Annotated in this window: 233 protein-coding genes, 1 tRNA gene and 3 pseudogenes (1 of these 237 running past the window's edge); 80 read left to right on the top strand and 157 right to left on the bottom strand. The window is 66.4% G+C overall.

All coding sequences use genetic code 11. The features are described 5' to 3' along the window. The 3 genes from EV580_RS24805 to EV580_RS24795 all read right to left on the bottom strand — a co-directional run. A protein-coding gene (locus tag EV580_RS24805) for an aldo/keto reductase (RefSeq protein WP_133694516.1) crosses the window boundary here: on the bottom strand, positions 1-949 show its 5' portion. The gene continues 56 nt to the left of window position 1, outside the view; only the first 949 of its 1005 coding nucleotides appear in the window; it begins with the start codon at positions 947-949; its stop codon lies beyond the left edge, outside the window. Positions 950-1052: 103 nt separating this feature from the next. After that, positions 1053-1949 (bottom strand): DUF4436 domain-containing protein, encoded by an 897-nt coding sequence (locus tag EV580_RS24800; protein ID WP_133694514.1) that lies wholly within the window; start codon positions 1947-1949, stop codon positions 1053-1055. Positions 1950-2001: 52 nt separating this feature from the next. Continuing rightward, entirely contained in the window at positions 2002-3453 is a 1452-nt protein-coding gene (locus tag EV580_RS24795) for an HNH endonuclease signature motif containing protein (protein ID WP_133694513.1), read from the bottom strand. A 63-nt stretch (positions 3454-3516) separates the two neighbouring features. Here EV580_RS24795 and EV580_RS24790 point away from each other — a divergent pair, with 63 nt between their 5' ends. From EV580_RS24790 to EV580_RS24780, 3 genes are read left to right on the top strand one after another with little or no spacing between them, the layout of a single operon-like run. Further along, positions 3517-4266, top strand: a complete 750-nt coding sequence (locus EV580_RS24790; RefSeq protein ID WP_133694511.1) for a class I SAM-dependent methyltransferase — start codon at positions 3517-3519, stop codon at positions 4264-4266. Between the two features lie 25 nt (positions 4267-4291). Continuing rightward, positions 4292-5599 (top strand): adenylate/guanylate cyclase domain-containing protein, encoded by a 1308-nt coding sequence (locus EV580_RS24785; RefSeq protein ID WP_133694509.1) that lies wholly within the window; start codon positions 4292-4294, stop codon positions 5597-5599. Then, positions 5596-6051 (top strand): pyridoxamine 5'-phosphate oxidase family protein, encoded by a 456-nt coding sequence (locus tag EV580_RS24780; RefSeq protein WP_133694507.1) that lies wholly within the window; start codon positions 5596-5598, stop codon positions 6049-6051. The genes EV580_RS24785 and EV580_RS24780 overlap by 4 nt, the downstream gene beginning before the upstream one ends. Here the strand turns inward: EV580_RS24780 and EV580_RS24775 are convergent, their stop codons facing one another. Beyond that, positions 6052-6849, bottom strand: a complete 798-nt coding sequence (locus tag EV580_RS24775) for a dienelactone hydrolase family protein (protein WP_133694506.1) — start codon at positions 6847-6849, stop codon at positions 6052-6054. Between the two features lie 9 nt (positions 6850-6858). After that, positions 6859-7557 carry a DUF4245 domain-containing protein gene (locus tag EV580_RS24770; RefSeq protein WP_183508224.1) on the bottom strand — a complete coding sequence of 233 codons (699 nt, stop codon included), beginning with the start codon at positions 7555-7557 and terminating at the stop codon, positions 6859-6861. Here EV580_RS24770 and glpX point away from each other — a divergent pair. The 4 genes and pseudogenes from glpX to EV580_RS34680 all read left to right on the top strand — a co-directional run. Beyond that, positions 7556-8587: a class II fructose-bisphosphatase gene (glpX, locus tag EV580_RS24765; RefSeq protein WP_133694504.1), complete on the top strand. Its 1032-nt coding sequence runs from the start codon at positions 7556-7558 to the stop codon at positions 8585-8587. The genes EV580_RS24770 and glpX overlap by 2 nt on opposite strands. A 12-nt stretch (positions 8588-8599) precedes the next feature. Next, positions 8600-10012: a class II fumarate hydratase gene (locus tag EV580_RS24760; RefSeq protein ID WP_133694502.1), complete on the top strand. Its 1413-nt coding sequence runs from the start codon at positions 8600-8602 to the stop codon at positions 10010-10012. A 6-nt stretch (positions 10013-10018) separates the two neighbouring features. Further along, positions 10019-11269, top strand: a complete 1251-nt coding sequence (locus EV580_RS24755; protein ID WP_133694501.1) for an MFS transporter — start codon at positions 10019-10021, stop codon at positions 11267-11269. 943 nt (positions 11270-12212) lie between these two features. Then, a pseudogene (locus tag EV580_RS34680) lies at positions 12213-12881 on the top strand (hypothetical protein); the annotation flags it as partial. Here the strand turns inward: EV580_RS34680 and EV580_RS24745 are convergent. From EV580_RS24745 to EV580_RS24720, 6 genes are all read right to left on the bottom strand, one after another. After that, entirely contained in the window at positions 12878-14083 is a 1206-nt protein-coding gene (locus EV580_RS24745; RefSeq protein WP_133694497.1) for a cation:proton antiporter, read from the bottom strand. The pseudogene EV580_RS34680 and the gene EV580_RS24745 sit on opposite strands and share 4 nt — an antisense overlap. Next, on the bottom strand, positions 14083-14964 hold the full coding sequence (locus tag EV580_RS24740; protein ID WP_133694496.1) for a polysaccharide deacetylase family protein: 882 nt from the start codon (positions 14962-14964) through the stop codon (positions 14083-14085). The genes EV580_RS24745 and EV580_RS24740 overlap by 1 nt, the downstream gene beginning before the upstream one ends. Before the next feature lie 93 nt (positions 14965-15057). Beyond that, complete coding sequence (gene phoH2 / locus EV580_RS24735) at positions 15058-16356, bottom strand: RNA 5'-3' helicase PhoH2 (protein ID WP_502703946.1); 1299 nt, start codon at positions 16354-16356, stop codon at positions 15058-15060. Positions 16357-16561: 205 nt separating this feature from the next. Beyond that, complete coding sequence (locus tag EV580_RS24730) at positions 16562-17389, bottom strand: acyl-ACP desaturase (RefSeq protein WP_133694492.1); 828 nt, start codon at positions 17387-17389, stop codon at positions 16562-16564. Between the two features lie 57 nt (positions 17390-17446). Further along, positions 17447-18913: a glycine hydroxymethyltransferase gene (locus EV580_RS24725; RefSeq protein WP_133694490.1), complete on the bottom strand. Its 1467-nt coding sequence runs from the start codon at positions 18911-18913 to the stop codon at positions 17447-17449. A gap of 23 nt (positions 18914-18936) precedes the next feature. Further along, positions 18937-20154 (bottom strand): DUF885 domain-containing protein, encoded by a 1218-nt coding sequence (locus EV580_RS24720; protein ID WP_133694489.1) that lies wholly within the window; start codon positions 20152-20154, stop codon positions 18937-18939. 30 nt (positions 20155-20184) lie between these two features. Between EV580_RS24720 and coaA the strand changes: the two genes are divergently transcribed. Beyond that, positions 20185-21123 carry a type I pantothenate kinase gene (gene coaA, locus EV580_RS24715; protein WP_133694487.1) on the top strand — a complete coding sequence of 313 codons (939 nt, stop codon included), beginning with the start codon at positions 20185-20187 and terminating at the stop codon, positions 21121-21123. 1 nt (position 21124) lies between these two features. Here the strand turns inward: coaA and EV580_RS24710 are convergent, their stop codons facing one another. The 5 genes from EV580_RS24710 to EV580_RS24690 form a co-directional block, all read right to left on the bottom strand. Continuing rightward, positions 21125-21544 (bottom strand): hypothetical protein, encoded by a 420-nt coding sequence (locus tag EV580_RS24710; RefSeq protein WP_133694485.1) that lies wholly within the window; start codon positions 21542-21544, stop codon positions 21125-21127. A 10-nt stretch (positions 21545-21554) separates the two neighbouring features. Continuing rightward, the gene (locus EV580_RS24705; RefSeq protein ID WP_133694484.1) at positions 21555-21950 is read right to left on the bottom strand and encodes a hypothetical protein; all 396 of its coding nucleotides are present in this window, start codon (positions 21948-21950) and stop codon (positions 21555-21557) included. A gap of 43 nt (positions 21951-21993) precedes the next feature. After that, the gene (locus EV580_RS24700; RefSeq protein WP_133694482.1) at positions 21994-22407 is read right to left on the bottom strand and encodes a hypothetical protein; all 414 of its coding nucleotides are present in this window, start codon (positions 22405-22407) and stop codon (positions 21994-21996) included. 69 nt (positions 22408-22476) lie between these two features. Then, the gene (locus EV580_RS24695) at positions 22477-23844 is read right to left on the bottom strand and encodes a hypothetical protein (RefSeq protein WP_133694480.1); all 1368 of its coding nucleotides are present in this window, start codon (positions 23842-23844) and stop codon (positions 22477-22479) included. Next, positions 23845-24642, bottom strand: a complete 798-nt coding sequence (locus tag EV580_RS24690; RefSeq protein ID WP_166654876.1) for a (2Z,6E)-farnesyl diphosphate synthase — start codon at positions 24640-24642, stop codon at positions 23845-23847. It lies immediately after the preceding gene. A gap of 55 nt (positions 24643-24697) precedes the next feature. Between EV580_RS24690 and trhA the strand changes: the two genes are divergently transcribed. After that, entirely contained in the window at positions 24698-25438 is a 741-nt protein-coding gene (gene trhA, locus EV580_RS24685; RefSeq protein WP_133694477.1) for a PAQR family membrane homeostasis protein TrhA, read from the top strand. 4 nt (positions 25439-25442) lie between these two features. Here trhA and EV580_RS24680 read toward each other — a convergent pair whose 3' ends face one another. The 4 genes from EV580_RS24680 to mca are packed head-to-tail and all read right to left on the bottom strand — an operon-like array spanning position 25443 to position 28920. Continuing rightward, complete coding sequence (locus tag EV580_RS24680) at positions 25443-25811, bottom strand: nuclear transport factor 2 family protein (RefSeq protein WP_133694475.1); 369 nt, start codon at positions 25809-25811, stop codon at positions 25443-25445. A 10-nt stretch (positions 25812-25821) separates the two neighbouring features. After that, a complete protein-coding gene (locus EV580_RS24675; RefSeq protein WP_133694473.1) occupies positions 25822-27822 on the bottom strand; it encodes a thioredoxin domain-containing protein in 2001 nt (666 codons plus the stop codon). Continuing rightward, complete coding sequence (locus tag EV580_RS24670) at positions 27806-28051, bottom strand: hypothetical protein (protein WP_133694472.1); 246 nt, start codon at positions 28049-28051, stop codon at positions 27806-27808. The genes EV580_RS24675 and EV580_RS24670 overlap by 17 nt, the downstream gene beginning before the upstream one ends. Next, a complete protein-coding gene (mca, locus tag EV580_RS24665; RefSeq protein ID WP_133694470.1) occupies positions 28048-28920 on the bottom strand; it encodes a mycothiol conjugate amidase Mca in 873 nt (290 codons plus the stop codon). Before mca ends, EV580_RS24670 begins: the two co-directional genes overlap by 4 nt. A gap of 142 nt (positions 28921-29062) precedes the next feature. On the opposite strand from mca, the gene EV580_RS24660 reads away from it, so the two are divergent. From EV580_RS24660 to EV580_RS24650, 3 genes are all read left to right on the top strand, one after another. After that, positions 29063-29497, top strand: coding sequence for a DUF4307 domain-containing protein (locus tag EV580_RS24660; RefSeq protein WP_133694468.1), 435 nt, complete (start codon positions 29063-29065; stop codon positions 29495-29497). Between the two features lie 229 nt (positions 29498-29726). Further along, positions 29727-30221, top strand: a complete 495-nt coding sequence (gene greA / locus EV580_RS24655; protein ID WP_133694467.1) for a transcription elongation factor GreA — start codon at positions 29727-29729, stop codon at positions 30219-30221. A gap of 10 nt (positions 30222-30231) precedes the next feature. Beyond that, positions 30232-30891 carry a GOLPH3/VPS74 family protein gene (locus tag EV580_RS24650; RefSeq protein ID WP_133694465.1) on the top strand — a complete coding sequence of 220 codons (660 nt, stop codon included), beginning with the start codon at positions 30232-30234 and terminating at the stop codon, positions 30889-30891. Here the strand turns inward: EV580_RS24650 and EV580_RS24645 are convergent. The 6 genes from EV580_RS24645 to EV580_RS24620 form a co-directional block, all read right to left on the bottom strand. Beyond that, positions 30883-32055, bottom strand: a complete 1173-nt coding sequence (locus EV580_RS24645) for a cystathionine gamma-synthase (protein WP_133694464.1) — start codon at positions 32053-32055, stop codon at positions 30883-30885. The two genes, EV580_RS24650 and EV580_RS24645, sit on opposite strands and share 9 nt — an antisense overlap. 26 nt (positions 32056-32081) lie before the next feature. Next, positions 32082-32672 carry an RDD family protein gene (locus tag EV580_RS24640; protein ID WP_133694462.1) on the bottom strand — a complete coding sequence of 197 codons (591 nt, stop codon included), beginning with the start codon at positions 32670-32672 and terminating at the stop codon, positions 32082-32084. Between the two features lie 10 nt (positions 32673-32682). After that, positions 32683-33255 (bottom strand): RDD family protein, encoded by a 573-nt coding sequence (locus EV580_RS24635; protein ID WP_133694461.1) that lies wholly within the window; start codon positions 33253-33255, stop codon positions 32683-32685. A 13-nt stretch (positions 33256-33268) separates the two neighbouring features. Then, positions 33269-33967: an RDD family protein gene (locus EV580_RS24630; RefSeq protein ID WP_133694459.1), complete on the bottom strand. Its 699-nt coding sequence runs from the start codon at positions 33965-33967 to the stop codon at positions 33269-33271. Between the two features lie 148 nt (positions 33968-34115). After that, positions 34116-35510: a cystathionine beta-synthase gene (locus EV580_RS24625; RefSeq protein ID WP_133694458.1), complete on the bottom strand. Its 1395-nt coding sequence runs from the start codon at positions 35508-35510 to the stop codon at positions 34116-34118. 33 nt (positions 35511-35543) lie between these two features. After that, entirely contained in the window at positions 35544-36578 is a 1035-nt protein-coding gene (locus EV580_RS24620; RefSeq protein WP_133694457.1) for an alpha/beta hydrolase, read from the bottom strand. Between the two features lie 190 nt (positions 36579-36768). Between EV580_RS24620 and EV580_RS24615 the strand changes: the two genes are divergently transcribed. Together EV580_RS24615 and EV580_RS24610 are read left to right on the top strand one after the other, a co-directional pair. Then, the gene (locus EV580_RS24615) at positions 36769-37734 is read left to right on the top strand and encodes an SGNH/GDSL hydrolase family protein (RefSeq protein WP_133694456.1); all 966 of its coding nucleotides are present in this window, start codon (positions 36769-36771) and stop codon (positions 37732-37734) included. Between the two features lie 56 nt (positions 37735-37790). After that, positions 37791-39008 carry an acetyl-CoA C-acetyltransferase gene (locus EV580_RS24610; protein WP_133694455.1) on the top strand — a complete coding sequence of 406 codons (1218 nt, stop codon included), beginning with the start codon at positions 37791-37793 and terminating at the stop codon, positions 39006-39008. Between the two features lie 33 nt (positions 39009-39041). Here the strand turns inward: EV580_RS24610 and EV580_RS24605 are convergent, their stop codons facing one another. Further along, positions 39042-39908, bottom strand: coding sequence for an endonuclease domain-containing protein (locus EV580_RS24605; RefSeq protein ID WP_133695014.1), 867 nt, complete (start codon positions 39906-39908; stop codon positions 39042-39044). A gap of 203 nt (positions 39909-40111) precedes the next feature. After that, entirely contained in the window at positions 40112-40960 is an 849-nt protein-coding gene (locus EV580_RS24600) for a Bax inhibitor-1/YccA family protein (protein WP_133694454.1), read from the bottom strand. A gap of 210 nt (positions 40961-41170) precedes the next feature. Between EV580_RS24600 and EV580_RS24595 the strand changes: the two genes are divergently transcribed. The 3 genes from EV580_RS24595 to EV580_RS24585 are packed head-to-tail and all read left to right on the top strand — an operon-like array spanning position 41171 to position 44735. Next, positions 41171-42211, top strand: coding sequence for an enoyl-CoA hydratase/isomerase family protein (locus EV580_RS24595; protein ID WP_133694452.1), 1041 nt, complete (start codon positions 41171-41173; stop codon positions 42209-42211). Positions 42212-42218: 7 nt separating this feature from the next. Next, positions 42219-43001: an enoyl-CoA hydratase gene (locus tag EV580_RS24590; RefSeq protein WP_133694450.1), complete on the top strand. Its 783-nt coding sequence runs from the start codon at positions 42219-42221 to the stop codon at positions 42999-43001. Positions 43002-43010: 9 nt separating this feature from the next. Further along, positions 43011-44735 carry an alpha/beta hydrolase gene (locus tag EV580_RS24585; protein ID WP_133694449.1) on the top strand — a complete coding sequence of 575 codons (1725 nt, stop codon included), beginning with the start codon at positions 43011-43013 and terminating at the stop codon, positions 44733-44735. On the opposite strand, the gene EV580_RS24580 is transcribed toward EV580_RS24585, so the two are convergent. Together EV580_RS24580 and EV580_RS24575 are read right to left on the bottom strand one after the other, a co-directional pair. Beyond that, a complete protein-coding gene (locus EV580_RS24580) occupies positions 44647-45111 on the bottom strand; it encodes a rhodanese-like domain-containing protein (protein ID WP_133694447.1) in 465 nt (154 codons plus the stop codon). The genes EV580_RS24585 and EV580_RS24580 overlap by 89 nt on opposite strands. A 4-nt stretch (positions 45112-45115) precedes the next feature. Continuing rightward, positions 45116-45676: a cysteine dioxygenase gene (locus tag EV580_RS24575; RefSeq protein ID WP_133694445.1), complete on the bottom strand. Its 561-nt coding sequence runs from the start codon at positions 45674-45676 to the stop codon at positions 45116-45118. A gap of 116 nt (positions 45677-45792) precedes the next feature. Between EV580_RS24575 and lpqV the strand changes: the two genes are divergently transcribed. From lpqV to EV580_RS24560, 3 genes are all read left to right on the top strand, one after another. Then, complete coding sequence (gene lpqV / locus EV580_RS24570; RefSeq protein ID WP_133694443.1) at positions 45793-46224, top strand: lipoprotein LpqV; 432 nt, start codon at positions 45793-45795, stop codon at positions 46222-46224. A 141-nt stretch (positions 46225-46365) separates the two neighbouring features. Further along, the gene (locus tag EV580_RS24565; RefSeq protein ID WP_133694442.1) at positions 46366-46551 is read left to right on the top strand and encodes a hypothetical protein; all 186 of its coding nucleotides are present in this window, start codon (positions 46366-46368) and stop codon (positions 46549-46551) included. An 88-nt stretch (positions 46552-46639) separates the two neighbouring features. Further along, positions 46640-47659 (top strand): patatin-like phospholipase family protein, encoded by a 1020-nt coding sequence (locus tag EV580_RS24560; RefSeq protein ID WP_133694440.1) that lies wholly within the window; start codon positions 46640-46642, stop codon positions 47657-47659. Here EV580_RS24560 and EV580_RS24555 read toward each other — a convergent pair. The 6 genes from EV580_RS24555 to EV580_RS24530 all read right to left on the bottom strand — a co-directional run bounded on the left by EV580_RS24555 (position 47640) and on the right by EV580_RS24530 (position 54046). After that, complete coding sequence (locus EV580_RS24555; RefSeq protein WP_183508269.1) at positions 47640-48491, bottom strand: patatin-like phospholipase family protein; 852 nt, start codon at positions 48489-48491, stop codon at positions 47640-47642. The two genes, EV580_RS24560 and EV580_RS24555, sit on opposite strands and share 20 nt — an antisense overlap. Beyond that, positions 48488-49711, bottom strand: coding sequence for an ankyrin repeat domain-containing protein (locus EV580_RS24550; RefSeq protein WP_133694439.1), 1224 nt, complete (start codon positions 49709-49711; stop codon positions 48488-48490). Before EV580_RS24550 ends, EV580_RS24555 begins: the two co-directional genes overlap by 4 nt. A 155-nt stretch (positions 49712-49866) precedes the next feature. Continuing rightward, positions 49867-51015 carry an aromatic ring-hydroxylating oxygenase subunit alpha gene (locus EV580_RS24545; RefSeq protein WP_133694437.1) on the bottom strand — a complete coding sequence of 383 codons (1149 nt, stop codon included), beginning with the start codon at positions 51013-51015 and terminating at the stop codon, positions 49867-49869. Between the two features lie 9 nt (positions 51016-51024). Beyond that, a complete protein-coding gene (locus tag EV580_RS24540) occupies positions 51025-51903 on the bottom strand; it encodes an ABC transporter permease (RefSeq protein ID WP_133694435.1) in 879 nt (292 codons plus the stop codon). Beyond that, positions 51900-52805, bottom strand: coding sequence for an ABC transporter permease (locus tag EV580_RS24535; RefSeq protein WP_133694433.1), 906 nt, complete (start codon positions 52803-52805; stop codon positions 51900-51902). Before EV580_RS24535 ends, EV580_RS24540 begins: the two co-directional genes overlap by 4 nt. Then, entirely contained in the window at positions 52805-54046 is a 1242-nt protein-coding gene (locus EV580_RS24530) for a polyamine ABC transporter substrate-binding protein (RefSeq protein ID WP_133694432.1), read from the bottom strand. Before EV580_RS24530 ends, EV580_RS24535 begins: the two co-directional genes overlap by 1 nt. 134 nt (positions 54047-54180) lie before the next feature. On the opposite strand from EV580_RS24530, the gene EV580_RS24525 reads away from it, so the two are divergent. Both EV580_RS24525 and EV580_RS24520 read left to right on the top strand, forming a co-directional pair. Next, on the top strand, positions 54181-55557 hold the full coding sequence (locus EV580_RS24525) for an aspartate aminotransferase family protein (RefSeq protein ID WP_133694430.1): 1377 nt from the start codon (positions 54181-54183) through the stop codon (positions 55555-55557). Positions 55558-55582: 25 nt separating this feature from the next. After that, the gene (locus tag EV580_RS24520; protein ID WP_133694428.1) at positions 55583-56725 is read left to right on the top strand and encodes an ABC transporter ATP-binding protein; all 1143 of its coding nucleotides are present in this window, start codon (positions 55583-55585) and stop codon (positions 56723-56725) included. On the opposite strand, the gene EV580_RS24515 is transcribed toward EV580_RS24520, so the two are convergent. Beyond that, positions 56722-57375 carry a TetR/AcrR family transcriptional regulator gene (locus tag EV580_RS24515; protein ID WP_133694426.1) on the bottom strand — a complete coding sequence of 218 codons (654 nt, stop codon included), beginning with the start codon at positions 57373-57375 and terminating at the stop codon, positions 56722-56724. The two genes, EV580_RS24520 and EV580_RS24515, sit on opposite strands and share 4 nt — an antisense overlap. A 115-nt stretch (positions 57376-57490) precedes the next feature. Here EV580_RS24515 and EV580_RS24510 point away from each other — a divergent pair, with 115 nt between their 5' ends. Both EV580_RS24510 and EV580_RS24505 read left to right on the top strand, forming a co-directional pair. Further along, entirely contained in the window at positions 57491-59113 is a 1623-nt protein-coding gene (locus EV580_RS24510) for a phytoene desaturase family protein (RefSeq protein WP_133694424.1), read from the top strand. Then, positions 59110-61161, top strand: coding sequence for an acetate--CoA ligase family protein (locus tag EV580_RS24505; RefSeq protein ID WP_133694423.1), 2052 nt, complete (start codon positions 59110-59112; stop codon positions 61159-61161). Before EV580_RS24510 ends, EV580_RS24505 begins: the two co-directional genes overlap by 4 nt. On the opposite strand, the gene EV580_RS24500 is transcribed toward EV580_RS24505, so the two are convergent. Both EV580_RS24500 and EV580_RS24495 read right to left on the bottom strand, forming a co-directional pair. Then, complete coding sequence (locus EV580_RS24500) at positions 61158-61505, bottom strand: cupin domain-containing protein (protein WP_133694421.1); 348 nt, start codon at positions 61503-61505, stop codon at positions 61158-61160. The genes EV580_RS24505 and EV580_RS24500 overlap by 4 nt on opposite strands. 19 nt (positions 61506-61524) lie before the next feature. Further along, a complete protein-coding gene (locus EV580_RS24495; RefSeq protein ID WP_133694419.1) occupies positions 61525-62721 on the bottom strand; it encodes an NAD(P)/FAD-dependent oxidoreductase in 1197 nt (398 codons plus the stop codon). A 66-nt stretch (positions 62722-62787) separates the two neighbouring features. On the opposite strand from EV580_RS24495, the gene EV580_RS24490 reads away from it, so the two are divergent. From EV580_RS24490 to EV580_RS24480, 3 genes are all read left to right on the top strand, one after another. Beyond that, complete coding sequence (locus tag EV580_RS24490) at positions 62788-63960, top strand: acyl-CoA dehydrogenase family protein (RefSeq protein WP_133694417.1); 1173 nt, start codon at positions 62788-62790, stop codon at positions 63958-63960. 161 nt (positions 63961-64121) lie between these two features. Then, the gene (locus EV580_RS24485; RefSeq protein ID WP_133694416.1) at positions 64122-64511 is read left to right on the top strand and encodes a hypothetical protein; all 390 of its coding nucleotides are present in this window, start codon (positions 64122-64124) and stop codon (positions 64509-64511) included. 47 nt (positions 64512-64558) lie between these two features. Next, the gene (locus EV580_RS24480) at positions 64559-66376 is read left to right on the top strand and encodes a carboxypeptidase-like regulatory domain-containing protein (protein ID WP_133694414.1); all 1818 of its coding nucleotides are present in this window, start codon (positions 64559-64561) and stop codon (positions 66374-66376) included. Positions 66377-66387: 11 nt separating this feature from the next. On the opposite strand, the gene EV580_RS24475 is transcribed toward EV580_RS24480, so the two are convergent. Both EV580_RS24475 and EV580_RS24470 read right to left on the bottom strand, forming a co-directional pair. Beyond that, a complete protein-coding gene (locus EV580_RS24475) occupies positions 66388-66861 on the bottom strand; it encodes an SRPBCC family protein (RefSeq protein WP_133694413.1) in 474 nt (157 codons plus the stop codon). A gap of 14 nt (positions 66862-66875) precedes the next feature. Beyond that, positions 66876-67934: an NAD(P)H-dependent amine dehydrogenase family protein gene (locus tag EV580_RS24470; RefSeq protein ID WP_133694411.1), complete on the bottom strand. Its 1059-nt coding sequence runs from the start codon at positions 67932-67934 to the stop codon at positions 66876-66878. Positions 67935-68018: 84 nt separating this feature from the next. Between EV580_RS24470 and EV580_RS24465 the strand changes: the two genes are divergently transcribed. Next, positions 68019-69218, top strand: coding sequence for a lipid-transfer protein (locus EV580_RS24465; RefSeq protein ID WP_133694409.1), 1200 nt, complete (start codon positions 68019-68021; stop codon positions 69216-69218). 222 nt (positions 69219-69440) lie between these two features. On the opposite strand, the gene rpsR is transcribed toward EV580_RS24465, so the two are convergent. The 4 genes from rpsR to rpmB are packed head-to-tail and all read right to left on the bottom strand — an operon-like array spanning position 69441 to position 70390. Then, positions 69441-69689 carry a 30S ribosomal protein S18 gene (gene rpsR / locus EV580_RS24460; protein ID WP_166654875.1) on the bottom strand — a complete coding sequence of 83 codons (249 nt, stop codon included), beginning with the start codon at positions 69687-69689 and terminating at the stop codon, positions 69441-69443. Continuing rightward, positions 69683-69988: a 30S ribosomal protein S14 gene (gene rpsN / locus EV580_RS24455; protein WP_133694406.1), complete on the bottom strand. Its 306-nt coding sequence runs from the start codon at positions 69986-69988 to the stop codon at positions 69683-69685. Before rpsN ends, rpsR begins: the two co-directional genes overlap by 7 nt. A gap of 1 nt (position 69989) precedes the next feature. After that, the gene (rpmG, locus tag EV580_RS24450; protein ID WP_102808864.1) at positions 69990-70154 is read right to left on the bottom strand and encodes a 50S ribosomal protein L33; all 165 of its coding nucleotides are present in this window, start codon (positions 70152-70154) and stop codon (positions 69990-69992) included. Beyond that, complete coding sequence (rpmB, locus tag EV580_RS24445; RefSeq protein ID WP_133694404.1) at positions 70154-70390, bottom strand: 50S ribosomal protein L28; 237 nt, start codon at positions 70388-70390, stop codon at positions 70154-70156. Before rpmB ends, rpmG begins: the two co-directional genes overlap by 1 nt. A gap of 111 nt (positions 70391-70501) precedes the next feature. On the opposite strand from rpmB, the gene mrf reads away from it, so the two are divergent. The 3 genes from mrf to EV580_RS24430 are packed head-to-tail and all read left to right on the top strand — an operon-like array spanning position 70502 to position 72219. Further along, entirely contained in the window at positions 70502-71698 is a 1197-nt protein-coding gene (gene mrf, locus EV580_RS24440; protein ID WP_133694402.1) for a ribosome hibernation factor-recruiting GTPase MRF, read from the top strand. Further along, positions 71695-71949, top strand: a complete 255-nt coding sequence (locus EV580_RS24435; RefSeq protein ID WP_133694400.1) for a type B 50S ribosomal protein L31 — start codon at positions 71695-71697, stop codon at positions 71947-71949. The genes mrf and EV580_RS24435 overlap by 4 nt, the downstream gene beginning before the upstream one ends. Next, positions 71950-72219, top strand: coding sequence for a WhiB family transcriptional regulator (locus tag EV580_RS24430; protein WP_133694399.1), 270 nt, complete (start codon positions 71950-71952; stop codon positions 72217-72219). Here EV580_RS24430 and EV580_RS24425 read toward each other — a convergent pair. The 3 genes from EV580_RS24425 to EV580_RS24420 are packed head-to-tail and all read right to left on the bottom strand — an operon-like array spanning position 72203 to position 74883. Continuing rightward, a complete protein-coding gene (locus EV580_RS24425) occupies positions 72203-73831 on the bottom strand; it encodes a long-chain fatty acid--CoA ligase (RefSeq protein ID WP_133694397.1) in 1629 nt (542 codons plus the stop codon). The two genes, EV580_RS24430 and EV580_RS24425, sit on opposite strands and share 17 nt — an antisense overlap. A 46-nt stretch (positions 73832-73877) precedes the next feature. After that, positions 73878-74231, bottom strand: coding sequence for an alpha/beta fold hydrolase (locus EV580_RS34340; RefSeq protein WP_286171844.1), 354 nt, complete (start codon positions 74229-74231; stop codon positions 73878-73880). Then, complete coding sequence (locus tag EV580_RS24420) at positions 74191-74883, bottom strand: alpha/beta fold hydrolase (protein ID WP_286171843.1); 693 nt, start codon at positions 74881-74883, stop codon at positions 74191-74193. Before EV580_RS24420 ends, EV580_RS34340 begins: the two co-directional genes overlap by 41 nt. Before the next feature lie 59 nt (positions 74884-74942). On the opposite strand from EV580_RS24420, the gene EV580_RS24415 reads away from it, so the two are divergent. Continuing rightward, complete coding sequence (locus EV580_RS24415) at positions 74943-75278, top strand: YnfA family protein (RefSeq protein WP_133694395.1); 336 nt, start codon at positions 74943-74945, stop codon at positions 75276-75278. 48 nt (positions 75279-75326) lie between these two features. On the opposite strand, the gene mbp1 is transcribed toward EV580_RS24415, so the two are convergent. Continuing rightward, positions 75327-75557 carry a microaggregate-binding protein 1 gene (gene mbp1 / locus EV580_RS24410; protein WP_133694394.1) on the bottom strand — a complete coding sequence of 77 codons (231 nt, stop codon included), beginning with the start codon at positions 75555-75557 and terminating at the stop codon, positions 75327-75329. Between the two features lie 262 nt (positions 75558-75819). Between mbp1 and EV580_RS24405 the strand changes: the two genes are divergently transcribed. Then, on the top strand, positions 75820-76131 hold the full coding sequence (locus tag EV580_RS24405; protein WP_133694392.1) for a hypothetical protein: 312 nt from the start codon (positions 75820-75822) through the stop codon (positions 76129-76131). Here the strand turns inward: EV580_RS24405 and EV580_RS24400 are convergent. From EV580_RS24400 to EV580_RS24390, 3 genes are all read right to left on the bottom strand, one after another. Further along, positions 76128-76514, bottom strand: coding sequence for a nitroreductase/quinone reductase family protein (locus tag EV580_RS24400; RefSeq protein WP_133694390.1), 387 nt, complete (start codon positions 76512-76514; stop codon positions 76128-76130). The two genes, EV580_RS24405 and EV580_RS24400, sit on opposite strands and share 4 nt — an antisense overlap. Before the next feature lie 21 nt (positions 76515-76535). Then, positions 76536-77675 carry a YncE family protein gene (locus EV580_RS24395; protein ID WP_133694389.1) on the bottom strand — a complete coding sequence of 380 codons (1140 nt, stop codon included), beginning with the start codon at positions 77673-77675 and terminating at the stop codon, positions 76536-76538. Between the two features lie 489 nt (positions 77676-78164). Continuing rightward, on the bottom strand, positions 78165-79163 hold the full coding sequence (locus tag EV580_RS24390; RefSeq protein ID WP_133695011.1) for an oxygenase MpaB family protein: 999 nt from the start codon (positions 79161-79163) through the stop codon (positions 78165-78167). Between the two features lie 100 nt (positions 79164-79263). On the opposite strand from EV580_RS24390, the gene EV580_RS24385 reads away from it, so the two are divergent. Then, on the top strand, positions 79264-79860 hold the full coding sequence (locus EV580_RS24385; RefSeq protein ID WP_133694387.1) for a TetR/AcrR family transcriptional regulator: 597 nt from the start codon (positions 79264-79266) through the stop codon (positions 79858-79860). Here the strand turns inward: EV580_RS24385 and EV580_RS24380 are convergent. Next, positions 79843-81075 carry an MFS transporter gene (locus EV580_RS24380; protein ID WP_133694385.1) on the bottom strand — a complete coding sequence of 411 codons (1233 nt, stop codon included), beginning with the start codon at positions 81073-81075 and terminating at the stop codon, positions 79843-79845. The two genes, EV580_RS24385 and EV580_RS24380, sit on opposite strands and share 18 nt — an antisense overlap. Positions 81076-81148: 73 nt before the next feature. Here EV580_RS24380 and EV580_RS24375 point away from each other — a divergent pair, with 73 nt between their 5' ends. After that, on the top strand, positions 81149-81820 hold the full coding sequence (locus EV580_RS24375; RefSeq protein ID WP_133694383.1) for a DUF3060 domain-containing protein: 672 nt from the start codon (positions 81149-81151) through the stop codon (positions 81818-81820). Positions 81821-81823: 3 nt separating this feature from the next. On the opposite strand, the gene EV580_RS24370 is transcribed toward EV580_RS24375, so the two are convergent. Then, the gene (locus EV580_RS24370) at positions 81824-83176 is read right to left on the bottom strand and encodes a phenylacetate--CoA ligase family protein (RefSeq protein WP_208114658.1); all 1353 of its coding nucleotides are present in this window, start codon (positions 83174-83176) and stop codon (positions 81824-81826) included. A gap of 2 nt (positions 83177-83178) precedes the next feature. Then, positions 83179-83628: a cupin domain-containing protein gene (locus tag EV580_RS24365; RefSeq protein WP_133694382.1), complete on the bottom strand. Its 450-nt coding sequence runs from the start codon at positions 83626-83628 to the stop codon at positions 83179-83181. A 216-nt stretch (positions 83629-83844) separates the two neighbouring features. On the opposite strand from EV580_RS24365, the gene EV580_RS24360 reads away from it, so the two are divergent. The 4 genes from EV580_RS24360 (at position 83845) to EV580_RS24345 (ending at position 86988) form a co-directional block, all read left to right on the top strand. Then, complete coding sequence (locus EV580_RS24360; RefSeq protein WP_255497230.1) at positions 83845-85233, top strand: amino acid ABC transporter substrate-binding protein/permease; 1389 nt, start codon at positions 83845-83847, stop codon at positions 85231-85233. Beyond that, a complete protein-coding gene (locus EV580_RS24355) occupies positions 85230-86003 on the top strand; it encodes an amino acid ABC transporter ATP-binding protein (RefSeq protein WP_133694379.1) in 774 nt (257 codons plus the stop codon). Before EV580_RS24360 ends, EV580_RS24355 begins: the two co-directional genes overlap by 4 nt. Positions 86004-86075: 72 nt before the next feature. Continuing rightward, a complete protein-coding gene (locus EV580_RS24350) occupies positions 86076-86534 on the top strand; it encodes a hypothetical protein (RefSeq protein ID WP_286171842.1) in 459 nt (152 codons plus the stop codon). Positions 86535-86565: 31 nt separating this feature from the next. Then, on the top strand, positions 86566-86988 hold the full coding sequence (locus tag EV580_RS24345; RefSeq protein WP_133694377.1) for an organic hydroperoxide resistance protein: 423 nt from the start codon (positions 86566-86568) through the stop codon (positions 86986-86988). 3 nt (positions 86989-86991) lie between these two features. Here the strand turns inward: EV580_RS24345 and EV580_RS24340 are convergent, their stop codons facing one another. Together EV580_RS24340 and EV580_RS24335 are read right to left on the bottom strand one after the other, a co-directional pair. Continuing rightward, positions 86992-88053, bottom strand: coding sequence for a GGDEF domain-containing protein (locus tag EV580_RS24340; protein WP_133694375.1), 1062 nt, complete (start codon positions 88051-88053; stop codon positions 86992-86994). A 148-nt stretch (positions 88054-88201) separates the two neighbouring features. Then, entirely contained in the window at positions 88202-88996 is a 795-nt protein-coding gene (locus EV580_RS24335; RefSeq protein WP_133694373.1) for a DUF427 domain-containing protein, read from the bottom strand. A gap of 46 nt (positions 88997-89042) precedes the next feature. Between EV580_RS24335 and EV580_RS24330 the strand changes: the two genes are divergently transcribed. Beyond that, entirely contained in the window at positions 89043-89798 is a 756-nt protein-coding gene (locus EV580_RS24330; protein ID WP_133694371.1) for a dienelactone hydrolase family protein, read from the top strand. Between the two features lie 12 nt (positions 89799-89810). Beyond that, positions 89811-90083, top strand: coding sequence for a DUF6295 family protein (locus tag EV580_RS24325; RefSeq protein WP_133694369.1), 273 nt, complete (start codon positions 89811-89813; stop codon positions 90081-90083). Between the two features lie 19 nt (positions 90084-90102). Here the strand turns inward: EV580_RS24325 and EV580_RS24320 are convergent, their stop codons facing one another. Further along, positions 90103-90435, bottom strand: a complete 333-nt coding sequence (locus EV580_RS24320) for a hypothetical protein (RefSeq protein ID WP_133694367.1) — start codon at positions 90433-90435, stop codon at positions 90103-90105. A 171-nt stretch (positions 90436-90606) separates the two neighbouring features. Here EV580_RS24320 and EV580_RS24315 point away from each other — a divergent pair, with 171 nt between their 5' ends. Continuing rightward, on the top strand, positions 90607-90933 hold the full coding sequence (locus tag EV580_RS24315) for a hypothetical protein (RefSeq protein WP_166654874.1): 327 nt from the start codon (positions 90607-90609) through the stop codon (positions 90931-90933). Between the two features lie 24 nt (positions 90934-90957). Further along, positions 90958-92325: a GMC oxidoreductase gene (locus EV580_RS24310; protein WP_286171840.1), complete on the top strand. Its 1368-nt coding sequence runs from the start codon at positions 90958-90960 to the stop codon at positions 92323-92325. 322 nt (positions 92326-92647) lie between these two features. On the opposite strand, the gene EV580_RS24305 is transcribed toward EV580_RS24310, so the two are convergent. Then, complete coding sequence (locus EV580_RS24305; protein ID WP_166654873.1) at positions 92648-94510, bottom strand: glycoside hydrolase family 2 protein; 1863 nt, start codon at positions 94508-94510, stop codon at positions 92648-92650. Between the two features lie 437 nt (positions 94511-94947). Here EV580_RS24305 and EV580_RS24300 point away from each other — a divergent pair, with 437 nt between their 5' ends. Further along, a complete protein-coding gene (locus EV580_RS24300; RefSeq protein WP_286171839.1) occupies positions 94948-95988 on the top strand; it encodes a CobW family GTP-binding protein in 1041 nt (346 codons plus the stop codon). Between the two features lie 12 nt (positions 95989-96000). Here the strand turns inward: EV580_RS24300 and EV580_RS33870 are convergent, their stop codons facing one another. From EV580_RS33870 to EV580_RS24280, 4 genes are all read right to left on the bottom strand, one after another. Next, on the bottom strand, positions 96001-99399 hold the full coding sequence (locus EV580_RS33870; protein ID WP_166654872.1) for an Ig-like domain-containing protein: 3399 nt from the start codon (positions 99397-99399) through the stop codon (positions 96001-96003). A 560-nt stretch (positions 99400-99959) separates the two neighbouring features. Continuing rightward, positions 99960-101711 (bottom strand): MOSC domain-containing protein, encoded by a 1752-nt coding sequence (locus EV580_RS24290; protein WP_133694364.1) that lies wholly within the window; start codon positions 101709-101711, stop codon positions 99960-99962. A 5-nt stretch (positions 101712-101716) separates the two neighbouring features. After that, positions 101717-102349, bottom strand: coding sequence for a pyridoxamine 5'-phosphate oxidase family protein (locus tag EV580_RS24285; RefSeq protein ID WP_133694362.1), 633 nt, complete (start codon positions 102347-102349; stop codon positions 101717-101719). 16 nt (positions 102350-102365) lie between these two features. After that, on the bottom strand, positions 102366-102827 hold the full coding sequence (locus tag EV580_RS24280; protein WP_133694361.1) for a nuclear transport factor 2 family protein: 462 nt from the start codon (positions 102825-102827) through the stop codon (positions 102366-102368). A 227-nt stretch (positions 102828-103054) separates the two neighbouring features. Between EV580_RS24280 and EV580_RS24275 the strand changes: the two genes are divergently transcribed. Next, positions 103055-103705, top strand: coding sequence for a transmembrane-type terpene cyclase (locus tag EV580_RS24275; protein ID WP_133694359.1), 651 nt, complete (start codon positions 103055-103057; stop codon positions 103703-103705). A 61-nt stretch (positions 103706-103766) separates the two neighbouring features. Next, positions 103767-104255, top strand: a complete 489-nt coding sequence (locus EV580_RS24270; RefSeq protein ID WP_286171837.1) for a MarR family winged helix-turn-helix transcriptional regulator — start codon at positions 103767-103769, stop codon at positions 104253-104255. Here the strand turns inward: EV580_RS24270 and EV580_RS24265 are convergent. From EV580_RS24265 to gjpA, 9 genes are all read right to left on the bottom strand, one after another. Then, positions 104252-104998, bottom strand: a complete 747-nt coding sequence (locus EV580_RS24265; RefSeq protein WP_133694357.1) for an SDR family oxidoreductase — start codon at positions 104996-104998, stop codon at positions 104252-104254. The genes EV580_RS24270 and EV580_RS24265 overlap by 4 nt on opposite strands. A 57-nt stretch (positions 104999-105055) precedes the next feature. Then, the gene (locus tag EV580_RS24260; protein ID WP_133694998.1) at positions 105056-106609 is read right to left on the bottom strand and encodes a radical SAM protein; all 1554 of its coding nucleotides are present in this window, start codon (positions 106607-106609) and stop codon (positions 105056-105058) included. Positions 106610-106620: 11 nt separating this feature from the next. Further along, positions 106621-107088, bottom strand: coding sequence for a hypothetical protein (locus tag EV580_RS34335; protein WP_286171836.1), 468 nt, complete (start codon positions 107086-107088; stop codon positions 106621-106623). Continuing rightward, entirely contained in the window at positions 107085-107870 is a 786-nt protein-coding gene (locus tag EV580_RS24250) for a prolipoprotein diacylglyceryl transferase (RefSeq protein WP_133694356.1), read from the bottom strand. The genes EV580_RS34335 and EV580_RS24250 overlap by 4 nt, the downstream gene beginning before the upstream one ends. A gap of 49 nt (positions 107871-107919) precedes the next feature. Continuing rightward, on the bottom strand, positions 107920-108951 hold the full coding sequence (locus EV580_RS24245; RefSeq protein ID WP_133694354.1) for an acyl-CoA dehydrogenase family protein: 1032 nt from the start codon (positions 108949-108951) through the stop codon (positions 107920-107922). A gap of 58 nt (positions 108952-109009) precedes the next feature. Further along, positions 109010-109384, bottom strand: coding sequence for a hypothetical protein (locus EV580_RS24240; RefSeq protein ID WP_133694352.1), 375 nt, complete (start codon positions 109382-109384; stop codon positions 109010-109012). Next, on the bottom strand, positions 109381-110091 hold the full coding sequence (locus EV580_RS24235) for a hypothetical protein (RefSeq protein WP_286171835.1): 711 nt from the start codon (positions 110089-110091) through the stop codon (positions 109381-109383). The genes EV580_RS24240 and EV580_RS24235 overlap by 4 nt, the downstream gene beginning before the upstream one ends. 86 nt (positions 110092-110177) lie before the next feature. Further along, a complete protein-coding gene (locus EV580_RS24230) occupies positions 110178-111914 on the bottom strand; it encodes a beta-propeller fold lactonase family protein (protein ID WP_133694350.1) in 1737 nt (578 codons plus the stop codon). A gap of 413 nt (positions 111915-112327) precedes the next feature. Then, positions 112328-113521, bottom strand: a complete 1194-nt coding sequence (gene gjpA / locus EV580_RS24225; protein ID WP_133694349.1) for an outer membrane porin GjpA — start codon at positions 113519-113521, stop codon at positions 112328-112330. Positions 113522-113884: 363 nt separating this feature from the next. Here gjpA and EV580_RS33865 point away from each other — a divergent pair, with 363 nt between their 5' ends. Next, positions 113885-114610: a hypothetical protein gene (locus tag EV580_RS33865; RefSeq protein WP_166654871.1), complete on the top strand. Its 726-nt coding sequence runs from the start codon at positions 113885-113887 to the stop codon at positions 114608-114610. A 115-nt stretch (positions 114611-114725) separates the two neighbouring features. Here EV580_RS33865 and EV580_RS24220 read toward each other — a convergent pair whose 3' ends face one another. The 8 genes from EV580_RS24220 to EV580_RS24185 form a co-directional block, all read right to left on the bottom strand. Continuing rightward, positions 114726-115520, bottom strand: coding sequence for a glycoside hydrolase family 16 protein (locus EV580_RS24220; RefSeq protein ID WP_208114665.1), 795 nt, complete (start codon positions 115518-115520; stop codon positions 114726-114728). Positions 115521-115579: 59 nt separating this feature from the next. Further along, positions 115580-116431, bottom strand: coding sequence for a L,D-transpeptidase (locus tag EV580_RS24215; RefSeq protein ID WP_133694347.1), 852 nt, complete (start codon positions 116429-116431; stop codon positions 115580-115582). Between the two features lie 62 nt (positions 116432-116493). Next, the gene (locus tag EV580_RS24210) at positions 116494-117276 is read right to left on the bottom strand and encodes a CbtA family protein (RefSeq protein ID WP_286171833.1); all 783 of its coding nucleotides are present in this window, start codon (positions 117274-117276) and stop codon (positions 116494-116496) included. 32 nt (positions 117277-117308) lie between these two features. Then, positions 117309-117533, bottom strand: a complete 225-nt coding sequence (locus tag EV580_RS24205) for a CbtB domain-containing protein (protein WP_133694344.1) — start codon at positions 117531-117533, stop codon at positions 117309-117311. Between the two features lie 9 nt (positions 117534-117542). Beyond that, positions 117543-117860 carry a nitrile hydratase accessory protein gene (locus EV580_RS24200; RefSeq protein WP_133694342.1) on the bottom strand — a complete coding sequence of 106 codons (318 nt, stop codon included), beginning with the start codon at positions 117858-117860 and terminating at the stop codon, positions 117543-117545. Further along, complete coding sequence (gene nthA / locus EV580_RS24195) at positions 117857-118477, bottom strand: nitrile hydratase subunit alpha (RefSeq protein WP_133694340.1); 621 nt, start codon at positions 118475-118477, stop codon at positions 117857-117859. Before nthA ends, EV580_RS24200 begins: the two co-directional genes overlap by 4 nt. Continuing rightward, positions 118474-119211: a nitrile hydratase subunit beta gene (nthB, locus tag EV580_RS24190; RefSeq protein WP_133694339.1), complete on the bottom strand. Its 738-nt coding sequence runs from the start codon at positions 119209-119211 to the stop codon at positions 118474-118476. Before nthB ends, nthA begins: the two co-directional genes overlap by 4 nt. Then, complete coding sequence (locus tag EV580_RS24185) at positions 119211-119741, bottom strand: DUF1097 domain-containing protein (protein ID WP_133694337.1); 531 nt, start codon at positions 119739-119741, stop codon at positions 119211-119213. Before EV580_RS24185 ends, nthB begins: the two co-directional genes overlap by 1 nt. A gap of 330 nt (positions 119742-120071) precedes the next feature. On the opposite strand from EV580_RS24185, the gene EV580_RS24180 reads away from it, so the two are divergent. From EV580_RS24180 to EV580_RS24170, 3 genes are all read left to right on the top strand, one after another. Next, positions 120072-121064: a GlxA family transcriptional regulator gene (locus EV580_RS24180; RefSeq protein WP_133694991.1), complete on the top strand. Its 993-nt coding sequence runs from the start codon at positions 120072-120074 to the stop codon at positions 121062-121064. Between the two features lie 9 nt (positions 121065-121073). Then, complete coding sequence (locus tag EV580_RS24175; protein WP_133694335.1) at positions 121074-121631, top strand: LysM peptidoglycan-binding domain-containing protein; 558 nt, start codon at positions 121074-121076, stop codon at positions 121629-121631. Positions 121632-121744: 113 nt separating this feature from the next. Further along, entirely contained in the window at positions 121745-122761 is a 1017-nt protein-coding gene (locus EV580_RS24170) for an acyltransferase domain-containing protein (RefSeq protein WP_133694334.1), read from the top strand. Here EV580_RS24170 and EV580_RS24165 read toward each other — a convergent pair. From EV580_RS24165 to EV580_RS33860, 3 genes are all read right to left on the bottom strand, one after another. Then, positions 122715-123212, bottom strand: a complete 498-nt coding sequence (locus EV580_RS24165) for a cupin domain-containing protein (RefSeq protein ID WP_255497204.1) — start codon at positions 123210-123212, stop codon at positions 122715-122717. The genes EV580_RS24170 and EV580_RS24165 overlap by 47 nt on opposite strands. A gap of 66 nt (positions 123213-123278) precedes the next feature. Next, positions 123279-124181 carry an NAD-dependent epimerase/dehydratase family protein gene (locus EV580_RS24160; RefSeq protein ID WP_133694332.1) on the bottom strand — a complete coding sequence of 301 codons (903 nt, stop codon included), beginning with the start codon at positions 124179-124181 and terminating at the stop codon, positions 123279-123281. A gap of 325 nt (positions 124182-124506) precedes the next feature. Further along, positions 124507-124671, bottom strand: coding sequence for a hypothetical protein (locus tag EV580_RS33860; protein WP_166654870.1), 165 nt, complete (start codon positions 124669-124671; stop codon positions 124507-124509). A gap of 7 nt (positions 124672-124678) precedes the next feature. On the opposite strand from EV580_RS33860, the gene EV580_RS24155 reads away from it, so the two are divergent. After that, positions 124679-124897 (top strand): hypothetical protein, encoded by a 219-nt coding sequence (locus EV580_RS24155; RefSeq protein ID WP_133694331.1) that lies wholly within the window; start codon positions 124679-124681, stop codon positions 124895-124897. Positions 124898-124937: 40 nt separating this feature from the next. Next, positions 124938-125753: a mycofactocin-coupled SDR family oxidoreductase gene (locus tag EV580_RS24150; protein WP_133694329.1), complete on the top strand. Its 816-nt coding sequence runs from the start codon at positions 124938-124940 to the stop codon at positions 125751-125753. A gap of 142 nt (positions 125754-125895) precedes the next feature. On the opposite strand, the gene EV580_RS24145 is transcribed toward EV580_RS24150, so the two are convergent. The 3 genes from EV580_RS24145 to EV580_RS24135 form a co-directional block, all read right to left on the bottom strand. Then, complete coding sequence (locus EV580_RS24145; protein ID WP_166654869.1) at positions 125896-127140, bottom strand: ferredoxin reductase family protein; 1245 nt, start codon at positions 127138-127140, stop codon at positions 125896-125898. Between the two features lie 249 nt (positions 127141-127389). Next, complete coding sequence (locus EV580_RS24140) at positions 127390-128547, bottom strand: hypothetical protein (RefSeq protein ID WP_133694326.1); 1158 nt, start codon at positions 128545-128547, stop codon at positions 127390-127392. 489 nt (positions 128548-129036) lie between these two features. Then, positions 129037-130401, bottom strand: a complete 1365-nt coding sequence (locus EV580_RS24135) for an MFS transporter (protein WP_286171828.1) — start codon at positions 130399-130401, stop codon at positions 129037-129039. A 164-nt stretch (positions 130402-130565) separates the two neighbouring features. Between EV580_RS24135 and EV580_RS24130 the strand changes: the two genes are divergently transcribed. Together EV580_RS24130 and EV580_RS24125 are read left to right on the top strand one after the other, a co-directional pair. After that, complete coding sequence (locus EV580_RS24130) at positions 130566-131045, top strand: hypothetical protein (RefSeq protein WP_133694324.1); 480 nt, start codon at positions 130566-130568, stop codon at positions 131043-131045. A 903-nt stretch (positions 131046-131948) separates the two neighbouring features. Continuing rightward, positions 131949-132022: transfer RNA gene (locus EV580_RS24125), tRNA-Leu, on the top strand. A 110-nt stretch (positions 132023-132132) separates the two neighbouring features. On the opposite strand, the gene EV580_RS24120 is transcribed toward EV580_RS24125, so the two are convergent. Continuing rightward, positions 132133-133506, bottom strand: coding sequence for a cation:dicarboxylate symporter family transporter (locus tag EV580_RS24120; protein WP_133694322.1), 1374 nt, complete (start codon positions 133504-133506; stop codon positions 132133-132135). 105 nt (positions 133507-133611) lie between these two features. On the opposite strand from EV580_RS24120, the gene EV580_RS24115 reads away from it, so the two are divergent. Beyond that, positions 133612-135144, top strand: coding sequence for a sensor histidine kinase (locus tag EV580_RS24115; RefSeq protein ID WP_133694321.1), 1533 nt, complete (start codon positions 133612-133614; stop codon positions 135142-135144). Further along, positions 135141-135827, top strand: coding sequence for a response regulator (locus EV580_RS24110; RefSeq protein ID WP_133694319.1), 687 nt, complete (start codon positions 135141-135143; stop codon positions 135825-135827). The genes EV580_RS24115 and EV580_RS24110 overlap by 4 nt, the downstream gene beginning before the upstream one ends. 60 nt (positions 135828-135887) lie before the next feature. Here the strand turns inward: EV580_RS24110 and EV580_RS24105 are convergent, their stop codons facing one another. Continuing rightward, entirely contained in the window at positions 135888-136718 is an 831-nt protein-coding gene (locus tag EV580_RS24105) for an oxidoreductase (protein ID WP_133694317.1), read from the bottom strand. Positions 136719-136812: 94 nt separating this feature from the next. Here EV580_RS24105 and EV580_RS24100 point away from each other — a divergent pair, with 94 nt between their 5' ends. From EV580_RS24100 to mmsB, 3 genes are read left to right on the top strand one after another with little or no spacing between them, the layout of a single operon-like run. Next, entirely contained in the window at positions 136813-138333 is a 1521-nt protein-coding gene (locus tag EV580_RS24100; protein WP_133694316.1) for a CoA-acylating methylmalonate-semialdehyde dehydrogenase, read from the top strand. Beyond that, positions 138330-139496 carry an acyl-CoA dehydrogenase family protein gene (locus EV580_RS24095; RefSeq protein WP_133694314.1) on the top strand — a complete coding sequence of 389 codons (1167 nt, stop codon included), beginning with the start codon at positions 138330-138332 and terminating at the stop codon, positions 139494-139496. The genes EV580_RS24100 and EV580_RS24095 overlap by 4 nt, the downstream gene beginning before the upstream one ends. 17 nt (positions 139497-139513) lie before the next feature. Further along, positions 139514-140383, top strand: a complete 870-nt coding sequence (gene mmsB / locus EV580_RS24090; RefSeq protein ID WP_133694312.1) for a 3-hydroxyisobutyrate dehydrogenase — start codon at positions 139514-139516, stop codon at positions 140381-140383. Here mmsB and EV580_RS24085 read toward each other — a convergent pair. From EV580_RS24085 to secY, 10 genes are all read right to left on the bottom strand, one after another. Continuing rightward, positions 140380-140889, bottom strand: coding sequence for a MarR family winged helix-turn-helix transcriptional regulator (locus EV580_RS24085; RefSeq protein WP_166654868.1), 510 nt, complete (start codon positions 140887-140889; stop codon positions 140380-140382). The genes mmsB and EV580_RS24085 overlap by 4 nt on opposite strands. 39 nt (positions 140890-140928) lie before the next feature. Next, a complete protein-coding gene (locus EV580_RS24080) occupies positions 140929-141960 on the bottom strand; it encodes a pyridoxal phosphate-dependent aminotransferase (protein ID WP_133694309.1) in 1032 nt (343 codons plus the stop codon). Next, positions 141960-142982: a 3-oxoacyl-ACP synthase III family protein gene (locus EV580_RS24075; protein ID WP_133694307.1), complete on the bottom strand. Its 1023-nt coding sequence runs from the start codon at positions 142980-142982 to the stop codon at positions 141960-141962. The genes EV580_RS24080 and EV580_RS24075 overlap by 1 nt, the downstream gene beginning before the upstream one ends. Positions 142983-142990: 8 nt before the next feature. Next, the gene (locus EV580_RS24070; protein ID WP_133694305.1) at positions 142991-143656 is read right to left on the bottom strand and encodes a DUF8713 domain-containing protein; all 666 of its coding nucleotides are present in this window, start codon (positions 143654-143656) and stop codon (positions 142991-142993) included. Continuing rightward, entirely contained in the window at positions 143637-145349 is a 1713-nt protein-coding gene (locus tag EV580_RS24065) for a thiamine pyrophosphate-binding protein (RefSeq protein ID WP_133694303.1), read from the bottom strand. Before EV580_RS24065 ends, EV580_RS24070 begins: the two co-directional genes overlap by 20 nt. A gap of 132 nt (positions 145350-145481) precedes the next feature. Beyond that, complete coding sequence (locus tag EV580_RS24060; RefSeq protein WP_133694302.1) at positions 145482-146192, bottom strand: anti-sigma factor family protein; 711 nt, start codon at positions 146190-146192, stop codon at positions 145482-145484. Further along, positions 146192-146707, bottom strand: a complete 516-nt coding sequence (locus tag EV580_RS24055; protein WP_133694300.1) for a sigma-70 family RNA polymerase sigma factor — start codon at positions 146705-146707, stop codon at positions 146192-146194. Before EV580_RS24055 ends, EV580_RS24060 begins: the two co-directional genes overlap by 1 nt. Positions 146708-146783: 76 nt before the next feature. Continuing rightward, positions 146784-147581: a type I methionyl aminopeptidase gene (gene map, locus EV580_RS24050; RefSeq protein ID WP_133694298.1), complete on the bottom strand. Its 798-nt coding sequence runs from the start codon at positions 147579-147581 to the stop codon at positions 146784-146786. Between the two features lie 6 nt (positions 147582-147587). Further along, positions 147588-148133, bottom strand: coding sequence for an adenylate kinase (locus tag EV580_RS24045; protein ID WP_133694296.1), 546 nt, complete (start codon positions 148131-148133; stop codon positions 147588-147590). Beyond that, positions 148130-149455, bottom strand: coding sequence for a preprotein translocase subunit SecY (gene secY, locus EV580_RS24040; protein ID WP_133694294.1), 1326 nt, complete (start codon positions 149453-149455; stop codon positions 148130-148132). Before secY ends, EV580_RS24045 begins: the two co-directional genes overlap by 4 nt. 318 nt (positions 149456-149773) lie before the next feature. Between secY and EV580_RS24035 the strand changes: the two genes are divergently transcribed. Genes EV580_RS24035 through EV580_RS24015 form a run of 5 tightly spaced genes read left to right on the top strand, consistent with a single transcriptional unit; the run spans position 149774 to position 154356 of the window. Next, positions 149774-150694, top strand: coding sequence for a class I SAM-dependent methyltransferase (locus EV580_RS24035; protein ID WP_133694292.1), 921 nt, complete (start codon positions 149774-149776; stop codon positions 150692-150694). Next, positions 150691-151596, top strand: a complete 906-nt coding sequence (locus EV580_RS24030; protein WP_133694291.1) for a class I SAM-dependent methyltransferase — start codon at positions 150691-150693, stop codon at positions 151594-151596. Before EV580_RS24035 ends, EV580_RS24030 begins: the two co-directional genes overlap by 4 nt. A 5-nt stretch (positions 151597-151601) precedes the next feature. Then, a complete protein-coding gene (locus EV580_RS24025; RefSeq protein WP_133694289.1) occupies positions 151602-152531 on the top strand; it encodes a class I SAM-dependent methyltransferase in 930 nt (309 codons plus the stop codon). Beyond that, a complete protein-coding gene (locus EV580_RS24020) occupies positions 152531-153427 on the top strand; it encodes an SAM-dependent methyltransferase (protein ID WP_133694287.1) in 897 nt (298 codons plus the stop codon). Before EV580_RS24025 ends, EV580_RS24020 begins: the two co-directional genes overlap by 1 nt. Positions 153428-153435: 8 nt before the next feature. Next, on the top strand, positions 153436-154356 hold the full coding sequence (locus EV580_RS24015) for a class I SAM-dependent methyltransferase (protein ID WP_133694285.1): 921 nt from the start codon (positions 153436-153438) through the stop codon (positions 154354-154356). On the opposite strand, the gene sppA is transcribed toward EV580_RS24015, so the two are convergent. Then, positions 154337-156151 carry a signal peptide peptidase SppA gene (gene sppA, locus EV580_RS24010; RefSeq protein WP_133694986.1) on the bottom strand — a complete coding sequence of 605 codons (1815 nt, stop codon included), beginning with the start codon at positions 156149-156151 and terminating at the stop codon, positions 154337-154339. The genes EV580_RS24015 and sppA overlap by 20 nt on opposite strands. A 50-nt stretch (positions 156152-156201) precedes the next feature. Here sppA and EV580_RS24005 point away from each other — a divergent pair, with 50 nt between their 5' ends. Then, positions 156202-157125: an LLM class flavin-dependent oxidoreductase gene (locus tag EV580_RS24005; RefSeq protein WP_133694284.1), complete on the top strand. Its 924-nt coding sequence runs from the start codon at positions 156202-156204 to the stop codon at positions 157123-157125. Positions 157126-157173: 48 nt separating this feature from the next. Here the strand turns inward: EV580_RS24005 and rplO are convergent, their stop codons facing one another. From rplO to EV580_RS23875, 26 genes and pseudogenes are all read right to left on the bottom strand, one after another. Beyond that, positions 157174-157617, bottom strand: coding sequence for a 50S ribosomal protein L15 (gene rplO, locus EV580_RS24000; protein WP_133694282.1), 444 nt, complete (start codon positions 157615-157617; stop codon positions 157174-157176). Beyond that, the gene (gene rpmD / locus EV580_RS23995; protein ID WP_133694280.1) at positions 157614-157805 is read right to left on the bottom strand and encodes a 50S ribosomal protein L30; all 192 of its coding nucleotides are present in this window, start codon (positions 157803-157805) and stop codon (positions 157614-157616) included. Before rpmD ends, rplO begins: the two co-directional genes overlap by 4 nt. A 2-nt stretch (positions 157806-157807) precedes the next feature. Beyond that, the gene (gene rpsE, locus EV580_RS23990) at positions 157808-158512 is read right to left on the bottom strand and encodes a 30S ribosomal protein S5 (RefSeq protein ID WP_085976046.1); all 705 of its coding nucleotides are present in this window, start codon (positions 158510-158512) and stop codon (positions 157808-157810) included. A 22-nt stretch (positions 158513-158534) separates the two neighbouring features. Next, positions 158535-158942: a 50S ribosomal protein L18 gene (gene rplR / locus EV580_RS23985; RefSeq protein ID WP_133694279.1), complete on the bottom strand. Its 408-nt coding sequence runs from the start codon at positions 158940-158942 to the stop codon at positions 158535-158537. Between the two features lie 3 nt (positions 158943-158945). After that, entirely contained in the window at positions 158946-159485 is a 540-nt protein-coding gene (rplF, locus tag EV580_RS23980) for a 50S ribosomal protein L6 (RefSeq protein WP_133694277.1), read from the bottom strand. Positions 159486-159498: 13 nt separating this feature from the next. Beyond that, complete coding sequence (gene rpsH, locus EV580_RS23975) at positions 159499-159897, bottom strand: 30S ribosomal protein S8 (RefSeq protein ID WP_133694275.1); 399 nt, start codon at positions 159895-159897, stop codon at positions 159499-159501. A gap of 87 nt (positions 159898-159984) precedes the next feature. Next, on the bottom strand, positions 159985-160170 hold the full coding sequence (locus EV580_RS23970) for a type Z 30S ribosomal protein S14 (protein ID WP_047329118.1): 186 nt from the start codon (positions 160168-160170) through the stop codon (positions 159985-159987). Positions 160171-160174: 4 nt separating this feature from the next. Continuing rightward, positions 160175-160744 carry a 50S ribosomal protein L5 gene (gene rplE, locus EV580_RS23965; protein ID WP_133694274.1) on the bottom strand — a complete coding sequence of 190 codons (570 nt, stop codon included), beginning with the start codon at positions 160742-160744 and terminating at the stop codon, positions 160175-160177. A gap of 2 nt (positions 160745-160746) precedes the next feature. Continuing rightward, a complete protein-coding gene (gene rplX / locus EV580_RS23960) occupies positions 160747-161064 on the bottom strand; it encodes a 50S ribosomal protein L24 (protein ID WP_133694272.1) in 318 nt (105 codons plus the stop codon). Next, positions 161065-161433, bottom strand: a complete 369-nt coding sequence (gene rplN, locus EV580_RS23955; RefSeq protein ID WP_003892852.1) for a 50S ribosomal protein L14 — start codon at positions 161431-161433, stop codon at positions 161065-161067. Positions 161434-161692: 259 nt separating this feature from the next. Beyond that, positions 161693-162571 carry a formylglycine-generating enzyme family protein gene (locus EV580_RS23950; protein ID WP_133694270.1) on the bottom strand — a complete coding sequence of 293 codons (879 nt, stop codon included), beginning with the start codon at positions 162569-162571 and terminating at the stop codon, positions 161693-161695. A gap of 4 nt (positions 162572-162575) precedes the next feature. After that, positions 162576-163280: a hypothetical protein gene (locus EV580_RS23945; RefSeq protein WP_133694269.1), complete on the bottom strand. Its 705-nt coding sequence runs from the start codon at positions 163278-163280 to the stop codon at positions 162576-162578. Between the two features lie 21 nt (positions 163281-163301). Then, the gene (locus EV580_RS23940; protein ID WP_133694267.1) at positions 163302-165653 is read right to left on the bottom strand and encodes an arylsulfatase; all 2352 of its coding nucleotides are present in this window, start codon (positions 165651-165653) and stop codon (positions 163302-163304) included. An 81-nt stretch (positions 165654-165734) separates the two neighbouring features. Continuing rightward, complete coding sequence (locus EV580_RS23935; protein WP_255525577.1) at positions 165735-167816, bottom strand: hypothetical protein; 2082 nt, start codon at positions 167814-167816, stop codon at positions 165735-165737. A 116-nt stretch (positions 167817-167932) separates the two neighbouring features. After that, positions 167933-168229, bottom strand: coding sequence for a 30S ribosomal protein S17 (gene rpsQ, locus EV580_RS23930; protein WP_133694263.1), 297 nt, complete (start codon positions 168227-168229; stop codon positions 167933-167935). After that, positions 168229-168462, bottom strand: coding sequence for a 50S ribosomal protein L29 (gene rpmC, locus EV580_RS23925; RefSeq protein ID WP_005143880.1), 234 nt, complete (start codon positions 168460-168462; stop codon positions 168229-168231). The genes rpsQ and rpmC overlap by 1 nt, the downstream gene beginning before the upstream one ends. Beyond that, positions 168462-168878 carry a 50S ribosomal protein L16 gene (gene rplP / locus EV580_RS23920; RefSeq protein ID WP_133694261.1) on the bottom strand — a complete coding sequence of 139 codons (417 nt, stop codon included), beginning with the start codon at positions 168876-168878 and terminating at the stop codon, positions 168462-168464. Before rplP ends, rpmC begins: the two co-directional genes overlap by 1 nt. 3 nt (positions 168879-168881) lie before the next feature. Further along, positions 168882-169724, bottom strand: a complete 843-nt coding sequence (gene rpsC, locus EV580_RS23915; protein WP_133694260.1) for a 30S ribosomal protein S3 — start codon at positions 169722-169724, stop codon at positions 168882-168884. A gap of 20 nt (positions 169725-169744) precedes the next feature. Continuing rightward, a pseudogene (gene rplV / locus EV580_RS23910) lies at positions 169745-170206 on the bottom strand (50S ribosomal protein L22); the annotation flags it as partial. Beyond that, positions 170203-170484, bottom strand: coding sequence for a 30S ribosomal protein S19 (gene rpsS, locus EV580_RS23905; RefSeq protein ID WP_003892827.1), 282 nt, complete (start codon positions 170482-170484; stop codon positions 170203-170205). The pseudogene rplV and the gene rpsS, both read right to left, overlap by 4 nt. A gap of 12 nt (positions 170485-170496) precedes the next feature. After that, on the bottom strand, positions 170497-171333 hold the full coding sequence (rplB, locus tag EV580_RS23900) for a 50S ribosomal protein L2 (protein ID WP_133694256.1): 837 nt from the start codon (positions 171331-171333) through the stop codon (positions 170497-170499). A gap of 27 nt (positions 171334-171360) precedes the next feature. Beyond that, a complete protein-coding gene (gene rplW / locus EV580_RS23895; RefSeq protein ID WP_005143874.1) occupies positions 171361-171663 on the bottom strand; it encodes a 50S ribosomal protein L23 in 303 nt (100 codons plus the stop codon). After that, positions 171663-172319: a 50S ribosomal protein L4 gene (gene rplD, locus EV580_RS23890; protein WP_133694254.1), complete on the bottom strand. Its 657-nt coding sequence runs from the start codon at positions 172317-172319 to the stop codon at positions 171663-171665. The genes rplW and rplD overlap by 1 nt, the downstream gene beginning before the upstream one ends. Then, positions 172316-172969, bottom strand: a complete 654-nt coding sequence (gene rplC, locus EV580_RS23885) for a 50S ribosomal protein L3 (RefSeq protein ID WP_133694252.1) — start codon at positions 172967-172969, stop codon at positions 172316-172318. Before rplC ends, rplD begins: the two co-directional genes overlap by 4 nt. A gap of 13 nt (positions 172970-172982) precedes the next feature. Then, positions 172983-173288 carry a 30S ribosomal protein S10 gene (gene rpsJ, locus EV580_RS23880; protein WP_003883485.1) on the bottom strand — a complete coding sequence of 102 codons (306 nt, stop codon included), beginning with the start codon at positions 173286-173288 and terminating at the stop codon, positions 172983-172985. 394 nt (positions 173289-173682) lie between these two features. Further along, the gene (locus tag EV580_RS23875; RefSeq protein ID WP_133694251.1) at positions 173683-174369 is read right to left on the bottom strand and encodes a hypothetical protein; all 687 of its coding nucleotides are present in this window, start codon (positions 174367-174369) and stop codon (positions 173683-173685) included. A gap of 132 nt (positions 174370-174501) precedes the next feature. Here EV580_RS23875 and EV580_RS23870 point away from each other — a divergent pair, with 132 nt between their 5' ends. The 4 genes from EV580_RS23870 to EV580_RS23855 are packed head-to-tail and all read left to right on the top strand — an operon-like array spanning position 174502 to position 177420. Next, positions 174502-175563: an NAD(P)H-dependent amine dehydrogenase family protein gene (locus EV580_RS23870; RefSeq protein WP_133694249.1), complete on the top strand. Its 1062-nt coding sequence runs from the start codon at positions 174502-174504 to the stop codon at positions 175561-175563. 3 nt (positions 175564-175566) lie between these two features. Continuing rightward, the gene (locus tag EV580_RS23865; protein ID WP_286171814.1) at positions 175567-176037 is read left to right on the top strand and encodes a VOC family protein; all 471 of its coding nucleotides are present in this window, start codon (positions 175567-175569) and stop codon (positions 176035-176037) included. Then, positions 176021-176809, top strand: a complete 789-nt coding sequence (locus EV580_RS23860) for an SDR family NAD(P)-dependent oxidoreductase (RefSeq protein WP_133694247.1) — start codon at positions 176021-176023, stop codon at positions 176807-176809. The genes EV580_RS23865 and EV580_RS23860 overlap by 17 nt, the downstream gene beginning before the upstream one ends. Continuing rightward, complete coding sequence (locus EV580_RS23855) at positions 176806-177420, top strand: TetR family transcriptional regulator (RefSeq protein ID WP_133694245.1); 615 nt, start codon at positions 176806-176808, stop codon at positions 177418-177420. The genes EV580_RS23860 and EV580_RS23855 overlap by 4 nt, the downstream gene beginning before the upstream one ends. Here EV580_RS23855 and EV580_RS23850 read toward each other — a convergent pair. Continuing rightward, complete coding sequence (locus tag EV580_RS23850) at positions 177417-179000, bottom strand: carboxylesterase/lipase family protein (protein ID WP_133694982.1); 1584 nt, start codon at positions 178998-179000, stop codon at positions 177417-177419. The genes EV580_RS23855 and EV580_RS23850 overlap by 4 nt on opposite strands. Positions 179001-179178: 178 nt before the next feature. Between EV580_RS23850 and EV580_RS23845 the strand changes: the two genes are divergently transcribed. After that, positions 179179-180429 (top strand): cytochrome P450, encoded by a 1251-nt coding sequence (locus EV580_RS23845; RefSeq protein WP_133694244.1) that lies wholly within the window; start codon positions 179179-179181, stop codon positions 180427-180429. Here EV580_RS23845 and EV580_RS23840 read toward each other — a convergent pair. The 8 genes from EV580_RS23840 to mftA form a co-directional block, all read right to left on the bottom strand. Further along, positions 180395-181045 carry a TetR/AcrR family transcriptional regulator gene (locus EV580_RS23840; RefSeq protein ID WP_133694242.1) on the bottom strand — a complete coding sequence of 217 codons (651 nt, stop codon included), beginning with the start codon at positions 181043-181045 and terminating at the stop codon, positions 180395-180397. The genes EV580_RS23845 and EV580_RS23840 overlap by 35 nt on opposite strands. A gap of 67 nt (positions 181046-181112) precedes the next feature. Further along, entirely contained in the window at positions 181113-182552 is a 1440-nt protein-coding gene (mftG, locus tag EV580_RS23835) for a mycofactocin dehydrogenase MftG (protein WP_133694240.1), read from the bottom strand. Position 182553: 1 nt separating this feature from the next. Then, positions 182554-183966 (bottom strand): mycofactocin biosynthesis glycosyltransferase MftF, encoded by a 1413-nt coding sequence (gene mftF, locus EV580_RS23830; protein WP_133694239.1) that lies wholly within the window; start codon positions 183964-183966, stop codon positions 182554-182556. Continuing rightward, positions 183963-184706, bottom strand: a complete 744-nt coding sequence (gene mftE / locus EV580_RS23825; protein ID WP_133694237.1) for a mycofactocin biosynthesis peptidyl-dipeptidase MftE — start codon at positions 184704-184706, stop codon at positions 183963-183965. Before mftE ends, mftF begins: the two co-directional genes overlap by 4 nt. 138 nt (positions 184707-184844) lie before the next feature. Beyond that, positions 184845-186026, bottom strand: a complete 1182-nt coding sequence (gene mftD, locus EV580_RS23820; protein WP_133694235.1) for a pre-mycofactocin synthase MftD — start codon at positions 186024-186026, stop codon at positions 184845-184847. Positions 186027-186029: 3 nt separating this feature from the next. Then, positions 186030-187199, bottom strand: a complete 1170-nt coding sequence (gene mftC / locus EV580_RS23815; protein ID WP_133694233.1) for a mycofactocin radical SAM maturase — start codon at positions 187197-187199, stop codon at positions 186030-186032. Beyond that, entirely contained in the window at positions 187196-187510 is a 315-nt protein-coding gene (gene mftB / locus EV580_RS23810; RefSeq protein ID WP_370581693.1) for a mycofactocin biosynthesis chaperone MftB, read from the bottom strand. The genes mftC and mftB overlap by 4 nt, the downstream gene beginning before the upstream one ends. A gap of 2 nt (positions 187511-187512) precedes the next feature. Further along, positions 187513-187608 carry a mycofactocin precursor MftA gene (gene mftA / locus EV580_RS23805; RefSeq protein ID WP_005143850.1) on the bottom strand — a complete coding sequence of 32 codons (96 nt, stop codon included), beginning with the start codon at positions 187606-187608 and terminating at the stop codon, positions 187513-187515. 92 nt (positions 187609-187700) lie between these two features. Between mftA and mftR the strand changes: the two genes are divergently transcribed. The 3 genes from mftR to EV580_RS23790 all read left to right on the top strand — a co-directional run bounded on the left by mftR (position 187701) and on the right by EV580_RS23790 (position 190212). After that, entirely contained in the window at positions 187701-188309 is a 609-nt protein-coding gene (mftR, locus tag EV580_RS23800) for a mycofactocin system transcriptional regulator MftR (protein ID WP_133694232.1), read from the top strand. Between the two features lie 113 nt (positions 188310-188422). Beyond that, positions 188423-188938, top strand: a complete 516-nt coding sequence (locus EV580_RS23795) for an RNA polymerase sigma factor (protein ID WP_133694230.1) — start codon at positions 188423-188425, stop codon at positions 188936-188938. Further along, positions 188935-190212 carry a VOC family protein gene (locus EV580_RS23790; RefSeq protein WP_133694228.1) on the top strand — a complete coding sequence of 426 codons (1278 nt, stop codon included), beginning with the start codon at positions 188935-188937 and terminating at the stop codon, positions 190210-190212. The genes EV580_RS23795 and EV580_RS23790 overlap by 4 nt, the downstream gene beginning before the upstream one ends. Here EV580_RS23790 and EV580_RS23785 read toward each other — a convergent pair. After that, a complete protein-coding gene (locus EV580_RS23785; RefSeq protein WP_133694227.1) occupies positions 190209-191390 on the bottom strand; it encodes an NAD(P)/FAD-dependent oxidoreductase in 1182 nt (393 codons plus the stop codon). The two genes, EV580_RS23790 and EV580_RS23785, sit on opposite strands and share 4 nt — an antisense overlap. 62 nt (positions 191391-191452) lie before the next feature. Continuing rightward, positions 191453-191899: an Rv2324 family transcriptional regulator gene (locus EV580_RS23780; RefSeq protein WP_133694225.1), complete on the bottom strand. Its 447-nt coding sequence runs from the start codon at positions 191897-191899 to the stop codon at positions 191453-191455. A gap of 121 nt (positions 191900-192020) precedes the next feature. Between EV580_RS23780 and ddaH the strand changes: the two genes are divergently transcribed. From ddaH to EV580_RS23760, 4 genes are read left to right on the top strand one after another with little or no spacing between them, the layout of a single operon-like run. Beyond that, positions 192021-192866 (top strand): dimethylargininase, encoded by an 846-nt coding sequence (gene ddaH, locus EV580_RS23775; RefSeq protein ID WP_166654866.1) that lies wholly within the window; start codon positions 192021-192023, stop codon positions 192864-192866. Then, entirely contained in the window at positions 192863-194095 is a 1233-nt protein-coding gene (rocD, locus tag EV580_RS23770; protein WP_133694223.1) for an ornithine--oxo-acid transaminase, read from the top strand. The genes ddaH and rocD overlap by 4 nt, the downstream gene beginning before the upstream one ends. Positions 194096-194128: 33 nt before the next feature. Beyond that, positions 194129-195661 carry an amino acid permease gene (locus tag EV580_RS23765; RefSeq protein WP_133694221.1) on the top strand — a complete coding sequence of 511 codons (1533 nt, stop codon included), beginning with the start codon at positions 194129-194131 and terminating at the stop codon, positions 195659-195661. Next, positions 195658-196539: a universal stress protein gene (locus EV580_RS23760; RefSeq protein WP_133694220.1), complete on the top strand. Its 882-nt coding sequence runs from the start codon at positions 195658-195660 to the stop codon at positions 196537-196539. Before EV580_RS23765 ends, EV580_RS23760 begins: the two co-directional genes overlap by 4 nt. Positions 196540-196549: 10 nt before the next feature. Here the strand turns inward: EV580_RS23760 and EV580_RS23755 are convergent, their stop codons facing one another. From EV580_RS23755 to EV580_RS23710, 10 genes are all read right to left on the bottom strand, one after another. Next, positions 196550-197404, bottom strand: coding sequence for a mycofactocin-coupled SDR family oxidoreductase (locus EV580_RS23755; protein ID WP_133694218.1), 855 nt, complete (start codon positions 197402-197404; stop codon positions 196550-196552). A 78-nt stretch (positions 197405-197482) separates the two neighbouring features. Further along, positions 197483-198730: an arginine deiminase gene (locus EV580_RS23750; RefSeq protein WP_133694216.1), complete on the bottom strand. Its 1248-nt coding sequence runs from the start codon at positions 198728-198730 to the stop codon at positions 197483-197485. A gap of 15 nt (positions 198731-198745) precedes the next feature. Further along, positions 198746-200191 (bottom strand): basic amino acid/polyamine antiporter, encoded by a 1446-nt coding sequence (locus EV580_RS23745; protein WP_133694215.1) that lies wholly within the window; start codon positions 200189-200191, stop codon positions 198746-198748. 69 nt (positions 200192-200260) lie between these two features. Continuing rightward, positions 200261-201106 carry an SHOCT domain-containing protein gene (locus EV580_RS23740; protein WP_133694213.1) on the bottom strand — a complete coding sequence of 282 codons (846 nt, stop codon included), beginning with the start codon at positions 201104-201106 and terminating at the stop codon, positions 200261-200263. 106 nt (positions 201107-201212) lie between these two features. Beyond that, complete coding sequence (locus tag EV580_RS23735; protein WP_133694211.1) at positions 201213-201512, bottom strand: hypothetical protein; 300 nt, start codon at positions 201510-201512, stop codon at positions 201213-201215. A gap of 93 nt (positions 201513-201605) precedes the next feature. Continuing rightward, positions 201606-202796 carry an elongation factor Tu gene (tuf, locus tag EV580_RS23730; protein ID WP_133694210.1) on the bottom strand — a complete coding sequence of 397 codons (1191 nt, stop codon included), beginning with the start codon at positions 202794-202796 and terminating at the stop codon, positions 201606-201608. Positions 202797-202883: 87 nt separating this feature from the next. Then, entirely contained in the window at positions 202884-204986 is a 2103-nt protein-coding gene (gene fusA, locus EV580_RS23725; protein ID WP_133694208.1) for an elongation factor G, read from the bottom strand. Between the two features lie 84 nt (positions 204987-205070). Beyond that, positions 205071-205541 carry a 30S ribosomal protein S7 gene (gene rpsG / locus EV580_RS23720; protein WP_018601866.1) on the bottom strand — a complete coding sequence of 157 codons (471 nt, stop codon included), beginning with the start codon at positions 205539-205541 and terminating at the stop codon, positions 205071-205073. Next, positions 205541-205915, bottom strand: coding sequence for a 30S ribosomal protein S12 (gene rpsL / locus EV580_RS23715; RefSeq protein ID WP_036343468.1), 375 nt, complete (start codon positions 205913-205915; stop codon positions 205541-205543). Before rpsL ends, rpsG begins: the two co-directional genes overlap by 1 nt. Before the next feature lie 321 nt (positions 205916-206236). Next, positions 206237-206878 (bottom strand): TetR/AcrR family transcriptional regulator, encoded by a 642-nt coding sequence (locus EV580_RS23710; RefSeq protein WP_133694206.1) that lies wholly within the window; start codon positions 206876-206878, stop codon positions 206237-206239. 92 nt (positions 206879-206970) lie between these two features. Between EV580_RS23710 and EV580_RS23705 the strand changes: the two genes are divergently transcribed. Further along, the gene (locus EV580_RS23705; RefSeq protein WP_133694204.1) at positions 206971-207363 is read left to right on the top strand and encodes a DUF3060 domain-containing protein; all 393 of its coding nucleotides are present in this window, start codon (positions 206971-206973) and stop codon (positions 207361-207363) included. Positions 207364-207384: 21 nt separating this feature from the next. Next, entirely contained in the window at positions 207385-207783 is a 399-nt protein-coding gene (locus EV580_RS23700; RefSeq protein ID WP_133694203.1) for a DUF3060 domain-containing protein, read from the top strand. Here the strand turns inward: EV580_RS23700 and EV580_RS23695 are convergent. Genes EV580_RS23695 through EV580_RS23680 form a run of 4 tightly spaced genes read right to left on the bottom strand, consistent with a single transcriptional unit; the run spans position 207780 to position 211811 of the window. Next, positions 207780-208541 (bottom strand): crotonase/enoyl-CoA hydratase family protein, encoded by a 762-nt coding sequence (locus EV580_RS23695; protein ID WP_133694201.1) that lies wholly within the window; start codon positions 208539-208541, stop codon positions 207780-207782. The two genes, EV580_RS23700 and EV580_RS23695, sit on opposite strands and share 4 nt — an antisense overlap. Then, entirely contained in the window at positions 208538-209251 is a 714-nt protein-coding gene (locus tag EV580_RS23690; RefSeq protein WP_133694977.1) for a PaaX family transcriptional regulator C-terminal domain-containing protein, read from the bottom strand. The genes EV580_RS23695 and EV580_RS23690 overlap by 4 nt, the downstream gene beginning before the upstream one ends. 23 nt (positions 209252-209274) lie before the next feature. Beyond that, entirely contained in the window at positions 209275-210186 is a 912-nt protein-coding gene (locus EV580_RS23685) for a crotonase/enoyl-CoA hydratase family protein (RefSeq protein WP_133694199.1), read from the bottom strand. Next, the gene (locus EV580_RS23680) at positions 210183-211811 is read right to left on the bottom strand and encodes an acyl-CoA dehydrogenase family protein (protein WP_133694197.1); all 1629 of its coding nucleotides are present in this window, start codon (positions 211809-211811) and stop codon (positions 210183-210185) included. The genes EV580_RS23685 and EV580_RS23680 overlap by 4 nt, the downstream gene beginning before the upstream one ends. A gap of 62 nt (positions 211812-211873) precedes the next feature. On the opposite strand from EV580_RS23680, the gene EV580_RS23675 reads away from it, so the two are divergent. Then, on the top strand, positions 211874-212209 hold the full coding sequence (locus tag EV580_RS23675) for a cupin domain-containing protein (RefSeq protein ID WP_133694195.1): 336 nt from the start codon (positions 211874-211876) through the stop codon (positions 212207-212209). Here EV580_RS23675 and EV580_RS23670 read toward each other — a convergent pair. From EV580_RS23670 to EV580_RS23640, 7 genes and pseudogenes are all read right to left on the bottom strand, one after another. Further along, positions 212206-213039 (bottom strand): CE1 family esterase, encoded by an 834-nt coding sequence (locus tag EV580_RS23670; RefSeq protein ID WP_133694194.1) that lies wholly within the window; start codon positions 213037-213039, stop codon positions 212206-212208. The genes EV580_RS23675 and EV580_RS23670 overlap by 4 nt on opposite strands. A gap of 2 nt (positions 213040-213041) precedes the next feature. Then, positions 213042-213794 (bottom strand): deoxyribonuclease IV, encoded by a 753-nt coding sequence (locus EV580_RS23665; RefSeq protein WP_133694192.1) that lies wholly within the window; start codon positions 213792-213794, stop codon positions 213042-213044. Positions 213795-213836: 42 nt separating this feature from the next. Next, entirely contained in the window at positions 213837-214484 is a 648-nt protein-coding gene (locus tag EV580_RS23660) for a dihydrofolate reductase family protein (protein WP_133694190.1), read from the bottom strand. Between the two features lie 121 nt (positions 214485-214605). Then, the gene (locus EV580_RS23655; RefSeq protein WP_133694189.1) at positions 214606-218559 is read right to left on the bottom strand and encodes a DNA-directed RNA polymerase subunit beta'; all 3954 of its coding nucleotides are present in this window, start codon (positions 218557-218559) and stop codon (positions 214606-214608) included. 33 nt (positions 218560-218592) lie between these two features. Beyond that, positions 218593-222072 carry a DNA-directed RNA polymerase subunit beta gene (rpoB, locus tag EV580_RS23650; RefSeq protein WP_133694187.1) on the bottom strand — a complete coding sequence of 1160 codons (3480 nt, stop codon included), beginning with the start codon at positions 222070-222072 and terminating at the stop codon, positions 218593-218595. Between the two features lie 375 nt (positions 222073-222447). After that, entirely contained in the window at positions 222448-224862 is a 2415-nt protein-coding gene (locus EV580_RS23645; protein WP_133694185.1) for a hypothetical protein, read from the bottom strand. Positions 224863-224999: 137 nt separating this feature from the next. Beyond that, a pseudogene (locus EV580_RS23640) lies at positions 225000-225350 on the bottom strand (ABC transporter ATP-binding protein); the annotation flags it as partial.

Below are 225350 nucleotides of genomic sequence, written 5' to 3'. Positions count from 1 at the left end.
CGGTGATGTCGAGGTTGTTCAATGCCTGCAGACTGTCTTCGAGTTGAGCGACGCTCGACGCACCGACCAGGGCACTGGTCACCGCCGGCTGCCGAAGCACCCAGGCGATCGCCAGCTGCGCGAGCGATTGGCCGCGTTGTCTTGCTATGGCATCGAGACCGCGGGCCCGCTCTAGATAGACCTCGGAGATGTTGGCCTCAGTCATCCAGCGGCCCACGCTGGCTCGCGAGCCGGCCGGAACACCGTTGAGATAGCGCGAAGTCAGCAGGCCCTGGGCCAATGGGGAGTAGACGATGCTGCCGGCACCGATCTCCGTGATCGCCTCCCACAGGCCTTGCTCTGGGGCGCGATCGAACATGTTGTAACACGGTTGATGGATCGTCAGGGGCACACCCTCCGCCTTCAGAGCGCTGGCAGCGGAACGGGTTTCGGCCGGATCGTAGTTTGAGATTCCGACATAGAGAGCTTTGCCCTGACGAACGGCGTGGGCCAAGGCACCCATGGTCTCTTCGATGGGTGTGTTGGGGTCAGGCCGATGGGAATAGAAGATATCGACGTAGTCGACGTTCAGCCGGGACAGGGACTGGTCGAGTGAGGAGAGCATCGTCTTGCGCGATCCCCACTCGCCGTAAGGCCCCTCGGACATGTCGTAGCCGGCCTTCGTCGAGATGACGATCTCGTCGCGGTGGGCTCGGAGGTCCTGTTCGAGAATGCGACCGAAATTTCTCTCCGCCGATCCGGCGGGAGGGCCGTAATTATTGGCCGCGTCGAAGTGGATCACGCCAAGATCGAAGGCGCGCCGCACGATGGCGCGCTGGATCTCGAGAGGTCGGTCGTCGCCGAAGTTGTTCCACAGCCCCAGAGAGATACGGGGCAGCATCAGACCGCTTCTACCGCTGCGCGCGTATTCGATGACGTTGTAACGGTTTGCGTCAGCTACATAGCCCATAACTCAAGGATCATCTGAGTCGTGACGGGATTTTGCACGCGCTCGCACCACATCGCTCAGGAAAACTGATCGATACAGCTGCGGACGGCGACGCGGCCGAAGACTAGTCGACCTGTTTGAACCAGGAGATGACGACCATCACCATCGCGGCGACCAGAGCGACGATCACCCACAGCACTAGGGCCATGTCGATCCAGGCGCCTGGCGGCGGTGCGCCGGGCAGGATGTTGCGCAGCGGCACGATCGCGAAGAGCATTGCGGCATACCAGGTTGCGAACGGCATCTGGAATTGCTTGCGCCTGGTGATCACCAGTATCGAGGTGAAGATCGCGATGGTCGGCAGCGTGAGCAGGACGATAACGATGCCGAGGTCGAACGCCAGCGGGCCGAGCGCGCGGCTGAAGGTGACCTGGGTGGCGTCGCCGTCGCCCTTGGCGTTCGGAGAGGGCGGAACCTGCTCGCTGGAAAGATCCCAGCCCTGCAGGGCGCCGGCAATCTCGACCTTGGCCGGGATGATCTTGCGATCCTCACCCTCACCGACCAGGATGTCGGCGCTGATGCCCTGGGTCTGGTACCGATCGAACGGCCAGGTGTTCACATCGCCGTCGACATCGATGGTCGTGCTCACCTCTGCCGGTGACGCACCTGCCGGATACTTCAAGTCTCCCAAGGAGTTCCACGGGTGTAACCGGACCGCGATGTCTTCCTTGAGAACATCCAGCTTCTCGTCGACCAACGAGTCCGCCGGGATGACAAGCACTTTCGCGTCGACCTTGTAGTCGACGGTGCGCAGGGTCTGCAGCGTGATCAGGACTGTTGTCTCTGATCCATTGCCTTCGCCCGACGCCTCTAACTCCTTGGCTGAGCCGGACAGCCACCAATAGCCGAACAACGTGACGATGTAGGCAAGCACCACCACCAGCACCACGAGGATGCCGACGGTCTTACCGCGCTTGGCGGCGGGAGCCGGGGTCGCCGGCTCAACAGGGGTCGTGGTCACGCCGGGAATGCTATATGGACCCCGTCAAAAGCACAGCCCTTTGCCAGGGCGCTTAAAAAGGCGGCGGGTCGTGGTCGTTTGCTGGCCGCGAGGAGCCCAACAAGACGTGGTGGCGGGCACGTCGCAGCTCCCGATTGCGGCTGCGCTCGGCCGCGACGTACTTGGCCCGATTCTGTGCCCGAGTCGTCTTGCGTCGCGGCATCCGGACGGTGCGATCGCCGTCGGCTTCGGTTGCCGGGCGGGCTTCGGGAGCGGGGGTCGGAGCCATCAGACTCGGGAACAACAGGGCACTGCCCGGCGTGGTGACGTAGGTCTGGTTGCCGGGCAGGGTCCAGATGACCGTGCCGTCCGCCAATTGTTTGTCACGCCAGCCCCAGAAGGTCTTCAGAATGTGGCATCGGCGGCAGAGACATTTCACGTTGCCGGCATGGGTCGGACCGTGCGGGATCGTATGGTCCAGATCGCACTGCGTGGCGGGCTTGTCGCAGCCCGGGCCGCGGCAGGTGAGGTCGCGGGCACGGATGAAGTCGGCCAACCCACGCGACGGGCGGTACCCAGGCTCAGCCGAAAGATCGGCGGGGTGGATCAGCGGGCTGAGCCGAGCCTGCTTCGCCAGCTCGATCAGCAGCTCGCCCGGAATCAATGTGTCGGAACCCAATACGTATGCCGGTGTGTCCGAGCGTCCCCGCAGGGTGGCTTCCTCGGCGACGACGTGGATGACGACCGGCGCTGGGGCCGGCTTGTCGGCCGCGGGGCAGTTCGGATCACCGCACTGGCAGGCCAACCGGTCGGCGCGCGCAGCCAGCGCACCATAGGCGTCGGCGCGGCGCTGAGCGAGAGTCCGCGGATCGGCCTCGCAGACCGTCTTCGCCAGCGCATCGAGCCGTTGGTCGAATGCCTGCGCGTCGGTGGACAACACACGCGCGATGACTTCGGTGCAGCCATCCATATCGTCGCCGACGATCACTTCACGATCCTTGGCCCGCTGGCGGCGGCGCCGCACGGCATCGGGGTCGTGCTTGATCACAACGCGATCGATCTCGGAAGCCAGCTTCCCGTCCGTCATCGACGGCCACCGGGCCGCACGGGCGGCCAGCTGGCGGTCGACCTCAGCCAAGATTGCGGCATCGGTGATGAGGCCTGTACGGAACACGACCGTCTGGAACATCTGCATATCGATGTCGCCGGCGAGGAACACCGCCGCGACTTCGGGCAGCTGCCTCATCGCCAGTCCGTTGGTCATGAAGCCGCCGGCCTTGCCGACGCTGACGCGAAGCGCGGCAGCCAATTCGGCGCCCACCGCGGCCCAGGTGTCCACCGCCCAGGTTTCACGCTCGCCACGTTCGCGACGACGAAGCTCAAACAACTCGGCGACCGAGAGGAGCCGGCGGGCCGCCCCCTGGTTTTCCGTTCGTGCGGAAGTGCAAATGCTGGTCAGCAGCGCACGTGACTCGTCCGTGGGGGACGGCTCCCAGTACTCGTGATACTGACTTCCTCCGAACATATGTTCGATAGTACGTCGACTGGGTGACAGTTTTCTCCCAATCGATCGGCGCATCCTGGATGCATGGATCAACCAACCCATACCAACCGCCGCCGGGCCGGCGCGTTCGGTGTGGCCGCGGACAGTTACCACCGCTACCGCCCGCGCTACCCGCATAGCCTGATCGCCGGACTGGTCGAGCGCGACGGTATGCGTGTCCTCGACGTCGGGGCGGGAACCGGGATCGCGTCGGTGCAACTGCGCGACGCGGGAGCTGAGGTTCTCGCGATCGAGCCCGACCCTCGTATGGCACACGTTGCTGAAGCCAACGGCATCCGAGTGGAGCAGGCGACATTCGAGGACTGGGATCCCGGCGACAGACTGTTCGATCTCGTGGTCTTCGCCCAGTCATTCCACTGGGTTGAGCCGCACTCCGCGCTGGACAAGGTCGCATCGATCCTCACCCCCGCCGGACACCTCGCCCTGCTGTCGAACCGGATAACCCCCATCGCGCCAAGCCGGGCAGAGCTGGACAAGGCATTCACCGGTTTACTCGGTAGTTCGGAGCGGCGTCCAATCGACGCCGTCCACAGTGATGATCTACCAACAACATTCGCGGACCATGGCTACGCCGTCGAACGTCGCCACGTAGACGAACACCGGCACTATCCCGGCGACGACTGGGTGCGCATGGTGTTCACCCATTCGAACGTGCTCACCCTCGACGAGCAGACACAAGCCGAGTTGCGCGCGCGCCTGGAGCGGGTCGTCGGCGCCGACGGAGTGGACGCGGAAAACCACGCGACCGCCGTCATCGCAACGCCGTCCTCGTAGGCCTCCCGCGGCCTAGAATTCCGCCGTGTTCTCCGAAACGCGCTATGCGATGAACGGAGATTTGCGTGTCGCCTATCGCGCATCACCCAAGGGCGAGCGCGACATCGTGTTCGTCCCGAACTGGTTCACGAACTGCGAAGTCTTTCCCGACCTGCCCGGCGTTCAGGGCTGGATGGAGGCGATGACATCGCTGGGCCGCCTGATCTTGTTCGATCAACCGGGCAGCGGAGCGTCCGATCCTCTCGAGCCGGGTGCAATGCCCACCTTGGAGCAATGGACCGACAGCATCACGGCGGTGCTGGACGCCCTCGACGTCTCGGACGCAACACTGGTCGCCTACGCAGGCGCGATCCACACTGCCGCGTTGTTCGCCGCGACGTATCCGTCCCGCACGACCGCACTGGTCTTGCCGGAAAGCACCCCAGATGGCTTGAACCGGACGGAATCGATGCAGGACATCGTTGCCACGGCCGCGGCCATGTGGGGAACCGGTGAATTGGAGCACCTGATCAATCCGGATATGCCGTGGAATGAGGAAATCCGGGCCGCGTGGGCACGACACGAACGCCTCGCGGCGAGCCCACGCACTGCGGAAGTCATGTTGCCGCTTCTCACCGAGGCGAACGCGCACGCCATCTTTCCGGCCGTCCGTGTCCCCACGCTCCTGATCCACCACCGCAACGATCCCTTCATCCCGCCCGAGAGAGGCAAGGCTGTCGCCGATTACATCGAAGGCTCGAAATTCGTTGAACTGCTCGGGCGAAACCTCTACCACGTCGTCGAACCGTGGCGCGATTCCTTCGACGAGATCGCGACGTTCCTCACCGGCCATCAGCCCGACGTCGCCGACGACCGTGTTCTGGCCACCGTGCTGTTCACCGACATCGTCGATTCGACCCGGCGCGCGGCGCAGATGGGCGACCGGGACTGGCGTGCACTGCTCGACGCCCACGATGCAGTCGTGCGTGCACAGCTCGCCCGCTTCCGGGGCCGCGAGGTCAGCACGTCCGGCGACAGCTTCCTGGCCATGTTCGACGGTCCCCAGCGAGCGATTCGCTGCGCCATGGCAATTCGCGACGCGGTGCACGCGCTCGGTATCCAGGTGCGGGCCGGCCTGCACACCGGCGAGTGCGAAGTCCGCGGCGACGACATCGGCGGTATCGGTGTCCACATCGGTGCTCGCGTGAGCGCGAAGGCGGGACCGAACGACGTCCTGGTCTCAAGTACGTTGCGGGACTTGGTGATCGGATCGGGTCTGGAATTCGAGGACCGCGGGACCCACGAACTCAAGGGCGTTCCCGGCGAATGGCGACTCTCGGCGGTGACATCATGACGACGTGGCGTGATGTTCAAGCCGCAGAACCCGAATTCGCCCAACGCGTGCAGGCGCTGTTCGACGCGCACAAGCACAAGACCATCGCCACCCTGCGCGCCGACGGCTCGCCCCGCATCTCCGGCATCGAGACCACGTTCGAGGATGGCGAGGTCAGCTTCGGCTCAATGCCCAACGCCCGCAAGGGTTCCGACCTACGCCGCGATCCGCGCTTCGCATTGCACAGCGCCACCGTCGACCCCGTCGAAGGCGAAGAGGCTCAGTGGCCGGGCGAGGCCAAAATCGCCGGGCGGGCAATCCATTCTGGCCCGATCGTCGACGGCCCCGACGGCGACGCCTTCCGCGCCGACATCACCGAAGTCGTGCTCACGCACCTCAACCCCGAAGCCACGCTGCTGGTCATCGAATGGTGGACGCCCGCCCACGGACTCAGAACGATCGAACGCGAGTGACTACGTCAGCTGTTCCTTCAGGAACTGCACGACCCGCTTGCGCGCCTCGAACGCCGGATGCCCCTCTTGTTCGCGCACTTCGAGAGCGAGCACCGAATGCGCGATCCGGCCGAAGCCGTCCTTGTTGCCCTTCGACGAGTCCAGTTCGATGACCTCGAACGCGTCCCCGAGTCGGTCCTTGAGCGTCTTGAACCGCTCGGGCGGTGACATCGGATCCTCACTGAATCGCAGGCCCATCGCGCACAGGCCCTCCTCGGCGGCCCGCTTCTCGATCACCTGCAACTCCCCCTCGGACATCCCCGGGTCACGCTTGGCCTTCAGGGTCAATCCGATCGGCACCGACGGCTGGCTGAGCACCGAGGCCAGCACACTGTCGTCGACGGCGGCGGCCAGCGCGAACCCGCCGGTGAAGCACTGCCCGATCACCCCCACACCCTTGCCGCCGGCCTTCTCCTTCAGGTCTCGAGCCAATGCCCGCAGATAGTTGGTCACCGGCCGGTTCTTGTTGGTCGCGAACGCCGCGAATTCCTTCGTCACACACGCGCGCGCCAACGTCGGCACCATCATCGGACCGCGCGCCGGCGCCCCGGGGGTTCCGAACAGCGACGGCATCGCGACAGTGAAACCGTTGTCCACCAGATAATTTCCCAACGCCAGACCACCCGGATGGATGCCGGGGATCTCCGGGATCAGTACGACACCGGGTCCCGAGCCCTTGCGATAGACGTCATGGGTGAAGCCGGCCGCGCTGAACGGCGCCGCGACCCATCCGGTGAGGTCGGCTTCGGGTCCGGGCATTGACGTCTCCTATCGGCCAGGCGGCAGGGGTTTCTGCGTCTGCGTGCCAACGGCAAGCGTACGGAAGTCCGAGGTGCTGCCCGCTCCCGTGATGGCCACCTGAGCGGGCCCGGCCGAGCTGTCCAGCCGGGTGGTCCACACCGGCTCGGTGCCCTCGCCGCCCTCGTAGACGATCCACTTCACGCCGTCCACGTCCTGCGCACCCGTCGGATACATCGACGAGTGGATCGAGCCGACCAGCGCCTGCTCGTCGGCATTGCTCTGAGTGAGGCTCACGTACATCTTGGACGCGGCCAAATAGCCGATGGTCGAGAACACGGCCCGTTGACGCTGGCCCTTGCCGTCGGTGCGCCCGGCCTCGATGCCGCCGCGCTTGCCGGAATTGGCCACCCACCCGGTGGGAAGCTGCGGCAGCCGGATCGGAATCTCCAGCGCCTCGGCGTCCGCATTCAACGCGGCAGTCGCGTCATACGGCGGCGGCGCCCCGTCCTTGGGGCTGCTGGGCCGCACCGAACACATCCCCACCAGGCCCGCGAGCACGATGCACGCCAGGATCAGCGGGGCCAAGGACCAGAACATGTCGCGACCGTCCTGGAGCAGCCGTGGCTTGGCCTCCTTGGGCGGGACGCCTGCCTCTGACGGGGTGCTCACGCCAGCCAGTATCCCAGGTCTGGACTGCCGGCCGGCTTCTGGGACAATCTCAGCCATGCCAGACGCCCGTCGCCGTGAAGCTCCCGATCGCAACCTCGCCCTCGAACTGGTTCGGGTCACCGAAGCAGGCGCTATGGCCGCCGGCCGCTGGGTGGGCCGGGGTGACAAGGAGGGCGGCGACGGCGCGGCCGTCGACGCCATGCGTGAGCTGGTCAACTCGGTCTCGATGCGCGGCGTCGTGGTCATCGGCGAGGGCGAGAAGGACAACGCCCCGATGCTCTACAACGGCGAAGAGGTGGGCAACGGCGACGGGCCGGACTGCGACTTCGCCGTCGACCCGGTGGACGGCACCACCCTGATGAGCAAGGGCATGCCCAACGCCATCTCGGTGCTCGCGGTCGCCGAGCGCGGCGCCATGTTCGACCCGTCTGCGGTGTTCTACATGCACAAGATCGCCGTCGGACCGGACGCCGCCGACGTCATCGACATCACCGCGCCGATCGCCGAGAACATCAAGCGCGTCGCCAAGGTGAAGAACTCCAGCGTCGCCGACCTCACGGTCTGCATCCTGGATCGCCCGCGGCACGCCCAGCTGATCGCCGACGTGCGCGACGCGGGTGCCCGGATCCGGCTGATCTCCGACGGCGACGTCGCCGGCGCCATCTCGGCCTGCCGACCGAACTCGGGCACCGACCTGCTCGCCGGTATCGGTGGCACCCCGGAGGGCATCATCGCCGCCGCCGCCATCCGCTGCATGGGCGGCGCCATCCAGGCCAAGCTCGCCCCCACCGACGACGATGAGAAGCAGAAGGCGATCGACCGGGGTTACGACCTCGACCGAGTGCTGTTCACCGAGGACCTTGTCTCCGGTGAGAACGTCTTCTTCTCCGCGACCGGCGTCACCGACGGCGACCTCCTCAAGGGCGTCCAGTACTCCGGCGGCGGGGCCACCACCCAGTCGATCGTCATGCGATCCAAGTCCGGCACCGTCCGGATGATCGAGGCGTACCACCGGCTTTCGAAGCTCAACGAATACTCCGCGGTGGATTTCACCGGGGACAAGACCGCTGCATATCCACTCCCCTAAGAAAGGCGTTTGATGACCGACAGTGCTGTCGAGGGCGAATACCGCATCGAGCACGACACCATGGGCGAGGTCCGGGTTCCGGCAAAAGCCCTGTGGCGAGCCCAGACTCAGCGGGCCGTCGAGAACTTCCCGATCTCGTTCCGCGGGCTGGACCGCAACCAGATTCGCGCGATGGCGCTGCTGAAGGGCGCCTGTGCGCAGGTGAACAAGGATCTGGGCAAGCTCTCGGCGGAGAAGGCCGACGCGATCATCGCCGCAGCCGGTGAGATCGCCGACGGGCTGCACGACGAGCACTTCCCGATCGACGTGTTCCAGACCGGCTCGGGCACCAGTTCCAACATGAACGCCAACGAGGTGATCGCCTCGATCTGCGAGCGCAACGGTGTGACGGTGCACCCCAACGACGACGTGAACATGTCGCAGAGCTCCAACGACACCTTCCCCACCTCCACCCACATCGCGGCGACGGAAGCGGCTGTGCGCCAACTGATTCCGTCGCTCGAGGTGCTCCACGAGTCGCTGACCAACAAGGCCCGCCAGTGGCGCACGGTCGTCAAGTCCGGCCGTACCCACCTGATGGACGCCGTCCCGGTGACCCTGGGCCAGGAGTTCGGCGGCTACGCCCGCCAGGTCGAAGCCGGCATCGAGCGGGTGAAGGCCACCCTGCCCCGACTGGGCGAGCTGGCGATCGGCGGCACCGCCGTCGGCACCGGACTGAATGCCCCCGACGGTTTCGGCGCCAAGGTGGTCGAGGTGCTCGTGTCGGAGACCGGCTTGGCCGAATTGAGCACGGCCAAAGATTCTTTCGAAGCTCAGGCCGCCCGCGATGGGCTGGTCGAGGCGTCCGGCGCACTGAAGACGATTGCCGCCTCGCTCACCAAGATCGCCAACGACGTCCGGTGGATGGGCTCTGGTCCGCTGACCGGCTTGGGCGAGATTCAGCTGCCCGACCTGCAGCCGGGTAGCTCGATCATGCCGGGCAAGGTCAACCCCGTGCTGCCTGAAGCCGTCACCCAGGTGGCCGCTCAGGTCATCGGCAACGACGCCGCCATCACCGTCGGCGGGCTGTCGGGCGCGTTCGAGCTGAACGTGTACATCCCGATGATGGCGCGCAACCTGCTCGAGTCGTTCACGCTGCTGGCCAACGTGTCGAAGTTGTTCGCCGCCAAGTGCATCGACGGCCTGATCGCCAACGAGGAGCACCTGCGCGAGCTGGCCGAGTCCTCCCCCTCGATCGTGACGCCGCTGAACTCGGCGATCGGCTACGAGGAGGCCGCCAAGGTCGCCAAGCAGGCCCTCAAGGAGAAGAAGACGATCCGGCAGACGGTCATCGACCGCGGCCTGATCGGCGACAAGCTCTCCGAAGAGGAGCTCGACAAGCGCCTCGACGTGCTCGCCATGGCGAAAGTCAAAGACGGCGACTAACCGCCGATGACGCCGCGCCGGGCCGCGCTGGCCAGCTTCGTCGGTACGACAGTCGAGTTCTACGACTTTCTGATCTACGGCACCGCTGCTGCACTGGTGTTTCCGAAGCTGTTCTTCCCCAGCGCGTCTCCGGCGACCGGCGTCCTGCTCTCGTTCGCCACCTTCGGGGTCGGGTTCATCGCCCGGCCCCTGGGTGGTGTCGTGTTCGGCCACTTCGGCGATCGCGTCGGCCGCAAGCGGATGCTCGTGTATTCGCTTCTGCTGATGGGTGTTTCGACCGTCGCGATGGGCCTGCTGCCGACCTACGCACAGCTCGGAGTCGCGGCCCCGATCCTGTTGACCCTGCTGCGCCTGCTGCAAGGCTTCGCCGTCGGCGGCGAGTGGGGCGGGGCCACGCTGATGGCCGTCGAGCACGCGCCACCGGAGCGCAAGGGGTTCTACGGCGCCTTTCCACAGATGGGCGCGCCTGCCGGCACCGCGATCGCCACCCTCGCGTTCTATGCCGTCTCCCGCCTGCCGGACGCGCAGTTCCTGGCCTGGGGTTGGCGAATTCCGTTCCTGGCCAGCGCGATCCTGATCGCAATCGGGCTGGCGATCCGGCTGTCACTGACCGAGAGCCCGGATTTCGCTGCGGTACAACAGCGTTCGGCGGTGCAGCGACTCCCGGTCGTGGAGGCGTTCCGCAGGCACTGGCGCCAGATCCTGCTCGTCGCCGGCGCCTACCTGTCCCAGGGCGTGTTCGCCTACATCTGCGTGGCCTACCTGGTCTCGTACGGCACGACCGTCGCCAAGATTCCCCGAACCGATGCCCTGTTCGGGGTTTTCGTCGCCGCGGTGGTCGCCGTCGTGGCCTATCCCCTCTTCGGTGCGCTGTCGGACCGGGTGGGTCGCAAGCCGGTGTTCGTCGGCGGTGTGGTGGCCATGGGCCTGGCGGTGCTGCCGATCTTCGCCCTGATCAACACCGGCAAAGCCGGACTGTTCATGGTCGCGCTCGTGCTCATCTTCGGGCTGGCGATGGCACCGGCCGCCGGCGTGACGGGCTCACTGTTCAGCCTGGTGTTCGACGCCGACGTCCGCTACAGCGCGGTGTCGGTCGGCTACACGCTGTCCCAGGTGGTGGGTTCGGCATTCGCCCCGACCATCGCGGTGGCGCTCTACAAGGCCACCGGAACCAGCGACTCGATCGCCGCGTACCTGATCGGCGTTTCGGTTATCTCGGTGCTGGCTGCGGTGCTGTTGCCCTCCCGCGCCAGCTAACACCCTGAAGCACCATTCCCATATCTGGCAAACCTGTCTCGCAATTGCGAATGAGCCGCACGATTCAATGAGGACAGACGAAATTTCCTGTCCGCGCGTCAATTTGATGGTTTGATCTCGACAGATTTCGATCGCAAACGTCCCATAACCAATGTTACTGAAAAGCCTTGACCACCTCGTCAGCAAACGCCTACATTGAGCCATCTGCTGTCAGCAAACACTCGGCATTGCGCGGCGGCTTCGCCAAAGGGGGGTTCACATGTCCACACACCGCAAGATCATCACCGCCGGGCTCGGCGGAACCGCGATGGTGAGTATCGGCGTCGCGCTTGCGTTGTCTCCGGGCATGGCGACTCCACCAACGGCCTCCCCCGAGGTGCAGTTGGCGTCCTTCGACGTGCCGCTGGCACCCTCGACGGACCTGTGGTTCCTGGACAACACCAACAGCTCATTGATCGGCACCTCCTTCACGCCCACCGCTCTCGCGGCCGCCGTCAACGTCAACGGTTTCGACCTCTTCCGGCCCTTCGGCACGGGTGGCTGGTTGATCGGCGACGGAGTCAACGCCCAAATCGGCTGCACGGGAACCGCTTGCAATGGTGGCAACGCCGGCATTCTGTTCGGCCGCGGCGGGGACGGCCTCAACGGAGGAAACGGCGGCAACGGCGGGCTGTTCTTCGGCGCGGGCGGCGACGGCGGCCAGGGTGCTGCCGGCCAAGCCGGCGGCAACGGCGGCGACGGCGGACTCTTCTTCGGCACCGGCGGCCAAGGCGGCCAGGGCGGCGCCGGCACCACGGGCATCATCTCGTCGGTCACCGGTGGCAAGGGCGGAGCCGGCGGCAACGGCGGACGCGGCGGATTCTTCTTCGGAGCCGGCGGGGCCGGCGGCACCGGCGGTCTGGGCGGTGGCGGCTACAGCAATCCGTCGGGAGTCGTCCCACCCGGTGTCGGCGGTGACGGCGGCGACGCGGGTGCCGGCGGCACGGGCGGCGGATTCTTCGGCGGCAACGGGGCGAACGGGAACGGCGGCGGCGGTGGCGTCGGCGGAGACGGCGTCGCAAGCAACGATCCCGCGGTGCCCGGCGGCAACGGTGCCGACGGCGGCAATGGCGGCGCAGGCGTGGTCGGCGGCACGGGCGGCCAAGGCGGTCAAGGCGGAACCGGCGCTCCGAACCTCGGCACGAACGGTGTGGGAGGAACCGGCGGCGCTGGTGGCAAGGGCGGTAAGGGCGGAACCGGCAGCACGACCGGCGGCACGGGTGGCCAAGGCGGTCAAGGCGGAACCGGCGGTCAGGGCGGTACGGGTGCGGGCGCTGCCGGAGGCACCGCCGGCACCGCCGGTCAGGGCGGTCAGGGCGGGACGAGCTCGACCGGCGCAGGCGGTAAGGGCGGCAAGGGTGGCACCGGCGGTACCGGCGGCTCGACCGGCGCAGGCGGGACCGGCGCCAACGGCGGAACCGGTGGCGCCGGTGGCGGAGGCGGTGCCGGCAGCAGCGGCGCGACGCCCGGCAACGGCGGCAACGGAACGAACCCGGGCAACAACCACAATGGCGCCAACGGCGGAACCGGTGGCGCCGGCGGCAGTGGCGGCGACGGCGCCGGCCCGGCTTAGTCGGACAGGTCGGCCTTTGCGCCGTAGCGGCGAATCCCCAGCGGTGCCGTAATACTGTGCAGCACAAGGCTCATGGTCACCGCGATCACGCCGGCCTGCGTCAGCAGGTCGGCGTGCTCGATGTCGCCGCGCTCGATCACCAGTAGGCCGAGCACCACGGTGCCGATCCCCCGCGGCCCGAACCAGCCGATGAAAACCCGGCTGTAACCGGGCAAGTCGGTGCGGATCAGCGCCACCAGCACCGCGACCATCCGCACTCCGAACGGGGCCACGACACAGAACAGCACCACCCGCCAGCTGGTGTGCTGCCAGGCGTCGATCACCGCGAACGCGCCGAACATGGCGAACACCAACAGCTCCAGCAGTTGCCCGGTGGCGTCCGAAACCTGGCTCGAGACTTGGGTATTGCTGCGCCGCGCCACCACCGCGAACGCCAGACCGCCGGTGAACGCGGCGACGAACCCGCTGGCGTGCACGCGCTCACCGAACTCGAAGCAGATCAACGCGACGGCCAAGGTGGCCAGCTGTGCCCAGGTGTCGCTCATCCAGCTCCGCCGTCGCGACCACGCGATCAGCACTGCGCCGAGCAACCCGATCACCGCGCCGATGACCAGTGAGACCACCTCGGTGCGCACGACGAACCACGTCCAATCGCGCGGATGCTGGTCGGCGCGCGCCGACGCCAACGCCAGCGCGGCCAGCAGGACCGCCAGCGCGAAGCCGTCGTAGAAACCGCTCTCCACCGACAGCGCGTTACGCACCCGATCGGGAATCCGCTTGTCCTCCAACAGCGCATCGATCAGTGCGACCTCGGTGGGTGCCACGATCGCGGCCAGGCACACCGCCTCCCACCACGGCAACACGGGCAACAGCACCGCCGCCGTCAGCGTCGCGAGGACGATCGTCAGCGGTATCCCGATCACCAGGAGCCGGAACGTCACGTGCCCGCGCCGAAACACCTTGGCCGGATCCAATTTGGCGGCCTGGTTGAACAGGATCACCGTCAGCGCCAGCTGCGCCAGTACCGTGTAGCCGTCAGCACCCGGACCGGCAGCCAGCAGGTTGAAACCGAAGGGCCCGAACAACATTCCGAGCCCGACGAAGATCAGCGCGGGCGCGACGTACCAGCGATTGACCAGGCCGGACACCACGGCATAGCCCAGGACCAGCAGGGTCAGGACGAACGAGGTGGCGGTATGCACTAAGCGCCGTTATTGGACCCGCCGGAATTGGCCCCGGGGATGTCGGTGATCGGAATGTTCGGCATCGGCTTGGGCGACGGGGTCGCGGGCAGCGTCGGGATATCGGCGGCCGGGATGTCCTGCAACATGTTGGCGGGCGGACCGTTGTCCCGCGAGCCGTACACGCTGCCCGGCGCGCGCGGGCCGAGCAGCTGGCTCACGGTCACCAGGTGGTAGCCGTTGGCCTTGAGCACCGGGATGAACTGCTCGACCAGATCGACGGTGGAGGAATAGGTGTCGTGGAAGAGCACCACCGAGCCGGGCTTGATCTGGGTCATCAGCATGTAGCGGGTGGCCGCGGTATTCGAGTCGTTCATCCAGTCGAACGGGATCACGTCCCACAGGATGGCGGCCAGCCCGTACTGCGCGGCCACCTTGTTGACCGCGTCGTTGGTCAACCCGCCCGCCGGCCGCCACAGCACCGGGGTCTGGCCGGTGGCGGCCTTGATCGCGTCGTTGGCCTTGCTGAATTGGGCAGGCACGTCCTCGGGCGGGATCGCCGTCATGTTCGGGTGTTCCCAGGTGTGACTGCCCAGCTCCATGCCCGCGTCGACGACCCGTTTGGCGCCGGCCGGGTTGGCCGCGACCTTGTTGCCGATCTCGAAGAACGTGGCCTTGGCGTCGTTGTCGTTGAGGATGCCCAGCAGTCGGTCGGTGTACGGCGATGGCCCGTCGTCAAAGGTCAGCGCCACACACTTGACCACCGAGCAGTCGACAGCGTCAGCTTTGGCCACCTTGACATGGCCGGTGAAACCGCCGATCACGACGACCGCCACACCCGCGCAGACACCGATCACTGTCCGCAGATAGGACCAGGACAGACTGTCGGGAGGGCGGCGCACTCGGCTGAGTTTACCGGCCCGACCCTGGGAGGCCTTCTCAGCGATTTCGGCGCGGCAAGCGCCGCTGAGCGACGATTACCGCGCCGAAACCACTCATGGCAGGGCGTTCGGGCTGATCTCCTCGAGCATCTCGGTGACCAGTGCGGCGATCGGTGAACGTTCGCTACGCATCAGGGTGATGTGCGCGAACAGCGGGTGACCCTTGAGCTTCTCGATCACTGCCGCCACACCGTCGTGGCGGCCGACCCGGAGATTGTCGCGCTGCGCGACGTCGTGGGTCAGCACCACCCGCGACCCGCTGCCCAGCCGGGAGAGCACGGTCAGCAGCACGTTGCGCTCCAGCGACTGCGCCTCGTCGACGATCACGAACGAGTCGTGCAGCGAACGACCGCGGATGTGCGTCAGCGGCAGCACCTCGAGCATCCCGCGGGAGAGCACCTCTTCCAGCACGGCCGGCGAAGCCAAGCCCTCGAGAGTGTCGAAGACCGCCTGTGCCCAGGGGCCCATCTTGTCGCTCTCGCTGCCCGGCAGGTAGCCGAGATCCTGCCCGCCGACCGCGTACAGCGGCCGGAACACCACGACCTTGCGCTGGGTGCGCCGCTCGAGCACCGCCTCCAGGCCCGCGCACAGCGCCAGCGCCGACTTACCGGTGCCCGCCTTGCCGCCCAGCGACACGATGCCCACCGACTCGTCGAGCAGCAGATCCAGCGCCACGCGTTGTTCGGCCGACCTTCCCCGGAGGCCGAACACTTCGCGGTCACCGCGCACCAGCTGGACCTTCTTGTCCGCGTTCACCCGGCCCAGCGCACTCGAGTTGGCGCCAAGCAGCCGAACACCGGTGTGGCACGGCAGATTACGCGCCTCTTCGAGGTCGATCTCCCCGTCTGCGAAGATCGCGTCGACATCCTCGCCCGCGACATCGAGCTCGGTCATGCCCGTCCAGCCGGAGGTGATGACGTCCTGAGCGTGGTATTCGTCGGCCAGCAGACCCACCGCGCCGGCCTTCACCCGCAGCGGAATGTCCTTGCTGACCAACGTGACTCGCTTGCCCTCGGCCGCCAGGTTGGCCGCGACCGTCAGGATCCTGGTGTCGTTGCTCTCGGTGCGGAACCCCGACGGCAGCACCATCGGGTCGCTGTGATTGAGCTCGACATTCAGCGTGCCGCCCTGTGTCCCAATAGGAATCGGTTGATCCAACCGACCGTGTTCGAGACGAAGATCGTCGAACAACCGCAGCGCCTGTCGGGCGAACCAACCCAACTCGTGATGGTGGCGTTTGGCTTCCAGTTCACTGATGACCACGAGCGGTACCACCACTTCGTGTTCGGCGAACCGGGTGCACGCCCACGGGTCGGACAACAGAACTGAGGTGTCGAGCACATACGTCCGAATGGGCGACTGCGAATCGGTCACTGGGCGCTCCTCAGGTTCACGCGGTCCCCGCGAACCCCTCGGCGGACACTGCGGCACCAGGACCGGGACCGGTCCTGTCGTAGTCGAAACGACTTGTACCGCCCGGACAGCAGAGCATGTCGCTAGCCATCGGAAGCGACGCTACTCCGGTCTGCGCCCGCGCGCCGATCGGCGCGCCGCCACGTTATGAGCGAACGAATTTCTTGAGGACCGACTCGTCCCCGAGGCCCCACGCCTCGATGCGATCCGAGACGACCTGCCGCGAGGCGTCGATGTCGAAAATGCCGGCCTTCGCGACGTTCTGCAGCTTGTCCTGGTACTCGAAAATGTCGCCGCCGACAAGGCCGAAGCCCACCGCGCGACGCGCGATCGAGTTGATCGTCGAGTCGCGATGAGTTTGCAGGCAATGCGCGACGAGGTTGGCAAAGAACTCTTCGTGCCGTTCCTCGTCGCTCGCGATCCGGCCGACCAGACCCTTCAGAGCCGGCTCGTCGACCTTGGCTTCGAGGTTGCGGGTGAACACCGCATGCGCCCGCTCGTAGAACGCCATGAACACCAGCGTCTCGATCTGGGTGAACTGGTCGGCCCGGTAGCCGCGCATGACGTGGGCAACGCGGACGTCCTCATTGGCCGTCGGGTCGAAATTGCGGGTGACGACGAGGTAGTTGCGCAGCGCGATGGCGTGCAGGTTCTCCTCGGCGGTCCAGCGGCCGATCCAGCGGCCCCACTTGTCTTCCAGGATGAAGTGCTCGACCACCTCACGGTGATACCCGGCGAGGTTGTCCTTGGTGATCAGCAGGATCTCGCACGCGTCGACGACGTCCGAGGGCAGCGTCACCTGGGAGGGGTCCCAGTCCGTGCCGCCCAGGAACGCGAAGTTCTCGCCCTGGTCGAACGGCACGTAGTCGTGGCCGTACCACTCGTCGGCGGTTTCCAGGAAGCGAGTCAGGTTGTCGGCGACAACGGGCTCAAGCTCCAGGGTCAGCGCATCCGCGACAGGTTTCTGTGCCATGCGGTTACAGTAACCCAATTCTGTGGGAATCGTAAAATTCCCGACGGCGAGTCGGGCCTAGAGCGTCAGCCCCGGGTACAGCGGGTTGGCCGCCAGCAGCTCGGCGGAGGCGGCGTGCACACGGTCGGCGACGCCGTCGGCCAGCTTGTACTTGGCCTTGGAGGTCCCCTCGGGCTCGGTGTTCGACAGCACGTCGACCACCAGCTCGGCCACCCGGTCGAACTCGGCGGGACCGAACCCGCGGGTGGTCAGCGCCGGGGTGCCGAACCGGATACCGCTGGAGTACCAGGCCCCGTTGGGGTCGTTCGGGATGGAGTTGCGGTTGGTGACGACGCCGGCGTCGAGCAGCGCGGACTCCGCCTGACGGCCGGTCACCCCGAAGCTCTGGACGTCGAGCAGCACCAGGTGGTTGTCGGTGCCGCCGGTGACCAGCCGGGCCCCGCGCTTGAGCAGGCCTTCGGCGAAAGCCTTGGCGTTGTCGGCGATCCGCTGCGCGTAGGCCTGGAACGCCGGCTGGCGAGCCTCGGCCAGCGCGACGGCCTTGGCGGCCATGACGTGGGACAGCGGGCCGCCGAGAACCATCGGGCAGCCCTTGTCGACGGCGGGCGCGTACTCCTCGGTGGCCAGCACCAGGCCACCACGCGGACCGCGCAGCGACTTGTGGGTGGTGGTCGTGGTGACGTGCGCGTGCGGCACCGGATCCTCGTCGCCGGTGAAGACCTTGCCCGCCACAAGTCCGGCGAAGTGCGCCATGTCGACCATCAGGGTGGCGCCGACCTCGTCGGCGATCTCGCGCATGGTGGCGAAGTTGACCCGCCGCGGGTACGCCGAATAGCCGGCGACCAGGATCAGCGGCTTGAACTCGCGGGCGGCCGAACGGACGGCGTCATAGTCGATCAGCCCGGTCTCGGGATGCGTGCCATAGCTGCGCTGGTGGAACATCTTGCCCGAGATGTTCGGCCGGAAGCCGTGCGTGAGGTGACCGCCGGTGTCCAGCGACATGCCCAGCAGACGCTGGCTGCCCAGGCGGGCGCGCAGCCGCTCCCACTCCGCCTCGGAAAGATCGTTGACGTTCTTGACGCCGAGCTCGCTCAGCGCCGGCGCCTCGATGCGGGTGGCCAGGATCGACCAGAACGCGACCAGGTTTGCGTCGATGCCGGAGTGCGGCTGGGCGTAGGCGTAGGGGGCGCCGAACAGCTCGCGCGCGTGCTCGGCGGCCAGCGCCTCGACGGTGTCGACGTTCTGGCAGGCCGCGTAGAAGCGGTGCCCGACGGTGCCCTCGGCGTACTTGTCGGAGAACCAGGTGCCCATGGTCAGCAGCACCGCAGGCGAGGCGTAGTTCTCGCTGGCGATCAGTTTGAGCGAATCCCGTTGGTCGGCAAGCTCTTTGCGGGTCGCCGCGGCGATTCTCGGTTCGACCGACTCGATGACCTCGAGGGCCGCGCGGTAGGCCTCGCTGGCGGTGGCGGCGTAGTCGGCGCCCGGGGCGGCGGCAGAAGTCGAAATCGTGGAGTCTGCGGTCATGCGCCCAGCCTATCCGCCGCTGTTCAGGCCGCGTCCACCCGCAGCGCCGACGGGATGAGCGGCTCGTCGAGCAGCCGCCCGAACCGGTCGGTGAGGCTCACGCCCGCGGGCCGCTCGTCGAGCCACGTCCGCAACAGCCGGTACCCCTCGACGTAGGTGCTCGTGTACGCCCGCCACAGCGGCGACGACAGAAACCGCAGCATCTGCCGGGCCCGGGTGTCGTCGACCAGCAGCCAGCGCTGCAGGAAGGCGACGACGTCGTCGACGTCGCGGTGTTCGTCGTGCAGCATCAGCGCCGCATCCTGGCGCACATCGGCCAGTGCCGCCGTCGCCTCCGACAACGCTTCGGCGCGTTCACCGTCGAAGCGCAGCCCCAGATCGGCGTAGATCTCCGATGCCCAGCGGCCCCAGCCCGGCCCGACCGCGGCGTGCAACGCGAGATCGGCCAGCCCCTCGGCCATCAGGCACTGCGGGGTGTTCACCAGGAAGATCGTCTGCTCCTGCTGGTCCTGGCCGGCCACCAGCCCGGCCTCCTTGCGGCAGTGCTCGGTGTGGTGGCCGGGATAGGACTCGTGGGCCACCAGCCGCGGCAGATTGGCCATCTGCTGCTTGAGGTCGGCGTTCACCGCCACCGTCGAGCGGTAGTTGCCCTCGTAGTAGTTGAAGCCCGACCACGGCTTGTCGGTGACCACTTCGTAGACGATGGTCTCGCTGTCGGGCAGCGGATAGGTCGCCCGGACGGTGTCCCGCAGCGCGCTGGAGAACGCGTGCATGCATTCCTCGAGGCGCTCGGGCGGGATCTCGTCAGAGCGGCGGTGGGCCTCCATCCGCTCGACCAGCGAGCCACCGCCGCCAAGCACCTCGTCGATGCGGGTGTGCGCGGCGCGGTAGCGCTCGGGGTCGCCGCGGCTGATGTCGACGTCGAAGTAGTGGCGCACCTCGTCGACGAAACCGACCTGCTCACCGGCGAACTTGCGCGCCGAGAACCCCAGCGCACGCAGGTGTGCGCCGATGAAGTCGGCACGCTGGTCGGTGAACCCGCCTTCGCGGGGAACCTGCGGCAGCTCGGCCAGCAGCCGGTCGGCATCGCGGGCCAGTTCGGTCGGCTCGGGGGCGGGTTCGTCGGCCACCGCGCGGCGCAGTTCGGGGTCGCCGGTGAAGGAGTCGACATAGCCCTCCTCGATGCGGTCGAAGCGCAAACCGAGGGTCAGGTAGTCGCGGATGAGGGTGCCGGGCTGCATGTGAACCAAGCTAACTGCAAGACTGGCACGATGGCGCGGCTGAGTGAACCCAGCCCTTACGTCGAGTTCGACCGGAGTCAATGGCGTTCACTGCGCATGTCGACCCCGTTGAAGTTGACGGAGGACGAGCTGGTTGGGCTGCGTGGTCTTGGCGAACAGGTCGACCTGCTCGAGGTCGAAGAGGTCTATCTGCCGCTGGCCCGGTTGATCCATCTTCAGGTGGCAGCGCGCCAGCGACTGTTCGCCGCCACGTCGGAATTCCTCGGCGAGCCGCAACAGAGTCCGGACCGGCCGGTGCCGTTCATCATCGGCGTCGCAGGAAGCGTGGCCGTCGGGAAGTCCACCACCGCGCGTGTGCTGCAGGCGCTGCTGGCCCGCTGGGAGCACCACCCCCGCGTCGACCTGGTCACCACCGACGGCTTCCTCTACCCCAACGCCGAGCTGACGCGCCGAAACCTCATGCACCGCAAGGGTTTTCCAGAGAGCTATAACCGCCGCGCCCTGATGCGCTTCGTGACGACGGTGAAGTCCGGCGCCGATCAGGTGTGTGCGCCGGTGTACTCACACCTGATCTACGATATCGTCCCCGGCGAGAAACACGTCGTCACCCACCCGGACATCCTCATCCTCGAGGGCCTCAACGTCCTGCAGACCGGTCCGACCCTGATGGTGTCGGACCTCTTCGACTTCTCGGTGTACGTCGACGCGCGCATCGAGGACATCGAGAAGTGGTACGTGGACCGATTCCTGGCGATGCGGGCCGGCGCGTTCGCCAACCCGGCCTCGCACTTCCACCACTACGCAGGCTTGACCGACAGCCAGGCCGTCGCGGCCGCCCGCGACATCTGGCGGTCCATCAACCGGCCCAACCTGATCGAGAACATCCTGCCGACCCGCCCGCGCGCGACGCTGGTGCTGCGCAAGGACGCCGACCACGCGATCAATCGGCTGCGGCTGCGGAAGCTTTGATCTAGTTCGGCACGCCGGTGAGCGGGTTGAGCCGCAGCACCGGCATCGGGAACGAGAACTCCGGTTCGTCACTGTCGGGATGCTCGTAGAGGCCGATCGTGTGGACACCTGCGGTGTACACCGTCATCGGCAGGTGGTGGGCGAACACCCGGAACTTCACCGGCACTCCGGGGTTGTCGGGCCACTGCCAGGCGAACTCCAACAGGCCGACCCGCTCCCCCTCCGGTGACTTCGCGACGATGAAGCGGCGCGGCTCGTAGTCGCTGCCGCCGCCGGTGTACAACGACACCACCAGCGGCAGGGTGATCTGCGCGGGCAGGCTTTCGACATAGCAACTCGTCATCGGAAAGCCTTCTGCGGTAACCCCACCGGCCTCTTCCAGTACCGCCTTGCGTGCGGCGGCAAACGCTAGGACATGCATGGCCGCAACACTATTTGATGCGGCGTACCCCGAGGTACTGCAGGTCGGCGAACACCAGCGTGTACACGCCGCCGGCCAGCGTCACGACCACCCCTGCGGTGGTGAGATCAACGGCCAGCACGACCAACACCGCCAAGACGGTGAAGACCAGGTTGGCGATCACGGTGGCGACGCCCGCGGTGCGCACTCGGGCACGCCCGGCCGCCAGGAACACCACGATCCCGTAGACGACGAAGCCGGCGCCGACGGCATATTCGGCGGCCGTGGGAATGCCGGTGAATCCCGACAGCGGACCCGCGGCCGCCATCAGCGCGATACCGGCCAGACCGGACAGCACGGCATCGGCCCGCATGGCCAGTCGCAGCAGCGAGTCGGAGGACGTGGTTGTGGTCAGGGTGGTGGTCATGTTGGTTCCTTTCAGGGGTTGTGCGCTCAGGTTGTTTGGGGAGTCACGCCAGACGGCGCACTCCGAGGTACTGCAGGACAGCGAACGTCGCGGTGTAGAGGCCGGCGGCCAGCGCGGAGATCACCCCGAATGTGGTCAGCGGCAGCACCCCGGACTCGGCGACGGCCAGAAATCCGACCGTGCCTGCGCCGTTGAACACCGCCATCCCGGTGCCGACCCGACGGAGGTCGGGAGTGGCGGCCAGCGCGTAGACGACGAGGCCGCAGAGCACGAAGGCCGCTCCGGCGATGTAGCCCTGAGCCGCGGTCAGGCCGGTGAGCCGGCCCAGCGGGTCGGCCATGGCCGCGATGCCCAAACCGAGCACGCCCGTGAGGGTGGCGTCGACGCGCATCGCGAAGCGCAGTAGTGAGTCGGTGGAATCAGAGAACGGTTGGCCTCTGGTGATCATTGCGGTCATGCCATTGAGGCTGCTCAGGGAGCACTGCCAGATCGACGCCTGGCGCTGCCAACTACTGCCAACCCCAGCTCAGGGCTGTGCGACCGCCGTTCGGGAGCGCAGATCCGTCGCGATCAGCCGGGCCGCGGCGTTCTGCCAGTTGTGCAGCGAGCGCTGTGGCACCTCGGTGACCAACCATTGCCACGCCTGCCGGGCCACCGGATCCAGTCCGGCGGCTGTGGCGTTCTGCGCATAGGCCCGCACTCCGACGACGTACGGGAAGTACAGCGAGTTGTAGAAGCGCCACTGCTCGGTGGTGCCGAACTCGCCGCCGTCGCGGGGCTTGAGCCGGGCGATGTGGTCGGCCAGCAGCGCCTTGAGCTCGTTGGCGCGTTCCACCGGCTGATCGGCCGCGCCGCGGGCTGCCAGCCGTTCGTCGATGACGGGCAGCTGGGTCAGCGGGCTGGCGACGAGCTTGGACAGATCGCCGTAGTGGCCCAGCGCGCGGCGGGTCAGCCGGGCGAAGGCGTCGTCGTCCAGCGCATCCAGTGGGTTGGCCGCGACCAAGGGCAGGGCGGCCTCGGCGCCGCGCAGCGCGGCCCGTTCGGCGCGCAACGCCGGAGAGCGGGAGAAGGCCAGCCGGTCCAGCACTCCGGCCAGCGGGTCGGCCAGCACATTGATCGCGACCGCGACGGCGAGGCTGGTGAACAACAGCACCGTCAGCGCAGTGCGCCCCGGCCCGTCGGCGCCGGTGACCGCCATCCCGATCAGCGCCTGCCCGCCGAACAGCACCGCCACCACCATGCTTCCCGCGAACGATCGCAGCATGTCGGCGCGCAACGCCTGACCCTCGTCGAACGAATCCCACAGCGCGACCGCGACACCCAGCAACAGCACGTCGAAGCACGTCGACGCCAACGCCAGCCAGCTCGGGACCAAGCCGAGCGGGATCACCAGGATCGCGTTGCCCAGCGCGAAGAACAGCGTCGCGATGATCACCACGCCGGTCACCCGGCCCGGCTGCCGTCGTCGCACCGCGGCCACCATCGCGCCCAGCGTCGACACCGAGATCGCCGCGAACATCACCCAGTGACCGAGCCGCAGCGGGCCCTCAACGCTGCCTGCCATCACCGCGCCCACCACCGTGACCGCGGCGACGGCACCGATCAGCGCCCACTCGGTGGCTCGGCTGCGCCAGGTGTCGATCGGGCGGGCCAGCTCGAGGACGACGGCGAACCATGCCACCCCCGGCACCGCGACCAGATAGATCTCGATCTGGCCGAGCAGCTCGGCGTGCGCCACACTCACCAGCCGCACCGCGTCCAGCGCGACCACGGCGGCGAACCCGCACAAGCCGATCGAGGCCAGCGCCAGCACCGGTTTACGCGGGTCGCGCGCCAGCAGATACAAGCCCAGCCACCAGCTCAGCGTGAAGACCACCGCCGACAGCGCAGCCATTTACATGCCGAATCGACGATGGCGCCGGCTGTAGGCGCGCAGCGCCCGCAGGAAGTCGACCCGGCGGAATGCCGGCCAGTGCGCCTCGGTGAACCACATCTCCGAATATGCGCTCTGCCACAACAGAAATCCGGACAGCCGCTGCTCCCCCGAGGTCCGGATCACCAGATCGGGATCGGGCTGACCTGAGGTGTACAGGTTCTCCGAGATGCCGTCGATCGTGACGGCCTCGATCAGCTGCTCGGCGCTGGCGCCGTTGGCCAGCTGCTTGCTCAGCAGTGCCCGCACGGCGTCGACGATCTCCTGACGCCCGCCGTAACCGACAGCGACGTTGACGTGGAAGGACGCCGTAGGGGCCACCGACGCAGTGCTGTCGACGGCGTCGCGCAGCCTGCGTGCCGGTTCCTCACCGAGCAGTTCCAGGTCGCCGACGGTCCGCACACTCCAGCGGTTGGCGGGTGCGCAGATCTGTTCGACGACGTCGGTGATGATGCCGATGAGCTCGGACAGTTCGTCCGGGTCGCGCTGCAGATTCTCGGTGGACAGCAGGTAGACCGTGGCCATCTCGATGCCGGATTCGGCACACCAGCGCAGCATTTCGGCGATCTTGGCCGCGCCCATCCGGTAGCCGTAGGCGACGTCGTCGTGACCAGCGTCACGAGCCCAGCGGCGGTTGCCGTCGCACAGGACGGCGATATGCCGGGGTAGCTGGGACTTGGAGCGCGCCAGCTCCTGGCGCAGCCGCATCTCGTAGAGCCGGTAGGCCGGATCTTTGAGCCGAGGCGGAATGATCTCCACGACAAACCAGACTACTGTGACGAGCGGGTGCCCTCGGGCGCGAATTGGAGGTGACATGACTGCGGGAGTCGAGTTCGCCGACGAAGCGCAACAGCCGTCGCCCCGCGCGTACGCCGAAGACTTCCCCGAAGCCGTCGTCGACGCCGCGGTCGAGTTCTTCGGGAAGCCACGGCTGCGAGGCTGGATTCACGTCTACGCCGCCGTTGTCGCCTTCATCGCCGGCGCGGCGCTCATCTCGGTGTCCTGGTCGATGGAAGGCCTGCGCGCGGGGCTCTCGACGTTCGTCTACACGATCACGATCGTCGCGATGTTCACCGTCAGCGGCACCTATCACCGGGTGAACTGGAAGTCCGCGGCCGCGCGCAAGTGGATGAAGCGGCTCGACCACTCGATGATCTTCATCTTCATCGCCGGCAGCTACACGCCGTTCGCGATGTTGGCGCTGCCCGAGAGAAGCGGCGCCATCTTGCTGACCATCGTCTGGAGCGGTGCGTTGGCCGGCGTGCTCTTGAAGTGTTTCTGGCCGTCGGCACCACGCTGGGTGGGTGTTCCGCTCTATCTGCTCCTGGGCTGGGTGGCGGTGTGGTTCATCGTCCCGATCATGAACGGCGCCGGCATCGCGGCCATGGTGCTACTCATCGTTGGCGGCGCGCTGTACAGCATCGGCGGCGTGCTCTACGCGCTGAAGTGGCCGAACCCGTGGCCGACGACGTTCGGCCACCACGAGTTCTTCCACGCCTGCACCGCGGTAGCGGCGATCTGCCACTACATCGCGATGTGGTTCGCGGTGTTCTGACGAACTAGCCCAGCTGCTTGACGTTCTCGGGGCCCCAATAGGCCTTCATCGACGTGACCTGACCGTCGCCGTTGAACGTCATCACCTCGATGACCTCGATCCGCATGGCGCCTGCGACCGTCAACGCAAACAGGAATGCCGCCTCGTTGCCACCGGAGCGGAACTCCAGGAGTTCGGCCTTGCACTCGGCGCCTTCGACGGCTTTGTAGAAGCCCTCGATCGCCTGCCGGCCGATGTGGACGTCGCCGCCACCCACCGGGTCTTCCAGCGTGGCGTCGTCGGCGTACAGCGCGGCGACGTTGGCCGCATTGCCCGCGCCGACCGTGTCGAGGTAGCGGTTGACCAGGGCTTTGAGATCGAGGGCATCGCTCATGGCCGGAACGCTACACGGGCACGCCGAGTGCGTCGGCGAGTTCCCCGGCCCCGGTGACCGGCAGGTCGCAGGTTCGGCCCCGGCAGACGTAGGCGGCGTCGCTTCCGTTGACCTGGTCGCGACCTTCCAGCAGCGGCGACGAGTCGACGCGGCCGCCCACAACGATGGTGCCGCCGGGCGCCAACTGCCGTGCGGCAGCGAGCAATTCAGAATCCGGACCGTCAGTGGCCACAGCCACCTGCAGCGGGCCGCGGACGGCAGCCTCGGCGACCGCCAACCAGTGCCCCGACGACCGCGGCGCGCGGGCCAGCAGCGGTGAGTGCGCCGCCAGGGTGTCCTCGGCGGCCTGCCCGTAGCGAATCGCGCGGTCGGCGTCGACCAGATGGGCGGCGGTCAGCAGCGCCTCGGCGATCGACGACGCCCCCGACGGCGTGGCCCCGTCCAGCGGGTCGGCGGGCCGGACCATCAACTGCTCGGCATCGTCGGCGGTGTCGAACCAGCGGCCCGGACGTTCGGGGTCTGCGAAGTGCGCCAGCGCCACGTCGATCAGATCGGTCGCGCTACGCAGCCACGCCTCGTCACCGGTCAGCTGATAGAGCGTCAACAGTCCGGTGGCCAGCGTGGCGTGGTCCTCGAGAATCGCCGCACTGTCGCCGACGGCACCGCCCAGACTGGCCCGCCGCAGCCTGCCATCGACGATGTGCAGATCGAGCAGGGCCGACGCACAGCGCAGCGCCGCGGTCAGTAACGGCGGAACATCAAGGGCCACACTGGCTTCGGCCAGCGCGGTGATGGCAAGCCCGTTCCAGGCGGTGACGATCTTGTCGTCGCGCGCGGGCTGCGCCCGGGTCAGCCTCGAGGCCAACAAGGTCGTCCGCACCCGCTCGAAGCGTGCGGCGTCGTCGGGATCGGCCAGCAGCTGCAGCACCGACGTCCCGTGTTCGAAGGTCCCGTCGTCAGTGACATCGAAAAGGGTTGCCGCCCAATGTCCGTCGTCATCGCCGAGTACTTCGCGCAGCTGCTCGGGCGTCCACACGTACGTCGAGCCCTCGACACCGGCGGCGTCGGCATCGAGCGCAGAGGTGAACATGTCACCCTCGGCGAGGTCGTCGAGCAGGAATCCCGCGGTCTGGGCGGCGATCCGCCGTGCCAGTGGATCACCCGTTCGCCGGGCCCAGTGCGCGTAGGCCCGCAGCAGTAAGGCGTTGTCGTACAACATCTTCTCGAAATGTGGCACCACCCAGTCGGCGTCGACGCTGTAACGCGCGAAGCCACCGGCCAGCTGGTCGTAGATACCGCCGCGGGCCATCGCCGTCCCTGTGCGGATCACCGAACCCAGCGACAGCGGCGAGCCGGTGCGCTCGAACGTGCGCAACAGCGCCTCCAGCAGTGCCGACGGCGGGAACTTCGGCGCCCGGCCGAAGCCGCCGCGCTCGAGGTCCTCGTCGCGCAGGATCGCCGAGGCGGCGTGGTCGCACAGCGCGGCGTCGATCTCCGGACCGCCGTCGGGCAGGCCGGCCGCCATCTTCCGCAGCTCCCCGGCCACTTGATCGGAGGCCTCCTCGACCTCGTCCCGGCGGGTCGTCCACGTCTCGGCGACCGCGTCCATCAGCTGCAGAAATTGCGGCTTCGGGTAGTAGGTGCCACAGAAGAACGGCCGGCCGTCGGGGGTCAGGAAGCACGTCATCGGCCAGCCGCCCTGCCCGGTCATCGCCACCGTCGCGTTCATGTACACCGCGTCGAGGTCGGGGCGCTCCTCGCGGTCGACCTTGATGCACACGAAATTGGCGTTGGCCACCGCGGCGACGTCCTCGGACTCGAAGGACTCGTGGGCCATCACGTGGCACCAATGGCAGGCGGCATAACCGACCGACAGCAGGATCGGCACGTCGCGGGCGACGGCCTCGGCGAGCGCCTCGGGGGTCCACTGCTGCCAGTGGACGGGATTGTCAGCGTGCTGACGCAGGTAGGGGCTGGTGGCGCTGGCGAGCGCGTTAACCGCCGGGCTCATGCGGGGGCTTCGTGAGATCGGGCTCGGCCGTCTCGACGGACTCCTCGTCGAAACTCTTCGGCAGCTTCTTGAGATGCCGGTTCATCGACCACACCAGGGCGAACACGCAGATCAGCAGGATCACGACGATCAACAGGCCCAGCGGGCTGGCCTTGCCGAAGTCCGGGCCGGTGTTCTTCGGCGGCTCCGCCAGCACCGACACGACCGTCGCGGTCAACAGGTCTCTCACTCAAAGATCTCGATTCCGGCGAACAGATCGTCTTCGGGCAGTTTGGCGGGGACCCGTGAACGAGCCAGCTCGAACTCCTCGGTGGGCCACAACCGCTGCTGCCACTCTATGGGCGTCGCGAAGAAGAATCCGTCGGGGTCGATCTGGGTGGCGTGCGCTTTCAGCGCCTCGTCGCGCTGGTTGAAGTACTCCGAGCACAGCACCCGGGTGGTCACCCGCCCGGCGAAGATGTCGATCTCGGGATCCCACTTCTTCAACCAGTCCGCGAACGGACCCTCCTGGCCGTGCTTGGCGAACTCGTCCTGCAGCAGCTGCAGCCGGGCACGCAGGAAGCCGTGGTTGTAGTACAGCTTGCTGACCGTCCACGGTTCACCGGCGTCGGGATACAGCCGGTAGTCGGCGGCAGCCTCGTAGGCGGCCACCGAAACCTGGTGGCAGCGAATGTGATCCGGGTGCGGGTAGCCGCCGTTCTCGTCGTAGGTCGTCATGACGTGCGGACGGAATTCCCGGATCAGCTTCACCAACGCTTCCACCGGCTCTTCCAGCGGCACCACCGCGAAGCAGCCGTCAGGCAGCGGCGGCAGCGGGTCGCCCTCGGGCAGCCCGGAGTCGACGAACCCCAGCCACCGGTGTTCGACACCCAGGATCTCGGCCGCTCTGGCCATCTCGTCACGGCGGACATCGGCGATCCGGTCACGCACTTCCGCCAGGTCCATCGCCGGGTTCAGGATGTCGCCCCGCTCGCCGCCGGTCAGCGTCACCACCTGGACCCGGTGACCTTCGGCGGCATAGCGCGCGGCCGTCGCCGCGCCCTTGCTGGACTCGTCGTCCGGATGGGCGTGAACGGCCATCAACCGCAGTTCGGTCACGTCTCCCCTGTACCTGTTCATGCGCTGGTCATTGCTTACGTGCTGATGCAACAGTTTCAGCACGCCCTATAGTCCAATAGTTCCATCCGGGGCGTGGATACCCGTAATCGAAGCCTGCTGACGAGAGACGCACTGCATACCGATGACCGACAGTCCCCCGCAGCCCCCGGCGTCGCGATACGGGCGCCAGGGCCTGCCCGCGGCCACCCGGCGCCGGGTGGCGTTCGCGCTGGGTGTGCTGGTTCTGGCCGCCGGCGTGGTGCTCGCGCTGGTCGCCTATCAGCGCTTCGAGGGCAACGACGTCGAGGGCACGATCGCCTCCTATCAGGTGGTGGATGACCAGACCGTCTCGGTGACGATCAGCGTGACCCGAAAGGACCCGTCGCAGCCGGTGCACTGCATCGTGCGGGTGCGCAGCCACGACGGCGACGAGACGGGCCGCCGAGAAATTCTGGTTCCGCCGTCCGACGCGGCAACGGTGCAGGTCACGACGTTGGTGAAATCGTACAAACGGCCGTTTGTCGGCGATATCTACGGCTGCGGGACCGACGTCCCCGGCTACCTGGTGGCGGCCTGACCGGCGTCGGGAAAACGAACAGCGAACTGCGAATGTATGAAAACCGACCGTCGTCGCGGTGGTAGACTACTTCGATACACGGTTCCTGCTGGGAGCCGTGTATTGCTTCATTAGCGCGTTTGCTCGCAGCTCTTCGATGGCAATACACGCGGAGTCATCCGCATGTTCCCGGCAGCGACGACAGACTGCAACGCGAACATCGCGGAACCAACGAATGAGGAGCGCGACGATGACCGACACCCAGGTGACCTGGCTTACCCAGGAGTCGTATGACCGGCTCAAGGTCGAACTGGATCAGTTGATCGCCAACCGTCCGGTCATCGCCGCCGAGATCAACGACCGTCGCGAAGAGGGCGACCTGCGCGAGAACGGCGGCTACCACGCGGCCCGTGAGGAGCAGGGCCAGCAGGAAGCCCGGATCCGCCAGTTGCAGGAGTTGCTGAACACCGCCAAGGTGGGCGAGGCGCCCAAGCAGTCCGGTGTCGCGCTGCCCGGTTCGGTGGTCAAGGTCTACTACGACGGCGACGAGTCCGACACCGAGACCTTCCTGATCGCCACCCGCCAGGAGGGCATCGACCACGACAAGCTCGAGGTCTACTCGCCGAAGTCCCCGCTGGGCGGCGCCCTGCTGGACGCCAAGGTCGGCGACACCCGCGAATACAACGTGCCCAGCGGCAAGACCGTGAAGGTCACGCTGGTCAGCGCCGAGCCCTACCACTCGTAGCTCCCGGCCCTTGGCGCGCATCGCCGAAGACCTTCTCCTTCTGCTGCTCGACAACGCCGCAGCCCAGCCAGGCTTGGAGCCGGCGCTTCGGCAACGGCTGTTGGCGGGCGCGGTGCTGCTGGACCTCGCCTACGACTGCCGCGTTCGACCAGCACTGCCCGGGGAGCCGGTACCTGGCGACTACTTGGTCGTGTTGACGGGACCGCCCCCGCTGGATCCCGTCGTGCGTCCCGCGCTGGCACTTCTGCACGAGGCACCGATCACCGCAAGCGTCGCGATCGGCAAGCTGCGCAAGCACACTGAGGATCAGGTGCTCGATCAGCTGTTGCGAACCGGGCAGATCCATCAGATTGCGTTGTCGCAGAATCGTTTTCGCCGCAATTCCTACGCATGGCCGCTGGCTAGCCGGGCGCGGGTGGATGCGGCCCGCTCGGCGCTGCTGGCGGCATTGTTCGACGGGCACCGTCCAGATCCGGTGACGGCGGGCATCGTCTCGCTGCTGCATGCGGTGCACGGACTCGGCGCGGTGCTGAGCCTCAATGACCGCGGTTGGCAGTGGGTCAGCGACCGTGCCAGCGAAATCGCGAGTGGCACATGGGTCGACGACAACAAGATGGCCGACGTCAACCTCGCGGTGACGACCGCGGCAGTGCGCGCCGCGCTAGTTTAGGGCCTGCTCCAGGTCGCCAAGCAGGTCCGCGGGGTCCTCGATACCCACCGACAGACGGACGAGGTCGTCAGGCACCTCGAGCTGCGAGCCCGCGGTCGACGCGTGCGTCATCGCGCCGGGATGTTCGATCAGCGACTCCACCCCGCCCAGCGATTCGGCGAGAATGAAAACCTCTGTGCGCGAACACAACCGGCGTGCCGCATCCGCGCCACCGCGCATCCGCACCGACACCATGCCACCGAATCCGCTCATCTGACGGGCGGCGACCTCGTGGCCGGGATGGCTGGGCAGGCCGGGATAGAGCACGTGGCTCACCGCGGCGTGCTCGACGAGCAACTCGGCGACCTTGGCGGCATTGGAGCTGTGCCGCTGCATGCGCAGCTCCAGAGTCTTCAGACCGCGCATCGTCAGGTAGGCGTCGAACGGACCGGGCACCGCACCGGCACCGTTCTGCAGGAAGGCGAACTTGGTGTCGAGTTCCTCGTCATTGGTCACCAACGCACCGCCAACGACATCGGAGTGGCCGCCGACGTACTTGGTCGTCGAGTGCAGCACGATGTCGGCGCCCAGGTTCAGCGGCTGCTGCAGTGCCGGGGAGGCAAATGTGTTGTCCACCAACACCTTCTGGCCTCCGACGGCGGCGACCTCGGCGATCCCGGTGATGTCGGCGATCGACAGCAGCGGGTTGGTTGGCGTCTCCACCCAGATCAGCTTGGTGTCGGCGGTGATCGCCGCACGCACCGCGTCGAGGTCGGACAGGGCGACAGGGGTGTGCCGCACTCCCCACTGGGTGAACACCTTGTCGATGAGCCGGAATGTGCCGCCGTAGGCGTCGTCGGGGATGACGACATGATCACCGGGGCGCAAAACGGCGCGCAGTGCGCAGTCGGTGGCGGCCATGCCGGAGCTGAACGCGCGCCCGAACGTGCCGTCCTCGACCGCGGCCAGTACCGCCTCCAGCGCGGCCCGCGTCGGATTTCCGGTGCGGGCGTATTCGAACCCGCCCCGCAGTCCGCCCACGCCATCCTGGGCGAACGTGCTGCTCGCATAGATCGGGGCATTGACGGCCCCGGTCGCCGGGTCAGGCCGGTATCCAGCGTGGATGGCCCTGGTCGCGAACCCTTGTGCCCGGTGCCGGTCGGCGGCACTGCGTTGCTCACTCATCGGTTCGAGCCTATCGGCTCAGACGGTCAGAGCGGCACGCAGATAGTCGACATGATTTTATCGGCGAGCGTCTGCCGCTTGGCATCCCACAGCGGGAAGAGATACCCGATGTAGCAGACGAGCGAGTCGACATAATGAGCGAGCTGGCGGACGAACGACATGCCGAATCCGATGGGCTGACCGGTCTTCTCGCTGATCACCTTGAACTTCAGCACCGACTTCCCGATGCTGGATCCGGTCTTGCCCTGCCGGTACAGGTTCCAGAGCCCGAACGCCACCATGCCGAGCACGCACAGCAAGAACACGATGACCCCGACGCCCGACGGCTCCGACGTGCACTTCGAGGTGTAGTCGTAGCTGCCCGACGAGATGCACCGCTGCTCACCGGTGGCGAAGAACATGACCATGCCGATGCCGTAGAGCACGAAGATCGGTATCGCGTCGATGAGCGAGGCGCCGACCCGGCTGATCCACGGGGTGTAGGCCTCCGTGGGCAGGACACCGACCACATTCGGGGGCGGGTACGAGTAGTAACCCTGCGGCGGCGGGTAATAGCCCGGCGGAGGTGGCGGGTACTCGCCGGGCGGCGGATATCCGCCCGGCGGTGGCTGCGTCATCGAGACCCGGCTACAGCGGCACGCAGACCGTCGACACGATCTTGTCGGCGATCGTCTGCCGCTTGGCGTCCCACAGCGGGAACAGGTAGCCGATGTAGCAGATGATGCCGTCGACGAAGTGGCAGATCTGGCGCACGATCGACATGACGAATCCGATGGGCTGACCGGTCTTTTCGCTGATGACCTTGAACTTCAGCACCGACTTGCCGATGGTCGACCCGGTCTTGCCCTGGCGGTATAGGTTCCAGAACGCGAACACCGCGGCGGCGGCGATGAAGGCGAACAGCACGATCATCCCGAGAGCCGACGGCTGCGACGTGCAGGAGACCCCGTAGTTGTTGTCCTCTGTGTTCGAAATGCAGTTGTTCTCACCGGTCGCGAACGCCACGATTTCGCCGATACCGACCAGGATGCCGGGGATCAGCCCGTCGATGATCCAGGCCCCGACCCGCTTGATCCACGGGGTGTAGGCCTCCTTGGGCAGCACCGCCGCGCCGGGTACCGGCGGTGGGTAATTGCCGGGCGGGGGCGGCGGATAGTTGCCCGGGGGCGGGTAGTTACCGGGCGGGGGCGGTTGCGTCATCGATGTCCTTGTCTTAAACGGGAAGGCAGACGGTCGACAAGATCTTGTCGGCCAGCGACTGCCGCTTGGAATCCCACAGCGGGAACAAGACGGCGACGAGCCAGACGATGCCGAAGCACAGGTAGGCGGCGACGTTGTAGAGCACCTCACGCACAATCGACAGCCAGAAACCGATTGGCTGCCCGGTCTTTTCGCTGACCACCTTGAACTTCATGATCGACTTGCCGATGCTGGAACCCGTCTTACCCTGGCGGTATCCCAGGTTCCAGATCACGAAGGCGTAGGCCAGCACGATCGAGAGGGCCAGCGCTGTCTGGCCGGTCGTGGAGGCGCCCGTCGCGCAGAACTCACCGAGGTTGTATTCGGAGGAATCGGTCACGCACGCCGTCTCCTGGGTGGCGGCCAGTACGCCGGCGCCGATCCCGGCGATGATGAACACCGGGATGTAGTCGATGATCCACGCGACGACGCGGGTGAACCACGGCGTGTACGCGCTCTGCGGCAACTGCGGGACCGGCTGACCGGGGGGCGGTGCGGCGTAGCCGGCGCCGGGAGGCGGCGGCGCATAGCCACCCTGCGGCGGAGGCGGCGGCGGGTAGCTTCCGGGCGGGGGCGGCGGGGTGTAGCCGCCACCGGGCGGCGGAAAACCTCCGGACGGCGGAGGCGGCGGGGGGTAGTTCCCCGGCGGGGGGCCCGGCGGTTGTTCAGTCATGGCACGCCTTCCACATCCGAGTGATCACCTGGGGTGAAGCGGCATAAATGTACCTGAGAAGTGCCTGCGCATCGCGTTAAAGCGGAATCTTCATCTAGCCGACATATCCGGCGTCAACGTCGGATGAATATTTGCACAAGCAACAATATTAGCGCCGGCGCGCCCCGTCGGAGAGGAAGCCGAGCAGATCGTGGCGGGTGATGACGCCGACGGGCTTGCCGTCCTCGACGACCATGAGCGCATCCCACTCCCGCAGCGATTTGGCGGCCGAACTGACCAGCTCCCCCGAGCCGATCAGCGGCAGCGGCTTGCCCATGTGGAGCGACACCGCGTCGGCGAGCTTGGCCCGACCCTCGAACACCGCCGACAGCAACTCGCGCTCGGACACGCTGCCTGCCACTTCACCGGCCATGACCGGGGGTTCGGCACCGACGACGGGCATCTGGGAGACGCCGTACTCGCGGAGGATGCCGATGGCGTCGCGCACGGTCTCCTGTGGATGGGTGTGGACCAGGTCGGGCAGCGCGCCGGACTTGCCGCGCAGCACGTCGCCGACAGTCGGCTCGACGACCGAGCCGTCCAGGCGGGAGCGCAGGAACCCGTACGACGACATCCACCCGTCGTTGAAGATCTTGGACAGATAGCCGCGCCCACCGTCGGGCAGCAGGACCACGACCAGCGAATCCGGACCCGCCTCCTGTGCCACCTTGAGCGCGGCGACCACCGCCATCCCGCACGAACCGCCGACCAACAAGGCCTCTTCGCGGGCCAGGCGCCGGGTCATGTCGAAGGAATCGGCGTCGGAGACCGCGATGATCTCGTCGGGTACCGACGGGTCGTAGGCGGCCGGCCAGAAGTCCTCGCCGACACCCTCGACCAGGTAGGGCCGACCGGTGCCGCCGGAGTACACCGAGCCCTCCGGGTCGGCGCCGATCACCTTCACCGTGCCGCCGGACACCTCTTTGAGGTACCGCCCGGCGCCGGTGATCGTGCCGCCGGTGCCGACGCCTGCGACGAAGTGGGTGACCTTGCCGTCGGTGTCGGCCCAGATCTCCGGACCGGTCGTCTCGTAGTGGCTGGCCGGCCCATTCGGGTTGGAGTACTGGTCGGGCTTCCAGGCACCGTCGATCTCGGTGACCAATCGGTTGGAGACGCTGTAGTAGCTGTCCGGATGGTCCGGTGCCACTGCCGTCGGGCAGACGACCACCTCGGCGCCGTAGGCGCGCAATACGTTCTGCTTGTCTTCGCTGACCTTGTCGGGGCACACAAAGATGCACTTGTAACCGCGGCGCTGCGCGACCAGAGCCAGCCCGACCCCGGTGTTGCCGGACGTGGGTTCGACGATCGTGCCCCCCGGCTTGAGCTCGCCGCTGGCCTCGGCGGCGTCGATCATCTTGGCGGCGATCCGGTCCTTGGCACTACCGCCGGGACTGACGTACTCGATCTTTGCGGCGACCAACCCCGAGCCCTCCGGAACGACGGAGTTCAGTTGGACCAGTGGGGTGTTGCCGATCAGCTCGCTGATGTGCGCCGCGATTCGCATGCCTACATCGTGTCAGGCCGAGCGCCGAACCGGTTAGCCGGTCGCTTCGCGGATGTACTCGCCGATCTGGCGCAGTGAGCGCTTGGCTTCCGGGATCAGCGGCGCCGCGAGCTGGAAGTCGTGGATCTGGCCCGGCCACACCCGCACTTCGGTGGGCACACCGGAGGCGGCGAGCCGCCGCGCGGCCAGCCGTGCGTCGTGCAGCAAGACCTCCGACCCCGACACATGGATCAGCGTGCGCGGAAGTCCCGGTTCGATGTGGTCGAGCGGTTCGTAGACGCCCTCGGGTTCACCGTCGACGATGTTCTTCGCGGCCGCCCGCGCGACCAACGCGACCAACGCGTCGAAAGCCTTGGGCGGGAACATCGCATCGGTGTGGCTGTTCGGGTGGGTGAGCTTCTGCTCCTGGTCGAGCTGCAGCAGCGGCGAGATGGCCACCAGCGCCGCGGGCTCTTCACCGAGCGCCTGCAGCCGCTGCGCCAGTGTGAGCGCCAGATAGCCGCCGGCGGAGTCGCCGGCCAGCACGATCTGATCGGGCTCGTAGCCGCGCATCCGCAGCCACTGGTAGGCGTCGAAGCAGTCGTCGACGGCATTGCCGATGGAGTGCTTGGGGATCAGCCGGTAATCGACGACCAGCACCGGCGAGTCGGCGAACTTCGACAGCGCGACCGAGATCCGGCTGTGCGAGTTCACGCCACAGGTCAGGAATGCGCCACCGTGCATGTAGAGCACGACGCGGCGATGCCCGTCCGCGGGCAGCACGCCGGGTGCGCGGACCAGCTGTGCCGACGCGTTCGGCAGCCCGACCGTGGCGCGGACCGTACCCGGGGTGGGCAGCAGCGCGCGGGCGACGAAGTCGACCAAGCCGAAGGGCCATGGCCAATGCGGGACGTGACTGAGGACGGCCAACGTGGGCCACATGGTGACGCGGGTGCCGATCGATACGAGCCTCGCGGCAACACTGGGGCCGCTCTCGACGACTTCGACCGGGGCGCCGTCACTTACCGGGTAACGCCGCGGACTTGCGCGATGCGGGGCCGAGGCCCGGACCTTGCTGGGTGCGGTCATCGTCAACACTCCCTACGCCAATGTAGATACGTGTCCCGGGCGGTCGAGCGAAGCCCGGTGACTTAGCTTGCCACGCGTATTACCTACAACAACTAACGATCTGATTTCTTACCGGATCTGATACCTCTCCGTAATCGCGGGGCCACCGTCGCGACCCGATTCACGCCCGAGCAGCACCTAAACTGGTCCCGTGGGCATACGCGCTCCGCGAAAGTCGACAGCGGCGTTGGCAGCAGCGGGAGTTCTGGCATCGACCGGCACCGCTGTGCTCGGTGCGCGCAGTTTGCTCAGCGGCCAGGCGGATCAAGTGCGCAATGTCATCCCCAAGTCCTGGGACGTGCCGCCGCGCGCCGACGGCGTCTACGCCCCCGGCGGCGGGCCGGTCCGCCGCTGGGAACGCGGTGTGCCGTACGACCTTCATCTGATGGTGTTCGGCGACTCGACGGCCACCGGCTACGGCTGTCGCACCGCCGACGAGGTGCCCGGGGTGTTGATCGCCCGGGGGGTTGCCGAGGAGTCCGGCAAGCTGATCCGGTTGTCCACCAAGGCAATCGTGGGGGCCACGTCGAAGGGCCTGTCCGGCCAGGTCGATGCCATGTTCGTGGCGGGCCCGCCGCCCGACGCGGCAGTGATCATGATCGGCGCCAACGACATCACCGCCCTCAACGGGCTGGCCGCGTCGGCGCGTCGGCTCGGCGCGGCCGTACAGCGCCTGCGCTCTTCGGGCGCGGTCGTCGTCGTCGGGACGTGCCCCGATTTCGGTGTCATCAAAGACATCCCGCAGCCGCTGCGGTTGACCGCCCGCTCGCGCGGGCTGCGGCTGGCGCGCGCGCAGGCGAACGCGGTGCGCGCCGCCGGTGGCGTCCCGGTGCCGCTGGCCGACCTGCTCGCACCGAACTTCCTGCAGGCGCCCGAGCTGATGTTCTCCGAAGACCGCTATCACCCGTCGGCGGCCGGATACGCGCTGGCCGCCAACCAGCTGCTGCCCGCCTTGTGCCACGCCCTCGGCGAGTGGACCGGGGCGACCGTTCCCGATCTGCCGTGGGCCACCCGCGCGGAAGTCCGGGCACTGACCGACCGGCTCGGACCGCTGATGCGGCTGCTCCGCAGGAGGACCACCGGGGTCCCCGCACCGATCGTGGTGACCGCGAGCTAGGTTCGTGTGCAGTCTCGCTGCACCCCAAGCTGCATACCTCACGAGGAGCCTGTCTCATGCCCGAAGCCGTCATTGTTTCCACTGCCCGCTCGCCGATCGGGCGCGCGCAGAAGGGGTCGCTGGTCAGCATCCGCCCCGACGATCTGGCCGCGCAGATGGTGCGCGCCGCCCTGGACAAGGTGCCCGCGCTGGATCCCCGCGAGATCGACGACCTGATCATGGGTTGCGGCCAGCCCGGCGGTGAGTCCGGCTTCAACATCGGCCGTGTCGTCGCCGTCGAACTGGGCTACGACTTCATGCCGGGCACCACGGTGAACCGCTACTGCTCCTCGTCGCTGCAGAGCACTCGGATGGCCTTCCACGCGATCAAGGCGGGCGAAGGCCATGCATTCATCTCCGCCGGGGTCGAGACCGTCTCGCAGTTCGGCAAGGGCAGTGCCGACGGCTGGCCGGACACCAAGAACTCGCTGTTCGGCGAGGCGCAGGAGCGGTCGACGGCGGCGTCCGCCGGTGCCGAGGAGTGGCACGACCCGCGCGAAGACGGCCTGATCCCGGACGTCTACATCGCGATGGGCCAGACCGCCGAGAACGTGGCGCTGCACACCGGCATCAGCCGCGAGGATCAGGACCACTGGGGTGTGCGGTCGCAGAACCGTGCCGAGGAAGCGATCAACAGCGGCTTCTTCGCGCGGGAGATCACGCCCGTCACGCTGCCGGACGGCACCGTCGTCAGCACCGACGACGGCCCGCGCGCCGGGACCACCTACGAGAAGATCAGCCAGCTCAAGCCGGTGTTCCGGCCCAACGGCACAATCACGGCCGGCAATGCCTGCCCGCTGAACGACGGCGCCGCCGCCGTCGTGATCATGTCCGACACCAAGGCCAAGGAACTGGGGCTGACCCCACTGGCCCGCATCGTGTCGACCGGGGTGTCCGGGCTGTCGCCGGAGATCATGGGCTTGGGCCCGATCGAGGCCGTCAAGAAGGCGCTGGCGCAGGCGAAGATGTCGATTTCCGACATCGACCTGTACGAGATCAACGAGGCGTTCGCGGTCCAGGTGCTCGGCTCTGCGCGGGCGCTGGGCATGGACGAGGACAAGCTCAATGTCTCCGGCGGCGCGATCGCGCTGGGGCACCCGTTCGGCATGACGGGCGCGCGGATCACGGCCACGCTGTTGAACAACCTGCAGACCCACGACAAGACGTTCGGCATCGAGACGATGTGCGTCGGCGGCGGCCAGGGCATGGCGATGGTGGTCGAGCGGCTCTCGTAGCTTCCGCATCGAGTGTGCGTGCAGATCCGTGAATCACGCGATTCTTCGCTCTGTACGCACACTCGATGACCATGCGCGGTCGAGTCGTCGCAGGATCTCGGTTCGGTGCATGCCGGCGACCACGCGGATCACGATCCAGCCCAGTTCGGCCAACACTTCGTGCCGAACGATGTCGTGGCGGGCCTGCTCTGGATCGCTGCGATGATGCGCGCCGTCGTACTCAACAGCGATCATCGCGTCCTCCCAGCCCATATCGAGGAAGTACCGCGGAAAACCGTCGCCGCAGTCGATCGGTATCTGCGTGCGCGGGCGGGGATATTTCGCGTCGATGACCAATAGCCGCAACCACGTCTCCTGTGGCGATTGCGCACCTGGATCATGCAGTGCCAGTGCGGCATTCAGCCTGCGGACATGTCGCGAACCCGGGTGCCGCCGCATCACCTCAAGTACTTCTTCCTGACTGAATCCACTTGCGCGGCCCAGTGCGTCAAGCCTGCCGACAGCGTCGTTTCTGGCCAACCAACGGCCCAGGTCGAAGGCGGTACGAGCGGGCGTGGTTACTGGCATACCGGCGATCAGCACACGCTCTTCAGGAGAGAGAGCATCGCGATGCGTCATGATGCCGCGCGGGGCACGCGGATTGGCATGGTTGAGATCGATGGCCGCGTCGTCGTGAACCCACTTGGCTCCGTGCAGGGCCGACGCCGCGACGCCGCTGACGATCCCCTGTTGACCAGACCATAGCCACGCGGCCTCAGTCCGCTGTCGCAACGTCGGGACTGTGCCGTCGTTGGGCAAGTAAACGTCTGGGAAAACGGCGCGGTAGCTGTTGCGGAGTCGGTATTTGTTCACGACGTCGCCGTTGGCGAGCGCACGACTGCCGACAAAGGGCCTCTCCATCCGGCCAGAGTCGAAGGTGTCTCTGACCCCGATGGACTCGCGAAGGCAGGGTTCGACGGACCGTGTGGATGCGCGCCAGGCTGTGGATTGCGTCGAGTGTGCGTGCAGATCGCCAAACCGCACGATTTTTGGATCTGCACGCACACTCGACGCAAAAACAAAGCCCCGGCCTGCGAAGGCCGGGGCTTTGTTCGTGAAGACAGCTAGCGCTGCTGGAAGTACGACAGCAGTCGCAGGATCTCGATGTAGAGCCAGACCAGCGTCACGGTCAGGCCGAGGGCCACGCCCCAGGCCGCCTTCTCCGGAGCACCGGCGCGGATCATCTGGTCCGCGGCGTCGAAGTCGATCAGGAAGCTGAACGCCGCGAGCGCGATGACGAACAGCGAGAAGATGATGGCCACCGGGCCGCCGCTGCGCAGGCCGAGGCCCTCGCCACCACCGACACCGAACATCGCCAACACGAAGTTGCCGAGCATCAGCACCAGCACGCCGACCATCGCAGCGACGATCATGCGGGTGAACTTCGGGGTCACCCGGATGGCGCCGGTCTTGTAGACGACGAGCATGCCGAAGAACACGCCGATGGTGCCCAGCACCGCCTGGCTGATCATCACGCCGGCGTTGGCACCGGACACGACGACGTTGGCGAAGACGAACGAGATGGCGCCGACGAACAGGCCCTCGAGCGCCGCGTAGCTGAGCACGATGGCCGGGTTGTCCTGCTTACGGCCGAACGTGGCGATCAGCACCAGGACCAGGCCGCCGAGTCCACCGATCAGGGTGAGCGGCATGGCCAGCGCGAGGTTCGCCGACACGATGAAGTAGGAGATGACGGCGACCACGGACAGCACACCGAGGGTGATGCCGGTCTTGGTGACGACGTCGTCGATCGTCATGGGCCGCGAGACGCCGGTCTGCGGCTGGTAGGCGCCCACGTAAGGGTCAGCCTGGTATGCCACCTGCTGGGCACCGGCGACACCGGTGCCGAATTGTGCGTATCCGCCCTGCTGCCTGGGCAGCGAACGAAATACCGGGTTGCTGGTCTCCCGCACCGTCGGAATCCTCTCCTGGAAGTCGCGTAACGCACCGTCAACGAACGGCGTCTGGAACCGGTTCCCAGGAAGTCCACAACTTTTTTCCCGGCGTGTCCGGCGTTACAAAGCCTGACCTTACCTGTGGACGGTATCCGGCGGGTCACGAACTTTCGTCGACTGGTAAAACTAGGACATCCAACCTTTTACCGACGGAAGGACCTCGCTGCCGTGACGGCTGAATCCGACGAAGTCGTGACCTATATCGAGGGCGGCATCGGCTTCCTGACGCTCAACCGGCCCAAGGCCATCAACTCGCTGACCCACAACATGGTCACGATCATCGCCAAGGCGATCACCGACTGGGCGAATGACGACGACGTGCGCGCGGTGATCCTCGCCGGCGCCGGCGAGCGCGGCCTGTGCGCCGGCGGCGACGTGGTGGCGATCTATCACAGCGCCCGCGCCGACGGTTCCGAAGCCCGCCAGTTCTGGCTCGACGAATACCGGCTCAACGCGCAGATCGCGGAATACCCGAAGCCCTACGTCTCGATCATGGACGGCATCGTGATGGGTGGTGGCGTCGGCGTCGCCGCGCACGGAAGCGTCCGCGTGGTCACCGACACCTCGAAGATCGCCATGCCGGAGGTCGGTATCGGTTTCATCCCCGACGTCGGCGGCACCTATCTGCTGTCTCGCGCCCCCGGCGGGCTCGGACTGCACGCCGCGTTGACCGGCGCCCCGTTCTCCGCGGCCGATGCCATCGCGCTCGGATTCGCCGACCACTACATCCCGCATGTGCAGCTCGAGGGATTCGTGGCGGCGATCGTCGCCGACGGCGTGGACGCGGCAGTCAAGGCCTTCGCCGCCGATCCCCCACCGAGTCACCTTGTGGCCCAGCGGGATTGGATCGACGAATGCTACGCGGGCGAGAGCATCGCCGATATCATCGCCGCCCTGCGCGGTCACGACAACGAGGAAGCCCAGAAGGCCGCCGAGCTGATCGCCTCGCGTTCCCCCATCGCGGCGTCCGTCACGCTCGCATCGGTGCGCCGCGCAGCCGACCTCGCGACGCTGGAAGACGTTCTGGTGCAGGAGTACCGGGTGTCCTCGGCGTCGCTCGACTCCCACGACCTCGTGGAGGGTATCCGCGCGCAGCTCGTGGACAAGGATCGCAACCCCACGTGGGACCCGCCGTCGCTGGCAGCGGTGACCGACGAGGATGTGGAACAGTACTTCGCGCCGGCAGACCCGGACCTGACCTTCAAGTGAGGACATGATGAGCCCCGAGAACTTTGAAACCATTCTGGTCGACCGCGACGAGCGGGTCGGCACCATCACGCTCAACCGCCCCCAGGCGCTCAACGCCCTCAACAGCCAGGTGATGGTCGAGGTCACCACGGCCGCCGCCGAATTCGATGCCGATCCCGGTATCGGCGCCATCGTCATCACCGGCAGCGCCAAGGCGTTCGCGGCCGGCGCCGACATCAAGGAGATGGCGACGCTGTCGTTCTCCGAGGTGTTCGACGCCGACTTCTTCGCAGCCTGGGGCAAGCTCGCCGCGATTCGCACGCCCACCATCGCGGCGGTGGCGGGTTACGCCCTCGGCGGCGGCTGCGAGCTGGCGATGATGTGCGACGTGCTGATCGCCGCAGATACCGCGAAGTTCGGCCAGCCCGAGATCAAGTTGGGCGTGCTGCCGGGCATGGGCGGCTCGCAACGCCTGACCCGTGCGATCGGCAAGGCCAAGGCGATGGACCTGATCCTGACCGGCCGCACGATCGACGCCGCCGAGGCCGAGCGCAGCGGACTGGTGTCGCGGGTGGTGCCGGCCGATGACCTGCTCACCGAGGCCAAGGCGGTCGCGACGACGATCTCGCAGATGTCGCGCTCGGCCGCGCGGATGGCCAAGGAAGCGGTCAACCGCGCCTTCGAGTCCACCCTCACCGAAGGCCTGCTCTACGAGCGCCGCCTGTTCCATTCCGCCTTCGCCACCGACGACCAGACCGAGGGCATGGCGGCCTTCACCGAGAAGCGCACTCCGAACTTCACGCACCGCTAAGGTGCTGTCGTGAGCGAAGCCGAGCCGGAGCAGTCCGAACCCACCGACTCGGCGGTCGCTACCGAGCAGCCACCTACACCGGAGCCCGAAACCGCCCCCCGCCAGGACTGGTGGCAGCGGCATTACACCTTCACCGGAACCGCAGTGGCACTGCTGTTCCTGTGGCTGTCGCTGACCCCGTCGCTGCTGCCGCGCGGGCCGCTGTTCCAAGGGCTGGTCTCCGGCGCCGCCGGCGCCATCGGTTATGCCCTCGGGGTATTCGCAGTCTGGGTCGTCCAGTTCATGCTGTCGCGGGACAACAGTCCGCACGCGCCGCGGTGGGCCTGGCCGGTGCTTGTTGTGGTCGGCATCATCGGCCTGGTTTTCGCGATCTACTACTTCCACGTCTGGCAAGACCAGGTGCGCGACCTGATGGGCGTGCCGCGGCTCACCTGGTACAACTACCCGCAGGCAGCCATCATCGGCGTGATCGTCCTGTTCGTCTTCGTCGAAATCGGCCAGCTGGTAGGCAAACTCGTCAGGTACCTGGTTCGGCAGCTCAATCGCTTTGCGCCGCCGCGTATCTCAGCCGTCGTGGTGATGGCGATCCTGCTGAGCGTGACCATCGCCGTGCTCAACGGCGTCGTGATCAGGGGCGGAATGAGCTTCCTGAACAGTACTTTCGCCTCGGTGAACGACGAGATGGATCCCGACAATCCAGCACCGACCACGTCGCTGCGCTCGGGCGGGCCCGGCTCACTGGTCCCGTGGAACACCGTCGGGCATCAGGGCCGGGTGTTCGTCGCCGGTGGTCCCACCGTCGAGCAGCTGACGAAATTCAACGGGGCACCCGCGGTGGAACCGATCCGCGCCTACGCCGGCAAGAACTCCGCCGACGGAATCAAGGCGGCCGCCGCGCTTGCCGCGCGTGAACTGGAGCGGACCGGTGGATTCCAGCGCAAGGTGATCGCGGTCGCGACGACGACGGGCACCGGCTGGATCAACGAGGCCGAAGCCTCCGCTCTGGAGTACATGTACAACGGCGACACCGCGATCGTGAGCATGCAGTACTCGTTCCTCCCGAGCTGGTTGTCGTTCCTGGTGGACAAGGAGAACGCCCGCCAGGCCGGTCAAGCACTGTTCGAGGCGGTCGACGCGCGACTGCGCGAGATGCCCGAAGCGAAGCGGCCCAAAATCGTGGTGTTCGGCGAGAGCCTGGGCAGCTTCGGCGGTGAGGCGCCGTTCCTGAGCCCGAACAACATCATCGCCCGCACCGACGGCGCTCTGTTCTCCGGTCCGACGTTCAACAACACGATGTGGGACGACGTCACGGTCAATCGCGACGATGACTCCCCGATGTGGCTGCCGATCTACGACCAGGGCGAGAACATCCGATTCGCCGCGCGCCCGGACAATTTGGGCCGCCCCGAGAAATCATGGGGCTACCCGCGGATCGTCTACCTGCAGCACGCGTCGGATCCGATCACCTGGTGGAACCCCAATCTGCTGTTCACCGAACCGGATTGGCTGCGCGAGCCGCGCGGCTACGACGTGTCACCGGACATGGACTGGATCCCGATCGTGACGTTCCTTCAGGTGTCCGCGGACATGGCGGTCGCCGTCGACGTGCCCGACGGGCACGGGCACCGCTATGTGCGCGACGTGGTCAACGCGTGGGCAGGGATCCTGCAGCCGCCGGGGTGGACGGCCGAGAAGACCGATCGTCTGCGGGGAATCGTTCAAGCGCCGGAGTGAGTTCCGCGAGCACGCCTGCCTCGACCAGTGCCTCGTAACCACCGATGACGTCGGTGGCCCGATGCAGACCGAGGTCCAGTAAGGAGACCGCCGCCAGGCTCGAGGTGTAGCCCTGCGAGCACAGCACCACCCACTCCACGTCGTGGTCTTTCGCTTGCGGCAGCCGGGCGTCGCTGGTGGGATCGCAGCGCCACTCCAGCACATTGCGTTCGATCACCAACGCTGCTGTCGTCTCCCCTTCGACAGCGCGCTGGGCCGCGGGGCGAATGTCGACGAGAATCGCACCGCGGCGCAGCGCCGCGGGGACGTCACTGGCTTCCAAGCGGTGCAGCCGCTCCCGGGCGACAGTCAGAATGCGATCGATACGGCTGGTCATCGGGTCACGATCCTTCGGGTTCGTCGGTCAGCTCCGTGCGCGTGCGGCGCAGCGTGTTGCGTTCGGTCACTTCGTAATACGACATCGCCGACAGCGGCGGCGAGTAGGCGTGCACGCTCAGCGTCGTCGCGGCGGGCGTCGTCGCGACCGGCGCACGGACCACGTCGTGCACCCAGCCCAGCGGAAACGCGGCCTGATCCCCTGCGTCGAGGCGACGGCGATGCAGACGCTCACCGTCCCAACGATATTCGTGCAGGGCACCGGAGAGCACGGTGAGCGCACCCAGCGAACCGCCATGGTCGTGCAGTTCGGTGAAATGGCCAGGCACCCAGCTGATCAGCCAGACGTCGAGCTCGTCGTCGGCATACAGCCGGGTGAACCACCGCTCGTCGGCCGGCGGCCCCCCGGCGGGCAACAGGTCGTTGAACCGACCGCGCAGCACCTCATCGGCGTACTGGTCGGTGGCATGCAACAGGTCAGGCAGCCGCAGGCGGGTCGGCGCCGAGACGGCTGGAGCGGTGGAGGGAAATGTGGCAAGGGAAAGGGCAGCGCCCGAATACGGCATGACGAGGAACTTTCAGCAGATTGCAGGGTCAAAGCGGGGGTCGGCTTGCGCCTAACAACACTCCCGAGACCTGGTGCGCTCCGTCATGGCCGCCAGTGTTGCATAGATTGGAATCCATGCGCTGGCACCGAAGTCGCTCCCTGTTCGCCGCAGTGGCGAGTGTCGCGGCTGTGGCCGCGTGCTCGTCGGGGGGTGGCGGGCACAGCACACCGGCGACGCCGGCCCCGTCGAGCAGTGTGCAGAAGTCCGGCGAGACGGCCTCACCCTCGGGCACCAGCGCGATGTCCCCCGACGGGGTGACCACCCAGATTGACGTGCCCGCAGAATCGACCGAAGAACAATATGGGCAGGCCTGCATGGCTACCAAGGCGTGGATGGAAGCCAAGGGCGGCGATCCGGCTGCCTTGGTCGAGCCCTTCCTCAAGGAGCTGCAGGGCAACGCGCCGCCCGGTCCCCCGACGTTCAACAAGACGTGGGGCGAGTTGTCGACGGCCCAGCAGGCCGCGGTGATCATCGCGGTCCGCGCGGCCGCCGAGGGCGGCTGCTGAGCGTTGGAATCACGGCTAGCAAAAGTCACCCCGACGACGAGTTCCTGCCAGCCGCCAGTCAGTTCCTGCCAATGGAATTAATTGCCTGACCTCGCGGTTTACTCCCTTGTAACTGGAGAAACTCGAAAAGAAGGCAGCAAAATGACCAAGTTCGCAGTCGCCACCCTGCTGGGGTCAGCGATGAGCGCGGTCGTCATCGGCCTGGCCGCTCCCGCGGCCGCCGCCCCTAGCGGGTCCGGTGACACCCGCAACACCACATTCGATTCGCTGGGATACACGGTGGGCAGCGACAAGCTCGGCACCATCGACGCAGTCCAGCGCGACTAACCGGAGCGCGACGACGCGCACCGACGACGGAAGGGCATCCCGCAAGGGGTGCCCTTCCCCGTTGGGACGCAGTGAGCAGAATGGAGCAATGGTCGAACAATCCCCGACTGGCCGGGCCGCACTGGCGCTGGGCAGCGGCGGCGCCCGGGGGTATGCGCATATCGGCGTGATCGACGAACTCCGCAACCGCGGCTACGACATCGTCGGTGTCGCAGGCTCGTCGATGGGCGCATTGGTCGGCGGCCTGCACGCCGGCGGGTCTCTCGACGAATTCGCGGACTGGGCCAAGACTTTGACCCAGCGGGCCGTTCTGCGCCTGCTCGACCCGTCGATCACCGCCGCGGGGGTCCTGCGCGCCGAGAAGATCCTCGACACGGTGCGTGACATGCTCGGCGACGCCACCATCGAGGACCTGCCGATCCCCTACACCGCGGTGGCCACCGACCTGATCGCGGGCAAATCGGTGTGGCTCCAGCGCGGGCCGGTCGACGCGGCGATCCGGGCCTCGATCGCCATCCCCGGCGTCATCGTCCCGCACGTGCTCAACGGCCGACTGCTCGCCGACGGCGGAATCCTCGACCCGCTGCCGATGGCGCCGATCTCCGCGGTCAAGGCCGACGTCACCATCGCGGTCAGCCTCTCGGGCCCAGCGCCCGCCGACGAGGGCACCCCGGCCGATCCCGGGGCCGCCCCCACCACCGAATGGCTCGGCCGGCTGCTGCGCAGCACATCAGGCCTGCTCGACACCAACACCGCGCGCTCCATCTTGGACACCCCCGCGGCTCGCTCGATGCTGAGCCGGTTCGGCACCAGCTCGGACGCCGAGGAGGCTGAGAACCCTCTCGAGGATCCCCAGCCGATTCCCAAGCTGGGCAGCTTTGCGGTGATGAACCGCACCATCGACATCGCCCAGGCCGCGTTGGCCCGCCATCAGATGGCGGCCTACCCGCCCGACCTCCTGATCGAGGTGCCCCGAACCGCTTGCCGCAGTTTGGAATTCCACCGCGCCGCCGAGATGATCGATCTCGGTCGCGAACTGGCCGCCAAAGCGCTGGACGGCTACCGCAACACCGGACCGGAGATCATCATCACGCCAGAAACTCCGTGACCGCCGCCGCCACCCGACGGCCCTGGTCGCGCCCGGCGATCGCCGATGGCCGGCGGCAGCGCGGATCGAGCAGGTTCGGGCCGAAAGCCGCCAGCGACGCGTCGTCGGCGAAAACGGCGAATGTCCGTGCGCCGAAGGCCGCGATCTCGGCCGCGGTGCCGCTGCTGAACGGCGACGGGGTGGATTCACTGGCCGGCACCAGCACCACGGCCGTCGCACAGTCCTCGGCCACCGCCGTATGCACCGAACTGCTGACCCCACCGTCCATGTAGCGTCGGCCACCGATGGTCACCGGCGGCCAGGTCCCGGGCACCGCGCAACTGGCGGCCACCGCGTCGACCAGGTCGACCCCGGACGACGAGTCGAACACCCGCAGGTCCCCGGTCGCGGTGTCGATCGCGGTAATCCGCAGTTCCTGCGCGGGCCAGTCGTGCGAGGGCAGCCGGCCTTCGATGACTTTCCGGCGGGCAGCCTCGGTGACGGTCGGTGCGTTCAGGGCGACGGTCCCGATGCGCTGCAATTTCTCCTTGACCTCGCCCGGCTGCGCCACCGCGGACAGGAACAGCGCGGTGATCGCATCGAAGTCGGCACCGGATTCGATTTCCGACGACGTGTCGCCGGTCTGGATATCGAAGAGCTCCTCCAGCGAGAGCGGGCTGCTGATCTGGGCGGCGACGGTGGACCCGGCCGAGGTTCCGACCAGGACGTCGGAGGCCAGCAGCGCCCGCGCGGTGTCGGGGGCTTCGTCGGCGATTCCGCGCAGGATGCCGGTCTCCCAGCCGATCCCGGCAAGTCCGCCGCCGGCCAGGATGAGGGCTCGTTTCGTCGTCACAGCGTGCGAGTCTGCCAGCCGTCCAGATAGGCGGCGGCCTCGGTCTGGTACGCGTGCTGTGCCCAGCCCAGCGGTGTCGTGCCATAGCGGAGGTCGACGACGCGGGGGTCGGCGCCGGCGTCCAGGAGCCGGCGGATCAGGTCCAGGTCGCCGCTCCACGCCGCGTGGTGCAGGGGCGTGGCCCCCTCGTGGTCGCGCGCGTTCGGATCTCTGGGTAACGCTTGCTCGACCAGTTCGGCGTTCGAGACGTCGATGCCATGGCGGGCGAGCAGGGCCAGCCGGTCGCCGAATCCGTGTTCGGCAGCCCAGTCGATCTGGCGTCGCCACATCTGCTCGCGGGTTTCCATCGCCTCGCCCAGGCGCTGCTCCCACGGGCTGGGGCCCGCGTCGGCGAGGCCGTGTTCGAAGAGCAGGTGCAGATGCGAATCGTCGGCGCGGAACATCCGGTTGTAGAGCGTCTGCTGGTCGACGGGATGCGCGCCGCGCTGCAGTAAGAGCCGGGCCAACGCCGGCGCGAACGGGTGCCGCGGTTGACGGCCGGGGCCCTGTTCGCCTTCGCCGAACACCCCGGTGAGCGCGGTGAACGGAGTCGACATGCCCCGCCACAGATAACCGGAGTTGGGATCGGCGCCGGCGTCGAGCAATGCGACCGCTGCCGTCACGACGTCATCTTCGTTGCGCAGCAACGGAACCCGTGAATAGCACAGATACATCAGCGGAACCCACCCGAACGGGCCACCCGCAGTGGTCGCCAGCCCGGGCCGGGCCTTGAGGTGACGGGCCAGCGCCACTGGATCCGCAGCCGAGGCGGCCGCCCACACATGATGTTGCGGCACAGCAGGATTCGCCTGCAACAGATCGGCGGCCGCCTGCCAGCGCGGCGGGGCGTCGGTCTCGTCATAGCGCAGCGACGACAGCGCGCAGAAGTGGTCGGCCGGCACCAACGCATCCTCGTCGACTCGGCCCGGATCCACCGAGAGTTGATCGGCGATCGACAGGTACTCGACGAGTGCCGGCCAGCCACTGAACCCATAGCGACGGGCGATCGCGAGTTGCGCGTCGTGCAGCCGAAAGCGCTGCAGCGCAAGGTCGGGGCGGGGGTGATGACGGCGGATCGCGTCGAGCGCTTCGGGATCGTTCGCCAGAACGCCGCGCTGCAGAGTGCGCGCATCAGTGCGCAGCCGGTCGAGTGACGGATTATCGGGCAGGGCGCTGGCCATGGCGGCCTCCTCTCACATGCCCTGCGTCCGCGAGGCCGGGCCGAGAAGGAGGTCGGTCAGGTGTCAGTCGTGAAGAGCAGGGAGGCTGAGCCTCTTCGAGCGGACGTCGGGCGGTCCTGCGCGCCCGACCCGGACGCTACCAGCTCTTCGGCTGTTCAGCGAGACCCGCTGTAGGCCCGGGCAACCCGGGTCACGAACTGGTAGACACCGTCCTCGTCGGGAGCCAGCGGTCCGGGGCGGGCATGCGGGGAACTCAGCCCGCGCTGCACCGACTCACACGCCGTCCAGTCCTGCCGGTTGGTCAGATCCCAGAAATCCACCGCGTACGACGGGTCGAAATCGGGCTTGTCCAACGCCTCTTTCGGGAACGCCCAAGCGCATTCGACGTGCGTGCGGTCCACCGCCAACGGCGTCATCAGGTGCGTCATGACGTAGTCGGGGTGCAGGCTCACCAGCAAGTTGGGGAATCCGACCAGGTACATCACGGTGCGAAGTTCCTGCTCGGACAGGCCCTTGATCGCGACGCCACCGCTGCGCCCACTGAGCGACATGGTCTCGGCCTCGTCGATCATGCCCATCCAGCCGCCGATCCAGTCGCCGGGCAAGTCGAGATTCTCGCCGCTGGTGGGCGGGCTGATCTTGGAGAGCTCGGGATGGATCGTCGAACAGTGGTAGCACTCCTGGTAGTTCTCGACGATCACCTTCCAGTTGGTTGCCAGCTCGTAGGAGTGCCGAGCCACCACGGTCAGGTCTTCCGGCCGATAGGGACCGATGACGTCTTCCATGCCGGCGACGTGGGAGTCGAAATCGACATCGCTACCGCTGGGGTCGACGAACAGGTACCCGTGCCAGTCCACCAGCCGCAGCTCGGCCAGACCGAACTGCCCGGCATCGAACCCTTCGGCAGCGTCGAAGGTTGGCGCCCTGCGCAATTCACCGTTGAGCTTGTAGGACCAGGAGTGGTACGGACATACGATGCCGCGCCGTTTGGCGGTGGCGCCGCACGCCAGCATCTCGTGTCCGCGATGACGGCACACGTTGGCGAAGGCACGCACTGTGTCGTCCTCGCCGCGCACCAGCAGGATGCCGTCAGCACCCGAGCCCACGGCCTTCTGGGCGCCGACACCGTCGAGGTCGCTCGCGTGACCCACGCAGTGCCAGCCGGAGAAGATGTTGTGCTTCTCCCATTCGAATACCTCGGCGTTGACGTAGGCCTCCCGCGGCAGCATCCGGGACTGCCCGAACGGCGCGAGGGACAGGGCGAGATCGTCGGCAGGCACCGGCGCCGGAGTCTGTTTGAACATACAGTCAGCCTATGCCTCGCCTGCGAACGCGGCAATCCCACCGCGCGTACGGTCGTCGCCGCGAGTCATGCGGCGGTACACCAGATATCCGACGGTCACCGCGACCAGCGCGGCCAACAGCAGCAGGGTGGCCAGCGCGTTGAGCGCCGGGGTCGGCGCCGCACGGGCGGTGTTGTAGATCTTCACCGATACCGGCTCGGTGGAGGCGTTGCCGGACAGGTAGCGCACCAACACGAAGTCGTCGATGACGTCGGCGAACACCAGCACCGTGCTGGCGAAGATCGCCGGGAACAACATCGGCACCGTCACCCGTCGCAGCGCCTCCATCGGCGACGCCCCCAAATCCATTGCGGCCTCTTCATATTGGTTGCCGATCGTGGCGAGTCGGGCCCGCACGAGGACCGCCGGATAGGCGATCTGAAACGTCACCAGGCCGATCACCTGTGCGGAGGTGCCCAGCCCGATCGGCAGCGCTAACGATGTCATCACGAACAGCAGTGCGACGGCCAGCAGCACCTCGGGAACCACGAACGACACCAGCATCAACAGGTTGGCGCCGGCGGGCAGCCGCCCCCGCCAGCGGTCGATTCCGATCGCGAACAGCACGCCCAACGGCACCGTGATCAGAGTGGTGATCACGCCGAGCTTGAGGGTCTGCAGGAGCGCGGTGTGCAGCGAGGCGTCGTGCCACACCGATTTGGTCGCATCGCCCCAGTACCAGCGGAACGAGAAACCCTGCCAATTGGTCCGCGACCTGCCGTCGTTGAACGAGAAGATCACCGCGATCAGCACCGGCAGCAGCGACCAGATCAGGTAACCGGCGGTGACCGCCTGCAGAATCCGCGGCGGCCGCCACGGGTCCTTCCACCAGGCGACCGGCCCCCTCATGTCGACACCTCGCCGCGCGCGGTCACCCGCACGTAGTAGAACATCGGCACCACGGTCACGATCAACACCAGCATCACGAACGCGCCCGCCTGCCCGGTCTGCCCTGGCGACTGCACGCTGTCGTTGATGAGGTTGCCCACCATCGCCGTCTTCGGCGAGGCCGACAGCATGTCGGAGGTGAAGTAGTCACCGAGCATCGGCAGGCAGGTCAGCAGGACACCGGCCACGATCGTGGGCCGGCACATCGGCAACGTCACCCGCCAGAACGACTCGATCCGGTTGGCCCCCAAATCGCGAGCGGCCTCCAGCGTCGACTGCGGCAGCCGGTCGAGGCCCGCGTAGAGCGGCAGGATCATGTACGGCACATAGCCGTACACCAGCCCGAGCACCACCACCACAGGCTGGCCGGTCAACCAGTGCACGTTGACGTCGAACAGTCCGCCGAGACTGAACAGCCGATTGACCATGCCGTCGTCCTGAAGCAGGTTGACCCAGGCCAGCATTCGCATCATGTAGCTGATCCAGAACGGTGCGATCAACGCGGCGAGCAGCACGCCGGCCCAGCGTCCCGACAGCCGCGCCGTGTAGTAGGCCACCGGGAACGCGATCAGCAGGCACAGCACACTGGCCAGGACGACGTAGACCGCGGTGCGCAGCAGGGCGGGCCCGAACACGCCGTTGTCGCCCACGATGTGGGTAAGGACATAGGTGAACTGAGAAGGGTTCCACTCCAACGGGTTCCACACCGGGATCGGGGTGCGGAAGATCGGATCGATCTGGCCGAACACGATGGCCAGCACCACATAGAGCGGGGCGAGGAAGAACACCGCCAACCACACGACACCGGGCATGGCCAGCAGCGGCCACAGCCCACTGTTGCGTGTCGGCTTTTTCTGAAGCACTATCCCCCGGCTTTGAAGGCGCGCCAGACATTGTGCCAGGCAGCGTCATTGGTGGCGTCGAGCTCGAGCAGACGGTATCCGACGTCGAAGTACTCCGGCCGCACGATCGCGCTCTTCAGGTTCTCCGGGACCAGCCCGTCGGAAACCAGGGCATCCGGATTGAGCGAGACCTGCGGCGGCTGGTAACCGATCTGCTGGAAATTCTGCTTGGCCACCTCGGTTTCGAGCATGTGGTTGAGGAACAGGTGCCCCAGCACCGGATTCTTGCCGCCGCGCAGCAGGACGATCAGATCGTTGTCGACCAGTCCCTTGCCGTCGGACGGGAACCAGTAGCGCAGGATCTCCGGTCCGGTGCCCTCCGGCAGGTAGTTGACGGCGTTGATGACGTCGCCGGACCACATCTGTGACAAGCCGATCTGGCCGGCGGGCAGGTCGCTGTACATCGTGACAGTGACCTTCGGCGACGTCGCCTTCACGAGCTCGGTCAGCTGATCGCCGAGCTTCTTCAGGTCGTCGGCCGACGAGGTGTTGACATCGGTGATGCCCAGCTTCAGCAGGACCATCGCCATCGCGGTGTGCCAGTCGTCGATGACCGCGGTCTTGTTCTTGTAGGCCGGATCCCACAGCGCCTCATAGGGATTCTTGAGTGCGCCGATATCGGCGGGCACCTGGTCGGTGCGCCAGCCGAGGCCGGTGGTGTACACGGTGTAGGGCACCGTGAACCGCCACTCCTGGTCGTACCAGGGGTTCGAGAAGACCGGCCAGACATTGGTGATGTTGCCGATGTAGCTGTGGTTGAGCGGACGTACCAGGCCACCATTGACCAGTCGGCTGATCTGGTCGTAGCTGGGGAAGTAGATGTCGTAGTCGACGTTGCCGCCGCGAATCTTGGTGATGGCTTCATCGGTGTCGTTGAACGTCGACACCTGCACCTTGGTCGAATACTTGTCCTCGAACGACTTGATCGCATCAGGCGCGATGTAGTCGGCATAGCTGTACAGCTGGAGCGTGGCACCCTTTTCCGGGGCCAGCCCGTCGGCGATCGGCTTGTTGTCGCTCGGGATATCCCACTTCACCGGATTCTGTGGGGATGCGATTTTGAGTGTCGGTGCCGAACTCGACTGTCCGCCTTTGGAACACGCATCGAGGAATGCCACGAGCGCGGGGGTTCCAGCCGCCAATAGGGCGGCCCGCTGCAAGAACTGTCGACGATTCGGGCCGGGTCCTGTCGGTGCTGGCATCCGCGCCTCCGTGGTTTCGAGTCTTCTCGAGTCTTGTCTGCACCTTGGACTCTGGCATAGACTGAACGCTCAGTCAATAGATGTCGCGGCGCTTCTTCGCAGGTCCGCACAGCAATCGAGTGGAAGGTTTCCCCGTGGCTTCGCCGATTATCGAGAGCCCGGTTCACGACGCGGTCGACCAATTGATCGCCGATGAGGAGAAGGTGTTCCTGGCGCGCCAGCCGCGCAGCACCGAAATGATCAGTCGCGCACGCGAACACCTCGCGGGCGGGGCGACGTCGAACTGGCAGATCGCCCAACCGCAGGCGGTCTGGATGAGCCACGGTGCGGGTTCCAAGGTCTACGACGTCGACGGCACCGAGTACGTCGACATGCACGGCGGCTACGGCGCATCCATCGCCGGGCACGCCCATCCCGCGATCGTCGACGCCGTCAGCAGGCAGGTCCGCCGCGGTACCCATTTCGCCCAGCCGACCGAGGACGCGATCTGGATCTCCGGAGAGTTGGCCCGCCGGTTCGATCTGCCGTTGTGGCGCTTCGCCAATTCCGGGACCGAGGCCACGATGGACGCCGTGCACCTGGCCCGCTCGGTGACCGGGCGGGACCTCATCATCAAGGTCGAGGGCTGCTACCACGGCCATCACGACTCGGTGGAGGTCTCGGTGCTGCCGGAGGCCGATCAGGTCGGCCCGCGCGATCATCCGATCGGCGTGCCCGGCAACAGCGGTATTCCTCAGGCGATCCGAGATCTGGTTGTGGTGGTGCCGTTCAACGATCCCGAGGCGGTCGCCCGGGCGCTGGCCGAGCACCGCGGACAGGTGGCGGCGATGATCGTCGAGCCGGTCATGATGAACGCCGGCATCATTCCGCCCGACGACGGCTACCTGGCCACGATCCGCGACCTGGTGCACGCCGAGGGCGCCCTGCTGATCTACGACGAGGTCAAGACCGGCTTCACCACCGGGCCCGGCGGCATCACCGCGATGTCGGGCGTGACTCCCGACATCGTCTGTCTGGCAAAGGCTTTGGGTGGCGGTATCTCGGTCGCGGCGATCGGCGGCAGTACCGCCGTCATGTCGGCGATCGCCGACGGCAGTTACGAACAGGTCGGCACCTTCAATGGGAACCCGTTGGCGATGGCGGCCACCAGAGCCACCCTGGCCGAGGTTCTCACGCCGGCCGCCTACACGCGCATGGAGGCCCTGGCTCAGCGACTTCGCGGCGCTTTGGAAGCGACGGTGACCGAACACGGTTACGGTTGGCACGTGGTGAGTGTCGGGGCCAAGGGTTGTGTGACGTTCAAACGCGAGCCGGTCCACGATTTCCGCGACTTTCTCCAGATCGACGACCGGTTGGGCCATCTGCACTGGCTCATGCAGCACAACGGCGGTGTCTTCCTGCCGCCTTGGGGCAAGGTGGAGCAATGGCTGCTATCTGTTCAGCACGACGAGGCCGACGTAGACCGCTTCGCCGCGAACTTCGCCCGGCTCGCTTCGGCGGTGGCGGCCTGACCGCCTGCTGTGCGGAGGGCCGCCGGTGACCGGCGGCGCGATCCGCCTGCACCAGCTGGCGAAGGCGTTCGACGGAGTTCCCGCCGTGACGGGTATCGATCTGGATATTCCGGCGGGACAGTTCTATTCGCTTCTGGGCGCCTCCGGGTGTGGTAAGACCACCACGCTGCGGATGATCGCCGGATTCGAGAAGCCGGATTCGGGGCGCATCGAACTCGACGGCCGTGACGTCGCGCAGGATCCGCCGCACAAGCGTCCGGTCAACACCGTGTTCCAGACTTACGCACTGTTCCCGTTCATGACGGTCTGGGACAACGTCGCCTTCGGTTTGAAGTACCAGAAGACGTCCAAGGACGAGACCAAGCGCCGCGTGGGCGAAGCACTGGATCTGGTCCGGATGAGCGGGTACGCCAAGCGCAAGCCCACCCAGCTGTCCGGCGGTCAGCAGCAGCGGGTGGCACTGGCCCGAGCACTGGTCTTGCAGCCGCGGGTGTTGCTGCTCGACGAGCCGCTCGGCGCACTGGATGCCAAGCTGCGCAGGCAACTTCAGCTGGAGTTACGAGCGGTGCAGCGCGAAGTCGAGATCACGTTCGTCTACGTGACCCACGACCAGGACGAGGCGCTGACGATGAGCGACCAGATCGCGGTGCTGGCCGAAGGGCGCGTCGAGCAGGTCGGTCCGCCACAGGAGATCTACTCCGCTCCGGCGACCACCTATGTGGCCGGATTCCTCGGTGCGGCAAATATTTTCGACGCCGACGTGCTGCAGAATGACGACGGATCGGCGTTGTGTTCAGCACTCGCGACCCGGCTGGGCGCCGCGGTGGACACCTCATGCCAGCCCGGCCCCGCCGCCATCGTCATCCGCCCCGAACGCATCACGATTCAGTCCCCCGACGACCCGGTCTCCCCGGGGCACAACGCGATCAACGGCACCGTGGCGCAGGTGGTCTATCACGGGGCCTCGACTCAGGTTCACGTCAACGTCGGCGAGCCCACCGCGCTCGTCGTCGACGTCCCCAATCAGTCCGGGCCCGGCTCGGTGGCCTACGCCGCCGGGATGGCGGTGACGTGTGTGTGCACGCAGGACGCGGTGCGGGTGCTTGCGCGAAGCGCCGCTACCGTCGTCACCGATCCTGCGGTGGAACTCGTCGCCAACCCGGCTTAGCGGGAGCGCCTGCCCCGGCCGGCCGACACCGGACGGCGCTTCTCCCGCGGCAGATCCAGTTCCCGCTCGGCGAAGCGCATCGCGATGTCGTAGGCCACCTTCGAGTCGACCTCCGGATCCTCCAGGGCGACCTGAATCGACAGACCGTCGAGCAGAGCGGAGAACTCCAGGGCGAAGATCCGCGCGTCCACGTCGGATTCCAGCTCGGCCGATTCCACCGCGTCGACGATCATCCGCCGCCAGCGCGCGTCGAGCTCCACTCGGCCCGCCTTGACCTCGTCGTGCCGGAAGGCCTGCGCCCACAGGTCAAACCACAGACCCCAGGCGCCGGGGATCTCGTTGGTCCCCTCAGGAACGCAGGTCCATTGGATCAGCAGCGAGAGCCGGTCGCGCAAGGACGGCACTTCGGCCAGCATCTGTTCGGCCGCCTCGTAGAACGATTCCTCGGAGTAGCGCAGGGCGTCCACGAGCAACCGATCGCGGGTACCGAAGTAATAGATCACCAACGCCGAGCTGACGCCGGCCCGCTTGGCGACATCGGAGATCCGCGTCTCGGAAAAGCCGCGCTCGCAAATGAGCTCAGCTGCGGCGCGCAACATCTGGATGCGCCGCGCCTCGTTGTTCTCGGTCGCCGGTGCCGGATCTGCCATCGTGTCGTACTCCCCTTCAGCCGTGCCTGCGCTGGCACTTGTTGAAAGCCTAACACTTGGTTAGATTGAACAGTCAGTCAAAGATGCCCGTTCGGGCTGACGAAAGTGGAGCGCCATGTCGAACACCTACGACGCCATCGTCATCGGCGGCGGACACAACGGACTGGTCTCGGCCGCCTATCTCGCACGCTCGGGCGCCAAAACCGTCGTCCTGGAGTCACGGGGTGCGCTGGGCGGGGCGGCCACCACAGAAGCGCCATGGGAGGACGCACCGCATCTTCGGGTCACGCGGCTGTCGTACGTGATGAGTCTGATGCCGCCGACGATCGTGCGGGATCTCAGCCTCGAGCGTCACGGCTACAAGGTTCACCCGATGGGCCCCTACTACCAGGCATTTCCCGAGGGCGGCTCGCTGACCATCTACGAGGACGACCCGGCCCGCACCCATGAACAGCTGGCCAAGTTCTCGAAGAAGGACGCCGACACCTGGCCCAAGTGGAACGCCTGGCTGGAGGGCATCGCCGATGTCATGGGTCCGCTGCTGACCCAGGTGCCGCCGAACATCGGATCGCACAAGCCCGCCGATCTCTTCGAGCTCGCGAAGCTGGGCTGGAGCCAGCGGGGCATGACCACCCGGATGATGGGTGACGTCACCCGGCTGCTCACCATGAGCATCGCCGACCTGCTCGACGACTGGTTCGAATCACCGCAAATCAAAGGGGCACTCGCCGTCAACGGCGTCATCGGCACCTGGGCCGGACCCTACGAGCCGGGCACCGCCTACGTGATGGCCCATCACTCCATCGGCGACGTCGGCGACGGCCAGCTCGGCAGCTGGGGCTACCCCGAGGGCGGCATGGGCGCGGTCTCGGAAGCCATCGCGCGCTCGGCGCGCAGCTTCGGTGCCGAGATACGGACCAAAGCCCGGGTGTCGAGGATGCTGGTGCGGGGCGGGCGCGTCGAAGGCGTGGTCCTGGAGAACGGCGACGAGCTGCGTGCCCCGCTGGTCGTCACCACACTGCACCCGAAAATCGCCTTCCTGGACCATATTCCGCGGGGCGAACTGCCTGCGGAGTTCGTTTCCGACATCGAGCACTTCAAGACCCGCAGCGGTGTCGTCAAGATCAACCTCGCCCTGGGCGAGCTGCCGAATTTCACCGCCGATCCCAGCGACGGGCAGGCCGAGCATCACACCGGTTCGGTCGAGATGGCGCCGACGATGGAGTACATCGAGGCCGCGTTCCAGGACGCCCGGGTCGGTAGGCCCGCGCTGATGCCGTTCAGTGACGGCGTCATCCCCACCACCCTGGACAAGACCCTGAATCCCGATGGCACGCACATCATGTCGCTGTTCACCCAGTGGGTGCCCGCGGCTTGGGCCGACGCCCCGCACACCGAAGAACTGGACGCCTACGCCGACCGTCTGATCGACCTCTACGACCAGGTCGCTCCAGGATTCAAATCCTCCATCCTGCATCGCGACATCGTCGGGCCACACGAGATGGAGCAGGAGTACGGCCTCATCGGCGGCAATATCTTCCACGGCGAACTCTCGCTGGAGCAGCTGTTCCACATGCGGCCCGCACCGGGCTACGCCGACTACCGAACGCCGATCGCGGGGCTCTACAACGGAAGTTCAGGCACCCACGCCGGCGGCGGCGTCTGCGGCATTCCCGGCTGGCAGGCAGCGCGAGCCGCGCTGGCAGACACCAAGAAGAAGCGTTTCCGCAGGCGATGACCGACAGCCGCCGGGCGGCCGTCGCCGCCATGCTGGGGGCCCGCTCGGTGGCACTCGTCGGGGCCAGCCCAAAACCGGGAAGCTTCGGCGAGCGGATGATCATCGAGGCGCGCCGTAGCTCTGCGCGCATGCATCTGGTCAACCCGCGCTACGACATCATCGACGGGCTCGCCTGCGCACCATCGCTCGCCGCGCTCGATCAGCCGGTCGATCTGGTGCTGCTCGGCGTACCCGATGCCGCATTGGTCGACGAGCTGAAAGCCGCTGCGGCAGTGGGTGCTCGGTCCGCGGTGATCTTCGGCTCTGCGCACGGTACCGCGTTGCGGCAGGCCGTCGCGGAGACCGCGACCGAGGCCGGGATGGCGGTGTGCGGCGCGGGCTGCATGGGATTCGTCAACAACGCCACCGGACTGCGCGCGCTCGGCTACCTCGAACCCGATCCGCTACCGCCGGGCGGGGTTTCCCTCGTGACACATTCGGGGTCGGCGTTCTCGACCATCCTGCGGGCGCGGCGGGGGTTCGGATTCCGGCTGGCGGTCTCGTCGGGCCAGGAACTGGTCACCGACACTGCCGACTACGTCGACTACATCGTCGACGACCCGGGCACCTCGTTGATCGCGCTGCTGCTGGAGACCCCGCGATCGGTGGGCCGGCTGCGGGCCGGGCTGCGCCGTGCCGCGCAGCGCGACATCCCGGTGGTGCTCCTGCCGGTCGGCCACTCACCCCGCGGACGCGCGATGGTCGCCGCGCACTCCGGCGCGCTGGCCGGCGATGCCGCGGGCTGGGAGGCATTCCGTGCCGAGACCGGCGCTGTCCGGGTCTCCGACATGGCCGAATTTGCGGATACCATCGAACTTTTCGAGGCGGGTAGGCGCCGCACGCCCGGATCACACGGGATCGCCACGGTGCACGACTCCGGGGCCGAACGAGCGCTGTGCGCCGACATCGCCCACGACCTCGCCGTGGACTTCGCCGAATTGGCCGCCCCGACGCTGGCCGCGATCGGCGAGCTGCTCGACGACGGCCTGTCCCCTGCCAACCCGCTCGACGTCTGGGGCACCGGTGCCGACACCCGCGAGCTGTTCGGCGGCTGTCTGCGCGCGATCGTCGACGACCCCGGCGTCGCGGTGACCGCACTGGCCGTCGACCTGGTCACCGAATTCGACGACGACACCGCCTACGCTGACGCCGTCCTGGACATCGCGGCCGGCAGCGATGCCCCACTGGCGGTGCTGGCATCGGTACCGTCGGCCATCGACCCGCCGACGGCAAAGCGACTGCGCGATAACGGTATTCCGGTCCTCGAAGGCACCCGCAGCGGTATCGCGGCCCTGGGGCACCTCGCGCGCTGGCCGCAACCGGTCTCGGTGGCGGCCCCCGAGATCGACAGCGAGCGTGCACAGCGCTGGACGGCCCGGCTGGCCGAACCCGGCTGGGACTCCCCCACCGCGTTCGCGCTGCTCGCCGACTACGGCATCCCGGTCACCCAGTCGCGTACCGCCCACGACGCCGCCGAGGCACTCGCTGCCGCGGCGAATGTCGGTTATCCCGTCGCACTCAAAACTCTTGGTAGCGAGCACAAGAGCGACGTCGGCGGGGTGGTTCTCGGCATCAGTGACCGCGAGTCGCTGTGGGTGGCCTATGAGGAGCTGGCCGCGCGATTGGGGCCTGATGTCAGCGTCGACGCGATGGCCCCTGCGGGTGTGGAGATCTCGCTGGGCGTGGTGCGTGACGACAACTTCGGCCCGCTCATCGTGGTGGCCGCGGGCGGCACGCTGGTGGAGCTGCTGGCCGATCGCGCGGTCGCCTGCGCGCCGGTGACTCACGAGGCGGCCGTGGCACTGCTGCGGTCGTTGCGCACCGCGCCGCTACTGGCCGGCTGGCGCGGCGCCCCGCCGGTGAATATGGACGCATTGGCCGACACCATCGTCGGATTCTCGCAATTGGCAGTCGAACTCGGCGATCACCTCGACGCCGTCGAGGCCAACCCCGTGATCGCGACACCCAATGGGGTGGTGGCCGTCGACGCCTTGGTGATCCCGCGCTAGAAGATCGCGTAGGCCTTGCGCAGGGTCTCGTGGATCACCCAGGTGCCGGTCCAGCCCAGCGGGAAGACTGCGAGGTCGCCGGCACCGACCTCACTGGGCTCACCGCCATCGGGGGTGACGGTCATCCGCCCGGACACCACGTAGATCACTTCGTTCGTGTCAAGCGTCCAACGTGACGGGCCTGGGGCACATTGCCAGATGCCGCCCGACTTGTCGCCGTCGACCCAGACCTCGAGCCCGTGCGTGGCCATCGGATCGCCGGTGGCCTCCTCCAGCGGACCCCAGTCCTCGAGTTCGGCATCGGCCGCATTGGCCAGGACGGCGGTCAGAACTGCAGCGGTCATAGCACCAAAACCTTTCGCATCAAGCGTGTTCGGGGAACGGAAGAGAAATCGGCTCGGGCTCCAACCGACTGTTTCCGTCGGCGTCGAAGCGGTCCAGCCCGAGATCGGTCAGGTCGAGCCAGTCACATTGGCCGGTGAGCGTGACGTCGGCGGCCGCCTCGGCCACCGCGGGACCCCACATCATCCCGTGCCCGGCCGCGCAGGCCACCACGGTGCCATCGACCGGACCGTCGTCGGTGAGCAGCGGACCGAGGATCGGCAGATGATCGTTCGTGTAGTCGATCGTCGCCGCCCAGGTGCGCCGAAGCCCCAGCCCGCGCACCGGCGGGAACAGCGATTCGATACGGGCCAGCGCCTTCTGGTAGTAGGTCCAGTCGAACTCTCTTGCCTCGCCCGGTTGTTCGTCAGGGTTGCTCATCCCCCACAGCACGCCGCCGTATTCGCCTGGCCGCCAATAGATTCCCTCACTGACATCGAAGACCATCGGCAGTTCGTCGATGTTCGCGTCACGCAGCGGTTCGGTGACCACGACCTGGTGTCGGGTACCGCCTGCCGGGATCCGGCCACCGGCCGTCACGCCGACCTCACCCAGCATCGGGCCACCGGTGAGCACCACCAGATTGGTGTCGATTGGACCGTCGGCGGTGTCGACACCGATCACCCTGCCCTGCGCCACTCGCAGCCCCGTGAAGGCACACCGTTCTCGGACATCGACCCCGTGCGCGGTCAGCGCGGCGGTGTAGGCCAGCACATTGCGCGGCGCATTGATGTACCCGTCGCCCGGCGCGTACGAGCCGCCGGCCGTCACGCCCGGAGCCAAACCTGTATTGCGGCCGTCGATATCGGAGCCCGACAACCATTCGACCGACAGGCCGAGGCTGTGCTGCAGCGCGATTCGCTCGCGCGCCTGCTGCACCTCGAAATCCGTGAAACACGGCATCAGATAGCCCTGCGCAACGAAGCCGCAATCGAGCGGATAGCGGTCCCCGCTGGCGCTGTAGAACTCCTGGCTGCGCAGGCCGAGGCGGATGGCGGTCTCGGTCCCACCTTGCGCGCGGACCATGCCCGCGGCACGGCTACTGGCGCCGTCGCCCAGCGTCTGGGCTTCGAGCAGCACGACGCGGCCGGCCCCGCGTTCGGCTAGCTGGACCGCCGTCCACGCCCCGACTGTTCCGCCTCCGACGACCACGACGTCCGCATTGCGACTGCTGGTCATACCTCAAGACCGTGGCATAGACTGAACGCTCAGTCAATAGCTTCCAGCGAGCAGAGAGCACCGCGAATGTACGGGTTGACAGCCGAAGACCTACGGATCCGCGAGACCGCGCGCGAGTTCGTCGACACCCTGATCCCCTACGAAGCCGAGGCTGAAATGGCGGGCGGCCAGCTGCCCAAAGAGCTGACCGCCGAACACCACGCCAAGACCATCGAGCTGGGCCTGTACGCGACCAACATGCCCGCCTCCGTGGGCGGTCCGGGATTCACTGCGCTGCAACAGGTTCTGGTGCAGGAACAGGTCGGCCGGTGCACCAACGGGATCGCCTGGGTGATGCACACCCCGCCGCAGTGGTGGGCCGAGGTGGCCACCGACTACCAGAAGCAGCGCTGGCTGCTGCCCGCGGTGCGGGGTGAGAAGCACGAGGCCTACGCCATCACCGAGGAATTCGCCGGGTCGGACGTATCGGCACTGGAGACCACGGCGCGCCTCGAGGGCGACGAGTACGTCATCAACGGGATCAAGTGGCACGTCACGTCGTTCAACCTGGCCGAGTACGTCTTCGTCCAGGCAGTGCTGGTGGGCGGGCCGCACGAAGGCGACCACGTGCTGTTGGTGGTGGACCTGCCGTGGCCCGGGGTGGAGGTGGTGCGAACGCCGCACTATTCGCACAACATTCCCGACGAGCATCCGATCGTGTCGTTCACCGACGTGCGGGTGCCGGCCAGCCACCTGGTCGGCGCCGAAGGCGAGGGCATGCAGTTCACCCAGGACTGGTTCCGCTTCGAGCGGATCATGGTGGCCTCCCGTTGCGTGGGAGCCGCCCAGCGCCTGGTCGACGAGATGACCGCCTTCGCATCCGAACGCATCGTCGACGGCAAACCACTCGGTGAGCATCAACTGGTGGCAGGCATGCTTGCCGACAGCGCCACCGAGCTGTTCGCCGCACGCAGCCTGCTCTACGAAGTGGCCCGCGGGATCGATGCCGGGCTGGATCGCAAGGCGCTGCACGGGCAGGCGTCGATGGCCAAGCTGTACTGCTCGGAGATGGCCGGCCGGGTCGCCGATCGGGCCGTCCAGGTCTTCGGGGGGCGCGGCTACATGCGCGAGAACGTCGCCGAGCGGATGTTCCGCGAGCTGCGCGTCGAGCGAATCTGGGAGGGCGCCAGCGAGATTCAGCGCATCATCATCGGCCGCCAGCTGATGCAGCGCGGACCGGCAGCGGTGCTGGAGCCTTAACGCAACAACACCCACACCCCCTGTTCACGTACTACCTGCCCATCCGTAGGTAAATAGTCCCCGTAAATAGCAGCTCCAGAGGCTATTACGGCGCGCCTGCTCGTCGGCGTGACATAGTTACGTTCTACTATGCATGCAATTGATTCGGACGGAGCGGTGTGATGGCGGGCAGCGACGGCGGTATGACCTGTGGTTTCCGCCCTGTCATCGCCACGTTCGTGCTGATCGTCATCGCGTCTGTCGAGCAGATCTGGGGACTTCCAATGCCGGCACCAAGAACCGAAGTCGTCGGGCCATCGAGGCTCATCGGCCCGAGCACCGATGAACCGGTGCTGACCATCGTCGAACTCTGGGGAGTATCACCGAATGGCGACAACGATTTCGGCCAGGCGGCCGCGGTCGCGGCTTCGATGGGACAGCCGATGCCGCACGCGTCGCCGCTGATGCGCGCTGTCCGCAAACTGATACGGCCAGTGCGAGCGCAACGACTCTTCAACTGGAACAGCAGGTTTCGGGGAGCGAACCCTGGATCGGAAGGCGAGACCTCTTGATGCTTCACGGTTCAGTCCGGCGCAGGCTGCTGTCGATCCTGCTCGTCATGACAACGACCGTCGCGGCCGTCGTGATGAGCCCGCCAATCGTCGCGTCGGCGGACCCATCCCCCTCGCTCGAGCCCTTCGAAGTCGAACGGGTGCTGAGCTTCTCCGTTCCGCCGGGCGTGACCGTCGACTCTGCCGACATCGCACCCGACGACCAGCATCTCGTGGTCGAGGTCATGATATCGGGCAGCTCGCAGATCGCGACCACTGATCTCAATGGTGGTAACTACCAATGCATCTCGTGCGGCATGGCAACCAACGCCACGAAAATCAAGGCGATGGGTGACAGCAAGCGAGTGTGGTTTGCCAACACCTCCGGTCAACAGGGCGGCGGAGCCGGCCATATCGACTACCAGATTCTGGAGTGCGCCCCCTCGATCTACGACTGCCAGACCAAGACGAGTAAGAAAGTGCAGTTTCCGGCCGGCGGTAGCCTGTTGACCGGTCAGAACCGGGAAGCCAAACCAGACTGGTACGGCGAGTACGTCACCTGGAACGAAGTCAATCCCATTGAGGGAACCAGGATGAGCATCGCGCGACTCACTCTCAACGGCGACCAGTACGTACTCACCGATCAACGCATCTTCAACCCGTCTTGGGTGAAGAAGACCGACTTCGCCGCGGATCTCGCGAACGCCGCACACTTTTACGAAGGCGCCAGTTGGAACGATGGCGGACGAACCCTGAAGTACCAGACCACCAGCACCGGACTGAATTACGACATCTGGCTGCTCGACACAGCCACGGGCAATCGGCGCCCGTTGACCAGCGACCTCGACTACAACGAGGCAGGCGAAATCGCGCCTGACGGCAGAACCACTTACTTCAGTTCGGCACGCGGGCTGAATCGGATGACGGTCTTCACGCAGTTGGTCCGCCCCGCGCTGATCGACAGCGCCAGCTTCGGTCAGATTGGGCGGGTAAGTCTCTGGAACAACCGACGATGCATGAACGAGCCCTGGCTGATGAACACGGCGATCGGTCAGCAGGAGGACGGATACTCGGGCCAGCCGATCGTGATCGACCCGGCTTGGACCATCCGCGGCTGGAGCTGGTTCGACGATTCCACCCGAGCGCTTGTCAACGAACAGCCCGGCCCGGGCGGCAGTGGAAAGCAAACGCGGATAAGTATTCTCAAGTTTCCCGCCCGCACACCAACGGTGCCCCAAACGCCAATACACCAGGATCCGGCGAAGATCGCGCAATGGTCGGTTCCGGTCAAGGACTTCAACCCCCTGATGGGCCGCATTCGGCCGGTGCGGCTGTTGAAGGGGAAGTACTCGGGGACCGCCCTGCTGTCGTATTTCGGCGCGTACGCATCGGGCCGGTTTTCGGTCTCATACGCCCATTACTCTGACGATGGCGTGACGTTCCTGGACGGCGTGGAGACCGTCCTGGTGGTTCTGGCTCCGCTCACTGCAACCTGGAGCGCCAATCTGACGAGCTCTGGTGCTCGCAAAGGCTATCTGCGTGGATTGGTCGTCGTCGGACCGGATAGCAACTACCTGGGCGGCGTGGAGTCGGCCATCAACGGCGTGAAGCTCGCCGGCATCCCCACTCAGGCGAACTGTCCCGCGCGATCTCAGCCGCCGTTGTCGATCTCGTTTCCCGCCGGTGGGGGCCGAGTCTTGGTCACCGCCACCATTCCCGAGGATCCGCAGGCTCGACCGGTGCGCGGGGCAACCGTGTCGATAGGTCCTGTCACTGTCACCACCAACGACGAAGGTGTCGCGGTGATCCCGCTGATCCCGGGCGCAACGGTGTCCGCTCTCGCGGGTGGATTTCAATCGACGACACGTGTCGTCGGCGGCCCGTGATGCCGTCGGGCTCAACGCAGAAGGTAATCCGACAGCGTCGCCAGCGCCTTGTCCGCGTAGCCGCGCCAGATCCTGGCGAACACCGGCAACAATGGAGCGGTCAGCGCCGATTTCGGGTGCAGCGTCCACTGCCACGTCACCTTCGTTCCAGTGCCGTGCGGGCTGAATTCCCAGACTCCTTCGATGTGGTCGATCAGCGGTGACATCGCGCCGCGGACATCGGTGAGCGTGTAGCCGAAGACATGTGGGGCATCCACTCGGGTCAGTGTCTCCCGCATGCCGCCGCCACCGACCAAGGCGACGGTGCGGGTCTGCCCCGCCGCGGACCAGTCACCGGTCTGGTCGTGCACGGCCTTGATCGGCGGGATGGGGCCATACCAGCGGTTGAACAACGTGGGCAGCGGCATCGGCAGCGTTTTGGCGAACGCATCCGATACCGCGACGGGAATCGCGCGGGACTGCTCGACGACGACGGGATGAGCCATCCCGCCGATGATAGTCAGCGCGACAGCTGCGGCGCTGCGCGTCCGGTGATGAGCGGCAGGTCGAAGAAGGTGGCGATACCCGGCTCGGCAGCGCACGTCGCGGGAATGGAGTTGACACAGTGCGCGGCGGTGGCCACCACGCCCGGGTTGCTCACCAGCCCTTCCTCGACACTCTCCGGCTGCCAGCCCTTGACGGTGACGAAGGTGTTCGGGTTGCCCCGCACCTCCATCTCGTAGCGCTCCCCCGCCGGGCCGAAAGACCATGCGGGGTCCATGTTTTCCTCACCCATCAGCCAGTTGACGGTGATCCGGACGACGACGGTGTTCGTCACTACGGCATCCCAGTGGAAGCGCCGGCCCGCCACCTGGCCGGGCTCGATCACGCCCATCGGCGAGTCGATGGGCGCGGTCGCCACCGCGACTTCCTGGGAGGTGCGAATCTTGGGTTCGGCGGCGAACCCCAGGCGGTCGACGATCAGCCGAACCGATTGGAAGAAGCCGCCATTGAGCAGTTTCTGCATCGGTCCGGTCAGTGCGCTCTCCGGTGTTCCACCGAACCCCATCACGTGCCGCAGCACATCGGGGGCACCGTAGGTACGCAGGTCGGAATACTCCTCGGCGCGCACGTAGGTCACGCCGGTGGACATCACCGACAGGAGCAGCGGGAACAGTTCGGTGGCCGCACCCGGTCCGATGCCTGCGCCGTGCAGGGTGACATTGCCCTCGCGAGCCGCGGCTTCCAGCGGGGCGGCCTCGGATTCACTGGGGTAGAACCAGCCGATCGGGCTGACGACGTTCTTTCCCGACCGCAGGAGCGCGGTCACCTCGTCGAGGTTGGGCAGCAGCGGAGCGTAGATCACCACGTCGGCGTCCAGCGCGAGGATCTCGTCGAGACTGTTGGTGGCCGTCACTCCCAGCGGTTCGGTGCCGATGATCTCGCCGACGTCCTTGCCTGCCTTGTCGGCGGAATGCACCCAGCAGCCGGCCAGTTCGAGCTCGGGGTGTTCGAGCACACCCTTGATGGCCGCGACCCCGACTCCGCCGGTGGCCCACTGCACGACCCGCAACGCCATTGCTGCACCTCCGTGGGAAACTAGAACAGGTTCTAGGCGGTCTACACTAGCCGGATCGTCAGCGTGGACGGAAGGAATCAGGACATGGCCAGCGCCAAGAATCGCGTGTTCGTCGTCGGGGTGGGGATGACCAAGTTCGAAAAGCCGGGTCGCCGCGAAGGCTGGGACTACCCGCAGATGGCCAACGAATCCGGCAACAAGGCATTGGCCGACGCCGGCATCGACTACTCGCAAGTGCAGCAGGGCTACGTCGGCTACTGCTCAGGTGACTCCACCTCCGGGCAGCGTGCGCTCTACGAGCTCGGCATGACGGGCATCCCGATCGTGAACGTGAACAACAACTGTTCGACGGGATCGACCGCGCTGTACCTGGCCGCGCAGGCCATCCGCGGCGGACTCGCCGACTGCACGATCGCGCTCGGCTTCGAGAAGATGCAGCCCGGTTCGCTGGGCGGCGGCGCCGAGGACCGCGAGTCCCCGCTGATGCGCCACATCGTCGCGCTCAACGAGACCGATCCGATGGCGTTTCCGGTGGCGCCGTGGATGTTCGGTGCGGCCGGCCGCGAACACATGAAGAAGTACGGCACCACCGCGGAGCATTTCGCGAAGATCGGTTACAAGAACCACAAGCATTCGGTGAACAACCCGTACGCACAATTCCAGGACGAGTACACCCTCGATGACATCCTGGGCGCCAAGATGATCTCCGATCCGCTGACCAAGCTGCAGTGCTCGCCGACGTCGGATGGTTCGGGTGCGGCGATCGTGGTCAGCGAGGAGTTCGTCGACAAGCACGGCCTGGCCGGGCAGGCTGTCGAGATCGTCGGGCAGGCGATGACCACCGACTTCGCCTCGACCTTCGACGGCAGCGCGGCCAATATCATCGGCTATGACATGAATGTTCAGGCTGCACAACAGGTTTACGACCAGTCCGGGCTCGGCCCCGAGGACTTCCAGGTCATCGAACTCCACGACTGCTTCTCGGCCAACGAGCTGCTGCTGTACGAAGCCCTCGGCCTGTGCGGTCCCGGTGAAGCGCCGGCGCTGATCGACAAAGACGACACGACCTATGGCGGGCGCTGGGTGGTCAACCCCTCAGGCGGCCTGATCTCCAAGGGCCATCCGCTCGGCGCGACCGGCCTGGCGCAGTGCGCCGAGCTGACCTGGCAGCTGCGCGGCACCGCCGACAAGCGCCAGGTGGACAACGTCAGTGCCGCACTGCAGCACAACATCGGGCTGGGCGGGGCGGCGGTTGTCACCGCCTATCAGCGCGCAGAGCGCTGACGTCGATCAAGCGAGCAGGACCGACCGGCGAGCGGTCGGGCCAACACGGTTGGAGCATCGCAATCGCGCCGCCGTTGCGAGCCTGACATCCCTGCGGTCCGAGGAGACAGGGCGTGGACACCAGCATCCCGCCCGGGCACTCGCGGACCACTGCCCGCAGCGCGTCCAACGCTGACGTGCCCGCATCGCAACCCGTGCATACGACGACGGTGAACGGTGTGGTCATGCGGGATACGGCAAGAGCGCCATCTCCCTGGCGTTCTTGATGGCGGTCGCGACTTGGCGCTGCTGGCCCACCGTGAGCCCAGTAACCCTGCGCGATCGGATCTTTCCGCGTTCGGAGATGAACACCCGCAAGGTCGCGGTGTCTTTGTAGTCGACTTCGCTCAGCCCCAGACCGGTGAGCATGTTGCGCCGGGGCTTGGCCGCGTCCGGCGCTGGGCCGCGATTGCGATTCTTGGCCTTCACCAACTCGCCTTCCGCACTCCGGGGAGCTGGCCTTGGTGAGCCAGCTCCCGCATCCGCACCCGCGACAGCCCGAACTTACGCAGATGCCCGCGCGGGCGACCATCGACGGCGTCGCGGTTGCGCACCCGCACGGCGCTGGCATCCCTGGGTTGACGCGCCAGTTCCTGCTGAGCGCTTATCTTCTCGTCGGCTGAACTCTGCGGCGAGCGGATGATCCGCTTGAGCTCCGCGCGGCGCTCGGCATAGCGGGCCACGACGGCTATCCGCTGGTCGTTCTTGACGATTTTGGATCGCTTGGCCACCTCAGCGCTCCTCGCGGAACTCGACGTGGCGCCGGATCACCGGGTCGTATTTTCGCAGCACGATCCGGTCCGGGTCGTTGCGCCGGTTCTTCTTGGTCACGTATGTGTAGCCGGTACCTGCCGTCGACCGAAGCTTCACGGTCGGGCGAATCTCATTGCGTGCCATCAGATTTTCTGTCCTTCCCGGCGCAGCCGCGCCACCACTGCATCGATCCCGTCACGATCGATGATCTTGATGCCCTTGGCGCTGATACGAAGCCGGACGCGCCGCCCCTCCGAGGGCAGGTAGTACGTCTTGAGCTGGATATTGGGTGACCAACGCCGCTTGGTGCGGCGATGCGAGTGCGACACCGAGTTACCGAAACCCGGTGCGCGGCTGGTGACCTGGCACCGTGCTGACATCGAGGACCTTCCGTCTCGTTCTGTTATTGAAAATGATTTTCGACAAGCGCCGATTCGGACTGTAGCGTGTGCAGGGTACTAATGGAAATCGTTTTCAATATGGGAGGTGCGGTGCGGACGCCGGTACTGCTGGTCGCGGGCCAAGATGACACCGAATCCGTCGCCAGAAATCTGTTGCGACAAGAACGCACGGTGGTCGTCCATCACCGGTTCGACGGCCGCGTGGTGCACCGCATGGTGACCAGCGTGCAGGACGGCGTCCCCGTCACCGCCGACTGCCTCATCGAGTTGGAGCACGGCTGCGTTGCGTGCACGGTCCGCAACGATCTGCTGTTTCTATTGCGCAGGCTGCACCGTCGCACCGACGTGGACCGGATCGTCGTGCACCTCGCGCCGTGGCTCGAGCCCGAGCCGATCTGCTGGGCCATCAACCACGTCCGCACCCGCCTGGGTCTTGGCTACGTCGACGGCCCGGCGGCGCGCGATGTCGAAATCACCGGTGTCATCACCTGTCTGGATTCCTCGAGCTGGCTTGCGCAGACGTTGAGCGAAGACGAGCTGGATGACGGGCGCACCGTGGCCCAGGTCGTTGTCGGGCAGACCGAGTTCGCCGATGTCGTCCTGGCCCCACGGGTGGATCGCGCAGGCGTGGCCGTGCTGCGCCGGCTCGCTCCCCGGGCGTGGATCGTGCAACTGCCCGAACATGTCGAGGAGGCGCTCGCGAATCTGGACCGCGACGCCCGACGCGGTCGAAGCACCGATCCGCTCGGACCGCTGTTGGCGGGCGAACCGCCACTGGCCGTCGACGGCGAGGTCGCCATCATCGAATTCGCGGCAGCCCGCCCGTTTCATCCGCAGCGCTTTCATGATGCACTCGACGTCCTGCTGACCGGTGTGGTGCGCACCCGCGGCCGTGTCTGGCTGGCCAATCAGCCCGAACAGGTGATGTATCTGGAGTCCGCCGGTGGCGGTCTGCGGACGAGCGTCGCCGGGAAATGGCTTGCCGCGATGAGTGATTCAGAGATCGTCTACGTCGAACCGGAACGCCGCGCATTGGCCGGACTGGCGTGGGACGACCAGCACGGCGATCGCCGAACGTCGCTGGTGATCCTGGTCTGCGGAGCCGAGCATATCCAGATCCAGGAAGCCTTGGAAAGCGCACTGCTGACCGATGACGAGATGAACCATCCCCACTGTTGGCCCGACTACCCCGACCCGTTCGGTGACTGGCATGAAGAACCGTGCGCCGATGGCGCCTCGCACACCGAATCACCCACGTCCACAACCAACTACGGAGAGAACCGATGAAGCCCGGTATCCACCCCGACTACCGTCCGGTTGTCTTCCAAGACGCAACCACCGGCAAGACGTTCCTGACCCGGTCCACCGCCACCACGTCCCGCACCATCGATATCCAGACGGCCGAGGGCATGCGCACCTACCCGCTCGTCGTGGTGGAAGTCAGCTCGGATTCGCACCCGTTCTGGACCGGTGAGCGCCGGATCATGGACGCGGCCGGGCAAGTCGAGAAGTTCCGACGGCGCTACGGCCGGGCGTGAATGGCGTACTCGGACCCCGAGTGGCGCCTGCGGGCCCGATGCCGCGGGCTACCGCTTGAGATCTTTTTCGTCGCCTCCACCGAGAAGGGCGCCCGGCGGATGGATCACGAAGACGCGGCCAAACGGATTTGCCGGTCCTGCGCCGTGCGGCAGCGCTGCCTGTCCTATGCCATGGAAATTGATGAACAGCACGGCATTTGGGGAGCGACCAGCCCCAGAGAACGACTCGCGATGCGCGCAATCGCGCGCAGCGCTACTTCAGGTGCGTGACGTCGTAGACGTCGTCGGCGTGCCGGGCCCGGATGGTCTTCTTGTCATACTTACCGACGCTGGTGCGTGGGATCTCGTCGATGAACGTCCACCGTTCCGGCAACCACCACCGGACAACCTTGTCGGACAAGAAGTTCCGTAGCTCCTCCGGCGATACCTCGGCACCTTCCTGGAGCACGACGGCAGCAAGCGGTCGTTCCTGCCAGCGCTCGTCGGGTACGCCGACCACGGCGGCTTCCCGCACCGCGGGGTGGGCGATCAAGTGGTTCTCCAGTTCCACCGACGAGATCCATTCGCCACCGGACTTGATGACGTCCTTGGCGCGGTCGGTCAGTGTGATGTAGCCCTGCGGATCGATGCGGCCCACGTCACCAGTGCGCAACCAGCCGGACTGGAACTTCGACTCGTCGGTATTGCGATAGTAGGAGCCCGTGATCCACGGCCCGCGAACCTCCAACTCCCCCACCGCGTCACCGTCGTTGGGCAGTACCTCGCCGCCGTCGTCGACGATGCGGGCCTCCACCCCGCACATCGGCCGGCCCTGCGTGCCGCGGATCTCCCAGATCTTGTCCTCGGGCGTGTTCGGCGCCGGCCATGCCAGGGTCGCCATCGGCGAGGTCTCGGTCATCCCCCACAGCTGGCGGATCTGCACGCCGTACTGCTCTTCGAACGTCTTCATCAACGACACCGGCACCGCCGAACCGCCGCACGCCACCAGCCGCAACGACGAAATGTCATGGCCGGGATTGCGATCGAGGTGATTCATCACGTCGTTCCAGATCGTCGGCACCGCGCCGGCCACCGTGGGCCGCTGTGTCTCGATCAGATCCACCAGCGACTTGGCGTCCATGAAGCGGTCGGGCAGCACGATGTCGGCGCCAGCCATCAGCGCCGCGTACGGCAGCCCCCAGGCATTGGCATGGAACATCGGCACGATCGGAAAGGCCTTGTCCGAGAAGCTCAGTCCCATACCGTTGCCACTGCACACCGACATCGAGTGCAGGTAGCTGGACCGATGGCTGTACACCACCCCCTTCGGGTGGCCGGTGGTGCCGCTGGTGTAACACATTGCCGCAGCTGAGTTTTCGTCGATCTCGGGCCAGTCGAATTCGCACGATTCGGCGGCAGTCACCTCGTCGTAGCGCACGACCCGCTTACCCGACGCTTCCAGCGGGCCCAGATCTCCTGAGCCCACCGCGATCACGGTGTGCACGGTCTCCATCTTCGGCAGCACCGGGGCCAGGATCGGGGCCAATGAGAGGTCGGCGATCACCACCTGGTCCTCGGCCTCATAGGCGACGAATTCGATCTGCTCGGGGAACAGCCGGATGTTCAGCGTGTGCAGCACCGCCCCCATCGACGGCACCGCGACGTAGGCCTCCAGGTGCTCCTGGTTGTTCCACATGAACGTGGCGACGCGATCGTCGCCTTCTACGCCGAGGCGGCGCAATGCGTTGGCCAGGCGGCCGGCCTGCTGGCCGACCTCTCGGTAGGTGGCGTGCCGGTATCCGTCGCCGGTTGCGGTGGTCACCGTCCGGTCGCCGTGGACGGTGACGGCGTAACGCAGGATCGCGGCGACAGTCAGCGGAAAGGACTGCATGGTGCACTGCATGCGCCCGAATCTATCGTGGCGGGCAACGTCGCAGGCCGAAGATGGCTTACCCGGTCAAACGCAACCACCGAAGAGTGAAACGGCGACGGTGCGCGTGGCGGCGCGGTGTCGGCGACCGGAGCAGCTCGAGCTCGACAGGATCGGTCTCGTCGGATCCGAGCTCGTCGGCATCGGTGCGCCGGTTCACCGCGGCCAGCGCATGGCCGAGCTCGGCCCTGAGCAGCTGGCGCATCATGTCGGCGGCCTGGCGAGGATGGGCCAGCATCCAGGAATGGTGCGCGCCGGGCACGCAATACAACGACGCGTCGGCCCGCTCAGCCATGTCGTAGGCGTTGTCGAACGGCACCACACCGTCCCTCTCACCGTGCACGACGATCGTCGGCACCGCGTGGTCGCGCATCGTGGCGAGCTTGGCGGCGAAGTCGCCGGAACCGAGGAGCGCACGCAGCGCCCTGGTCAATCCCAGCGGCGCGCGGGCATTTCGGGTGAGCACGCCCCGTCATCAGCCGCGCATAGCCGACCAGCTCAGCAGTAGAAAGTCCCCTTGGGTCACCCTGGGCGTCGACGGCCGCGGCGACCAGACGGGCCGCGATCGCCCGTGGCGAGCGACGACCGGGAGCGATCGACTCGTCGAACGGCGCGCCGGCGGCCGCATTCAGCAGCACCGCGGCGAGCACCCGCTCGGGTGCCCGCGCCGCGAGGTCGACGATCATCCGCCCACCCATCGAATGGCCGAGGAACACGGCCTTGTCGATTCCGAGCACATCAAGGGCGCGCAGCGTCAGATCCACCCGGTCTTCGAGGGTGGTCGCCGCGGGAAGAGTCGGGGTGCGGCCGTGGCCGGCGGCATCCACCGCGATCACGGTGAAACCGAGCCCACCCAGCCGGCTCAGCAGACGAAGATACGCGCGACCGTTGAGCCCGTAGCCGTGCAGGAATACCAGTGGTACTCCGTGACCACCGGTCCAGACGCTGACGCGGTGCCCGTCCTCGAGGCGCAGCACCTGATGGCTGAGCCGGACGCGGCTGCGCGACGGCGCTGTCGTTGTCATCGAGTGGGGGTTCACCGCAGAACCGACTGGCACACTGTGTTCTTCGCTACTGTTCGGCGATGGTTGTGCTCAAATCGATCGCGTTGTTCGTCGCCGCGGCACTTCTGGAGATCGGCGGCGCCTGGCTGGTGTGGCAGGGAGTTCGCGAACACCGCGGCTGGCTGTGGGCCGGGTTCGGCGTAATCGCTTTGGGTGCTTATGGTTTCGTGGCCACGCTGCAGCCCGACGCGCATTTCGGCCGGATCCTGGCGGCCTACGGCGGCGTGTTCGTGGCGGGCTCACTGGTATGGGGAATGGCGGCCGACGGTTTCCGTCCGGACCGCTGGGATGTGACCGGTTCGCTGATCTGCATGCTGGGCGTGGCGCTGATCATGTACGCCCCACGCGGCGGCTAGCTCGCACAGGGACCCGGTCGGTGCACCGACCGGGTCCCGCGCTGCTCACTATTGGTTCGCCTCTTGGCGCTTCTCTTGGGCCTTGGCCTCGGCGCGAGCCTTGTCCGCCTCGGCTTCCTTGGCCGCGGCATCACGCTGAGCGTCGGCCTTGTCCTGCTGGGCCTTGCCCTCCTCGGTCAGGTCGTCTCGTCCGGTGACAGTGCCGACGGCCTCCTTGGCCTTGCCCTTGACGTCTTCGACGACGCCCTTGATGCCTTCTTCGGGTCCGCTGTTACCCATGAGTCCTCCTCAACTGGCTGTGGGTGCGTGCAGGACGCGGCGCGTGAGCACCCGTCGATCCTGCTGTGAAGGCGGCGTCACCCGCCCGGACTACGGGTTCCCGACGATTTCGGGGCTAAACAACCCCAGGCAGAAGGCAATTCGCTCGGGCCGCCGTGCTGATTTCTCTGCCAGCGAAAAGGTCCCCCGGTCGCGGAACGTTTCGCGCGGCAAGGACGATGTAATTGGAGGAATATTGGGGGCGGAAACGAGGAGGCGCGGTATGCGTACCGCATTGGCACTTGCCGCGATGGCGGCAGTCGGCGGCATCATCGCGGGCCCGGCCGCGACAGCGTGGGCCGATTCCGCACAAAGCACGATCAGCCAGCTGCAGCAGCAGGGCTACACCGTCAACATCGACCGCATCGGCACCGGTCCGATGTCGAAGTGCGTGGTCACCAACGTGCGCAATCCCCAGACCCTCACCCAGTGGGTGCCGTACACGGGTCCAGGCCGCAACGGCGACCGCACGATCCTGGTGCCGGTTGTGACCAGCCAGACGATCTCGGTGTCACTGGACTGCAGCGCGCACTAATCCAAATCGACGCGGATGGTGAGCAAGTTGTCTCCCATCGCGCGTACCGCGGCGCTGTTCATCCGCGGAAGGACGGCCAGCCTGGCCCGCGCATCGTCGTCGGGTAGCAGGGTGGCCGTGCCGCTGTGCCAGCGCCCACGAACGCGGACCCGCACTCGCGGGTCGGCCTCGATGTTGCGGACGTACTGCGATCGGTCGCCGAACTCCGAGACCAGCCAGAACTCGTTGCCGGCCAGCCGTCCCCCGATCGGGGTGCGGCGTGGTTGGCCCGATTTACGCCCGGTCGTCTCCAGCAGAGTCTGAATGGGGACCGCGCGCATCACCGGGTTGGCGATGTGGCGCTGGATGAGGTTGACGACGCGCTGCCGAGGAGTCAAAGCCATGACCCCATCGTGGCAGGCGGTTCAGGATGCCGCGATAGCCAACGGCGGCTGTACGGCCGCGGTGTCCAGACGCAGGGCGGTGATCGTCCCGGCGTAGTCGGCCGCGTACAGCCGGTTGCGCACCGGGTCGAGCGCCACGCAGGACAACTGCGGGCCGATCACGACACTGTCGACGATCTCGGTGGTGGCGGTGCACAGGACGACGATCTCGTTGCGATCGACGATGTAGGCGCAGTTGCCACCGCGGCCCAGGACGAGCTGAGTGGGCACACCGCCCATCGCGATGGTGTCGGTGACCCGGGCGCCCGCGACGTCGATGACGTGGATCGCGCCGCCGAATTCGGCGTCGCATCCGGTGCCAAACACTGTGCGCCCGTTGGGCATAACCGCGATGTCTCCGATCGATCCGTCGATCGCGATCACATCGCGGACCGCACGGCTCTTGGTGTCGACGATCGCCAGCAGGCCACCGGCGGGGGTGGTCAGCGACGCGAACAGGCGGGCGCCGTCGGCGCTGATACACAGCGCCTCGACGGAAGCTCCTGGTGCGGCCGGGATCTCGATGGCGGTGACGGCACCGGTCTCGATGTCGACAGCGGCGATGTCGACGGTGTCGCCGGCGGTCCGCGCGACATAGAGCACATCAGCGGTCGGGCTGACCGCCATTCCGCCGGCCGTCATCTCAAAGGTCTTGGCCGCCAACGGCATGCCGGTGCGGGTGTCAACGGCAACCACCGCGTCCACGTCGTTGGAGGCTGCGCTGACATACGCGCGGTCGGCGACGACCACGGCGGCGTAGGGCTCGGACAGGCCGTCGATGGTGGCGGTCACCGTCAGAGTGGCAGCGTCAACGACACAGACGACATCGGCGCCATAGTGCGCGGTGACGAGGAAGCGGCCGTCAGGGCTGACAGCCATGTCGCTGACCGGGCCATGGCCCGGGGCCAGCTTCTTGGCGACGGTGACGACCGGCGCCGCGATCGGCTCGGTCAGCGGTTCCAATTCGGCGCCGCCCAGCAGCTGCGGGAGCAGATCACCGATCGGCGAGCGCCGGATCGAGGGCAGCGACGACAGCCACAGCGGGCGTTCTGCGGCGACCCGCTCGGCCACCGCAACACCGGTGCCTTTAGACCCTTCCGTCACTCCCGTTGTGTTTGCCATGAGCTCGTACCTCCGTCGGCCTTGATGTGGCCGCGTCTTGTTTTAGTCAGTTCCGCGTTACCTGGTGGTAACGGCCTGCGTCGAGTGTAGCGACGACATTGACAGAGAATTAGGGCCTTTCGGCACACCAATTCGCAGCACGCCACAAATCTCAGTAAGTGCTAAGGCGACGATCGTTATCAATTCGTTGCAATGGGGTTCGAGACAAACAAAAGTGCACGTTGACGTGCAGATTTGGTTGAATCCAAGATCACAAGTCACGCGCTTGAAGATCTACTGGGCTTAGATTTTCTTATCTCGGCGGAGCCAAAAGAGGCCGAAATCACAATGCCTCAGTCGCGTCTAAATTATTAAGGAAAGTCCTTAAATTATTGACGGGTATGGCACCCTCACGCGGGCAGGTAGTCGGCCTCTCGATCTTGATGCCAAATAAGTTCGCTGATCCGCATGGTTAGCGAGCCGATCTCAGCAATTCGCTAGTGGCCCAGATCACACCATCTGCTCGACGGTGTCGCGGCTGCGCACCGGATCGCTGCCAAGCACGTAGGCAGGCTCGGTGTGAGCGACGGTCGTGCCGCCCGCGACCCGCTGCTGGGCCTGCTTGAACTCCACAAGCGGACCCATCGCCGCCCACGCTGTGTTCAGCGCCGCCCAAGTGGCCGCACGCCGGGCGGCCCGTTCGATCGGATGCGGCGGACGATAGGCGATCATGTCCGCCGCCCAGTCCGGCATGCTGTCGCGAATCGCCCAGTCGAAGAACTTGGCCTCCTGGGGGACGTCGGGGTTCTCCATCAGATTGGGCCCGGTGAACTGGGCGGCCCCATGAGTCAGGGCCAGGCGCGGCAGATACGAGCGCAGGCAGTCGAGCGTCTCCTCTTTCGTCGCGGGCAGGTCGGTACCGCCGAGGGCGTGGCCGACCCGGACGAACTCGCCGTAATACCGGTCGATGTTGCGCAGCGGACTGGGGTGGTACAGCTCATGGCCGGTCGCGATCCCCCAGACCACGGTGGCATAGTTCCAGCGCAGCCATTCCGGATCGTCGGCGTCGTACGGCAGGCCGTCGGGACGAACACCCTTGATGGTGTGGTGCATGGCCCGCACCGCCTGGGCGACCCGCTCGGCGGTGGCGGTGGACCCGTACGCGGTCCCGATGAAGAACGCCACCGAATGAGCCAGCCGCACACCGGAACCCTTGAGGTCCAGCTTGCCTGTCGGGTTGCCGTCCTCGTCGTGCTGGACGACGCGGGAGTGATCGGATCCCATCCAGAAGATGCTCGGATCGAAACGCTCGATGAAAGCCGCACACTGCAGGCCGAAGATCAGCGCCGGGGTGTGCGAGTGCACGTGCCAGACCGCACTGCCGGGACCGAACCAGCCCGGATCTCCCTCGGGGCCGGCGAATTCCAGGCCACGAAAGAACTGGCTGCGAATGTTCTTGTCGAAGTCGGATCGCACCTTGTTCTCGAGAAGTTGATGCGGCAGCAGCAGTTTCATCTCGGCTGGCTCCTTAACCGGCGGTACGGAATTTTGGTTACGCCCGTAACCAAAATAGCACGGCAAGCGCCGCCGGCCGGTATATCCTCAGCGAATGCCGAGTGCCACCAGGTGGGCCGGGGTGTCCCCCGCCGATCGCCAGGCCGAGCGGCGCACGCTGCTCGTTCGGGCCGCCTTCGGCCTGTTCGGTGATGGCGGCGAAGCCGCGGTGTCGGTGCGGTCGGTGTGCCGGGCGGCCGAACTGAACACCCGCTACTTCTACGAGAGCTTCACCGACACCGACGCGCTCCTCGGTGCGGTCTACGACGAGGTGGCACTCGAACTCGGCGGCATTCTGACCGCGGTGATGGCGAGCGCTCGCGATGAGCGGGTCCGGCTGCGGGCCGGGATCCGCGCGGTGCTCGATTTCAGCTCGGCGGACCCGCGCCGCGGCAAGATCCTGTTCACCGAGGCCCGGACCAATCCGGTGCTGGCCGCGCGACGCTCCATCGCACAGGATCACGTGCGCGAGCTCGTCCTCGACGAGCAGCGCCGCACCGCGCCCGAATCCGACCGGGTGGCAACCGAAGTCGGCGCAGCCATGTACGCCGGGGCGATGGCCGAGTTGGCTCAGCAATGGCTGGCCGGCACCCTCGGGGACGATGTCGATGCCGTCGTCGGCTACGCCGTACGGCTACTCCTCCCGAACTGAATCCAACCGCTGCTTCGACGGCGCGACCCACACCGCGGCGAACCCGGCGACGACGTTGAGACCCAGGAGGGTGAGTATCGGACCGACGACCGCCTCGCTCTGCGCCACCGCACCCAGTGCCGCGCCGAGTACCGAGGACTCGACGGCGATCAGCAGTGAGCCGAAACCCAGCAAGGTCGCCCGGTGCCGTTCGGCGGCGAACGCCCCGACCCAGGCCAACCCGGCGCTGAATATCGCCTGATAGGCCATCGTCGCCAGGATGAACACAATGCCGTAGATCCAGATGTGGTTGAGGTCTTGGCGGTACTCCATCACCACGCAGATCGCGGCCGCCGCCGTCCCCAGCAGTGCACTGTTGATCAACATTCCGCGCACACCCAGAGCGCGGCTGACGAAGCGCCAGAACAGCGAACCGGCCACCATGCCGATGGACGACGAGATCACCAACACGTGCAGGCTGCCCGCGGAGTCGCTGTGGTTCACCGACGCGTGGATGCTGTAGAACGACGTACCCAGGCTGACCGGAACGAACAGCAACTGGATGACGACGTACCGGCGGAACCATGACTCGGATCTCGCCACCCGCACGCCGTCGCGGTAGGTCTCCCGGAACGTCACGCGGCTGACCTCCGAGGCCTGTACCGGCCCGATGAAAACGGCGGCGATCGCCGCGGCGAGCAGGCCCGACGAGCCCAGCCAGAGCACGTCGAGATGGCTGTGCGCCGGGTCGCGCTCGGCCAGAAACGGCACCAGCACCAAGGTGGTGCCGATCGCCAGAATCGCACCGATCGCGCCCTGCGTCAGCACCAGATCGTTGCGGCGGTGGTCGTCAAGCTTGCTCGAAACTACTTCGGAAAAAGCAACTTTCGATATCCCGGCAACCACACCGGTGGCCAGCGACACAGCGAGGAAGATTCCGGCGATGAACAATTTGGTCCACGCCGAGAACGCGCTGACCACCACCAGGGTGGCCATCACCAGCGTGGTGGCGGCGATCACCAGGTGTTTGAGATGACGAGCGCGGGCAAGCACATAGGGCGACAGCGAGTTTCCGCCGACGATGCCGATGCAGTAGGCCGGATACAGCAAGCCCGCCGCCCAGTAATAGCCCTCCTGGGCGCAGATGAACGGCAGCACCACCGACACGTTGGCCAGCTGAGTGCCAGTGGTGTACAGCGTGCCCTGCGTGAGCAGCGCGCGATAGGCAACCTCCACCCGGGGGATATTGCCGACTGGACGCCTACCTAGCAATAGTCTGATCATCGACCTGACCGAGGAGCGGGAGCCGATGAACCCAGACGACGATCCCGAGAAGCGCATCCGGGACCTCGAGCGTCCACTGACCGACCAGGCCCGTGAGCTGGGGACCACGGGCACCACCGCTGCCTGGCCACCGCCCCCGCCGCCACCCCCACCGGGCTACTACGGACCGCCGATGCCTCTGCCGTCGGTCCCGTCGCCGTCCTCGGGCATGCGCGTCGGCTGGATTGTGCTGGCGCTGCTGGTCGTTGGGCTGGTGATCGGCGGTGGCGCGATCGTGGCAACCTCGCTGTTCGCCGTCAATCGCGCCGGCACCCCCACCATCTCCGGCGGCGGCGGCACGTTCACCACGGCAACCCGGCCCAGCCGAACCTCCACTGCCCCGACTCCTACCGCCCCGTCGAGTTCGGCTGGCACGGTGGCGACTCCGGCGCCTGGCGGCAACGTCAGCGTTGCCGGCGTCAACGAGAACAAGAGGATCGCGTGCGACGACACCTCCGTCACCATCAGCGGTATGGACAACACGGTGACGATCACCGGACATTGCACGCGCGTTGAGGTGTCCGGCATGAACAACGTCGTGACCCTCGACACCGCCGACTCGATCGATGCCTCCGGGATGGACAACAAGGTCACCTATCGTGGCGGCTCGCCGAAGATCACCAAGTCCGGCTTCGACAACACCGTCCAACAGGACTGAGGATCAGCGCAGCGGGACGAATCGGGTCAGCTTGCCGGTGGCCTGGTTGCGTTGGAGCCGTTCGACGACCGCGATGGTGATCTGCGGCTGCCGCAGACCGTAGCGCCGCACCGCGGCCACGACGTCGGCGGTCAGCGCGTCGAGATCCGGGGCGCCGACGACCAGAATCTCCGCACCGGCCGTTGTCTGCGTGACCTGATATTCGGTGACGCGTGGGTCAGTGCCCAACACATGCCGAAATGCACTGGCCGGCACCGTGATCGCACCGTAGGAGAAGTCGTCGTCGCGGCGCCCGGCGACGTCGGCGACCCGCAGGAACGCGCTGCCGCACGGGCACTGGCCCGGCAGGAAGGCGATCTCGTCGCCAAGGTCGTAGCGGATGAACGGAAAGGTTCGGTTGGCCAGGCCGGTGGCCAGCGTGCGGGCCGCCGGTTCGTCGGGACCGACCGGGACACCGTCGGCGTCGACGCGTTCGAGGATCACCTCGTCCTCGCACACGTGCAGCCCTTCGCCATGGCCGCAGCCGACGGCTTGAACACCGATCTCCGTTGAGCCCCAAAGATTGTGGATCCTCGCACCCCACGCCTGCGCGATCGCGTCGCGGTCTTCGGGCAACAGTGGTTCGGAGTTGGTGCTGACCCGACGCGGCCGGATCGCCAGTTCACCCGCCAGTGTCGCGCGGGCCAGGCGGCCGATCACGGTTGCGTAGCCGACGAGATGTGTCGGCGCTACGGCGGCCACGTCGGCCAGCACCTGTTCGAACGGCGCCCCCGCCTCGATCACCGTCGTCTGCATCCCCTCGACGGTCGGCACATCGAACAGCGGGGTGCTGGCGTGTGGTGGCAGAGCGGCCGTCAGCACGGCCAACCGGCTGCCGGTCGTCGGCGCACGCCGCTCGTCACGGGCCTGCATCCGCCAGGCCAGGCAGGCGGCACTGACGAAAAACGGCCAGTCCCAGACATAGACGCCACGCACCCCGCTGGATCCACCCGAGCTGAAGACCTGTTGATCGTGCACGGTGTATGAAAACCATTGCTGCTCAGCCAGTATCCGCTCGGCCCCGGCGCGGTCCAGATCCCCCACGGTGATCACCGCGTCCCAATGCTCCTGAGCCTGCTGCTTGGTCATGATCGGCGCCGAGGTCAGGTTGTCGATGCCACGCAGGCGCTCGGCGTGGAACGGCGAACGCTCTTTGGCGTAGGCCAGCAGGGCCCGCAACCGGGCGTCACGGTGCCGTTCGATCTGTGCGCGTGACCATTCCAGCCGACCGAGGTGGTCCTCGAGTGCCGCCGAAACCTCCGCCAGATGCGCGGCGCGGACTCGCTCGTAGTCCGAGCGCGGGTTCGACAACTCCACCCCTACTTCGCGCAGGCGTCGGGAGCGTCCCCGCGAACCGGAGCATCGACGGGAAGCGTGTAAGTGAGCACCACCTCCGCCTCGGATCCCGACTGGTTGGCCACCCGGTGCGGCACACCCGCCGGGATGAACACCGCCTGCCCCGCACCGTAAGTCACCGGGCCACACGCGGTGGCGGTTTGCAGTGCCACCGCGCCGCCGGTGATCACCGACAGTTCGCTGCCGGGGTGGGTGTGCCAGCCGCTGGAGGCGCCGGGTTGTAGGGCGAGGCTCTGCACGATCAGCGTCGTCGGGCCGTCGGTGGTGATCGAGACCGGCGTCTCGGTGGCGCCCTTGGCGAGGTCGGTGCGCGTGGCGTCGCCGTCGGGAGGTGTCGCGCCGGCCGCCGGGGCAGACAGCGCTGCGCACAACGTGGTGGCGATCCCCGCGACGGTCAATCCCCGGACAGTCATGGCACTCCTCGTCGTCAGTGGTTGCGCCTCAGCCTGACCCACATCGGGTCACAGCGCAGCCAAACGCAAGCACACCACGAGCCGCGGAAGTAGCGTGAACCACACGCGAGCAATCGGGCAATGGGAGGGAACCGCATGCCAACCAGATGGTTACGGCGAATTTCTCGACGAGCGACAGGGTGGACTGCTGCCACCGTGGCAGTGGCCGCCCTGCTGATGGTGTTTGCCGCCAATTTCTTTGCCCCCGCCAGGGCGTCGGCTGACGGTGAAAACTACACGATCGCGACCGACACCACCTTCGCGCCGTTCGAATTCCAAGACAAGCAAGGCAAATTCGTCGGGATCGACATGGACCTCATCCGCGCGATCGCCGATGATCAGAAGTTCACGGTGGACATCAAGCCGCTCGGCTTCGACGCCGCGCTGCAGGCCGTACAGGCCAATCAGGTCGACGGCGTGATCGCCGGCATGTCGATCACCGACAAGCGCAAGCAGGTCTTCGACTTCTCCGAACCGTACTTCGAGTCCGGTATCCAGATGGCGGTGCTGAAGAACAACAACGACATCAAGTCCTACGAGGACTTGCGCGGCAAGAAGGTCGCGGTCAAGAACGGAACCCAGGGCGCGACGTTCGCCAACTCGATCAAGGACAAGTACGGCTTCCAGGTGGTCTCGTTCGCGGATTCGTCCTCGATGTTCGACGAGGTGAAGACCGGCAACTCGCAGGCAGCCTTCGAGGACTACCCCGTTCTGCTCTACAACATCGCGCAGGGCAGCGGATTCAAGACCGTGGGACCCAAGGAGGACCCGACGGGTTACGGCTTCGCGGTGAACAAGGGCCGCAACGCCGAGTTGCTCGAGAAATTCAATGCCGGCCTGGACAACCTCAAGAAATCCGGCCGCTACGACGAAATCATCAACACCTACCTCAGTGAGAAGGCCAACACCGACGACACCTCGTACTTCGGCCTGATCAAGAGCACTTACCCACTGCTGCTCGAGGGCCTGAAGATGACCGTATTCCTGACGGTCATCTCGATCTTCTTCGCACTGATTCTCGGCATCATCTTCGGTCTGTTGCGGGTGTCGCGGTCGATCGTGCTGCGGGGCATCGGCACGACGTTCGTCGACATCTTCCGTGGCACACCACTACTGGTGCAGGCCTTCTTCATCTACTTCGGAATCCCGACAGCCCTCGATTTCCAGATGTCGGCGTTGACGGCAGGCGTCATCACGCTGTCACTCAATGCCGGCGCCTACATGACCGAGATCGTCCGCGGCGGTATCCAATCCGTCGACAAGGGACAGATGGAAGCGGCTCGCAGCCTCGGCATCGGCTACCTGCCGACGATGCGGAAAGTCATTCTGCCGCAGGCTATCCGGACGATGATCCCGTCGTACATCAACCAGTTCGTGATCACGCTGAAGGACACCTCGATCCTGTCAGTGATCGGGATCGCGGAGTTGACCCAGACCGGGCGCATCATCATCGCAGGCAACTACAAGTCATTCGAGATGTGGCTGATCATCGGCATCATCTACTTCATCGTCATCATGGCACTCACCAAACTCTCGGACCGCCTTGAGAAAAGGATCGTGAAATGACCAACCTCGTTCCCGATTCCGCTGCGGCCGAACCCGCAGGGACGGTGATGATCCACATCGAGAATCTCAAGAAGGCGTTCGGCGAGCTGGTCGTCCTCGACGGCATCACCACCGATATCAAGCAGGGTGAGGTGGTGTGCGTCATCGGCCCGTCCGGGTCCGGGAAGTCGACGTTTCTGCGCTGCCTGAACAAGTTGGAGGACATCACCGCGGGCAAGGTGGTCGTCGACAAGTTCGACCTCACCGACCGCAAGGTCGATTTGGACAAGGTGCGCCAACACATCGGCATGGTGTTCCAGCACTTCAATCTGTTCCCGCACATGACCGTGCTGCAGAACGTCACGCTGGCGCCGCTGACGACCAAGAAGATGGACAAGGCGGCCGCCGAGAAGAAGGCAATGGAACTTCTGAGTCAGGTCGGACTGGCCGAGAAGGCCAACGTGAAGCCGTCCACGCTGTCGGGTGGCCAGAAGCAGCGCGTCGCGATCGCCCGCGCGTTGGCGATGGGTCCATCGATCATGTTGTTCGACGAGGCCACCAGCGCGTTGGACCCTGAGATGGTCGGCGACGTGCTGCAGGTGCTGCGCGACCTGGCCGAGGGCGGCATGACGATGGTGGTGGTCACCCATGAGATGGGCTTCGCCAGGGAGGTGTCCTCGCGAGTGATCTTCATGGCCGACGGCAACATTGTCGAGGACGACTCCCCTGACGAAGTGTTCGGCAACCCCAAAAGCCCTCGGCTGCAGGAGTTTCTGTCGAAGGTCCTCTGACTATCCGCCGAGTGCCGCGTGGAAAGTGTCGAGCCACAGACATCCGGGCAAGGGACGCGTAGGTTGGCTTCGATGAAGGCATTCGTCGCGGGTATCGCCGGGCTCATCGTTGCGACGACGGCCGCGGCCCCAGCCGGCGCGGCACCCGACACCAATTGCCAGCTGAGCACGCCGGTCACCGACGTGTCGGGTCTGGGACAGCTCCCGGCCCCGTTGAAAACGATGATCGGGCCGATCGCCGACATCGGCGCGCCCTTCAACAGCACGGACGACGTGGACGACCCGTCGCTGCCGTTTCGGCGGCTGATCCGCGCCGGCCACCGCGACAAGGATTGGTTCCTCTGGTACGAGCACGGCGGCATCACCTACTTCTGGCAAGCCGTCGTCGCGCGCGTCGCCGACGACGGCACCGTGATCCCCAAGGCCAACGCCGGCACGATCGACAACGTGCTGTGCGCGATCACCGACGGCGCCTTCGCAGGCACGGTTCCGCCCTACCCGGATGATTCCTGGCAAGCCAGCGGTTTCTAACGTCGAGCAACCAACCCAGAAGGGAAACGGCATGAATGTTCTGTACGTCGCGGAGGCACTGGCCACCGGCGAGGGCCGCGATGGCCACGGGCGCACCTCCGACGGCAAGCTCGACCTCGATCTGAGCATCCAGAAGGAACTTGGCGGTTCGGGCGTCGGGACCAATCCCGAGCAGCTGTTCGCCGTCGGCTATGCCGCCTGCTATCACTCCGCCTTGCGGCTGGTTGCCCGCCAGGAGAAGGCTGATGTCACGGATTCGGCTGTGGGAGCGAAGGTTTCGCTGGGCAGCAACGACGCCGGCGGTTTCGTCCTGGCCGTCGAGCTCGAAGTGGTGCTACCGAACGTCGACCACGAAGCCGCCGTCGCGCTGGCCGAGAAAGCCCATCAGGTGTGCCCGTACTCCAACGCCACCCGGGGCAATATCGACGTCAAGCTGACCGTCACCGACGACTGAGGATCAGGCAGGCCGACGTGAGGTCGGCTTGCCCTTCTTCTCCTCGTACATCAGCTCGTCGGCGCGGGACAGCAGTTCGTCGATGGTGTCTTGATCGGCCGGCTGCACGGGAACCATGCCAATGCTGGCCGACAGCATGTAAGTCCGGTCGTTGTTTTCGTTGAACTGTCCGAAGGCAGCGAGCAGACGGTTGCGGAGCGCCGCCTGATCGCAATCCGGTTCGATGATCAGGACGCAGAACTCGTCGCCGCCGATACGGGCGATGACGTCGGACTCGCGCAACGTGCCGGTGAGCAGATCAGCGACGTCGGCCAGCAGCGCGTCACCCATCTCGTGCCCCTGCGCGTCGTTGACCAGCTTCAGACCGTCGACGTCGAGGAACACCAGCAGACAGGAGCCACCCTGCCGCCGGGTTGCATGCAGTGCCGCATCCGATCTCAGGTAGAAACCGCGCCGGTTGTTCAGCCCGGTCAGTTCGTCGGTGATCGAGAGCTTGTGGATCTCGTCGTTGGCCTTTTCCAGTTCGGCGGTGCGGTCCTGCACCCGCTGTTCGAGCTCGGCGTAGAGCGCCACGTTCTCCATCGCGACGGACGTCGAGTCGGCCAGTGCCTGTAGCAGGAAGACCTCCCTCTCGGTCGCTTCGCGCGGATGGGCCCAGTAGTTGCCGATCGCCCCGATTGGGTCGACCTTGCGAATCGGGACCATCACCATGCTCTTGACGAACGTGGGCCGGTAGGCGTCGTGGGGGACGCGGTCGTCGACGTAGATGTCCGGGATCACCACCGACTCACGGTGATGCATCGCCCACCCGCTGACGCAGTTCTCCAGGGGAAAGCGATTGCCCTTCCAGAGCGGAGCGATGGCGTCCTCGTCGGCGTAGAAGCAGTACCCGTTGTCCTTGAGCACGAAGGATGCTCCGTCACACCCGGTCAGCTCGCGGGCCGCGGTCCGCACGACCACCTGGATTTCCGGCAGGCTGCGCGCCAGCGACAATTCCTGCACGGCTTGGAGTAGCCGCTCCATACGTTGCGTGTAGTCCGCTTCGATCGAGACATCGACCGTCATGAGTACCTCCGGCAGCCCCCGCGCCCCCAAGGTCGCAACTCATGTCGCTTTTTGACGGCGAGTCCTGGCAAAGTATAGGACGATTTTTGCAACGAGAGCGAACCAAAGCCCAAATCTTTGCTCCGATTGCTGATTGTGCAAGCATCGCCTAGGAAAAATGGGTGTGCGCCCGGTCCAGAAATCTTCCATCGACGGCGATGTCGAGCTTCTCGTTGTAGAACGCGACCATGTTGGCGATCGCCGCCACTGCCGGCAGCGGGGTGCGATAGGTCCAGGCCAGGTCCTTATGTGCTGTCTCTGCTACCCGCTCACCCACCCGAACCGACCAGTACTGCGACGTCACGCCCTTGTACGGACACAGTGTCTGCGTGTCGGACGGCTCGAGATGGGAGAACGCGACGTCGGTCTGGTCGATGTAGTACCTCGTCGGCAGGCCGGTTTCGAACAGCAATACGGGGCTCGTCGTGTCTGCCAGCAACACACCGTTCAGTTCGACCCTGACGTGCCGATGGGACCGAAGCACATCCACCCGGACATAGGGGTTACGGGGGTGGCCGTAGACCGGCTCGTCCTCCTCGAACCAACTCAGGGCCGACCAGTCGAAGCGCACGAATCCCGCGACCGGGCCGTCGCCGTCATCGAACACCCGCGCCGCCGAAGGGTGCGTCTCCGACTCCCCCGCCACGGTGAACATCCGGGATGCACCGAACTGCACGTGCTGCGGGTGGTCCTCGTCGCGCAAGAACTCGTCGGAGACGTCGGCCCGCGGGATGTAGTACTGCGGGTAGTACGGCGTCTCCCAGACATAGCGGGCCGAGGTGGTGTCGAAAACCAGCTGGCTGCCCAGGAAACCACGGACCCGGCGAGGCGAGGGCTCAATGCGGCCCCGGGCGGCGGCGGCCTGCGGGTAGTCGCTTACGGGCTGCTCGGATGCTGTGCTCACGCTGGACTCCCTTGCCGTGGATCACGTCACCTTCCATGATGACCCAATGACTCGATCTGGCTCGGATGCGATTCGCGCGGAGACGATCACGATCACCGGGCACGGCGGCGACGAGATCGAGGCCTACCGGGCCGGCCCGTTGGCCGACGGCTCCCGGGGCGGGATCGTCTGGATCCACCACATGCCGGGTTACGACCGCGAGACCAAGGAATTCGCCCGTCGGCTCGCCGTCACCGGCTATCACGTCGTCTGCCCCAACCTGTACTCGCGCGAGGCGCCCGGCGCCGATCCCGACGACGCCGCAGCAGCCTCAAGGGCCGCGGGCGGTGTCCCGGACGAACGGCTGGTCGGCGATGTCGCTGGCGCGGTGGCCCATCTGGGCGGGCTGCCCGGGGCGAACGGGAAGTTCGGCGTCATCGGACACTGCTCGGGCGGGCGGCACGCTTTTCTGGCGGCGTGCTCCCTGCCCTTCGACGCCGTGGTGAACTGCTACGGCGCGTTCATCGTCGAGGACCCGCCCGAAGGGATGCCCAAGACGATGAAGCCGATCCTCGAATTGGCGCCACATCTGAGCGCCCCGATGCTCGGACTGTTCGGCGCCGAGGACAGGTTCCCGACGCCGGAAGCGGTGGCCACCCTGGACGCCGAGCTGACCCGGCTGGGCAAGCCGCACGAGTTCCACAGCTACGAGGGCGCCGGGCACTCGTTCTTCTCCGTCGACCGGCCGGCATATCGCGTCGAGGCGGCGGTGGATGGCTGGCGCCACATCGATTATTTCTTCGCCACTCACCTGAAAGGCTAGGTCCGCCAAACAATGTGCACCTATCTCACCGAACGCGTCGTCATCGAGGGCAGCGGCAAGGGCGCCACCGGATGGTTCGGCGCCGACCGGGCCACGGTCTATATCGACCACGCCGTGCACGCCCCATACACCCACACGGTCAACATCGACGTGCTCAATCCGGCCCTGGGACCGGCGGCACGGGTGGCTCTCGAGCTCACCGAGGAGAGCGCGCTGGCCCTTGCCGACGCGATCCACCGGGCGATCGGGCACGCCCCCGCCGGGCTGGCTTCGCGCAACCAGTAGCGGGGGCGTCCGCCCGCGATCAGTGCAGGCAATCGACCGAGACGAACACCGTCGTCGCGATGTCGCGGTCGATGGGTTCTCCCCCGTCCTCGGTTCCCCGCAGACCGTTGATGCTGGTGACGGTGCACCGGGACAAACCGTTGGGGACCGATCCGTTGATCTGCACGGTGAAACCGCGCGCCTGAAGCGTCGAGACGACGACATCGGCCGGGCCACCCTCCAGCGGGACGGCGGATGCGGCTGGGGCCAGGGTGAGGGCGGTGGCGGCGACGATCGCGGCTCCGCCCGTGGTGATGACGAGTGTTTTCATGGCCACAGCATCGCCGCGCATCGTGCCCGCGTACTTGGACATTCCGTGGAGATTCGGTGGAGATTTCGCCCGCTGGATCCCCGGGTGCGCGCCGGTCGCCGATCTCCAGCCAATCTCCACAGAACCTCCAAGCCGCGAGTGCGCCGTGCCGCGATTCTCGAAGTCATCACGGAGTCGCGAGCGCAATGGCTCGCCCGCACAGGAGGTTTCACAATGGCACTGACCCGCACTCTCACATATCACCTCGCGGTGACCGCTGCCGGCGCGACCGCGGCGCTCGGACTGCTGCTGAGTCTCGCGAGCCCGGTGCACGCGGAGTCGGCGGTCGTCACGATCGGCCAACTGGAGGCACAGGGCTTTGACGTCAAGATCGACCGGGTCGGGTCCGCACCGCTGGATCAATGCACCGTCACCAGTGTTCGCAATCCCCAGAATCAAACTCAGCTGGTGGAGATCGACCGCGGCCGCGGCCGTGACATCCTGGTGCCGATCGTGGTCAATCGCACGATCACGGTGTCGTTGAACTGCTCCCGCCGATAGGCACGACGACCTATCCTCATCGCCGTGGAGAGCCCAGTGGTGGTGGTCGGCAGCGGCCCGATCGGGGCCGTCGTCGCGCGCCGGATCGCCGAGGCCGGCCGGGCTGTGACAGTACTGGAATCCGGGCCGGCGATCTCCGATCCGCCAGGTTCGCATGTGCGCAACCAGGCCCGGTTTACCCGCGAACCGGATTCGTACTTCGCGGGAATCGCCTCGGATTTCCGCTATTTCGACGACGCGGCCGCGCCGCCCGGCTTGCCGGGTGCCTGTGTCACCGCCGCCGTCGGCGGGCAGGGCGTGCTGTGGACCAACAACTGCCCACGGCCCACGGCGCCCGAGCGCGGCGGGCTCCTGTCGGACGCCGAGTGGGACCGCTACCTCGACGATGCGGAGCGCTATCTGGGCGTCGCCGACGACACGTTCGCCGGATCGGTTCGCCAGCAACGCATCCTGGACCGACTCGGTCCGACGCTCGCCACGGCGGGCCGCGAGATCCGCGCACAGCCGATGGCCGGTCACCTTGTCGATATCCCGGGTCGCTCCGCTCCTGCCCGCCGCCTCGTCGATCCCGCCACCATCCACTACGTCGCCACCAGCGATATTCTCGCCGGTACCGGAGTCCGGATCGACTTCGGCGACGTGCAGCGCGTCATCGTCGAGCAGGGCCGCGTGCGTGCCGTGCGGCTCGCCGGCGGCACGACGATGGAGACCTCGGCGGTGGTGGTGGCCGCGGGCGCCTTCGATACGCCAATACTGCTGCACCGCTCGGGAATTCGACCACCGGCACTGGGCCGCTACCTGACCTACCATCCGGTGCTGTATTCACAGCTGGTGCTCGATCCGTCGCTATGCGGTGACCCCGGTGATCTGCCGCCGCGGCTGTGGATCCCGCCGGCGCCCGGCGCACCGTGGAACACGATGGTGCTGCGCGACACCAATCCGGTGCCGCCGGCACCGCCCGATGTCGACGTGCCCGCGGAACGACTCGTCGAGATGCAGACCTTCTGCCCGGTCGACAATCACCCCGACAACACGATGACCATCACCGATGACGGCTCCGTGCGCTTCGATGTCCCACTGCGCGAGGCCGATCAGGCCCGGATGGCCGCGGCGGTTGCCGATCAGCAGGAGCTGAGCACCGCACTGGGTCGCTTCCGCGCCGGTCTCGAACCGCAGTGGATGACGCTGGGCTTCGCGCATGTCATGGGCACCTGTCGCATGGGTTCCCGCGACGACGGCACCTGTGTCACCGATGAGTTCGGGCAGGTGTGGGGCGCCGAGAACCTCTACCTGGCCACGGTCGGCGTCATTCCGAATGCGTTGGCGGTCAACCCGACGCTCACCGGGGCGGCGCTGGCGATCCGCAGCGCGGATCGGCTACTGGCCGGCTGACCGGCTCAGCAGAATTCGTACTGAACGTCCCAGAAGCCGGGCACCGGATTCCACCACGCCGAGAAGTGCCCGCCCAGTGCCGGATTGGCGTCGTTGATCATCCCCTGCCCGCCGATGCCCGGGATGAAACCCGGCGGATCCCAGGTGATGGACTGCGGATCACCCGGGGTTTCGGGGGTGCAGCCGATCTGCTTGACGAAATAGCCGTCGGTGACCGTCCATTCGGCGCTGGCCTGATCCGGAGTCGGCGGCGGCGGCGCGGCATGCGCGGTGCCCGTCGCACCGAAGATCAGCGCGGCCGCGAACGTAACGTCGCGGGCAATCAGCGCCGCACGTCCGGCGGCACCATTCCCGGGGTGCCTGCGGCTATCACTGCTCGGTTTCGTTCCGCCACAATCGGAATCGGCATCTTGACCTGCCAGCGGTCATAGCTGAGGTACCCGTTGACCTCGTTCTCGACATCGGTGGTCTGGGTGTAGATCGCCGCGGACAGGCCGGTCCTGCGGACGATGTCCTCGAGCCTGCGGCTGACCTCGACATAGCGATCGGTCAGACGCGCAGGGCTGTCGGCCATCTCGTAGGCCTCCGGCTTCCCGGGCCAACGGTTGCCGTCGAGTACCAGCCCAAGCCCGCCGTACTCGCCGTCGACCCTGACCCGATTGTCGATGGGGACGGGGCCTTTCGAGTGGGCTTTCATCAGGTCGTCATGGATCTGGGGCTCGCCGGGGCCGACATAGGTGTGATCGTCGTAGATGTCGCCGGCCAAGGTGTCCCCGCGCGACTTGCAGCAGTTCACTCCGCTGTTGGCATCCACCATCCGAGTCGGGTCCGCGGCTTTGACGACGCCTGCGATCCGGGCGGTGTCGAACTCACCCCAACCCTCATTGAAGGGCACCCAGCCGACGATCGCGGTCACGCTGCGCAGCTGGTCGATCATCGCCAGCAGTTCCTTCTCGAAGTTGACCTTCGCGGCCGGAGCCGGCTCCGGGGCGGGACCGACCGGGATGGCCAGGGACACATCGAGAGAGGGCATGTCCTGCCAGACCATCAATCCCAGCTTGTCCGCCCAGTAGTACCAGCGCGCCGGTTCCACCTTGCCGTGCTTGCGCACGAAATTCATGCCCAGATCCTTGATCCGCAGCAGGTCGGATTTCAGCGCGTCATCGGTTGGCGCGGTATAGATTCCGTCCGGCCAGTAGCCCTGATCCAGGGGGCCGTGCAAGAAGGTGATCCTGCCGTTCAACGCAATTCGCGGCCTGCCTTGCGGATCGGGCATGGTGCCGATCGTGCGCAGTCCGGCGTAGCTGCCGACCGCATCGACGACCTTGCCCGACGGGTCCACCAGCGCGACCTGCAGGTCGTACAGGTGCGGGTCATCGGGAGTCCACACGTGCGGATTGGGGATCGGCAGGCGGATCGTGTCGCCCGCACCGGACGAGGCCACCGAGATCACCCGGCCGCCGGGCTCGGACACGAACACCACGGCGCGCTGACCCCTGGTCCCGGCAACTCGGGGCGTGACGGACATACTCGTCAGATCGGTGGAGATGTCGAGCTTGTCGATATAGGCGGCGTGCACCGGTTCCATCCACACCGTCTGCCAGATCCCGGATGCGCCGGTGTAGAACAGTCCTTTGGGACCGTTGCGCTGCTTGCCGATCGGGAAGGGGTTGGCCTCGTTGCGGTCTTGAACCCGGACGGTGATCTCTTGCGCGCCCGGCCCCCGCAGCGCCTTGGTGATGTCGACGCTGAACTCGGTGTAGCCGCCCTCGTGGTGGGCCACCTCTTGGCCGTTGACCCACACGGTCGCGATCTGGTCCACCGCGCCGAAGTGCAGCAGCACATGCTGTCCCAGCCAGTTGCTCGGCAGCTTGACCATCTTGCGGTACCACATCTCGTCGTCGTGCCGCGCGATGCCGGACAGGGCTGACTCGACGGGATACGGGACGAGGATCTGCTCGCGGTAGGCGGCCACGGGCGGCGGGGCCTTGAGGACCGCGCCCGCCGACCGGCCCATGTAGTTCCACACGCCGTTGAGGTTCAGCCACGCGGACCGGGTCATCTGCGGGCGCGGGTACTCGGGCAGCGCGTTATCCGGTCCCACCAGCTTGGTCCACGGCGTCGGCAGAGGTGCGGGCTTGGGATGCCACATGACGACGGCGTTGGCCGGAGCGGTTCCGATCATGGCAAAAACCAACAGAGCCAAGGTGACTGCGGTACAGCGGCTGGCCCAGAGGCGACGGCGGTGGCGGCGTCCGCGAGGACGCGGCGCAAGGTCGTCGGTCAAGATTCTTCCCCCCGAGCTAGAGACCAACTATGGTGCGCGCGACCCTGCGCGACCGTTTTTCTGCACAGCAAACGAGTCGATCCAGCTTGACCGGGAAGATGCGATTGCCACAGGCACTCTACGCCGGTGAAATCCGGGTTGGACACTATCTTTCGGCCCTATTCGGGCAGCAATGTTTCAGACGTTGACCTGGTTCAATCACATCCTGCGGCAAGGGTTTACAGCGGCCTGACGGCCTCGGGTTTCGCCGCTCGGCACATGGCGGATTCATAGGTTCCAGCAAACTCCCCATGGCGTGTCGCGAGGATGTCCGCCCGGTATGGCACCATCGCCAGGTGGTGTCACGGACGGCAACCGAACGCGGGTCGACGATCCCGGTGATCGCACTCACCGGCCATCTCGGCGCGGGCAAGACCACGTTGCTCAATCACGTGCTGCGCACTCCGCACGCCCGAATCGGAGTGGTAATCAACGACTTCGGGGAGATCAACGTCGACGCCGGCTTGATCAGCGGACAAATCGACGAGCCCGCGTCGATCGCGGGCGGCTGCATCTGCTGCCTGCCCGACGACGGCCAGCTGGACACCGCGCTGGCCCGGCTGGCCGACCCCAAGCTTCGGCTGGACGCCATCATCGTGGAAGCCAGCGGCCTCGCCGATCCAGCGGCGCTGGCTCGCATCATCGGGTTCAGCGAGATCGGTGGCATCCGCGACGGCGGCGTCGTCGACGTTGTCGACGCCGTGCAGCACTTCGACACTGTCGACAACGGCGGTGTTGCACCTGCACGGTACGGCGCGGCCACGCTGGTGGTGGTGAACAAGCTCGATCAGATCCAGGACGCAGATCGTGATGCGATGCTACGTCGCGTCGAAGCCAGGGTGCGGGAACGCAATTCGCGGGCCCACATCATCGGGGCTGTGAACGGACAGATCGATCCTGCCCTGCTGTACGACGTGGCCGCGGCCACCGACGAAGCGGGCCAGCTGTCGTTCCGCGAAGCGATGTTCGACGAGCCGGCTGTGCACGCCCACGTCCACGCCGAGTCGGTGACGGTGACCGCCGACGGGGCAGTCGATCCGGAGCGGCTCATGGAACTGCTCGAGTTTCCGCCCGCCGGGGTGTACCGGATGAAGGGCCGGGTGTCGGTGCGACATCGCGGAGGGGTTCACGGCTTTGTGGTCAACGTCGTCGGTCCTGCGGTCCACATCGCGCGCGGTGCGCCGTCATCGGGATCGAAAAGCCACCTCGTGGCGATCGGCACCCATTTCGATACCGCGGCCGCCCGCACCCGAATGGCCGAGGCGCTGCAGCCCGCTGACGGGTCGCCATCGGCGACCACGCAGCGGCGCTGGCAGCGCTACCTCACCCGGCCCTGAATCCGCCTGCGATCACTCAACCTTCGAGACGTAGATCGTCTCGTAGTTGTCGGTCGCCCACGCGCTCATGAACGCACCGATCGTGATGGGCTCGCCCTTCGGGAACCGCTTGACCTTGATCGTGACGGGGTTACCGTCCGGGTCGGTGACGACCTTGTCGACCAACTCCTCCTGGGCGCTGCTCCCACTGTCGTTGAGGTAGACGATGCCCTTCGCGGTGTCGACACCGATCACCACGACGCCGTGGTTGGCCTCCTGGAAATCTTTGATCCCGCCGTCGAGCTTCTCGCAGTCGCCCTTGGCGCACTCGACGGCCGCCCACAGCGTCTGGGCATTGAGACCGACGATGGGTGCTTCACCCCGAGCGACGGCCGCCTCCAAATCGAGGAGCGCTTGCTGGCCCTCATCTGGCTGGTACACCTTGAGCTCCGCGTGCAGGTACTGGCCGAAGTGAATGTTCAGCAGCGCCGCGGTATCTGGAGCGTTGGCGCCGTCCGCGCTGTTCTCGTTGATGTAGATCTTGCGGCCCGGTTTACTCACACTGTCGGTGGTCTTGGCCAACTCGACGATTTCGGCTTCGGTCGGCTGCAGGGATTTGTCACCACGGAGTTGCCCGACAACCATCGCCGCCGCCATCAAGATGCAGTTCTCGTAGTTTTGTTGGACGTAGTACTGCGAGTTCACCGCCGGGGTGCCGTACACGCCATCGCCCTGGATCTTGACCGTGACCACGATCTCTGACGTGTCCGCTTTCGCGAGACCCATGTCGACAGCCCAGGAGTGCAACACGTTCTGGATCTGACCCGCCACGCCCGGCAGCTTCGCTCCGCTTCCGTTCTCCGCGGTGATGACGAAGGAGTCATTGATCCCGGGCTTCACCAGCGCCGAATCGACGCGGTAGGTGTAGCTGCCGTCCGCCTCGCGGGTGACCGTCCCGTACTTCGGTTGGGTGGTGACCTCGTAGGTCACTCCGTACGCGCCATTGGCCTCGGCGTTGACGTCGATACTGACCGGCTTGCCGGGCCCCTCGCCCGCGCTCAGACGCGGGTCCATGCTCGGGCCATCGTTGAAGAAGATGTAGGTCAGCCGGTCGCTGATGTCCTTCCACATCGCTTGGGGGGAAGGAACTTGAGCGGCATCGACCCTCGCCAACGCGGCGTTCGGTGTCGGCGGGGCCGGGGTGCCGTTGTTGCCGGCCTTGCCGATCGCACCGTTGTCGGCGGTCGTGCCGCCCGTGGCCGGATAGGAGGCCTCACCGAACCCGCCGCCCTGGCCCCCGTAGCCTCCGGTCTCGGTGCCTGCACCGCCGTCGACGCCGCCGTCGCCCCCGTCACCGCCCTTGCCACCGTCGCCCCCGTCGACGCCGTTGAAGCCCGAGCCGCCGTCGCCGCCCTTACCTCCGACGCCGCCGGTTCCGCCCATCCCACTGGTCTGGGTGCTCGATCCGGCTCCGCCATTGCCACCGCGCCCGCCGTCACCCGAAGTTCCCGGGGTTCCACCGATCCCGACGGCCGGCGCTTCGGAGTTCGCGTTCGACCAGCCGCCGTAGCCACCATTGCCGCCGGCGCCGCCGACGCCGCCCTCGCCGCCATTGCCCGCAGCCGCGGTGTTGGTCGCCGCCCCGCCGGTTCCACCGGCGCCGCCCGTGCCGCCCTTGCCGCCGGCACCGCCGGTTCCGTTGGTATCAGCGGTATCTTGACCGACGCCGCCGCCACCACCCTTCCCGCCGGCGCCACCGTTACCGCTGCTGCCGGTCTTACCGTTGGACGAGATGACGAGGAAGTACTTGCCCGTGCCGGCCTCCCCACTGTGCTGACCGCCGGCCCCGCCGACACCGCCGTCACCCCCATTGCCACCGGCGGCACCGTCACCGGTGACCGCGCCCTTCTGTTGGTTGGCGCCACGGCCACCATCTCCGCCGGCACCGCCCGTACCACTGGCGCCCCCGCTGCCGCCGACACCGATGATGACGCTGCCGTTGCCGCCATTGCCACCGCTTCCGCCTGCCCCGCCGGCCTTTCCAACCGTGCCGTTCGGGTTGCCAGGGGTGCCGTCGACGTTCGTGACCGCCCCGTTGATGCCGAAGCCACCCTTCTGGCCGGCGCCACCCTCGCCGCCGTCGCCACCGGCACCGAGGATTGACAGCAGGCCGACGTTGCCGCCGTTGCCGCCGTCGCCGCCCCCGTAGCCGCCGGCTCCGCCGTCGCCGGCGTTGCCCATCCACAGTCCGGCGGTCCCGCCATTGCCGCCGTTGCCACCCTTGCCGGGATTCTCGGAAGTCTCCGGACCTTCGCCGCCCTTGCCACCGTTGCCGCCGTTGGCGAACACCGACATCGGGCCGGCGTCGCCACCATTGCCGCCGTTGCCACCGAGCGTGCCGCCACCACCCGAGCCACCATCGCCGGCGTCACCCTTGAGCGAGAACATGCCGGTGTTGCCGCCGCGGCCACCGTCGCCGCCGTTGGCTCCAATTCCGTACCCGTCCCCGCCGTCGCCGCCCACGCCACCGTTGCCGTACATCAGACCGCCGGCACCGCCGACGCCACCGGTTCCGCCCTTGGTCCCGGCAGGCACGGGGCCGCCATTCGTCTGAGCGACGCCGCCTTTACCACCGGCACCGCCGTTGCCGTTCAGACCGGCCGAGCCACCGTTGCCGCCGCTGATGTGCCCCTCGACGGACTCGGCACCGTTTCCGCCGCCGCCGCCGTTGCCCTGCACCAGACCGCCGCGGCCACCGTTGCCACCGCGGCCACCGTTGACCGCGACCACACCGTCGCCACCCTCGCCGCCGTTGCCGAACCAGCCTGCGGCGCCGCCGTTTCCGCCATTGGCGCCATTGCCGCCGTTACCGAGAATGCCGCCGTTGCCGCCGGTGCACTTGGTGGCAGCAGCGCAGGTGTCAGCGGTCCAGGAGTAGCCGTTGCCGATGATGATGCCGCCGTTGGGATGCGCGGCGGTGCCGTTGCCGAAGAAGAAGCTCACCAGCGTCTCGAGGCCACCGCCGACGCCGACCGCCGCTGAAGTCGGTGTCTTCGCCACCGATGCCGCGGCAGCCGGAACCTTCGATACCGATGACGTCGGGCTCACCGATTCCGCCGGTGCGGCGGCGGTCTTCTTGGCCGGCTTGGGGGTTCGGCTGCCCGCGACCGATGCCCGCGGCTTTTGCCGTGCGGGTCCCGCGTGCGCCGACGACTTGCCGTCGGATGAGGAGCTGCTCGAGGACGTCGAACCCTTCGGGCCCGCCGAACCGGTCGAGTCGGCCGACGCCACCGCAGGCACCGACGCGATCGCGGCACCGACACCGAGCGCGACGGCCGATGCCCCGATCCACGTCAGCATCTTGAGATGGCCGCCGTACTCGGCCGGCAGCATTCGCAGGTCTTGGGACTCGATTCGATCGGTCGAACGCATATCGGCAACTCCCCGTTAGTAGCCATGTGATTTCACCGCCGGCTCACAGGCACCTGGCAGCCAGACTGGAGCATAAGGCTAACTAACTAACGCGTCTATAATTTGCTCAAAATTGATGGGTCGCGTCTACATGCCGTCGCCTGCCGGGCACAGGGCGTTAACTGACCGACTTGATGCCCCAGGCCGATCTGGCGCCCCGTGCTACATAAGTAGGGACATGGGTGCCACTCTTTCGCCGCGTGCGGCTACCCGTTCGGCTCCGCGCGGGCCACAGCAAGCAGGACATATTCGTTCAGCAACAGCGTCTTTCAGCAATCAAGTACTCGTGCCCCGCGTCGTCGCTGTTGCGGCCGGCTTCGGACTCGGGCCGTTTCCGCTGGGGAGCGCGTTTCTGCCACCCGACCGCCCACCCGATCAACCGCATGAAACCTACGGTTGCGAAGGTTGCTCTCGGCAAATTGACGAACACGACAACAAAGTCGAATTAGGTTGCTGAATTGTCAACGATCGGCCTTTGAATTTCACAGCGATCACACAATTACGCCCCGAATGAACCGGTTCTACAGATCGAGGACGACGTCCTCGGCCGGGGTCGCGACGCACAGCAAGATGTTCCCGTCGGCGGGCGGTTCGAGTGGCTCGGGGTCGTACCCGACCCGTCCGGACAGCAGCGCGGTCTCGCAGGTGTGACAGACCCCGGTGCGGCACGACCACCGGGTCGGCACGTCGCAGGCTTCGGCGAACTCGAGCAAGCTTGTGTCGCCGGGCCGCCACGGAGCCGACAGCGCGCTGCGCGCGAACTGCACGTTCGGTCCGGTCCCCGTCGGCCCATCCGGCACGTGAGGCGGTCGCGATGTCGCGGTGGCGATGCCAGGGGTGATCGCGGCGTGTGCGCCGAACCGCTCGGTGTGGATGCTGCGGGTGCTGATCCCGTACGCCACGAGGCCGTTCGTCACGGCATCCATGAACGGCTCCGGTCCGCACACGTAGACCTCGGACTCGATTGGAAGCCCCAGCTCCCCCAGCGACTCCGCGGACAGTCGTCCTGACCGATCGTAATCGGTGCCCTCGCGGTCGGCGGCACTCGGACTGCTGTAGAAGATGCGAGATCGGCTGTGCGGCAGTCGGTTCAGCAGGTCATGGGCCTCGGTTGCGAATGCCTGCTCGGCACTGTTGCGAGCGCTGTGCAGCCACCAGATGGCGCGACGTGGTGCGCGGGCGGCCACGCAGTGCAGCATCGACAGCACGGGCGTGACGCCCACGCCCGCCGAGATGAGGACCACCGGATGCGAACCGTCGTCGAGGAAGAAGCTGCCCCGCGGCGCGGCCACCTCCATGAGATCTCCGACGCTCACATGCTCGTGGATGTAGGCGCTGACCGTCCCGAGCGGCTCACGCTTGACGCCGATGCGGTACTGCGCCGAACCAGGTTCGTTGGACAACGAGTAGTTGCGTACCTGCGGCGCTCCCGCGGGATCCGCCGAAACGCGCACGACGATCGATTGCCCGGCAAGCCATTTCGGCAGAGGCGTCCCGTCAGGGTCGGCCAGCAGTACCGAGCGGACGTTTCGACTCTCGTCCTGAATCGCGGTGACCTTCAGCGGCCGGAACCCCGCCCACGCCGGCGGCGGCGCCGCGACTCCGATGAGCCCACTGTTACCGGATCCTGAACCCTGGTCGAGCAGACTCTGCAGCGATGTTTTCCAGCCCTGGCTCAACGCCGGGATCTCCAGTGCGCGTTGCAGGGCGTCGCGCGGATGACCGGGAAGGTAGAGCAGGGCGTCGATCTCGGCGACACTGACCCGCTGTGGGCCGTCGGCGATCTTGACCACGTCGTGTCCGGCCGCCAGTTCCCCCTCGGCCAGCACCCGGCAGTAGAAACCTGGCCGGTGGTGCGACACCAGCAGCGCGGCCATGCGTGGTTCGCCCAGTCGCATGCCGACGCGGTAGCAGGTGACCCGTGGCTGGGTCACTTCGAGGACGACGTCCCCGATCTGATACCGATCACCGATGCAGACCTCGTCGTCGGGCAGACCGTCGACGGTCAAGTTCTCGCCGAAGGCCCCGGGAGTCAGGTCGTCGCGACCGAGCACGGAGGCCCAATGATCGTAGGAGGCAACCTGATACACCAGCACGGCCCGGTTTTCGCCGCCGTGACCGCCGAGATCGCCCTGGCCGTCACCGTCGATGTTCAACCGGCGGACCAACCGAGGGCCGGCCACCGGCGCTTTCCAGGCGCCGGTGTAGACGGTGCGCCCGTTCCACTCCACGTCCTTGGGCAATCCGACGTTGACCGATACCAGTTTTGCCATCTGGGTCACTGCTGACCGAGCTGCTCACGCAGGCGCGCATTCTCGGCCCGCAATGCAGCCAAGTCTTGACGCAGCGGCGCCAAGGCCGATTCGAGTTCGGCGACGGTGAAGCGCGGCGTGATGTGCTGCTGACAGTTCCAGTCGTAGGCCTCCACATCGACCAGCACTGCACGCTCGACCACCGAGTCATCGGTCTCGTCCATCAACGACTTGACCAGTTCGGGGTCCTGGTCGAGGGTGACGATGCGCGCGTGGCCGAAGATCTTCAGGCGGCGCTGGTGGGCGTAGTCGAGGGCGATGATGGCGACGCGGTCGTCACCGCTCACATTGCCGGTGCTGACGTACTGCAGGTTGCCGCGAAAGTCGGCCCAGCCGATGGTGTGATCGTCGAGCGCATGGATGAATCCCGGGTTCCCACCACGGAATTGCACATACGGCCAGCCGGTCTCCGACACCGAAGCCAGATAGAAGCCGTCACGCTCGCTCAGATAGTCCTTCTCGTCCTCGGTGAGCGGATCAGCTCCCGGCGATGCGTTGCCCGCCGCGACCTTGCGGCCGTAGAACTCCTCGCTGCCGTGCTCACCCTGGACGGCGCGAACGTCGTCGGTGAACGCGATCGACGCGTAATGCTTGCTCATATCTCCCCAACACCGGTCATTGCAGCGGGAATTCCCGGCCTCGTTCGTTGTCGGGCCGCGGCCCGAAGTAGCGCCGCTCCGATTCGTCGATGGCGACGTCGTTGATGCTGGCCTCGCGACGGCGCATCAGCCCGTTGTCGGCGAACTCCCACAGCTCGTTGCCATAGCTGCGCCACCATTGACCGCTCGCGTCATGGCACTCGTATTGAAAGCGCACCGCGATGCGGTTGCCATGGAAGTCCCACAGGCTCTTTCGTAATACGTAGTCGAATTCGCGTTCCCACTTGGCGGTGAGGAATTCGACGATCTGCTCACGGCCCGTGACGAACTGATCGCGGTTGCGCCACACACTATCGGGCGTGTACGCCAAGCTGACATGCTGCGGATCGCGCGTATTCCAAGCGTCTTCGGCGGCCTGCACCTTCTGCAACGCAGCGTGCAGGTTGAAGGGTGGAAATGGTGGGCGCGATTCCGTCACGGCTGACCTCTCGTTGGACCTTTCATTTCTGCAACCACGTCGTCGCTGTAGAGAACAGAGTGCGCTAGAAAAGCAAAGTTGACCAGTGCTGCCCATTGAGGATCGTCGACAAAGGGTTAACGGCAGACAAATCGGTGCGGAGCTGTTAAGACTTGTCGCGAACCCGGAAAGCCAATCGGGGTTCACCCTGAGCGCAGGGGCGGTGCCGCTGCGGAAAGCGAGCCGCAATGTCGCTCATCGACGCTTTCGGACTGGCCAGCGGAATCTTCTGGATCATCACCTACGCCTGCGTGATCCGGCAGGGCCTGCTCGACCGCACGTACGCGATGCCGTTCCTCGCCTTGGTCATGAACATCACCTGGGAGTTTCTGTTCACCTTCGCCTATCCATCGGTCGGCGGATTGATGCAGGAGCTCATCAACGGGGTCTGGTTCGCGGCCGATATCGCAATAGTGGCGATCTTCCTGAAGTACTGGCGCTCCGATTACCCGAAGAACCTCCCCGAGTCGTACTTCTGGCCGATGTTTGCCCTCGCGTTTGTCATGGTGACACCGATCATGGTGGCGATCGTGTCGGTCTTCGGGCGCGAAGACGGCTCGGTCTACACCGCCTACATCGACAACCTGATCATGTCGGTCTTGTTCTTGACGATGCTCATTCGCCGCGGTAACCGGCGCGGGCAGAGCATGTGGATCGCGTGGGGCAAGCTGCTGGGCACCCTGACGGCCGCGATCTCGCAGTACCTCTATTCCCCCGGAAATGTTCTCTGGCTGGTGATCTATCTCGAGATCGTGTTCCTGGATGCGCTTTACGTGGCCCTGTTGGCGAAAGCCCCTCGCTACCAACGCGAGCTACAGGCCACGCCCGCTGTGGCCTGATCTCGATCGGCAGAGATAGGATCCGTGACACATCACCCTTTTGCGGGAGGAGCCCGGACCGGTGGCCGCACGCCGTAAGGACTATCCGCTCAATGCATCCCAACAGCGCACGTGGCTCAACTACATGCGGGTTTACCACCGCTTGGAGTACGAGATGAATCGGCAATTGCTCGCCGACTGCGCACTGTCACTCAGCGACTACACGGTCATGAATGCGCTATCCCAGGCAACGGGCCGGCGCAGACAGCTGACCGCATTGGCGACCACCATCGGCTGGGAGCGAAGCAGGCTGTCGCACCACCTGCAGCGGATGACCGGTCGCGGACTGGTCGAGCGCGTGCGGTCCGACACCGACGGCCGCGCCACCGACGTGGTGCTCACCGAGGCCGGCTGGACCGCACTGCGCTCGGCCGCACCGCTGCACGCCGAATGGGTTCGGACGCTGTTCTTCTCCGACCTCGACGCACACCAGGAGTCGGAGCTGGCCGACACGCTGGCCACCGTGTACGACACCCTCCTGCGGGAGGGCACGTTACCGCGCCCGGACTAGACCTGGGCCGCCCCGCCGTCGACGAAGAGCTCGGAGCCGGTCATGAAACTGCTTTGACCCGACGCGAGAAACACCACGGCAGAAGCAATCTCGCTGGGTTGCCCGATCCTGCCCATCGGCACCTTCGCGGCCTCGCCATCCAGGAGTGCCTGCTCCTGGCCGCTGGGCGCCAGGCCCTTGAGGCCCGGCGTCTCGACCGGCCCGGGCACCACAGTGTTGACGCGGATCTTGCGGTCCGCCAGCTCCGCTGCCCAGGTCCGGCTCAGGGACCGGATCGCCGCCTTCGACGCCGCGTAGGCGCCGAAGGCCGGGATGCCGGCGGTCGCCGCCGTCGAGCCCGCAAGAATCACCGACGCGCCCTCGTTGAGCAGCGGCAACATCTTCTGCACCGTGAAGACCGTTCCGCCGACGTTGCGAGTCAAGGTGTCGGCCAGATGCTCGGGCGTCTCGTCTTCCAACGTCGCGAATTCCCCGCCGCCGGCGTTGGCGAAGATCGCGTCCAGGCCTGCGCCACGCTGGCCGATGATGTCCGCCAGCCGATCGAGATCGGCGACGTTCGCGACGTCACCCGCGACGCCGGTCGCGCCGTCACCGATTGTGGCAACGGCCGCGTCGACCCTGTCCTGCGTCCGTCCGGTGAGGAAGACGTGGGCACCTTCAGCCGCGAGACGTTGCGCCGTCGCGAGGCCGATGCCCGACGTACCTCCGGTGACCAGAACTGTCTTCCCGCTGAGCTGTGTCATGAGTACTCCTCAAAGATGGGACCGCGTACCAGTCGAACAACTACGTGACATGTCACGTTATTCCGGGTTCGCTACCGACACGAGGGGAAGCTGCCTGCCCGCCGAGATCGACATCCGTTGGCGGCTCAACGCGGGCCACGCCTGCACGGCGCAGAACGGTGCGCACTGATGCTGGTCGGAGCGGGTGCCGACGTGTACGCAGCACTGCACCAACCGCTCTTCGATCATGGTGGACATGTCCATGAAGGGCTTGACGGTCACCCGGACGACCCGCTCACCGAGCAGCCGGCGCAGCTTCCGCCGTCGCCCGGGAAGTGCCGACGACGCCATGGCCAGCAGGGTGCCCATGCCGAGATCGCAGCTCTGGCAGATGATCTGCCACACGTCCCCGATATCGGGATGCGACAGCGACGACTGTTCGGATAACAGCCCGAGAAGCGATTCCTTCACCGCGAGCCGCAATTGCTGAGGCAACTCACTGTCGGCGATTCGGTTCGAGACCAGGCCGAGCCTGGCCTTGAGACCGTCGTGGCCGAGCAGTGATACCAGCGAACGCCACTGACCGCCGTCGTCGCGGATCAGGTAACCGACCGAACAGCAGTGCGGATGCGAACACGGCAGCGCGGTCAGATCGCGCCAGGTGACCAACCCGTTCGTCTGCGGACCCAGCCGCTTCAGCACGCCCGTGTGGGTGAGCCGATCCAGCGGATCGATATGCCCGGACCGGCCGGAGCCGAACTGCGGCTGGATGCTGATGCCGCCCACATAGGGGGTGTCCAGGGCCAGCTGAACCATGTCGCCGATCTCGCTGTCGTTCACCCCGAGTGCGGTGGTCATCACCAATGTCGTGAAGATCTCGTTGTCCGAGAGTCGTTGCAGCGCAGTTCGCTTCATCGCCCGAAGATCGCCCCCGCGATGGTGGCGATGAGTGGCTTCGGACAGGCCGTCGTACTGCAGATACACCTCGACACGCTGCCGGTGCTCGGCGAGCAACGCGAGTAGAGCGTCATCGGTGGCGATGCGAATACCGTTGCTGTTGATCAGTATTCGAGTGACGGGGCGCGCCGTCAGTTCAGTGAGGAGCTCGGGCAAGGCTGGATGTAGCGTCGGCTCGCCACCGGACAGCATCAGCACGTCGAGACGGCCGTTCTCGCGGGCCAGTCGCTGGTCGACGTTGGCGAGCACCTCAGCGACGGGCACCACGTTGCGAAGGTCGGGTGAGGAGCCGGTGAAGCAGGTGGGGCAACGGAGGTTGCATACTTCGCTGATGTCTTGGAGCAGGATGCAGGTGTGCTGGGTCTGCATCTCCGGCAGCCCGCGCAGGTACGCCGACGGGATCGGATCGAAATTGCCGGCCACGTCCGGGGTGTGAGCCTTGGTCGGCGCCGTCCACTCCTCGAGATAGGACAGGATCTCCGGGTCTTCGTCGTAGAGGGTGCGCACCAATCCGTGTGTCTGGCAACCACGCTCGAGCCACACCCGGCCATCGCGTTCGACGAGCCGGCCGCTGAGCCGGGCGACATCGGTCAGCGGCTTCTCCGGCGCCTCATCGTGACAGGTCGGGCAGAAGGCGGTGACGTACCGCACGAGCCGGTCACCGCGCAGCCCCATGCCGCTGGATGTCACGTATACATCTCGGGATTGAGGCCGGTGCAGAACCCGACGGACACCACGGAGAGAAAGGCCCAGCCGATCATCAGCCCCAAGCCCAGCCCCTTCGCATTCGAATTCTTGGTCGCCAGCAGCGCGGCGCCACCGCCCAAAGCGCCGAGGGCCAACGCCGCGGCGCCGGTCGCCACGACCACATGCCCACTGCCGCCCGACGCCGACAGCACGGCGAAACCCACGACGAAGTTGATCGCGAAGTAGATGAACACCCCGAGGAACGCCATGCCCACCGAGATCGGTGGGCGCCTCGGCGGAAGTCCCGGCGGCGGGGCGTCGTACTGACCCGGCGGCCGATAGCCTGGCGGCGGATACGCCGGGGGCTGTGGATACCACGGCTGTTGCGGCAGATAGGCGGGCGGCAGCGGATCCTCAGGCGGCGGAACGTCGCCGTTCTGGTCCTCGCCGGGTGGGGGCGTCGTCATACGTGAACCTCCTGCCGACGCGTCGAGAGACGATAGTAACCGCGGCGGTAGCCGTACCACAGCCGGAATCCGATGAGCGCCAGCGATGGCAGCAGAAACCATTGCGGCCGAGTCAAATCCAGCCAGACAGTCTCGTTGGCCCTAGTGAACTCGACGAAGAACCGGAACACGGCGTAGGCCGCGACATAGAGGACGAAGAGTTCGCCGGGTCTGGTGATTCGAGAGCGTAACCACATCAGTGCCGCGAATGCCGCGAGCTGGAAGACGATCTCGTACAGGAAGGAGGGATGCATCGCCTGGCCGGTCAGGCATCCCGGACATTCCGGCGTGCCGGCGGCAGCGTGCACACCCCACGGCAGGGAGGTCGGGCGACCGGGCGCCTCGGTGAGAAAACACCCGATCCGGCCGACGGCCATCCCGAGCGCCACCGCAGGTGCGAACAGATCGCCGGTCTTCCCCCGATAGCCGCCAATGCGTTTGGCGACCAGCACTCCCACATATGCGCCGAGCAGACCGCCGAGAATGCTCTTGGCGCCGTACTGCCATGCTTGCGCCAGGGTCGGGTTGGCGGCGAAATCGAGGTGGCGTGCCCAGCCGGACAGGCGCATACCGATCGCACCGCCGACCAGCGCACCGGCGACCGCGACCAACGACTGATCATTGACGGCCCCGCGCCGCCGCGCCTCGAGCACGAACACGACCATCGCCGTCAGCACCCCGAGCCCCACGAACAGACCGTGCACCGGCACGGCCATCGGTCCAAAGTGCCATTCGGGGACCACGTCGGAAAACCTATCGGCAAATCGCCCGGCGCGACATCGGACGCGCAAACTACTCCTGGGTGCGGGACATGTGGTCGATGAGTGACCGCTTGAGTTCAGGCCGGCTCGCGGCCACCAAGGTGAACAACGCCGAGCGTGCCAGTAGCTGCGCGGGATCCGAATTCAACAACGAGGGCCCGCCACGCGCCGCGACCAGTGCACCGGCGGCGCGGGTGGCCAGCTCGCACCCATCGGCGCGCGCCCGCAACAATGTCGATGCGTCACCGAGCCCGGCATCGAGGCGTTCCCGTATCGCGTCGGCCTGGCCACGCAGCGCGGTCGCCGCGGTCGTCTCGCCGGCATCGTCGAGCAACCGCGCGCACCGACCGACCAGACCGATGGGCAATGTTGCGTTCAGTCGCGATCCGAAGTTCTGATTGGCCATGAACTCCGCGCGCGGCACCCGGCTGACGATGCGGTCATCCGGGATGAACAGGCCGTCCACCTCCAGCGCCACCGTCTGCGAGGCATCGGCGACGAACAACGGTTGGGCGGTCACGGCGGTGATACCGGGCTGAGCCTCGGCATTCACCAAACCTGCCACGATGTCACCGGTTTCGACGTCGCCGGCTGAGATCTGGAGGACGTCGATGATGCCCCAGCCGCTGACGAACGGCGCGTGCCCGGACAGCCGCCATCCGCCGGCTTCTCGGTGCGCGCGCATCCGGGGTGGCACCGGTACCGCCCCGGCGTAGGCCACGCCGCCGCGAATCTGCCCGGTGATCGCGCCGGGAACGACCTCGTCGCGCAGAGCCTGGTTGGCGCTGGCCGCCAGCGCAGCCAACATGCCGTGGTGCTGTACCCAAGTGAACGCGGTCGCCAGGCACCCGCCCGCCATCGTCTCCAGAATCTCGATGATCTGCGGCAGGTCCAGCCCGGGGCCGCCGGCATCGACGGGGCCGGCAATGCCGTAGAGCCCTGCCGCGGCCAGTGTGTCCCAATGGCTGTCGGGGACGTGCCCGGTCCGATCCACCGCCAGTGCCGCAGGGAACAAAACGGTGTCGGCGATCTCGTGCGCCCGCTCGACCAGGTTCGCGCTCACAGCACGACGGTAGCGCGGTTCCTGGGAGAATGGTCGCCGGGCAATCCCCTACGGACGGCTAACTCGACCGCCTGACCCGATCGGAAATCTCGTCGGGACGGACCAATTCGACGACATCGCCCACGTCGACCGTGATGACGTCTTCGGTTGCGGTGAAAGGGATTTGGAGCAGACCGTAGAAGTCGTCGGTCATCACAAAGGTGTGGGCGCGGGCGAACAGCGGCTGCACGTCGAACACTCGCACTCGCAGCTTCTCCCGGCTCAGTCTGCCCAGTTCCTTTCCGGTTTCGGGATCGGTGACCACCGGGCCCGATTCCGAGCTCACCGCGAAGACCATGCCCGCCGCGACGCCCGCCTCGGTGCCGCGGTTGATGACCAGTGTGTGGTCGTCCTCGATGAGGGCGACCTGCCCTGCGATCGGTTCCCCGGTCACGATGCCGCCAACGAATTGCTTTCTCGCAACGCCGAAGTCGAGCCGGCTTTGATGCGCGGCCGCAGACCGTAGTCGTCGGCCCGAAGTGGCACATCGACGTAACTCGCCGGGTCCTGCTCGGTTCCCAGCGTGAGTTCGACAGCTGTCTTCGCCTGGAAGAGGGCGATCACCGCCTGCTGGTGATGTTCGGTGCCGAACGAACTCAGCGCCACCCCGAGCTTGTTGTCGACGTACTGCACTGAGCGTTGCAGATCCGACGGAGCCGGCGCAGCCGTCTCGGTCCGTTGCGTCGCATCGATGCCGAGGCCGCTGTACCAGCGGTGCCCGAGCGCGCCGAGAATGGCGGCGCAGACCGGGATCACCACGACGGTGCAGATCAAGCCGAGGTTGCCGTGGAGCGTGATCGCACCGACGAGGCCGAGGAGCATTCCGATGCCCGCGCAGCAGAACAGTTGCACCGTCGCGGGCACCGCTTGGATGACGCGCCAGATTTGTCGAAGCGCGCGTGCTCCGGCGCGTGCGATTCCCGCAGCGAATCTGGCGACGGCGGTGATGGCTTTGACCGCCGCACGGCCCATCTCGTCTGCTTGTTTGCGGGTGACCGGAGACTTCGGCATCGACCACGTGCGCGGCCGCGCGGCGGACTCCGCGGCCGGTGCGACGGGTTGCTCGACAGGCTCTTCCGGCGTCGCTTCAGCTCTAGTCACAGTTGCATCAATAGCCACATCCGTATCATGGCCTGAAGCTGTGGAATCACTCCCCTGGCGCGCCGAGGAAAGCCAAGATCGCGGGGCTAGAAGATGCGGTAGGTATCCACGAAGGGGTAGTAGCTGTTGCCGGCAACGAAGGCGCGGGTGCCGTCGGCACTGATCAGCGGGCTCCACCCCCCGGCGTTGTACGGCACCTTGACGCCGGTGTGCGCGCCCGTGCGGGTGTTGAGGACTTCCACACGGGAGTAGCCGGTATCGGTTCCAAGCGCGATGAGGGCGCGGGAGCCGTCGGCACTCAGTGAAGCGACCAGCGACGTGTCGCCGGTGAACGACAATGTCTCGCCGAGCTGGGCACCAGTTACGGTGTTGATCACCGCGACTCGGTAGGTGTAGCCGGGGATCGAGTGCCAGGTCCTCGACAGCACGAGCGCGCGTCTGCCATCGCCGCTCAACACCGTGTCCATGCGTTCGCCGGTGAGGGTCAACGCGTCGCCGACCTGAGCGCCGGTAGCCGTATCGATCACCATGGTCGTGGAGCCCTCGGTGGTGAGCACGGCCCGCTTGCCGTCGGCGCTCAACAGCGTCTGGCTTATCCGTCCGGCGACGGGGACGGCGTCGCCGATTTGATTGCCCGTCGTCGAGTCGACCACCCTCACCCAGGACATGTATTGATCCTGCGCGACGTCGTATCCGCCCGAGCTGATCAGAACGCGGCTGGTGGTGCCGATCGGCACGGTCGACGATCGGTCGGCGGAGAGATTGAGCGTGGGACCGACCTGCTCACCCGTTTCCGGATCGAACGTGGCGATGGTGTGGCTCGTCAGCCCGGCCAGTGCGGGCATCGTGAACGTCACCCGCGTGCCGTTGTTGTTCAAGATCCCGTCGGCCAGGGGGACAGTCGAGGTCATCGTGTCACCGACCTGGGCGCCCGTCGCGGTGTCAACCACCGCCGCTTCGTAGGCGTATCCGGGTTCTCCACCCACATAACTTCCAGCGATGACCAACGCCCGACTGCCATCCGCACTCAACGTTGCCTTTGTAAGGCCACTGGCGAGGCTGACGGTATCGCCGAGCTGCAGACCCGTCGCGGTATCCATCACGGCAACATGGGTCCCGGGATAGAGGCCGACGGCGGCGATCACGGCCCGACTGCCGTCCGCGGTCAACAACGTATTCGCCGTGAGTCCGGACAGGACCAGGGTGCTACCGCTCTGGGTGCCCGTCTTCGTGTCGATGGCGGTCAGCTCTACCGTGTCTCCGCTTTCATTACCGGATTGCATGGCGATCAGAGCGCGGCTACCGTCGGCGCTCAGCACCGGCGGGCGCGCCAGCGCCCCGGAAACCGTTACCGTGCTGCCGATTTGATTGCCGGTCGCGGTATTGAACACCGTCACGTGTACTGACAAGTTCTCGGCCGACGTGACCACCGCGCGACGACCGTCAGCGCTCAACACCAGACCGGCCGGGTTGCCGGGGAGATCAGCGTAGCCGACTCGGAGGCCGGTGGCGGTATCGACCACCACCACGCGCGTCTTGTACGCACCGTCACTCGAGGGCGGCTCGCTGATCATGACCACCCGGGTACCGTCGGCGGTCATCAACGGCTGGTTGTACAGGTAGCCGATGGCCTCGGAGCGGTTGGTTCTGACCAGACCGACGTTGATCGACTTCTCGAACTCGCGGACCGCAAGCCAAAAACTTGCGATCGGTTCCGGCACAGGCAGATTGGGCAGCGGCACACGGGGTGTCAAGGCACCAAGGCCGACCCACGTCAGGACGTCGTTCACGACGGACTTCACCGTGACGGGCGCGTGGGGCACCCGCAGAGCGACCTTAGGCACACTGACCCGAGACGAAACCGTGGTCGGAGTCGTCCGCGCGGATCTCGCAGTCGAGACGGGAGTCGTTGTGCGCTTGGCCTGTTCGGTGGGGGTTGGCTTGGTGCGCGTGGTGCTGTGTTGGGTGGCCGCGCCGCGGGGAGCGTGACTTGCCGGACCAGCCGAACTAGCACCCTGCGACGCGTCGTCGGCCCATGCCACACCCTGGCCCAGCCAGACTGCCGCACCGATACCCAATGCCGCCGCCAAGCCTCCTACCCGTCCGACGAACCGACCAGCATTCACGGCACACCCCCGTTTTCCGCCACCGCAGGCCCGGTGACTTATCCGTTACCGGAATGGTGGCGCGGGGCGCGCGCAATGCACTCAGTAGCGCACTACGGCAATTTCTACGGTCAGCTGGCAGCCTTCGCGGGCCGCTTCGACCCGCCCGTCGACCCCTTACCGGAACCCGCAGCCGTCGACGGGCGCTTGGCCGCGGTGTCCGAACGCGACTCGGCTCGGGTTCCCTTGTCCGCCTTGACCACGCGATTCGTGCCGGCTTTGCCCGTGATCGGCGCACTCACCGTCGGCGTCGTGGAGTCCACGACAGAACGGGGCACCTCGTTGGCCGCGGCCAAACTCCGCGCCGCGGGGCTCACGGTGGATGCGGCGGCGGCCGCACTGGCAGGAGCCTGCCACCCGATCGCTTTCGCAATGGCTCGGGCGAACTCCATCATGGACCCGATGGGCCCGGCCGGTGTTCCCGTCGCGAGCGGAACGTGGATGTGGAGCACTCCGAGCAGGTCGTTGTCGTAGGCGAAATCGAGTGCGTTGAACGCCGAGCCGCCGGGGCTGAGCAGGCCACCGAGTGCGATACCGACCTGCACGCCGTCGGGGAAGCTCACGCCGATCGCCGGTCCGACCGCTTTCACCAAGGCGGTGAGGTCGACGTGCTGGCCGCCGTTGAGGAAGGCGTCGGTCATGGCGGCGGGAATGCCGGCCAGGGTGGCCAATGCGCTCGCCGGGTCCGGAGTCGCGGCCGTGAGATCACCGCGGATCGACTCCAGACTGGACGCCAACACGAGGAGGGGGCCGATCGCGGGGCCGGCAAGACCCACCAACACTCCGCTCAGCGCTGTGGTGGAGAACGCCAGCAGCTGCTTACCCATCGGAGAGATGCTGAGCTGCAACAGATCTGGAATTCCCGGAAGTTGTTCGATCGCCGGTAGCAGCTCGTAGAAGGTTCGGTGAGTGGTGTCCAGGGTGCTTGGGTCGGGCGCCAAGGGCGCGGCGAGCGCGTTCTGCAGATTGGCCTGTATCTGGGCGGTAATGCCGGGCAGGTCGGGCAGTTCCGTGAGGTACGTGCGTAGGTTGGCGGCGATCTGCTGAAGGATCGGAGCCGGCGCCTGGCGCCAGGTGTTGAACAGGTCCGTCGCGTTCTCGCCGGCGGTTGCCAAGACTTGCGCCCAGTCGGTGCTCGCGATCAATTGCACTGCCGGGGCGGCGTGGATCTCGGGAGGCGGCGCGACCACCGGGCTCATTGCGATGGCGCTGGTACCCACCACGGCTACACCAGCTGCGATGAATGGGCGTGGGATTGCAGGCATGTCGACTCCCCGTTGTCGTGTCACCCCTGACCCACAAGAACCGTATCCGAGCCGACGCGGCGGCAACCGCGATTTCGCCGTTTGCTGGACCGACGAGCACGGGCGGATTGCTTGCTGGTGGTGGCCTGCGCAAGATTTTTCGACTCCCGCACAACAACCCTCAGCGTGACGTCGGGCGCAGAGAACTTTGCTGGTCAGGCTGGGTCATCCGCACCAAAATTAGCCCGCCTGGCGCGAGCACCATCGGCCGGCGACGGGAGATGAATACAACACAGCTACCGATTGAGTATTTGCTTCAAGGTTATTTTGTGACTACAGTCACAGCCGGGTTGGGGATCTACCTCGGAAATTAAGGATCGAATCGTGAAATCGAGCTCTACCCCGTCATTTACAGCAAAGATTTGTGCGGCTTGTATTGGTGGGCCGCTGATCGCGCTCACCGTCGGCGCACCGATAGCTCTGGCGTCGCCGTCGACCGGTACCGGCAACAAGGCGTCGTCGTCGAGCGACAAGCCGGCGGCGAACGTCAAGCCCGGGCCCAAGACGTCGAACCCCGCCGCGGGCAAGCGTGCGTTCGCGGAGCCGGAGACACCCGATTTCGCCGTGTCGTTCAATGGCCGCAGCATCGTTCAGTCCGGCTCGGCGACGGCGACCTCGGATCCCGGGTTCAACCTCGCGGTTGCCGGTGCGGGAAGTAGCGCGTACGCCGGTGGCGGCGGTCTCTTCAACCTCGCGGTCGCCGACCACAACAGCACAGCGAAGGCCACGGGCGGGATTCTGAACGTTGCTTCTGCCGACGACAACAGCACCGCGATAGCCGAAGACGGCATCTTCACCGTCGCACAGGCTCAAACCAACAGCACCGCAAAGATTTCCGGTGGAAAGCTCAACATCGCCGACGCCAAGAACGGCAGCACTGCCACCGTGAGCGGCGGCGACCGCAACACCGCCACCGCCGACGGCGATGGCAGCGTGGCCTTCGCGGGCAACGGCAACAACAACTCGGCCACCGCATCCTGTGGATCCAATGCCGATGCCAGCGGCGGAGACAACCTGGTGGTCACCACACCGGCTGGCGGCTGCCAGTAGCAGTAGCTCCGTCGATAACCGTTGTGGGGCAACGGTTATCGACGGGGTGCTACGCGTGTAGCCGGAGCGACTGGAGGAGATGACGATAGCCGCGCGCCAGGTTCTGGCGGGTCGGTTACCAGATGCGGATCCAGTCGACGAGCATCGCCGCCGGCCAGGTGCCCAGGGCCGGGTCACCGCCACCGGGTCCGCCGATCGCGAGGGTGAACATCGGCGACATCCAGTAACCGGGATTGTTGAACGGCCACCGCAAGTCAGTGGGGTTGCCGTGGACCGGGATTGGCTTCGGCGGCACGGTGAAGTACGGTTTCGCGCCGTCGACGTAATCCCGCCAGAATTTGAATCCGTCAGCGTCCCAACGCATCCGCCAGGTGTGCCAGGCACCGTCGACCAGCCCGGCGATCGACTTGCTCTCCCAGGTCTTCCCGTTCGACGCGGCGTGGACGGTGGTTCCCGGGGCCCAACTGCGGTTGCCGTAGAACTCGAAGATGTCGACCTCGCCGTCGGGCAGCGGATCTTCGTTGACCGCCCAGTACGCGGGCCACGCTCCCGAGGTGAGGCAGTCCAGCTTGGCCCGCGCTTCCCAGGTGTGACCCATCGGAACCCGCCAGTTGCCCCGCACTTTGCCGCTGAAGTACTGGTCGTCCTCTTTCGTGGCGAGCAGCACGAGGTTCGAGTTTCCGTCGAGGAAGACGTTGCGCCGGTCGTCGCGGTACTGGCTTTCGACCGGTGGCCACACGTCGTCCTGCCAGTTCTGGATCGACCAGTTCGCCGGGTTCGGCGCCGATCCAGCCGGCCCATCGAAGTCGTCCTGGAAGAGGTACGGCGCCTCTGCCTGGGCGTTCGGGAGCGGTATTGCGGCGGCCAGCAGGCCCAGCCCTGACATCATCATCATGCTTCGGCGGTCCAATTGGGGCACAGCTAGACCCTAAAGGTGATTCACAGGTTTGGTCACGCCTATCGGGCGAATCAACGCTGCCAGTCGCTGGAGCCGTCGACCCTTGTGTAAGTGCCGGTGGAGTTCTTCACGATGATGGGATCACCGGCGCCGAAGTTGTCGTAGAACCACCGCGCGTTGGCCGGGCTGATGTTGATGCACCCGTGGCTGACATTGCGTTTGCCCTGGTCATCGACCGACCAGGGTGCGCTGTGGACGAAATTGCCGCTGTCGTCGAACCGCACCGCCAGCTCGACCGTCGTCTTGTAGCCGTAGGTCGAATTGACCGGGACGCCGTAGGTCGAGGAATCCATCACGACCGTCGGCATCTTTTCCTGGACGTAGTAAGTGCCGTTGGCGGTTTGATGCCCTCCGGCCGCCATGCCCATCGACATCGGGATCGTCTTCTCGACCACCCCGTTGCGGGTGACAGTCAGTTGATGGGTCGCGTCGTCGGCGGTGGCGACCAGCGTGTCTCCGGTACGAAAGCTGGACACGGTCCCGCCCGCATCGACCGTCACGGTGGTGTGAGCGGGCCAGAAGCTGAGTGGGCGCCACCGCAACTGGGTGGGGGTCATCCAGTAAAACTTGCCCGGAACCGGCGGGACAGACGAGACGTGGATGGCGTTCTCGGTCGCGCCGGAATCCTCAACCAGTCCGGGGAAATCGATGATGATCGGCTGGGCGACACCCACCGTCGAGCCATTGGCGGGCGCGATCCTGGGCGGCCCGAATGGCGCGACGCCGACGAACGGTGTCGGGTCTTGCCCATCCGGATCCGCCAGCGCAGGACCAGCACCCGTCATGAGCGTCCAGCCGACGGTAACCGCCACCACGATCGCTTTCAGCGCGACGCCGCGAGTTGTCTTTGCCCAGACCGACATCTGCATCCTCCCGTTGTGTTCTGGGAGTCAGTGTCGCAAACAGCAGGGGTGACGAGGCTGCATTACCCCCGAACCGACGCCACCAAAGGCGAACGCGTACCCAGTGCCCGTGACCGTGACAGCGCCGACAGACACGCCCACGTCGTACCGATCGCCGTCCACATCAACGCCTGATTCAGCACCGAATAGGTCCGAAACTCCGCCAACAGCTGGGCCGGAAAGCCGTCGACCAGAACGCCGTCCGGGCCGCTCACTGGGCCGGGAATCTCGTGGAAGCCAGGTAATGCCGCGAACGCGACGAGCATGACCACCAGGTAGCCGCCAGCGGCCAAGGCGGTCGCGGCCCAACTCCCCCACCGTCGTAACCAGGCGACCCCCACCGCCACTGCGACGCACGCGGCCACCACCGAGATCACCGTGATCGACAGGAAGGCCGACGTTCGCGCTGCCATCGTCTCGTCCAGACCGACGGTGGGCGGATTGGGCGGATACTTCAGGCCGGGGACAACATTGAACGCGGTGAACATGCCCGCCGAGAGCAACAGGGCCATGGCAGTGGGATCGGGCGCCAGGCCCCGCTTCTCGAGAGTGGTCCGAATCAGCCGGTATGCGACTGCGAACAGCACACCCATCGCGACGGCCATCGCGATGATTCCCACTGCGGCACCGACGTTCTCTTGCACTGACCGGGTGAAGAGTTCGTGGCCGTGGGCATGGTCATCGCCGGTGAGCTGGGCCTCGGCGTGTTCGCGAGCACCTTCGTAGTCCACCGCGGCGCCGATCAACGGCTCGATCATCATGCGGCTGAACGCGAAACAGACGATGCCGCCCACCACGCCGGGCACGAGATACCTTACAGCGGGCGGCAATTCGGTGTTCAGTGGCACGGGAACCCCAGCAGGTGTCGTGCGTCGTGCAGGAACTCGTGGACGTGCGTGTCCGCACCGAACACCGACACCGCGCCTTGGTCGTAGCCGACGAAGTAGTAGACGATCAGTGCCAGCAGGGTCAGCACGGCCATCCGGAGCGGAGTGGCCAGACTGGCGGCTGCCGCCTGCACATCAACAGGCGGCACACCGAGGGTGGGGTTGGCGTCATTCATCAGAGGTCCTTAGTGGTCGTGGTCGTGGTCGTGGGCAAGTGCGTGGTCATTGGCGTCGGTGGCCACCGGGGCGGTCAACAGCTCGTGGCGATCGACGAGCTTCTCCAGCGTCGCGACCCAGTGGTCGTAGTACTCCCATTGCCCGCGTTCGGATTCCGGGGTCTGCTCCCACTCGCCGATCGTCGAGATCAGGGTCTCCTGGAACTCGCTCCACGGGTAGTGCCGGAACTCGGACAGCGCGAGCGCCAAACCGAATGCCCGCCGCTGCCATTCGTGGTCGAATTGCGGCGCCGCCTGATCGGTGGTGCAGGTGTCGTGCAGTTTCATGACGCCGGGCCCGCCAGTGCTACCCCGATCATCGACTCGGTGGTGACCAGATCCATCAGCATCTCGTCGGTGAATCCCTCTGTGCCGGGAGGCCTTTCCGGGATGACGAACCACCGAGAGTGACCGCTGGAGTCCCAGACCTTGATCTCGGTATCGGCAGGCAGGTCGACGCCGACCTCGGCGAGAACCTTGCGGGGTTCACGGGCGGCCCGGGATCGGAAGGTCGGATCTTTGTACCAGTACGGCGGCAACCCGAGCACCGGCCACGGGAAGCAGGAGCACAGTGTGCAGATGACCAGGTTGTGCACGCCGGCTGTGTTGGCCACCGCCTGTAGGTGTTCGCCTTCGGCGCCTGCCATACCGTCGGGGAGATCGAGTTCGGCGACGGCGGCCGGGGTGTCCACGACGACCCTGGCCGCGAACTCGGGATCAGTCCAGGCCTTGACGACGATCTTCTTTCCGTTGAGCGGTGTCATCTCCGTCTCGAAATAGGCCAGCACCTTGTCGACGGTTTGCGGTGTGATGACGCCTTTTTCGATCAGCAGCGCCTCGAGGGCCGCCGCCTTCTTGGCACTGGCCTCTTCACGGTCGGGTGGGTAGGCGAACTGGCCGGTCATGCTTCCTCCTCGATCGGTGCCAAATAGGCTTCGAATAGCTCGGCGTACAACTTCAGCGGGCCGTCTTCGGCTCGGGTTCCCCAGATTTCGGCCGGATCGAATTCGACGATGTAGATCGGCATCGGGTCACCGATCCCGTCGCCGGTGTGCGTGAAATAGCCGTAATCGCCCTCGAAGACGCGTTCCACGATGCCGACCCGGCCGCGCAGGTATCCGGGCAGCCGGCTGTGGGCGTCGGCGGGCACGTTGGTGATCTGTACCTGTTGTCCGACAGCGTATTTCGGGTGCGCGACGTCGCGGCGCGGGCTGTCGCCGAGACGGAGATAGGCGATCACCTGATCATCGATCGCCGGCAGTTCTTCGGCGGCATCCTTTGGGGTGAGCCCGGAACTTCGCTCGGCGAGTTCCTCTTCGGTGACGTAGCCCTTGTCGATGAAGAACTGGGTGATACCACCGAGCCACTTCTCGTAATAGCGGAACTTGAAGTAGTCGAAGGGGTTCATCGCTTCGGCGCCGGTGCGCAGGTCGGCCCAGGTCCACTCGTCTTTGAAGGCGGTGGGCACCTCGTCGATCGGATACGCCGGCAGGGCAGACCCGAGATGGTTGGACAATCCCATCATCGCCACGTGGATGCCGAAGATTCGCTTCTCCCACTCTTCGACAAAGACCCGCGTCTCCAACGCCTCCAGGTCGGGCAGACCCTCCAGGCCACCGAGATAATGCTGCAGTTTCATCAGGCAGGGCTTCCTTCCGTGTGCGGGGCTCCGGTGTCGAGTGCCGGCTTCTTCGTCATCGCGGTGGCCAGGTATTCGGAGAGCAGCCCGAAGGACGCTCCGAGGACGCAGGCCACTGCGGCGACCAGACCGGGGTGCGAGATCGTGGTGACGGTGACGTCGTTGCCTCGGCCGGCGACCGTCGAAACCGTGGAGGCGAATCCGACGACGACGGCGGGCGTGGTGGCCAGCAGGGGCACCCACGAGGCCTGCACCATGACGGCGCTGCCCACTCCGACGGCGATGGCGGTCACCAGCAGGCTGCCGCCCATCAGGTAGGCGGCGTACAGGCTGGCCGAGGCGATCACGACACCGACGAGGTTCGACGAGACCGACCGTATCCAGCCGGCGATGCCGCCCCCGACGAAGAAGAACGATGCCCAGGCGAGGAACACCACCCAGATGGGCACGGTGACGACTTCTGCGGTGAATGCGACTGCCACGCCGCCGAGCACGCCGATGCTCAGCGTCAGGGCTGTCCGAGAATCCATAGCTGTCCTACTCCGAACAGGGGGTGTGGCTCGCTTCTGCACCGGAGCGAGTTGGGCTGAAATCAGGTTCGTGCCAGTGGGTTTCAGCGGTGTTACGTGCGGATCTCTCGGTACGTCAGGTCCGGACACGAATCGCGCAATTCCGGACCTCGCACGGCTGGCCGCGTCGTCCGCATTGCCGTCGCACCAGAGTCCCGCTACGTTGACTCTCACCTCGTGTGGGGTCAGGGAAGGCAGCACCGGGTGTCGGACGAGCACAGATCAGAGCGGCCAGCCGCCGCTGGGCGCCGGCCCGCGAAAACGCAGGGCACCAAGGCGCCCAAGACCGTCGTGTTCGCGTTGTACGACAAGGTGACACTTCAGGACGTGGCCGCACCGCTCGAGATATTCGCGCGCGCAAATGATTTCGGTGCGTTGTACACGGTTATCCTGGCCTCGCCGACTGGTGAGGCGGTCGACACGACGTCGTTCGTCTCACTGAAAGTCGATATGGCGCTGGCCGAGGTGCCCGACCGGATCGACACGTTGATCGTGCCGGGCGGAGTCCCGCCCGACTTCTCCTTCACCCCCGGCGAGCACGACATCCCCGAGGAGCAGACGCCCGACGTCGTCGCGGCGGCGTTGCAGATGGTGGGCGAACTGGCGCCGCGGGCCCGACGGGTCGCCTCGGTATGCACGGGTGCGTTCGTCTTGGCCTCGCTCGGCTTGCTCGACGGACGTCGCGCGACCACGCATTGGGCGCACTGCCAGGAGCTGGCCCGCACGTATCCCGAGATCGAGGTGGTGCCGGACTCGCTGTTCGTCCAGGACGGGCCGTACATCACGGGGGCAGGGATCAGCGCCGGTATCGACCTCGGGCTGGCCATGGTGGAAAGCGACTACGGTTCCGACGTGGCCCGGCGGGTGGCGCGGTGGATGGTGGTGTTCCTGCAGCGCCCGGGCGGGCAGGCCCAGTTCAGCGTCTGGACCGAGGCGGCGCTGCCGGTGTCGAGCGGGCTTCGCGAGATCCTCGACGCCGTGGTCGCCGACCCGGGTGCGGATCACTCGATCGCGGCGATGGCCGATCGTGCGGCGGTCAGCGAGCGGCACCTGGTGCGGATGTTTCACGACCAGGTCGGGTTGACCCCGGCCAGGTTCGTCGAGCAGGCCCGTCTGGAAGCGGCGAAGGTGCTGCTGGCGACGGGCGACCACGGGCAGGAAGCGGTCGCACGACGGGCCGGGTTCGGGTCGGCGGACACCATGCGACGCACGTTCCGCCGCGCGCTGGGTGTTTCGCCGAGCACGTATCGAAGTCGGTTCCGCACGACGGGCATCCATCGTTAAGGTCTCAGGATGGGGCCGGAACATACGCGCAGGGTGGTCGCCGGTGAGACGCTGCTCGGGATCGCGCACGAGGTGTACGGCGATGCGCGAAAGTTCCACCTGATCGCGGCCGCGAACGGGTTGGACGCCCCGTTCGAAGTCGGGATCGACGACGTGCTGGTCATCCCGGATCTGCCGCTCACGAGTCCACCGATTCAGCCGTATTTCGCCCAGGTCGTCGCGGCGCGACTCAGCGAACGCGGCAACCAAGGCGGGCGCTTTGGCAACGTCCCCGCGGGCAAGCTGCTGATCGTCGAGGACGTGTCCGTCGAGGTGAACGTCACGCCGAATCATCGGATGCTCATCGAGATTCAGATGCTGCCTCCGAATCACGCTCCGGCGCACAAGTATTGGATTCCCCTGACACAACGCCATCCAGGAACCGCCGGAGATGTTCTGGTCGGCGGACGGACGGTCCGCTGGTATGCCCAGCCCGGCACCGCGGTGAGTTGGTATGCGGAGGGCAACATCCCGACGGAGGGCGACGTCAGTATCGCCGTATCCGGACAGCTCATCGATCTGGAGTGATCCGCCAAGGATCGACGGGCGGCTGTCATCCGTTTGGACGACAGCCGGTTCATCACCGGTATCGCACGAACGGAGTCTGAGCGTCGTGCGCCTGGGCCAGCAGGCTCTAAGCCATGAGCACATCAACGGTTCTGGTGTTCCCCGGCCAGGGGTCCCAATGGGCGGGTATGGCCGCCGAACTCCTCAACAGCAACGCCGTTTTCACGACTCGGCTTCGCGAGTGCGCGGCCGCTGTTGCACGCTACGTGGGCTGGGACGTCGGAGACGTGCTGCGCCAGCGCCCGGGCGCACCGACACTCGACCGCGTCGAGGTGGTCCAGCCCGCATTGTGGTCGGTGCACGTCGCGCTTGCGGCGCTCTGGCTGGCCAGCGGTCTGGTCCCGCGGGCGGTGATCGGTCAATCGCAGGGTGAGATCGCCGCGGCGTGCGTATCCGGGGCACTGACGCTCGATGATGCCGCGCGGGTGATCACATTTCGGTCGGAGCTGTTCGCCCGGACCCTGGTCGGTACTGGTGGGATCGCGTCGATTCGGTTGTCGGCCAACGACATCGCTTGTCGGTTAGGCGTTTATGACGGCCGGTTGGAGATCGCCGGGGACATCGGGCCGCAGACCTGCACCCTCGCAGGCGATGTGACGGCGCTCGACGATCTGGTGGCGCGACTCACCGACGACGGTGTGAAGGCATGTCTGATTCCCGCGTCGATCCCGTCGCATTGCTTCGCCATCGAACCGCTGCGCGATCAACTGGTGCAGGGGCTGGTCGATATTCGCCCCCAGCCGACGCAGATCCCGATGTATTCGACGGTGACCGGGAACGCGGTCGACGGCGCCGAACTGAACGCCGGCTACTGGTACGACAACGCCCGGCTGCCGGTGTTGTTCCAGCCTGGTATCGACAACCTGCTCGCCCGCGGCGCCCGGGTCTTCGTCGAATCCAGCGCACACCCGGTGCTGACGTCGGCGATCCGCGCGACCGGACAGGCTTGTGGTGTACCGGTCGTGGTCACCGGCACCCTGCGCCGCGGACACGGTGACATCGCGGAGTTTCGGAGTGCGGTCGCCTGCGTCGCAGCGGGGTCGGTCAGCCGGCGTCGTTCGGGTTCGGATCCGACCACGCTGGTTCGATGACATCGATGGTCGGGGCATCCCGAGGCACCGTGAAGGTGTCGGTGATGCGCACGTCTTCGGTGCCGAGATTGGCGGCTGCCATCGGCGTGTTGGGCGGCATGTAGTAGCAGGTCCCCGCCGGAAAGACCATCGGCTCATGGCCTTCGACGAAGTCGGTCATCGTGCCGGTCAGCACACAGGTGACACCGCCGTACGCGTGGATATGGATCGGTGCGCGAGTCCCCGCCTTACGCAACCCACCGAACACGACAAGCCGCTCGCCGTTGGCGTCGATGGTGTCGAGCATGGTCGACACCTCCTGCAAAGGCGCCAGCACACCGGTCGGGACAACGCCGTTGATCGTCGACACCTGGTCATGCATCGGAGGCGCAGGCGGTTCGGCGTGCGCGACCCCGCACGTCATTCCGGCCAGGACTGCCACACTCCACGACGTGATAGTGAACCCACCCATTCCCCGAAGTTAACCCGGGTGAGATTGCCGGTCAATGCTTTTGGATTGCCCGCCGATGCAGGCCCGTCAATTAATGAGCAGTTCCGGATGGAACGTGGCCGCCATGCGGCGCATGCCGTCACGCCAGTCGACCGTCGTCGTCCCGATGAGCTCATGCATCTTGATGACGTCCAACGGGTTCCCGCGCAAGGTTTGATCGGTCTCCTCGAACACTGGTTCCTTACCGACGAGCGAGCCGAGGAAGGTGCACCACTGCTGGAGGCTGACGAACTGGTCGCCGCCCCAGTTGACGGTCGTGACCGGAACCGACGCCACCTCAAGTAGTTTCGGGATCATGGCGATGATGTCGTCTTCGTGGATCGGGTTGTAGACGGCCGGGCCGCCCAGCGGAACCGGGATGGGCATGTCGCCGAGCACCATGTCCAGGTGGAACAGCGGCCAGCCGCCGTTGTTGCCATACGGGACGTTGAGGCGCGCGATGACGGCCGGCACACCCAGGGCGCGGGCCATGGTCGCGACGACGGTTTCCCCGGCGATCTTGGTGATCGAATAGGTGGGCAGCATGGGCTTGTGGTTGTCGCCGAGAACCGTGCGCTCGGTGCGGTGTTCGTCGCCGGGTGGGTCGTAGACGGCGCCGGACGAGCAGTGCAGGAATGCCTTGGCGTCGCGACAGTGGGCCATGAGAAGGCCCGCGGATTCGGCGTTGGCCGCCATGTCCTTGTCCCAGCGACCACTCTTGGCGACCCCGAGGTTGAGAACGTAGTCGAAGTCGGACGGGATACCGGTGAAGTCACCGGCCGCCATGTTGACGCCCTCGCAGCGGACACCGCCCTTCTCCAGACGTTCCCGCGCTGCGGCGTCGGTGAAGCGGGCTATGCCCCACACCTCGTTGTCGGCTGCCAAGGCCAGGGCGATGGGGACGGCAACCTGGCCGCTGGCTCCGGTGATCAGGACCTTGGATCCGCGCATCGACTGATGGTAGGCAGGCGACGCGCGCTTGGCAGCCATTTGTCTCAGTGCCCGGCACTGGTCCCCCGATCGGGGGACCTCCCCATCCTCCGCACTCATGACCGATCGATGGATGTCAACAGCCGGGGCTTTACGAGATCCTATTGGTGGCCCCGAAATCCGGGGCCACACATCAACAGGAGACGATAGCTCTAATGAAGAGGCCCACCGGCGCCACGTTGTTCTTGGCAAGTGCTGCAATGGCTTTAGGCGCACTGGCCGCGAGTACAGCGACTGCGTCCGCAGATACCGATGACCGGAATTCATCCAAGGGCCATTCACCGCGTCAGTCCAGTTCGTCGAGTTCATCGAATACCCCGAGTTCGTCGACGCCGAGCTCGTCGAACAATTCGCCGATTTTCAACGGCGGCCCCGCCATTTCACAGGGTGGACCGGTCAGCGGCGGCCCCAACTCCGGCACGATCGTCGTCACCCCGGACAAGGTCGGCACGACGCCGGTGGCTCCAGGCAGCCCGGCCAAGGCGCCGATCGTCAGCGGGCCCAGCCGGGATCCGAATGCCGTTGATCCCAAGCCGCCGGCCAAGCCGGCGCCCCCGATCGGTTCGGTGACGCCACCCGCAGAATTCGCCACGCCCCACCGGGACCTCATCCTCGCTCCGCTCTACGACGACGACATCGGCGTGAACATCGACCTGAGCTGGCTGGGTATCAACTAGTCCTTGCAGAATGCTGAGCAGTCGCTCAAACTATGCAGTCATGGGCAAGCTCGACGGCAAAGTCGCTTTCATCTCCGGTGCCGCCCGGGGCCAGGGGCGGGCGCACGCGGTGCGTCTCGCCGAGGAGGGCGCCGACATCATCGCGATCGACGTGTGCGGGCAGTACCCCACCGTCGTCTACCAGATGTCGACGCCGGAAGACCTGCAGGAGACTGTGCGGCAGGTCGAGTCACTCGGCAGGCGCATCGTGGCTCGCGAGGCCGACGTCACCGATTTCCCGGCGCTCCAGAAGGCGTTCGACGACGGGGCGGCCGAACTCGGCGGCGTCGACATCGTGGTCGCCAACGCCGGGATCGGCCCGGGCGGCCAAAGCACCGATGACGAGCAGTGGGACGACGTCGTCAACGTCAACATGAAGGGCGTCTGGAACACGGTGCGGGTCGCGGTCCCGACGATGCTCACGCAAGATCGGGGCGGGTCGATCATCCTGACCAGCTCGACCGGCGGACTCATCGGCACCCCGGTGATCTCCGGCGGGATGCTCGGATATACCGCCGCCAAGCACGGGGTCATCGGCATCATGCGGACCTATGCGAATTACCTTGCACCGCATTATATTCGCGTCAACAGCGTGGCGCCGACGACCGTCGCGACGCCGATGGCGAACAACGGCGACCTCAGCATGCTGAAGAAGTACGAGCCGGCGATCGCACGGTCGCTCGAGAATGCGATACCGGTCGACTATGTCGAGGCCCGCGACGTCGCCAATGCGGTCGCCTGGCTGGCCTCTGATGACGCTCGCTACGTCACCGGCACCGTCGTGCCGGTCGACGCCGGGCTGCTCAACAAAGTCTGATCCGAGACCTCGCAGCCGATGCTGGGGGTGCGCTCACATTCTCATCGCTGCACGAAGGCGAACGCGAGACAGGCGAGCACGATCAGCGCGGCTACCGCGATCGCAGTCCACTGCGTATACCGGTGTCGCACATCAGCCCCTTCTAGACGAAGTTGAAACGCTCGGTGTGAACGCGACCTGATGGCACGCCAAGACTGCCGAGCACGTCTTCCATAGCGCCCTGCATCGCGCCTGGCCCGCAGATAAAGTACTGCAGCGCTTGATAATTCGCAGGCAGGCCACGACGCAGCACGCCGGCATCGATGCGGCCGCGCTCACCCGGCCAGTCCGCCGGCGGATCAACAATCACGTAGCTCACTGTCAACGATAGGTGACCTGCGAGCCTGTCGATCTCGTCACGAAAAGTCGCGTCGCCAAGTCGATTCACACCGTAGAACAGGTAGGCGGGGCGGCGCTCATCACGGGCAGCGAACGTGCGCAGCATGCTCATGATCGGTCCGATTCCCACTCCCCCAGCAAGAAACACAAAGCCGGGTCCGCTGTGCCGGTCCGGCGAGAACACCCCGTGCGGCCCGTCCACATAGGCGCGGGTGCCCGGCGCGATCGAAGCGACTGTCCGGGTGAAATCGCCCAGCTCTTTGATGCTCATCTGCAACGTTGCTTGGTCATCACCGTTGGACGAGAACGAGAAGGGGTGCTGGGTCAAGGCGAATGGTGATCGATGCACCGACAGCCACCCGAACTGACCCGGAGCAAATGTGAACCCACGGTGACCGTCCGGCCGCAACGTGACCGTACTAACTCCACCGATCTCCTTATCCACCGCCGCGACTGTCCACGGGCGGCGGGTCCGCAAAATCGGTCTGATGATCCGCACCCAACAGAACACACCCAGGAAGCCCGCAGTCATCAGAACCCACAGCGCACGCTTCCAGGGCTGGTTCACGTAATGATGGATCAACTCGACGTGCACCAGTGCGGCGGCAATGGCGACAGTGGACAACACCAGGTGAATCCCCTGCCACACCTCGTACGAGATGCGCAGCGCCAGACGCCACACCGACGTCACGATCACCACCAGCAGGCACAGAATTGACAACGTCCCGAACCGGCCAGCCCACGGTGCGGTTACGGGGTTGACCCGCTCGAGGTAACTGGGATCCACCAGCACAATCAGCAGCACCGGGTGGGCAAGGATGAAAGCCGTTCCCGCATAGCCCATATAGCGGTGAAAGTGGACCAACGCGTCCTCACCGAACGGCGCTGCGACCGTCTGCAATCGTGCCACCAACACGAACTGCAAGCCCAACATAGACAGCCCGACGAATCCCAACGCGACGGCGAATTCCCGCCAAAATCCACGCCCCTCGTCGGCGACACCGATCACCGCGAAGACCAATGGGACAACCACCACCGCGACGTACATACCGAACCAGATGACACCGCGGATCGCGTAAGGCACGACGAACTCCCTGTTCGACTGGTGCGAACAAGACTACCGCCGCTTCTGGATGTTCCCTCGCATCTCAACGCGCAGGAATCACGACGACCGGCATTGCGCGGTGAGCCGCCGCGACGCCGAAGCGCCAGCCGACCCCTGCCTCATCAGGAGCCGACTGGCGCTCAGCGGTGAAACCTACTTGCCGGCCTTACCAGCCCTGGCGGACTTGCCCGAGCCCTTCTTGCCGGAGTCGGACTTCGAACCGTGGTTGGCCGACGATCCGGCCTTGGTGTCGGTCGACGAGGAACCGGCGGTAGCCGACGCAGCCGGGGTGGCCTTGACGCCCGCCGTCGTGGAACCGGTACTGCCGGTGGAGGATTCGGTGGTATCGGCCGCAGTCTCCGACGCCGCCTTGATGGCAGCACGGGCCGAGCCCGCGCGAGGAGCCGCCGGGGCGGCGACCGACAGAGTGACCGTCTTGGCGGCGCTGGCCGACGCCGCCGCCGTCGGCGGGGTGGCGCCGATGGCTTGGGCGATGACGTCGCGCAGCGCGATGAGGCTGGCGATCGGCCCGCTGGCCAGGAACCCGAAGTTCGGGTCGTAGGGCGTCAGAAGGCCCGGGGCATTGATGAATCCGAGGATCGTGCCCGAACCGTTGAGGAAGCCGTTGACCAGATTGGCGGGCAGATTCACCAGTGTGTTGATGACGGCAGCCGGGTCGCCCGCGACCACTCCGTCGTACACGTCCTGCGTTGCCTGCACGGCGGCGTTGATCGTCGACACCAGCGGGAACGTCATCGGCAGGATTACCTGGAACACCGCGTCGGGAATTGTGGCGAATGCCTTGGCGAAGTTGTTCACCGTGCTGACCAGGGGACGCGTCAAATCAGACACCGCTTGGACGCCGGCCAGCGCGAGCGGGATCACGATCTGGTTGTTGAAGGTGTCAAAGGCACCCACGATGTCGCCGCTTTGAAGCTGGCCGCGAGCGGTAGCGATCGCATTGGGGGCGCCGTCGAGGATCAGCTTGATGGTTCCCGCATTGTTGTCGAACCGCGTCTTCAAGTCCTCAAAGGCAGCGATCTGGTTGGTGACGATCTGCTGAAGGATCGGGGCCGGGCTGTCGGCGATCTGCTGGCCGATCGCACCGAGATTTGCTACAGATGTCTGAAAAACCTGGATCCAATTCTCGATCGGGTTGACCGAGGCGCTGAGCTCGACGCCTACCGACGACACCGCTCGCTGTACCGCCTGGACGTTGGGCATCGGGGGTGCCAGCGGCGAAACCGCAATGACACTCGCTCCCACAAGCGCCACACCAGCAGTGGCGTACGGACGAACAGCGACGTTCATGACTCTCCTTTGGCTGAAAATTGCCCCCTACGCGTCAGAAGCTACCGCACCTTACTCGCCAGTAAGAAGAGGTTCCGGAAACTTTCTTGCGCGTCGAAAGGACTCTAGATAGCTGCGCTAGATTTGAAAGCCTCGCATCGAACTGCCTGTTCACACCCCTGTGGATCACCTTGGAACGTTGCCGGGCGGTGAACGGCCGACGGCTATCAGCTACCGTTTCCGACTCGTGATCTTACCAACGGGTAAGTTTAAACAGTTTGCTGGAACTGTCTACTAAGTTACCTTTCGGTAGCGTAAGCGGTCTTATGTAAATCCGGGCCGATTTGCGCGGTGGGTCACTACGGCCGCGCTGTCGTGACGGCCGCCACTGCGGGCCGGACTCGGCGGCAGAGCTCTGCGCCTCGGCCCGCCGAGCCACCCCCCGCGGTCGTCGTGCAAGACATTTGCGAGTTTGCTGCGCGGCGAAAGATTTTTTGGACGCGCCGCCGGCTACGGCATGAACTGGCCGACATCGTCGAGCGAGGTGTCCCTCGTCTCGCGCATGACCAGCAGCGCGATGGCGGTCAAGGCCGCCGCCGACAGCAGGTACACACCGACCCACGCCACCCCGTAGGTGGTGGCCAGCCACGTCGCGACGAACGGCGCGATCGCCGCGCCGAGGATGCTCGACGCGTTGTACGCGATGCCCGAGCCGGTGTAGCGCACGTTGGTCGGGAACAGTTCGGGCAGCACGGCGCTCATCGGTCCGAACGTCAACCCCATCAGCGTCATGCCGATGATGAGGAACACCAGCGTCGACGTCGTCGTCGCCGAGTGCGGGTTCAGCAGCAACCCAAAGAAGCCGCCGAACACCATGATTCCGACGGTCACCACCAGCAGCGTGACGCGGCGCCCGAACTTGTCGGCAAGGAACCCGGTGACCGGAAGCATTGCGGCGAAGAACAGCACCGAGATCAATTGCAGCTGCAGGAATTCCAGGTAGGGAATGCCCAGCCCGCCGCCGTTGGCCGTCTTCTTGCCGGTGCCGAAGCTCAGCGCCCAGGTGGTGACGACGTAGAACAGGGTGTAGGTGGCGAGCATGACGAAGGTGCCAATGATCAACTGGCGCCAGTGGTTCCGGAACACCTCCGCCAGCGGTGCGCGCACCCGCTCGCCGCGTTCGATGGCGCGGGCGAACACCGGGGTTTCGGTGAGCTTCAGCCGGACGTAGAGGCCGATGGCCACCATCACCGCACTCAGCAGGAATGGGATGCGCCAGCCCCAGGTGAGGAACGGGCCGTCGAGGTCGGGGCTGGCGTTGTTGTGCCCGAGCCACAGGACCAGCAGGAGGAACACCCCGTTGGCGAGCAGGAATCCGAAGGGGGCACCGAGTTGCGGCCACATCGCCGCCCAGGCCCGCTTGCCGGGTTTCGCGGTCTCGGTGGCCAGCAGTGCGGCGCCACTCCACTCCCCACCGAGGGCGAGGCCCTGGCTGAACCGCATCACCGCGAGCAGCGCCGGCGCCAGCAGGCCGACCTGGTGGTAGGTAGGTAGCAGCCCGATGAGGAAGGTCGCGATACCCATGACGAGTAGCGACGCCACCAGTGTGGTCTTGCGGCCGATGCGATCACCGAAGTGTCCGAACAGGATCGACCCGAGTGGGCGTGCGACGAACGCGAGCCCGAACGTGGCCAGCGACGCCAGCAGGGCGGTGGTCGGGTTGCCCTTGGGGAAGAACAGATGCGGAAACACCGTGACCGCCGCGGTGGCGTAGGCGTAGAAGTCGTAGAACTCGATGGTGGTGCCGACCATCGAGGCAATGACGATGCGGCTGCGCGGGACGCCGTCGACCAGGTCGGATTCGGTTGCGGTCACGAGGCAAGATCATCGCAGATGGTGGCCACCTTTTACCTGCTGTGGTCGTGCAGGGCGGGGACGTACCGGTGGCCGCGCGTTTCCTGCGGCTTTACCCTGAGTTCTCCAGCAGTTTTAGCGACCGCGCGATGGGTACCTGTGCACCACCTGAACGGAGCCACGACTTGAACGCCCGAATCTTTCTGCTGCTTTCTTCTCTTCTGCTGGCCGGCGCACTCCTGCTTGCACCCGGCGCTTCCGCTGACACGATCCCCGGGGCGGACGCCGCCATCTCCAAGGCCGAAAGCGCGCTCGGGTCAGACATGTTCGGCATCTACGGATGCGAAGCTCTCGTCGCCTATGCCTACGGCGTGCCGCAGGCGCAGTACGGCTGGGACGGCGCCGCCGAGACCATGTACCAGACCCTGCTTCGGCAAGGGGAGATCCAGACCGACATGAATCCCCCACGGGGAGCGCTGGTCTTCAGCAAGAACTCGTACGGCGCTCACATCGACATCGCCCGCGGCGATGGGACGTACATCTCCGGCGGCGTCCAAGGACTCAAGCGTGGGTACGGCGACGGGCACAACATCCAGATCCTGCCGACCCCCAATGTCGCGCCGGGCTGGACGTATCGGGGTTGGAGTCTGGGCTATCCGGACTAAGTTCGAGGATCTCTGGTTTGTTCAAGCCAGCGTGCTCAGCGGTTGAGAATTTCCTCCGACGGGGTCTGAGAGCGCAAGCTCCTAAGTTCGCGTGCCACATATTCGGCTAGACGGTCCGGGATCAGGCATGTCGTCACCGGATCCCTCTACTCAGGACAATCCCGAAAACGGTATTCCTTCTTGAGGGTCGTTCACCTACCGTTCTCCGTGCTGTCCTCACGAACGAAGAGAAGCTGGATCGGCAAGTAGCTCGCCGTGGCCGTGGCCGACGACGGTGACATGGGCCGACAGCTGCCGCCATTCTTCCAGCTAGCTAGATTGCCTATCGACGAAAACATCGCGCATTTACTGAGGAATGCTCACGCCTAGTACTGGCGAGCATTCCCACTCGTTTGCATTCTCCCTCAAATGGCATGTAACAGAGCGTGATTGGGGGTTGGCCGATCGGTGTCGTACCCCCTTGATAGGAAGATGGAGACAGTGGGATGGGCGAACGCCATCGACCACACCTGGGCTCATCTCACGACAGTGGAGGATTGATGCCGTACGCAAATCCCGACGATGAACGTGCATATCAGCGCTTACACTACGAACGCAATAAGGATTTGTATAAGGCGAGGGCAGTCGCGTCTCGGGCACGACAGCGTCGAGCGCAACGCTTACTTATCAGACAGTATTTAGAGACGCATCCGTGCGTGGATTGCGGCAATGAGGATATACGCGTGCTGCAATTTGATCATATTGAGCGCGGGCCCGAGAATAAACGGATTTCGAGGCTGGCGGGGACCCGCAAACAGCTTCTGGCTGAGTTCGAGAAGTGCGAGGTGAGATGCGCCAACTGCCACATGATCCGAACCGGTGAACAGCTGGGGTGGAAGACGAGGACGTAGACTCCACCCCCGAGCCCCAGTAGCCCAATTGGCAGAGGCAAAGGACTTAAAATCCTTGAGTTGCGAGTTCGACTCTCGCCTGGGGCACGCCCATCCCTCTCGCTTGCGTTTGTTGGGCGTAAACCCGGTCCAAGCACCGTACCCACAGGGCGACGCCCCGGGCGAAGGGGCACCCGGGGCGTCGCGAGCTGGATAAATCAGGCGGCCACCGCCTCCTTCTCCGAAGCCTTGTGCCCGTCGTCGAGCATCGTCACCTCGTCGAAGGGATCGCGACCACTCAGCACGTTGGTGACCTTCTCGGTATCCACCGTCTTGGTCCACGATCCGACCAGCAGGGTGGCCACCGCGTTGCCGGAGAAGTTCGTCACCGCACGCGCCTCGGACATGAACCGGTCGATCCCGACGATCAGCCCGACCCCGTCGAGCAGCTCCGGCCGATGCGCCTGCAGGCCGCCGGCCAGCGTCGCCAGCCCCGCCCCGCTCACGCCGGCCGCACCCTTGGACGCCACGATCATGAACACCAGCAGGCCGATCTGCTCCCCCACCGACAGCGGGTCACCAAGCGCGTCGGCGATGAATAGCGAGGCCATCGTCAGATAGATCGCGGTGCCGTCCAGGTTGAACGAATATCCGGTCGGCACAACGACACCCACCGTGCTCTGCTGCACGCCCAGATGCTCCATCTTCGCGATCAACCGCGGCAGTGCCGACTCCGAGGACGACGTCGCGAAGATCAGCAGGTACTCCCGTGCCAGGTAGCGCACCAGCTTGAAGATCGACACTCCGGCCACCATCCGCAGCAGCGCACCCAGCACGCCGAACACGAACACCACACACGTCAGGTAGAAGCCGAGCATCAGCACCAGCAGGTTGGTCACCGCGCTCCACCCGGTCTGGCCCACCACGTTGGCCATCGCGCCGAACGCACCAATCGGGGCCAGCCACAACACCATTGACAGGATCTTGAACACCAGCCGCTGCAGATGCTCGACGCCGCGCAGGATCGGCCCACCCTTGGCGCCCATCGCCTGGATCGCGAAGCCAACCAGCAACGCCACGAAAAGACCTTGCAGCACATTGCCATCCGTCAGCGAGCTGAACAACGACGTCGGAATGATGTGCTGGATGAATTCGATCAGGCCACCCGACTCGTGAGCCTGCTCAGCCAGCTGCGCGCCCTTGCCTGCCGTGGACTCCGAGAGCTTGAGGCTGCTACCGGGATGCAGCAGGTTGCCGACCAGAAGACCGATGCCCAGCGCGATCGTCGACATCACCAGGAAGTAACCGAACGCCAGCCCGCCGACCTTGCCGACGGTGGCGGCCTTCCGTACCGAACCGATGCCCAGCACGATCGTGCAGAAGATGACCGGGACGATCATCATCTTGATCAGCGCGACGAACATCGTCCCGAGAACGCCGACGTCCTTGCCCACGCCCGGAGCCACCAGGCCGACGACGACGCCGCCCACCACCGCGACGATGACCGCGATGTACAGCCAGTGCGTGCGATCCCGGCGCTTGGGCGGCGCGGGCGAGTCGTCGCCGCCTGGTCGATCCACAACCGTGGTCATGAGCGGTTTCCTTCCGGTAGCCAGCAATAGGTCTGCAAGGATGGTTTACCCCCACGTGACGCAGGTCACGCTTTAGTTCATTACGTTCAGGCGCGGAGGTGAGCAGTGCCCGTACTCCCCCGCTCCCTGGCCGGTCAGGCCTTCGCCCTGCAGGCCGTCGTGATCGTGCTGGTGGTCTTGGCCGGCAGTGCGCTGGCACTCTATGACGACAAGCGCGACGGTGACGACGCAGCGCGCCAGCAGGTCACCGCCATCGCCGTCGCGCTGGCCGACGCCCCCTCGACCGCGAGGGCCATCGAAAACGGGGATGCGGCACGGGTTCTGCAGCCGGTCACCGAGGCCGTCCGCACCAGCACCGACATCGCCTTCATCACGATCATGGCTCCCGACCGCACCCGGTTCACCCACACCAACCCCGAGCAGATCGGCCAGAAGTATCTGGGCACCATCGATCCCGCGCTGCACGGCCAGACGTACACCGAGGTCTACACCGGCACGCTGGGCCCGTCGGTGCGAACGATCGCGCCGGTACGCAACGCGCAAGGACAGATCATCGGCCTGGTCGCCGCCGGCATCACCACCGAAAGCCTTGCCGCACGGTGGCGCGCGCAATGGCCAACGATCGTCGGCGTCGGCGCGGGAGCATTGGCCTTGTCGTTCATCGGTATCTGGGCGATCCGCCGGCGCATCCTGCACCAAACCCGCGGCCTGGCGCCCGACGAGCTCCGCGTGATGTATGACCATCACGACGCGATCCTGCACTCTGTCTCCGAGGGACTCATCGTCCTGGACCGCAACGGAGTTGCCCTGGCCAACGACGAAGCCCGCCGGCTGCTGGCCCTGCCGTCCGGACCCATCACCCGCGCCGACCTGCCAGAGTTCCTGCGTGGCAACGATCCTGGCGTCCGCGACGAAGTCCGGCTCACCGACGACCGGGTGCTGGTGGTCAACCGCTCCCAAGTGAGCGCCTCGGACTCCGAAGTCGTCACGATCCGCGATCGCACCGAATTGCAGGGCGCGCTGGGCGAATTGAGCTCGCTGCAGGGGTTCACCGATTCCTTGCGCGCTCAGGCCCACGAGTCGGCCAACAAGCTGCACACCGTCATCACGCTGGTCGAGATGGGGCGCCCCGAGGAGGCCGTCAAGTTCGCCACCCAGGAGTTGGCACTGTCCCAGCAGCTCGTCGACCGGGTCTCTGACGCCGTCGCCGAGCCCGCGCTGGTCGCCCTGCTGCTCGGCAAGACCGCAGAGGCCGACGAACGCGGTATCGAATTGACCATCACCGAGGAGACCCACCTGCCTGCCGAATCCCTCTTGAGCTCACAGGAAATGGTCACCGTGCTAGGCAACCTCATCGACAACGCGATGGACGCCTGCGACCGCGATGACCCGTGGGTCGAGGTCACCGTCAACCAGAGCGAAGACGAGCTGCAGATCCAGGTCGCCGACAGTGGACCGGGCATGGACGCCGAGACCTTCCAGCGCGCCATGCAGCGCGGCTACTCGACCAAGTCCGGCACCGACGCCGGCCACCAAGGGCTGGGGCTCGCGCTCGTCGCGCAAACCGTCAACCGCCACGGCGGCACCTTGAGCGCGGACCTCACCTACGGCTCGGTGGTGACGGTGACCATCCGATGATCAACGTCCTGATCGTCGAGGACGAGCCGCTGATCGCCGAGGCGCATCGCACGTATCTGACTCGGCTGCAAGGATTTGCCGTCGTCGGCATGGCCCACACCGCGCGCGACGCGATGCGGATGGCCTCCGAAGCCTCGATCGACTCCCCAGTCGATCTTGTGTTGCTCGACCTCGGATTGCCCGACGCCAGTGGCATCGCGTTGGCCTCGGCGCTATCGGGGTTGCGGCCCGCGCCCGACATCATCGCGATCACCTCCGAACGCGACTTGGAGATGGTGCGTGCCGCCGTCGCGCACGGTGCGCTGGCCTACCTGCTGAAACCGTTCACCTTTGCGGCTTTTCGTGACCGCCTCGAGCGCTATCGTCGTTATCGCGACGCACTGCCCGCGGGGACCGATGCCGCCAGCCAGGCCGAAGTCGACCGCGCGCTGGGCGAATTGCGGATCAGCACAGACAGATCCGCGGCGCCCAAAGGTGCGGCCCCCGGTACTACTGACGAGATCGCCCGCGCGGTGCGCGACCGCGCCGACGGGCTGACCGCCGACGAGGCCGCCAAGTTGGTGGGGGTCTCGCGGGTGACCGCCTGGCGTTACCTGGAACGGCTGGCCGACGACGGCACCGTCACCCGCGTGACGGAGTACGGCAAGACCGGGCGGCCGAGTACGCGCTACCAATGGCGTTGAGACCGCAACCAGATCCAATCTCGACGCGAAATGTGAATCTCAGTGCGGCCTCAACGATCACTAGTCGAAGTCCGTCGACACAGACAGTTCGCGCCACGCCTCCTGTTCGGCGGCAACCGACTTCAGCTTGCCGGCGACCACCGCCACCGAATCGCTACCCAGCTGGATCCGTAACGGCGGCTTCTCGGTAGCACCCAGCTGCAGGATCGCGGCCACCGCCTTGACCGGGTCACCGGGCTGGTTGTGGTTCGCCGAGACCGCATGCGCCCGCGTCGCTCCCGCCGTCGCGGCGTAGTCCGCGATCTCGTTGAACTCGGTGTGCAGGCTGGACGCATCCAGGAAGTCGGTGCGGAAATATCCCGGCTCGACGATCGTCACCGAAATGCCCAGTGGCCCAACCTCACCGGCCAGCGCCTCGGAAATGCCTTCCAGCGCGAACTTGGTGGAGCAGTAGATCCCCCAGCCCGCTGAACTCGCGAATCCCCCGACCGAGGACAGGTTGATGATGTGGCCCGAACGCTGCGCACGCAGTCTGGGCAGCACCGCTCGCAACACATTGAGCACGCCGAACACGTTGGCGTCGTACACGCCCCGCACCGCCGAGTCGGACGCCTCCTCGACCGCCGAGAGCAGACCCCGGCCGGCGTTGTTGACGACGACATCGATCCTGCCGAACCGCTCGACGGCCGCAGCAACCGCTGCTCTAGCCGCCGCCTCGTCAGTGACGTCCAAAGCGACCGCCAGGAGCTGATCACCGGCATCTGGGAACTGCGCGGTGACCGACCCCGGGTCACGGGCCGTCCCCACAACCTGGTGGCCCGCCGCCAACGCTTGCGCCACGATCTCTGCCCCGAACCCTCGCGAGGCCCCTGTCACAAACCACACGCTCATGCGCTCATCCAACTACATCTGGCCCCCTTGCGGACCAGCTCAACGAGTTACTAGGATGTCCTAGTATTCAGCCGCCAGGAGCCGAGGGACAGTCATGAGCTCAACCATTCAGCACTTCATCGACGGACAGCGCAGCAACCTCAGCAGCACGCGCACTGCCGACGTCCTCAACCCCAGCACCGGCGAGGTGCAGGCGCAGGTGCTCCTGGCGTCGGCCGCCGACGTCGACACCGCGGTGGCCTCGGCCGTCGAAGCTCAGAAGGAATGGGCCGCCTGGAACCCCCAGCGCCGGGCCCGCGTGATGATGAAGTTCATCGAGCTGGTCAACGCCAACGCCGACGAGCTCGCCCAGCTGCTGTCGATCGAGCACGGCAAGACCGTCCCCGACTCCCTCGGCGACATCCAGCGCGGCATCGAGGTCATCGAGTTCGCCATCGGCATCCCGCACCTGCTCAAGGGTGAGTTCACCGAGGGCGCCGGCGGCGGCATCGACGTGTACTCGATCCGCCAGCCGCTCGGCGTGGTCGCCGGCATCACGCCGTTCAACTTCCCCGCGATGATCCCGCTGTGGAAGGCCGGCCCCGCCCTGGCATGCGGTAACGCCTTCATCCTCAAGCCCTCCGAGCGCGACCCCTCGGTCCCGGTCCGCCTGGCCGAGCTGTTCCTCGAGGCCGGTCTGCCCGCCGGTGTGTTCCAGGTGGTGCAGGGTGACAAGGAAGCCGTCGACGCGATCCTGCATCACCCCGACATCAAGGCCGTCGGCTTCGTCGGCAGCTCCGATATCGCGCAGTACATCTACTCCACCGCGGCGGCCAACGGTAAGCGTTCGCAGTGCTTCGGTGGCGCCAAGAACCACATGATCGTGATGCCCGACGCCGATCTGGACCAGGCTGTCGACGCCCTCATCGGCGCCGGCTACGGCAGCGCCGGCGAGCGCTGCATGGCCATCAGCGTCGCGGTGCCGGTCGGCGAAGAGACCGCAAACCGGTTGCGCGCCAGGCTCGTCGAGCGGATCAACGGCCTGCGCGTCGGCCACAGCCTGGACCCCAAGGCCGACTACGGACCGCTGGTCACCGGCGCCGCGCTCAAGCGGGTGCGCGACTACATCGACGCCGGTGTGGCCGCCGGTGCCGAGATCGTTGTCGACGGCCGCGAGAAGGCCAGTGACGAGCTGACTTTCGACGACGCCGACCTGTCCGGCGGCTTCTTCATCGGCCCCACCCTGTTCGACCATGTCACCACCGACATGTCGATCTACACCGACGAGATCTTCGGCCCGGTGCTGTGCATCGTGCGCGCCCACGACTACGAAGAAGCCTTGCGGCTGCCGAGCGAGCACGAATACGGCAACGGTGTCGCGGTGTTCACCCGCGACGGTGACACCGCGCGCGACTTCGTGTCCCGGGTTCAGGTCGGCATGGTCGGCGTCAACGTGCCGATCCCGGTCCCGGTGTCCTACCACACCTTCGGCGGCTGGAAGCGCTCCGGCTTCGGCGACCTCAACCAGCACGGCCCGCACTCGATCCTGTTCTACACCAAGACCAAGACCGTCACCGAGCGGTGGCCGTCGGGCATCAAGGACGGCGCCGAGTTCGTCATCCCCACAATGAAATGAGCTTCCTGACGCTCGACGACGACGATCGCGTGATCGCCGAAACGGCGGCCGCGTTCGCGATCAAACGTCTTGCGCCGCATGCCTTGGACTGGGATCACTCCAAGGAGTTCCCGGTCGACGTTTTGCGCGAGGCCGCCGAGCTGGGGATGGCGGCCATCTACTGCGCCGAGAACGTCGGCGGCAGCGGGCTGCGGCGCCTGGACGCGGTGCGGATCTTCGAACAGCTGTCGACCGCCGACCCCGCGCTGGCGGCGTTCCTGTCGATCCACAACATGTGCGCGTGGATGGTCGACACCTACGGCACCGACGATCAGCGCAAGTCGTGGATCCCGCGACTGGCCTCGATGGAAGCGATCGCCAGCTACTGCCTCACCGAACCCGGCGCGGGATCGGACGCATCGGCCTTGCGCACCAAGGCTGTTCGCGACGGCGACCACTATGTGCTCGACGGCGTCAAGCAGTTCATCTCCGGGGCGGGCAGCTCCGACGTGTACATCGTGATGGCCCGCACCGGTGCCGACGGACCGCGCGGCATCTCGGCATTCATCGTCGAGAAGGACGCTCCGGGGCTCAGTTTCGGTGCCCAAGAGGAAAAGATGGGCTGGAACGTTCAGCCCACCGCCCAGGTGGTTCTGGACGGTGTGCGGGTGCCGGCGTCAGCGATGCTCGGTGGCCCCGAAGGTGAAGGAACCGGCTTCGGTATCGCGATGAACGGCCTCAACGGCGGCCGGCTCAACATCGCCGCCTGCTCGTTGGGCGGTGCACAGGCCGCCTACGAAAAGGCCGCAAGCTATCTGGCCGACCGTCACGCGTTCGGCGGGGCGCTGCTCGACGAGCCCACCATCCGCTTCACGCTCGCCGACATGGCCACCGCGCTGGAGACGTCGCGGCTGATGCTGTGGCGCGCGGCCGCCGCTCTGGACAGCGACGACCCGGACAAGGTCGCACTGTGCGCGATGGCCAAACGCTATGTCACCGACGCCTGCTACGACGTCGCCGATCAGGCGCTGCAGTTGCACGGTGGTTACGGCTACCTGCGGGAGTACGGCATCGAGAAGATCGTTCGCGATCTGCGGGTGCACCGAATCCTGGAGGGTACCAACGAAATCATGCGCGTGGTCATCGGGCGGGCCGAAGCCGCCCGGGCGCGCGCATCGGCATAGGGCAAAGGAGCTCACGCATGACGACGATCGCGTTCCTGGGGCTGGGCCACATGGGCGGGCCGATGGCGGCCAACCTCGTCAGTGCCGGCTACACCGTGCGCGGCTTCGACCCGGTCCCCGCGTTGCGCGCGGCCGCGGAGGAGAAGGGCGCGACGGTGTTCGAGGCCGGCTCCGCTGCGGTCGACGGGGCGGACGTCGTCATCACCTCGCTGCCCAACGGTGCGATCGTGAAAGCCTGCTACGCCGAAGCACTTCCGGCCGCCAAGGCCGGCACGCTGTTCATCGACACCTCCACCATCTCCGTCGACGACGCGCGTGAGGTCAACGCCCAGGCCACCGCCGCGGGCATGGCCCAGCTCGACGCCCCGGTGTCCGGTGGCATCAAGGGCGCGACGGCCGGCACGCTGGCCTTCATGGTCGGTGGCGAGGCCGATGCGCTGGAGCAGGCACAAAAGGTGCTGGAACCCATGGCCAGCAAGGTGATTCACTGCGGATCCTCCGGCGCCGGGCAGGCCGCCAAGCTGTGCAACAACATGGTGCTCGCGGTGCAGCAGATCGCCGTGGGTGAAGCGTTCGTGCTGGCCGAGAAACTCGGCCTGTCCGCCCAGTCGTTGTTCGACGTGATCACCGGGGCGACCGGCAACTGCTGGTCGGTACACACCAACTGTCCTGTGCCGGGCCCAGTTCCGACGTCACCGGCCAACAACAACTTCCAGCCGGGTTTCGCGACCGCACTGATGAACAAGGACCTGGGCCTGGCGATGAACGCGGTCTCGTCGACCGGTGCCACCGCCCCGCTGGGCACCCACGCCGCCGAGATCTACGCCAAGTTCGCCGAACAGCACGCCGATCTGGACTTCAGCGCGGTCATCGAGACCCTGCGCTAGAAATCCCCCGCGTGGTGGCGCAGCGTCTCGATCGACGCGGCCAGCGCGCGCGCCTCGGCCACCGATAACCCGACATCGGCGAACACCTGCTCGTTGAGCGTCTTCGTTGCGTCCTCCACCGTCGAACGGCCGATCTCGGTAATCTCCACCAGCGTGGTGCGCCCGTCGGTGGGATGCGGGACCCGCTTCACCAGCCCGTCGGCCTCCAGCCGGCGAATCGCGTGCGTGACGCTGGTGACGTGCACCTGCAGCCGATCCGACGCCTTGGTGATCGGCAGCGCGCCGCTGCGGCTGAACGCCAGCAGCCGAAGCAGTTCGAAGCGCGAGAAGCTCAGATCGTAGGGCCGCAGCGCATTCTCCACCCGGGCCAGCAGGATCTGGTGGGCCCGCATCACCGACGTCACCGCCACCATGCCCTCGGCGACATCACCCCACCCGGAACGCTCCCAGTTCCGCCGCGCCGCGGCGATCGGGTCCGGCTTGTCGGGTGTATCTGAAGCAGGCATCCGCCCATTCATACCGCATCCGGGTACCGGCGAAGGCCACTACGGTCGCCGCGCCACCGCGGCCAGCACCGCACGCGTCGACCAGCGGTCCCCCACCGTGATTCGCACCCCGCCGTCGTTGTAGTGGCGGACCTTGAGCCCGGCCGGGTCGAAGACCTCCTGCCAGGGCGTGCCTGCCGGCGGCAGATACACGAAGTTGGCGTGGCCCTCGGTGACGTACACACCCATCGCACGCAGCCGCATCCGCAGGTACCGCCGCTCGGCCGCGATCACCCGAATGCGCCGCTGCAGCTGACGTTCCGCATCGTAGGACGCCGCCACCGCCACCAGGCTGCTGCTGTCCACCCCGAACGGCAACTGCATCCGCCAGAGCATGCCGGTCAACGCAGTCGACCCGAATCCGTAGCCGATCCGCAGACCGGCCAGACCGTAGGCCTTGGAGAACGTGCGCAGCACCAGCACATTGGGATACCGCTGGATCAGCGACCGTCCGTCGAGCCGGAACGCGGGCGCGACGAACTCGATGTAGGCCTCGTCGAGTAGCACGACGGTGTCGCGGGGCACCGCGTCCAGGAACCGCTTTACCGCGGGCGCGGACTCGACGGTCCCGGTCGGGTTGTGCGGGCGGCACAAGACCACCACCTTCGCGTCGGCGGCCGCGTCGGCCAGCGCATCCAGATCGTGACGGCCGTGCTCGTCGAGCGGAACCATGATCGGCTGCAGCCGGGCCATCTGCGCGAAAATCGGGTAGCCGTCGAAGGTCGGTGTGGCCATGGCGATCCGGTCACCCGGGGAGGTCACGGCATGCAGCAGTTGCATCGCGACACCCGTGGCGCCCGGGCCGATCACCACCTGGTCGTCGGCCACTTCGATGCGTCCGGCAATCAAGCGGCGCAGCCGTTCCGGCAGGAACTCCGGGTAGCGGTTGGCGGAGTCGATCGCGGCGATCAGCGCCGAACGCACCGCGGGCAGTGGCGAGAACGGATTCTCGTTGAGCGACAACGCCAGTGGATCGATCGCGTCGGGTAGCGCGGCGACGGTGTCGTCGACGACCGGCGTCAAGGGATGCATCAGGCGGCCCTGCCGCCCCAGCGGACCGCGGCTGCCCCGGCAAAATCCCCGGCATGCGCAAACGCCGCCATCAGCACGGTGTCACCCGCCGAGATCCGCCCATCGCTGATCGCCCGGTCGAGGTTGATCGGAATGCCCGCCCCGAACAGGTTGCCGCACTGGTCGAAGGTGTCGACGTGCCGCTCCGGGGGCAGCTCCAGTGCTTCGCGCCAGTTCCGCAGGAACACCCGGTTGGGTTGGTTGCTGACGAACAGGTCGAGGTCGCGTGACTTCATCCCGATCCGATCGCACACCGCCAGTGCGACTTCCGGTACCTGCCGGTTGCCCCGGGCGAGCACCTTGGTGATCTTCGATTCGGTGAAGCCGATATAGCCCTCGGCCGGACCGGGCTGCCACCACTTGCGCGGCGGATCGAAGGCGATCGTCATATCGCCGGCGAATTCGCCGTAGGTGCGGGTTTCGATATCGAGGATCGGGGACTCGTCCGACACCGCAACCAGGCCGACGGCCGCGCCGTCGCCGGGGACCGCCGCCTGGGCCTTGCGCCGCACGGTCGGCTGATCGAAGACCTGGCCGGCCGAGTTCTGGGCGATCGCCACCAGCGCGGTGCGGCCCGCGCCCGAGGACAGCAGCTGGCGGGCCACCTGCAGTCCGAGCACGAACGCCGCGCACCCGCCGTTGTGCAGATCCAGCACCCAATTCGGCCGCATGCCAAGGCGATGCGCGATCGCACCGCCACCGCCGTAGAACGGTATGTCGGGCATCTGGGTGTGGGTGATCAGGACGTCGGCGCCGGCGACCACGTCCTCACCGTGCCGCTCGATCAGCCCGGCGGCGGCCCGCTCGATCATGTCGGTGGCCGTCTCCTCGGGTGCGACATGGTGGCGGAACTTCGGTGCCCGGAACATCAGGTTGTCGCGCAGTTCGTCGGAATCCGCAAACTGTGCGTAGTAGTCGGCCGGGATCGGGTCGCCGGGCAGATAACTCGAGACGTCGATCAGGCTGATATCGGATTGGCTCATGGCAGTGCTCATTTCATCCACGCCGGCGTCACCGGGAGTCCGTTGCGGTGCCGGTACTCGGCAATCGCCTTGAGGTTCTTCATCTCGAGTTCGTGGCCGGCGCCGAACATGTCCCAGAAGTCACCGACCCATACCGGACGCTGCGGTGGTGCCGCTTCCGGGTAGGGGTTCTCGTCGTAGAAGGGGTGGTGGCAATTCGTCCACAGCACAACCGAACCCGGCTTGTCGAGGACGACTTGCGCGTCGATCACCCGCATCAGGTAGATCATCCACAGGTGCTTGCCCTGATCCCACGCGCAGTGGTAATCGACCGTACGCGCCTGCGGGTTGGCCTCGGTTCGGGTGTAAATCTTTGTCTCCGAACCCAATCGGTCATAGGCCAGCCACAGTCCCGGCTCATCGGTGGCCTCGAAGCCGCGCAGGCTGTAGGTCCACTCCTCCAGCGAACGGGTGTCGGACAGATACTCGTAGAGCTCGTCGGGCGGACAATCGATGTACTCGTTGACGGTGCAATACTGGCCGAACACCTCGTCGTGCGGATACACCGACCGCATCATCTCCATGATGACCGGGGTGGCCTTCTCTCGCGGCGACGTCTCGATCCGCGTGACCCCGTCGATGGGAGCGGCCGATCCGGTGTGGACGAAGATATCGTCAAGCGCGGGCAGCGACATGGGTCCTGCTCTCCTCTGTTGTCGGGGTTGTGGATTGCCGTAACGCGGCCAAGAAGGGCGCGAACGGCGGGATTTCGTCGGCGGAGCATTCGATGCTGACGACGGACGGCCCGTCGTCGGCCAGGGCTGCTCCCAATGCGTCCCGCAGCTGGCCGGCCTCGGTGACGTCGACCGAGCGCAGACCGGGGAACATCGCCGCCAGCCCGGCACCCAAGTCGCTGGGGCGGAATCTGTTGTAGGTGTAGAGATCTCGGTAGTACAGCTGCTCGCGCGTCACGCACATGGCGTGCGCGTTGTTGTTGAAGAGCACGAAGGTGATCGGCAGCCGGTACTGCAGCGCGGTGTGGATCTCCATGCCGTGCATGAAGAACGAACCGTCGCCGGCCACCACCACGACCCGGCGACTTCGGCCGAACGCCATGCCGATGGCAGCGCCGAAGCTGTACCCCATGCCACCCATCCCCAGTGCGACGATGAATCGTCCCGATCTGCGCACCGGAAGGTTGTGGATCGCTGCCGCGCCGGTGTTGCCGGCGTCGACGACGATGTCGACGTCGTCGGGCAGCACCGCGTCAAGCGCGGAAACCGCATCCCGGTAACGGATCCCGTCACCGTCGTACCGCGGCGGGAACAACTCCTGGCGCCCGAGCACCTCGGGAACCCGCACACCGTTGGGCCGCCGCCCACCTCCCGAGAGCATCATCGTCAACTTGCCCAGTGACGCCCGAAGATCGTCGGTCCGGATGTGGGTGCACGGCAGATACGGCGCGGCCGAGCCGATGGACAGCGTCGGCACACAGCTCAGCGCATCGTCCAGGCCGGCACGTGCGGTCACCGTCAGCCGGGTTCCGATCACCAGGCACAGTGCACTCTCGCGGATCGCATCGCCGAGCCCCGGGTTCCCCATCACACCGGTGACCCCCAGCGACGACGACGAACCCAGCCCGGGCGAACCGCTGACATCCTTGGCATCGGGCACTGTCGCGACCCTGGCCCGCAGCAGGGCGCGCAGCCGCTCGAGCTCGCCACGGGCGTCGTCACGCGCCACCTGCTCGCCGGCGATGATCGTCACGGGTCCATGCGCCCGGCGCAGCGCGCGGGCGATCGGCCACGGATCGCCCACAACCGGCGGCTCGGGAGCCGCCGACAGCCGGCTACGCACCGGAACCAGTGCCTGCTGAATATCCTTGGGCAACAACAGAACCGCGGGACCACCCTGCCATGCCGCGGCAATCGCCTCCGGCAGCGCGGTCAGGATCTGCTCGGCGGAGGTGATGCGCCGGCAGTACACCGATACCGCGGAGAACAACGCCTGCGCATCCAGTGAGCCGTTCCGGCCGCTGGTGTCCTGAAAGCTGCCGCGCCCATCCATCACGATAGGGGGCTGACCAACCAGCGCCAGCACCGGAACTCGGCTGGCCAGCGACTCACCCAGGCCCGGAACGAGATTGAGCGAGCCCCCGCCGGAGGTGGCCATGACCACTCCCAGCCCGCATCCTGCCCGGCTGTACCCGTCGGCCATCGTGGCCGCGGAGAACTCGTGCTTGGCCAGGACGGCGGTGACGCCGTCATGGAAGTACGCGGCATCGTAGAGATCCTCGATATTGGCCCCGTCGACGCCGAACATATGGTCGACGCCGATGGCCGCAAGCTGGTCGACGATGTGGTCGACCACGCGCTGTCGCCTGTCCATCTGGCTCACCTGTCCTCCCCAACCCTGCCAGTGACACGAAGGGCAAGCCGGATAGGTTCAGCGATTCACACACTGATCAAGTGAAAAGTATTTCAGGAGAACGCTTTTGACTGATCAATAGATCAGCGGCAACTACAGGCTGCGCTCCAGCAGCACGTCACCGGTCTCGGCCTTGACCACCTGGACGGAGGCGATCTTCTCCATCGGCATCGCCGTGCTGCCAGTCGGCGTGGCCGACTCGCCTTCGCGAGCCATCCACGTCGCCAGCTGCACGCGGTGACCGTCGCGGTCGATCACGTACATCACCAGCTTGTCGGCCTCTTCGGAGGCGTCCTCGCCGATCTCGTGGTGGTACGTGCAGGTCATCTCGACGTGCGTGCCCCACCCCATGGGAGTCAGTTGCACCGTCGCATCGAACGAGGACGGCATCACCGGCGTCATGCTGACCCCCGAAGCCGACACCTGCGGTGCGTTGCCCGGGGCCGCGAAGGGAGCGGGCTTGATCGCGACGAGAATCCCGACAGCCAGCACCGCGGCGGCTGCGGCGGCCACCGTCCAGGTGATCCACCGCCCGCGCCGGCGCCGACGGCGCACCTCGAACAGCACACCGTCGAGCAGCTGCGGGCGCAGCGGCGGGGGTTCGATATCGCCGGTGTCGATCGCGGCCACATCGTCGGGGCTGAGCATGGCCAGCAGGGCGGGCATACCGCTGAGTTCACCGACCGCCGTCCGGCAGGGCACGCATCCGTTCAGGTGCGCCTCGTACTCGCGACGCTCATTGCTCGACAGGGACCCCAGCACATAGGAGGCATCCCAGGTGTCATATGGATCGTGCGGGTCCATCAGCGGGTCACCCCCATCTCCTGCAGCGTCAAACGAAGGGCACGCACCGCGTAGTGCAGCCTCGACTTCACCGTTCCCTCGGCGATCTGGAGGTCGGCCGCGATCTGCGCTGTGGTCCAGCCAAGATAGTAGGAGCGTCGGACCACCGCGCGGTGATCCGGCGACAGCTGGGCCAGCGCGTCGCCGATCAGCAGCCGGTCCAGCGCCGTGTTCACCTCGTCGGGGCCGGCGGGTTCCGGTGCCCCCTCGGTGTCCAGCGAGTCGGTCTCCCTGCGGAACCGGGCACTGCGACGCTCGTCGATGATCATGTTGCGGGCGACCGTGAACAACCACGCCCGCGCGGAGCGCTCGGCATCACCGGCCACCTCGGGGTGTTGCCAGGCACGCAGCAGCGTCTCCTGCACCACGTCCTCGGCGCGGGCGGGATCCCCGGTGAGCCGCAGCGCGTAGCGCCACAGAGCAGCCGCGTGCTCCTGGTAGAGCACCCGCACCAACGCCGCCTCCGGGTCGTCCATCACAAACCTCCCGGCTGAGATACGTAACCGGTGAGCGTCTGGTTCAAAGTGTGCGCCAATTACCAGCGCACGGGGATCAAGCGGTCAGGATCCGCGGGCCGTCGTCGGTCACGGCGACGGTGTGCTCCCAATGCGCAGCCCGCGACCCATCCGAGGTGACGACGGTCCATTCGTCGGCCAGGATTCGCGTCTTGGTGGTGCCCAGGGTCAGCATCGGCTCGATCGCCAGCACCGATCCGGCGACCAGCAGCGGCCCCCGCCCCGGCTCGCCCTCGTTGGGCAGGAACGGGTCCATGTGCATCTGGCGGCCGATGCCGTGCCCGCCGTAGCCGGCGACGATGCCGAACTTGCGGCCGTAGGTCCGCTCGGCGGCATGGGTACCGGTCTCGATGGCGTGCGAGACGTCGGTGAGCCGGTTGCCAGGGACCATCGCCGCGATACCGGCTTCCATGGACTGCTTGGTGGCCGCGGACAGTGCCTCGTCCATCGCGATCAGCGTGCCGATACCGAAGGTGACGGCGGCGTCGCCGTGCCAGCCCTCGATGATCGCACCGCAGTCGATCGATACCAGGTCACCGGCGGCGAGCTTCTCGTCCACCATCGGAATGCCGTGCACCACACGGTCATTGACCGACGAGCAGATGCTGGCGGGATAGCCGTGGTAACCGAGGAACGACGGGATGCCGTTGGCGTCCCGGATCACCGCCTCGGCGACGTCGTCGAGTTCCTTGGTGGACACCCCGGGTGCGGCGGCCGCCTGGACGGCGCGCAGCGCGGCGGCAACGACGGCCCCGGCAGCGGCCATCGCATCCAGTTCACCCGGCGTGCGGGCGGGAACCGTCTTGCGATTGCGCAGACCGGGGATCGAGACCATCGAGCGTCAGTGGCCCAGTGCGTTGAGCGCCCGGGCGAACACCTCGTCGAGACCGCCGACCGCGTCGACGGTCTTCAGCTCGTCGCGGTAGTAGTCCAGCAGCGGAGCCGTCTCGTCGCGATAGACCTTGAACCGGTTGCGGATGGTGTCTTCGTTGTCGTCGGCACGGCCACGGCTCATGAGCCGGGTGACCAACTCCTCCTCGGGCACCCGGAACTCGAGCACGGCGTCCAGCTTGAGGTTGCGGCGGTCGAGCATCTGCTTGAGCGCCTCGGCCTGCTCCACCGAGCGGGGGAAGCCGTCGAGGATGAAGCCGTCGCTCACATCGGCGTCGTCGAGCCGAGAGTCGACGAGCGCATTGGTCAACGTGGCCGGGACGAGGTCGCCGGCGTCGAGATACTTCTTTGCCTCCACGCCCAGCTCGGTGCCGTTGCTGATGTTGTGCCGGAACAGGTCACCGGTGGAGATGTGCGGGATGCCGAACTTCTTGGCCAGGTCAGCGGCCTGGGTTCCCTTGCCCGCACCCGGCGGACCAAGCAAAACGATTCTCACTTCAGGAACCCTTCGTAGTTGCGCTGCATCAGCTGGCTCTCGATTTGTTTGACCGTATCCAAACCGACGCCAATCATGATCAGAACCGCGGTACCACCGAACGGCAGGTTCTGGACGCCACCGCTGTTCCCCATCTGCAGGAACACGTTCGGCAGGACGGCGATCACACCCAGGTAGATCGAGCCGGGCAGGGTGATCCGGTTCAAGACGTAACGCAGGTAGTCGGCGGTGGGCTTACCCGGTCGGATACCGGGGATGAAGCCGCCGAACTTCTTCATCTCGTCGGCACGCTCGTCAGGGTTGAACGTGATCGACACATAGAAGTAGGTGAAGAAGATGATCAAGCCGAAGTAGATGCCGATATAGACGGGGTCGGCGGGGTTCGTCAGATAGTTGGCGACGAAGCGGTCCCACCAGCCGTTGCTCGGGGTGGTCCGGCCGCTCTGGATCAGCTGGGTGATCAGGTGCGGGATGTAGATCAGCGACGACGCGAAGATCACCGGGATAACACCGGCCTGGTTGACCTTCAGCGGCAGATAGGTCGACGTGCCGCCATACATCCGGCGGCCCACCATGCGCTTGGCGTACTGCACCGGGATGCGGCGCTGGCCCTGCTCGACGAAGACGACGCCGATGATGATCACCAGGGCGGCCGCGCAGACGGCGGTGAACACCAGGCCACCGCGGCTGTCCAGGATGCTCTTACCTTCGGCGGGGATGCGGGCGGCGATGCCGGCGAAGATCATCAGCGACATACCGTTGCCGACGCCGCGCTCGGTGACGAGCTCGCCCATCCACATGACCAGGGCGGCGCCCGCGGTCATCACCAGCACGATGATGACCAGCGAGAAGATGCTGGTGCTCTGCAGGATGTCGAGTGTGCAGCCCTGCAGCAGGCCGCCGTTGGCGGCCAGGGCCACGATGCTGGTGGCCTGCAGGATTGCCAGCGCGATCGCCAGATAGCGCGTGTACTGGGTCATCTTGGCCTGACCGGCCTGACCTTCTTTACGCAGCTGTTCGAAGCGAGGGATGACCACCGTCAGCAGCTGCACGATGATGCTCGCGGTGATGTAGGGCATTACGCCCACCGCGAACACCGTCAGCTGCAGCAGCGCGCCGCCGGAGAAGAGGTTGATCAGCGAGTAGATCTGCCCCCCGGCGCCACCACTGACCTGCTCGATGCACTGGTGGACGTTCTTGTAGTTGACCCCGGGGGACGGCAGCGATGCGCCGACCCGGTACAGGATCACAACGCCCAGGGTGAAAAGGATCTTTCGCCTCAGGTCTGCCGTCCTGAGCGAAGAGATGAAAGCCGAGAGCACTCTTCCTCCTGGGCAGCCGGACGGGAGTCTCAGCGTGCCAATGGGGCTGGTCTGGCCAGCGTTCGGGTAATCCTGCCTTGCACCGATCGCCGCGAGGTTTCCCCCTGCAGGATCGCGCGCTCAAACAGTCTACGAGAGTAACAGTTGGCCCAGGCAGGGCGGGAATCCGCGGCGGCGCCGGCGGGCAGGAGCGAAGCGACCCGGGGATCGGTCCGGCGGGACCCCCGCGCTCACAGGAGTCCCACAGCGGGAATCACGTACAGTCGATCTTGGTTATATCGGCTAAGTATCAGTTGCGGCAGTAAAGGGCTTAGAGGAATGACGCGTACCGACAACGACACCTGGGACCTGGCGTCCAGCGTGGGAGCCACCGCGACATTGGTCGCCGCCGCCCGCGCCGCGGCGAGCCGGGAGACCGAGCCCCTGATCGACGATCCGTTCGCCGAACCTCTGGTGCGGGCCGTCGGCATCGACTTCTTCATCAAGATGGCCAGCGGCGACATCCCTGTCCCCGACGATGAGGCCGCCATGGGCGTGACGCGGATGACCGACAACATGGCGGTGCGGACCAAGTTCTTCGACGAGTTCTTCCTCGACGCGGCCGACGCCGGGGTTCGCCAGGTCGTGATCCTGGCCTCCGGCCTGGACTCGCGCGCCTACCGACTGGACTGGCCGGCCGACACGGTCGTCTTCGAGATCGACCAGCCCGAGGTCATCGCCTTCAAGACCCAGACCCTGGCCGAGCAGGGCGCCGCGCCCGCCTGCGATCGCCGCACCGTGGCCATCGATCTGCGCAACGACTGGGCCAGCGCACTGCGCGATGCCGGCTTCGACCCGCAGGCACCCACGGCGTGGAGCGCCGAAGGGCTGTTGGGCTACCTGCCCCCCGAAGCTCAGGACCGCCTCTTGGACACCATCACCGGCCTGTCCGCTCCTGGCAGCCGCGTCGCCATCGACAGCGCGCCGCCGTCGAACCCCGACGAACAGGAACAGTCGCGGGAAAAGATGGAGACCATCTCGGCGCACTGGCGTGACAACGGCTTCGATCTCGACTTCGGCAACCTGGTGTACCTGGGCGAGCGCAACGAGGCCACCACTTACCTCACCGGCCACGGCTGGCAGGTGGACACGGCTCCGGTCAACGACCTGTTGGCCGCCGGACAGCGGGGCACCTTCGACGAGGACGAGCCGATGGGCAAGCTCTACTACCTCAGCGCCGTCTACGGCGGCGCCCGGTGAGCCGCAGCGACGCCGACTCCTGGGACCTGGCCACCAGCGTCGGGACCACCGCCACTATGGTGGCCGCGGCGCGGGCGGTCGCCAGCCGCGAAGACAACCCACTCATCGACGACCCGTTCGCCGCACCGCTGGTCCGCGCCGTCGGCATCGACGTGTTCACCAAGATGGTCGACGGCGATATCGACATGGCGGCCATGGACGGCGCGGACACCGCGCGGATCATGACCGACGTGATGGCCGTGCGGACAAAGTTTTTCGACGACTTCTTCCTCGACGCCGCCGCGGCCGGCGTGCGCCAGGCCGTCATCCTGGCCTCCGGCCTGGACTCCCGGTCGTATCGGCTGGACTGGCCGGCCGGCACCGTGGTCTACGAGATCGATCAGCCCCAGGTGATCGACTTCAAGACCGAGACACTCGCCGCGCTGGGCGCCTCCCCCACCGCCGACCTCCGTTCGGTCAGCATCGACCTACGCGAGGATTGGCCGGCAGCGTTGCGCGCCAACGGTTTCGACTCCGCGTTGCCGACCGCGTGGAGTGCCGAGGGCCTGCTGGTGTACCTGCCGCCGGACGCCCAAGACCGACTGTTCGACAACATCACCGCGCTGTCCGCGCCGGGCAGCCGGATCGCCACCGAATACCACCCCGACGGCGGCGCCGGCCTGGCCGCCCGCTCCAAGGCGATCAGCAGCCAATGGCGGGATCGGGGCCTTGATCTCAACATGGCCGACCTGTTCTACGCCGGCGACCGCAATCCCGTCATCGGCTATCTCGAGCAGCAGGGCTGGCAGGTCACTGCCCGCGCCCGCGAGGAGATGTTCGGGGTCTACGGCCGGCCCTTCCCTCAAACGGAATTGACCGAATCACTGCGGAATTCCGTGTCCGTCATCGCAATCCGGAAGTAAACACCATGAACGACACCGACTCCATCCGCTACGAAGGCGATACCTGGGACCTGGCCTCCAGTGTGGGGGCCACCGCCACATCCGTGGCGGCATCGCGCGCACTGGCCTCCCAGGGCCCCGACGCGCTGATCCACGATCCGTATGCCGACGCGCTGGTCAAAGCCGTCGGAGTGGAGTCCCTGATCCGGGTGGCCAACGGCGAGGCGAACATCGAGGACGACCCGATGCTCAACCGTCGCCGGATGATCGAACAGATCGCAGTCCGCACAAGGTTTTTCGACGATTTCTTCACCAACGCGGCCCGCGACGGCGTGCGCCAGGCGGTGATCCTCGCGTCCGGGCTCGACACCCGCGCCTATCGGATGAGCTGGCCGGCCGGTTCCGTCGTGTTCGAGCTCGACCAGCCTCAGGTCATCGAATTCAAGACCCGGGTGCTGGCCGACATGGGCGTGTCCCCCACCGCCGAGCGGCGCGCGATCGCCGTCGACCTGCGTGACGACTGGCCGGCAGCGTTGCGGGCGAACGGTTTCGACGTCACTGCCCCGACCGCGTGGATTGCCGAAGGTCTGCTCATCTATCTCCCGCCGGAGGCTCAGGACCGGCTGCTGGACAACATCAACGCGCTGTCGGCACCGGATAGTCGCTTCGCCACCGAGTTCATGGCGGCGGAAACGACATTGCCGGACAGCTGGAAAGACCGATTCAAGAAATACTCGGCGCAGATCGGCTCCGACATCGACCTGCCCGCCCTGTTCTACGACGGCGAACGGAATTCGGCAGGCGACTACCTGGCCGAACTCGGCTGGCGGATCAGCACCCTGACCACCCGGGAATCGTATGCCACCAACAGTTTCGAGATGCCCGACGACGAGTCGCTGGTCCAATTCAGCGACTCCACGGGGTATCTGACCGCGACCCGCGCCAGGGAGCAGTGATGGCGCGCACCGCGGGCGACACCTGGGACCTGGCCTCCGGAGTCGGAGCCACCGCGACGGCCGTCGCCGCCTCCCGCGCGCTGGCCCACCGCGCCACGCTGATCGACGATCCGTGGGCCGAGCCGCTGGTCAAGGCCGTCGGCATGGAGATGTTCCTGCAGATGCTCGACGGGGACGTCGCCGCCGAGCACACGGAAACTGACCTGCAGCGAATGGCTCAGGGAATGGCCGTGCGCACAAGGTATTTCGACGATTTCCTGCTCGGCGCCACCGCTGCGGGCATCCGGCAGGCGGTCATACTGGCCTCGGGCCTGGACACCCGGTCCTACCGGTTGGCCTGGCCGGCTGAGACGGAAGTCTTCGAGATCGACCAACCCGGGGTCATCGACTTCAAGACGTCCACGCTACGCGGCCTCGGCGCCACTCCCACCGCGGGTCTGCACACCATCGGGATCGATCTGCGCGAGGACTGGCCTGCGGCATTGCGCGCCAACGGGTTCGATCCGAACCAGCCGACAGCGTGGATCGCCGAAGGTCTGTTGATCTATCTGCCGCCGGAGGCCCAGGACGCGTTGTTCGAGCACATCACCGCGCTGAGCCCGGCCGGCAGCCGGCTGGCCACCGAATTCATGCCCAGCATGGACGCGTTCACCGGCGACGAGGCCGATCACGACGGCGAAGAGCGTTGGCGCAAACTCGGTTTCAGCGATGATCTCGCCGACCTGGTGTTCCACGGCGAACGCAGCCATGTGATCGACCATCTGAACGGGCTCGGTTGGCAGGTGACCGGCGAACTGGTCCAGGAACTGTTCGAGGCCAACGGATTCGAGAACCACGACGACGAGATGGCCGATCAGTTCACCGGCTTCCAGTACATCTCCGCAACCCTCGCCTAGGAGAAGATATGGCTCGCACCGACGACGACAGCTGGGACCTGACCTCCAGCGTGGGCGCCACCGCAACCGCGGTCGCGGCCGGACGCGCACTGGCCACCAAGGATCCCCGCGCCCTGATCGACGATCCGTTCGCCGATCCTCTGGTCCGGGCCGTCGGCATCGACTTCTTCATCAAGATGATCGACGGCGAACTCGACCCCGCCCTGTTCGATGACGTCACCCCCGAGCGGGTACAGGCGATGATCGATGCAATGGCCGTACGCGCCAAGTTCTTCGACGACTACTTCATCGCGTCGGCCGCCAGCGGCATCCGGCAAGCGGTGATCCTGGCGTCCGGCCTTGACGCCCGCGCCTACCGGCTGCCATGGCCCGCGGGCACCACCGTGTTCGAGATCGACCAGCCCAAGGTGATCGAGTTCAAGACCGGTGTGCTCGACGAGCTCGGTGCGCAGCCCACCGCACAGCGCCACACCGTCGGCATCGACCTGCGCGAGGACTGGCCCGCGGCCCTGCGTGCCGCCGGTTTCGACCCGAGCGCGCCCACCGCGTGGGTAGCAGAAGGACTATTGGTGTACCTGCCGCCCGACGCCCAGGACCGGCTGTTCGACACCATCACGTCGCTGAGTGCGCCCGGTAGCACGGTAGCCACCGAATATGTGCCCGGCATCATGGATTTCGACCCGGCCAAGGGCTCGGAGATGACGGCCAAGGCGCGTGATCAGGGCTTGGATCTGGACATGGGCTCACTGGTCTACGCCGGCCCGCGCAGCCACGTGATGGAGTACTTGCGCGGCACGGGCTGGGACGTCACCGGAGTTCCAGGCGAAGAGCTGTTCGCACGACACGGATTGGCGCTGCCCCCGGAACGGGACGAAAACGACAATAACCCGTTCGGCGAAATCGTCTACGTCAGCGCCACTCTGGGTTGAAACCCAGCCACAGCAGGCTGGTGCCGGACAGCGCCCGCTCCCCCTGGTCCAGCACGCCCCTGACCGACTGACCGAGAAGTGCCGTGAGGGCATCGGGCAAGGATGCTGCGGCAGGCTGCGAAGACGGCTTGGGGCGCAAGAAGTCTCGCAATCCCGAGCTGGGGTAGCTGACGAGTTCGACATCGGCATCGACGTCGATCCCGGCGAGCACCTTGGCCCGGCGCACCGCTGTTCGCAGCCCGCCGAGTTCGTCCACGAGCCCGTGCTCGAGCGCATCGGCACCGGTCCAGACCCGGCCGCGCGCCACCGCGTCGACCGCATCGACGGACATGTGTCGCGCCTCGGCGACCCGCTGGATGAAGTCGGTGTAGAACAAGTCGGCCTCGGCCTCCACCAACGCTTCCTGCTCCGGGGTGAACTTCGCGTTCACCGACCACGCGTCGGCGTTGTCGTTGGTGCGCACGCTGTCCGATCCGACCCCGAGGCGTTCCTTGAGCTCGCGGGCCACCAGCTTGCCGGTCAGCACGCCGATGGAGCCGGTGATGGTTCCCGGGTTGGCGACGATGGCGTCGGCGCCCATCGCAACGTAGTAGCCGCCCGAGGCGGCCACCGCGCCCATCGAGGCGACCACGGGCTTGCCCTTGGCCCGCACCCTCGTGACTTCGCGCCAGATGGTCTCCGAGCCGGTCACCGACCCGCCCGGACTGTCCACTCGCACCACGACGGCGGCCACGTCGTCGTCGGTGGCGACCTGCCTCAGCGCCGCGCCGATGGTGTCACCGCCGGCGCTGGAGCGCCCGAACGGGAGCCCCTGCGGGCCGCCGCGGCCGCTGACGATCGATCCGGCGACCGTCACCACCGCGATCCTCGGCCGCTTCTTGCGCCCGGGCACCGACGGCAGCGGGGGCATCGGAACCGGTGGCCCGCTCTTGCGGACCTGCGCGTAGCGGGAGAGGAACAGTCGTGGCGGGGCGTTGTCGTCGGAGTCGGCGTCGCCGGTCTCCGGTGAGATGCCCTCCACGCCAACGAGTTCGGCGATGCGGGCATAGGCCTCGTCGCGGAATCCGATGCGATCGACGAGATGACCGGTGACTGCGGCGTCGCGCAGCAGGGGGGCGCGATTGGCCAGCTCATCGACCGCGGCGACGTCGATATTGCGCGACTCGGCAATGGCCTGCCACACCTGACTGTGCAGGCTGTCGATCAGCCGAGAATCGGCCTCGCGGTGTGCGTCGGTGTAATGATCCTGAGTGAACAGGTTGGCCGCCGACTTGTACTCGCCGCGGGTGACGAACTGGGCTTCGATACCGGCCTTGCCCAGCGCATCGCGCAGGAACAGCGCGTTGGTGGCGAAGCCGATCAGCCCGACGGTGCCGGTGGGCTGCATCCACACCTCGGAGAACGCCGAGGCCAGGTAGTAGGACAGGGTGCCGGGGTAGGTCTCGGCCCACGCCAGTGACGGCTTGACCTCGGTGAAGGCGGCGATCGCGGCCCGCAGCTCCTGCACCGGACCGGCCGGCGCGGCCGAAAGCTGCACCCGAACAATCAATCCCGCCACCCGCGGATCCTCGGCAGCGCGGTGGATCGCGGCGACGGCGTCGCGCAGCAGCATCGTGCGGCCGCCGCCGGTGATGAAGGTCAACGGATCGAAGCCGCTGGCCTCCGGTGGCGCGGTCTGTAGATCGAGCTCCAGGATGCAGCCGTCGGGCACCCCGTGGTGCCGGGCGGTGTCGATGCGGCGCAGCGCATCGCGGATGTCGTCGGCGCCCGGGATGTCGGGCAGGAAGGCGAACATAGGATCGAGGCTACCGGCGCCGATGATGGGCACGCTCGTACGGTGGAGGGGTGAGGTACTCCATCTCGATACCGCAGACCGACGTCGACGGCTTCGACGGCGAGGGCTTGCGAAGCTATCTGACCCGCGCCGAGGAGCTCGGATTCGAGGGCGGCTGGACCTTGGAGCAGGTCATCGGGCCGACACCGCTGATCGCGCCGATGGAGTTGCTGGCCTGGGCGGCCGCCTGCACCACGACCTTGCGGCTGGGCGTGGCCGTGATGATCACCTCATTGCACGACCCCTTGCAACTGGCCGCCACCGTCACCGCCGTGGACCGGCTCAGCCACGGCCGCCTGGACCTCGGTGTCGCGCCCGGCGGCGGGCGGCGCAAGTTCGAGGCGTTCGGCGTCGACCCGGCCACCTTCATCAGCAGCTTCACCGAAGGTCTGCAGCTGATGAAGGCGGCCTGGTCCGACGAGCCACGGGTGACCTTCCACGGCCGATTCCGCGATGTCGACGATCTGCCGATCTCCCCCAAGCCCGTGCAACGACCGCACCCACCGATCTGGTTCGGCGCCAACGCTCCTCGTGCGATCGCCCGCGCGGTGCGTCATGGCGACGCCTTCATGGGCGCGGGATCCTCGACGACTCAAGACTTTGCGACCGCAGTGCAGATCCTGCGCACCGAATTGGCCGAGCAGGACAAGGATCCGAACGCCTTCCGGATCGGCAAGCGCGTCTACCTGATCGTCGACGACGCCGCACGGGCCCGCGAGCGGGTGCTGGCGGGGCTGCGCCGGATCTACGGCTCGATGCCCGGGGTGGACGCCGTCCCGGTGGCGGGTACACCGGCCGATGTCGCACGAGGGCTGCGTGAGGTGATCGATGCCGGCGCGCAGACGCTGCTGCTGAATCCCTTGGGCGCCGGTCTCGAAGAGGATCGCGAACAGATGGAACGCCTTGCCGCCGAAGTCATTCCGCAACTCGACTGACAACGGAAAAAGCCCCGCCAGGGCGGGGCTTTTTCGTAGGTCTCGGCTCTACAGCTCGGTGGCCGAACCGCCTGCGGCGGTGATGGCCTCGCGGGCGCTGCCGCTGAACTTGTGAGCGGTGACGTCGACCTTGGCGGCCAGCTTGCCGTCACCGAGCACCTTGACGAGGACGTTCTTGCGAACCAGGCCCTTGGCGACGAGCTCGTCGACGCCGATGGTGCCGCCCTCGGGGAACGCCTTGGCGATATCGCCGACGTTGACGACGGCGTACTCGGTGCGGAACCGGTTACGGAAACCCTTGAGCTTGGGCAGCCGCATGTGGATCGGCATCTGCCCGCCCTCGAAGGTCACCGGCACGTTCTTGCGGGCCTTGGTGCCCTTGGTGCCACGACCGGCCGTCTTGCCCTTCGAGCCCTCACCGCGACCGACACGAGTCTTCGCGGTCTTGGAGCCGGGAGCCGGCTTCAGGTCGTGCAGTTTGATGACGCTCATGATTTGCCCTCAACCGCTTCTACTTCGACGAGGTGGTGCACGACGTTGATCAATCCGCGCGTCTGCGGGTTGTCCTCGCGAACCACCGACTGGCGAATCTTCTTCAGGCCCAGGGTTCGCAGGCTTTCCTTCTGCTTCCAGCGGGCGCCGACGACGCCACGCACCTGGGTGATCTTCAGCTCTGCCATGGTTATGCGCTTCCTTCACGCGCTGCTGCGGCAGCCAGCGCTTCGCTTTCCCGACGAGCGCGCAGCATGCCGGCCGGCGCGACGTCTTCGATCGGCAGCCCGCGACGAGCGGCCACCTCTTCGGGACGCTGCAGCAGCTTGAGCGCGGCAACGGTGGCGTGAACCACGTTGATCGCGTTGTCACTGCCCAGCGACTTGGCCAGAACGTCGTGCACGCCAGCGCATTCCAGCACGGCACGGCACGCGCCACCGGCGATGACACCGGTACCCGGGCTGGCCGGACGCAGCATCACGACGCCGGCCGCAGCCTCGCCCTGAACGGGATGGGTGACGGTGCCGCCGATCAGCGGGACGCGGAAGAAGTTCTTGCGAGCTTCCTCGACACCCTTGGCGATCGCCGCGGGCACCTCTTTGGCCTTGCCGTAGCCGACACCGACCAAGCCATTGCCGTCGCCGACGATGACCAGTGCGGTGAAGCTGAACCGGCGACCACCCTTGACCACCTTGGAGACACGGTTGATCGTGACAACGCGCTCCAGGTAGTTGCTCTTCTCGCCGCCGTCGCGACCGCCGCGTCCACCACGGTCTCCGCGATCGTCGCGGCGGCCACGGCCACCGCGGTCGTCACGTCCGCCGCGCTGTACGTCGGTGCGGGTGCCGGCTGAGGGGGCGCCGGTATCCGGCGCTGCGCTCTGCTCCGACATCATGCGGTCCTTCCGTTGTCCATCATCAGAATTTGAGTCCGTTCTCGCGGGCAGCGTCGGCCAGTGCCGCGATCCGCCCGCCGTAGGTGTTGCCACCGCGGTCGAACACCACGGCCTCGACACCGGCGGCCTTCGCGCGCTCGGCGATCAGCTGACCGACCCGTACGCTGTGGGCCTTCTTGTCACCCTCGAGGGCGCGGACGTCGGCCTCGATCGACGAGGCAGCGGCGACCGTGATGCCCTCGGCGTCATTGACCAGCTGCACGTGGATGTGCCGCGAGGAGCGGTTGACCACGAGGCGGGGCCGCTCGGCGGTGCCGACGACCTTCTTGCGCAGCCGGTTGTGCCGACGCAGACGCGAAGCCCGGCGCGCGGCCGAGACCGTCGTGCCGACCGGCGTGCGATCGGTGGCTGCTTTCTGTGCTTGAGCCATGGCTTACTTACCTGTCTTTCCGACCTTGCGGCGGATCTGCTCACCCTCGTAGCGCACGCCCTTGCCCTTATAGGGGTCCGGGCGACGCAGGCGACGGATGTTCGCCGAGATCTGGCCGACCTTTTGCTTGTCGATACCGGTGATCGAGAACTTCGTGGGCGTCTCCACCGCGAAGGTGATGCCCTCCGGGGCCTCGATGACCACGGGATGGCTGTACCCGAGCGCGAACTCGAGGTTGCTTCCCTTGAGCTGCACGCGGTAACCGACGCCGAAGATCTCCATCTTGGTGGTGTAACCCTGGGTCACACCGGTCACCAGGTTGGACACCAGGGTGCGCGACAGCCCGTGCAGCGAACGGCTGCGCCGCTCGTCGTCGGGACGGCTGACCACGATGGCGCCATCGTCGTTGCGCGACACCGTGATCGGCTCGGCGATATCCAGCTGCAGCGTGCCCTTGGGGCCCTTGACCGACACGTTCTGACCGTCGATCGTCACATCAACACCGGCGGGAATTGCCACCGGCTGCTTACCAATTCGCGACATGTCTAAGTCTCCCTCACCACACGTAAGCGAGGACTTCGCCGCCCACGCCCTGTCGGGACGCCTGGCGGTCGGTCAGCAGACCCGAAGACGTGGAGATGATCGCCACGCCCAGGCCGCCGAGAACCCGCGGCAGATTGGTGGATTTCGCGTACACCCGCAGACCGGGCTTGGACACCCGGCGCAGACCGGCGAGGCTGCGCTCGCGGTTGGGGCCGTACTTCAGTGAAACAACCAGCGACTTGCCGACCCGAGCATCCTCGGTCCGGAAATCGCTGATGTAACCCTCGCTCTTCAGGATCTCGGCGATGTTCGCCTTGATCTTGCTGTGCGGCAGGGTCACCTCGTCGTGATACGCCGAGTTGGCGTTGCGCAGACGTGTCAAAAAGTCTGCGATGGGGTCCGTCATGGTCATGACTGGGCCTGTCTACCTTCCTCGCAGCGGTTCCCGCTCGGGTGAATTCCCTTGGGGCCTGCTGCGCACCTGTTCTGTAGGGGTCTGTTACCAGCTGGACTTCTGCACACCGGGCAGTTCGCCGGCATGGGCCATCTCGCGCAAGCAGATTCGGCACAGGCCGAACTTGCGGTAGACGGCGTGCGGGCGACCGCACCTGTTGCAGCGGGTGTAGGCCCGCACCGCGAACTTCGGCTTCTTGTTGGCCTTATTGACCAGTGCCTTCTTTGCCATCTGCTCAGTTCTCCTTGAAGGGGAAGCCCAGAGCGCGCAGCAGCGCCCGACCTTCGTCGTCGTTGGTCGCCGAAGTGACGACGGTGATGTCCATACCGCGAGGCCGGTCGATCGAGTCGACGTCGATCTCGTGGAACACCGACTGCTCGGCGAGCCCGAAGGTGTAGTTGCCGTGGCCATCGAACTGCTTGGGGCTCAGGCCGCGGAAGTCGCGGATACGCGGCAGCGCGATCGACACCAGCCGGTCGAGGAACTCCCACATCCGGTCGCCGCGCAGGGTGACCCGCGCACCGATCGGCATGCCCTCGCGAAGCTTGAACTGCGCAATCGACTTGCGCGCCTTGCGAATTTCGGGCTTCTGGCCGGTGATCAGCGCGAGGTCGTTGACCGCACCGTTGATCAGCTTGGCGTCGCGGGCGGCGTCACCGACACCCATGTTGACGACGACCTTGACCACGCCGGGGATCTGCATGACGTTGGCGTAGTTGAACTCGTTGTTGAGCGCGCCCTTGATTTCCTCGCGGTAGCGCTGCTTCAGCCGCGGCTGCACCTTGGTGTTTTCTACGGTCGTCATCGTCAGATGTCCTTGCCATTGCGCTTGGAGACCCGAACCTTCTTGCCGGTCTCTTCGTCCACGCGGTAGCCGACGCGGGTCGGGTTGCCGTCGGAGTCGACCACCATCACGTTGGAGACCTGAATCGCGGCCTCCTGGGTGACGATGCCGCCCGACGACGCGCCACGCTCGTTCGCCGACTGCGCGGTGTGCTTCTTGATCCGGTTGACGCCCTCGACGAGGACCTTGCCCCGAGACGGGTAGGCCTCGAGGACCTTGCCCTTGGCGCCCTTGTCCTTACCGGCGATGACCAGAACGGTGTCGCCCTTGTGGACCTTCATTTACAAAACCTCCGGTGCCAGCGAGACGATCTTCATGAACTTCTTCTCGCGCAGCTCGCGCCCGACCGGGCCGAAGATGCGGGTGCCGCGCGGATCGTTGTCGTTCTTGATGATGACGGCGGCGTTCTCATCGAACTTGATGTAGCTGCCGTCGGCGCGACGGCGCTCCTTGACAGTGCGCACGACGACGGCCTTGACCACGTCGCCACGCTTGACGTTGCCACCGGGGATGGCGTCCTTGACGGTCGCCACGATGACGTCGCCGATGCCGGCGTAGCGCCGCGACGAGCCACCGAGAACGCGGATGCACAAGATCTCCTTGGCGCCCGTGTTATCGGCGACCTTGAGCCGCGATTCCTGCTGAATCACTAGATCTCCTCGACCTGGTTACTGTGTGCACGGCAGATACCGACCTGACGTGCGCGGTCTTGTTCTTGTCACCCAAAGAGCACGCAGGGTTTTCTCGCGCGGAGATAACCGAGGTCTGCCCTAGGCAACCGTTAAATACTAGGTGACGAGCCCAAAAGCTCCAAATCGCTGCAGTTCATGACGCCCAAACCGACAATCCGCCGAGGAAGTGCGAGTAGATCGCGCCATTTCGTCGATCTCGGCGCGGTTCCGGCGCGGGTCAGGAACTCGCCACGCACCGGAAGCCGATGTGCGTGGTCGAGCTGTCCTGCGACTGCGGTGATCGCGCGGCCGGCCGGTACCGATGGCAGTACTCCGGGGCGCACAGGTGCGAGCCGCCCTTGAGCGTCTGATTGACGGCCGGATCGGGTTCGGCGGGCGGCGGACAGCACGAATTCTGCTGGTCAAGCATGTGATGAGCGGAGTACTGCGTCGTCGTCCACTCCCAGACATTGCCGATCATGTCGACCAGCCCGAACCCGTTCGGCGGGAACGTCCCCACCGGCGAGGTGCCCGCCCAGCCCAGCGCGCCGTCGTTGCGATACGGGAAGCGGCCCTGCCAGGTGTTGGCCATCAACGCTCCCCCGACCGTCGGCTCGTCGCCCCACGCATAGGGGGAAGTGCTGCCGGCCCGTGCCGCGTACTCCCACTCAGCCTCGGTCGGCAGCCGCCGGCCGGCCCAGCCGGCGTAGGCGATCGCGTCGGGATAGGCGACCTGCACGACGGGATGGTCGGGCATATCGGCGGCATCGCTGCCCGCCCCGAACGGCGCACGCCAGCTCGCGCCGGGCGCCCAGTCCCACCACTGCCGCCAGTCGCGCAGATTCACCGGCCCTGCCGTCGGCCGGAACACCAGCGCGCCGGGCTGCAGATCCGCCTCGGCGACGCCGGGATACAGCGCCGGATCCAGCGGCCGTTCGGCGATGGTGACGTATCCGGTGGCGGCGACGAACTCGGCGAACTGTGCGTTGGTCACCGGGTGCCGCTCGATGGCGAAGGCACCGACGGTCGCGGTGTGGATCGGCGCTTCTTCGGGATAGAAGCTGGTCGACCCCATCCGGAAGGTCCCGCCGGGCACCGTGACGAGCTCGGTGAGCATGGGTTCAGGGTATGACGACGCCGAATTCCTCGGTCAGTACCGAGGCCGCGGTGTCGAATCCGGGTGTTCCGGACGGCGCTTCCACGTGAACGGCGACCAGATAGTTGCCGGTGTTGGTCCAGATGTGGGCGATCCGGTCCTGGTATTCGAGCGACTCGTCGGGGTCCCGAGCCCAGCTGCCCATCAGTTTCTGTCCGCTGAAGCCGCAGAAGTCACCGGGCAGCAGGCTCAGCGTGCTGATCGGATAGCGGGCCATCACGTCGTCGCCATACCGGGTGAAGGCGGCACTGGGATCCAGCGGGGTCGCGGAGATGGTGACCTCGGCGACCATGTCGTCGGGCCCGGACAGCAGAGCACCCACGTCGCCGGTGCCCGGCGTCGAGGACCATCCGTCTGGCACCCGGACCCTGATCTTGGGCGCGGCGGGGTCGGCGACGCTGGCCACCGCCGTCGGCCCGGGCTGTTCGGGCCGGCACACGGTGGAGTCCGCCGGAATCGGCGCGCGGGTGGTTTCCAGCACGCCGGGCTCCGAGGATTCCGGCACGTCGGTGACCTTGGTGGACGTCGTGGTCGACGTCGGCGCGAGGCTGGTCGAGGACGTCGACGCGTCGGCCTTCACGGCTGTTCCTTCGCTGTCGCGCGCACAGGCGGCAACAGCCGGGACGGCCAGCATCACAACCGCCGCAGCGGCGAACACCAGCCGAGTCACCCGACCAGTATGACGTGAGGGTCAGTCCCTGGCGAAGGCCGCCGCGAGTTCGTGTTCCGCGTCGATGTACGGAGTGCCCGACACGTCGACGACCACGCGGGCGATGGTTCCGCCGGTGAAATCGAAGGGCGCCGTGTACGCCGTCGAGACCGGCTGGCCGGAATTGCGTCCCACGCTGACCCCGCCACCGGCCAAGCCGAACGTGAACGGGTGGGCTCTCACACCGGCCAGCGTGGCCACCGCGTCACCGTCGACGTAGAGGGTCACGTCACCCAGCGGGGTGTGGCTGCCCTCGACCACGCCGGTTCGCGCGTAGCCCACGCCGAGGATGTGCTCACCCAGCGGGACCGGGTCGGGCGCGATCACCCGCTGCTCGTCTTCGCCGAAGAAGTTGTAGACGAACTGCAGCTTTCCGTCCTGGACGAACAACACATAACCGCCGTGCCCGGCGCCCTGTTTGAGCAAGACGCCCTGCGCGTCCGGACTGTCGATGTTCACCTCGGCCAGCACCGAGAACGACCGGCCGTTGATCGACACACACGCACCCATCGCGACCGGAGCGGTGTGCGGGTAGTAGACGTAGCTGGGCCGGTCCCCTGCCAGCGACGGGCGGGTACGACTGACCATCTCGAACACGTTGAGGTCGGAAAGCGGTAGGCCGTTGTACTTTTCGGCCTCGGCGAACCACAACTTCTGCAATTCGTCGAGCTTGTCCGGATGCTCGGCAGCCACATCGTGGCACTGGCTGCGGTCGTTCTCGATGTTGTAGAGCTCCCAGCGGTCCTTGTCGAAATGCGACCAGCCCGACGGTGCGGCGGGGTGCACGGTGCTGGCGAACCAGCCCTTGTGCCAGATGCCACGGGTGCCCAGCATCGTGTAGAACTGCGTCTCCTTGCCGGTTTCTGCGGTCGAATCATCCAGTGCCGCTTTGAAACTCACCCCGTCGAGCGGCTTCTGGGCGATGCCCTTCACGGTGTCCGGCGGGGTGATGCCCAGCAGTTCGTAGATGGTGGGCGTGATGTCGGAGACGCTGACGTAGTTGTCGCGGATTTCGCCGTGTGCCGCAATTCCGTTGGGCCAGGAGATGATTGCGGTGTCGGCGATGCCGCCTTCGTGTGAGGCGTAGCGCTTGTAGAGCTTGTATGGCGTGTTGAACGCCATCGCCCACCCGATCGGATAGTGGTTGAAGGTCGCCGGAGAGCCCAGGACATCGAAGAACGGCATGCTCTCTTCGACGGTGTCGACGTAGCCGTTGAAGAACTTGCCCTCGTTGACCGAGCCGTTGGGACCGCCCTCACCGCTGGCACCGTTGTCGGAGATCACCACGACGATGGTGTTGTCCAGCTGTCCGGACTCCTCCAGATAGTCCAGCACCCTGCCGATTTGAGCGTCGGTGTAGGACAGGAAGCCGGCGAACACCTCGGCCATCCGGGCGAAGAGCCGCTTCTCCTCGTCGTTGAGCGAGTCCCACGGGCGCACGGTGTCCTGCTCGGGCCATGGCTCGCCGTTGGGTCCGGTGACATCGCAGTAGGGGTTCATCCCGGACAGCTCGGTGCCAGGCGGCACGATGCCGAGGTTCTTCATGTTCTCCAGGACGATGTCGCGGTAGCGCTCGTAGCCCATGTCGAACGCACCGGCGTAGCGGTCCGCCCATTCTTTGAACACGTGGTGCGGCGCGTGGCCGGCACCCGGACACAGATAGGTGAACCACGGTTTGTCCGGGGCGATCATCGTGGAGTCGCGGATGAACTCGATTGTCTTGTCCGCCAGATCCTTCGAGAGGTGATAGCCCTCCTCCGGGGTGGCCGGGGCCTCCACGGGATGGCCGTCGTAGACCAGCTCGGGGTACCACTGGTCGGTCTCGCCGCCCATGAACCCGTAGAACCGCTCGAAGCCGCGCGACAGTGGCCAGTGCCGCCTGGTGGCTGCGAGGCTGGACTCCTCGATCGGGGTGAGGTGCCACTTGCCCACGCAGTAGGTGTTGTAGCCGTGCTCGGCGAGCACCTCCGAGATCAGCGCGGTGTCATCGGGAATGCGGCCGTTGATTCCGGGGAAACCCTCGGTGAACTCCTCCACCATGGCCATCCCGACCGTGGTGGCGTGGCGGCCCGTCAGCAGCGAGGCCCGGGTCGGGGAGCACAGCGCGGTGGTGTGGAACTGCGAGAGCCGAACCCCCCGCTCGGCGATCCGCGTCATCGCCGGCATGGACACCAGCCCGCCGAAGCAATCCCACGTCGCGATGCCGATGTCGTCCCACACCAGGTAGAGCACGTTGGGCGCACCCTCAGGCGCCTTGGGCGCCGCGTAGGGACCCCAGTCGGGTTCGGAATCGCGAATGTCCAGTTCGATCTTGCCGTTGAACTCCGTGGTCATACGCCACAGACTTCCATGAGCCGGACCGGTTTCGCGTGATTCCGCGTCCGCTCGTGGCGAATTCGCAGGACCTGCCGAGCCTCAGTCTTCGCGGCGGTGCGTCGCGCCCTTGTCCCGCGGGCTACGCGACGTCAGGACGATCGCCGCCACACCGGCAGCGGCCACCCCGACGACCCCGAGAGCGACCCACCAGGCCCGGTCGTAGTGGTACTTCGCGACCGCTGTAGTCGCCGCCTGATCCGGCGTCGGCGCGACCGGACCGTACACACTCACCGGTGTGCGGCCGGCGACCAAAGCCGGTGCGCGCCCAGCGATTGCGACGATGGCCGGGCCGCGCAACTGCGACCAGCGACTGCGGTCCGCGTTGAGCCAACCCAGCAGCTCGTCGAGCTGGTTCGGCGCACCGTTGGACGTGGCGATCAGCAGCGTGCGGTGGCCGTCGAACACCGTCTGCAGGGAGCCGAACTGCACTCCGGGATCCAGGCTCAGGCTCGTCTGCTCGCTGTTGGGTTCTTGACCCTCCACCACGATGCTGCGGTCATTGCCGCTGACCGGCAACGTTATGGACTTGTCGGTCCACCCGTCGGCACTGATCAGGATGGCGGGATCCTGGCCCTTGCGGGCGTCCTCGAATGACGTCACCGATGTGCGCAACGGCAGCGAACTGAGCCGCTGCAAACCGGTGGTGATCGCGACCGCTCGGACGGTGTCGGCGAAGCGATCCGAGCCGATGCCCACCTTGACGACCGGCAGCAGTGCCTGCGGCAACGCCCCGAATCCCTGCGGGATAGGCGGAACAGCCTGGCTGCTTTCGACCACGCTGTTGCCGTTGATCACCAGGTTCATCGAGTAGAAGTCGTTGCACCCGCCGGTGTTGCCGGTGGTGTTCAGCGCGACCTGCAGGTCGGTGTAGCGACTCAGCAGCCGGTCGGGCACGCTGACCCAGCGATCGATCACACCGGCGGGATCGGCTGCCCAGGAATCGATCTGCTCGCCGTTGATGTTTGCGGTGAGCTGACCGCCGAAGGTGTTCGGCATCGGGGTGTAGGTGCCGGTGAGATGCACCCGCACGCCCTGGACCGGGTAGCCGATCTTGGTCTGATCGATCCCGATCTTCACCTGCGGAGCCACACCGGTCGAGCTCAGCGTGGTCGGATCGAACTGTGCGACCGTCACCAAGCCGCCGAGCGGTTGCGCGCGCCGGCCCGAGCCGAGCTTGTCCGGGACCACCCGGGCCGCCACAGCCAGGTTCAGTGCGCCGTCGCTGAGCAACCGGGTGTCATTGGTGAGCTTGTCGGCCGGGGCCGTGATCAACAGTTGCGGGACACCACCGCCCTGGAGCGAAATGCTCTCGTCGGAGCCCTCTTTGATGACGACCTGGCGCTCGAGGGGCAGCGAGGGCGTCGGTATCGACGTCGCGCCGTCGGCCAGCGGGATGAGCGAAACCTCGGGTGCCTGATTGCCGTACCGCTTGACCAGCCCGGCCACCAACTGGACCGCGGCATCCGACTCCGCCATGGACGGGTTGCCCGGCACGCCGACGGTGAGCTTGCGCAGGATCGGCGGAAGGAAGTCGGCCACCGTCGCCGGTGCCGCCTCGGCGCCGACGAACGAGACCGCGCCGTTGATGAGATTGATCGGGTTGAGCCGGTCGAGGCAGTAGCCGTCGTCCGGAACCGACGCCAGCGTGAGCGTCACCGTGGCGACGTTGTCGATGACTTCCACCCCGGCCAGCGGAATGACCAGTGGGGTCAGATCGACGGGCGGGAGCCCCAGCTTGCCGATCAGCCGATCGCCCTGCGTAACCGAGATGACGCCCGAGCGGACGTTGAACGGTAGGTCGAGGGTGGCGTTGAGAGTGTCGGGAACCAGTCCGACAGGCACCGGGAACGTCAGCGAGACCGAGCTGGTCCCCCCGTAGAACGAGAGCACGGGAAGGGCGCCCAGATCGGCCAGCGACAGCGTCGGCGCCGTCATCACTTCACCGCCGACGGGAGCGGCCGCGGGCAGCGCGGGATCGGTGGGAGCGGGCTCTGTGGGCGCCGGCTCGGCGGGTGCGGGCTCGGGTTCGGCCGCCGCCAACGGCGCCGACCACAACATCGCCGTCACCACGGTGACGATCGCCCCGAACTTGACCAACCCCCCCGACTTCACCACCGGCATGCTAGGCAAAAGCGGGCCCCTCACGATCGAACGATTGCCAAAAAACTGTCGCCTAGGCAATTTACACGCGCGCCGCGGCATCTCTGCCGCGGCGCGCGTTTGCTAAGTGCGAAGTTCTACTTGGCCCGCTCGAGGACCTCGACCAGCCGCCAGCGCTTCGAAGCCGACAGCGGACGGGTCTCCATCAGGGAGACGCGGTCGCCGATACCGGCATCGCCGTTCTCGTCGTGCGCCTTGACCTTCGTCGTGGTCCGGATGATCTTGCCGTAGAGCGGGTGGCTCTTACGGGATTCCAGCTCGACCACGATCGTCTTCTGCATCTTGTCGCTCACCACGTAGCCGATGACCGTCTTGCGACGGCCGCGCGGCTCTTCGGTGGCCGGAGTGTGCTTGGGGCCCTTGGTTTCTGCCATCACGATTCCTCACCAGCGGGTCCGGAGGCCAGACCCAGTTCACGTTCGCGCAGCACGGTGTAGATGCGCGCAATTTCCTGACGCACGGTGCGGAGCCGGCGATTGTTGTCCAACTGACCGGTGGCCATCTGGAAGCGCAGGTTGAACAGCTCTTCCTTGGACTCCCGCAGCTTGTCGGTCAGCTCTTCGTCGGTCAGTTCGCGCAGTTCACCGGCGCTGATGCCCACTGCCATCAGAACTGCTCCTCTCGGGTCACGATGCGTGCCTTGATCGGCAACTTGTGGATAGCGCGAGTCAGGGCTTCCCGAGCGATCTTCTCGTCGGGGTAGCTCAGCTCGAACAGCACGCGGCCGGGCTTGACGTTGGACACCCACCACTCGGGCGAGCCCTTACCCGAACCCATGCGGGTTTCCGCGGGCTTCTTGGTCAGCGGACGGTCCGGGAAGATGTTGATCCACACCTTGCCGCCACGCTTGATGTGCCGGTTGATGGCGATACGAGCGGACTCGATCTGCCGGTTGGTGACGTAGGCGTGCTCCAGTGCCTGGATGCCGTAGTCACCGAACGTCACCGACGTTCCGCCGCTGGCAATACCACGCTGCTTGGGGTGGTGTTGCTTGCGGTGTTTGACTCTGCGGGGAATCAACATGATTTAGCTCTCCGTGCTTTCAGCGGTCGGCTCCACTGCGGGAGCGTCGGCCGTGACGGGGACTGCCGATTCGGCGGTCTCTTCACTGGCAGCGCGTCCGGCTTCGGTGCCCGTCGCGGTGGTGCCCGACGCACCGCTGCGGCGCGGGCGGGTGCCCGACGGACGCTCACGGCGCGGACGGTCGGCGGCGGGTGCGGCGGCGGTCAGCTCACGCTTGCCACCGACGATGTCGCCCTTGTAGATCCACACCTTGACGCCGATGCGACCGAACGTGGTCTTGGCCTCGTACAGCCCATAGTCGATGTCGGCGCGCAGGGTGTGCAGCGGAACCCGGCCTTCGCGGTAGAACTCCGAGCGGCTCATCTCGGCGCCGCCGAGGCGGCCCGAGCACTGCACGCGGATGCCCTTGACGTTGGGCTGGCGCATGGCCGACTGGATGGCCTTGCGCATCGCGCGACGGAACGCCACGCGGTTGCTCAACTGCTCGGCGACACCCTGGGCGACCAGCTGGGCCTGGCTCTCGGGGTTCTTCACCTCGAGGATGTTCAGCTGAACCTGCTTGCCGGTCAGCTTCTCCAGGTCGGCGCGGATGCGGTCGGCCTCGGTGCCACGACGGCCGATCACGATGCCGGGACGCGCGGTGTGGATGTCGACGCGAACCCGGTCACGGGTGCGCTCGATCTCCACGTCGGCGATGCCGGCCCGCTCGAGGCCGGTGGCCAGCAGACGGCGGATCGCCACGTCTTCCTTGACGTAGTCGGCGTACTGCTTGTCGGCGTACCACCGGGACTTCCAGTCGGTGGTGATACCGAGCCGGAAGCCGTGGGGGTTGATTTTCTGGCCCACTACTCCGAGCCCTCCTTCGTCTCAGCAGAAGCCTTGGTCTTCGGAGCTGCCTTGGTGGCAGCCTTGCTGCCCTGTGCGCGACGGGCGCGTGCGGCACTGGCCGACTTACCCGCGTCCTTCTTGCTCGGACGGCTCTCGACGATCACGGTGATGTGGCTGGTGCGCTTGCGGATTCGGTACGCGCGACCCTGCGCGCGCGGCCGGATGCGCTTGGCGGTGGGGCCTTCGTCGGCCATCACCGTCGCGACCACCAGGGTCGAGGGATCCAGGCCGCCGTTGTTCTGCGCGTTGGCAGCGGCCGAGGCGATCACCTTGGCGACCGGCTCGCTGGCCTGCTGTGGTGCCCAGCGCAGGATGTCCAGCGCCTCTTCGACGGACTTGCCGCGGACCAGGTTGATCACCCGGCGCGCCTTGCTCGCCGAGATGCCCACGTACTTCGCGACAGCTGTCGCGGACGGGTATTCGGTGGTTGCAGTGGTCATCGCCGCTTACTCTTCCGGTCGTCCTTGATGTGACCCTTGAACGTGCGCGTCGGGGCGAACTCGCCCAGCTTGTGGCCGACCATCGCCTCGGTGACGAACACCGGCACGTGCTTGCGACCGTCGTGGACGGCGAAGGTGTGACCGATGAAGTCCGGGATGATGGTCGAACGACGCGACCAGGTCTTGATGACCTGCTTGGTGTTCTTCTCGTTCTGAACGTCGACCTTCTTGAGCAGATGGTCGTCGACGAACGGACCCTTCTTCAGGCTGCGTGGCATCGCTATCTACTCCTAGCGCTTCTTGCCGGTGCGCCGGCGACGGACGATGAGCTTGTCGCTCGGCTTGTTGGGCTTGCGGGTGCGGCCTTCGGGCTTACCCCACGGGCTGACCGGGTGGCGACCACCGGAGGTCTTGCCCTCGCCACCACCGTGCGGGTGGTCGACCGGGTTCATCACGACGCCACGGACGGTGGGGCGCTTGCCCTTCCACCGCATGCGGCCGGCCTTGCCCCAGTTGATGTTGGCCTGTTCGGCGTTGCCGACCTCGCCGACGGTGGCGCGGCAGCGCACGTCGACGCGGCGGATCTCACCCGACGGCATACGCAGGGAGGCGTAGGTGCCTTCCTTACCCAGCAGCTGGATGCTCGAGCCGGCCGAACGGGCCAGCTTGGCGCCGCCGCCGGGACGCAGCTCGACGGCGTGGATCACGGTACCGGCCGGGATGTTGCGCATCGGCAGGTTGTTGCCGGGCTTGATGTCGGCGTTCGGACCCGACTCCACGATGTCGCCCTGCGAAAGACCCTGCGGCGCAATGATGTAGCGCTTCTCGCCGTCCAGGTAGTGCAGCAGCGCGATGTTCGCGGTGCGGTTCGGGTCGTACTCGATGTGTGCGACCTTGGCGTTGACGCCGTCCTTGTCGTTGCGACGGAAGTCGATGACGCGGTAGGCGCGCTTGTGGCCGCCACCCTTGTGACGAGTGGTGATGCGGCCGTGAGCGTTACGTCCACCGGTGCTGTGCAGCGGGCGGATCAGCGACTTCTCCGGAGTCGAGCGAGTGATCTCGGAGAAATCGGAGACGCTGGCACCGCGGCGACCGGGGGTCGTCGGCTTGTACTTGCGAATTCCCATTATCTATTCCTGAGTTCTATCTGCCGGCTACGCCGGTGCTCCGAAGAGATCGATCGGCTTGCTGCCGGGGGCCAGGGTCACGATCGCGCGCTTGGTGCTCTTGCGCTGTCCGTAACCGGCGCGGGTGCGCTTGCGCTTGCCCTGTCGGTTGGCGGTGTTCACCGAGTCGACCTTCACCTTGAAGATCTTCTCGATGGCGATCTTGATCTGCGTCTTATTCGAGCCGGGCGCGACGATGAACGTGTAGACGTTGTCCTCGATCAGGCCGTAGGACTTCTCGGAGATGACCGGGGCCAGGATGATGTCGCGGGGGTCGGTAATCGTTGCCATTACACCGACGCTCCTTCTTTGTCGTCCTTCGTGTTCGCACCGATGAAAGCGTTCAGGGCCTCGACCGAGAACACCACGTCGTCGGCGTTGAGCACGTCGTAGGTGTTCAGCTGGTCCGGTGAGATCACATGCACGCCAGGCAGGTTGCGGACGCTCTTGGCGCCGACCTCGTCGGTGCGGCCGATCACGACGAGCACCTTGCGGCGGTCGGTCAGCGTGGCCAGGAACGCCTTGGCGCTCTTGGTCGACGGGGTCTGGCCCTCGAGCACCTCGGTGATCGCGTGGATCCGCTCGTTGCGGGCCCGGTCCGACAGCGCGCTGCGCAGGGCGGCGCGGATCATCTTCTTCGGGGTCCGCTCGCTGTAGTCGCGCGGCTGCGGGCCGTGGACGATGCCACCACCGGTGAACTGCGGCGCACGGGTCGAACCCTGGCGGGCGCGACCGGTTCCCTTCTGCCGGTACGGCTTCTTGCCACCGCCGGAGACCTGAGCGCGAGTCTTGGTGGCGTGCGTGCCCTGCCGCTTGGCGGCCAGCTGCGCGGTCACCACCTGGTGCATCAACGCGATGTTGGGTTCCTGGTCGAAGAGGGCAGCCGGTAGTTCCACCGTGCCGTCCTTCTTGCCGCCCGGAGTACGGACGTCAATCTTCAGAGTCACTTCTCACCTCGTTTGACTGCCGTGCGAACCATGACGAGCCCGCCGTTGCGGCCGGGGACCGCGCCTTTGATCAGCAGCACGCCGTTCTCGGCATCGACCTTGTGCACCACCAGGTTCTGGGTGGTGACGCGGTCGCTACCCATGCGGCCCGACATCCGGGTGCCCTTGAAGACACGGCCAGGGGTGGCGCAGCCACCGATCGAGCCCGGCCGGCGGTGCACTGCCTGGGCACCGTGGCTGGCGCCCTGGCCCTTGAAGCCGTGACGCTTCATGGTGCCGGCGAAGCCCTTGCCCTTCGAAGTACCGGTGACGTCGACATAGGCGCCGTCGGCGAAGATCTCCGCCGTCAGCTCCTGGCCGACCTCGTACTCGGCGGCCGCAGCCTCGTCGTCCAACCGCAGCTCGGCCAGGTGCCGGCGCGGGTTGACCCCGGCGGCGGCGTACTGACCGGTGACCGGCTTGTTCACCTTGCGCGGGCTGATCTCGCCGTAGGCGAGCTGCACAGCGCTGTAGCCGTCACGCTCGGGCGTGCGGATACGGGTCACCACGTTCGGTCCGGCCTTGACGACCGTGACGGGGACGACCTTGTTGTTCTCGTCGAAGACCTGGGTCATGCCCAGCTTCGTACCCAAGATTCCTTTACGTGCCATTGTTCGTCGACCCCTACTGGATATTCACGTCGACGCTCGCCGGCAGATCGATGCGCATGAGCGCGTCAACCGTCTTCGGCGTCGGGTCGAGGATGTCGATGAGCCGCTTGTGTGTGCGCATCTCGAAGTGCTCCCGCGAATCCTTGTACTTGTGCGGGGAGCGGATGACGCAATACACGTTCTTTTCCGTCGGCAGCGGCACCGGACCAACCACGCTCGCACCGGTACGGGTGACCGTCTCCACGATCTTGCGCGCCGAGGCATCAATGGCCTCGTGGTCGTAGGCCTTGAGCCTGATGCGGATCTTTTGTCCCGCCACGCTTCTCCTACCTTCACTCCTGCTTGGTCCCATGAAGGGACACGGTGGTCATTGCGCTGGCCCGAGGGCTTCACGCTGGCTGTCGCCGCCGCTCTTTACCTGTCCTGGTGCTCCGGCCCCCGCGGTCGGGTGTGTCGCCCTCACGCAGTCCCGAAGGCGCGGTGAAAAACCGTCGCTCTCCGAGGTTGGGACCGGACGCGCCCGTTTGGGCGCCGGTCGTATACCTTGTGCGGCACGCTCCGTTAGGGGCGAACCCGGCTCAAGGCAACCCGAACAGTATGCCCTAGATCGCGGCCCCATCCAAATCTCGCCGGAGCCTGCTCCAAATCCCTGCTCTGGCTGGTAGTGGGTCAGTTTGGACGTGTCGCGCGCCACCCCTGCGGGCCGAGATCGGTCACACGTCGGCCGGGGGTTTTTCCTGGACCTCCGGGGCTGCGTACAAGCTGATCGACGTACCGAGGTACCAGACGGCGGTGGCGACGACAGGTAACAACGTAGCCAGCCCGCCTTCGATGGAGAACGGGCCGCCATCGACGAAGACGCTCATCGTGCCGGCGAGATTGACCACGGCGGCGCCGACGGCCAGCCAGCCCGTCCACCGGGGCAAGACCCGCTCCGGGATCACACAGAATGCGTAGCCGATGGCAGCAGCGCCGACTATGAAGCCGCACAACGCCAGCAGAACGAGGCTGAAGTCACCGCCCACTGCCCGCACGGCTGACGGGGACAACTCGGCCGCGGCTCCTGCCGCGACGATCCGAATGGACATGGCGACAAAGGACAGCGCCGCCACAGAGACGGTGCCGACGAAGAAAAGGTCGCCGAAGTGATGGCCGGTCGAAGCCTGATGCAATAGGCGCCGGACAGCGAGCGCGAACCAGATGACCAACCCGGTGGCCAGCGCGTACAACCAGCCCTGGGCCACGATCTGGCCACCGTGATCGATGAAGAACTGCTGCACCGCGCGATTGCTGGCTTCCGGACCGGGCGGCTTACCCGTGAGAGCCGCCGCCACACCCGCAGCGACCACGTACGCCATTCCGGCGGCGCCGCCGGTGCGATTCCAGTGCGAGTGATTCATCGTTCCCCCGATGATTCAGCGACCTGCGTCCCTGAGCGTATGCCCGGCCGCCGCCGGTTTCGGCGATATCGCAGTCCAACTTGGCGAGACAGACTTGTGACAGTTACTGTCATATCGGCATAGTATGCCGATATGTATCGAGTCATTCAGTGGGCGACCGGCGGTGTGGGCAAGGCGGCAATCCAGGGGGTGCTGCGTCATCCGGAGCTTGAGTTGGTCGGCTGCTGGGTGCACAGCGCCGACAAGCACGGCCGCGATGTCGGCGAGGTGATCGGCGAAGCCCCGATCGGGGTGGCGGCCACGACCGATATCGACGAACTGCTCGCGCTGGACGCCGACTGCGTCATGTACTCCCCTCTCCTGCCCGACGATCAGGTCGTCGCCAAGATCCTGCGGTCGGGCAAGAACGTGGTGACGCCGGTCGGCTGGGTCTATCCCGACCGGGACAATCCAGCCGTGAAGGCCCTCGAGGAAGCGTGCGCCGCGGGCAACGCCACGCTGCATGGCTCCGGCATCCACCCCGGCGGCATCACTGAACGCTTCCCGCTGATGATCTCCTCGCTGACAGCCGCCATCACCCACGTGCGGGCCGAAGAGTTCTCCGACATCCGCACCTACAACGCACCACTGGTGGTGCGCGAAGTGATGGGCTTCGGCCTGACTCCCGAGCAGGCGCTGAGCGGCCCCATGGCCGCCCTGCTGGAAGCCGGCTTCAAGCAGTCCGTGCGGATGGTCGCCGACCAACTCGGTTTTCGCGCCGATCCGCATATTCGGTCCACCCAGGAAGTGGCCGTCGCCGTCACCGGTACCGACGAGCTCGTGGTTCCGATGGAAGCCGGCACTGTGGCCGCACGCAAATTCAAGTGGCAGGCCATCGTCGACGACAAGCCGGTCGTGACCGCCGCGGTGAATTGGCTGATGTGCGAAGTGGAGCTCGACCCGCCATGGACGCTCGGCGAGAAGGGTGAGCGGTTCGAGGTCGAGGTCAGCGGCGACTGCGACGTCTCGCTGACGTTCAAGGGGCTGCAACCCGAAACGGTCGAAGAGGGCCTCATCCGCAACCCCGGCGTGGTGGCCACCGCCAATCACTGCATCAGCGCCATTCCCTATGTCTGCGAGGCCGGCCCGGGCATCAAGACCTATCTCGACCTGCCGCTGATCGCCGGCCGGGCCGCCCCCGACCTGGCTCGGTGATCAGTGGAACAGCTTGGGGACCTTCGGTTTTCGCATCTGGTGGTCGGGGTCACCGACATGAATCGGGCCCTGCAGTTCTACCGCGGGCTACTCGGCATGGATGTGGTGTTCGACCAGACCCTGTCGGGCGAATCCTTCGACCACGCACTCGGCGGCGGCGACGGGAATCAGGGCCGGGCAGTGGGCGGCCTCGTCGGCGGAGTGATGCTGGAGCTGTTGTCGCTCGGCCCCGAGGGCAAGCCGGCGAGACGGTCGTTCGTCGGCAACCAGAACATCTCCCTGTCGGTCACCGACCTCGACGACACCTACCGCAGGGTGCAGGAAGCCGGCTATCAGCCCGACCAGGCACCGTTCGAGATCGCCGGTGTGCGAATGTTCTTCGTCAAGGACCCCGACGGCACTGCCGTGGAATTCGTCGAATTCCCCGGTGCCGCACGAACATCGGAGGAGTTACATCGTGGCCCCACACACTGAGGGCGCCTACTGGCACGCAGGATCACTGTCCGGCCTGCGTGCAATCGTGACGGGCGCCGCGCGCGGTGTGGGCAAAGGCATCACCGCGGCACTGCTCGAACGCGGCGCGACGGTGTTGATGGTCGACCGCGATCCCACGGTGGCCGACGTCGCCGCGAGCTTCGGCGCCGACGGGCGTGCCGTGCCATTGGTGGCCGATCTGTGCGACCGGTCCAGCTACCAGCACATCGTCGACGAGGCGGTGAAAACAATGGGCGGCATCGACGCGTTGATCAACAACGCGATCGCCACCAACGAACCCAAGCCGTTCACCGACATCACCCACGACGACTTCGATCTGGTCTTCGACACCGGACCTCGGGCCACGCTGTTCCTGATGCAGGCGGCCTACCCGGTACTCAAGGCCGGCGGTGGCGGATCCATCATCAACTTCGGCTCAGGCGCCGGGACGACCGGCCAGAAGACGTTCGGGGCCTACGCCGGATCCAAGGAAGCGATCCGCGGCATCTCCAAAGTCGCTGCGCTGGAATGGGGTAAGGACAACATCCGGGTCAACGTGGTGTGCCCGCTCGCCCAATCCGACGGGGTGGCGGGCTGGAGCGACGAGTTCCCCGATGTCTACAACAAGGTCGTCAAGAGCATCCCGCTGCGCCGCATGGGCGACACGCATGCCGACATCGCACCGATGGTCGCCGTCCTGGTCAGCCCTGAAGCATCCTTCGTGACCGCACAAACCATCATGGTCGACGGCGGCGCGGGAACATACCGGTGACCAGTCCGCCCGCCGAACGGCCACCGACACTGCGTGACCGCCAGCGGGCGCAGGTGCGCGCCGACATCCATGCGGCGGCGTATCGGCTTTTCGCCGCACGGGGATTCGGCAACGTCACCACCGACGACATCGCCGCCGAAGCATCGGTGTCGCCGCGGACGTTCTTCCGGCACGTGGCGACCAAGGAGGATCTACTGCTGGGCGCGGTGCAACGCGGGAACGCCGCGATCGCGTCGCTCTTGGCTCGCCGGCCGGCCGGGGAGCCGCCCGACGTCGCCTTGGCCGCGGCGATCGTGAGTCGGGTCGATTCGTTCGGGGATGTCGACCTGGAGAACTGGCGCGCGGCCATCCTGACCGCTCCCGAACTTCTGGACCGCGCGACCCTGTTGTCCACGGCCGACCGCGACCACATGATTGCGCTGGTGGCCGTGCGAATGGGCGTGAACCCGGCCGAGGAAAGCCGACCTGGCCTGCTCGTCCAACTCTCCTTCGCCGCAGCAGATTTCGCATTCCAGCAGTGGGTTCGAGAACGCGGCACCCGGCGCAGGCCGCTGGCATCCGACGTGGCCGAGGCGCTGGCTGTCGTCGCCCATCCCCGCTGGTCCGGCTAACGCGTCCCCTTCAGCGTTGCCCAGAACGCGCAATTGTGCCTGGCGCGGAAGTCCTCGGTGATCGTCAGCTGCCCGGTCTGCAGCGACATGCGCTTCACGGTGCCATCGGTGCCGAACCGCGGCCAGTCCGGCTGATCGGTGGCCTCGGGCGTGCCGTTCTTCACGAATTGGCTCCAATACGTGACCATCTGGTCGGACAGCTCGCGCTGCGCCGGGTTGAGCGGCGGGGCGCCACCGACGTCGAACAGGTATCGCAACTCCAGCGAGTGACTGGCCCCCACCGGGAATGGCACCGCAAGCAACGGATCCGGAGCCGGCGCGGTGCGGTCGTTGAATTCGTAGGCATACACCGGGCCGGCATGGGCCAGGCCGGACGCGATTTTGTCTGTCGGACACGCGAATAGACTGTCGGTGACCGCCGCCGAGTAGGCCAGACCTTCGTTGCCGCCGAACACGTTGAGTGGATAGTGCTGAGCCACCGCGGGTGAATCCGCGCCGAATGTGTCCGCCAGCAGCTTCGGATAGGCGGGCAGCCCATGGTCTTTCAGGTACTGAAGTGCGGCGAACATCGCGAACTCGTCGCCGTTGCTGCCGATCAGAACGGGGATGTGGGGCACCCGGCTCAGCGCCGCGTCGCTCATCGGATCGACGGGCAACCGATCTGTTCCGGTGACCGGACCGGTCAGCTTGTCCGGCCCGAACCCGACATACAGCGGGGCGCTCTGCAATTCTTTGACCGGCCGGGAGCGGAGACATTCCGCCATCCCCGCCGGCTCGGAGCAGCCGACCCTGGTCGCATACTCGCCACTGACCTGCTGGGCGGTCGCCCGATCGGCTTGCGCCTGGCAGGGCCCGCTCTGCAGGATCGCCGCCCGGAACAGCCCGGCGGAGTCCGGTGCGACGAGATGGTCACACACCGACATCGCACCGGCCGACTCGCCGGCGATGGTGACTTTGGTTGGGTCGCCGCCGAATTCGGCGATGTTGTCGCGGACCCACCGCAACGCCGCCTGTTGATCGGCCAATCCGTAGTTGCCGATGTCGCCGTCGGGGCTCAGCGCGGGATGCGCCAGGAAGCCGAGAGTGCCCAGCCGATAGTTGACGGTGACCACGACGATGTCGCCCTGGGTCGCCAGCCAGCGGGCGTCGTAGATGTCGGCGCTGCCGTTGAGGAAGCCGCCCCCGTGGATCCAGACCATCACCGGCTTCTGGTGTGTCCGGCTGGCGCCGTCGGGGGTCCAGACGTTGAGATTCAGGCAGTCCTCACCGGTGGGCCGGCCATAGTCCGGGTCGAAGCTGGTGTCCTGCATGCAGCGAAGGCCAGGCTTGGTGGCGTCACGAACCCCGGGCCACGATGCGGCCGGCTGCGGCGGCTGAAAACGCAGTGGACCCACCGGCGCGGCGGCATACGGAACGCCGTCGAATACCCGGTAGCCCGGAGCGACCACCCCGCGCACCGCGCCCGCCGCGGTCTGCACGACCGCGGGCTCGGGCTGCGCGACCGGAGCCGGCCGCGGTGGCGTCTGGGTGGCGCCCTTGCTGCACGCGGCGAGGATCGCCACGCCCGCCAGCAGGCCCATCGCGCGCCGAAAACGTCGGCCACTCGATCGGTCTCGCACGAGATCCGAGCCTACGCGGACAACCGCCCGACCCATGACCTGGCAATTAGCCGAATATCCTCCCACCTGGCACAATCGTGGCCGACACTAGAAACCTGACACCCGTCAAGTTTCTTGTATCGCACAGCGAGGAGACCCGATGACCTCACGGATCATGGACAAAGCGGCACGCGTTCTGGCCAGCCCGACGGGCTACACCAATGAGACGAGACTGCACGAGTCCCTCGCTCATTTGCGTGCGAACGCTCCCGTGTCCTGGGTCGAGGCTGAGGGTTATCGGCCGTTCTGGGCCATCACCAAGCACGCGGACATCATGGACATCGAGCGGCAGAACGACCTGTTCACCAACGACCCGCGCCCACTGCTGACGATCGCCGCGGCCGACGACGCGTTGCGCGCACAGATGGAAGCCGGGATCGGGCTGCGCACGCTGATCCACATGGACGATCCGCACCACCGCGACATGCGCAAGATCGGCGCGGACTGGTTTCGCCCGAAAGCCATGCGCGCCTTGAAGGCTCGCTGTGACGAGTTGGCCAAGATCTACGTCGACCAAATGCTGGAACAAGGGCCCGAACTGGATTTCGTTCAGGAGATCGCGGTCAAGTACCCGCTCTACATCATCCTGACCCTGCTGGGCCTGCCCGAGTCCGACTTCCCCCGCATGCTGAAACTGACTCAGGAGATGTTCGGCGGCGACGACGACGAACTCCAGCGCGGGGGCACCACCGACGACATGCTCGCCGTGCTGCTCGACTTCTTCAACTACTTTTCCGCGTTGACCGCGTCGCGTCGTGAACACCCGACCGAGGACCTCACCTCGGCGATCGCCAACGCCACCATCGATGGTCAGCCGCTGTCCGATATGGACACCGCCTCCTACTACGTGATCGTCGCCAGCGCCGGCCACGACACCACCAGCGCCGGAATCGCAGGCGGACTACTGGAACTCATCCGCAACCCTGCCGAACTCCAACGGCTACAAAAGGATCCGGGCCTGATGGGCACCGCGGTCGAGGAAATGATCCGCTGCGTTGTGCCGGTCAAGGAGTTCATGCGCACCGCCCAGGCCGACACCGAAGTCCGCGGTGTCCCCATCGCCAAGGGTGAAGCTGTTCTACTGTCCTATGTTTCGGCCAACCGCGACGAAGAAGTCTTCGACGACCCGATGCGCTTCGACGTCGGCCGCGACCCGAACAAGCACCTGTCGTTCGGCTACGGCGTGCACTTCTGTCTGGGCGCGGCACTGGCCCGCATGGAGATGAACAGCTTCTTCTCCGAACTCGTCCCGCGCATCAAGAGCATCGAACTGGCCGGCGAGCCGGAACTGATGGCGACCACCTTCGTCGGTGGCCTCAAACGCCTGCCGATTCGCTACTCACTGAAGTGATTTCGTCGACCCGCTGGACGGCCAGGAAGCCGTCCACCGCGGCGCGCGCGCACTCACGGTAGTCGAAATCGGCAAGGGTGCTGATCCGCCCGGCGACCAACGGACCGATCAGCAGCATGATGGCTTGGGCGCGATCGACGTCGCCCAACTCCCGTTGCGCTTCGGGGCTGTCGAAGATGGCATCGAACGGTGCGCCATACTGCTGGGCGACCCGCTCGCGCAGTGTGCGCACCTCGGGGCTGTCGATGCCCTCGGTCCTGCCGGGCATGTGCTCCATATCCGGCCCCAGCGCCAGCCAGTACGTGGCCGTCAGCAGGATGGGTGTCTCAGAGATGAGGTCGGCCTGCGCCTGCATCAGCGCGATCAGCCGTTCGCGTAGCGTTCCCGACTCCGGCGGCATCGGCGCGGGCGGGATCAAACTGTGGAAGGCGGCGGCGAGCAGGTCGTTGCCACTGGGGAAATGCCGGTAGAGGGTCGCCCTCGCGACGTTGGCGCCGCGGGTGACAGCGTCGACCGTGACCGCGCTGGGGCCGCCCGTGCGCAGCAATGCCGTTGCCGCGTCCAGTAACCGCGCGCGGGAACGCGCAGGTCTCGGATCGCTGCGCCGGCTCGTCATCGCCTGGTTTCCTCCTTCGGGGGCAGTTAAGGGTACCGAGCCCCCACCGCCCGCGAGACGAGACCGCTCAGTCGATGAATTCAGCAGTGCGGTGCCCGATCATCGCGATCGTGGCGTGCGGCCCGCGGCCGGTGATGCGCGGCAGCACCGAACCGTCGACCACCCATAGATTCGCGATCCCCCGCACCCGGCAACGCGGGTCGACGACGGCGTGCTCGTCGCTGTCGATGCCCATCGGTGCGGTGCCGCAGAGGTGCTGCGATGTCGACCACATCGGCTCACCGAGTTGTGTTGTGGCGCCCAGTATTTCCGTGGCCAGAGCACAACCGCGTTGCAGCGCGGCCACATCCTCGGGCGCGCTGTCGTAGCGGTGTTCGATCAGCGGAGGAACCGCAGGGTCTGCGGACAGCAGGGTTAGCCGGCCGTGGGCGCGCGGTGACATCAACGCCACCCCCAGATGCGGCCAGTCCGGGCGACCGAGCGTGCCGTCGCCGACCATCGCGATGAACCCGCCGGTGTAGGGCCGGATCTCGACTCCGTCGGCCACCATCACCACCTCGAGCACCGGACGCTGGGGCGCGATGGTCCACGTGGTCGGCAGCACCCACTCCGGGTGGTCGGAAGTCCGCTGGCCCACCGGGAGATCGGCCGCCACCGCGATACCCGCGTCGCGCAGGGCGGCGGCGGGCCCGATCCCGGACAGCATCAGCAGGTGTGCCGAGCCGATCGCGCCCGCCGACAGCACTACCCGGTCTGCCTCGAGAACAGCCGGGCCCGACGGCCCGATAGTCTCGACGCCCACCACCCGGGTGCCGGCGATCCGGAGTCGCAGCACCCGCGTGCGGGGCAGCACCCTGAGGTTGGGCCGAGCGGCAGCGGGTTCCAGGAATGCCGCGCCGGGGCCGGTGCGGACCCCGTCGACGATGTTCAGCGGCACGGCGCCGATTCCGGGGGGCGCGTTCTTCCCGCTCGGCTCGGCGTTCAGGTCCGGCAGCCAGCGCAGGCCGGCGGAACGGACGGCTCCAACGAAAGTTGCTGTGCTGCCCACGAATTCGTGGGTCCGCCGGATCAGGATCGGGCCACCGTCGGACTGATCGGGAAAGTCGAGATCGGTCTCGATGGCCCGATAGTGCGCCTGCACATCGGCCCAGCTCCAGCCTGGCACGGCGGGACCGTCGAAGTCGTCGGGCAACGCCCGGCAGAAATACCCCCCGTTGACCGCACCGGAGCCTCCGACCGTCGCGCCTCGAACGATGTCGGCGTCGCGCAGCGGGTCGGCGGTCAGCTGCGTGCGGTAACGCTGAGCCAGCGGGCTGGCCGCCCCGATCGGCAACTGAAGTCCGTTGTGGGTGAGCTCGCGAACGCCGGCTTCGTCGGGCCCGGGCCCGGCTTCCACGACGGTGACCGTCCGGCCGGGATCGGCCGAGAGACGTTCGGCGAGCACCGATCCGGCGCTACCGGCACCGACGATGAGGACGTCGCTGTACGTGATGGGGTCGACTACCAAGTCAGGTTTTGATCTGCGGCTTCAGCGGTCGCAACGTGCGCTCCCGGACCACTCCCGTCCAGAGGCCTGCGCCGTAGGCCAGATCGTCGAGGCGTTTGAGAAGCAGATAGGCGACCAGGCCGATCGGCTTGCCCTCGACGTCATTGTTGCGATTGCGTTTGATCCAGTCCTGCACACCGTCGAGCACCGCGGCCACCACGATCGCCTGCCGGCAGCGACGGGAGACCAGGGCCGCCACCAATGCCAGCGGCCAGTAGTGGCGACAGATCGCCGCCGAGAGCTGCAGCGCGGCGGCGCCCATCCCCCGCAAAGCCAGGACCACCACGTCGAAGATCCCGGCGTCGGTGTTCTGCATGGCCTTGGCGGTCCGGCGAGTCGTCACCCCGGCGAACACCAGCGAGGCCAGATAGCCCGACACCGACCCCAGCGCCATCAGCAACCAGACCAGCAAGCTCCACGCGGAGATCACCACCGGCGCCGTCTTGTCCGGGTGCCGGATCGACAGCGGCGCGGCCGAGCTGCCATAAAACGCCTTGCGGCCCAGCCACTCTCGCATCTCGGTGCGGTGCTCGTGAGCGACCAGCGCGATCGGTTCGTAGCGCAGCCGGGAACCGGACTCGATCAGCCGCCAGCACAGGTCGACGTCTTCGCCCGACGGTAGGGTCTCGTCGAACCCGCCCATGTCCAGCAGCGCCGCGCGCCGGCAGATGATCGCCGCGCTCGGAACGTAGGACACCGGGCCGTAGGGCACCACCGGGGCTTCCCGCTCGCCGAGGTCCAGTGACGACCGCACCGCCTCGTAGCGGGCGATCAGCTGGTCGCTGTGGCCGAGCCCCACGATGCGCGGGGCGACCAGTGCCACCGCCGGGTCGCAGAAATGACCGAGCAGCGCCTCCAGCCAGCCCCGGCGCGGCACGACATCAGAGTCCAGGAACGCCACGAAATCTGTTGTGCAGGCTGCCAGCCCGGTATTGCGGGCGGCTGCGGGCCCCTTGCTGCGGGAGTGGCGCAGCACCTCGACCTCGCAGCGCGCACCGGCGAAATCGCTCGGGAGTACCGGCGTTTGCGAGCCGTCGTCGACGACGACCACGCGCATGCCCCGCAGCGACATCACCAGCCGATAGAGTCCAAACGGGTTGTCGCGCACCGGAATCACCACGGTGACGTCGCGATGCGACGGTCCGCCTGCCGGGCGCGGATGGGCGACCGTGGCGTCGAGCAGGGTGCGGGCCAGCTGCGCGCTGACCGCGTCGCGGACTTCGAGGCGACCGCCGTCGAGCAGAGTCTGGGCGGACGGGGCCAGCCGCAGCAGCCGGGTCGGTGAGCCGCCGAGCAGAGCCGAGCCCTCGGCGAGCGTGCGCACTCGCCGGTCGACCTGGACGGCAAACCCGTCAGGAAGCCGGGGCTGGGTCATGTCAGCATCCCGTCATCGGCCGGACGCCAGCGATCGATGCGCCGCGAACACTCCGCGACCATCTGCTCGAAGATGCGCGCGCCTTCGATCGGAGTCGCCGTCGTCGGGTCACCCAACACGCCCACCTCACTCACCGCAGCCACTCCCCCGTGACGCATCTGCGGCAAAAGGGTAGCCAGTGGCGCCCGGTTCCCGCTACACCAGGCGTCCGTGTGCACGTCTGCCGGTGAAATATGTAGCAATACAGACGTTTCCGTGTGGCCGGCATGAGCGTCGCCGCCCTCGGCGATACACGGGCACCAGGCGGCGTCGCGGCCTTCCTGCCGCAGGCGGCGCACCGCCGCGCGCATCGCCTCCACGTTGCCGCCGTGACCGTTGACGAAGACGATCCGCCGGGCCCAGCCGCAGGCCGAGCGCCCGTACTCGATCAGCACCATCGTCAGGGCCTCGGTGCCGATCGACACCGTTCCGGCGAAGCCCTCGTGCTCGCCGGAGGCGCCGTAGGCGATCGCGGGCGCCAGTAGATAGTCGTCCCGATGGGGACCGTTGAGATCGTCGGTGGCGGTGCGGGCCACCGCGGTGGCGATGCGGGTGTCGGTGTCCAGCGGCAGGTGCGGACCGTGCTGCTCGGTCGACCCCACCGGGATCAAGATCGTGGGCGAGGTGTCGCGAAGCTGACTCGATGTCGAGTTGCCCAGCTCGCTCCGAAAAGCCACGCGGTGATGGTAGGCCGAATTCACCTGCCGTGCGCCAATTGTTAGAGGAGAAGACGGATTTCTTTCGCATTCGGGACGGTCGAACCCACCCGGAGCGTTTACCGTCGTCCCGTCAGTCACGCGCGTACCACAACCTCGCTTACGCCGGGGTCAGCGCTCGCCTTACTTGGGCACTCCGAGGGCCCGGACGAAGTCATTCGGCACCAGGATGTCCTCGGCGGTCAGGTCGTGAATCGAAGCCTTGCCGAGTCCCCGCAGGGCCGAGTCGATGCCGCCGGTCAAGATGTCGAGGACGTTCTCGACGCCGGCCTGCCCGTTGGCCGCCAGGCCCCACAGGTAGGCCCGCCCGATCATGACCGCGCGGGCTCCCAGCGCGAGCGCCTTGACCACGTCGCTGCCGCGCCGGACGCCACCGTCCAGGAGCACCTCGACCTGGTCGCCGACGGCCGCCGAGATCGCCGGGAGCGCCCGGATCGACGCCGGGGTGCCGTCGAGGTTGTTGCCGCCGTGGTTGGACACCGAGATCGCTGAAACACCGGCATCGACAGCGCGTTTGGCGTCGTCGACGCGCATGACGCCCTTGAGCATGAAGGGTCCGCCCCACAGCTCACGCAGCCAGGCGATGTCCTCCCAGGTCGGCGGGGGCGTGCCCATCCATTGGCCGTAGGCGTCGAAGAACGGCGGGCCGGGCTCGCCCTTGGCCGCCTGGTTGGGCACCGACAGGGCCGGCGGACGCAGGGTCTTGGCCCACTGCAGGAACCACCGCGGCCGTGTGATGGCCTCGGGGCTCATCTTGACCATGGTCTTGAGGTCCATCTTCTCCGGGATCTTCGGACTGCCCCAGTCGCGCCCGTGGCTGAAGCTCCAGTCGGTGGTGACGATGAGTCCGACGGCCCCGGCGGCGCGAGCGCGCTCGGCGCGGGCGGCGATGGCGTCGCGGTCGCCCAGCCAGTAGATCTGGAAGAACGTCTTCGGGTTCGCCGCGACGACCTCTTCGATCGGCTTGCTGGCAAACGAGGACAGGCCCATCGCGGTGTTGCGGGCCGCAGCCGCCCGGGCCACGGCGACCTCACCGTCGGGGTGCACGGCCTGCACACCCGTCGGCGAAATCAGCACGGGCAGCGAAACCTCTTGTCCCATAACAGTCGTCGCCATATCGCGCTTCTCGAGAGCGCCGATGACGTGCGGCGCGAAGCCGAGCTCGTTGAAGGCTTCGTTGTTGCCGTTGACAGTGATGCCCTTCTCACTGCCACCGATGAGTGCGCCGTACGCAGACTTGGGGAGGCGCTTGCGCGCCCGCTCCTGCGCGATGGCGACGGTTTCGAACCAGGTGTCGCGTGCCATGACTCAGATCGGACTTTCGTTGCAGGGCTTGGCCGGCGGCCGGGTGGACAAGGTCAGCATGATCGGCTTGCCGCGGGAGTGGTCGGCGCTGGGCCGGGGCTTGTCCCGCTCTGCGGCAAGGGCAGGTACCCCGTACCCCTCGACACACTCCGGGTCGGGGCCGTCCAGCGGCAGACCGGTGAAGAACTTCGCGGCCATGCAGCCGCCACGGCAGGCGTCGTAGTGTCCGCAGCTGCCGCACGCGCCGGCCGACTGCGGCTCGCGCAACTCACGGAACAATGGCGCGTTCTTCCACACGTTGTCAAAACCATTGTCACGCACGATGTTTCCAGCCAGGAACCGGTCGTGGATGGCGAACGGACAGGCGTAGACGTCACCGACGGGGTCGATCAGGCACACCACCCGGCCGGCACCGCACATGTTCAGGCCCGCCAGCGCGCCGGGAGCGCCCAAACCGGAGAGGTGGAAGAACGAGTCGCCGGTCAAGACGCCTTCGCCCCGAGCCACCAGCCAGTCGTAGAGAGTCACCTGCTGCTCGGGAGTCGGGTGCAGCTCGTCCCAGACGTCGGCCCCACGCCCGGAGGGACGCAGCCGGGTGATGCGCAATGTGGCGCCGTAGAGGTCGGCCAGCGCCTTGAACTCGTCGAGCTGGTCGACGTTGTGGCGGGTGACGACCACCGAGATCTTGGCGTCCTTGAATCCGGCGACGGCCAGGTTCTCGAGCGCACGGGTGGCCATCTCGAAGGAGCCCGGCCCGCGGACCGCGTCATTGACCTCGGCGGTGGCGCCGTCCAGCGAGATCTGGACGTCGACGTAGTCGCTGGCGGCCAGTCGCGCCGCGACCTCCGGGGTGATGCGCACGCCGTTGGTGGAGAACTTCACGCCGACGTGGTGGGCGGTCGCGTAGTCGACCAGCTCCCAAAAGTCCGGGCGCACAGTCGGTTCGCCGCCACCGATGTTGACGTAGAACACCTGCATGCGCTCGAGCTCGTCGATGATGTCCATGCACTGGCGCGTCGACAGCTCGCGGGGATCGCGCTTGCCCGAGGAGGACAGGCAGTGCACGCACGCCAGGTTGCAGGCGTAGGTCAGCTCCCAGGTCAAGCAGATCGGCGCGTCGAGGCCGTGCTCGAACTGCTCGATCAGCCGGGGTACCGGTGCCACCGAAGTCATTGGGAATCCTTGCAGATCAACATGTTCGAGGTCACCAGCACGCTCAACGCATGCAGATAGGGCGCCTCGTCGGGCTCGTCGACCCCGGCAGCGCGCAGTGCTGAGCGCGCGTCGGGGTGTTCGGACAGCGAGTTCACGACGGTCAGGATCGTGCGGTTCTTCAGGAACGACAGCTTCCTGGTGCCGAAGTGGTACAGCAGTGCGCCGAAGGGTTCCGGGCGCACGGCCACCTGCGGATGCAGGCGCCAGCTGAGTGCCGGGTCGAAGGCCGACCCGGCCACAGCCGGATCGCCCACAGCGTGGGCGGGCACGGTCAGTAGACCCCGCACATCCCGTCGATGGAGACCTCTTCGACCAGCGTTTCGGTCACCAATTCGGTTTCGGTCTCACTTGCGTGGCTCGGCTCCATGAAAAGCACCCTTTCGTCGGCCAGGTTCTCGACAATTGTGATCGAGATCGCAAGAATATGGCATCGAGTGCCGAAAAGAAAGGGGTGGGTCGATGACAGGCCTTTCGGCGGGTTCCGGCGGGGCCCGGGTGGGGCGACGCCGCTCCACCACCCAGGACCACATCACCGACGTCGCGCTCGACCTGTTCGCGAACTACGGGTTCGGCTCGGTGAGTGTCGACGACGTGGCCCAGGCCTCGGGCATCGCGCGGCGCACGCTGTTTCGCTATTACCCGTCGAAGAACGCGATCCCCTGGGGTGACTTCGACGCCCACCTGACGCATTTCCGCAACCTGTTCGAGTCGATGGACGCCGCCGAACCGATCAGCGCTGCGCTGCGCTCAGCATTGCTGGCGTTCAACACTTTTGACGAGTCGGAAACCGAGCGGCACCGCCAGCGGATGCGGGTGATCCTGCAGACCGCGGAGTTACAGGCCCACTCGATGACGATGTACGCGGGCTGGCGCGGCGTCGTCTCGGACTTCGTGGCCGTCCGCACGGGCGGCCAGCCCGGGGACCTGGTCCCCCAGTCCGTCGCCTGGCTGATGCTCGGGGTCGCCCTGTCGGCCTACGAGTACTGGCTGGCCAACGAGTCGGTACCGCTGCCGCAGGCGCTAGGCGACGCCTTCGACGTCGTCGCGCACGGTCTCGGCCAGCTCTGATCTAGCGATTTCGGCGCGTTTTCGTTCGCTCAGCGACGGTTTGCGCGCCGAAAGCTAAAAAAACCTTCCGCACACCCCGTCGGAGTTCGCCCTCGCGCGACGACGATAGGGGTGTGAGCGCGCAACCGGACTCCCCCGACGCCCCGCGTCGGCTGCTGGAGCTCTACGACGACGCGCTCCCGCTGGTCTATGGGTATTTCGTCCGCCGCTGCGGGGACAAGGCCACCGCCGAGGACCTCACGTCGGAAACCTTCCTGGCCGCGATGGACGCCGCGCGCCGGCCGCACCCGCCGCCGATGGAAATGCCTTGGATGCTCGGCGTCGCCCGCCATAAGCTCGCCGATCACTACCGGCGCCGGGAGCACCGGCCGACGGTCGTGGTCGCCGATGTGCCCGAGGCGGAGCCCGCTGACGACTGGGACGCCGAGCTCGATCGCATCGTGGCCGAGACTGTCCTGGCGCAGTTACCGGAGGCGCACCGCACGGTGCTGGCCCTGCGCTACATGGACGACTGTTCGGTGCCCGAGTGCGCGGAGTTGATCGGGCGCACGGTGCACGCCACCGAGGCTCTGTTGGTCCGCGCGCGGCGTGCGTTCAGAAAGCTCTACCCGGAAGGAGGACTCTCATGACCGATCCGTTTCGCATCCTGACGGCCGAAGACCTTCCGGTACAGCCAGATCCAGCATTCGCCGCACGGCTGCGGGCCCGGCTGGAGTCTGCGCTGTCGCTACCGCCTGGAACAGAAGGAGTCGCCATGAGTGGAGTCACCGCGGCCATCGAGGAGCTCGCCGGTCCGGCCACACCGGAGGTCGCGGCACCGCCGCGCCCTGCCGCGTTGCCCTATCTCGCCGTTGCCGACGCGCGCGCGGCGATCGCCTGGTACATCGAGGTGTTCGGTGCGTCGCTGGTCGGCCGGCCCTATGAGATGGACGACGGCCGCATCGGCCATGCCGAACTCCACATCGGTGATGGAACGCTCTATCTGGCCGACGAATACCCCGAGATCGGCCTGAAAGCGCCGACACCACAGGCTGTTTCGGTGAGTTTGATGCTGCCGGTGGCCGACACAGACGACACCTTGCAGCGGGCGCGCGATCATGGCGCCACCGTGCAGCGCGAGCCCTACGAGGACCACGGCTCGCGAAGCGCCGCGATCGTGGACCCGTTCGGTCACCGATGGATGCTCACGGGGCCGGTCACCGGCGCAGCGGTGCCCATTCGGCACGGCGATGTCGGTTATGTCTCGGTGTGGACGCCGGACGCCGACCGTGCGGCCGCCTTCTACGGCCACGTGCTGGGCTGGACGTACGATCCCGCGACCCATCAGGTCACGAACACCACGCAACACATCGGGCTGTACAGCGTCGACGCGCCCCCCACGTTGTTCTGCTGCTACGCGGTGGACAACCTCGCTGGCGCACGGCAATCCATCGTGGACGGCGGCGGAACCGTCGACGACATCGAGCACTTCGACTTCGGCACCCTCAGCGGCGCGACCGACTCGCAGGGCGCGTCGTTCGGCGTCTTCGCCCCGAGCCCTGGCGAACCCCGGCCCGAGCTCAACGGCTCAGGGCCGGGCGAGCTTTCGTACATCACCTACGAAGTGCCCGACTCGAACGCGTTCCGGTCGTTCTACAGTCGCGTGCTGTTCTGGACCTTCGAGCCCGGCCGTATCGAGGACGGCTGGCAGGTGAATGACACCCACCCGATGGCAGGTGTCGCGGGCGGCAGTGCGCGTCCGGTGACCCTTCCGATGTGGACCGTGGCCGACATCGATGCCGCGGTGACCCGGGTGCGCGAGGCAGGCGGGACCGTACTGGCGGAACCCGACCGACAGCCCTACGGCATCTCCGCCGAATGCACCGACGACCAGGGTGCGCGGTTCTACCTGGGCCAGTTCTAGGGCAGTACGTCAGCGATCGGCGCGCCCGCGGCGATCTTGCCGCGGGTCTTCATGACCTTGCCCGGCATACCGCCGCCGACCACTCCGGCCACCACGCCGTCGCGCTCGTAGAACGCCAGGAACTTGCGGCCGTCGTCCTCGACGATGTGCACGGTGTCGGTGGCTTCCGGCTCACCCAGGCACTGGATCTTGACGTCGTACTGGTCGCTCCAGAAGTACGGAACGACGATCACCGACGGGGCGTCCTGCCCCAGCATCGACGGCACGATCACGCGGGCCTGCTCGGCGACATTGCTCCAATGCTCAACGCGGGCTTGATGTCCCGTGGCGTCGCGCCACGACGCACAGTCGCCCAGCGCCCACACGTTGGGAGCATTCGTGCGCCCCGCCTCGTCGCACACGACACCGTTGTCGACAGCCACCCCGCTGCCCTCCAGCCAATCGGTGGCCGGGCGCGATCCGATGCCGACCACCACGAGGTCGGCCGCCACCTCGCTGCCGTCGGACAGCACGACGGCGCTCACATGGCCGTTCTCGCCACGCACCTCGGCCACGCCGATGCCGGTGCGGACGTCCACGCCTTCGGCGCGATGCAGCCGGCTCACCAGATTTCCGACCTGCTCACCCAGCACCGAGGCCAGCGGCGCCGGCTGCGGCTCCACCAGAACCACGTCGACGCCGAGCTTGCGTAGACTTGCCGCGACCTCGCAGCCGATGAACCCGGCGCCGATGATCACGGCCTGACGAGCCTTCGCCGCATGGGTACGCAGCGCCAGCGCCTCATCGAACGTCCTCAGCACCCGGATGCCCTCCAGGTCGGGGAACGACGGAATGCGCTTGGGCACCAATCCCGTCGCGATCACCAGCTCGTCGTAGCCCAGTACCGCGCCGTCGGCCAGGGTAACCGTCTGAGCGGCGGTGTCCAGCGAGGTGACCGCACTGCCCAACCGCATGGTGATGTCGTTCTCGGCGTAGAACTCGGCCGGCTTGAGCGTGACGTCGTCGAGGTCGGCATGCAGCACGTCCTTGGACAGCGGCGGGCGGTCATAGGGCAGATGCGCCTCGTCGCTGACGATCGTGACCGGCCCGGTGTACTCCGACTTACGCAACTGTTCGGCAGCCCTCGTGGCAGCCAGTCCGCCGCCGACGATGACAATCCCGTTTTCGCTCGTTCCCACGTGGTGTTCTTACACGATCCCCGCCGGGACGTGCATGCCAGCCTGCTTCTACCAACCGGCTGTTAGGCGGGTGAACGGTCGATCAGGTTGGACAGCACCACGATGCTCTCGCTGCGTTCGATATCGGCGCTGGACCGGATCCGCTCGAGGGCGGCCTCCAGATGGCGCATGTCGCGGGCCAGCACGTGCAGGATGGCATCCGCGGTGCCGGTGACGGTGGCCGCGCTGATGATCTCGGGGATGTCAATCCAGGCCGCGCGCAACCGATCCGGCGCGATCGTGCCGTGGCAGTACACCTGAACATAGGCCTCGGTGTTCCAGCCCAGTGCGCTGCGATCGATGACCGTGGTGAAGCCGCGGATGACGCCGGTGTCGAGCATTCGGTCGACCCGGCGCTTGACCGCGGGCGCCGACAGATTCACCCGCGCGCCGATCTCGGCGAACGTGGCGCGCGCATGTTCGGTGAGCTCAGCGAGGATCCGCTCGTCGGTGTCGTCCAGCCGGTCCATCAGGAACTCTCCCTCGTACACAATAAATCAACACAATGTTGGCCCACACGCAATAGATCGATCATAGACACGCAATGTCTATCGATTGATTGCGTACAGGCGCCCTTCTATCGTTACTTTCATGACGATATCCCCAGATGTCGCCGCCGAGTCAACGAGGACACCGCGCAGCCAGCGACTTCGCCACTACGCCATGACCCCGCCGACGTTTTTTGCCGTCGAGTACGCCATCAACCCGTGGATGGACACCAGCACTCCCGTCGATGTCGAGCGCGCCCTCGCCCAATGGGAGAACCTGCGCGACACCTACCGCCGGCTCGGCCACACCGTCGATCTTGTCGAGCCCGTCCCCGGCCTGCCGGACATGGTCTACGCCGCCAACGCCGGGCTGATCATCAACGGCACCGCGATCGTCGCCCGCTTCAAGCACACCGAGCGGCACGGCGAATCGGTTGCCTACGCCGCCTGGATGGACGAACGCGGGCATGACCCCGTCGCCACCCGCCATATCAATGAAGGCCAGGGCGATCTTCTTGTCGTCGGATCAACGATCCTGGCGGGCACCGGTTTTCGCACTCAATCGCAAGCACACGACGAGGTGGCGGCCATCACCGGAATGCCGGTGGTCTCCCTGGAACTCGTCGATCCGCGCTTCTACCATCTCGATACCGCACTGACGGTCCTCGACGACACCACGATCGCCTACTACCCGCCCGCCTTCACCGCCGCCGCTCGCGGCCGGATTCGCGACCTCTTCCCGGACGCCATCGAAGTGGCGAGCACCGACGCCTACGTCTTGGGCCTCAACGCGGTATCCGACGGAAAGCATGTCGTGCACCCCGCTCAGGCCACCGGATTCGCCAAACAGCTCTACCTCGCGGGCTTCCACCCCATCGGCGTCGACCTCTCCGAACTGCTCAAGGGCGGCGGTTCGGTGAAATGCTGCACGCTCGAGGTGTTTTCATGACCATGGCCGAGATCATGAGGGAAGCGACCGAGAAGGCCATCGCACTCGACAACACCTACGCCGCACACAATTATTCGCCGCTTCCGGTGGTGGCCGCCAGCGCCCGTGGTGCCTGGATCACCGACGTGGAGGGACGTCGCTACCTGGACTGCCTGGCCGCGTACTCGGCGGTCAACTTCGGCCACCACAACGACGAGATCGTCGCCGCCGCCCACCGTCAACTCGACGCCGTGACCCTGGTGAGCCGGGCGTTTCATTCCGATCAGCTCGGCCCGTTCTGCGCGTCGCTTGCCGAGTTGTGCGGCAAAGACATGGTGCTGCCGATGAACAGCGGCGCCGAGGCGGTGGAAAGCGGCCTCAAAGTCGCCCGCAAGTGGGGCACCGACGTCAAGGGCGTCCCCCACGACATGGCCAACATCATTGTGGCCGACAACAACTTTCACGGTCGCACGATCAGCATCGTCAGCTTCTCCTCCGACGCCACCGCCCGCGGCGGATTCGGGCCCTTCACACCGGGTTTCCGCTCCGTACCCTTCGGTGACGCCTCCGCCGTCGCGGCGGCCATGGACGACAACACGGTCGCCGTCCTCATCGAGCCGATCCAGGGCGAGGCCGGGATCATCGTCCCGCACGACGATTACCTGCCCGGGCTGCGCGAATTGTGCACCCAGCGCAACGTGCTGCTGATCGCCGACGAGATCCAGTCCGGGCTGGCCCGCACCGGCCACACCTTCGCCTGCGACCACTGGGGCGTGGTCCCCGACATCTATCTGCTGGGCAAGGCTTTGGGCGGGGGTGTCGTTCCGCTGTCGGCGGTCGTCGCCAACCGCGACGTCCTCGGGGTGTTGCACCCGGGCGAGCACGGTTCGACGTTCGGTGGCAACCCGCTGGCCGCAGCCATCGGCACCACCGTCATCGACATTCTGCGACGCGGCGAATTCCAGTCCCGCTCAGCCGAACTCGGCCTGCATCTGCATGCGCGGCTGCGGTCGCTGATCGGCCGCGGCGTGCTCGCGGTGCGCGGGATGGGTCTGTGGGCCGGCGTCGACATCGACACCCGCCTCGGCACCGGCAAACAGCTCAGCATGGCGCTGGCCGAACGCGGCGTGCTGGTCAAGGACACCCACGGCTCGACGCTGCGATTCGCTCCACCGCTGGTGATCACCGCCGAGGAGATCGACTGGGCGATTGAGCAGTTCGCAAGCGTGCTGGCCGAAGCAGGCTCATAATCGGCTAATCTCGCGCGACCCCGGGAGGCGCACATGACGGCACCGTCGATAAATCTCACCGAACAGATGTTGCGGAGGCGGCCCGTCCTCGGAGCCCCCGTCGCACACGGCGCCTCGGATCATCTGAAGCGGACCATCGGCACGTTCCAGCTGACGATGTTCGGCGTCGGAGCCACCGTGGGCACCGGTATCTTCTTCGTACTCTCCCAGGCGGTTCCGGAGGCGGGCCCCGGCGTCGTCGTCTCGTTCATCATCGCCGGTATCGCGGCGGGCCTGGCGGCGATCTGTTATGCCGAGCTCGCTTCGGCCGTGCCGGTTTCCGGCTCCACCTATTCCTATGCCTACACCACCCTCGGCGAGGTCGTGGCGATGGGCGTGGCCGCCTGCCTCCTGCTCGAATACGGGGTGTCCACCGCCGCAGTGGCGGTCGGCTGGAGTCAATACGTCAACAAGCTGCTCGACAATTTCTTCGGACACCATCTCCCACAGGCGATTTCGGCGGCACCGTGGGACAGCACACCCGGGATCGTCAACCTTCCCGCTGTCGTCCTGGTGGTGATGTGCGCACTGCTGCTGATCCGCGGGGCCAGCGAGTCCGCCAAGGTCAACACGATCATGGTGCTGATCAAACTCGGTGTGCTGGTGATGTTCGCGGCAATCGCGTTCACCGCCTTCGATACCGATCGCTTCGCCGATTTCGCACCGCTGGGCGCCGCCGGAATCGGCTCGGCCGCAGGCACGATCTTCTTCTCCTACATCGGCCTGGACGCCGTCTCCACTGCGGGAGATGAAGTGAAGAACCCGCAGAAAACCATGCCGCGCGCCATTCTCGCCGCGCTGATCACCGTCACTGCCGTCTACATTCTGGTCACCGTCGCAGCCCTGGGCGCCCAGAGCTGGACCGATTTCGAGGGCCAGGAGGCCGGGCTGGCCACCATCCTCGACAACGTCACCGGCGCCCAGTACTGGGGCACGGTGTTGGCGGCAGGCGCGGTCATCTCGATCTTCTCGGTGACTCTGGTGACGCTGTACGGCCAGACTCGCATCCTGTTCGCGATGGGCCGCGACGGCCTGCTGCCGCCGATGTTCGCCAAGGTCAATCCCCGCAGTATGACGCCGGTCAACAACACCATCATCGTGGCGATCGTGATCGCCATCCTCGCCGGTGTCGTCCCCCTCGACTACCTGGCCGACATGGTCTCGATCGGCACCCTGGTCGCGTTCATCGTGGTCTCGGTCGGCGTGATCATCCTGCGAGTCCGAGAGCCCGATCTGCCGCGCGGGTTCAAGGTGCCCGGCTACCCGGTGACGCCGGTACTGTCGGTGCTCGCCTGCGGCTACATCCTGTACAGCCTGCACTGGTACACCTGGATCGCCTTCTCCTCCTGGGTGGCCGTCGTCCTGGTGTTCTACTTCTTGTGGGGCCGCCACCACAGCGCGCTCAATGCCGGTGGCTCCGATGGCTACATCCCCACCGCCGTACCCGGCGATGACGACGTCATGTTCGACGAGAATCCGAAGGATCACCACTTCGTCACCAAGCACCAGCACGAGGACGAACCATGACCGTCGCCGTCGGCTACCTCGCGGGCAAGGGCGGTCAGTCGCCGCTGTACCTGGCCGTTGAAGCGGCCAAGACGCTGAAGACCTCGCTGGCGGTGGTGACGGTCGTACCGCGACCATGGATGACGCCATCGCTGGGCCGGATCGACGCCGAATTCGCCGAGTATGCAGAGCAATTGGCGATGAAGTCGGCAGCGCAGGCACGAGCGTGCATCGATACGATCGCCAAGGGGCTCGATGTCACATACCGGAAGGTCGCACACCGGTCGGCATCGGGCGGGCTCTTGGAAGCGGTGGCTGAACTTGAACCCGAAGTACTGATCCTGGGCTCTGCTGCCGACGGCAAGCTCGGCCAGGTGGTGATCGGTTCGACGGGAGACCGACTGCTGCATTCGGCGCCGGTGCCGATGGCGATCAGTCCACGCGGCTACCGCGGCTCGAAATCCGGTGGGCTGACCCGGATCACCGCCGCGTACTCGGGAACGCCGGACAACCTGCATGTGGTGGAGCGCGTCGCGGCGCTCGACGAGCGGTTGGGCGTGCCGATGCGGGTGATCACCTTTGCGGTACGCGGTCGCACGATGTATCCGCCCGAAGTCGGCCTGAGTATCGAAGACTCCATCCTCGAACAGTTGGCGGGCCATGCCCGAGAAGCGCTGGCGCAATTGAAGACCGACGGTGTGGTGGGCGATGACGTCGATCTGCAGGTCGCCACCGGCAACGGCTGGGACGAGGCGCTGGACGCCGCGGACTGGCAGGATGGTGACCTGCTGGCGATCGGCACGTCACCATCCGGTGGGATCGCCCGGGTGTTCCTGGGGTCGCGCGGCTCGAAGATCATGCGGCACAGCCCCGTTCCGGTGCTGGTGCTACCCGGCTAGTCGGCTGGGATTAGTACTTCATCACCCCGCGGTCGACGTTGATCTGCGAGCCGGACAGCGTGGCCGAGTTGTCGCCGGCCAGCCAGACCACGACGTCGGCGACCTCGTCGACGTTCATGAAGTCCGACAGCTTGCCGGTGGCACTCTGGCCGGTCGGCAGATAAGGCATCGGCGAGAAGCCGTGCAGGAAGCTCGGATGCGCCGCGAAAACACCCATCATGGCGTCGTTTTCGGTCATCGGCGTCGCCACCGAGTACGGGTGGATGGAGTTGACCCGGATGCCGTACTCGCCGACCTCGAGCGCAAGGGAATTCGTCAGCGCGGTCAGACCGTGCTTGGACGCGGCGTAGTGACCGTTGCCCGGGGTGGCCTTCAGGCCGGCCGAGGAGCTCACCACGATGATCGAGCCGCCGTTGCCCGCCTCGATGATCGCCGGAACCACGGCACGCAACGTGCGCCAGGTGCCGGTGAGGTTGGTGTCGATGACGGTGTTCCACTGCTCGTCGGTCAGCTCCCACAGCCGGCCCCAGGACAACACGCCTGCGTTGGCGACCAGGATGTCGAGCCGTCCGAACTGTTCGACACCGTCGGCCACCAACTGGCGCACCGCGGCGTCGTCGCGGACGTCGACCTGGCGAGCCAGCACCTTGCGGCCCTCGGCCTCCACCAGCCGCACCGTTTCACTCAGGTCCTCCGGCGTGGTGCCGGGGTAGGGAATCGTGTCACTGACCGGCGCGCAGATGTCGGAGATGATGACGTCGGCGCCCTCGCGGGCCAGCCGTACGGCGTGGGCACGACCCTGGCCGCGGGCGGCCCCGGTCACGAATGCCACTCGTCCTTCGAGCGTCCCCGACGATGTTGTCATCAATGGTCCTTTCGATCAGCTCCCGCCAGGCTAGCAAGCCAACTGGAACGTGTTCTAGGAACCACTACCGTCGGTAATTCAGTAGTCGACAGGGTCACGGATGATCGGGCACGTCATGCAATGACCGCCGCCGCGGCCGCGCCCCAGTTCGGCGCCGACGATTGTGATGACCTCGACGCCGGCCTTGCGCAGCAATGAATTGGTGTGGGTGTTGCGGTCGTAGGCGAACACCACTCCGGGCTCGACGGCTACCAGGTTGTTGCCGCTGTCCCACTGCTGACGCTCGGAGTCGTACGCGGTGCCGCCGGTCTCGACCACGCGCAGCGCGCCGAGGCCCAGGGCTGCCGCGACAACCTCCACGAACGGTTTGGTCTCCTCGATGACGTCGAGACCGGGCGCGGAATCGCTGGGCATGAGCGTGAAAGTCTGGATATTGTCCACGATTTCGGGGTAGATCGTCACCACGTCGCGATCGGCGAACGTGAACACGGTGTCGAGGTGCATAGCTGCGCGCAGCTTCGGCATCCCGGCCACGATCACCTTCTCCACCGCGCCGTCGGCGAACAAGGTGGCCGCCACCTGGGTGATGGCCTGGCGCGACGTACGCTCGCTCATGCCGATCAGCGCCACCCCGTTGCCCGGCACCATCACGTCGCCGCCCTCGATAGTGGCCATCCCCCAGGACTTCTCGGGATCCCCCCACCACACCGTCGAGCCGACGAAGTCGGGGTGGAATTCGTAGATCGCCTTCATCAGCAGCGTCTCGTCGTGGCGGGCTGGCCAGAACAGCGGGTTGAGTGTGACGCCGGAGTAGATCCAGCAGGTGGTGTCGCGGGTGTAGAGCGTGTTGGGTAGCGGCGGCATCAGATATTCGGTGATGCCTGCGTGTTCGCGGGCCAGTGCGCGGTAGCCCTTGCCGAGCTCGGCGGGCAGGTCGCGGGTGGACAGGCCGCCGATCAAGAACTCGGTCAACCGCGGGGTCGCGAGCCCGTCGAGAAATGAACGGGTCTCGTCGACAAGCCCCAGCCCCACTTCGTTGGCCACGATCTTGCGGTCGAGCAGCCAGGTCCGCGCCCGCGGAATGTCCATGGTCTCGGTGAGCAGATCGTGCAGTTCGACCACCGCGACACCCCGGTCGCGCATCTTGTCGATGAAGTCGAAGTGATCGCGGCGCGCATTCTGAACCCACAGCACGTCATCGAAGAGCAGGTCGTCACAGTTGGTCGGGGTCAGCCGTTCGTGTGCCAGACCCGGTGAGCACACCAGAACCTTGTGCAGCTTCCCGACTTCGGAATGCACGCCGTACGAGGCGGATGGCGACGTCATCGACAGTTCCCTTCGTTAGAGCTGGATCGCGCCGGTGGCCAGCGAGACCACCCCCGCGACGGCACCGACAACGATGATGGCGAACAGGACCGCCTCCGCCGGACGGAACACCCGAAGACCGCGCTCCCGCCGCGCGATCACGTAGAGGATGGCGCCGGGGGCATACAGGATGCAGGACAACATCAAGTGCGACGTCCCGGCCGCATACACCAGGAAGAGCGTGTAGATCGTGGCCAACACCGCGACCGCCATATCGCCACGCCGCCCACCGCCGTCGCCGTACGTTTCGCGGGTGATCGTCAGCTTTAGCGCATAGGCGGCGGCCAACAGGTACGGGATCAGTGACAACGCGGCCGTCAGGTCGAGCATGAAATTCAGTGCGTCCGAAGTAAACAGCAGCAGGATGAGCAGCAGCTGAACCAGGCCGCCGGCCAGGATCAGCGCCGCCACCGGAGCGCCGTGGGAGTTGGTGCGCGCCAGGAAACGCGGCATGTCGTCGGATTTGGCCGGTAGGTAGAGGATTTCCGCGGCCATCAACGTCCACGCCAGATAGGCACCCAGCACCGAGACGATCACCCCGACCCGGATGAACACCGAACCCCAATGCCCGACAATGCTTTCCAGCACCGACGCCATCGACGGCTGATATACCTGGGCCAGTTCCTGCTGCGGGAGCACGCCGTAGGACACCAAGGTGACCAACATGAAGACGCTGAGCACGCTGAGGAAACCGATGACGGTGGCCCGGCCGACATCCTCGCGCTTGCGGGCGAAGCGCGAATACACGCTGGCGCCTTCGATTCCCAGGAACACGAACACGGTGATCAGCATCGTGCCCTTGGCTTGCTCGAACACCGAGCGCAGCGAATAGTTGCCGTCACCGCCCCAGAAGTTGTCCGCGAACACCCCGCCCTTGAAGGCGATGATCGCGATGACGATGAACACCAGGATCGGAACGACCTTCGCGACGGTGGCGATCCGGTTGATGATCGCCGCCTCCTTCACCCCGCGCAGGATCAGGAAGCAGAACAGCCAGACCCCGATCGAGGCCACGACGACCGACAACACGGTGTCGCCGGTCCCCAACCCGGGGAACAGTGCTGCCGTCGTCGCCATGATCAGCACCCAGTACGAGGTGTTGCCCGCACAGGCCGAAGCCCAGAATCCGAAAGCCGAGTTGAAGCCGACATAGTCGCCGAAGCCGGCCTTGGCGTAGGCGAAGATGCCCGCGTCCAATTCCGGCTTACGGGTGGCCAGTCGTTGGAAGACAAAGGCCAGCATCAACATTCCGGTGCCCGCGATGGCCCAGGCGATGAGCGCGCCGAGCACGCCGGTCTCGGCGCCGAAACGCCGAGGGAGCAGGAACACCCCCGAGCCGATCATGGACCCGACCACCATGGCGGTCAGGGTGGGCAGGCTGACCTTTCCGTCGGCCTGCGGCGGCGCCTCGGTGGAGGCCATCGGCAGCTCCTTCGCTGATCCCGCCAGCTCTCCGCCATGCTAACCGGGGAGACGGGCGAAAACAGCCGCTTAGAGCTCGGAGATGATCTGCTGCCGCTTCGCGGTGTAGTCGGCCTCGGTGATCGAACCGGTCGCACGCAACGTCTCGAGTTCCTGCAAACGCTGTGCCGTCGACACTTCCGGCATCGGCGGGGGTACGTAGGCCGGCGGCGCGGCCGCGGGCGCCGCAGGGGCGGCGGCCGCGGGTTGTCCGGCGGCGGCCCTGCGGACGACGGCCATGACCTGTTGGCGCACAGCAGGATTAGACCGAATGTCGATGGTGCCGTTCATCGGAACACCGTTGGCCCGCAGGATCTGCATGATCTCCATCAGCGGACCGGCCTGGCCCCGTAGGTCATAGGTCTTGTTGTCCTCGGCCAGGGTGAACTGCGCGGGCACCACACCGGCGATCAAAGCGCTGGCGTTCCAATCGATTTCGTACTTCTGCGTACCGGGCTCGACGAGGGCGACCAGCTTGTGTGCGTTCAGGATCTGCATCCGGGTCGGGCTCGACGCCATGGTCTCCTGGGTGTCGAAGCCCTGATATCCGGGCACCTCGAAGTGCAAGTTGACCTTGATCATCTGCTGATCGTTGACAAACCAGGAGGTGTCCGAGATCCCGGTGATCTGGGCCAGCACCAGCACCCCGCGCTGGTTCAATTCCTCATGGCGGGCCGCCGATTTCACCCCCGCATTGGTCAGCCACAGCGCGGCCAGCACATCGGCCGCGGTGATGAGCAGACCGACCCAGAACATCCACCCGATATACGGCCGCGCGAACGGACCGAGGGCGAAGTACACGATCAGGAAGATCGGACCGACCAGGCCGCCGAACAGCAACACCGTCAGTTGCGCTTTGATATACCGCCCCAACATTTGCCATGTCCCTTCTCGGCCAGCAATGTTCGGACTCAGACTAGCCCCACGGCATCAACTTCGGACCACTTGCCGAACCCTGGGAAAGCGCTGCCGGCAGCGCAGTTCAGGGTGCCTGCAGCACGCGGTCAAAGGCCGGCAACTGCGGCGTCAGGTGCGCGACGAACGCGTCGAGATAGTTTCGCGGCGTCGGATCCCCGGCTACCGCCGTCGGTGTCGCTGTCATTGTGGCGGCCGGTGGAACTCGGACTGCTGGGGACAGACGCGGGGCGGTGACGCTGGCCGCGCTGACCATCAGCACCGAGACGACGAGTCCGGCCAGAACAACGACCAGTCCCGCGCCGCCGATCAGAATCGACGGCGGATATGCCCGTGGCTGGAAGCCTTGATCGTCGCTGTCGTCCATGTGCCTACCCCGCGCTGAGTGGGGCGAAGCGTAGCACCAAACGAAAGCGGCGCTCACCGGAAAGGTGAGCGCCGCTTCGCAGCAGAACTTAGATCACTTGATGATCTTGGTGACCCGGCCGGCGCCGACGGTACGGCCACCTTCACGGATCGCGAAACGCAGACCCTCGTCCATGGCCACAGGCTGAATCAGCTTGACGGAGATGTCGGTGTTGTCACCGGGCATCACCATCTCGGTGCCCTCGGGGAGGGTCACGACGCCGGTCACGTCCGTGGTGCGGAAGTAGAACTGCGGACGGTAGTTGTTGAAGAACGGCGTGTGGCGACCGCCCTCGTCCTTGGACAGGATGTAGACGCTGCCCTCGAACTCGGTGTGCGGCGTGGTGGTGCCGGGCTTCACGACGACCTGGCCGCGCTCGACGTCCTCACGCTTGACGCCACGAACCAGCAGACCGACGTTGTCACCGGCCTGGCCCTGGTCGAGCAGCTTGCGGAACATCTCCACACCGGTGACCGTGGTCTTGGTGGTGGTGGGGCGGATGCCGACGATCTCGACTTCCTCGTTCACGTTGATGATGCCGCGCTCGACACGACCGGTGACCACGGTGCCGCGGCCGGTGATCGTGAAGACGTCCTCGACGGGCATCAGGAACGGCTTGTCGGTCTCGCGGACCGGGTCCGGGATCGACTCGTCGACGGCGTCCATCAGGTCCTCGACGGACTTGACCCAGGTCGGGTCACCCTCGAGCGCCTTCAGAGCGGACACCTTGATGACCGGGGCTTCCTCGTCGAACTCCTGGGCGGCCAGCAGTTCGCGGACCTCCATCTCGACGAGCTCGAGGAGCTCCTCGTCGTCGACCATGTCGGCCTTGTTCAGCGCCACCAGGATGTAGGGGACGCCGACCTGGCGAGCCAGCAGCACGTGCTCGCGGGTCTGCGGCATCGGACCGTCGGTGGCGGCGACCACCAAGATCGCGCCGTCCATCTGGGCGGCACCGGTGATCATGTTCTTGATGTAGTCAGCGTGGCCGGGAGCGTCGACGTGCGCGTAGTGACGCTTCTCGGTCTGGTACTCCACGTGGGAGATGTTGATGGTGATACCGCGCTGACGCTCCTCGGGCGCATTGTCGATCTGGTCGAATGCGCGCGACTCGTTCAGCGTCGGGTACTTGTCGTGCAGAACCTTGGTGATTGCTGCAGTCAGCGTGGTCTTGCCGTGGTCAACGTGACCGATGGTCCCGATGTTGACGTGCGGCTTCGTCCGCTCGAACTTCGCCTTCGCCACTTCTGTGTCCTCCTGGACTTGTTGTTGCTTTGGTTAAGCAGTTTTGATGTTTTCAGTTGTGTGGTCCGCCAAGCCGGCAGGCCAGGATTACTGGCCCGTCGCCTTCGCGATGATCTCCTTCGACACGTTCGCCGGAACTTCGGCGTACGAGTCGAACACCATGGAGTAGTTAGCCCGGCCCTGCGTCTTCGACCGGAGGTCGCCGACGTAGCCGAACATCTCCGACAGCGGAACCTGCGCCTTGACGACGCGCGCACCGCTGCGCTCCTCCATGGCCTGGATCTGACCACGGCGGGAGTTCAGGTCGCCGATCACGTCACCCATGTAGTCCTCGGGTGTGGTGACCTCGACGGCCATGATCGGTTCCAGGATGACGGGCTGCGCCATCGCGGCAGCCTTCTTCAGCACCTGAGAGCCGGCGATCTTGAAGGCCATTTCCGACGAGTCGACGTCGTGGTACGCACCGTCGAGCAGCACGACCTTCAGGTTCACCAGCGGGTAGCCGGCGAGCACGCCGTACTGCATGGCGTCCTGCGCACCGGCATCCACCGACGGGATGTACTCACGCGGGATGCGGCCACCGGTGACCTTGTTCTCGAACTCGTAGGTCGCACCGTCCTCGCCGACGAACGGCTCGAGGTTGATGAGGACCTTCGCGAACTGGCCCGAACCACCGGTCTGCTTCTTGTGCGTGAACTCGACGTTGGTGGCCGCGCGCTTGATGGTCTCCTTGTAGGCGACCTGCGGCTTGCCGACGTTGGCCTCGACCTTGAACTCGCGGCGCATCCGGTCCACCAGGATGTCCAGGTGCAGCTCGCCCATACCGCCGATGACGGTCTGGCCGGTCTCCTGATCCAGGTGCACCTTGAAGGTCGGATCCTCTTCGGCGAGCTTCTGGATGGAGAGGCTCAGCTTCTCCTGGTCACTCTTCGTCTTGGGCTCGATGGCGACCTCGATAACCGGATCGGGGAACGTCATCGACTCGAGCACGATCTGGTTGTTCGGGTCGCTCAAGGTGTCACCGGTGGTGGTGTCCTTGAGGCCGATCACCGCGTAGATGTGGCCCGCGGACGCCGACTCGACCGGGTTCTCCTTGTTGGAGTGCATCTGGAACAGCTTGCCCAGCCGCTCCTTCTTGCCCTTGGTCGAGTTGATGACCTGTGCACCGGAGTCGACCTTGCCCGAGTACACCCGGACGTAGGTCAGCTTGCCGAAGAACGGGTGCGTGGCGACCTTGAACGCCAGCCCGGCGAACGGCTCGTCGGCCGACGGCTTGCGCGAGATGATCTCGTCTTCCTTGCCCGGGACGTGGCCTTCGGCGGCCGCGACGTCCAGCGGGGTCGGGAGGTAGTCGATGACCGCGTCGAGCATGGGCTGCACGCCCTTGTTCTTGAACGCGGACCCACACAACACCGGGTAGCCGGCGCTGGTGACCGTCAGCTTGCGCAGACCGGCCTTGATCTCCTCGACGGTCAGCTCTTCGCCGCCCAGATACTTCTCCATGAGGTCGTCATCGGTCTCGGCGATGGCCTCGATCATCGCGGTGCGATACTCCTCGGCCTTCTCCTGCAGATCGGCCGGGATGTCGACGACGTCGTACTTCTCGCCCAGCTTCGTCTCGCCGCGCCAGACCTTGGCCTTCATCTCGACCAGGTCGACGACGCCCTCGAAGTCACCTTCGGAGCCGATCGGCAGCTGGATCGGGACGACATTCGCGCCGAGGCGGTCCTTCATCGTCTGCACCGAGAAGTAGAAGTCGGCGCCCAGCTTGTCCATCTTGTTGACGAAGCAGATGCGCGGGACGTCGTACTTGTCCGCCTGACGCCAAACCTGCTCGGACTGCGGCTCGACACCTTCCTTGCCGTCGAAGACGGCAACGGCACCGTCGAGCACGCGCAGCGAGCGCTCCACCTCGACGGTGAAGTCGACGTGGCCCGGGGTGTCGATGATGTTGATCTGGTTGTCGTTCCAGAAGCAGGTGGTCGCGGCCGAGGTGATCGTGATACCCCGCTCCTGCTCCTGCTCCATCCAGTCCATCGTGGCGGCACCGTCGTGCACCTCACCGATCTTGTACGAGATACCGGTGTAGAAGAGGATGCGCTCGGTCGTCGTCGTCTTGCCGGCATCGATGTGCGCCATGATGCCGATGTTGCGGACCTTGTTCAGGTCAGTCAGCACGTCCTGTGCCACGGCTAGATTCCCACTCTTTCGCTTCTTAGTTCGGTGTATTAATCGGCGCCCGCAGCAAGCGTCTTCGCATGCCGCCGGCGGCGATCACCAGCGGTAGTGCGCGAAGGCCCGGTTCGCCTCGGCCATCTTGTGGGTGTCTTCACGTCGCTTGACGGCGGCACCCAGGCCATTGCTGGCGTCGAGGATCTCGTTGGCCAGGCGTTCGACCATGGTCTTCTCCCGGCGCGCCTTGGAGAAGCTGACCAGCCAGCGCAGGGCCAGCGTGGTGGAGCGATCGGGGCGCACCTCGACGGGAACCTGGTAGGTGGCGCCACCGACACGACGGCTGCGCACCTCGAGGGCGGGCTTGACGTTGTCGAGAGCGCGCTTCAGGGTGACGACCGGATCGGTGCCGGTCTTGTCGCGAGCCTGTTCCAGCGCACCGTAAACAATGCGTTCGGCCAGCGATTTCTTCCCGTCCAGCAGCACTTTGTTGACCAGCTGGGTGACCAGCTGCGACCCGTAAACCGGATCGTTGACCAGAGGACGCTTGGGAGCGGGACCCTTGCGCGGCATCAGCTCTTCTCCTTCTTCGCGCCGTAGCGGCTGCGGGCCTGCTTGCGGTTCTTGACGCCCTGGGTGTCCAGCGAGCCGCGGATGATCTTGTAGCGAACGCCGGGGAGGTCCTTCACACGACCGCCGCGCACCAGCACCATGGAGTGCTCCTGCAGGTTGTGGCCTTCGCCGGGGATGTAGGCGGTGACCTCGACGCCGGTCGTCAGCTTCACGCGCGCCACCTTGCGAAGTGCCGAGTTCGGCTTCTTCGGAGTGGTCGTGTACACGCGGGTGCACACGCCGCGGCGCTGCGGGCTGCCCTTGAGGGCCGCGGTCTTGACCTTCGCGACCTTGTCGGTGCGGCCCTTGCGGACCAGCTGCTGAATGGTTGGCATTACCGGCTTTCTTCTCTCGTTCGTCTTTCGGCGGTTCTCAAGTCTCTGTACTGCTGTTTTAGCCCCGCCGCGTACCCCGCTGCCGGGCGTGTCGCACACACTGCGCACCAGGTAAATCCGATGCATACTGGACATGCGAATTGGCCCGGCGTGCGCGCACGCGTTCCCGCTTGCGCCCCTATCGGCCAGGCACGAGCTTCCACGATACCAGGCGCGGCACGCCCCTCCAAACTCAGCGGATGGCGCCTTCCCGCAGGTCAACGCGTGAATGTCGGCATCGGTTCCCGACAGCCCGGTTCTCAGGTGCCCGAGTAGACGCACTCAGCCTTGCGTTGCGTTGCTGCGCCGCGCCATCCCCGCGGCCAGCCGCAGCACCATGTCGGAGAACACGGCGTCGGTGTCGATCGTGTCCATCACGCCGGTCATCTCCAGCAGTACGAACCCGTGCAGCGCCGCCCAGAACTCCAGCGACGCATAAAACGCGTCGTCGGCGTCCAGGCCGTAGGACAGCAGTACCTCGATCACCGGGGCTGCCGCCGCATGCGATGCCGCGGTGAACTCCGGGTCGTCGCCGCCCAGCGGCATCCGGGTGAACGCCGAATACCGGCCCGGATGGTGGTGGGCGTAGCTGCGGTAAGCGCTGGCCATCGCCATCACGGCGTCGTCGCGGGTGCGACCCTGCCCGACCGCCGACAGCATCTGCAGGATGTCGTCGATGACGTGCATCCGAACGGTGCGACGCAGGTCTTCAAGGCTGTGTACGTGGTTGTAGAGCGACGGGCCCTTGGTGCCCAACTGGGTGGCCAGGGCGTTGATGGTCAGTCCGTCCCAGCCCTCGCGGTCCAGGAAGGTCAGCGCCGCATTGACGATGACGTCGCGGCTGAGTTTGGCGGACCTCGCCGAAGGCCGGTTGCCGGGGCGCGGCCGACCGCCCGCCGAGTCCGGTTCCGGCGAAATTGTCATCAGAAGGCCCTTCAATGGTGATCGACGAAGAACTCTAGTTGACCGACCGGCGGCGACGTAGGCTCCAACTCGGGTTGGGGCGAAAGAGAGGCATGTCGGTGAGCTGGGGACACCGCGGCTGCGCACTCGTCACCACCTGCGTGGCCGCTCTGACGGCGGGGATCACCGGTTCGGTCGCATCACCGGTCGCGCACGCGAAGAACGGCGACACCCACATCATCGGCGTCGGCATAGTGCAGACGATCGACTGCAACGGCTCGACGCTGTTCATCAACGGGGCCGAGAACCAGATCACCGCGGTCGGGTCATGCTGGGCGGTGACGACCCAGGGGTCGTCCAACACGGTGATCGCCGATAACGTCGTCAACGACATCACGGTCTACGGCTGGGATCAGACGGTTCTGTACAAGAGCGGTGAGCCCTTCGTCCTCGATCGTGGTCGCGAATTAGGAATGACGAACCGGATCGACCGCGTTCCGGCGTAAGAACCCGAAGGACGTATGCGGATGCACTCCCCCACTGTGATCGCCGGAATCGGCGTGCTCGCCGCCCTCGCCCTGGCGGGTTGCGGATCCACCAGCACCGACACCACGTCCCCGACGGCCACGGCCGGCAAGTCGGGCGCTCAGGTGGAAGTGGGCAACACCATCAACTACGGCTCGTTCGGCACGACCGCCGAGATCGACTGTGCCGATGGGAAATCGCTCAACGTCGGCGGCTCGAACAACACCCTGACGGTCAAGGGCTCCTGCGCGTCGGTGAACATCGGCGGCGCCGACAACAAGATCACCTTCGACAAGATCGACAAGGAACTCTCCGTGGTCGGCCTCAACAACACCGTCACCTACAAGGGCGAGCCGACGGTCAACAACCTGGGTTCGGGTAACACGCTCAACAAGGCCTAAGCCTTCTCACCGTGGCGGCCCGCCCCGCCGGCGAAGCGAGCCGCCCCGGCCAGTGACTCTTCGGCCACCCGGGACAGGCTGCCGAATTCGAAGTCCATGGCCTCGGCTTCGGACTGACCCCATTGATTGAGCGCGGACATCCGGTCCGACCGCAGGCAGCCCTGTGGCAACTGAGCCAGCTCGGCAGCGAGTTCCTCGGCGGCCTGACGTGCCTGCCCTTTGGGGACCACTCGATTGGCCAAGCCGATGGCGAATGCTTCCTGCGCGTCGACGGCCCGGCCGGTCAGGATCAGATCCATCGCCCGGCTGTGCCCGATGAGCCGGGGCAGTCGCACCGTTCCGCCGTCGATCAGGGGAACGCCCCAGCGCCGGCAGAACACGCCGAACACCGCGTCCTCTTCGGCGACGCGCAGATCGCACCACAGCGCCAGCTCGATACCGCCGGCCACGGCGTAGCCGCTGACCGCGGCAATCACCGGTTTGGACAACACCATGCGGCTCGGGCCCATCGGGCCGGGGCCATCGCGGTGCAGCGGATTGGTGTCGGGTGTTCCGATGGCTTTGAGATCGGCTCCCGCGCAAAAGGTTCCGTTATCGCCCCAGAGCACGGCCACCGAGGCCGACTCGTCGTTGTCGAACTCCTCGAAGGCGGCGAACAACGCCAATGCCGTCGGGCCATCGACGGCATTGCGGGCGTGCGGGCGATCGAGGATCACCGTCGTGACAGGGCCGTTCTTTTCGACTCTGACGCCACTCATTTCGCCTCCACCAGTCGTCCCTCATCTCGCCGCGCGCCCAGTTCGGCGGCGAAGTCTGCGTAGGCCGTGCGGAGGTCGGCACCCGGCCAGTGGGCAGGCAGCAGTTCCGCCGGCAGGACCGGATCCGTGAGCAGGTGCCGCACGATGCCGGCGGCCGCCCGGAAACGTCCAGGGACATCGCGAGACGCAGCCATGTCATCCAGCAGCCGCTGGCCGGTGCCCGCCCAGGCGGGCAGATCCCACAACCGCCGGGTCAGCTCAGCCGGGTCGTCGTCGCGGGAGTGCAGCATCCGCACCCGGTCGACGATCTCGGCGGGCAACTGGTCGTCGAGATTGCCCGGCCGCAGCCAGACACCCTCCCTGAGTTCACTGAAACGCTTGATCTGCAGGGTGTTTCGCAGTGCCGCCCGGGCCCGGGCATCCATGCCGACCGCGGTGATGACCAACGTGATCCAACTGCCGTCCCAGTCCCGGGTGCGGGGATAGAGCGCGTCGTCCTGGCGGCGCTGGCGGTCGAGCAGCCGGTCGGACAGCCGATAGCCGTCATCGGAACGGACCAGGTCTCCCGCGGCCACCATCCGGGTCAGCGCCACCCGCATGGTTTGTTCACGGATGCCGAAATCCGATGTCAGCTGCAACAATTCCGCCGACGTGGCCCACGCCGGGTGGGCGCCGAGCAACACGCTGAGCACCACCGACCGGGCGGTCATCTTCGACAGCGATTGGGCCACGTTCACACCCCCGAGGTGCGGCGCCCGTGATCACCGAACGGCTCGTCGCGGTGGCGTACCGCTTCCCGGAAGCCTTGTGCGCGAGCATCAGCCACGAACGCGTGCCCTTCCGGCGTGTGCCGGGCGATACCGTCGAACACGGTGCTGACCATGCGACTGGTCGCCACACCCTGCTGGTACAGCGCGGTGTTCATGGCGAGCTTCACCATGATCAGCTGGTTGACCGGTACCGCCGCGATGCGCTCGACCAGCCGCTCGGTGCGCTCGTCGAGATCGGCTGGATCCGGCGCCTCGATCGCCAGCCCCCATTCGGCGGCCTGCGCACCGGTGATGCAATCACCGGTCAGCAGAAGACGTTTGGCGCGCTGGTCGCCAAGGCGGTGCGCCCACAGCCCGGCGGCGGGCACTCCCCATACCCGGGTCGGCGGGTAGCCGATCTTGGCGTCGGACGCGGCGATCACCTGGTCGGCGTGCAGCGCGATGTCGGTGCCGCCGGCCACGCAGTACCCGTGGATCTTGACCACGGTCGGTTTGTCGGCGTGCATCAAGCTCGAGAAGCCCCGCACGAACCGGCTCATCATCTGGTAGTCGATCATCGGGTCCCACGGCTGGTCCGGCAGATGGTTGATCGCCTGGGTCTTGCCGTCGAGGACGGTTCCCTGACGGTCCCCGCCGCCGGCCGACGAAGAGCCGTCGGCGTAGGCGCCGAGATCGAATCCCGCGCAGAAGCCCTCACCACGGCCGGATACCAGGATCACGTGCACATTCGGGTCCAGGTCGGCCAGCTCGACGAGCGCCGCCAGTTCCAGCGGAGTGTCGGCGACGATCGCATTGCCTTTGTCCGGGCGATTGAAGGTGATGCGGGCGACTCGATCGGTGACCTCATAGGTCATCGTCTTGAGTTCGGGCGTCATCCTTTGACCAGGCAGCGCTCGATGATCGGCGCGAGGTCGAGCCCGTCGGGCAGCGTGCCGAACGCACCGCCCCAGTTGCCGCCCATCCGGGTGGCCAGGAACGCCTCCGCGACCGCCGGATGGCCGTGCCGAACCAGCAACGAGCCCTGAAGCGCGAGCGCGATGTCCTCGGTGACCTTGCGGGCCCGGTACTCGATGGCATCGAAATTGCCGAGCTCAGCGCGTAATTCGGCGACGTGCGTGTCCAGCCGGACATCCTGACCGGCGCTCGCGCCGAGTTCGTCGAACAGGACGTCGACGCATTCGGGCCGGGTTGCCATGGCGCGCAACGTGTCCAGTGCGCTGACGTTGCCCGACCCTTCCCAGATACCCATCAGCGGTGCTTCGCGGTAGAGCCGCGGCATGCCGGACTCCTCGGCATAGCCGTTGCCGCCAAGACATTCCATCGCCTCACCGGCATGCGGGGTCGCCCGTTTACACACCCAGTATTTGGCGGCGGCCAGGCCGATCCGGCGCAGCAGAGTCTCCCGCTCGTCACCGCGGACCGCGGCATCGGTGGCGCCCGCCATCCGCATCGCGATGATGGTGGCGGCCTCGGCTTCGACGGCGAGGTCGGCCAGCACATTGCGCATCAGCGGCTGGTCGATCAGGTAGGCGCCGAACGCCTTTCGATGCTGGGCGTGGTGCACCGCGCGGGTCAGCCCGCTGCGCATGCTGGTGGCGCTGCCCAGCGTGCAGTCCAGCCGGGTGAGGTTGACCATCTCGATGATGGTGGGCACCCCGCGGCCCTCCTCGCCGACCAGCCAGGCGACGGCGCCGTCGTACTCGACCTCGCTGGAGGCGTTGGCATGGTTGCCGAGCTTGTCCTTCAAGCGCTGCAAGAACATTCGGTTGCGGGTGCCGTCGGGCAGCACTCGCGGCAGCATGAAACAGCTCAGCCCACCGGGCGCCTGTGCCAGCACCAGGAAGATGTCGCTCATCGCCGCAGAGGTGAACCACTTGTGCCCGGTCAGGGTGTAGCTGCCGTCTCCGTTGGGCACGGCCTGGGTGGTGCCGGCCCGGACGTCGGAGCCGCCCTGCTTCTCGGTCATCGACATGCCTGCGGTGATGCCGACCTTGGTCGCGGGCACCGTGAGTTCGGGGTCGTACTGGCGACTGGTCAGCAGCGGCTCGTACACCGCGGCGAGGTCGGGGTTGTGGCGCAGTGCGGGCACGACGGCGTACGTCATCGAGATCGGACAGACGTGGCCCGGCTCGGGAGTCCAGACCCCCATCTTGGCCGCACGCACGACGTGGGCGCCCGGGCGGTCGTCGGCCCACGGGGCGGCGTGCAGGCCGTGGGCGATGGCCGTGCGCATCAGCTCGTGGTAGGCGGGGTCGTACTCGATCTCGTCGACCCGATAGCCGTAGCGGTCGTGAGTGTGCAGGATCGGCTGGTTGCGATCGGCCAGGTCGCCCCAGCGCTGGGCCTGGGCGCTGCCGGAAATCGCACCGAGTTCGGTGACCTCCTCGACCCCCCACTGGCCACCCTCCCGGATGAGGGCTTCGATCAGGACCGGGGAATTCGCCGGGTTGTGGTCGACGAGCGGCGGAACCTGGTTGGTGACGACATGCGTATCCGACATCCCACCACTGTTACATTTTTCCGACGGTCGCACAAGATACGTAATATGGCACGCTGGAGTATGTGAACCCGAACTCTGTCGTCCACGCCGCGGCACTGTGGCTCGAGCACGAGCCGGTGCCCGCTGACCAAACCCTGAGCGGCGACCCGCACACCGGAATCGCCGAACTCGACGCGTTCGGCGGGTTGCAGCTGGGTGTGTGGGAGATGACGCCCGGCGTGATGCGCGACGTCGAGGCCGAAGAACTGTTTGTGGTGCTCTCGGGGGCGGCAACCGTCGAGTTCGACGACGACAGTCCGACGTTGACACTGGGCGCCGGTGATGTGGTGCGGCTGACGAAAGGCGCCAGGACGGTGTGGACGGTGACCGAGACGCTGCGGAAGGTCTATCTGACCTAGGCCGGATGGGCGGCGAAGAAGTCCCACATCTTCTGGGTGGCGAAGGACGGCCAGTCGTGTCCGCCACCGGCAACAGTGATGAGTTCCACGCTGCGCCCGCTCGGACAATCGGCCACCGAGGTCGTCAAATCGCCGTCGACTGTCGTTGCCGGGGGCTGACATTGATCGACGTTGCGCCAGAACGCGTTGAGGTCCGGCGGCGTCGGAGTCTGGACGGGGACGGCGGTGCCCGGCTGGCCGTCATAGCGGATCAACTTGTCGTCGGTGCCATGGATGTGCAGCACCGATGTCGGGCGCGGGGACGGACAGCCTTCGAGCTGGGTCGCCGCATCGGGTCCGATCGCAGCGAAAACCGCAGTGCTACACGCCAATCGGTACGCCATCATGCCACCGTTACTGATGCCTGCGGCATAGATGCGGGACGGGTCGATCCCCACATTGGAGGCGATGTCGCGGACAGCGGCGGTGATGAAGCCGACGTCATCGACGTTGTCATCGCTCGCCTGGCCGCAACAGCCACCGGTGTTCCACGACTCCCCCACCCCGTCGGGGTAGGCGACCACGAACTTGGCGGAGTCGGCGAGATCGTTCCAGCCGTACTGGTTTTCCGCCTGCTTGGCGCTGCCGGTCCAGCCGTGCAGCATCACCACCAGCGACGCCGCCGGCGCCAGACCTTTGGGGACGTACAGCCGGTACTCACGGTCGACGCCCCCCACGTTGATCGTGTGCAGACTCGCTCCAGGGGTGAACTGGGCGGTGACCGCACCCGACGGTGCGCAGCCCGCGATCAGGAAAAGGGCCCCCAACAACGCGATTCGGCGAGCCCACACGGCTAGCCCAGGTGCTCGCGGAGAAAGGCGATGTCGTCCTTGCGGCCCTCGTCGGCCGTCTCACAGATCACCGGCGCATCGGCGGCCTGGACGACCGCCACCAGAAGCTGCGGATCGATCTGTCCCATACCGAAATTGGCGTGCCTGTCAGCGCCGGAGCCCTTCGCGTCCCGGGAGTCGTTGCAGTGCACCAGGTCAATGCGCCCGGTGATGCTCTTGATGCGCTCGACGGCGTCGATCAGCTCCTCACCCGCGGCCCAGGCATGGCAGGTGTCCAGGCAGAACCCGATACCGGTATCGGCGATGCGCTCCCAGAGTCGGGCGATGGTGTCGAAGTGGCGCGCCATCGCGTGATCGCCGCCCGCGGTGTTCTCCAGATAGACCGGCATGTCGGTCTCCAGCGCGGCCAGGGCTTTCACCCACCGCTCGAAGCCGGCCTCCATGTCGTTGTCATCGGCGTGACCGCCGTGCACGATCACCGCCGTGGCGTCGATCTCGCTGGCAGCATCGCAGGTGTCCTGCAGGATCTTGCGCGACGGGATGCGCACCCGATTGTTGGCCGAGGCCACGTTGATCAGGTAGGGCGCGTGCACGTACAGCGGGATCGACGACGCCTTCAGGGTGTCGGCGTCCTCCCGCGGTTTGGGCTTCTTCCAGCTCTGCGGATTGCCGAGGAAGAATTGCGCCACTTCGGCGCCGTCGGCGGCCGCGGCCGCCAACGGGTCGTCGGTGTGGACATGGGAACCGATCAGCACGGGTTCGAGTCTATGCGCGGCCCCCGAGACGGCGCACGGCCGTCATCGCCGCCAGAACAGATGGTGGGTGACCCCGCTCGGGCTGGGCACCATCTCGTGGTGGTACCGGTCGTCGAGCTCGTCCGGTGACTCCCACAGCCGCGAACCCTCGCCGATCTCGATATCGGCGACCGCCACGTGCAGCGTGTCGACAAGGCCCGCGTCGAGGAATTCACGAACGGTGCTTGCTCCGCCGCCGAGCCGAACATCCTTACCGCCCGCGGCCGCCTTGGCCTGAGTCAGGACGTCCGCCGGCTCGCCGGAGACGAAGTGGAACGTCGTGTCCGACAGCGTCAGGGACGGGCGCTCGTGGTGCGTCATGACGAACACGGGCGTGTGGAACGGCGGCTCGTCGCCCCACCAGCCCTCCCATTCGGGATGGTCCTCCCACGGGCCGCGGTACGGGCTGAACTTGTTGCGGCCCATGATCTCCGCGCCGATGTTGTTGGTGAAGTCGCGGGTGAAATAGTCGTCGAGCCCGCGCGTGCCGCCGGGTTCGCGGCGGCCCACCCAGCTCGCCGTCGCGCCGACCCACGCGAACAGGGCGGGTTGGTCGGCGTCGCCGAACGGGCGCTCGAAGCACTGGTTGAGCCCGGCGCCGAACCCGTCGCGCGACAGCATGAAGTTGTGGACTCTGAGCAGTTGGGTCACGCATTCCTCCTGGAATTCTTCGACTCTCAGAAGGTAGACCTCGACGGGCGGCCGAACTCATCGTTACGTTCGGCAAAGAAAAGAGCCCCCGCGGATGCGGAGGCTCTTTTCCTTGTAGTGACTAGCGGTAGTCGCTGTAGCCGTAATCGTCCAGCGGCACTGCGGCACCGGTCGCCTGGCCGAAGTCCGGGCTGTAGTACTGATCCTCGTAGGACGGGATCGTGTACGCCGCGGCCCGAGCCTCTTCGGTCGGCTGCACCTGGATGTTGCGGTAGCGGTTGATACCGGTACCGGCCGGGATCAGCTTGCCGATGATCACGTTCTCCTTCAGACCCTGGAGCTTGTCGCTGCGGCAGTTGATCGCCGCATCGGTGAGCACCCGAGTGGTCTCCTGGAACGACGCCGCCGACAGCCACGAATCGGTGGCCAGTGACGCCTTGGTGATACCCATCAGCACCGGACGTCCGGCCGCGGGCTCGCCGCCCTCGGCAACGACGCGACGGTTCTCCGACTCGAACTCCGCGCGCTCGGTCAGCGAGCCGGGCAGGAACTCCGTCGAACCCGAGTCGATGATCGTGACGCGACGCAGCATCTGCCGAACGATGACCTCGATGTGCTTGTCGTGGATCGACACACCCTGCGCCCGGTACACCTCCTGCACCTCTTTGACGAGGTGGATCTGCACCTTGCGCGGGCCCTCGACACGGAGCACCTCGTGCGGGTCGGCCGAGCCCTCCAGGAGCTGCTGGCCCACCTCGACGTGGTCACCGTTGACAAGCAAGCGCTCGCTGCCGTCGTCGTGCTTGAACACCTTCAGCCGCTGACGCTTGGAGAGCTTGTCGTACACGACCTCCTCGCTCCCGTCGTCGGGAACGATGGTGATCTTGTAGAACTTCTCGGTCTCCTCCAGCTGCACCCGCCCGGCGACATCGGCGATCGGAGCGCGGTTCCGCGGAATACGCGCCTCGAACAGCTCCTGCACGCGGGGCAGACCACCGACGATGTCGGCGCCACCGGTAACACCACCCTGGTGGAAGGTACGCATGGTCAGCTGCGTGCCGGGCTCACCGATCGACTGCGCGGCCACGATGCCGACCGCCTCGCCGATGTCCACCAGCTTGCCGGTGGCCATCGAGCGGCCGTAGCACATCGCACACACACCGGAGACGCTGGTGCAGGTGAGCACCGAGCGAACCTTGACCGAGGTGATGCCGGCCTCGAGCAGAGCGTCGATCGCCGGATCGCCGAGGTCGTGTCCGGCCACGACGATCACGTTGCCCTTCTCGTCGACCGCGTCGGCGGCCAGCGTGCGGGCGTACGCCGAGGTCTCGACGTGCGGATCGCGGATCAGCGCGTCGCCCTGCAGCTCGGCGAGATCCACCAGGATGCCGCGCTCGGTGCCACAGTCGTGCTCGCGGACGATGACGTCCTGGCTGACGTCGACCAGACGACGGGTCAGGTAACCCGAGTCAGCGGTACGAAGTGCCGTGTCCGCCAGACCCTTTCGGGCGCCGTGGGTGTTGATGAAGTACTCCAGCACCGTCAGGCCCTCACGGAACGAGGACTTGATCGGGCGCGGGATGAACTCACCCTTCGGGTTGGTCACCAGACCCTTCATGCCGGCCAGCGTCCGGGTCTGGGTGAAGTTACCCGTCGCACCGGAGTCCACGATCGTGATGATCGGGTTGTCCTCCGGATAGTGCGCCCGCAGTGCCCGACCGACCTCTTCGGTGGCTTCCTTCCAGAGCTCGACGAGAGCGTCGTTGCGCTCCTGCTTGTTCAGAGCACCGCGCTGGTACTTCTTCTCGACCCCGTCGGCTTCGGCCTCGTAACGCTCGAGGATCTCCTGCTTCTCCGGCGGCACGATGACGTCGGCCATCGAGACCGTGACACCCGACCGGGTGGCCCAGTGGAAACCGGCGTCCTTGAGCTTGTCGACGGTCTGCGCGACGACGATCATCGGGTAGCGCTCGGCCAGATCGTTGATGATCCGGGCCTGGACCTTCTTGTGCATCTGCTCGTTGACGAACGGATACCCCTGCGGCAGAAGCTCGTTGAAGAGCACCCGGCCCAGCGTGGTCTCGGCGGTCCAGGCCATGCCCGGGCGCCAGCCGTTCTCGCCGAACAGTTCGTTCTCGACCTCGTGCGGCGGACGCAGCTGCGTCAGGCGCACCTTGATCTGAGCGCGAACCGACAGCGCACCGCGGTCCATCGCCATGATGGCCTCGGCCGGCGAGCTGTACACACCGGTCTCGGCGACATCCTTGGCCGCGGCGGTGAACTCACCCTGCTCGCCGGGAACCAGCGTGGTCAGGAAGAACAGACCGGTGACCATGTCCAGACGGGGCATGGCCAGCGGCTTGCCCGACGCCGGCGACAGGATGTTGTTGCTCGACAGCATCAGGATGCGGGCCTCGGCCTGCGCCTCGGCGCTCAGCGGCAGGTGAACTGCCATCTGGTCGCCGTCGAAGTCGGCGTTGAACGCCTCACAGACCAGCGGGTGCAGCTGGATGGCTTTGCCTTCCACCAGCTGCGGCTCGAAGGCCTGGATACCGAGGCGGTGCAGGGTAGGTGCACGGTTCAGCAGCACCGGGTGCTCGGCGATGACCTCTTCGAGGACATCCCACACCTGGGGACGCTGACGCTCGACCATCCGCTTGGCGCTCTTGATGTTCTGCGCGTGGTTCAGGTCGACCAGACGCTTCATCACGAACGGCTTGAACAGCTCGAGCGCCATCAGCTTGGGCAGACCGCACTGGTGCAGCTTGAGCTGCGGGCCGACCACGATGACCGAACGGCCCGAGTAGTCGACGCGCTTGCCGAGCAGGTTCTGACGGAACCGGCCCTGCTTGCCCTTGAGCAGATCGGACAGCGACTTGAGCGGACGGTTGCCCGGCCCGGTGACGGGGCGGCCACGACGACCGTTGTCGAACAGCGCGTCCACCGACTCCTGAAGCATGCGCTTCTCGTTGTTGACGATGATCTCGGGCGCACCGAGATCGATCAGTCGCTTCAACCGGTTGTTGCGGTTGATCACGCGGCGGTACAGGTCGTTGAGGTCGGAGGTCGCGAAGCGGCCACCGTCCAGCTGGACCATCGGGCGCAGCTCCGGCGGGATCACCGGCACGGCGTCGAGCACCATACCCATCGGCGAGTTGCCCGACTGCTGGAACGCCGCGACCACCTTGAGGCGCTTGAGGGCACGAAGCTTCTTCTGGCCCTTGCCATTACGGATGGTGTCGCGCAGGCTCTCGGCCTCGGCGTCGATGTCGAAGGTCTCGATGAGCTTCTGGATCGACTCGGCACCCATCGAGCCCTGGAAGTACTCGCCGTAGCGGTCGACCAGCTCGCGGTAAAGGTTCTCGTCGACGATCAGTTGCTTGACGGCCAGCTTGGTGAAGGTCGTCCAGATCTCCTCGAGCCGGTCCAGCTCACGCTGGGCCCGGTCGCGCAGCTGACGCATCTCGCGCTCGCCACCGTCGCGCACCTTGCGGCGCACGTCGGACTTGGCACCCTCGGCCTCGAGCTCGGCCAGGTCGGCCTCGAGCTTCTGGGCGCGGGCCTCCAGATCGGAGTCACGCTGATCGGCGACGGCCTTCTTCTCGACCTCCATCTCGGCTTCGAGAGTGGAGAGCTCGTTGTGGCGCATCTCGTCGTCGACGGCGGTGATGACGTAGGCGGCGAAGTAGATGATCTTCTCGAGATCCTTCGGCGCCAGGTCCAGCAGGTAGCCCAAGCGCGACGGAACGCCCTTGAAGTACCAGATGTGGGTGACGGGCGCGGCCAGCTCGATGTGGCCCATCCGCTCGCGGCGCACCTTGGCGCGAGTGACCTCGACGCCGCAGCGCTCGCAGATGATGCCCTTGAAGCGGACACGCTTGTACTTGCCGCAGTAGCACTCCCAGTCGCGAGTCGGTCCGAAGATCTTCTCGCAGAACAGGCCGTCCTTCTCCGGCTTCAAGGTGCGGTAGTTGATGGTCTCCGGCTTCTTGACCTCGCCGTAGGACCACTGACGAATGTCCTCAGCGGTCGCGAGGCCGATTCGGAGTTCATCGAAGAAGTTGACGTCTAGCACGTAACTCCCTTTCCCCTTTCGGGACTAGATAAATTAGGCGAGATCTTCGACAGAGGCAGATTCGTTGCGCGACAGGTTGATTCCGAGGTTGGCGGCAGCCCGCTCCAGGTCCTCGTCGTCACCGTCCCGCATTTCGATTGCCGCGCCGTCCGAAGACAGCACCTCAACGTTCAAGCACAGCGACTGCAGCTCCTTGAGCAGCACCTTGAACGACTCCGGGATGCCCGGCTCGGGGATGTTCTCCCCCTTGACGATCGCTTCGTAGACCTTGACCCGGCCGACGGTGTCGTCGGACTTGATGGTCAAGAGCTCCTGCAGCGTGTACGCCGCGCCGTAGGCCTGCATGGCCCAGCACTCCATCTCGCCGAACCGCTGACCACCGAACTGCGCCTTACCGCCCAGCGGCTGCTGGGTGATCATCGAGTACGGACCGGTCGAGCGGGCGTGGATCTTGTCGTCCACCAGGTGGTGCAGCTTGAGGATGTACATGTAGCCGACCGTCACCGGGTACGGGAACGGTTCGCCGCTGCGGCCGTCGTAAAGCACGGCCTTGCCGTCACCGTTGACGAGAACCTCGCCGTCACGGTTGGGCAGCGTCGAGCTCAGCAGACCCTGCAGCTCCTCTTCGCGGGCACCGTCGAATACCGGCGTCGAGACGATGCTGTTGGGCTCGGAGCTGTGCAGATCCTCGGGCAGGTTCGCCGCCCATTCGGGAGCACCCTCGATGTTCCAGCCGGCCTTGGCCACCCACCCGAGGTGGGTCTCCAGGATCTGTCCGATGTTCATCCGTCGCGGCACACCGTGCGTGTTCAGGATGATGTCGACCGGCGTGCCGTCCGGGAGGAATGGCATGTCTTCGACGGGCAGGATCTTGCCGATGACGCCCTTGTTGCCGTGGCGGCCGGCGAGCTTGTCACCGTCGGAGATCTTGCGCTTCTGGGCCACGTAGACGCGGACCAGCTCGTTGACGCCGGCGGGCAGCTCGTCGTCATCCTCGCGCGAGAACACGCGGATGCCGATGACCTTGCCGGACTCACCGTGGGGCACCTTCAGCGACGTGTCGCGAACCTCGCGGGCCTTCTCACCGAAGATCGCGCGCAGCAGCCGCTCTTCGGGGGTCAGCTCGGTCTCGCCCTTCGGGGTGACCTTGCCGACCAGGATGTCGCCGTCGCGGACCTCGGCACCGATGCGGATGATGCCGCGCTCGTCGAGATCGGCCAGCACCTCGTCGGAGACGTTCGGGATGTCCCGGGTGATCTCCTCGGCGCCCAGCTTGGTGTCGCGGGCATCGATCTCGTGCTCTTCGATGTGGATCGACGTGAGCACGTCCTCCTCAACCAGGCGGTTGGAGAGGATGATCGCGTCTTCGTAGTTGTGGCCCTCCCACGGCATGACCGCGACGAGCAGGTTCTTGCCCAGCGCCATCTCACCGTTCTCGGTGCACGGCCCGTCGGCGAGCACCTGGCCCGACTCGACCCGCTGCCCGGCGTCCACGATCGGGCGCTGGTTGGCGCACGTGCCGTGGTTGGAGCGGGCGAACTTGCGCATCCGGTAGGTGTGCCGGGTGCCGTCGTCGGCCATCACGGTGATGTAGTCGGCGGAGACCTCCTCGACCACACCGGCCTTGTCGGTCACGACCACGTCGCCGGCGTCGATGGCGGCACGCAGCTCCATGCCGGTGCCCACCAGAGGTGCCTCGCTGCGCACCAGCGGAACCGCCTGGCGCTGCATGTTGGCACCCATCAGGGCGCGGTTGGCGTCGTCGTGCTCGAGGAACGGGATCATCGCGGTCGCGACCGACACCATCTGGCGCGGCGAGACGTCCATGTAGTCGACGTCGGTCGACGGCACGAACTCGACCTCGCCACCCTTACGGCGAACCAGAACGCGCTCCTCGCTGAAGCGGCCCTTGTCGTCGGTCGGCGAGTTGGCCTGCGCCACGACGTGGCGGTCCTCTTCGTCGGCCGTCAGGTAGTGGATCTCGTCGGTGACAACGCCACCCTCGACCTTGCGGTACGGGGTCTCGATGAAGCCGAACGGGTTCACCCGCGCGTACACCGACAGCGAGCCGATCAGACCGATGTTCGGACCTTCCGGGGTCTCGATCGGGCACATCCGGCCGTAGTGGCTGGAGTGCACGTCGCGGACCTCCAGGCCGGCGCGCTCACGGGACAGACCACCCGGGCCCAGCGCCGACAGGCGGCGCTTGTGGGTCAGACCCGACAGCGGGTTGTTCTGGTCCATGAACTGCGACAGCTGGCTGGTGCCGAAGAACTCCTTGATCGCCGCCACGACGGGACGGATGTTGATCAGGGTCTGCGGCGTGATCGCCTCGACGTCCTGGGTCGTCATCCGCTCGCGTACGACGCGCTCCATGCGGGACAGGCCGACCCGGATCTGGTTCTGGATCAGCTCGCCGACGGTACGCAGGCGACGGTTGCCGAAGTGATCGATGTCGTCGACCTCGACCGGAACCTCGACGCCGCCGGGGGCGGTCATCGAGTTCTGGCCCTCGTGCAGGCGCACCAGGTATTCGATGGTCGCGACGATGTCCTCTTCGGTCAGCGTCGAGCTGGTGATCGGCTGGCCCGCGTTGAGGCCCAGCTTCTTGTTGACCTTGTAGCGGCCCACCCTGGCCAGGTCATAGCGCTTGTCCTTGAAGAAGAGGTTCTCCAGCAGGGTCTGCGCCGACTCCTTGGTCGGCGGCTCGCCCGGACGCAGCTTCCGGTAGATGTCCAGCAAAGCCTCGTCGGTGCCGGCGGTGTTGTCCTTCTCCAGCGTCGACATCATGATCTCGGAGAAGCCGAAGCGCTCGCGGATCTGCTCGTTGGTCCAGCCGAGCGCCTTCAGCAGCACGGTGACCGGCTGGCGGCGCTTGCGGTCGATGCGCACACCGACGGTGTCGCGCTTGTCGACGTCGAACTCCAGCCACGCACCGCGGCCGGGGATCACCTTGACGCTGTGCAGCGTCTTCTCGGTGGACTTGTCGATGCTCTCGTCGAAGTACACACCCGGCGAGCGGACCAGCTGGCTCACCACGACACGCTCGGTGCCGTTGATGATGAAGGTGCCCTTCTCGGTCATCATCGGGAAGTCACCCATGAAGACCGTCTGGCTCTTGATCTCACCAGTGTTGTTGTTGATGAACTCGGCCGTGACGAACAGCGGGGCCGCGTACGTCATGTCCTTGTCTTTGCACTCGTCGACCGGAGCCTTGACCTCGTCGAAACGCGGGTCGGAGAAGCTCAGCGACATCGAGCCCGAGAAGTCCTCGATCGGCGACAGCTCGGTGAGCACCTCTTCGAGGCCACCCACCGGGTTGACGTCACCACGCGCCTCGGCGATCGCGCGCCAGCGCGGCGAGCCGATCAGCCACTCGAACGACTCCGTTTGGACGTCGAGCAGGCCGGGTACCTCAAGAGGCTCGCGCAGCTTGGCGAAGGAAATTCGTTTTGGTGCTCCGGGGACGGAGTTAGAAGTAGTAGTCGTTTTGCTCTGGCTAGAGACTGCCAAGATGCATCCTTCCAGCACCTAATGCGACAGCCGGACGGCATCCGAGAGGTCGCGATATCTGCGTCGGTTCGGCTGGCCTACTCGAGGCCCGGCCTGTCCCCGACGCACACGACACGCAAACAGATCTCTGAGCTGGGCGTCTGAAATCAGACGTTAGAGACCGGCGGTGTCAGGTGCAGGTTGAGGTGGGCAGGAGGCAGCCAGCGCAACGTCCAACAATAGCGCAAGACGGCGCATTCCTCAACAAGCTCATGCCGGGCGGGCTGACGCTGGCTGGCGATCTGGCTACCCATGCACACATGCTGGTCAACAGACTGACCCGTTTGTGCCCTTCCGTCAAGGGAAACGCGGTGTTTGGTGTGGAAAATACGCCCTTCAGGCAGCAACCGTGGCGGCTGCCGCGGCGGCAGGCTGAGTTGGCAGGACAATCGCGGCCGTGGGGCCCATAATGATCGATTCGCCGGCGGTGCCGTAGAGCCCGTACTGCGGGGCGTCGGGCCCGGCGCCCACGTAGAAATCGTTGATCCAGCCGGCGGCCAGCGTGTGTACGGCGGTGGCATTGCCGGGTGCGGACGGCCGCACGAAGATCGCGGCGAAGAAGTCGAAGAACGGGTCGGAACCGATCACCGAGTCGGTGTGCGAGCCGTTGACGAGCTCGACGCCGACGAACTGATCCGGGCGGTCGGCGATCAGATCCGTGGTGGTTCGACCGAAGGCATTCCACGGCTGCGCCGGCGCCGCGATCTGGTAGACGGGAATGCCGTCCAGAGTGGCCAGGGCGTCGGCCAGGCCGTCGCCGTTGGTGACGCCGTCGAACATCACCACACCGAGTAGGTGGTTGTCGTCACCGGGCGCCAGCGACTTGACGTAATCACTGCCGGCTGCCACCGCCAGTCCCCCGCCCGCGGAATGCCCGGAGAGCGTGAAATCCTCCGGCAGCGTCCCCTGATAGCCGGCATTACTGGCGCTGATGGTCAACGCCGCGCGCTCGCCCAGGAACAGATCGGCCACCCCCTGCTGCATCGCGGGGTTGTTGATCGTGCAGGTCGGACAGGTCAGCGGCGCGAACGACGGCAGGGTTGTCGCAACCACGATGCTGTTGGTCTGCTGCGCCAGTGAGCGAGCCAGCACGGTGTAGAAGGACTTGTTGGCCAGGAATCCGTGCTGCAGATAGATGATGCCGTTGGCTTGTACCGAACCGTCGGCCTGTGTCGGGAAATACCAGTCGGCGGGTGCGTTGTAGGTGCGCGAGCCCACCTGGATGGTCAGCGTGGTGTTGCCGGTCTTCACTCCGGTCACCCCGTTGGCGGTCGGGGACGTGACGGCCGTGGGGCCGGGGTTGCCGGCCACCGGCGTCACCGGCGCCGAGCTCGATGAGCCGCCGAATATCAGCGGCATGATGAGGTCGGTCCACTTCTTCATCAGCTTCTCGATCGGTCCGAGCTGGCTGGCCAGCGGTGTGGGCAGCACGACCGCGGACGCGTCGCCCATGATGATCGGCTGGCCTGCGGAGCCATAGATGCCGTACTGCGGCGCGTCGGGTCCGGCGCCGACATACATGTCGTTGATCCAGCCGGTGCTGAGGGTGTCGACGGCGGAGGTGTTCCCCTTGGGCGAGGGCTTGGTGACCAGCTGGGCGAAGAAGTCGATCACCGGGTTGCTGCCCAGCATCGCGTCGACATGCGACCCGTTCACCAGGACGACGCCGTCGAACTGGTCGGGCCGCAATGCCAGGAGCTCATCGGTGGTGTTGCCGAAGGTGTTCCACACCTGGGCGGGCGCCGCGATCTGGTAGACGGGAATGTCGAGGGTGTCCAGGCTGGCGATCGCCTGCGGCAGCGTGCCGTTCATCGTGACGCCGTCGTACATCACCACCCCGAGGAGATGGTTCTCGTCGCCCGGCGCGAGGTCGTCGACGTAATAGCCGCCGACTGACGACGACCATCCGCCGCCGGCGGAGTGCCCGGCCAGGATGAAGTCCTCCGGCAGCGTGCCCTCGTACCCGGCCTGGCTGGCGCTGATGGTCAATGCCGAGCGATCGCCGAGGAACATCGTGGCCGCGGCCTTCTGCATCGGTACCCCGTAGAGGGTGCAACCGCCACACCTCAGCTGAGGGAACGACGGCAGCGTGGGTGCCACCACGATCGAGTTGGTGTCCTTAGCCAGCTGGGTGGCCAGCGCCGAATAGAACGCCTTGTCGGCCAGGAACCCGTGCTGCAGCCAGATGACGCCGTTGGCCTGCACCGTGCCGTCGGCCTGGGTCGGGAAATACCAGTCGGCCGGCGCGTTGAAACCGCCGTTGATCGGGATCGTCAGCGTCGAATGCCCGACCTTGACGCCGGTGACACCGTTGGTGGCAGGCGGGGTTACGACCGCCTGGGTCGACGGCGACGCCGCGGCGGGGCGGGCGCTGGTGCCGGTCGCGGGCGGGGCGGCGGTGTCCGCGGCGCCGAAGACCGAGAGAACGCCGGCGAGGACCTTCGCCGGGGTGATCGCTGTGCGCCGGGCGCCCGCCTGCGGGGTACCGGCCGCCGTCGGCGCGGGCTTGGCGGTCGCCTTCGGGATGCGCATCCCCGAGACCACGGCCGCGGGTGCGACGCGGTGCCGGCCCGTCGCGGCCGCGGCGGGCGAGGAGCTGGTCGACGACGTCGCCTGCGAGCTGGACGTCCCCGAGTGGTCGGCGCTGCCGCCCGTGTCTGCCGTCGCGGTGCCGCTACCTACCAGGAGGGCCGCGCCGATACCGGCGAAGACGGCTACCGTCCCCCACCAGATCCGCCGGTTGCGTGGCACCCAGCCTCCTCCTCAACGTCGGGCAAACGCTATCGGAGGGAAGGGCCGCGCGAACCCGTTTTGCTCGAATACCCCGAAAAGCAGCTGACACCCGCACATTTGGATGCACGGGTGTCAGCTGAGCGGGGCGAAATCGGCTAGCTGCCGTCCTCGCCGGCGAAGGTGTGGGTGTGCAGCTTGTGGGTGCCGTCCAAGTCGTCGCGGATAGCTTCCTGGGCGGCCGGGGGCAGGGTGTGCAGGATCTGGCGGACCCGTTCCTGGCGGCGGCGCACCGCGTCACGCTCGGGCATGCCCGGGGTGACGGTCAGCTGCGGGGGCACACCCTCGATCTCCTCGACACCACCATCGTGATGACCGGCATCGACAAGGGCCTGCTCCTCGGCCATCGTGGCCTCGTCCTTCTCCTCCGACATACCGATCGGACCGATACGGCGGCCGTTGAGGAACTGACGCACCACCGGCTCCTCGGAGGTCAACAGCACCTCACG

The sequence above is a fragment of the Mycobacterium sp. BK086 genome (genome assembly GCA_004362315.1).
In the GTDB taxonomy this organism is placed as follows: Bacteria; Actinomycetota; Actinomycetes; order Mycobacteriales; family Mycobacteriaceae; genus Mycobacterium.
Note: the sequence above shows the minus strand (reverse complement) of the source record. Positions and strands in the feature narration are given on the sequence as shown.

What these genes read in the sequence shown, in the direction of transcription:
- EV580_RS24720 (WP_133694489.1), bottom strand. Translation starts at nt 20,154, where the DNA reads ATGCAGCCCGGCACCCTCATCCGCGACTACCTGACCCTCGGTTTGCGC.
- EV580_RS23745 (WP_133694215.1), bottom strand. Translation starts at nt 200,191, where the DNA reads ATGGCCTCCACCGAGGCGCCGCCGCAGGCCGACGGAAAGGTCAGCCTG.
- EV580_RS24730 (WP_133694492.1), bottom strand. Translation starts at nt 17,389, where the DNA reads ATGGCACAGAAACCTGTCGCGGATGCGCTGACCCTGGAGCTTGAGCCC.
- EV580_RS24325 (WP_133694369.1), top strand. Translation starts at nt 89,811, where the DNA reads ATGTGCACCTATCTCACCGAACGCGTCGTCATCGAGGGCAGCGGCAAG.
- greA (WP_133694467.1), top strand. Translation starts at nt 29,727, where the DNA reads ATGACCGACACCCAGGTGACCTGGCTTACCCAGGAGTCGTATGACCGG.
- EV580_RS24530 (WP_133694432.1), bottom strand. Translation starts at nt 54,046, where the DNA reads ATGCCAGCACCGACAGGACCCGGCCCGAATCGTCGACAGTTCTTGCAG.
- EV580_RS23850 (WP_133694982.1), bottom strand. Translation starts at nt 179,000, where the DNA reads ATGGGCCTGCTGGCGGGCGTGGCGATCCTCGCCGCGTGCAGCAAGGGC.
- EV580_RS24290 (WP_133694364.1), bottom strand. Translation starts at nt 101,711, where the DNA reads ATGGCAAAACTGGTATCGGTCAACGTCGGATTGCCCAAGGACGTGGAG.
- EV580_RS24725 (WP_133694490.1), bottom strand. Translation starts at nt 18,913, where the DNA reads ATGACCGCAGACTCCACGATTTCGACTTCTGCCGCCGCCCCGGGCGCC.
- EV580_RS24020 (WP_133694287.1), top strand. Translation starts at nt 152,531, where the DNA reads ATGGCGCGCACCGCGGGCGACACCTGGGACCTGGCCTCCGGAGTCGGA.
- EV580_RS24165 (WP_255497204.1), bottom strand. Translation starts at nt 123,212, where the DNA reads ATGGGTGGGTTCACTATCACGTCGTGGAGTGTGGCAGTCCTGGCCGGA.
- EV580_RS24385 (WP_133694387.1), top strand. Translation starts at nt 79,264, where the DNA reads ATGCCGAGTGCCACCAGGTGGGCCGGGGTGTCCCCCGCCGATCGCCAG.
- EV580_RS24625 (WP_133694458.1), bottom strand. Translation starts at nt 35,510, where the DNA reads ATGCGAATCGCGGCGCACATCAGCGAGCTGATCGGCAACACCCCACTG.
- EV580_RS24705 (WP_133694484.1), bottom strand. Translation starts at nt 21,950, where the DNA reads ATGACCACCACCCTGACCACAACCACGTCCTCCGACTCGCTGCTGCGA.
- EV580_RS23840 (WP_133694242.1), bottom strand. Translation starts at nt 181,045, where the DNA reads ATGACGAGCCGGCGCAGCGATCCGAGACCTGCGCGTTCCCGCGCGCGG.
- EV580_RS24560 (WP_133694440.1), top strand. Translation starts at nt 46,640, where the DNA reads ATGGTCGAACAATCCCCGACTGGCCGGGCCGCACTGGCGCTGGGCAGC.
- EV580_RS24055 (WP_133694300.1), bottom strand. Translation starts at nt 146,707, where the DNA reads ATGGACGACCCGGAGGCGGCGTTGGTGCGGGTGCTCTACCAGGAGCAC.
- EV580_RS24080 (WP_133694309.1), bottom strand. Translation starts at nt 141,960, where the DNA reads ATGCATCCCTTGACGCCGGTCGTCGACGACACCGTCGCCGCGCTACCC.
- gjpA (WP_133694349.1), bottom strand. Translation starts at nt 113,521, where the DNA reads ATGCCTGCAATCCCACGCCCATTCATCGCAGCTGGTGTAGCCGTGGTG.
- EV580_RS24630 (WP_133694459.1), bottom strand. Translation starts at nt 33,967, where the DNA reads ATGACTGAACAACCGCCGGGCCCCCCGCCGGGGAACTACCCCCCGCCG.
- EV580_RS23710 (WP_133694206.1), bottom strand. Translation starts at nt 206,878, where the DNA reads ATGACAATTTCGCCGGAACCGGACTCGGCGGGCGGTCGGCCGCGCCCC.
- EV580_RS24205 (WP_133694344.1), bottom strand. Translation starts at nt 117,533, where the DNA reads ATGAATGACGCCAACCCCACCCTCGGTGTGCCGCCTGTTGATGTGCAG.
- EV580_RS24470 (WP_133694411.1), bottom strand. Translation starts at nt 67,934, where the DNA reads ATGGCGTTGCGGGTCGTGCAGTGGGCCACCGGCGGAGTCGGGGTCGCG.
- EV580_RS24375 (WP_133694383.1), top strand. Translation starts at nt 81,149, where the DNA reads ATGAACCCAGACGACGATCCCGAGAAGCGCATCCGGGACCTCGAGCGT.
- EV580_RS23700 (WP_133694203.1), top strand. Translation starts at nt 207,385, where the DNA reads ATGCACTCCCCCACTGTGATCGCCGGAATCGGCGTGCTCGCCGCCCTC.
- EV580_RS24025 (WP_133694289.1), top strand. Translation starts at nt 151,602, where the DNA reads ATGAACGACACCGACTCCATCCGCTACGAAGGCGATACCTGGGACCTG.
- nthB (WP_133694339.1), bottom strand. Translation starts at nt 119,211, where the DNA reads ATGAAACTGCAGCATTATCTCGGTGGCCTGGAGGGTCTGCCCGACCTG.
- EV580_RS24545 (WP_133694437.1), bottom strand. Translation starts at nt 51,015, where the DNA reads ATGTTCAAACAGACTCCGGCGCCGGTGCCTGCCGACGATCTCGCCCTG.
- EV580_RS24405 (WP_133694392.1), top strand. Translation starts at nt 75,820, where the DNA reads ATGCGTACCGCATTGGCACTTGCCGCGATGGCGGCAGTCGGCGGCATC.
- ddaH (WP_166654866.1), top strand. Translation starts at nt 192,021, where the DNA reads ATGACGATATCCCCAGATGTCGCCGCCGAGTCAACGAGGACACCGCGC.
- rplW (WP_005143874.1), bottom strand. Translation starts at nt 171,663, where the DNA reads ATGGCAACGATTACCGACCCCCGCGACATCATCCTGGCCCCGGTCATC.
- EV580_RS23755 (WP_133694218.1), bottom strand. Translation starts at nt 197,404, where the DNA reads ATGACAACATCGTCGGGGACGCTCGAAGGACGAGTGGCATTCGTGACC.
- EV580_RS24260 (WP_133694998.1), bottom strand. Translation starts at nt 106,609, where the DNA reads ATGGGGCTGCGCGGTGACCGGCTCGTGCGGTACGTCACCGCCTTCTGC.
- EV580_RS24060 (WP_133694302.1), bottom strand. Translation starts at nt 146,192, where the DNA reads ATGGACCCGCACGATCCATATGACACCTGGGATGCCTCCTATGTGCTG.
- EV580_RS24620 (WP_133694457.1), bottom strand. Translation starts at nt 36,578, where the DNA reads ATGACCGCACCCAGCAAGGTCCGGGCCTCGGCCCCGCATCGCGCAAGT.
- rplR (WP_133694279.1), bottom strand. Translation starts at nt 158,942, where the DNA reads ATGGCTCAAGCACAGAAAGCAGCCACCGATCGCACGCCGGTCGGCACG.
- EV580_RS23970 (WP_047329118.1), bottom strand. Translation starts at nt 160,170, where the DNA reads ATGGCAAAGAAGGCACTGGTCAATAAGGCCAACAAGAAGCCGAAGTTC.
- EV580_RS24495 (WP_133694419.1), bottom strand. Translation starts at nt 62,721, where the DNA reads ATGACCAGCAGTCGCAATGCGGACGTCGTGGTCGTCGGAGGCGGAACA.
- EV580_RS23680 (WP_133694197.1), bottom strand. Translation starts at nt 211,811, where the DNA reads ATGTCGGATACGCATGTCGTCACCAACCAGGTTCCGCCGCTCGTCGAC.
- EV580_RS23690 (WP_133694977.1), bottom strand. Translation starts at nt 209,251, where the DNA reads ATGACCGCCCGGTCGGTGGTGCTCAGCGTGTTGCTCGGCGCCCACCCG.
- rpmG (WP_102808864.1), bottom strand. Translation starts at nt 70,154, where the DNA reads ATGGCACGCAATGAGATTCGCCCGACCGTGAAGCTTCGGTCGACGGCA.
- rpsE (WP_085976046.1), bottom strand. Translation starts at nt 158,512, where the DNA reads ATGATGTCGGAGCAGAGCGCAGCGCCGGATACCGGCGCCCCCTCAGCC.
- EV580_RS24425 (WP_133694397.1), bottom strand. Translation starts at nt 73,831, where the DNA reads ATGCAGTGCACCATGCAGTCCTTTCCGCTGACTGTCGCCGCGATCCTG.
- EV580_RS24790 (WP_133694511.1), top strand. Translation starts at nt 3,517, where the DNA reads ATGGATCAACCAACCCATACCAACCGCCGCCGGGCCGGCGCGTTCGGT.
- EV580_RS24635 (WP_133694461.1), bottom strand. Translation starts at nt 33,255, where the DNA reads ATGACGCAACCGCCCCCGCCCGGTAACTACCCGCCCCCGGGCAACTAT.
- EV580_RS24755 (WP_133694501.1), top strand. Translation starts at nt 10,019, where the DNA reads ATGACGCCGCGCCGGGCCGCGCTGGCCAGCTTCGTCGGTACGACAGTC.
- mbp1 (WP_133694394.1), bottom strand. Translation starts at nt 75,557, where the DNA reads ATGGGTAACAGCGGACCCGAAGAAGGCATCAAGGGCGTCGTCGAAGAC.
- lpqV (WP_133694443.1), top strand. Translation starts at nt 45,793, where the DNA reads ATGCGCTGGCACCGAAGTCGCTCCCTGTTCGCCGCAGTGGCGAGTGTC.
- rplX (WP_133694272.1), bottom strand. Translation starts at nt 161,064, where the DNA reads ATGAAGGTCCACAAGGGCGACACCGTTCTGGTCATCGCCGGTAAGGAC.
- EV580_RS24340 (WP_133694375.1), bottom strand. Translation starts at nt 88,053, where the DNA reads ATGACGGTCGATGTCTCGATCGAAGCGGACTACACGCAACGTATGGAG.
- EV580_RS24400 (WP_133694390.1), bottom strand. Translation starts at nt 76,514, where the DNA reads ATGGCTTTGACTCCTCGGCAGCGCGTCGTCAACCTCATCCAGCGCCAC.
- EV580_RS23935 (WP_255525577.1), bottom strand. Translation starts at nt 167,816, where the DNA reads ATGCCGGTGGTGAAGTCGGGGGGGTTGGTCAAGTTCGGGGCGATCGTC.
- EV580_RS24640 (WP_133694462.1), bottom strand. Translation starts at nt 32,672, where the DNA reads ATGACGCAGCCACCGCCGGGCGGATATCCGCCGCCCGGCGAGTACCCG.
- EV580_RS24070 (WP_133694305.1), bottom strand. Translation starts at nt 143,656, where the DNA reads ATGTCGCTGCCCGCGCTTGACGATATCTTCGTCCACACCGGATCGGCC.
- EV580_RS24475 (WP_133694413.1), bottom strand. Translation starts at nt 66,861, where the DNA reads ATGGCTCATCCCGTCGTCGTCGAGCAGTCCCGCGCGATTCCCGTCGCG.
- rpsS (WP_003892827.1), bottom strand. Translation starts at nt 170,484, where the DNA reads ATGCCACGCAGCCTGAAGAAGGGTCCGTTCGTCGACGACCATCTGCTC.
- EV580_RS24365 (WP_133694382.1), bottom strand. Translation starts at nt 83,628, where the DNA reads ATGACTGTCCGGGGATTGACCGTCGCGGGGATCGCCACCACGTTGTGC.
- EV580_RS24420 (WP_286171843.1), bottom strand. Translation starts at nt 74,883, where the DNA reads ATGACAACGACAGCGCCGTCGCGCAGCCGCGTCCGGCTCAGCCATCAG.
- EV580_RS24430 (WP_133694399.1), top strand. Translation starts at nt 71,950, where the DNA reads ATGGCGTACTCGGACCCCGAGTGGCGCCTGCGGGCCCGATGCCGCGGG.
- EV580_RS24345 (WP_133694377.1), top strand. Translation starts at nt 86,566, where the DNA reads ATGAATGTTCTGTACGTCGCGGAGGCACTGGCCACCGGCGAGGGCCGC.
- EV580_RS24360 (WP_255497230.1), top strand. Translation starts at nt 83,845, where the DNA reads ATGGTGTTTGCCGCCAATTTCTTTGCCCCCGCCAGGGCGTCGGCTGAC.
- map (WP_133694298.1), bottom strand. Translation starts at nt 147,581, where the DNA reads ATGGTCTCGATCCCCGGTCTGCGCAATCGCAAGACGGTTCCCGCCCGC.
- rpmC (WP_005143880.1), bottom strand. Translation starts at nt 168,462, where the DNA reads ATGGCAGTGGGCATCAGCGCCGGTGAACTGCGCGAACTGACCGACGAA.
- EV580_RS24480 (WP_133694414.1), top strand. Translation starts at nt 64,559, where the DNA reads ATGACAACGACCGTCGCGGCCGTCGTGATGAGCCCGCCAATCGTCGCG.
- mftA (WP_005143850.1), bottom strand. Translation starts at nt 187,608, where the DNA reads ATGGAGCCGAGCCACGCAAGTGAGACCGAAACCGAATTGGTGACCGAA.
- EV580_RS23780 (WP_133694225.1), bottom strand. Translation starts at nt 191,899, where the DNA reads ATGGACCGGCTGGACGACACCGACGAGCGGATCCTCGCTGAGCTCACC.
- EV580_RS34340 (WP_286171844.1), bottom strand. Translation starts at nt 74,231, where the DNA reads ATGCGCGACCACGCGGTGCCGACGATCGTCGTGCACGGTGAGAGGGAC.
- EV580_RS24700 (WP_133694482.1), bottom strand. Translation starts at nt 22,407, where the DNA reads ATGACCGCAATGATCACCAGAGGCCAACCGTTCTCTGATTCCACCGAC.
- EV580_RS24775 (WP_133694506.1), bottom strand. Translation starts at nt 6,849, where the DNA reads ATGCCCGGACCCGAAGCCGACCTCACCGGATGGGTCGCGGCGCCGTTC.
- EV580_RS24415 (WP_133694395.1), top strand. Translation starts at nt 74,943, where the DNA reads ATGGTTGTGCTCAAATCGATCGCGTTGTTCGTCGCCGCGGCACTTCTG.
- EV580_RS24100 (WP_133694316.1), top strand. Translation starts at nt 136,813, where the DNA reads ATGAGCTCAACCATTCAGCACTTCATCGACGGACAGCGCAGCAACCTC.
- EV580_RS24330 (WP_133694371.1), top strand. Translation starts at nt 89,043, where the DNA reads ATGACTCGATCTGGCTCGGATGCGATTCGCGCGGAGACGATCACGATC.
- EV580_RS24305 (WP_166654873.1), bottom strand. Translation starts at nt 94,510, where the DNA reads ATGATCGGAACCGCTCCGGCCAACGCCGTCGTCATGTGGCATCCCAAG.
- EV580_RS24695 (WP_133694480.1), bottom strand. Translation starts at nt 23,844, where the DNA reads ATGGCTGCGCTGTCGGCGGTGGTCTTCACGCTGAGCTGGTGGCTGGGC.
- EV580_RS24540 (WP_133694435.1), bottom strand. Translation starts at nt 51,903, where the DNA reads ATGAGGGGGCCGGTCGCCTGGTGGAAGGACCCGTGGCGGCCGCCGCGG.
- EV580_RS24150 (WP_133694329.1), top strand. Translation starts at nt 124,938, where the DNA reads ATGGGCAAGCTCGACGGCAAAGTCGCTTTCATCTCCGGTGCCGCCCGG.
- coaA (WP_133694487.1), top strand. Translation starts at nt 20,185, where the DNA reads ATGGCGCGGCTGAGTGAACCCAGCCCTTACGTCGAGTTCGACCGGAGT.
- EV580_RS24485 (WP_133694416.1), top strand. Translation starts at nt 64,122, where the DNA reads ATGGCGGGCAGCGACGGCGGTATGACCTGTGGTTTCCGCCCTGTCATC.
- rpsQ (WP_133694263.1), bottom strand. Translation starts at nt 168,229, where the DNA reads ATGGCAGAAACCAAGGGCCCCAAGCACACTCCGGCCACCGAAGAGCCG.
- mftC (WP_133694233.1), bottom strand. Translation starts at nt 187,199, where the DNA reads ATGACTTCGGTGGCACCGGTACCCCGGCTGATCGAGCAGTTCGAGCAC.
- EV580_RS24770 (WP_183508224.1), bottom strand. Translation starts at nt 7,557, where the DNA reads ATGGCTGAGATTGTCCCAGAAGCCGGCCGGCAGTCCAGACCTGGGATA.
- EV580_RS23735 (WP_133694211.1), bottom strand. Translation starts at nt 201,512, where the DNA reads ATGGACGACAGCGACGATCAAGGCTTCCAGCCACGGGCATATCCGCCG.
- EV580_RS24110 (WP_133694319.1), top strand. Translation starts at nt 135,141, where the DNA reads ATGATCAACGTCCTGATCGTCGAGGACGAGCCGCTGATCGCCGAGGCG.
- EV580_RS23870 (WP_133694249.1), top strand. Translation starts at nt 174,502, where the DNA reads ATGTATCGAGTCATTCAGTGGGCGACCGGCGGTGTGGGCAAGGCGGCA.
- mftR (WP_133694232.1), top strand. Translation starts at nt 187,701, where the DNA reads ATGACAGGCCTTTCGGCGGGTTCCGGCGGGGCCCGGGTGGGGCGACGC.
- glpX (WP_133694504.1), top strand. Translation starts at nt 7,556, where the DNA reads ATGCCAGACGCCCGTCGCCGTGAAGCTCCCGATCGCAACCTCGCCCTC.
- EV580_RS23760 (WP_133694220.1), top strand. Translation starts at nt 195,658, where the DNA reads ATGACCGTCGCCGTCGGCTACCTCGCGGGCAAGGGCGGTCAGTCGCCG.
- EV580_RS24680 (WP_133694475.1), bottom strand. Translation starts at nt 25,811, where the DNA reads ATGAGCGATGCCCTCGATCTCAAAGCCCTGGTCAACCGCTACCTCGAC.
- EV580_RS24095 (WP_133694314.1), top strand. Translation starts at nt 138,330, where the DNA reads ATGAGCTTCCTGACGCTCGACGACGACGATCGCGTGATCGCCGAAACG.
- EV580_RS23875 (WP_133694251.1), bottom strand. Translation starts at nt 174,369, where the DNA reads ATGAATCACTCGCACTGGAATCGCACCGGCGGCGCCGCCGGAATGGCG.
- nthA (WP_133694340.1), bottom strand. Translation starts at nt 118,477, where the DNA reads ATGACCGGCCAGTTCGCCTACCCACCCGACCGTGAAGAGGCCAGTGCC.
- EV580_RS24085 (WP_166654868.1), bottom strand. Translation starts at nt 140,889, where the DNA reads ATGCCTGCTTCAGATACACCCGACAAGCCGGACCCGATCGCCGCGGCG.
- EV580_RS24285 (WP_133694362.1), bottom strand. Translation starts at nt 102,349, where the DNA reads ATGAGCAAGCATTACGCGTCGATCGCGTTCACCGACGACGTTCGCGCC.
- rplO (WP_133694282.1), bottom strand. Translation starts at nt 157,617, where the DNA reads ATGAGCGTCATCAAACTGCACGACCTGAAGCCGGCTCCCGGCTCCAAG.
- sppA (WP_133694986.1), bottom strand. Translation starts at nt 156,151, where the DNA reads ATGTTCGCCTTCCTGCCCGACATCCCGGGCGCCGACGACATCCGCGAT.
- EV580_RS24140 (WP_133694326.1), bottom strand. Translation starts at nt 128,547, where the DNA reads ATGAACGTCGCTGTTCGTCCGTACGCCACTGCTGGTGTGGCGCTTGTG.
- EV580_RS24550 (WP_133694439.1), bottom strand. Translation starts at nt 49,711, where the DNA reads ATGGCCAGCGCCCTGCCCGATAATCCGTCACTCGACCGGCTGCGCACT.
- EV580_RS23845 (WP_133694244.1), top strand. Translation starts at nt 179,179, where the DNA reads ATGACCTCACGGATCATGGACAAAGCGGCACGCGTTCTGGCCAGCCCG.
- EV580_RS24265 (WP_133694357.1), bottom strand. Translation starts at nt 104,998, where the DNA reads ATGACACAGCTCAGCGGGAAGACAGTTCTGGTCACCGGAGGTACGTCG.
- EV580_RS23940 (WP_133694267.1), bottom strand. Translation starts at nt 165,653, where the DNA reads ATGACCACGGAGTTCAACGGCAAGATCGAACTGGACATTCGCGATTCC.
- EV580_RS24035 (WP_133694292.1), top strand. Translation starts at nt 149,774, where the DNA reads ATGACGCGTACCGACAACGACACCTGGGACCTGGCGTCCAGCGTGGGA.
- EV580_RS24565 (WP_133694442.1), top strand. Translation starts at nt 46,366, where the DNA reads ATGACCAAGTTCGCAGTCGCCACCCTGCTGGGGTCAGCGATGAGCGCG.
- EV580_RS23695 (WP_133694201.1), bottom strand. Translation starts at nt 208,541, where the DNA reads ATGAGTGGCGTCAGAGTCGAAAAGAACGGCCCTGTCACGACGGTGATC.
- rpsG (WP_018601866.1), bottom strand. Translation starts at nt 205,541, where the DNA reads ATGCCGCGCAAGGGTCCCGCTCCCAAGCGTCCTCTGGTCAACGATCCG.
- EV580_RS24645 (WP_133694464.1), bottom strand. Translation starts at nt 32,055, where the DNA reads ATGAGTGAGCAACGCAGTGCCGCCGACCGGCACCGGGCACAAGGGTTC.
- EV580_RS24605 (WP_133695014.1), bottom strand. Translation starts at nt 39,908, where the DNA reads ATGGAGAGGCCCTTTGTCGGCAGTCGTGCGCTCGCCAACGGCGACGTC.
- EV580_RS24065 (WP_133694303.1), bottom strand. Translation starts at nt 145,349, where the DNA reads ATGGACAGGCGACAGCGCGTGGTCGACCACATCGTCGACCAGCTTGCG.
- EV580_RS24170 (WP_133694334.1), top strand. Translation starts at nt 121,745, where the DNA reads ATGAGCACATCAACGGTTCTGGTGTTCCCCGGCCAGGGGTCCCAATGG.
- EV580_RS24105 (WP_133694317.1), bottom strand. Translation starts at nt 136,718, where the DNA reads ATGAGCGTGTGGTTTGTGACAGGGGCCTCGCGAGGGTTCGGGGCAGAG.
- rplF (WP_133694277.1), bottom strand. Translation starts at nt 159,485, where the DNA reads ATGTCGCGAATTGGTAAGCAGCCGGTGGCAATTCCCGCCGGTGTTGAT.
- rpmB (WP_133694404.1), bottom strand. Translation starts at nt 70,390, where the DNA reads ATGTCAGCACGGTGCCAGGTCACCAGCCGCGCACCGGGTTTCGGTAAC.
- EV580_RS23740 (WP_133694213.1), bottom strand. Translation starts at nt 201,106, where the DNA reads ATGTTGGGGCGGTATATCAAAGCGCAACTGACGGTGTTGCTGTTCGGC.
- rplE (WP_133694274.1), bottom strand. Translation starts at nt 160,744, where the DNA reads ATGACGACCGTAGAAAACACCAAGGTGCAGCCGCGGCTGAAGCAGCGC.
- rpsL (WP_036343468.1), bottom strand. Translation starts at nt 205,915, where the DNA reads ATGCCAACCATTCAGCAGCTGGTCCGCAAGGGCCGCACCGACAAGGTC.
- EV580_RS24760 (WP_133694502.1), top strand. Translation starts at nt 8,600, where the DNA reads ATGACCGACAGTGCTGTCGAGGGCGAATACCGCATCGAGCACGACACC.
- EV580_RS24610 (WP_133694455.1), top strand. Translation starts at nt 37,791, where the DNA reads ATGCCCGAAGCCGTCATTGTTTCCACTGCCCGCTCGCCGATCGGGCGC.
- EV580_RS34335 (WP_286171836.1), bottom strand. Translation starts at nt 107,088, where the DNA reads ATGACGACGCCCCCACCCGGCGAGGACCAGAACGGCGACGTTCCGCCG.
- EV580_RS24435 (WP_133694400.1), top strand. Translation starts at nt 71,695, where the DNA reads ATGAAGCCCGGTATCCACCCCGACTACCGTCCGGTTGTCTTCCAAGAC.
- rpmD (WP_133694280.1), bottom strand. Translation starts at nt 157,805, where the DNA reads ATGGCAGAGCTGAAGATCACCCAGGTGCGTGGCGTCGTCGGCGCCCGC.
- EV580_RS23765 (WP_133694221.1), top strand. Translation starts at nt 194,129, where the DNA reads ATGACGGCACCGTCGATAAATCTCACCGAACAGATGTTGCGGAGGCGG.
- EV580_RS23685 (WP_133694199.1), bottom strand. Translation starts at nt 210,186, where the DNA reads ATGACGCCCGAACTCAAGACGATGACCTATGAGGTCACCGATCGAGTC.
- EV580_RS24395 (WP_133694389.1), bottom strand. Translation starts at nt 77,675, where the DNA reads ATGGCAAACACAACGGGAGTGACGGAAGGGTCTAAAGGCACCGGTGTT.
- EV580_RS24015 (WP_133694285.1), top strand. Translation starts at nt 153,436, where the DNA reads ATGGCTCGCACCGACGACGACAGCTGGGACCTGACCTCCAGCGTGGGC.
- EV580_RS24075 (WP_133694307.1), bottom strand. Translation starts at nt 142,982, where the DNA reads ATGAGCCAATCCGATATCAGCCTGATCGACGTCTCGAGTTATCTGCCC.
- EV580_RS23705 (WP_133694204.1), top strand. Translation starts at nt 206,971, where the DNA reads ATGTCGGTGAGCTGGGGACACCGCGGCTGCGCACTCGTCACCACCTGC.
- rplB (WP_133694256.1), bottom strand. Translation starts at nt 171,333, where the DNA reads ATGGGAATTCGCAAGTACAAGCCGACGACCCCCGGTCGCCGCGGTGCC.
- EV580_RS24490 (WP_133694417.1), top strand. Translation starts at nt 62,788, where the DNA reads ATGTACGGGTTGACAGCCGAAGACCTACGGATCCGCGAGACCGCGCGC.
- EV580_RS24275 (WP_133694359.1), top strand. Translation starts at nt 103,055, where the DNA reads ATGTCGCTCATCGACGCTTTCGGACTGGCCAGCGGAATCTTCTGGATC.
- EV580_RS24185 (WP_133694337.1), bottom strand. Translation starts at nt 119,741, where the DNA reads ATGGATTCTCGGACAGCCCTGACGCTGAGCATCGGCGTGCTCGGCGGC.
- EV580_RS23750 (WP_133694216.1), bottom strand. Translation starts at nt 198,730, where the DNA reads ATGACGTCGCCATCCGCCTCGTACGGCGTGCATTCCGAAGTCGGGAAG.
- rplP (WP_133694261.1), bottom strand. Translation starts at nt 168,878, where the DNA reads ATGTTGATTCCCCGCAGAGTCAAACACCGCAAGCAACACCACCCCAAG.
- EV580_RS33870 (WP_166654872.1), bottom strand. Translation starts at nt 99,399, where the DNA reads ATGCGTTCGACCGATCGAATCGAGTCCCAAGACCTGCGAATGCTGCCG.
- EV580_RS24160 (WP_133694332.1), bottom strand. Translation starts at nt 124,181, where the DNA reads ATGCGCGGATCCAAGGTCCTGATCACCGGAGCCAGCGGCCAGGTTGCC.
- EV580_RS24710 (WP_133694485.1), bottom strand. Translation starts at nt 21,544, where the DNA reads ATGCATGTCCTAGCGTTTGCCGCCGCACGCAAGGCGGTACTGGAAGAG.
- EV580_RS24505 (WP_133694423.1), top strand. Translation starts at nt 59,110, where the DNA reads ATGACCGACAGCCGCCGGGCGGCCGTCGCCGCCATGCTGGGGGCCCGC.
- EV580_RS24575 (WP_133694445.1), bottom strand. Translation starts at nt 45,676, where the DNA reads ATGCCGTATTCGGGCGCTGCCCTTTCCCTTGCCACATTTCCCTCCACC.
- mmsB (WP_133694312.1), top strand. Translation starts at nt 139,514, where the DNA reads ATGACGACGATCGCGTTCCTGGGGCTGGGCCACATGGGCGGGCCGATG.
- EV580_RS24780 (WP_133694507.1), top strand. Translation starts at nt 5,596, where the DNA reads ATGACGACGTGGCGTGATGTTCAAGCCGCAGAACCCGAATTCGCCCAA.
- EV580_RS24590 (WP_133694450.1), top strand. Translation starts at nt 42,219, where the DNA reads ATGAGCCCCGAGAACTTTGAAACCATTCTGGTCGACCGCGACGAGCGG.
- EV580_RS24580 (WP_133694447.1), bottom strand. Translation starts at nt 45,111, where the DNA reads ATGACCAGCCGTATCGATCGCATTCTGACTGTCGCCCGGGAGCGGCTG.
- EV580_RS24175 (WP_133694335.1), top strand. Translation starts at nt 121,074, where the DNA reads ATGGGGCCGGAACATACGCGCAGGGTGGTCGCCGGTGAGACGCTGCTC.
- EV580_RS24500 (WP_133694421.1), bottom strand. Translation starts at nt 61,505, where the DNA reads ATGACCGCTGCAGTTCTGACCGCCGTCCTGGCCAATGCGGCCGATGCC.
- EV580_RS24320 (WP_133694367.1), bottom strand. Translation starts at nt 90,435, where the DNA reads ATGTCCAAGTACGCGGGCACGATGCGCGGCGATGCTGTGGCCATGAAA.
- EV580_RS24515 (WP_133694426.1), bottom strand. Translation starts at nt 57,375, where the DNA reads ATGGCAGATCCGGCACCGGCGACCGAGAACAACGAGGCGCGGCGCATC.
- trhA (WP_133694477.1), top strand. Translation starts at nt 24,698, where the DNA reads ATGACTGCGGGAGTCGAGTTCGCCGACGAAGCGCAACAGCCGTCGCCC.
- EV580_RS24660 (WP_133694468.1), top strand. Translation starts at nt 29,063, where the DNA reads ATGACCGACAGTCCCCCGCAGCCCCCGGCGTCGCGATACGGGCGCCAG.
- rocD (WP_133694223.1), top strand. Translation starts at nt 192,863, where the DNA reads ATGACCATGGCCGAGATCATGAGGGAAGCGACCGAGAAGGCCATCGCA.
- EV580_RS24510 (WP_133694424.1), top strand. Translation starts at nt 57,491, where the DNA reads ATGTCGAACACCTACGACGCCATCGTCATCGGCGGCGGACACAACGGA.
- EV580_RS23950 (WP_133694270.1), bottom strand. Translation starts at nt 162,571, where the DNA reads ATGCTCACCGAGCTCGTCACGGTGCCCGGCGGGACCTTCCGGATGGGG.
- EV580_RS24465 (WP_133694409.1), top strand. Translation starts at nt 68,019, where the DNA reads ATGGCCAGCGCCAAGAATCGCGTGTTCGTCGTCGGGGTGGGGATGACC.
- EV580_RS24315 (WP_166654874.1), top strand. Translation starts at nt 90,607, where the DNA reads ATGGCACTGACCCGCACTCTCACATATCACCTCGCGGTGACCGCTGCC.
- EV580_RS24795 (WP_133694513.1), bottom strand. Translation starts at nt 3,453, where the DNA reads ATGTTCGGAGGAAGTCAGTATCACGAGTACTGGGAGCCGTCCCCCACG.
- rpsH (WP_133694275.1), bottom strand. Translation starts at nt 159,897, where the DNA reads ATGACCATGACGGACCCCATCGCAGACTTTTTGACACGTCTGCGCAAC.
- mftD (WP_133694235.1), bottom strand. Translation starts at nt 186,026, where the DNA reads ATGGCACGCGACACCTGGTTCGAAACCGTCGCCATCGCGCAGGAGCGG.
- EV580_RS24200 (WP_133694342.1), bottom strand. Translation starts at nt 117,860, where the DNA reads ATGAAACTGCACGACACCTGCACCACCGATCAGGCGGCGCCGCAATTC.
- EV580_RS23790 (WP_133694228.1), top strand. Translation starts at nt 188,935, where the DNA reads ATGACCGATCCGTTTCGCATCCTGACGGCCGAAGACCTTCCGGTACAG.
- EV580_RS24675 (WP_133694473.1), bottom strand. Translation starts at nt 27,822, where the DNA reads ATGAGCCCGGCGGTTAACGCGCTCGCCAGCGCCACCAGCCCCTACCTG.
- EV580_RS24215 (WP_133694347.1), bottom strand. Translation starts at nt 116,431, where the DNA reads ATGTCGGTCTGGGCAAAGACAACTCGCGGCGTCGCGCTGAAAGCGATC.
- mftF (WP_133694239.1), bottom strand. Translation starts at nt 183,966, where the DNA reads ATGACCCAGCCCCGGCTTCCTGACGGGTTTGCCGTCCAGGTCGACCGG.
- EV580_RS24355 (WP_133694379.1), top strand. Translation starts at nt 85,230, where the DNA reads ATGACCAACCTCGTTCCCGATTCCGCTGCGGCCGAACCCGCAGGGACG.
- EV580_RS24120 (WP_133694322.1), bottom strand. Translation starts at nt 133,506, where the DNA reads ATGACCACGGTTGTGGATCGACCAGGCGGCGACGACTCGCCCGCGCCG.
- rplC (WP_133694252.1), bottom strand. Translation starts at nt 172,969, where the DNA reads ATGGCACGTAAAGGAATCTTGGGTACGAAGCTGGGCATGACCCAGGTC.
- EV580_RS24350 (WP_286171842.1), top strand. Translation starts at nt 86,076, where the DNA reads ATGAAGGCATTCGTCGCGGGTATCGCCGGGCTCATCGTTGCGACGACG.